Source organism: Nocardia sp. NPDC051833 (assembly GCF_040681225.1).
In the GTDB taxonomy this organism is placed as follows: domain Bacteria; phylum Actinomycetota; class Actinomycetes; order Mycobacteriales; family Mycobacteriaceae; genus Nocardia.
Window position 1 is genome coordinate 3,762,218 of the sequence record NZ_JBFAYK010000001.1, and the last position, 217,309, is coordinate 3,979,526.

190 protein-coding genes, 3 tRNA genes and 1 rRNA gene (1 of these 194 only partly in view) are annotated in these 217,309 nt (G+C 70.1%); 107 read left to right on the forward strand and 87 right to left on the reverse strand.

The features are described from left to right. Together AB0L91_RS17025 and AB0L91_RS17030 are read left to right on the forward strand one after the other, a co-directional pair. Positions 1 to 337, forward strand: partial view of a hypothetical protein gene (locus AB0L91_RS17025; RefSeq protein ID WP_365010889.1) — the final stretch only. It extends 338 nt beyond the left edge of the window; the window shows 337 of its 675 coding nt (coding positions 339-675); the start codon falls outside the window, past its left edge; the stop codon is at positions 335 to 337. A 69-nt stretch (positions 338 to 406) separates the two neighbouring features. Next, positions 407 to 4,045: a BTAD domain-containing putative transcriptional regulator gene (locus tag AB0L91_RS17030; RefSeq protein ID WP_365010891.1), complete on the forward strand. Its 3,639-nt coding sequence runs from the start codon at positions 407 to 409 to the stop codon at positions 4,043 to 4,045. 54 nt (positions 4,046 to 4,099) lie between these two features. Here AB0L91_RS17030 and AB0L91_RS17035 read toward each other — a convergent pair whose 3' ends face one another. Continuing rightward, positions 4,100 to 4,750: a hemerythrin domain-containing protein gene (locus tag AB0L91_RS17035; RefSeq protein ID WP_365010893.1), complete on the reverse strand. Its 651-nt coding sequence runs from the start codon at positions 4,748 to 4,750 to the stop codon at positions 4,100 to 4,102. A gap of 245 nt (positions 4,751 to 4,995) precedes the next feature. Here AB0L91_RS17035 and AB0L91_RS17040 point away from each other — a divergent pair, with 245 nt between their 5' ends. The 6 genes from AB0L91_RS17040 (at position 4,996) to AB0L91_RS17065 (ending at position 10,622) form a co-directional block, all read left to right on the forward strand. Continuing rightward, positions 4,996 to 6,213 carry an NADP-dependent isocitrate dehydrogenase gene (locus AB0L91_RS17040; RefSeq protein ID WP_218717647.1) on the forward strand — a complete coding sequence of 406 codons (1,218 nt, stop codon included), beginning with the start codon at positions 4,996 to 4,998 and terminating at the stop codon, positions 6,211 to 6,213. A gap of 127 nt (positions 6,214 to 6,340) precedes the next feature. After that, positions 6,341 to 7,177 (forward strand): hypothetical protein, encoded by an 837-nt coding sequence (locus AB0L91_RS17045; RefSeq protein WP_365010894.1) that lies wholly within the window; start codon positions 6,341 to 6,343, stop codon positions 7,175 to 7,177. 136 nt (positions 7,178 to 7,313) lie between these two features. Further along, entirely contained in the window at positions 7,314 to 8,450 is a 1,137-nt protein-coding gene (locus AB0L91_RS17050; RefSeq protein ID WP_365011326.1) for an MFS transporter, read from the forward strand. 88 nt (positions 8,451 to 8,538) lie between these two features. Further along, positions 8,539 to 9,420, forward strand: a complete 882-nt coding sequence (locus tag AB0L91_RS17055) for a hypothetical protein (RefSeq protein WP_365010897.1) — start codon at positions 8,539 to 8,541, stop codon at positions 9,418 to 9,420. 93 nt (positions 9,421 to 9,513) lie between these two features. Then, positions 9,514 to 9,909 carry a Rid family hydrolase gene (locus AB0L91_RS17060; RefSeq protein WP_365010898.1) on the forward strand — a complete coding sequence of 132 codons (396 nt, stop codon included), beginning with the start codon at positions 9,514 to 9,516 and terminating at the stop codon, positions 9,907 to 9,909. A gap of 131 nt (positions 9,910 to 10,040) precedes the next feature. Then, complete coding sequence (locus tag AB0L91_RS17065; protein WP_365010901.1) at positions 10,041 to 10,622, forward strand: TetR family transcriptional regulator; 582 nt, start codon at positions 10,041 to 10,043, stop codon at positions 10,620 to 10,622. Between the two features lie 44 nt (positions 10,623 to 10,666). On the opposite strand, the gene glpK (AB0L91_RS17070) is transcribed toward AB0L91_RS17065, so the two are convergent. Together glpK (AB0L91_RS17070) and AB0L91_RS17075 are read right to left on the reverse strand one after the other, a co-directional pair. Continuing rightward, on the reverse strand, positions 10,667 to 12,175 hold the full coding sequence (glpK, locus tag AB0L91_RS17070) for a glycerol kinase GlpK (RefSeq protein ID WP_365010903.1): 1,509 nt from the start codon (positions 12,173 to 12,175) through the stop codon (positions 10,667 to 10,669). A 13-nt stretch (positions 12,176 to 12,188) separates the two neighbouring features. After that, a complete protein-coding gene (locus tag AB0L91_RS17075) occupies positions 12,189 to 12,941 on the reverse strand; it encodes an IclR family transcriptional regulator (protein WP_365010905.1) in 753 nt (250 codons plus the stop codon). 117 nt (positions 12,942 to 13,058) lie between these two features. Between AB0L91_RS17075 and glpK (AB0L91_RS17080) the strand changes: the two genes are divergently transcribed. The 4 genes from glpK (AB0L91_RS17080) (at position 13,059) to AB0L91_RS17095 (ending at position 17,977) form a co-directional block, all read left to right on the forward strand. Continuing rightward, on the forward strand, positions 13,059 to 14,576 hold the full coding sequence (gene glpK, locus AB0L91_RS17080) for a glycerol kinase GlpK (protein WP_365010908.1): 1,518 nt from the start codon (positions 13,059 to 13,061) through the stop codon (positions 14,574 to 14,576). A gap of 29 nt (positions 14,577 to 14,605) precedes the next feature. Continuing rightward, on the forward strand, positions 14,606 to 16,285 hold the full coding sequence (locus tag AB0L91_RS17085) for a glycerol-3-phosphate dehydrogenase/oxidase (protein WP_365010912.1): 1,680 nt from the start codon (positions 14,606 to 14,608) through the stop codon (positions 16,283 to 16,285). Positions 16,286 to 16,404: 119 nt separating this feature from the next. Beyond that, entirely contained in the window at positions 16,405 to 17,043 is a 639-nt protein-coding gene (locus AB0L91_RS17090; RefSeq protein WP_365010914.1) for a TetR/AcrR family transcriptional regulator, read from the forward strand. 184 nt (positions 17,044 to 17,227) lie between these two features. After that, the gene (locus AB0L91_RS17095) at positions 17,228 to 17,977 is read left to right on the forward strand and encodes an SDR family oxidoreductase (RefSeq protein WP_365010917.1); all 750 of its coding nucleotides are present in this window, start codon (positions 17,228 to 17,230) and stop codon (positions 17,975 to 17,977) included. A gap of 60 nt (positions 17,978 to 18,037) precedes the next feature. Here the strand turns inward: AB0L91_RS17095 and AB0L91_RS17100 are convergent, their stop codons facing one another. Then, entirely contained in the window at positions 18,038 to 19,663 is a 1,626-nt protein-coding gene (locus AB0L91_RS17100; RefSeq protein ID WP_365010920.1) for a hypothetical protein, read from the reverse strand. A gap of 191 nt (positions 19,664 to 19,854) precedes the next feature. On the opposite strand from AB0L91_RS17100, the gene AB0L91_RS17105 reads away from it, so the two are divergent. The 5 genes from AB0L91_RS17105 to AB0L91_RS17125 are packed head-to-tail and all read left to right on the forward strand — an operon-like array spanning position 19,855 to position 24,544. Continuing rightward, a complete protein-coding gene (locus AB0L91_RS17105) occupies positions 19,855 to 21,072 on the forward strand; it encodes a lipid-transfer protein (RefSeq protein WP_365010923.1) in 1,218 nt (405 codons plus the stop codon). 20 nt (positions 21,073 to 21,092) lie between these two features. Beyond that, a complete protein-coding gene (locus AB0L91_RS17110; RefSeq protein WP_355271572.1) occupies positions 21,093 to 21,527 on the forward strand; it encodes an SRPBCC family protein in 435 nt (144 codons plus the stop codon). Between the two features lie 9 nt (positions 21,528 to 21,536). After that, a complete protein-coding gene (locus AB0L91_RS17115; RefSeq protein WP_365010927.1) occupies positions 21,537 to 22,418 on the forward strand; it encodes a MaoC/PaaZ C-terminal domain-containing protein in 882 nt (293 codons plus the stop codon). Beyond that, positions 22,415 to 23,296, forward strand: coding sequence for an SDR family oxidoreductase (locus tag AB0L91_RS17120; RefSeq protein ID WP_365010930.1), 882 nt, complete (start codon positions 22,415 to 22,417; stop codon positions 23,294 to 23,296). Before AB0L91_RS17115 ends, AB0L91_RS17120 begins: the two co-directional genes overlap by 4 nt. 15 nt (positions 23,297 to 23,311) lie before the next feature. Beyond that, on the forward strand, positions 23,312 to 24,544 hold the full coding sequence (locus AB0L91_RS17125; RefSeq protein ID WP_365010932.1) for an acyl-CoA dehydrogenase family protein: 1,233 nt from the start codon (positions 23,312 to 23,314) through the stop codon (positions 24,542 to 24,544). 51 nt (positions 24,545 to 24,595) lie between these two features. Here the strand turns inward: AB0L91_RS17125 and AB0L91_RS17130 are convergent, their stop codons facing one another. After that, positions 24,596 to 25,450, reverse strand: a complete 855-nt coding sequence (locus tag AB0L91_RS17130) for an alpha/beta hydrolase (RefSeq protein ID WP_355271577.1) — start codon at positions 25,448 to 25,450, stop codon at positions 24,596 to 24,598. A gap of 70 nt (positions 25,451 to 25,520) precedes the next feature. Between AB0L91_RS17130 and AB0L91_RS17135 the strand changes: the two genes are divergently transcribed. From AB0L91_RS17135 to AB0L91_RS17150, 4 genes are all read left to right on the forward strand, one after another. Next, positions 25,521 to 26,300: an exodeoxyribonuclease III gene (locus AB0L91_RS17135; RefSeq protein WP_365010935.1), complete on the forward strand. Its 780-nt coding sequence runs from the start codon at positions 25,521 to 25,523 to the stop codon at positions 26,298 to 26,300. Further along, positions 26,297 to 26,791 carry a ribonuclease domain-containing protein gene (locus AB0L91_RS17140; protein WP_365010938.1) on the forward strand — a complete coding sequence of 165 codons (495 nt, stop codon included), beginning with the start codon at positions 26,297 to 26,299 and terminating at the stop codon, positions 26,789 to 26,791. The genes AB0L91_RS17135 and AB0L91_RS17140 overlap by 4 nt, the downstream gene beginning before the upstream one ends. Further along, a complete protein-coding gene (locus tag AB0L91_RS17145; RefSeq protein WP_365010941.1) occupies positions 26,791 to 27,267 on the forward strand; it encodes a barstar family protein in 477 nt (158 codons plus the stop codon). The genes AB0L91_RS17140 and AB0L91_RS17145 overlap by 1 nt, the downstream gene beginning before the upstream one ends. Before the next feature lie 95 nt (positions 27,268 to 27,362). Further along, the gene (locus AB0L91_RS17150; RefSeq protein ID WP_365010944.1) at positions 27,363 to 27,593 is read left to right on the forward strand and encodes a hypothetical protein; all 231 of its coding nucleotides are present in this window, start codon (positions 27,363 to 27,365) and stop codon (positions 27,591 to 27,593) included. 9 nt (positions 27,594 to 27,602) lie between these two features. Here the strand turns inward: AB0L91_RS17150 and AB0L91_RS17155 are convergent, their stop codons facing one another. Continuing rightward, the gene (locus AB0L91_RS17155) at positions 27,603 to 28,241 is read right to left on the reverse strand and encodes a TetR/AcrR family transcriptional regulator (protein WP_357349697.1); all 639 of its coding nucleotides are present in this window, start codon (positions 28,239 to 28,241) and stop codon (positions 27,603 to 27,605) included. Between the two features lie 103 nt (positions 28,242 to 28,344). Between AB0L91_RS17155 and AB0L91_RS17160 the strand changes: the two genes are divergently transcribed. The 3 genes from AB0L91_RS17160 to yhjD are packed head-to-tail and all read left to right on the forward strand — an operon-like array spanning position 28,345 to position 31,408. Beyond that, the gene (locus tag AB0L91_RS17160; RefSeq protein ID WP_365010947.1) at positions 28,345 to 29,289 is read left to right on the forward strand and encodes an oxygenase MpaB family protein; all 945 of its coding nucleotides are present in this window, start codon (positions 28,345 to 28,347) and stop codon (positions 29,287 to 29,289) included. A 22-nt stretch (positions 29,290 to 29,311) separates the two neighbouring features. Beyond that, entirely contained in the window at positions 29,312 to 30,343 is a 1,032-nt protein-coding gene (gene trpS / locus AB0L91_RS17165) for a tryptophan--tRNA ligase (protein ID WP_357349693.1), read from the forward strand. A gap of 42 nt (positions 30,344 to 30,385) precedes the next feature. Then, a complete protein-coding gene (gene yhjD, locus AB0L91_RS17170; RefSeq protein ID WP_365010949.1) occupies positions 30,386 to 31,408 on the forward strand; it encodes an inner membrane protein YhjD in 1,023 nt (340 codons plus the stop codon). A gap of 1 nt (position 31,409) precedes the next feature. On the opposite strand, the gene AB0L91_RS17175 is transcribed toward yhjD, so the two are convergent. Next, the gene (locus AB0L91_RS17175) at positions 31,410 to 32,720 is read right to left on the reverse strand and encodes a D-alanyl-D-alanine carboxypeptidase family protein (protein WP_365010952.1); all 1,311 of its coding nucleotides are present in this window, start codon (positions 32,718 to 32,720) and stop codon (positions 31,410 to 31,412) included. 118 nt (positions 32,721 to 32,838) lie between these two features. Here AB0L91_RS17175 and AB0L91_RS17180 point away from each other — a divergent pair, with 118 nt between their 5' ends. Both AB0L91_RS17180 and AB0L91_RS17185 read left to right on the forward strand, forming a co-directional pair. Further along, positions 32,839 to 34,353 carry an MFS transporter gene (locus AB0L91_RS17180; protein ID WP_365010954.1) on the forward strand — a complete coding sequence of 505 codons (1,515 nt, stop codon included), beginning with the start codon at positions 32,839 to 32,841 and terminating at the stop codon, positions 34,351 to 34,353. Continuing rightward, entirely contained in the window at positions 34,343 to 34,951 is a 609-nt protein-coding gene (locus tag AB0L91_RS17185) for a TetR family transcriptional regulator (RefSeq protein ID WP_365010956.1), read from the forward strand. The genes AB0L91_RS17180 and AB0L91_RS17185 overlap by 11 nt, the downstream gene beginning before the upstream one ends. Here the strand turns inward: AB0L91_RS17185 and AB0L91_RS17190 are convergent, their stop codons facing one another. Then, positions 34,952 to 35,635, reverse strand: coding sequence for a SnoaL-like polyketide cyclase (locus AB0L91_RS17190; protein WP_357349684.1), 684 nt, complete (start codon positions 35,633 to 35,635; stop codon positions 34,952 to 34,954). 153 nt (positions 35,636 to 35,788) lie between these two features. Beyond that, positions 35,789 to 36,685, reverse strand: a complete 897-nt coding sequence (locus tag AB0L91_RS17195; RefSeq protein WP_365010958.1) for a phenylalanine 4-monooxygenase — start codon at positions 36,683 to 36,685, stop codon at positions 35,789 to 35,791. 257 nt (positions 36,686 to 36,942) lie between these two features. Between AB0L91_RS17195 and AB0L91_RS17200 the strand changes: the two genes are divergently transcribed. Together AB0L91_RS17200 and radC are read left to right on the forward strand one after the other, a co-directional pair. Then, the gene (locus AB0L91_RS17200) at positions 36,943 to 37,170 is read left to right on the forward strand and encodes a type II toxin-antitoxin system VapB family antitoxin (RefSeq protein ID WP_355271601.1); all 228 of its coding nucleotides are present in this window, start codon (positions 36,943 to 36,945) and stop codon (positions 37,168 to 37,170) included. A 66-nt stretch (positions 37,171 to 37,236) separates the two neighbouring features. Further along, a complete protein-coding gene (gene radC, locus AB0L91_RS17205; RefSeq protein ID WP_365010960.1) occupies positions 37,237 to 37,905 on the forward strand; it encodes a DNA repair protein RadC in 669 nt (222 codons plus the stop codon). A gap of 3 nt (positions 37,906 to 37,908) precedes the next feature. Here radC and AB0L91_RS17210 read toward each other — a convergent pair whose 3' ends face one another. The 3 genes from AB0L91_RS17210 to AB0L91_RS17220 all read right to left on the reverse strand — a co-directional run bounded on the left by AB0L91_RS17210 (position 37,909) and on the right by AB0L91_RS17220 (position 41,130). Further along, positions 37,909 to 39,078 (reverse strand): hypothetical protein, encoded by a 1,170-nt coding sequence (locus tag AB0L91_RS17210; protein WP_365010962.1) that lies wholly within the window; start codon positions 39,076 to 39,078, stop codon positions 37,909 to 37,911. A gap of 77 nt (positions 39,079 to 39,155) precedes the next feature. Continuing rightward, positions 39,156 to 39,872 (reverse strand): TetR/AcrR family transcriptional regulator, encoded by a 717-nt coding sequence (locus AB0L91_RS17215; protein WP_365010964.1) that lies wholly within the window; start codon positions 39,870 to 39,872, stop codon positions 39,156 to 39,158. Positions 39,873 to 39,900: 28 nt separating this feature from the next. Further along, on the reverse strand, positions 39,901 to 41,130 hold the full coding sequence (locus tag AB0L91_RS17220) for a cytochrome P450 (protein ID WP_365010967.1): 1,230 nt from the start codon (positions 41,128 to 41,130) through the stop codon (positions 39,901 to 39,903). 180 nt (positions 41,131 to 41,310) lie between these two features. Here AB0L91_RS17220 and AB0L91_RS17225 point away from each other — a divergent pair, with 180 nt between their 5' ends. The 3 genes from AB0L91_RS17225 (at position 41,311) to sph (ending at position 44,210) form a co-directional block, all read left to right on the forward strand. After that, the gene (locus tag AB0L91_RS17225) at positions 41,311 to 42,264 is read left to right on the forward strand and encodes a fructosamine kinase family protein (RefSeq protein ID WP_365010969.1); all 954 of its coding nucleotides are present in this window, start codon (positions 41,311 to 41,313) and stop codon (positions 42,262 to 42,264) included. 63 nt (positions 42,265 to 42,327) lie between these two features. Further along, the gene (locus tag AB0L91_RS17230; protein ID WP_365010970.1) at positions 42,328 to 43,134 is read left to right on the forward strand and encodes an alpha/beta hydrolase; all 807 of its coding nucleotides are present in this window, start codon (positions 42,328 to 42,330) and stop codon (positions 43,132 to 43,134) included. A gap of 113 nt (positions 43,135 to 43,247) precedes the next feature. Continuing rightward, positions 43,248 to 44,210, forward strand: a complete 963-nt coding sequence (gene sph / locus AB0L91_RS17235; RefSeq protein WP_365010973.1) for a sphingomyelin phosphodiesterase — start codon at positions 43,248 to 43,250, stop codon at positions 44,208 to 44,210. Between the two features lie 63 nt (positions 44,211 to 44,273). On the opposite strand, the gene AB0L91_RS17240 is transcribed toward sph, so the two are convergent. Genes AB0L91_RS17240 through sdhC form a run of 4 tightly spaced genes read right to left on the reverse strand, consistent with a single transcriptional unit; the run spans position 44,274 to position 47,670 of the window. Next, positions 44,274 to 45,044: a succinate dehydrogenase iron-sulfur subunit gene (locus tag AB0L91_RS17240; protein WP_355271616.1), complete on the reverse strand. Its 771-nt coding sequence runs from the start codon at positions 45,042 to 45,044 to the stop codon at positions 44,274 to 44,276. Continuing rightward, on the reverse strand, positions 45,044 to 46,813 hold the full coding sequence (gene sdhA, locus AB0L91_RS17245; RefSeq protein ID WP_355271618.1) for a succinate dehydrogenase flavoprotein subunit: 1,770 nt from the start codon (positions 46,811 to 46,813) through the stop codon (positions 45,044 to 45,046). The genes AB0L91_RS17240 and sdhA overlap by 1 nt, the downstream gene beginning before the upstream one ends. Positions 46,814 to 46,829: 16 nt before the next feature. Next, entirely contained in the window at positions 46,830 to 47,264 is a 435-nt protein-coding gene (locus AB0L91_RS17250; protein ID WP_355271620.1) for a succinate dehydrogenase hydrophobic membrane anchor subunit, read from the reverse strand. 1 nt (position 47,265) lies between these two features. After that, positions 47,266 to 47,670, reverse strand: a complete 405-nt coding sequence (gene sdhC / locus AB0L91_RS17255) for a succinate dehydrogenase, cytochrome b556 subunit (RefSeq protein ID WP_355271621.1) — start codon at positions 47,668 to 47,670, stop codon at positions 47,266 to 47,268. Between the two features lie 290 nt (positions 47,671 to 47,960). On the opposite strand from sdhC, the gene AB0L91_RS17260 reads away from it, so the two are divergent. The 3 genes from AB0L91_RS17260 to AB0L91_RS17270 all read left to right on the forward strand — a co-directional run bounded on the left by AB0L91_RS17260 (position 47,961) and on the right by AB0L91_RS17270 (position 50,996). Beyond that, positions 47,961 to 48,362, forward strand: a complete 402-nt coding sequence (locus AB0L91_RS17260; protein WP_365010977.1) for a cytidine deaminase — start codon at positions 47,961 to 47,963, stop codon at positions 48,360 to 48,362. Between the two features lie 45 nt (positions 48,363 to 48,407). Beyond that, positions 48,408 to 49,694: a thymidine phosphorylase gene (locus AB0L91_RS17265; RefSeq protein WP_365010980.1), complete on the forward strand. Its 1,287-nt coding sequence runs from the start codon at positions 48,408 to 48,410 to the stop codon at positions 49,692 to 49,694. Between the two features lie 204 nt (positions 49,695 to 49,898). Further along, complete coding sequence (locus AB0L91_RS17270) at positions 49,899 to 50,996, forward strand: adenosine deaminase (protein ID WP_365010983.1); 1,098 nt, start codon at positions 49,899 to 49,901, stop codon at positions 50,994 to 50,996. A 51-nt stretch (positions 50,997 to 51,047) separates the two neighbouring features. On the opposite strand, the gene AB0L91_RS17275 is transcribed toward AB0L91_RS17270, so the two are convergent. The 5 genes from AB0L91_RS17275 to AB0L91_RS17295 are packed head-to-tail and all read right to left on the reverse strand — an operon-like array spanning position 51,048 to position 54,469. Beyond that, positions 51,048 to 52,295 (reverse strand): primosomal protein, encoded by a 1,248-nt coding sequence (locus AB0L91_RS17275; protein ID WP_365010985.1) that lies wholly within the window; start codon positions 52,293 to 52,295, stop codon positions 51,048 to 51,050. A gap of 20 nt (positions 52,296 to 52,315) precedes the next feature. Then, positions 52,316 to 52,669, reverse strand: a complete 354-nt coding sequence (locus AB0L91_RS17280; protein WP_357349659.1) for a YbaB/EbfC family nucleoid-associated protein — start codon at positions 52,667 to 52,669, stop codon at positions 52,316 to 52,318. After that, the gene (locus AB0L91_RS17285) at positions 52,666 to 53,019 is read right to left on the reverse strand and encodes a hypothetical protein (RefSeq protein WP_218717692.1); all 354 of its coding nucleotides are present in this window, start codon (positions 53,017 to 53,019) and stop codon (positions 52,666 to 52,668) included. The genes AB0L91_RS17280 and AB0L91_RS17285 overlap by 4 nt, the downstream gene beginning before the upstream one ends. Continuing rightward, the gene (locus AB0L91_RS17290) at positions 53,016 to 54,146 is read right to left on the reverse strand and encodes a C40 family peptidase (protein ID WP_355271631.1); all 1,131 of its coding nucleotides are present in this window, start codon (positions 54,144 to 54,146) and stop codon (positions 53,016 to 53,018) included. Before AB0L91_RS17290 ends, AB0L91_RS17285 begins: the two co-directional genes overlap by 4 nt. Continuing rightward, on the reverse strand, positions 54,143 to 54,469 hold the full coding sequence (locus AB0L91_RS17295; RefSeq protein WP_355271633.1) for a type VII secretion target: 327 nt from the start codon (positions 54,467 to 54,469) through the stop codon (positions 54,143 to 54,145). The genes AB0L91_RS17290 and AB0L91_RS17295 overlap by 4 nt, the downstream gene beginning before the upstream one ends. Before the next feature lie 142 nt (positions 54,470 to 54,611). Between AB0L91_RS17295 and upp the strand changes: the two genes are divergently transcribed. Beyond that, entirely contained in the window at positions 54,612 to 55,235 is a 624-nt protein-coding gene (gene upp, locus AB0L91_RS17300) for a uracil phosphoribosyltransferase (RefSeq protein ID WP_355271635.1), read from the forward strand. A 41-nt stretch (positions 55,236 to 55,276) separates the two neighbouring features. Further along, on the forward strand, positions 55,277 to 55,675 hold the full coding sequence (locus AB0L91_RS17305; RefSeq protein WP_365010989.1) for a DUF4913 domain-containing protein: 399 nt from the start codon (positions 55,277 to 55,279) through the stop codon (positions 55,673 to 55,675). 9 nt (positions 55,676 to 55,684) lie between these two features. Here AB0L91_RS17305 and AB0L91_RS17310 read toward each other — a convergent pair whose 3' ends face one another. Together AB0L91_RS17310 and AB0L91_RS17315 are read right to left on the reverse strand one after the other, a co-directional pair. Beyond that, positions 55,685 to 57,193, reverse strand: a complete 1,509-nt coding sequence (locus AB0L91_RS17310) for a phospho-sugar mutase (RefSeq protein ID WP_365010991.1) — start codon at positions 57,191 to 57,193, stop codon at positions 55,685 to 55,687. Then, positions 57,194 to 57,973: a purine-nucleoside phosphorylase gene (locus AB0L91_RS17315; RefSeq protein WP_365010992.1), complete on the reverse strand. Its 780-nt coding sequence runs from the start codon at positions 57,971 to 57,973 to the stop codon at positions 57,194 to 57,196. A gap of 115 nt (positions 57,974 to 58,088) precedes the next feature. On the opposite strand from AB0L91_RS17315, the gene AB0L91_RS17320 reads away from it, so the two are divergent. The 3 genes from AB0L91_RS17320 to AB0L91_RS17330 all read left to right on the forward strand — a co-directional run bounded on the left by AB0L91_RS17320 (position 58,089) and on the right by AB0L91_RS17330 (position 61,330). Beyond that, a complete protein-coding gene (locus AB0L91_RS17320; RefSeq protein WP_365010993.1) occupies positions 58,089 to 58,790 on the forward strand; it encodes an enoyl-CoA hydratase-related protein in 702 nt (233 codons plus the stop codon). A 48-nt stretch (positions 58,791 to 58,838) separates the two neighbouring features. Next, positions 58,839 to 60,041 carry a M20 family metallopeptidase gene (locus AB0L91_RS17325; protein ID WP_355271644.1) on the forward strand — a complete coding sequence of 401 codons (1,203 nt, stop codon included), beginning with the start codon at positions 58,839 to 58,841 and terminating at the stop codon, positions 60,039 to 60,041. Between the two features lie 125 nt (positions 60,042 to 60,166). Continuing rightward, a complete protein-coding gene (locus AB0L91_RS17330; RefSeq protein ID WP_355271743.1) occupies positions 60,167 to 61,330 on the forward strand; it encodes a M20 family metallopeptidase in 1,164 nt (387 codons plus the stop codon). A gap of 126 nt (positions 61,331 to 61,456) precedes the next feature. Here the strand turns inward: AB0L91_RS17330 and AB0L91_RS17335 are convergent, their stop codons facing one another. Next, a complete protein-coding gene (locus AB0L91_RS17335) occupies positions 61,457 to 61,918 on the reverse strand; it encodes a gamma-glutamylcyclotransferase (RefSeq protein ID WP_218717701.1) in 462 nt (153 codons plus the stop codon). A 208-nt stretch (positions 61,919 to 62,126) separates the two neighbouring features. Between AB0L91_RS17335 and AB0L91_RS17340 the strand changes: the two genes are divergently transcribed. The 4 genes from AB0L91_RS17340 (at position 62,127) to AB0L91_RS17355 (ending at position 67,510) form a co-directional block, all read left to right on the forward strand. Next, complete coding sequence (locus AB0L91_RS17340) at positions 62,127 to 63,527, forward strand: NAD(P)H-quinone dehydrogenase (protein ID WP_355271646.1); 1,401 nt, start codon at positions 62,127 to 62,129, stop codon at positions 63,525 to 63,527. A 290-nt stretch (positions 63,528 to 63,817) separates the two neighbouring features. Continuing rightward, entirely contained in the window at positions 63,818 to 64,888 is a 1,071-nt protein-coding gene (locus tag AB0L91_RS17345; RefSeq protein ID WP_355271647.1) for a hypothetical protein, read from the forward strand. A gap of 71 nt (positions 64,889 to 64,959) precedes the next feature. After that, positions 64,960 to 66,243 (forward strand): hypothetical protein, encoded by a 1,284-nt coding sequence (locus AB0L91_RS17350; RefSeq protein ID WP_365010997.1) that lies wholly within the window; start codon positions 64,960 to 64,962, stop codon positions 66,241 to 66,243. Between the two features lie 94 nt (positions 66,244 to 66,337). After that, a complete protein-coding gene (locus AB0L91_RS17355) occupies positions 66,338 to 67,510 on the forward strand; it encodes a PLP-dependent aminotransferase family protein (protein ID WP_365010998.1) in 1,173 nt (390 codons plus the stop codon). Between the two features lie 4 nt (positions 67,511 to 67,514). Here the strand turns inward: AB0L91_RS17355 and glpK (AB0L91_RS17360) are convergent, their stop codons facing one another. Next, entirely contained in the window at positions 67,515 to 69,011 is a 1,497-nt protein-coding gene (gene glpK / locus AB0L91_RS17360; protein WP_357349640.1) for a glycerol kinase GlpK, read from the reverse strand. A 236-nt stretch (positions 69,012 to 69,247) separates the two neighbouring features. Here glpK (AB0L91_RS17360) and glpD point away from each other — a divergent pair, with 236 nt between their 5' ends. Next, positions 69,248 to 71,032: a glycerol-3-phosphate dehydrogenase gene (gene glpD, locus AB0L91_RS17365; protein WP_357349638.1), complete on the forward strand. Its 1,785-nt coding sequence runs from the start codon at positions 69,248 to 69,250 to the stop codon at positions 71,030 to 71,032. A gap of 7 nt (positions 71,033 to 71,039) precedes the next feature. Here the strand turns inward: glpD and AB0L91_RS17370 are convergent, their stop codons facing one another. From AB0L91_RS17370 to AB0L91_RS17385, 4 genes are read right to left on the reverse strand one after another with little or no spacing between them, the layout of a single operon-like run. Further along, entirely contained in the window at positions 71,040 to 71,873 is an 834-nt protein-coding gene (locus tag AB0L91_RS17370) for an MBL fold metallo-hydrolase (RefSeq protein ID WP_365011001.1), read from the reverse strand. After that, positions 71,873 to 72,436 (reverse strand): TetR/AcrR family transcriptional regulator, encoded by a 564-nt coding sequence (locus AB0L91_RS17375; RefSeq protein WP_357349635.1) that lies wholly within the window; start codon positions 72,434 to 72,436, stop codon positions 71,873 to 71,875. The genes AB0L91_RS17370 and AB0L91_RS17375 overlap by 1 nt, the downstream gene beginning before the upstream one ends. Positions 72,437 to 72,468: 32 nt before the next feature. Next, the gene (locus tag AB0L91_RS17380) at positions 72,469 to 73,248 is read right to left on the reverse strand and encodes a DNA-formamidopyrimidine glycosylase family protein (protein WP_365011003.1); all 780 of its coding nucleotides are present in this window, start codon (positions 73,246 to 73,248) and stop codon (positions 72,469 to 72,471) included. A gap of 4 nt (positions 73,249 to 73,252) precedes the next feature. Beyond that, a complete protein-coding gene (locus AB0L91_RS17385; protein WP_365011005.1) occupies positions 73,253 to 78,385 on the reverse strand; it encodes a DEAD/DEAH box helicase in 5,133 nt (1,710 codons plus the stop codon). Positions 78,386 to 78,508: 123 nt separating this feature from the next. Between AB0L91_RS17385 and AB0L91_RS17390 the strand changes: the two genes are divergently transcribed. Continuing rightward, complete coding sequence (locus AB0L91_RS17390) at positions 78,509 to 79,057, forward strand: histidine phosphatase family protein (protein WP_365011007.1); 549 nt, start codon at positions 78,509 to 78,511, stop codon at positions 79,055 to 79,057. A gap of 45 nt (positions 79,058 to 79,102) precedes the next feature. On the opposite strand, the gene AB0L91_RS17395 is transcribed toward AB0L91_RS17390, so the two are convergent. Further along, positions 79,103 to 79,176, reverse strand: a tRNA-Met gene (locus AB0L91_RS17395). A gap of 52 nt (positions 79,177 to 79,228) precedes the next feature. Continuing rightward, positions 79,229 to 80,752 carry an aldehyde dehydrogenase family protein gene (locus AB0L91_RS17400; RefSeq protein WP_365011009.1) on the reverse strand — a complete coding sequence of 508 codons (1,524 nt, stop codon included), beginning with the start codon at positions 80,750 to 80,752 and terminating at the stop codon, positions 79,229 to 79,231. A gap of 114 nt (positions 80,753 to 80,866) precedes the next feature. On the opposite strand from AB0L91_RS17400, the gene AB0L91_RS17405 reads away from it, so the two are divergent. The 3 genes from AB0L91_RS17405 (at position 80,867) to AB0L91_RS17415 (ending at position 84,090) form a co-directional block, all read left to right on the forward strand. After that, positions 80,867 to 81,319 carry an Lrp/AsnC family transcriptional regulator gene (locus AB0L91_RS17405; RefSeq protein WP_071926582.1) on the forward strand — a complete coding sequence of 151 codons (453 nt, stop codon included), beginning with the start codon at positions 80,867 to 80,869 and terminating at the stop codon, positions 81,317 to 81,319. A gap of 65 nt (positions 81,320 to 81,384) precedes the next feature. Further along, positions 81,385 to 82,725, forward strand: a complete 1,341-nt coding sequence (gene lat / locus AB0L91_RS17410; protein WP_365011012.1) for an L-lysine 6-transaminase — start codon at positions 81,385 to 81,387, stop codon at positions 82,723 to 82,725. 162 nt (positions 82,726 to 82,887) lie between these two features. Continuing rightward, a complete protein-coding gene (locus AB0L91_RS17415; protein WP_365011014.1) occupies positions 82,888 to 84,090 on the forward strand; it encodes a YncE family protein in 1,203 nt (400 codons plus the stop codon). A 6-nt stretch (positions 84,091 to 84,096) separates the two neighbouring features. Here the strand turns inward: AB0L91_RS17415 and AB0L91_RS17420 are convergent, their stop codons facing one another. From AB0L91_RS17420 to AB0L91_RS17440, 5 genes are all read right to left on the reverse strand, one after another. Further along, the gene (locus AB0L91_RS17420; protein WP_365011015.1) at positions 84,097 to 84,441 is read right to left on the reverse strand and encodes a hypothetical protein; all 345 of its coding nucleotides are present in this window, start codon (positions 84,439 to 84,441) and stop codon (positions 84,097 to 84,099) included. Positions 84,442 to 84,462: 21 nt separating this feature from the next. Beyond that, positions 84,463 to 85,833 (reverse strand): DoxX family protein, encoded by a 1,371-nt coding sequence (locus tag AB0L91_RS17425; protein ID WP_365011016.1) that lies wholly within the window; start codon positions 85,831 to 85,833, stop codon positions 84,463 to 84,465. A gap of 101 nt (positions 85,834 to 85,934) precedes the next feature. Then, entirely contained in the window at positions 85,935 to 86,903 is a 969-nt protein-coding gene (locus AB0L91_RS17430; RefSeq protein ID WP_365011018.1) for a patatin family protein, read from the reverse strand. A 160-nt stretch (positions 86,904 to 87,063) separates the two neighbouring features. Continuing rightward, positions 87,064 to 88,869, reverse strand: a complete 1,806-nt coding sequence (locus AB0L91_RS17435) for an acetyl/propionyl/methylcrotonyl-CoA carboxylase subunit alpha (RefSeq protein ID WP_357349617.1) — start codon at positions 88,867 to 88,869, stop codon at positions 87,064 to 87,066. 188 nt (positions 88,870 to 89,057) lie between these two features. Then, entirely contained in the window at positions 89,058 to 89,948 is an 891-nt protein-coding gene (locus AB0L91_RS17440) for a sulfurtransferase (protein ID WP_365011329.1), read from the reverse strand. Between the two features lie 153 nt (positions 89,949 to 90,101). Between AB0L91_RS17440 and AB0L91_RS17445 the strand changes: the two genes are divergently transcribed. Further along, positions 90,102 to 90,881, forward strand: a complete 780-nt coding sequence (locus AB0L91_RS17445) for a transcriptional regulator (RefSeq protein ID WP_355271678.1) — start codon at positions 90,102 to 90,104, stop codon at positions 90,879 to 90,881. Here the strand turns inward: AB0L91_RS17445 and AB0L91_RS17450 are convergent. The 3 genes from AB0L91_RS17450 to AB0L91_RS17460 all read right to left on the reverse strand — a co-directional run bounded on the left by AB0L91_RS17450 (position 90,807) and on the right by AB0L91_RS17460 (position 93,587). Further along, the gene (locus AB0L91_RS17450) at positions 90,807 to 91,442 is read right to left on the reverse strand and encodes a nucleoside triphosphate pyrophosphatase (protein WP_365011019.1); all 636 of its coding nucleotides are present in this window, start codon (positions 91,440 to 91,442) and stop codon (positions 90,807 to 90,809) included. The two genes, AB0L91_RS17445 and AB0L91_RS17450, sit on opposite strands and share 75 nt — an antisense overlap. Positions 91,443 to 91,449: 7 nt before the next feature. Then, entirely contained in the window at positions 91,450 to 91,779 is a 330-nt protein-coding gene (locus AB0L91_RS17455) for an acyl-CoA carboxylase epsilon subunit (RefSeq protein ID WP_355271681.1), read from the reverse strand. A 167-nt stretch (positions 91,780 to 91,946) separates the two neighbouring features. Next, complete coding sequence (locus AB0L91_RS17460) at positions 91,947 to 93,587, reverse strand: acyl-CoA carboxylase subunit beta (protein WP_355271683.1); 1,641 nt, start codon at positions 93,585 to 93,587, stop codon at positions 91,947 to 91,949. A gap of 124 nt (positions 93,588 to 93,711) precedes the next feature. Between AB0L91_RS17460 and AB0L91_RS17465 the strand changes: the two genes are divergently transcribed. Then, positions 93,712 to 94,509, forward strand: a complete 798-nt coding sequence (locus AB0L91_RS17465; protein ID WP_365011021.1) for a biotin--[acetyl-CoA-carboxylase] ligase — start codon at positions 93,712 to 93,714, stop codon at positions 94,507 to 94,509. 38 nt (positions 94,510 to 94,547) lie between these two features. Here AB0L91_RS17465 and AB0L91_RS17470 read toward each other — a convergent pair whose 3' ends face one another. Continuing rightward, entirely contained in the window at positions 94,548 to 95,513 is a 966-nt protein-coding gene (locus AB0L91_RS17470; protein WP_355271687.1) for an acyl-ACP desaturase, read from the reverse strand. Positions 95,514 to 95,641: 128 nt separating this feature from the next. Between AB0L91_RS17470 and AB0L91_RS17475 the strand changes: the two genes are divergently transcribed. From AB0L91_RS17475 to AB0L91_RS17485, 3 genes are read left to right on the forward strand one after another with little or no spacing between them, the layout of a single operon-like run. Then, positions 95,642 to 96,172 (forward strand): PH domain-containing protein, encoded by a 531-nt coding sequence (locus AB0L91_RS17475; RefSeq protein WP_355271689.1) that lies wholly within the window; start codon positions 95,642 to 95,644, stop codon positions 96,170 to 96,172. A gap of 40 nt (positions 96,173 to 96,212) precedes the next feature. Continuing rightward, positions 96,213 to 96,914: a response regulator transcription factor gene (locus AB0L91_RS17480; protein ID WP_019045310.1), complete on the forward strand. Its 702-nt coding sequence runs from the start codon at positions 96,213 to 96,215 to the stop codon at positions 96,912 to 96,914. 8 nt (positions 96,915 to 96,922) lie between these two features. Beyond that, positions 96,923 to 98,230 carry a HAMP domain-containing sensor histidine kinase gene (locus AB0L91_RS17485; RefSeq protein WP_365011024.1) on the forward strand — a complete coding sequence of 436 codons (1,308 nt, stop codon included), beginning with the start codon at positions 96,923 to 96,925 and terminating at the stop codon, positions 98,228 to 98,230. A gap of 1 nt (position 98,231) precedes the next feature. Here the strand turns inward: AB0L91_RS17485 and AB0L91_RS17490 are convergent, their stop codons facing one another. Continuing rightward, positions 98,232 to 98,780, reverse strand: a complete 549-nt coding sequence (locus AB0L91_RS17490; RefSeq protein WP_365011026.1) for a GtrA family protein — start codon at positions 98,778 to 98,780, stop codon at positions 98,232 to 98,234. Between the two features lie 39 nt (positions 98,781 to 98,819). Between AB0L91_RS17490 and AB0L91_RS17495 the strand changes: the two genes are divergently transcribed. After that, positions 98,820 to 100,043, forward strand: coding sequence for a 5-(carboxyamino)imidazole ribonucleotide synthase (locus tag AB0L91_RS17495; RefSeq protein WP_365011027.1), 1,224 nt, complete (start codon positions 98,820 to 98,822; stop codon positions 100,041 to 100,043). Positions 100,044 to 100,211: 168 nt separating this feature from the next. Then, positions 100,212 to 100,718: a 5-(carboxyamino)imidazole ribonucleotide mutase gene (gene purE / locus AB0L91_RS17500; protein WP_357349603.1), complete on the forward strand. Its 507-nt coding sequence runs from the start codon at positions 100,212 to 100,214 to the stop codon at positions 100,716 to 100,718. Here the strand turns inward: purE and AB0L91_RS17505 are convergent. Further along, complete coding sequence (locus AB0L91_RS17505; RefSeq protein ID WP_365011030.1) at positions 100,715 to 102,346, reverse strand: acyl-CoA synthetase; 1,632 nt, start codon at positions 102,344 to 102,346, stop codon at positions 100,715 to 100,717. The genes purE and AB0L91_RS17505 overlap by 4 nt on opposite strands. 213 nt (positions 102,347 to 102,559) lie before the next feature. Between AB0L91_RS17505 and AB0L91_RS17510 the strand changes: the two genes are divergently transcribed. The 4 genes from AB0L91_RS17510 (at position 102,560) to AB0L91_RS17525 (ending at position 119,390) form a co-directional block, all read left to right on the forward strand. After that, positions 102,560 to 103,219 (forward strand): TetR family transcriptional regulator, encoded by a 660-nt coding sequence (locus AB0L91_RS17510; RefSeq protein WP_355271700.1) that lies wholly within the window; start codon positions 102,560 to 102,562, stop codon positions 103,217 to 103,219. A gap of 165 nt (positions 103,220 to 103,384) precedes the next feature. Further along, positions 103,385 to 104,542, forward strand: a complete 1,158-nt coding sequence (locus tag AB0L91_RS17515; protein WP_355271701.1) for an acyl-CoA dehydrogenase — start codon at positions 103,385 to 103,387, stop codon at positions 104,540 to 104,542. A 485-nt stretch (positions 104,543 to 105,027) separates the two neighbouring features. Then, positions 105,028 to 105,741, forward strand: coding sequence for a DUF6875 domain-containing protein (locus AB0L91_RS17520; protein WP_355283350.1), 714 nt, complete (start codon positions 105,028 to 105,030; stop codon positions 105,739 to 105,741). Beyond that, positions 105,738 to 119,390 carry an amino acid adenylation domain-containing protein gene (locus AB0L91_RS17525; RefSeq protein WP_365011032.1) on the forward strand — a complete coding sequence of 4,551 codons (13,653 nt, stop codon included), beginning with the start codon at positions 105,738 to 105,740 and terminating at the stop codon, positions 119,388 to 119,390. Before AB0L91_RS17520 ends, AB0L91_RS17525 begins: the two co-directional genes overlap by 4 nt. Here the strand turns inward: AB0L91_RS17525 and AB0L91_RS17530 are convergent. Both AB0L91_RS17530 and AB0L91_RS17535 read right to left on the reverse strand, forming a co-directional pair. After that, positions 119,387 to 119,671 (reverse strand): GNAT family N-acetyltransferase, encoded by a 285-nt coding sequence (locus AB0L91_RS17530; protein ID WP_355283356.1) that lies wholly within the window; start codon positions 119,669 to 119,671, stop codon positions 119,387 to 119,389. The two genes, AB0L91_RS17525 and AB0L91_RS17530, sit on opposite strands and share 4 nt — an antisense overlap. A 37-nt stretch (positions 119,672 to 119,708) precedes the next feature. Then, positions 119,709 to 121,082: an FAD-linked oxidase C-terminal domain-containing protein gene (locus AB0L91_RS17535; RefSeq protein WP_355283359.1), complete on the reverse strand. Its 1,374-nt coding sequence runs from the start codon at positions 121,080 to 121,082 to the stop codon at positions 119,709 to 119,711. A 326-nt stretch (positions 121,083 to 121,408) separates the two neighbouring features. Here AB0L91_RS17535 and AB0L91_RS17540 point away from each other — a divergent pair, with 326 nt between their 5' ends. Next, on the forward strand, positions 121,409 to 121,741 hold the full coding sequence (locus AB0L91_RS17540; RefSeq protein WP_365011034.1) for a hypothetical protein: 333 nt from the start codon (positions 121,409 to 121,411) through the stop codon (positions 121,739 to 121,741). A gap of 85 nt (positions 121,742 to 121,826) precedes the next feature. After that, entirely contained in the window at positions 121,827 to 122,300 is a 474-nt protein-coding gene (locus tag AB0L91_RS17545; protein ID WP_365011330.1) for a GtrA family protein, read from the forward strand. Here the strand turns inward: AB0L91_RS17545 and AB0L91_RS17550 are convergent. Genes AB0L91_RS17550 through AB0L91_RS17560 form a run of 3 tightly spaced genes read right to left on the reverse strand, consistent with a single transcriptional unit; the run spans position 122,271 to position 124,227 of the window. Next, positions 122,271 to 122,945, reverse strand: coding sequence for a Type 1 glutamine amidotransferase-like domain-containing protein (locus AB0L91_RS17550; protein ID WP_365011035.1), 675 nt, complete (start codon positions 122,943 to 122,945; stop codon positions 122,271 to 122,273). The genes AB0L91_RS17545 and AB0L91_RS17550 overlap by 30 nt on opposite strands. After that, a complete protein-coding gene (locus AB0L91_RS17555) occupies positions 122,945 to 123,787 on the reverse strand; it encodes a maleylpyruvate isomerase family mycothiol-dependent enzyme (protein ID WP_365011037.1) in 843 nt (280 codons plus the stop codon). Before AB0L91_RS17555 ends, AB0L91_RS17550 begins: the two co-directional genes overlap by 1 nt. Beyond that, positions 123,784 to 124,227: an HIT family protein gene (locus AB0L91_RS17560; RefSeq protein ID WP_355283371.1), complete on the reverse strand. Its 444-nt coding sequence runs from the start codon at positions 124,225 to 124,227 to the stop codon at positions 123,784 to 123,786. Before AB0L91_RS17560 ends, AB0L91_RS17555 begins: the two co-directional genes overlap by 4 nt. 408 nt (positions 124,228 to 124,635) lie before the next feature. On the opposite strand from AB0L91_RS17560, the gene AB0L91_RS17565 reads away from it, so the two are divergent. The 5 genes from AB0L91_RS17565 (at position 124,636) to AB0L91_RS17585 (ending at position 130,114) form a co-directional block, all read left to right on the forward strand. Beyond that, positions 124,636 to 125,754, forward strand: coding sequence for a Re/Si-specific NAD(P)(+) transhydrogenase subunit alpha (locus AB0L91_RS17565; protein ID WP_357349585.1), 1,119 nt, complete (start codon positions 124,636 to 124,638; stop codon positions 125,752 to 125,754). Then, complete coding sequence (locus AB0L91_RS17570) at positions 125,754 to 126,056, forward strand: NAD(P) transhydrogenase subunit alpha (protein WP_019045334.1); 303 nt, start codon at positions 125,754 to 125,756, stop codon at positions 126,054 to 126,056. Before AB0L91_RS17565 ends, AB0L91_RS17570 begins: the two co-directional genes overlap by 1 nt. Positions 126,057 to 126,073: 17 nt before the next feature. Beyond that, entirely contained in the window at positions 126,074 to 127,495 is a 1,422-nt protein-coding gene (locus AB0L91_RS17575; protein WP_365011332.1) for an NAD(P)(+) transhydrogenase (Re/Si-specific) subunit beta, read from the forward strand. A 175-nt stretch (positions 127,496 to 127,670) separates the two neighbouring features. Further along, positions 127,671 to 128,684, forward strand: coding sequence for an alpha/beta hydrolase (locus AB0L91_RS17580; RefSeq protein ID WP_365011039.1), 1,014 nt, complete (start codon positions 127,671 to 127,673; stop codon positions 128,682 to 128,684). Between the two features lie 35 nt (positions 128,685 to 128,719). After that, on the forward strand, positions 128,720 to 130,114 hold the full coding sequence (locus AB0L91_RS17585) for a serine hydrolase (RefSeq protein WP_365011040.1): 1,395 nt from the start codon (positions 128,720 to 128,722) through the stop codon (positions 130,112 to 130,114). Positions 130,115 to 130,123: 9 nt separating this feature from the next. On the opposite strand, the gene AB0L91_RS17590 is transcribed toward AB0L91_RS17585, so the two are convergent. From AB0L91_RS17590 to AB0L91_RS17605, 4 genes are all read right to left on the reverse strand, one after another. Continuing rightward, positions 130,124 to 130,867 carry a hypothetical protein gene (locus tag AB0L91_RS17590; protein WP_365011041.1) on the reverse strand — a complete coding sequence of 248 codons (744 nt, stop codon included), beginning with the start codon at positions 130,865 to 130,867 and terminating at the stop codon, positions 130,124 to 130,126. 69 nt (positions 130,868 to 130,936) lie between these two features. Further along, the gene (locus AB0L91_RS17595) at positions 130,937 to 131,608 is read right to left on the reverse strand and encodes an isochorismatase family protein (protein ID WP_357349577.1); all 672 of its coding nucleotides are present in this window, start codon (positions 131,606 to 131,608) and stop codon (positions 130,937 to 130,939) included. 24 nt (positions 131,609 to 131,632) lie between these two features. After that, positions 131,633 to 132,769: a chorismate-binding protein gene (locus AB0L91_RS17600; RefSeq protein ID WP_365011042.1), complete on the reverse strand. Its 1,137-nt coding sequence runs from the start codon at positions 132,767 to 132,769 to the stop codon at positions 131,633 to 131,635. A gap of 10 nt (positions 132,770 to 132,779) precedes the next feature. Continuing rightward, positions 132,780 to 133,613, reverse strand: coding sequence for an SDR family oxidoreductase (locus AB0L91_RS17605; RefSeq protein ID WP_365011043.1), 834 nt, complete (start codon positions 133,611 to 133,613; stop codon positions 132,780 to 132,782). 87 nt (positions 133,614 to 133,700) lie between these two features. On the opposite strand from AB0L91_RS17605, the gene AB0L91_RS17610 reads away from it, so the two are divergent. Next, positions 133,701 to 135,359, forward strand: a complete 1,659-nt coding sequence (locus AB0L91_RS17610) for an AMP-binding protein (RefSeq protein ID WP_365011044.1) — start codon at positions 133,701 to 133,703, stop codon at positions 135,357 to 135,359. A 43-nt stretch (positions 135,360 to 135,402) separates the two neighbouring features. Here the strand turns inward: AB0L91_RS17610 and AB0L91_RS17615 are convergent, their stop codons facing one another. The 9 genes from AB0L91_RS17615 to AB0L91_RS17655 form a co-directional block, all read right to left on the reverse strand. Next, positions 135,403 to 135,618 carry a phosphopantetheine-binding protein gene (locus AB0L91_RS17615; protein ID WP_357349569.1) on the reverse strand — a complete coding sequence of 72 codons (216 nt, stop codon included), beginning with the start codon at positions 135,616 to 135,618 and terminating at the stop codon, positions 135,403 to 135,405. A gap of 2 nt (positions 135,619 to 135,620) precedes the next feature. Next, positions 135,621 to 136,460 carry a siderophore-interacting protein gene (locus AB0L91_RS17620; RefSeq protein ID WP_365011046.1) on the reverse strand — a complete coding sequence of 280 codons (840 nt, stop codon included), beginning with the start codon at positions 136,458 to 136,460 and terminating at the stop codon, positions 135,621 to 135,623. After that, the gene (gene entS, locus AB0L91_RS17625; protein ID WP_365011048.1) at positions 136,457 to 137,683 is read right to left on the reverse strand and encodes an enterobactin transporter EntS; all 1,227 of its coding nucleotides are present in this window, start codon (positions 137,681 to 137,683) and stop codon (positions 136,457 to 136,459) included. The genes AB0L91_RS17620 and entS overlap by 4 nt, the downstream gene beginning before the upstream one ends. Then, positions 137,680 to 138,678 carry an ABC transporter substrate-binding protein gene (locus tag AB0L91_RS17630; RefSeq protein WP_365011050.1) on the reverse strand — a complete coding sequence of 333 codons (999 nt, stop codon included), beginning with the start codon at positions 138,676 to 138,678 and terminating at the stop codon, positions 137,680 to 137,682. Before AB0L91_RS17630 ends, entS begins: the two co-directional genes overlap by 4 nt. Before the next feature lie 8 nt (positions 138,679 to 138,686). Next, on the reverse strand, positions 138,687 to 139,682 hold the full coding sequence (locus tag AB0L91_RS17635; RefSeq protein WP_365011052.1) for an ABC transporter substrate-binding protein: 996 nt from the start codon (positions 139,680 to 139,682) through the stop codon (positions 138,687 to 138,689). A gap of 53 nt (positions 139,683 to 139,735) precedes the next feature. Continuing rightward, a complete protein-coding gene (locus AB0L91_RS17640; RefSeq protein ID WP_365011054.1) occupies positions 139,736 to 147,478 on the reverse strand; it encodes an amino acid adenylation domain-containing protein in 7,743 nt (2,580 codons plus the stop codon). Between the two features lie 166 nt (positions 147,479 to 147,644). Then, on the reverse strand, positions 147,645 to 148,457 hold the full coding sequence (locus tag AB0L91_RS17645; RefSeq protein WP_365011056.1) for an ABC transporter ATP-binding protein: 813 nt from the start codon (positions 148,455 to 148,457) through the stop codon (positions 147,645 to 147,647). 10 nt (positions 148,458 to 148,467) lie between these two features. Continuing rightward, positions 148,468 to 149,523 carry an iron chelate uptake ABC transporter family permease subunit gene (locus tag AB0L91_RS17650; protein WP_355283418.1) on the reverse strand — a complete coding sequence of 352 codons (1,056 nt, stop codon included), beginning with the start codon at positions 149,521 to 149,523 and terminating at the stop codon, positions 148,468 to 148,470. Next, entirely contained in the window at positions 149,520 to 150,518 is a 999-nt protein-coding gene (locus AB0L91_RS17655) for an iron chelate uptake ABC transporter family permease subunit (protein ID WP_365011058.1), read from the reverse strand. Before AB0L91_RS17655 ends, AB0L91_RS17650 begins: the two co-directional genes overlap by 4 nt. Positions 150,519 to 150,674: 156 nt before the next feature. Here AB0L91_RS17655 and AB0L91_RS17660 point away from each other — a divergent pair, with 156 nt between their 5' ends. The 3 genes from AB0L91_RS17660 to AB0L91_RS17670 all read left to right on the forward strand — a co-directional run bounded on the left by AB0L91_RS17660 (position 150,675) and on the right by AB0L91_RS17670 (position 152,881). Then, complete coding sequence (locus AB0L91_RS17660; RefSeq protein ID WP_365011059.1) at positions 150,675 to 151,391, forward strand: hypothetical protein; 717 nt, start codon at positions 150,675 to 150,677, stop codon at positions 151,389 to 151,391. Positions 151,392 to 151,583: 192 nt separating this feature from the next. Further along, positions 151,584 to 151,850 carry a hypothetical protein gene (locus AB0L91_RS17665; RefSeq protein ID WP_365011061.1) on the forward strand — a complete coding sequence of 89 codons (267 nt, stop codon included), beginning with the start codon at positions 151,584 to 151,586 and terminating at the stop codon, positions 151,848 to 151,850. Positions 151,851 to 151,879: 29 nt separating this feature from the next. Beyond that, on the forward strand, positions 151,880 to 152,881 hold the full coding sequence (locus tag AB0L91_RS17670; protein ID WP_365011063.1) for a serine/threonine protein phosphatase: 1,002 nt from the start codon (positions 151,880 to 151,882) through the stop codon (positions 152,879 to 152,881). Here the strand turns inward: AB0L91_RS17670 and AB0L91_RS17675 are convergent. After that, positions 152,878 to 154,455, reverse strand: coding sequence for an MFS transporter (locus AB0L91_RS17675; protein ID WP_365011064.1), 1,578 nt, complete (start codon positions 154,453 to 154,455; stop codon positions 152,878 to 152,880). The genes AB0L91_RS17670 and AB0L91_RS17675 overlap by 4 nt on opposite strands. 109 nt (positions 154,456 to 154,564) lie before the next feature. Between AB0L91_RS17675 and AB0L91_RS17680 the strand changes: the two genes are divergently transcribed. Beyond that, positions 154,565 to 155,719: a DUF5925 domain-containing protein gene (locus tag AB0L91_RS17680; protein ID WP_365011065.1), complete on the forward strand. Its 1,155-nt coding sequence runs from the start codon at positions 154,565 to 154,567 to the stop codon at positions 155,717 to 155,719. 3 nt (positions 155,720 to 155,722) lie between these two features. Here AB0L91_RS17680 and AB0L91_RS17685 read toward each other — a convergent pair whose 3' ends face one another. Continuing rightward, a complete protein-coding gene (locus tag AB0L91_RS17685) occupies positions 155,723 to 156,286 on the reverse strand; it encodes a TetR/AcrR family transcriptional regulator (RefSeq protein WP_365011067.1) in 564 nt (187 codons plus the stop codon). A gap of 106 nt (positions 156,287 to 156,392) precedes the next feature. On the opposite strand from AB0L91_RS17685, the gene AB0L91_RS17690 reads away from it, so the two are divergent. Next, positions 156,393 to 158,093: a nitroreductase family deazaflavin-dependent oxidoreductase gene (locus tag AB0L91_RS17690; RefSeq protein WP_365011069.1), complete on the forward strand. Its 1,701-nt coding sequence runs from the start codon at positions 156,393 to 156,395 to the stop codon at positions 158,091 to 158,093. On the opposite strand, the gene AB0L91_RS17695 is transcribed toward AB0L91_RS17690, so the two are convergent. Both AB0L91_RS17695 and AB0L91_RS17700 read right to left on the reverse strand, forming a co-directional pair. Further along, the gene (locus AB0L91_RS17695) at positions 158,083 to 159,564 is read right to left on the reverse strand and encodes an MFS transporter (protein WP_365011334.1); all 1,482 of its coding nucleotides are present in this window, start codon (positions 159,562 to 159,564) and stop codon (positions 158,083 to 158,085) included. The two genes, AB0L91_RS17690 and AB0L91_RS17695, sit on opposite strands and share 11 nt — an antisense overlap. After that, on the reverse strand, positions 159,506 to 160,351 hold the full coding sequence (locus AB0L91_RS17700) for an NAD(P)H-binding protein (protein ID WP_365011070.1): 846 nt from the start codon (positions 160,349 to 160,351) through the stop codon (positions 159,506 to 159,508). The genes AB0L91_RS17695 and AB0L91_RS17700 overlap by 59 nt, the downstream gene beginning before the upstream one ends. Positions 160,352 to 160,432: 81 nt before the next feature. Between AB0L91_RS17700 and AB0L91_RS17705 the strand changes: the two genes are divergently transcribed. Beyond that, positions 160,433 to 161,383 carry an AraC family transcriptional regulator gene (locus AB0L91_RS17705; RefSeq protein WP_355283446.1) on the forward strand — a complete coding sequence of 317 codons (951 nt, stop codon included), beginning with the start codon at positions 160,433 to 160,435 and terminating at the stop codon, positions 161,381 to 161,383. Between the two features lie 50 nt (positions 161,384 to 161,433). Then, positions 161,434 to 161,826, forward strand: a complete 393-nt coding sequence (locus AB0L91_RS17710) for a thioesterase family protein (RefSeq protein ID WP_365011336.1) — start codon at positions 161,434 to 161,436, stop codon at positions 161,824 to 161,826. A gap of 6 nt (positions 161,827 to 161,832) precedes the next feature. Here AB0L91_RS17710 and AB0L91_RS17715 read toward each other — a convergent pair whose 3' ends face one another. The 7 genes from AB0L91_RS17715 to pdhA form a co-directional block, all read right to left on the reverse strand. Next, positions 161,833 to 162,051 carry a hypothetical protein gene (locus AB0L91_RS17715; RefSeq protein WP_355283449.1) on the reverse strand — a complete coding sequence of 73 codons (219 nt, stop codon included), beginning with the start codon at positions 162,049 to 162,051 and terminating at the stop codon, positions 161,833 to 161,835. Between the two features lie 124 nt (positions 162,052 to 162,175). Next, the gene (locus tag AB0L91_RS17720) at positions 162,176 to 162,979 is read right to left on the reverse strand and encodes an SDR family oxidoreductase (RefSeq protein ID WP_365011071.1); all 804 of its coding nucleotides are present in this window, start codon (positions 162,977 to 162,979) and stop codon (positions 162,176 to 162,178) included. Positions 162,980 to 163,002: 23 nt separating this feature from the next. Continuing rightward, positions 163,003 to 163,569 carry an antibiotic biosynthesis monooxygenase gene (locus tag AB0L91_RS17725; RefSeq protein WP_365011072.1) on the reverse strand — a complete coding sequence of 189 codons (567 nt, stop codon included), beginning with the start codon at positions 163,567 to 163,569 and terminating at the stop codon, positions 163,003 to 163,005. An 84-nt stretch (positions 163,570 to 163,653) separates the two neighbouring features. After that, a complete protein-coding gene (locus AB0L91_RS17730) occupies positions 163,654 to 165,018 on the reverse strand; it encodes a nucleobase:cation symporter-2 family protein (protein ID WP_355283457.1) in 1,365 nt (454 codons plus the stop codon). Positions 165,019 to 165,094: 76 nt separating this feature from the next. Continuing rightward, the gene (locus AB0L91_RS17735) at positions 165,095 to 166,426 is read right to left on the reverse strand and encodes a dihydrolipoamide acetyltransferase family protein (protein ID WP_365011074.1); all 1,332 of its coding nucleotides are present in this window, start codon (positions 166,424 to 166,426) and stop codon (positions 165,095 to 165,097) included. A gap of 15 nt (positions 166,427 to 166,441) precedes the next feature. After that, positions 166,442 to 167,416 carry an alpha-ketoacid dehydrogenase subunit beta gene (locus AB0L91_RS17740; RefSeq protein ID WP_365011076.1) on the reverse strand — a complete coding sequence of 325 codons (975 nt, stop codon included), beginning with the start codon at positions 167,414 to 167,416 and terminating at the stop codon, positions 166,442 to 166,444. Then, positions 167,413 to 168,495, reverse strand: a complete 1,083-nt coding sequence (gene pdhA / locus AB0L91_RS17745) for a pyruvate dehydrogenase (acetyl-transferring) E1 component subunit alpha (protein ID WP_365011078.1) — start codon at positions 168,493 to 168,495, stop codon at positions 167,413 to 167,415. The genes AB0L91_RS17740 and pdhA overlap by 4 nt, the downstream gene beginning before the upstream one ends. A gap of 170 nt (positions 168,496 to 168,665) precedes the next feature. Between pdhA and AB0L91_RS17750 the strand changes: the two genes are divergently transcribed. From AB0L91_RS17750 to AB0L91_RS17760, 3 genes are all read left to right on the forward strand, one after another. Beyond that, entirely contained in the window at positions 168,666 to 169,160 is a 495-nt protein-coding gene (locus AB0L91_RS17750) for an Lrp/AsnC family transcriptional regulator (protein ID WP_357349531.1), read from the forward strand. Positions 169,161 to 169,227: 67 nt separating this feature from the next. Beyond that, positions 169,228 to 169,509: a type II toxin-antitoxin system RelE/ParE family toxin gene (locus AB0L91_RS17755; RefSeq protein ID WP_365011079.1), complete on the forward strand. Its 282-nt coding sequence runs from the start codon at positions 169,228 to 169,230 to the stop codon at positions 169,507 to 169,509. Between the two features lie 13 nt (positions 169,510 to 169,522). Then, positions 169,523 to 169,816, forward strand: coding sequence for a HigA family addiction module antitoxin (locus AB0L91_RS17760; RefSeq protein WP_365011081.1), 294 nt, complete (start codon positions 169,523 to 169,525; stop codon positions 169,814 to 169,816). Here AB0L91_RS17760 and AB0L91_RS17765 read toward each other — a convergent pair whose 3' ends face one another. Next, positions 169,817 to 171,022, reverse strand: a complete 1,206-nt coding sequence (locus AB0L91_RS17765) for a benzoate/H(+) symporter BenE family transporter (RefSeq protein WP_365011083.1) — start codon at positions 171,020 to 171,022, stop codon at positions 169,817 to 169,819. Between the two features lie 229 nt (positions 171,023 to 171,251). Between AB0L91_RS17765 and AB0L91_RS17770 the strand changes: the two genes are divergently transcribed. After that, a complete protein-coding gene (locus AB0L91_RS17770) occupies positions 171,252 to 172,058 on the forward strand; it encodes a sulfurtransferase (protein ID WP_365011338.1) in 807 nt (268 codons plus the stop codon). Between the two features lie 106 nt (positions 172,059 to 172,164). On the opposite strand, the gene AB0L91_RS17775 is transcribed toward AB0L91_RS17770, so the two are convergent. Together AB0L91_RS17775 and AB0L91_RS17780 are read right to left on the reverse strand one after the other, a co-directional pair. Next, positions 172,165 to 172,851: an HNH endonuclease family protein gene (locus tag AB0L91_RS17775; protein WP_365011084.1), complete on the reverse strand. Its 687-nt coding sequence runs from the start codon at positions 172,849 to 172,851 to the stop codon at positions 172,165 to 172,167. Positions 172,852 to 172,897: 46 nt separating this feature from the next. Beyond that, on the reverse strand, positions 172,898 to 173,260 hold the full coding sequence (locus AB0L91_RS17780) for a hypothetical protein (RefSeq protein WP_355283490.1): 363 nt from the start codon (positions 173,258 to 173,260) through the stop codon (positions 172,898 to 172,900). 201 nt (positions 173,261 to 173,461) lie between these two features. On the opposite strand from AB0L91_RS17780, the gene AB0L91_RS17785 reads away from it, so the two are divergent. Both AB0L91_RS17785 and AB0L91_RS17790 read left to right on the forward strand, forming a co-directional pair. Continuing rightward, entirely contained in the window at positions 173,462 to 176,275 is a 2,814-nt protein-coding gene (locus AB0L91_RS17785; RefSeq protein WP_365011086.1) for a DEAD/DEAH box helicase, read from the forward strand. After that, complete coding sequence (locus tag AB0L91_RS17790; protein ID WP_357349517.1) at positions 176,275 to 177,024, forward strand: SWIM zinc finger family protein; 750 nt, start codon at positions 176,275 to 176,277, stop codon at positions 177,022 to 177,024. The genes AB0L91_RS17785 and AB0L91_RS17790 overlap by 1 nt, the downstream gene beginning before the upstream one ends. A 1-nt stretch (position 177,025) precedes the next feature. Here the strand turns inward: AB0L91_RS17790 and AB0L91_RS17795 are convergent, their stop codons facing one another. The 3 genes from AB0L91_RS17795 to icmF all read right to left on the reverse strand — a co-directional run bounded on the left by AB0L91_RS17795 (position 177,026) and on the right by icmF (position 181,857). Then, positions 177,026 to 177,433: a DUF3224 domain-containing protein gene (locus tag AB0L91_RS17795; protein WP_365011087.1), complete on the reverse strand. Its 408-nt coding sequence runs from the start codon at positions 177,431 to 177,433 to the stop codon at positions 177,026 to 177,028. Positions 177,434 to 177,467: 34 nt separating this feature from the next. After that, positions 177,468 to 178,541: an amidohydrolase family protein gene (locus AB0L91_RS17800; RefSeq protein WP_365011089.1), complete on the reverse strand. Its 1,074-nt coding sequence runs from the start codon at positions 178,539 to 178,541 to the stop codon at positions 177,468 to 177,470. Positions 178,542 to 178,635: 94 nt separating this feature from the next. Continuing rightward, positions 178,636 to 181,857 carry a fused isobutyryl-CoA mutase/GTPase IcmF gene (gene icmF, locus AB0L91_RS17805; protein ID WP_365011090.1) on the reverse strand — a complete coding sequence of 1,074 codons (3,222 nt, stop codon included), beginning with the start codon at positions 181,855 to 181,857 and terminating at the stop codon, positions 178,636 to 178,638. Between the two features lie 135 nt (positions 181,858 to 181,992). Here icmF and AB0L91_RS17810 point away from each other — a divergent pair, with 135 nt between their 5' ends. Then, positions 181,993 to 182,949, forward strand: a complete 957-nt coding sequence (locus AB0L91_RS17810; RefSeq protein ID WP_357349509.1) for a DUF2157 domain-containing protein — start codon at positions 181,993 to 181,995, stop codon at positions 182,947 to 182,949. A gap of 1 nt (position 182,950) precedes the next feature. Here AB0L91_RS17810 and AB0L91_RS17815 read toward each other — a convergent pair whose 3' ends face one another. Continuing rightward, positions 182,951 to 183,502 (reverse strand): hypothetical protein, encoded by a 552-nt coding sequence (locus AB0L91_RS17815; RefSeq protein WP_365011091.1) that lies wholly within the window; start codon positions 183,500 to 183,502, stop codon positions 182,951 to 182,953. A 140-nt stretch (positions 183,503 to 183,642) separates the two neighbouring features. On the opposite strand from AB0L91_RS17815, the gene AB0L91_RS17820 reads away from it, so the two are divergent. Continuing rightward, positions 183,643 to 184,437, forward strand: a complete 795-nt coding sequence (locus AB0L91_RS17820) for an enoyl-CoA hydratase (protein WP_355283512.1) — start codon at positions 183,643 to 183,645, stop codon at positions 184,435 to 184,437. Here AB0L91_RS17820 and AB0L91_RS17825 read toward each other — a convergent pair. After that, positions 184,434 to 185,498, reverse strand: a complete 1,065-nt coding sequence (locus AB0L91_RS17825; protein WP_365011093.1) for a hypothetical protein — start codon at positions 185,496 to 185,498, stop codon at positions 184,434 to 184,436. The two genes, AB0L91_RS17820 and AB0L91_RS17825, sit on opposite strands and share 4 nt — an antisense overlap. Positions 185,499 to 185,523: 25 nt before the next feature. Continuing rightward, entirely contained in the window at positions 185,524 to 186,111 is a 588-nt protein-coding gene (locus AB0L91_RS17830; RefSeq protein ID WP_355284606.1) for a MarR family transcriptional regulator, read from the reverse strand. A 117-nt stretch (positions 186,112 to 186,228) separates the two neighbouring features. Here AB0L91_RS17830 and AB0L91_RS17835 point away from each other — a divergent pair. Then, positions 186,229 to 186,300, forward strand: a tRNA-Cys gene (locus tag AB0L91_RS17835). A gap of 39 nt (positions 186,301 to 186,339) precedes the next feature. Here the strand turns inward: AB0L91_RS17835 and AB0L91_RS17840 are convergent. The 7 genes from AB0L91_RS17840 to AB0L91_RS17870 form a co-directional block, all read right to left on the reverse strand. Beyond that, positions 186,340 to 187,398 (reverse strand): ABC transporter ATP-binding protein, encoded by a 1,059-nt coding sequence (locus tag AB0L91_RS17840; protein WP_365011095.1) that lies wholly within the window; start codon positions 187,396 to 187,398, stop codon positions 186,340 to 186,342. Positions 187,399 to 187,456: 58 nt separating this feature from the next. Further along, complete coding sequence (locus AB0L91_RS17845; protein WP_365011339.1) at positions 187,457 to 188,962, reverse strand: iron ABC transporter permease; 1,506 nt, start codon at positions 188,960 to 188,962, stop codon at positions 187,457 to 187,459. 51 nt (positions 188,963 to 189,013) lie between these two features. Next, entirely contained in the window at positions 189,014 to 190,036 is a 1,023-nt protein-coding gene (locus tag AB0L91_RS17850) for an iron ABC transporter substrate-binding protein (protein WP_357349501.1), read from the reverse strand. 92 nt (positions 190,037 to 190,128) lie between these two features. Further along, on the reverse strand, positions 190,129 to 190,743 hold the full coding sequence (locus tag AB0L91_RS17855; RefSeq protein ID WP_355284615.1) for a hypothetical protein: 615 nt from the start codon (positions 190,741 to 190,743) through the stop codon (positions 190,129 to 190,131). Positions 190,744 to 190,853: 110 nt separating this feature from the next. Next, positions 190,854 to 190,926, reverse strand: a tRNA-Arg gene (locus tag AB0L91_RS17860). 112 nt (positions 190,927 to 191,038) lie between these two features. Then, positions 191,039 to 191,776 (reverse strand): DUF305 domain-containing protein, encoded by a 738-nt coding sequence (locus AB0L91_RS17865; protein WP_365011097.1) that lies wholly within the window; start codon positions 191,774 to 191,776, stop codon positions 191,039 to 191,041. Further along, on the reverse strand, positions 191,776 to 192,675 hold the full coding sequence (locus AB0L91_RS17870) for a DUF3105 domain-containing protein (RefSeq protein ID WP_355284621.1): 900 nt from the start codon (positions 192,673 to 192,675) through the stop codon (positions 191,776 to 191,778). Before AB0L91_RS17870 ends, AB0L91_RS17865 begins: the two co-directional genes overlap by 1 nt. A gap of 89 nt (positions 192,676 to 192,764) precedes the next feature. Here AB0L91_RS17870 and argS point away from each other — a divergent pair, with 89 nt between their 5' ends. From argS to AB0L91_RS17990, 24 genes are all read left to right on the forward strand, one after another. After that, a complete protein-coding gene (argS, locus tag AB0L91_RS17875; protein WP_365011099.1) occupies positions 192,765 to 194,426 on the forward strand; it encodes an arginine--tRNA ligase in 1,662 nt (553 codons plus the stop codon). Between the two features lie 34 nt (positions 194,427 to 194,460). Continuing rightward, positions 194,461 to 195,882, forward strand: coding sequence for a diaminopimelate decarboxylase (gene lysA / locus AB0L91_RS17880; protein ID WP_365011101.1), 1,422 nt, complete (start codon positions 194,461 to 194,463; stop codon positions 195,880 to 195,882). Next, positions 195,879 to 197,234, forward strand: a complete 1,356-nt coding sequence (locus AB0L91_RS17885) for a homoserine dehydrogenase (protein ID WP_365011103.1) — start codon at positions 195,879 to 195,881, stop codon at positions 197,232 to 197,234. Before lysA ends, AB0L91_RS17885 begins: the two co-directional genes overlap by 4 nt. After that, on the forward strand, positions 197,231 to 198,325 hold the full coding sequence (gene thrC / locus AB0L91_RS17890) for a threonine synthase (protein ID WP_365011104.1): 1,095 nt from the start codon (positions 197,231 to 197,233) through the stop codon (positions 198,323 to 198,325). Before AB0L91_RS17885 ends, thrC begins: the two co-directional genes overlap by 4 nt. Before the next feature lie 25 nt (positions 198,326 to 198,350). Further along, a complete protein-coding gene (gene thrB, locus AB0L91_RS17895) occupies positions 198,351 to 199,277 on the forward strand; it encodes a homoserine kinase (RefSeq protein ID WP_365011341.1) in 927 nt (308 codons plus the stop codon). Positions 199,278 to 199,617: 340 nt separating this feature from the next. Beyond that, entirely contained in the window at positions 199,618 to 201,669 is a 2,052-nt protein-coding gene (gene rho / locus AB0L91_RS17900; protein ID WP_357349488.1) for a transcription termination factor Rho, read from the forward strand. A 215-nt stretch (positions 201,670 to 201,884) separates the two neighbouring features. Further along, complete coding sequence (rpmE, locus tag AB0L91_RS17905) at positions 201,885 to 202,115, forward strand: 50S ribosomal protein L31 (RefSeq protein WP_022567395.1); 231 nt, start codon at positions 201,885 to 201,887, stop codon at positions 202,113 to 202,115. A gap of 97 nt (positions 202,116 to 202,212) precedes the next feature. Beyond that, positions 202,213 to 203,283 (forward strand): peptide chain release factor 1, encoded by a 1,071-nt coding sequence (gene prfA / locus AB0L91_RS17910; protein ID WP_357349486.1) that lies wholly within the window; start codon positions 202,213 to 202,215, stop codon positions 203,281 to 203,283. Positions 203,284 to 203,344: 61 nt separating this feature from the next. Continuing rightward, positions 203,345 to 204,241 (forward strand): peptide chain release factor N(5)-glutamine methyltransferase, encoded by an 897-nt coding sequence (prmC, locus tag AB0L91_RS17915; RefSeq protein ID WP_365011106.1) that lies wholly within the window; start codon positions 203,345 to 203,347, stop codon positions 204,239 to 204,241. 303 nt (positions 204,242 to 204,544) lie between these two features. Next, positions 204,545 to 205,210, forward strand: a complete 666-nt coding sequence (locus AB0L91_RS17920) for an L-threonylcarbamoyladenylate synthase (protein ID WP_355284646.1) — start codon at positions 204,545 to 204,547, stop codon at positions 205,208 to 205,210. Positions 205,211 to 205,223: 13 nt separating this feature from the next. Continuing rightward, on the forward strand, positions 205,224 to 206,354 hold the full coding sequence (locus tag AB0L91_RS17925) for an MraY family glycosyltransferase (protein WP_355284649.1): 1,131 nt from the start codon (positions 205,224 to 205,226) through the stop codon (positions 206,352 to 206,354). A 27-nt stretch (positions 206,355 to 206,381) separates the two neighbouring features. Next, positions 206,382 to 206,840: a hypothetical protein gene (locus AB0L91_RS17930; protein ID WP_355284651.1), complete on the forward strand. Its 459-nt coding sequence runs from the start codon at positions 206,382 to 206,384 to the stop codon at positions 206,838 to 206,840. A 308-nt stretch (positions 206,841 to 207,148) separates the two neighbouring features. Beyond that, positions 207,149 to 207,982, forward strand: coding sequence for a F0F1 ATP synthase subunit A (gene atpB / locus AB0L91_RS17935; protein ID WP_218721212.1), 834 nt, complete (start codon positions 207,149 to 207,151; stop codon positions 207,980 to 207,982). Between the two features lie 78 nt (positions 207,983 to 208,060). Continuing rightward, positions 208,061 to 208,309, forward strand: coding sequence for an ATP synthase F0 subunit C (locus AB0L91_RS17940; RefSeq protein WP_019045404.1), 249 nt, complete (start codon positions 208,061 to 208,063; stop codon positions 208,307 to 208,309). A 5-nt stretch (positions 208,310 to 208,314) separates the two neighbouring features. After that, positions 208,315 to 208,872, forward strand: coding sequence for a F0F1 ATP synthase subunit B (locus AB0L91_RS17945; protein WP_355284656.1), 558 nt, complete (start codon positions 208,315 to 208,317; stop codon positions 208,870 to 208,872). Between the two features lie 19 nt (positions 208,873 to 208,891). Next, positions 208,892 to 209,704: a F0F1 ATP synthase subunit delta gene (locus tag AB0L91_RS17950; RefSeq protein WP_365011110.1), complete on the forward strand. Its 813-nt coding sequence runs from the start codon at positions 208,892 to 208,894 to the stop codon at positions 209,702 to 209,704. A gap of 56 nt (positions 209,705 to 209,760) precedes the next feature. Continuing rightward, positions 209,761 to 211,401, forward strand: a complete 1,641-nt coding sequence (gene atpA / locus AB0L91_RS17955; protein WP_110041744.1) for a F0F1 ATP synthase subunit alpha — start codon at positions 209,761 to 209,763, stop codon at positions 211,399 to 211,401. A gap of 61 nt (positions 211,402 to 211,462) precedes the next feature. Then, on the forward strand, positions 211,463 to 212,434 hold the full coding sequence (locus AB0L91_RS17960; protein ID WP_355284662.1) for a F0F1 ATP synthase subunit gamma: 972 nt from the start codon (positions 211,463 to 211,465) through the stop codon (positions 212,432 to 212,434). A 24-nt stretch (positions 212,435 to 212,458) separates the two neighbouring features. Next, positions 212,459 to 213,907 (forward strand): F0F1 ATP synthase subunit beta, encoded by a 1,449-nt coding sequence (gene atpD, locus AB0L91_RS17965; RefSeq protein WP_355284665.1) that lies wholly within the window; start codon positions 212,459 to 212,461, stop codon positions 213,905 to 213,907. Between the two features lie 6 nt (positions 213,908 to 213,913). After that, entirely contained in the window at positions 213,914 to 214,291 is a 378-nt protein-coding gene (locus AB0L91_RS17970; RefSeq protein ID WP_218721182.1) for a F0F1 ATP synthase subunit epsilon, read from the forward strand. A gap of 174 nt (positions 214,292 to 214,465) precedes the next feature. Next, on the forward strand, positions 214,466 to 214,894 hold the full coding sequence (locus AB0L91_RS17975) for a DUF2550 domain-containing protein (RefSeq protein ID WP_355284668.1): 429 nt from the start codon (positions 214,466 to 214,468) through the stop codon (positions 214,892 to 214,894). Continuing rightward, positions 214,891 to 215,469 (forward strand): cob(I)yrinic acid a,c-diamide adenosyltransferase, encoded by a 579-nt coding sequence (locus AB0L91_RS17980; protein ID WP_355284671.1) that lies wholly within the window; start codon positions 214,891 to 214,893, stop codon positions 215,467 to 215,469. The genes AB0L91_RS17975 and AB0L91_RS17980 overlap by 4 nt, the downstream gene beginning before the upstream one ends. A gap of 79 nt (positions 215,470 to 215,548) precedes the next feature. Further along, positions 215,549 to 216,829, forward strand: a complete 1,281-nt coding sequence (gene murA / locus AB0L91_RS17985; protein ID WP_355284674.1) for a UDP-N-acetylglucosamine 1-carboxyvinyltransferase — start codon at positions 215,549 to 215,551, stop codon at positions 216,827 to 216,829. A gap of 407 nt (positions 216,830 to 217,236) precedes the next feature. Beyond that, a 16S ribosomal RNA gene (locus tag AB0L91_RS17990) occupies positions 217,237 to 217,309 on the forward strand; the annotation flags it as partial.

Here is a 217,309-nt window from a genome sequence, read left to right on the forward strand (position 1 = left end):
GGTGATCCCGATCGGGGCCTATCACGAGGTGTTCGTCAGCACCCAGCTCGACCACCACGCCGCCACCGAGATCTCCGACGCCTCGGCCGCGGTGCTCGCGCCGCTGTCGCTGGCGCTGCTGCTCGGGTTCGTCCTGCTCGCGGTGTACGCGCTGATCCGGCCCGCCGCGGTGTTCGGTCGCTGGTCGGGCGGGCTGATCATCCTGGGCACGCTGGCCATGACGCTCGCGGCGATGCTGCCCGGGGTGCTGCCGGGTGTCGAAGGGTGGTGGATCATCCCGGGAACCGTCGCCCAGGGTGTGGCGATCGGCATCGCGGGGGTGCGTATCGCCAGGTAAATTGACCGCATCGAACACGAGGGACCGTACGGCGGCAGGTCCGCCGTACGCATCGAAGTACTCGGCCCGTTGCGGGTCGACGTGGGTGACCGGCCCGCCGATCTGGGTGGACCGCGTCAGCGCGCGCTGCTGGCCCGCCTGGTTCTCGCCGGCGGCGAGGTGGTGTCGACCGATCGCCTGATCGACGACCTGTGGGCGGGCGACCCGCCGCCCAAGGCCCTCGGCGCTCTCCAGGCCCACATCTCCTACCTGCGCCGCGCCCTCGAACCCGATCGCCCGCCCCGCGCCCCGGCCACCGTGCTGATCTCCGAGGCCCCCGGTTACGCCCTGCGCCTCGATCGCTCCGTGGTCGACGCGTGGCAGTTCGAACGTCTGCTGGCCGACAGCGATCGCGTCGACCCGGCGCGGCGCTACGGGGTGCTCGGTGACGCGCTGTCGTGCTGGCACGGCGAGCCGTACGCCGCCTTCGCCACCGCCCACTGGGTGCTCCCGGAAGCCGCCCGCCTGCACGAACTCCACCGCGTCGCCGTCGAACGCCGCGCCGAAACGGCACTGGCTCTCGGCCACCCCGACGAGGCGCTGGCCCTGCTGGTGCCCCACGTCACCGACCACCCCGACCGCGAGCACGCCGCCCGCCTCCTGGCGCTCACCCACTACCGCCTCGGCCGCCAGCTCGACGCCCTGGCCACCCTCCGCCGGGTCCGCGACTACCTCGACACCGAATTCGGCGTCCGCCCCGGCCCGGCCCTCGCCGCCCTCGAAACCGCGATCCTCACCCACGCCCCGGAACTGGACCTGCCACCGACCGCGGAGCCGCCCCACTCGACCGGCGCGAGGCACCCCGCCGATCCGGTGAAGGCGTCGACCGGCCCTGATCACCCGGCCGACCCGGTGCGACGATCGGCTGGATCAGCGCAGACCATCATTTCGGCCGAAGCCGTGCGGCCCGCCGACGACGCGGACCCGGTGACGTCGACGAACGCACTCGCGAAGGCCGGATCGCTCACCGACCACCTCGGGGGACAGCCCACGCGACTCGTCGGCGACGCCCCGGAGGCATCGGCGAGCGCGGGAGCGGGCGCGGCGAATGCCGCCCGGGTCGGCAGCGGTTCGGATCAGCCGGGGACGCGCGGACGGTTCGGCGGAGCCGCGGTCGGCTACGACGCCGAACGGGCGGCGCTGCTCGCCGAGGCCACCGAGGTGGTGGCGCACGGGCGGGTCAGGGTGGTGTGGCTGGAAGGGGAAGCGGGCGCGGGCAAGACCACCCAGGCCGAATCGCTGGCCTTGGCACTCGCCGCCGACGGGTGGACCGTCGTGAGCGCGGCGTGTCCCGAAGTCGACGGCGCGCCCGCCGCCTGGGCTTGGGTACATCTGCTCGATGGGCTCGGCGCGCGGGCGGCGTCGGCAGGTCCGGTGCCGGATGGGCTCGGCGCGCAGGCGGGGCCGTTCGCCATCGCGCAGGCGGTGGCCCTGGCGTGTGGGCAGCGACTGGCCGACGGGCCTGTGCTGGTAGTTCTCGAAGATGTCCATCGCGCCGACAGCGCTACCTTGCAGATCCTGCGGCAGCTGGTGGCCTGGCTCGCACATCGGCCGGTGCTGGTCCTGGTCACCGCTCGTGGGTCCGAGGCGGACGCGGGGGTGCGGGCTACGGCCGCGGCGCTGGCGGCCACGACCGGTCGCCGGTTGGAGCTGGGTGGTCTGGATACCGCGGCCGTGCGCGCGGTCGCGGCCCGTGCCGGGTTGGGGTCCATCGATGTCGACACCGCCGAGCGGTTGCGCGAGCGGACCGGTGGAAACCCGCTGTTCGTCCGCGAGGTCGCCAAACTCGCTGCGGCGGTAGGCGACCTGCATGCCGTGCCGGATGGTGTGCGCGATGTGCTGAGCCGCCGAATCGCCCGGCTTCCCGCGGGCGCGGCCCGGGCGCTGCGCCTGGCCGCCGTCTGGGGCGACGACATCGACTTCGACACCCTGCTCGAGCTGACCGCCGAGCCGGAGGACACCCTGATCGACCTGGTCGACACCGTCACCGTCGCCGGGCTTGTCCGCGTCACCGGCACCGATCGGATCACCTTCGCCCACGCCCTGATCCGCGACGCCGTCTACGGCGACATCCCCGCCCTGCGCCGCGCCCGGCTGCACTGGTCGGCCCTGGAACTCCTCGAGCGCCGCACCGCCGCGACCACGGCCGACCTCGAATCCGATACCGCCACAGTCGACCTCGACGCCATGGCGCACCACGCCATCGCCGGCGCGGGCACCGCGAACGCCACCCGTGCGCTGCGCTACGTCCGCGCCGCCGCCCGCAGGCGCACCGACCGCCGCGCCCACCAGGACGCCGAGCCACTGTGGCGCTCCGCTCTCGAATTGCACACGCGCGCAGGACATATCGACGCCACGGCGCCGCGCGCGGATCGCCTCGCGGCGCTGTCGACCACCTGCGCGCTGATCAACGCCCTCGCCTACGGCGGCAACGACGAACAGGCCCGCATCCTGCGCGCCGAAGCCCTGGCGACGGCCCGCACCCTCGCGCCCGGCGCCGACACGCAGCCCGTCACCGCTGACGATGCCCGGATCGCCACCGATCCCGTCGTCGCCGTCCTCACCTGCTGGCGCGCCCCCACGATCTGGACCAGCCGGGAACGCGGTGCTCCCGACCGTGGCATGCGGGCCGATCTGGCCGCCGCGCTGACCCGCACGACAGCGCCCGACCTGCGAATCCGGCTGCTCGTCGCCACCGCCTTCGAAGTCGTCGGCTTCGACAACCCGCACGCCTTCGCCTGCTCCGCCGAGGCCCTGCGCGCGGCGCGCGAGCTCGGCGATCCCGAATCGCTGTGCGCCGCAATCAATGCCAGGGCGTTCGTCGCGCTCGGTCCCGATCTGTGGCCGGAACGCGGCGACCTGGCCGACGAACTGCTGCGCGTGTCGACCGAGGCGGGTCTGCCGGAGTACCAGGCGGTCGCGCATTTCGTGCGCTTTCTCGTCGCCTCGGGTGCGGGCAGGCTCGTCGCCGCGCGGGCCGAGATCGCCAAGGCGCTCGACTGCGCCGAGGGCGGCCAGCTCGGCCCGCTGCTGGTCGTCTCCACCGCGCATCTGGCGGTGCTCGCCGCACTGCGCGGCGACTTCGCGACCGCCAGGGCCATCGATGCCGACCTCAGCGCGCAGATGATCGCGGCGGGTCACGCCAACGGCGCCGAACTGGTCCTGCTGGCCGAGATGATGACCGGCTGGGCGCTCGGCGACCTCGCGCCCGGCCTCGACGGTTACGCCGCGCTGAACGCGGCCGCACCGCACGCGCTCAGGTCCGCGTACATGCTGGCCCTGCTCGACGCGGGAGACACCGAGCGAGCGGCCGCGCTGCTCGGCGCGGGTGCTCCGGTCCCGCGTGACTACTACTGGTGCGCGATGTCGGTGTTCGAGGCCAGGGTGGTCGCCCGGATCGGCACGGTCGAGGCGGCCCGGCGGCTCTATCAGGACCTGCTGCCGAGAGCGGGCACCATCGCGGGCATGGACTCCGGGTCGGTCGCCTTCGGTCCGGTCGACATCGTCCTGGCCGAACTGGCCGACCGGCTGGGCGACCACGCCGCCGCTGTCCGGCACCGCGTCGCGGCCGACGAAGTCCTCGCCGCCGTCGCCGGAGAACTGGCCGCACTCGACAACGCGGGCGCCGCCGCAGACCAGGCGGGCGACGGGCCGTCGGCGACCGCGTAGTCACACCTCGGCGACCCGCCCGCGCACGGCTGCCACCGGACCCGGCAGCGGCACTCACCCGCCCGCCAGCACCCGCTCGCGCCGCCGGTACCGAACCCCGAACACCCTCAGCATCACCCGCAACGGCCACCCGCCGTCCCCGGTCACCTCGGCCAGCTCCTCGGGCGTACAGACCGCCGCCATCCGCGGCACCTCGAAACTCAGCACCGCGCCCGTGCGGGCCGCCGCCTCGACCTCGGCCCACTGCGCGGCGGTCAGGTACTCGGTGACGACCGGGAAGACCGTCCGTTCCTCGTCGGCGATGTGCTCGTCGAGCACGGTGTGCAGCCGGGTCAGCCGCTGGGCCAGGTCGGCGGCGGCCCCCGGGCGCCGGGCGACCAGGTCGGCGCAGCGTGTCCTGATCTCGGCCAGCGCCGGATCGAGCTGGGCGTGGTCGTCGGTGAGCTCCCTGAGCTCGATCGCGTCGCCCGCTGCGGCGGTCAGAATCGGCCAGAGCACCTCGTCCTCGATGCGATGGTGATGGTGGATGGAGTCGCACAGCAGGCCGAGATAGCCCGCGATCGCGCGGGCCCGCCGCGGCGGACAAGGTGTCCGGTTGGCGCCGAGCTCCCCGGCCAGAACGGCGAACCGGGCGGTATCGGCGAGCATTGCGCGATGGGCCAGGCGCATGCCGAGTAGGTTGGGAGTCGAGCGTATGTCGGTCATCACCCGACAGTGCCCGCGGTCACTTGCGACCCGTTTGCCGTCCGCTGCGCAGGCGGAGTCCCGCACAGCGGGCCCTCCCATCGCGGTGAGGTAGGGGACAGCAGTACGCTCGTCTTGTTTGCACCACACGTCCCGCAGACAACGCGGGGCATATACGTTGTCTGTTGGAACAGCTGGGGTCCGCTCACAAGCGTGTTCGCCTGGCCGTGCAATGAGGGCACCATCCTAGGAGGACACGAAGATCCATGTCCAAGATCAAGGTTGAAGGTACCGTCGTAGAACTCGACGGCGACGAGATGACCCGGATCATCTGGCAGTTCATCAAGGACAAGCTGATCCACCCGTATCTCGACGTGAACCTCGAGTACTACGACCTCGGCATCGAGTACCGCGACAAGACAGACGACCAGGTCACCGTCGATGCCGCGAACGCCATCAAGAAGTACGGCGTCGGCGTGAAGTGCGCCACCATCACCCCCGACGAAGCGCGGGTGAAGGAGTTCGGCCTCAAGAAGATGTGGCGCTCGCCCAACGGCACCATCCGTAACATTCTGGGTGGCACCATCTTCCGCGCGCCGATCATCATCTCCAACGTGCCCCGCCTGGTGCCCGGCTGGACCAAGCCGATCATCATCGGCCGCCACGCCTTCGGCGACCAGTACCGCGCCACCGACTTCAAGGTCTACGAGGCGGGCACCGTCACGCTGACCTTCACGCCGGAGGACGGCAGCGAGCCGATCGTGCACGAGGTCGTGAAGATGCCCGAGGACGGCGGCGTCGTCATGGGCATGTACAACTTCAAGAAGTCCATCGAGGACTTCGCGCGGGCCTCGTTCAACTACGGCCTGCAGCAGAACTACCCGGTGTACCTCTCCACGAAGAACACCATCCTCAAGGCCTACGACGGCATGTTCAAGGACACCTTCCAGGAAGTCTTCGACGCCGAGTTCAAGGCCGAGTTCGACGCGGCGGGCCTGACCTACGAGCACCGCCTGATCGACGACATGGTCGCCTCCTCCATGAAGTGGGAGGGCGGCTACGTCTGGGCCTGCAAGAACTACGACGGCGACGTGCAGTCCGACACCGTGGCCCAGGGCTTCGGCTCGCTGGGCCTGATGACCTCGGTGCTGCTCACCCCGGACGGCAAGACCTGTGAGGCCGAGGCCGCGCACGGCACCGTCACCCGGCACTACCGCCAGCACCAGCAGGGCAAGCCGACCTCGACCAACCCGATCGCGTCGATCTTCGCCTGGACCCGTGGCCTGGAGCACCGGGGCAAGCTGGACAACACCCCCGAGGTGATCGGCTTCGCGCAGGCGCTCGAGGACGTCGTCATCAAGACCGTCGAAGGCGGCCAGATGACCAAGGACCTGGCGCTGCTCGTCGGCGGCGACCAGGGCTACCTGAGCACCGAGGAATTCCTCGGCGCCCTGGACGTCAACCTGGCCCGCGCGCTGAAGTGAGATAGCCGAGGCTCCGCGCCGAACCGCGGAACCCGCACGGCTGAGAAAGGCGCTCGCATCGAACCCGATGCGAGCGCCTTTTCCGTCGTGATCAACTCATCGGGTCGTTCGTTGTCGAGGGGGGATCGTGGATCGTGATCTGTTGCCATGGCCTGCGGGCTTCGGGTCCGAGCGGCCCGGTTATCCGATGGCCGCCGTGATCGCGGCGTTCTTCGTGCCGGGGACCTTGCTGTTCCTGTCGGGCGTCTTCTCGGCGGTCGACGAGTCCGATCCGCTGCTGGCCGTGTTCTGTGGTGCGGGAGCCCTGATGTGTGGGTCCGGGTTGTTCGTGCTGCCCGTGTTCCTGCGCGTGCGGCGGCGTCGCGTGCCTCGAATGACCATCACGCAGGAACCGGCGATGTACCTTCCCGCTCGGCGGAGCACCATGATCGCCGCGCTCGGCCTCGTGCTCGGCGCGAGCGTGTGGACGGCCTGCGTGCTCGTGCTCGTCCTCACCATTCGGGAACCGGCCCGCGAACTCGACCACGTATGGAACTACGGCGTACTCCTGGCCGGCTTGGCGCTGAGCTTGCTCGGTGCTTACGGCGGCTGGGCGATCGCCAACTGGCTGCGCTATCGGCTCGGGGTGCGCCTCGGACCCGAGGGTCTCGCCGTCGAGTCCGGATTCATCCACCAGACCACCGGCTGGGACGACATCGCCGCCATCGTGCCCACGGAGGAGAACCGCCATCGGGTGGTCGTCGTCCACTCGCGTGACCTCGTCACGGTGCGGCGAACCCGGCTGGTGCGGCGCAACGGTGCCGCCGCCACCGCGATGCGGGTGAACGCGATCGCACACCGCATCGACCCTGCCCTGCTCTACCACCTGCTCCAGTTCTATCGCGCCGATGCCGATCGTCGCCGCGAACTAGGTACCGAGACCGGCCTCGACCGGGTCCGGGCGGGCGAGCTCGGCGGGGCGTGAGCCAAGCGGGTGGGATAACTCACGTTCGGCTCGGGTAGCGATCGGGGAGTGGGGCCCGTTGCATGGAGGCGTGACTTCTTCCGTTTCCGCGCCCGGTCTCGTCGAGACGCCGCGTACGAGCTGGCATGTGCCCGCGATGCTGGCGCTCGCGCTGGGTGGGTTCGGGATCGGGACGACCGAGTTCGTGACCATGGGGCTGCTGCCGAATATCGCGGCCGACTTCGACATCTCCGAGCCTGCGGCCGGGCACGCGGTGTCGGCCTACGCGCTGGGGGTGGTGGTCGGGGCGCCGCTGATCGCGGCGCTGTTCGCCCGGGTGCCGCGCAAGAAGCTGCTCATCGCGCTGATGGCCGCGTTCGCCGTAGGCAACGCGGCCACGGTGCTCGCCCCGACCTTCGGCACGCTGGTGGCGGCCCGGTTCGTCTCCGGTCTGCCGCACGGCGCCTACTTCGGTGTCGCCTCGCTGGCGGCGGCCACCCTCGCGCCGGTCGGGCAGCGGGCCAAGGCGGTGGCGGCGGTGATGCTCGGGCTGAGCGTGGCGAACGTGATCGGGGTGCCGGGCGCGACCTGGCTCGGTCAGCATCTGGGCTGGCGGGACGCCTACGTCGTGGTCGCCGTGATCGGCGTGGCGACGGTGGCCGCGCTGTGGCGGTTCGTGCCGAGCCTGACCGGCATGAAGGTCACCAATCCGCTGACCGAACTCGGCGCGCTGCGCCGCCCGCAGGTGCTGCTCACGCTGGCCGTCGGCGCGATCGGCTTCGGCGGCATGTTCGCCGTCTACACCTACATCGCCACCACGATGACCGACGTGGCGGGCATGGCGATCGGCACCGTCCCGATCGTGCTGGCCCTGTTCGGCCTCGGCATGGTGGCGGGCAACATCCTCGGCGGCGTGCTGGCCGATCGCGGCGTCGACCGCTCGATCTTCGTCGGGATGATCGCGATGGTGGTCATCCTGGCCGGCTTCGTCCTGGCCGCGCACCACCCGATCACCGCCTCGATCGGCGCCTTCCTGGTCGGCGCGTCCGGCGCGGCCCTGGCTCCCGGACTGCAGACCCGCCTGATGGACGTCGCCGCCGACGCCCAGACCCTCGCCGCCGCCCTCAACCACGCCGCCCTCAACATCGCCAACGCCGCGGGCGCCTGGCTCGGCGGCCTCGTCATCGCCGCCGGCCTCGGCTACACCGCCCCCGCCGCCGTCGGTGCCCTCCTGGCAATCCTCGGCGTCGCCCTCTTCACCGCCACCATTTGGGCCGCCCGCCGCTCGGCCTGACCGCCCGGCTCGACGTCCCACTCCGGCGTTGCGCACAACACGCCGTACCGATTTCGGACCCCCGATCAACGGCTATACGGTGCGCTGCATGCCGAGCTACCTGCACGAAGGCTTGCTTGACCTCTTCCGCACAGACATCACCCTGGCTCCGTCGCTGCTGGTCGAACAGTTCGGAATGCGGCTGCCCGGGCAAGCCGAGATGCGGGCTGAGCCGTGCGACTTCACCGACATCGGGCCCAAGGAGTATCGCGGCGATTTCGCGCTCAGCACCTGCGATGACCGAAATCGGCCGGTACTCGGCGTGTGCGTCGAGGTCCAGCTGAGCTGCAAGGACGATCGGCGCTGGAAATGGCCCGTCTACGTCACCACGCTGCGATCACGCTTGCACTGCCAAGCCGTGTTGCTGGTGGTGACGCCCAGCCGACAGGTCGCGAAGTGGGCCTCGAATCCGATCGAACTCGATCCCAACGGGTCGGTCATCCACCCGCGGGTGCTCGGACCCGACCGGTTTCCCATCGTGACCGATCCTGACGAAGCCCGGCGGAGTCCAGAACGCGCGACGCTGTCGGCGATCGCGCACGGGGCCGGTCCGCACATGGACGAGGTGCTCTCGGCCTTTCTCGCCGGGCTGATGAAAACCGACGATGAACGTGTGAAAATGTACCTTGATCTGGTCGACGACGAGTTGACCGTTGCGGCGAGCCGACGTCTGGAGGAACTTGTGAAGAGCTCTCCCGAATACCGTGGCCGCATCGCCACCAAATATGTGGCCAAAGGCCGTGAAGAAGGCCGTGAAGAAGGGCGTGCGGAGGAAGCCGCCCATGCCGTTCGCACCGTGCTGACCGCCCGCGGGCTCGAGCTGTCCGTGGCGCAACGCACCATGCTCGCCGAATGCACCGATATCGATCAGCTCAACGCATGGTTGGTGCAGGCCGTAACCGCCACGCGGGCAGAAGAACTCTTCGACTGACGCCCCCGCTGATCCAGCACAGGCGGGGTGTCACACTTCGGCCCGCCACATCGTCTTCTCGGTGCGCAACATTCGGCAAGAGGAGAAGGTGTCATGTCAGTAGTGATCAGCAACCCGTCCGAGCTGCACGATCCGACGGGGTTCGGGTACAGCCATGTCGCGCGGGTGACCGGTGAACTGGTTCTCATCGCGGGGCAGTACGACTCCGACGCCGAAGGGCACACCACCAGTACCGATTTCGGTGAGCAGGTGGATCGGGCGTTCGTGAATCTGGGGATCGCCCTGCGGTCCGCGGGCGCGGACTACGCCGACGTCGCGCAGCTGCGCACGTTCATCGTCGACCACGACCTGGACAAGCTACAGGTGCTCGGCGCCAAGATCGCCGAGATCTGGGGTGATCGTCCACCCGCGCAGACCCTGCTCGGGGTCGCCGCGCTCGCGCTGCCGGGCATGCTGTTCGAGGTCGACGCCCTGGCGGCACTGGGCTGACGCGCGTCGCGCACTCGCCGACCGCCCCGGCGGCGAGTGCGCGCACGAACCCGCCGCGGACAGGCAGTGCGGGACCCGCAGTCTCGCATACATGACCAATCGGTCGCAATAGACGTTGGTATGCTCGGAAAGTGGCGCGTACCAAAGAATTCGACCCCGATGTGGTCCTGGACCGCGCGCTGGAGCTGTTCTGGCAGCGCGGCTACGAGACGACCTCGATCGCGGATCTGATCGAGCATCTCGGGATCGCCAGGGGCTGCATCTACGCCACGTTCGGCAGCAAGCACGAACTGTTCATGATGGCGCTGCAACGCCACCTGGAACGCGTCGACGAGATGATCACCGCGGTCCTGGCCCAGCCCGGACCGGCGCTGCCCGCGATCCGCGAGCTGGTCGACCGGGTCGTGCGCGAGTCCTGCGCACCGGACAGATTCCTCGGCTGCCTGGTGACGACCGCCGCGGTCGAGCTCGCCGCCCGCGACGCCGATGTCGCCCGGCTGGTCGAATCCAGCTGGGCGCGCACCGAAACGGCGCTGTTCTCCGCGCTGTCGCGCGCCCGCGCGCAGGACGAACTGCCGCCCGACGCGGATACCAGGGCCATGGCCCGCTTCCTGGTCGTCTTCTTCCAGGGTGTCTGGGTGCTCGAGCGCGCGCCCAATTCCGCCACCCGCCTGCGCGACGCGGGCCGGGTGGCCGTCTCGATCCTGGGCTGAGTCCACGTCCGTATTCGTGAACGACCGGTCGGGATCGTGCGGGGCTATCGCTCGGCCGACGTACCGCCCGCCGGTCGGGCCCAGCCGACGCTGAGCTGCACCGCCCGCTGCCACCGCTCGTACTCCTCGTCGCGCACGGCGCGCTCGGCCTGCGGCACCCACTGCGCCGCCACCCGCCAATTGCGCCGCAGCCCTTGCAGATCCGGCCAGTACCCGACGGCGAGCCCGGCCGCGTAGGCCGCGCCGAGCGAGACCGTCTCGGTCACCAGCGGACGCATCACCGGAACGCCCAGGACATCGGCGATGATCTGCATGAGCAGATTGTTGGCCGCCATCCCGCCCGCCACCCGCAGCGATGTCGCCCGCAGTCCGGCGTCGGCATTCATCGCCTCGACGACATCGCGGGTCTGCCACGCCGTGGCCTCGAGCACCGCGCGCGCCAGGTGGCCCTTGGTGACGTAGGAGGTCAGCCCGATCAGCAGCCCGCGCGCGTCGCTACGCCAGTGCGGTGCGTAGAGCCCGGAGAAGGCGGGGACCAGGTAGCAGCCGCCGTTGTCGTCGACGGTGCTCGCGAGGGTCTCGATCTCGGGCGCGGTGGCGATCAGGCCGACGATGTCGCGCAGCCACTGCACCAGCGATCCGGTGACCGCGATCGGGCCCTCCAGCGCGTACACCGGGTCGGGTCCGACCTGGTAGCCGATGGTGGTGAGCAGTCCGTGCTTGGAGCGGATCAGTTCGGCGCCGGTGTTCATCATCAGGAATCCGCCGGTGCCGTAGGTGCATTCGGTCTCGCCGGGCGCGAAGCAGGTCTGGCCGAACAATGCGGCGTGCTGGTCGCCGAGGGCGGCGCCGATCCGGACGCCGGGCGCGACCGTGCGGGCGGTCCCGAAATCGCCGGTCGACGGTTCGATGCGGGGGAGCATGGCGCGCGGAATGTCGAAGAACCGCAACAGTTCCGCGTCCCACTGCCGGGTCGCCAGGTTCATCAGCAGGGTGCGCCCGGCATTGGTGACGTCGGTGACGTGCGCGCCGGTGAGGTTCCAGATCAGCCAGGACTCCATGGTCCCGAACAGCACCTCGCCGCGTTCGGCCCGCGCCCGCAGTCCGTCGACGTGGTCGAGCAGCCAGCGCAGCCGGGGCGCGGCGAAGTAGGTGGCCGGCGGCAGTCCGCTCAGCTCCGTGATCCGGTGCGCGCCGGGCGTTTCCCGGAACCGCTCGACGAGTTCCTCGGTGCGGATGTCCTGCCAGACGATGGCGGGCCGCACCGGCACCCCGGTCACGCGATCCCACACCACGGTGGTCTCGCGCTGATTGGCGATCCCGATCGCCGCCACCTGTTCGACGGTGATCCCGGCATCGCGCAGCGCCGCGGGCACGATCTTCTCGACTGTCCGCCAGATCTCCAGCGCGTCCTGCTCGACCCACCCCGAGCGCGGATAGCGCTGACGGTGGGTCCGCTGGGCCAGCCCGGCCAGCCTGGCGTGCCGATCGAAGACGATGCAGCGGGTGGAGGTGGTGCCCTGGTCGAGGGCGAGTACATACCGTTGCGTCACCGGAGCCTCCCGTTCATCGCGCCGCACCGAGATCGCGGTGCACGGCCTGAGCGGCGGCGCGTACCTGCTCCACCGCGGCGGGCCGGATCCGCAACCGGTTGTCGCACAGTCGATCCGTCGGTCCCGAGATCCCGATGGCGGCGACCACCAGTCCTCCTCTGGCCCGGATCGGCGCGGCGATGCCCGCCTCGCCGGAGCGGTATTCCTCGACCTCGCCGGCCCAGCCGGTCCGCCTGACCTCGCCGATCACGCGGTCCAGCGCTGTCGGGTCGACGATAGTGCGGTGCGTGAATGATTGCAGGGCACCGGGATTCGTCGCGGCGTCGTAGGCGAGCAGCACCTTGCCCAGTGCGGTGGCGTGCGCGGGCAGCACCTCGCCGACCGCGAGTACCTGCTCGGTGTTGTCCGGCCGGAACACGTGGTGCACCACCGTCACTCCGGCGGGCCGAGCGACCGCCATCCGCACCGACTCGCCGGTCCGCGACGCGAGCGCGTCGGCGCGGTGGATCGCCCGCGAGCGCAGTTCGTTGACATCGAGGTGATCGGTCCCGAGTTCACCCAGCGCGGGCCCGAGCAGATACCGGCCCGTCGCCGGATCCTGGTCGACGAACCCCACCCCGAGCAGGGTCCGCAGAATGCCGTGCGCGGTGGGTTTGGCCAGGTCGAGGGCGGCGGCGACCTCGCCGACCGCCATCGGTCCCGATCCGCGCGCGAGCAGCCGCAGCACGGCGGCGGCTCGCTCGATCGACTGGATCGGACCCGGCACCGCCCGAACCTATCAGCCCGAGCGTTCAGCATTGTCGAACGGCAGCCGTGGCGGCGCGGTCGGGCCGTTCCTAGCGTGGTGTCGGGCTCGACGGTGAGCCCGCGCGAAAGGACCACGATGAATCGGTATGTGGGCGCGATCGACCAGGGCACGACCTCGACGCGTTTCATGGTTTTCGACCACGGCGGCGCCGTCGTCGCCCGGCATCAGCTCGAACACGAGCAGATCATGCCGCGACCCGGCTGGGTCGAACACAACCCCGACGAGATCTGGGAACGCACCCGCACCGTCGTCAAGACCGCGCTCGCCGCGGCCGACCTCACCGCCGCCGACCTGGCCGCGATCGGCGTCACCAACCAGCGCGAGACCACCGTCGTGTGGAACCGCCACACCGGCCGCCCGTACTACAACGCCATCGTCTGGCAGGACACCCGCACCGACCGGATCATCGCCGCGCTCGACGCCGCCGGTCACACCGACCTGATCCGCCAGCGCACCGGACTCCCGCCCGCGCCCTACTTCTCCGGCGGCAAGCTGCGCTGGATCCTCGACAATGTCGAGGGCGTGCGCGCCGATGCCGAACGCGGCGACGCCCTGTTCGGCACCCTCGACACCTGGCTGATCTGGAACCTCACCGGCGGTATTCGCGGTGGCGTGCACGTCACCGATCCCACCAACGCCTCGCGCACCATGCTGATGGACCTCGAGACGCTGGCCTGGGACGACGAACTGCTGCGCGTCTTCGACATCCCCCGCGCCATGCTGCCCGCCATCGCGCCGTCGTCGAACCCGGCCGGCTTCGGCACCACCAACCCCGACGGGCCGTTCCAGGGCGCGGTCCCGATCGCCGGGGTCCTCGGCGACCAGCAGGCCGCGAGCGTCGGGCAGGTGTGTTTCCAGCCGGGCGAGGCCAAGAACACCTACGGCACCGGCAATTTCCTGATGCTCAACACCGGCACCGACATCGTGCGCTCGGCGCACGGCCTGCTCACCACGGTCGCCTACCGGTTCGGCGACGACAAACCCGTCTACGCGCTGGAGGGGTCGATCGCGGTCACCGGGTCGGCCGTGCAGTGGCTGCGCGACCAGCTCGGCATCATCGCGGGCGCCGCGCAGATCGAGGACCTGGCCGGCCAGGTCGAGGACGCGGGCGGGGTGTATTTCGTGCCCGCGTTCTCCGGGCTGTTCGCGCCGTATTGGCGACCCGACGCGCGCGGCGCGGTGGTCGGCCTCTCGCGCTACAGCAACAACGCCCACCTGGCCAGGGCGACCCTGGAATCCATCGCCTACCAGACCCGCGACGTGGTCGAGGCGATGCAGCGCGATTCCGGCGTGCGGCTGGCGACGCTGCGCGTCGACGGCGGCGTGACCATGAACAAGCTGGCCATGCAGATCCAGGCCGACCTGCTCGGCGTCCCGGTCTCGCGGCCGGTCGTCGCCGAGACCACCGCGCTCGGCGCCGCCTACGCGGCCGGCCTCGCGGTCGGCGTCTGGGACTCCACCGACGAACTGCTCGCGAACTGGCACGAAGACGTCCGCTGGTTCCCCTCCTGGTCCGACGAGCAGCGCGAGCGCGGCTACCGCCGCTGGCTCAAGGCCGTCGAACGCACCCTCGACTGGGCCGAACTCGACTGATGAACGATCACCTCGACAAGGAGCAAGCCGTGTCCGTTCCCCTGGACTCCCTCTACCGCGACAAGGCGATCGCGGCGCTCGGCGACCACGAGGTCGACGTGCTGGTGATCGGCGGCGGCGTGACCGGTGCCGGCGCCGCACTCGACGCCGCCTCGCGCGGTCTCTCGGTCACCCTCGTGGAGGCCCGCGACTTCGCCGCAGGCACCTCGAGCCGGTCGTCCAAGCTCATCCACGGCGGCCTGCGCTACCTGGAGCAGCTGGACTTCGCGCTGGTCCGCGAGGCGCTCAAAGAGCGTGGGCTGCTGCTGAACTCGCTCGCGCCGCACCTGGTGCGTCCGGTGCCGTTCCTGTTCCCGCTCCAGCACCGGGTCTGGGAGCGCGCCTACATCGGCGCCGGCGTCGCCCTCTACGACACCCTCGGTGGCGCGCGGGCCGTTCCCATGCACAAGCACCTGACCCGCTCCGGCGCACTGGAACTCGCGCCCGCGCTGCGCCCGGACGCGATGACCGGCGCGATCCGCTACTACGACGCCCAGGTCGACGACGCCAGGCACACCATGATGATCGCCAGGACCGCCGCCGACCACGGCGCGACCGTGCTGACCCGCACCAGGGTCACCGGCCTCGTGCGCGACGGCGAGCAGGTCGTCGGCGCGCACGTGGTCGACCTGGAAACCGGTGTCGCCCACACGATCCGGGCCCGCAGCGTGATCAGCGCGACCGGCGTGTGGACCGACGACATGATCAAGATGACCGGCGTCGACTTCCCGTTCCACGTGCGGATGTCCAAGGGCGTGCACATCCTGGTCCCGCGTGACCGGCTCGACCTGCACACCGGCCTGATCATGCGCACCGAGAAGTCCGTGCTGTTCGTGATCCCGTGGGCCGAGCACTGGATCATCGGCACCACCGACACCGCGTGGTCGCTGGACAAGAACCACCCCACCGCCACCGCCGCCGACGTGCAGTACATCCTCGACCACGTCAACGCGCTGCTGCGCGAGCCGCTGACCAGGGCCGACATCGTCGGCACCTACGCCGGGCTGCGGCCGCTGATGACCGGCGCGTCGAAGGAGACGGCCAAGCTCTCGCGCGAGCACGCCGTCGCCGAGCCCGCGCCCGGCCTGTTCGTGATCGCGGGCGGCAAGTACACCACCTACCGGGTGATGGCCGCCGACGTCGTCGACGCCGTCACCGCCCGCCTCGGCGGCGACATCCCCGCCTCCGGAACCGCGCAGCTGCCGATCGTCGGCGCGCAGGGCTACCGCGAAATGTTGGCCGAGGCCGCGGAATTGGCAGCCACCGTCGGGCTGCCGGTCGAGGTCGTCGAGCACCTGCTCGGCCGCTACGGCGCGCTGGCCACCGACCTCTTCGACCTCGTCGCCACCGATCCCGCACTGCGTCAGCCGCTGCCGGGCGCGCCCGACTACCTGGCCGCCGAGGCCGTCTACGCGGTGACCCACGAGGGTGCGCTGCACCTGGACGACCTGCTCACCCGCCGCACCCGCATCTCCATCGAGGTGCCCGATCGCGGGCTCGCGGCCGCCCCGGAGATCGCACGGCTGATCGCGCCGCTGCTCGGCTGGGACGACGAGACGGCCAACGCCGAGATCAACCGCTACTTCGACCGGGTGCACGCCGAGCTGGCCGCCAACCAGGCGGGCGACGACATCGCCGCGAACACCGCGCGCTTGGTCGCTGTGCGGTGACGCGCGGGATGCCGCTCGTGCCGACGCCGCACACGCGTGGCGTCGCCACGGCGGTATTCCGGTGCGACCGCGGACTCCCGCTTACCAACAGGTCTGTATGTAAGCGGTAGGATCGGCCGATGACCAGCACCGCAGCCGACAAGCCGCCGCGGCGGACGCAGGAGCAGCGCAGCAGCGAGATGCGCGTCCGCCTGCTCGACGCGACCATCGACTGCCTGGTCGAGTACGGGTACGCGGGCACCACCACGCCCCGGGTCGCCGAACGCGCCGGCGTCACCCGGGGGGCGCAGGTGCACCATTTCGGCTCCAAGCACGATCTGGTCGTCGCCGCGATCAAGCACCTGGCCGAACGGCGGGTCGCCGCCGCGATGAGCGAGATGACGCAGGTCCGGGTGGGTGACGATCCGGTGGGTGCCGCGCTCGAGTTCCTGTGGGACCTGCATCAGGGGCCACTGTTCATCGCGACGGTGGAACTCTGGGTGGCGGGCCGGACCGATCCGGTGCTGGCCGCGGCGATGGAAGAGGTCGAACCGCTGGTCAACACGGCGGTGCTGCGCGCGGTCGCCGAGCTGATCCCGGACGACCTGCGCCGCAAGGGCGCCCGCGACTTCGCCTACACCGCGATGGACGCGCTGCGCGGCATCCTCGTCGCCAATTTCGTCGTCCCTGACCCGGACCGCGCGCACCGCCGCTGGCGTCGCGCCATGGTCGACCTGCGCGCCGCTGCGGCCGCCGTGATCGCCGCTGGTTCCCCCTGATCAGGGTTCGGCGCTCGGCCGATCAGGGGCCCAGTGGTCGCGGGGCTGGTCGGTGTCCTGCACCCGGGAACGTCGCGGTCGGCCGCCCATTCCGCAGGGAACGGTTCCGTCGGCGGGCACCGGATGACTAGCGTGAGCACATGGAATCGCACATCGAGCCCCTACCGGCACCGGCGGTAGCGTCGTGAGCCGGGGCACCATCGTGATCACCGGTGCCAGCTCCGGCCTCGGCGCGGAGATGGCCCGCCAGTTCGCCGCCCTCGGCTACGACCTTGGCCTGTGCGCCCGGCGCACCGAACGCCTCGACGAACTGCGCGCCGAGATCCTGGCCGCGCATCCCGACCGCGCCGTCTCGGTGAAACAGCTCGACGTCACCGACGACGCCGCCGTGTTCGCCGTCTTCGACGAATTCGCCGCGGAATTCGGCGCGATCGACCGCGTCGTCGTCAACGCGGGACTCGGCAAGGGCGCGCCGCTGGGCATCGGCAGGCACGCCGCCAATCGCGAGACCGCCGTCGTGAACTTCCTCGCCGCCCTGGCGCAGACCGAGGCCGCGATGGCGATCTTCCGCGCCCAGGGCCGCGGCCACCTGGTGATGATCTCCTCGATCTCCGGCCTGCGCGGCATGCCCAAGACCCTGACCACCTACGCCGCCACCAAGGCGGGCGTCGCGGCCCTGGCCGAGGGCCTGCGCGCCGAAGCCGTCCCCGGCGTGGACATCTCGGTGATCTACCCCGGCTACATCCGCTCGGAGATGAACGACCGCATCAAACACGAGCCGAAGTTCATGGTGGACACCGCGACCGGCGTCCGCGCCATGGTCGCCGCCATCGAGAAGCGCCGCGCCAAGGCCTACGTCCCCGACTGGCCCTGGATCCCCATCGCCTTCGCCCTGCGCACCCTGCCGCTGCCGCTGGTCCGCAAACTTCTCTGACCACGACGAAGGCCGTACCCGGCGAAAGGTGTTCGCCGGGTACGGCCTTCGGTCGTGAAATCAGTGCTGGCGGGGCAGTAGGTGCTTGCCTTCGCGGTCGGTGGACAGGGCGAGGGAGCTGATGTACTGGATCTCGCCCTCGGGGCCGGGGATCGCCGAGGCGATCATGTCCGGGCGCTCGAACTCCATGCCGGTGACGTGGCACGGCAGCAGATCGCCCGACGGGTTGCCGTGCTCGTCGAACATCGGCAGCTCGATGCCGTCGTCGGCGCGGCGCAGGTAGTACCTGCCCTTGGTGGCGATCGCGGTGAGCGGCGTCGCGACGAAGGCCACCAGCACCGCGACCAGCGGCGAGTACGGCTTCAGCAGCTCACCGAAGAGGCCGAAGAAGGTCATGATCGACAGCACCGCCGACAGGCCGAAGCCGACCAGGCCGACCGGGTTGAAGTCGTAGAGCATGCCGCGCCGGAACTCCGGCACCTTCGGCGAGATCTTCAGCAGGTACTTGTTCACCGCGATGTCGGTGGCCACGGTGACGATCCAGGCGATGCCGCAGTTGGCGTAGAAGCCAAGGATGTTGTTGAGGAAGTCGAACATGTTCGCTTCCATCAGCACCAGCGCCACACCGAGGTTCACCACCAGGAACACCAGGCGACCGGGGTAGGTCTTGGTCACCCGGGTGTAGGAGTTGGTCCAGGCCAGCGAGCCGGAGTACGCGTTGGTGACATTGATCTTGATCTGGCTGATGACCACCAGCACGACGGCCAGCGTCATGGCCAGCCAGCCCGGCACCATATCGCGGTAGATCTCCAGGAACTGGTGCACCGGCTGGTTCGCGATGCCCTGCGCGGCGGGCAGATTGGCGATCAGGTAGACCGCGAGGAACAGGCCGACGACCTGCTTGGCCGCGCCGAAGAGCACCCAGCCCGGACCCGCGAGCAGCATCCAGCCCCACCACTTGGCCCGGTTCTCCGGCGTGCGCGGCGGCATGAACCGCAGGTAGTCGATCTGCTCGGCGATCTGGGCGATCAGCGACAGGCAGACGCCCGCGGCCAGCAGCGCGCCGGACACGCTCACGCCGCCCCCGTTCTCGCCGCCGTAGGCGAAGAACGAGCCCACCGAATCGGGGTGGCGCACCAGCAGGAAGCCGAACGGCGCCACCATCAGCAGCAGCCACAGCGGCGTGGTCCACACCTGCAGCTTGGCCAGGGTGTTCATGCCGTAGATGACCAGCGGGAAGATGATCACCGTCGACGCCAGATAGCCCATCCAGAGCGGAATTCCGAGGCCCAATTCCAGGCCCTGGGCCATGATCGACCCTTCCAGCGCGAAGAAGATGAAGGTGAACGAGGCGAACACGATATTGGTGATCACCGAGCCGTAGTAGCCGAATCCGCTACCGCGCGTGATCAAATCCAGATCGATGTTGTAGCGCGCCGCGTAATAGGCGAGCGGAAATCCGGTCAGCATCACGACGACGGCGAAGATACCGATGCCGATCAGCGCGTTTCCGGTGCCGTGCGCGATTCCGATATTGGCGCCGATCGCGAAATCGGCGAGATAGGCGATGCCGCCGAGAGCGGAGATGCCGACCACCGCCGGGCTCCATTTGCGGTAGCTCCGCGGGGCGAAACGCAGCGTGTAGTCCTCAAGTGTTTCTTTGGCAGCGGTGTCCGCTCCGGCCATTTTCCCTCTCCCTCATCCACGCGGCCGTCGAATTCGGCGGCTCACCGACGGTGCTCGATGGATGTAGACACCAATTTTCCGAACCGTTACGCCGCTGTTACGCGGGCGGATGGTGACCGGGGTCACGGAAACCGTTGTGAAGATACATGCAGAGCTGTATGTTTGTGCGCAAGCCTGAGGATGGGAGTTCGATGACGAACAAGGTCTATGTGGTCGGCGTAGGGATGACGAAGTTCGAGAAGCCGGGCCGCAAGCTGGTCGAGGAGGCCGACGGAACCACCCGGGCCTGGGACTATCCGGATATGGCGCGGGAGTCGGGCACCAAGGCCCTGGCCGACGCTGGCATCGACTACCGCGAGGTCGAGCAGGCCTACGTCGGCTATGTCTACGGCGAGTCGACCTCCGGTCAGCGCGCGGTCTACGAACTCGGGATGACCGGCATCCCGGTGGTCAATGTCAACAACAACTGTTCGACCGGCTCCACCGCGCTCTACCTGGCGGCGCAGGCGATCCGGGGCGGGCTGGCCGAGTGCACGCTGGCGCTGGGCTTCGAGAAGATGCAGCCCGGTTCACTCGGCTCCACCTGGGACGACCGTGAACAGCCGATGGCCAAGCACGTCATGGCGCTGGCCGAGATCTCCGAGGTGCTGTTCCCGGTGGCGCCGTGGATGTTCGGCGCGGCCGGGCGCGAGCACATGAAGCGCTACGGCACCACCGCCGAGCACTTCGCCAAGATCGGTCACAAGAACCACAAGCACTCGGTGAACAACCCGTATTCGCAGTTCCAGGACGAGTATTCGCTCGACGACATCCTGGCCTCGCGGATGATCTACGACCCGCTCACCAAGCTCCAGTGCTCGCCGACCTCGGACGGTTCCGGCGCGGCGATCCTGGCGAGCGAGGCGTTCGTCGACCGGCACGATCTGTCGGAGCGGGCGGTCGAGATCGTCGGGCAGGCGATGACCACCGACTACGCCTCGACCTTCGACGGCACCGCCAAGAACCTCATCGGCTACGACATGAATGTCGCCGCCGCGCGGAAGGTCTACGAGCAGGCGGGCCTGGGCGCCGACGACTTCCAGGTGATCGAGCTGCACGACTGCTTCTCCGCCAACGAGCTGCTGCTCTACGAGGCGCTCGGACTCTGCGGCGAGGGCGAGGCCGGGAAGCTGATCGACGCGGGCCAGACCACCTACGGCGGCAAGTGGGTGGTGAACCCCTCCGGCGGCCTGATCTCCAAGGGGCACCCGCTCGGCGCGACCGGCCTGGCCCAGTGCTCCGAGCTCACCTGGCAGCTGCGCGGCACCGCGGGCAAACGCCAGGTCGGCGACGTCACCGCCGCCCTGCAGCACAACATCGGCCTCGGCGGCGCCGCCGTGGTCACCGCCTACCAGCGCGCGGTGCGCTGACCAGCACGAGGAGTACCGCAATGGGACACATCGAAGCCACCAAGACCGTCACCGCCACCCCGGAAGCGCTGTGGGCTGTCGTCTCCGACCCACAGACCTGGGACAAGTGGTTCACCATCCACGAGAAGTTCATGGAGGAACCGCCCGCCGTGCTGGCCGAGGGCGCCGCGCTGGTCGCCAAGATCGTCATGCTCGGCATGGCCAACAAGATGGAATGGACGGTCAAGGCGGTCGAGGTGCCGAACCGGCTGACCCTCACCGGCGCCGGAATGGCCGGTGTCCGTACCGAATTCACCTTCGACATCCAGCCGTCGGGAGCGGGCAGCACCATCCTGGTCTCCGGTGACTTCGAGGGCGCGCTGATCAAGGGCGCGCTGGGCAAGGCGGTGGAGAAGGACGGCCGCACCCAGCTGGACAAATCCCTCGACCAGCTCGACGCGCTGGCCTCGGCGTAGGGGTTTCGAATGACAGCGCACGCATCCGGCCGCATCGTCGAGTTCGACGACGCGGGCCTGGAAAAATGGGGTGACGCCGAGGAATTCGCGGTCACCGCGGACCGGATCGCGGACTACGCCGCCGCGACCAACGATCCGATCCAGGCGCACCGCGACGGCACCGTCGCACCGCCGGTCTTCGCCATCGTCCCGGTGTTCGAGTCCATGATGATGCCGATCATCGACGTGGCGCCGATGGACATCTTCGGCCGGGTGGTGCACGGCGAGCAGGACTTCCACTTCCATCGGCCGATCCGGCCCGGTGAGCGGCTGGTGTCGCGGGCCAAGGCGGTCGGCTACACCAGCAAGTCGACCGGTACGACCGTCACCATCCTGGTCGAATGCCGGGACGCGGCAGGCGAACTGGTGAACGAGCAGTACCTCACCGCCTTCTTCCGCAATATCGACGCGGGCAAGTCGGTGGGGGAGCAGGCGCCGGCGCATCGCTTCGACGAAAGCCTGCGCGCGAGCGAACCGTTCGCGGTCGTCGAGCATCACGTCGACGACGACCAGACCTTCCGGTACTCGCCCGCCTCGGGCGATCCGATGCCGCTGCACCTCGACGAGCAGGTCGCCAAGGACGCCGGACTGCCCGGCATCATCGCGCACGGGCTGTGCACCATGGCGATGGCGTCGTGGGGCGTACTCACGGCGACGGCGGGCTCGGATGTGCACCGGCTGCGGCGCTTCGCGGTGCGCTTCGCCAAGCTCGTCTTCCCCGGTGACGACCTGCGGACCCGGATCTGGCCGGTGACCAGCGTCGACGGCATCACCACCTACGCCTTCGAGACGGTGCGCGGCGAGGACGTCGTCCTCAGTGACGGCCTCGCCGAGATAAGGAGTCAGTCATGAGTTCCCTGGCGGGCAAGGTCGCCGTGATCACCGGCGCCGGCCGCGGCATCGGCCGCGAGCACGCGCTGCTGTTCGCGCGCGAGGGCGCGAAGGTCGTGGTCAACGATCTCGGCGGCAGCAATGCCGGCGAGGGCGCCGACTCCGGTCCGGCGCAGCAGGTCGTCGACGAGATCGTCGCGGCGGGCGGTGTCGCCGTCGCCAATACCGACAATGTCGCGTCCTGGGACGGCGCGCGGAACCTGATCGCCCGGGCGGTCGGTGAGCTCGGCGGGCTCGACATCGTCATCAACAACGCGGGCATCCTGCGCGATGTCTTCGTCGCCGCGATGGACGAGGCCCAGTGGGACGCGGTGATCGCCGTGCACCTCAAGGGTCACGCCGCCGTGCTGCACCACGCCGCCGCCTACTGGAAGGCGCAGAGCAAAGCGGGCAACCAGCCCAACGCCGCCGTGGTGAATACCGCGTCGGCCTCGGGTGTCACCCTGCCCAACGCGGGCCAGGCCAACTACGGCGCGGCCAAGGCCGGGATCGCGGCTCTCACCCAGGTCGCCGCCGAGGAACTGGGCCGCTACGGCGTGCGGGTCAACGCGATCGCGCCGATCGCCCGCACCCGGCTCACCCTGGCCACGCCCGGCATGGGCGCGATGTTCGCCGCCGAGGCCGCCGCGGCCGAGGAATCCGGCGGGTTCGACGCGTTCAGCCCGGCCAATATCTCGCCGCTGGTCGCCTATCTGGCCTCGGACAAGTGCCCGATCACCGGCAAGGTGTTCGCCGTGCAAGGAGGCGCCATCTCCGAGCTGGCCGGCTGGCACGATGTGAAGACGATCGAGACCGAAGGGCCGTGGGCGATCGACGACATCGCCGTGCGGCTGCCCTGAGCGCGGGAGACGACGATGATCGAATGGTCCGAAACCGATCTGATGATCCGCGACGCCGTGCGGACCTTCCTCGACAAGGAGGTCCGTCCGCATCTGGACGCCCTCGACAGCGGTGAGCTGCTGCCCTACCCGATCCTGCGGAAACTGTTCAGCCAGTTCGGGATCGACGCCATGGGCGAGGACGCGGTCACCAAGATGCTGGCCAAGGAGGCGGCCGGACCCGGCGAGAAGTCCGGCGGTGGCGGTGGGTCGCCGTTCGCCGGGCAGCAGTCGATGATGGCGGTGCTGATCAGCGAACTGTCCGGGGTCTGTATGGGATTGGTGTCCGCGCTGGGTGTCAGCATCGGGCTGGGCGCCACCACCATCATGTCGCGGGGCACCCTGGCGCAGAAGGAACGCTGGCTCGCCGACATCGTCACCCTGCGCAAGGTGGCGTCCTGGGCGATCACCGAGCCCGACTCCGGCTCGGATGCCTTCGGCGGCATGAAGACCCGGGTCGAGCGCGACGGCGAGGACTACATCCTCAACGGCCAGAAGACCTTCATCACCAACGGCCCGTGCGCCGACGTGATGATCGTCTACGCCAAGCTCGACGAGGGCGACGGCGCCGACAAGCGCGACCGCAAGGTGCTGACCTTCGTGCTGGACAAGGGCATGGAAGGACTCACCCAGGGCAAGCCGTTCAAGAAGATGGGCCTGCACTCCTCGCCCACCGGGGAACTGTTCTTCGACAATGTCCGGCTCGGCCGCGACCGGCTGCTCGGCGAGACCGAGGACCATCGCGGCGGCGACGGACGCGACAGCGCCAGAGCCAGTTTCACCGCCGAGCGGATCGGCGTCGGCTTCATGGCGCTGGGCATCATCGAGGAATGCCACCGGCTCTGTGTCGACTACGCGCGCACCCGCACGCTGTGGGGACAGGAGATCGGCAGGTTCCAGCTGATCCAGCTCAAGCTGGCCAAGATGGAGGTCGCCCGGATCAATGTGCAGAACATGGTGTTCAACGTGCTCGAGCGGGGCAAGGCGGGCAAGCCGCCGAGCCTGGCCGAGGCGTCGGCGATGAAGCTCTACTGCTCCGAGGCGGCCACCGAGGTCGCGATGGAGGCAGTGCAGCTGTTCGGCGGCAACGGGTACATGAGCGAGTACCGGGTGGAGCAGCTGGCGCGTGACGCGAAGTCGCTGATGATCTACGCGGGCAGCAACGAGATCCAGGTGACCCACATCGCCAAGGGTCTGCTCGGCAAGTAGGCGAAGGCGAACCCGGCCGCGCGCGTCTCGCGCGGCCGGGTCCGCGCGTGTTCAGACCGCGCGCAGGTGACCGCGGCTGGCGTAGATGTGCTCGGCGATCAGGGTGGCGATCCGGTCCGGTGCCTCCAGCATCGGCACATGACCCACGCCGTTGACCAGGATGCGGTCCGCGGATTCGGGGAGTTCGCGCAGGTAGCGGGTGGCGTAGACGTGGTTGGGGATGATCCGGTCGTACTCGGCGAGCAGCATGCGGACCGGGGTGGACAGCTCGTTCAGGTCGTCCATCGCGGGCGCGCGCAGGCCGCCGAGCAGCATCGGGATGATCGCGTCGCAGTGCAGGACGGCCGCGATGATCGTCGCGAGGTCGCGCCGGGCCACCGCGCCCGTGTGCTTGCTCAGCATCAGCGCGGCGACCTGCTGCACCACCGGGTTGTTGATCACCAGGCCGCCGAGCCGCTTGCCGACCTCGACGAACGGGACCATCGAGGCGAACTTCGCGCCGACCCGCAGCTGGGTGAACGAGGGCGTACTCCAGCCGCCCGCCGGCGCGATCGCGGTGAGCGTGCGGGCCCGCCCGCGCCGCGCCAGCTCCAAGCCGACCCAGCCGCCCAGCGAGTTCCCCGCGATATGGCAGGTCCGCCAGCCCAGTTCGTCGAGCTGATCTTCGATCTGATCGGCCAGCGCGTACACATCCAGGGACCAGCCCTCGACCTTCGGCCCGCCCCAGTGCCCGGCGAACGCGGGCGCGTACACCTCGCAGTGGGCCGACATCCGCCGCGCCACCTGCTCCCAGCAGTGCGGCGACAACATGAACCCGTGCAACAGCAGAACCGGGTCACCGGACCCGAGGTGCAGCGCCGCGACGGGCGACGGCCGGGCAGTGGACTTGGCGGTGCGTGACGTCATCGTCAATCACCCCTTCCTGGACGACGGTGTCCGGGGGAGCATTCCTGACCTGTCATTGTACGGTCGACCGGTGGCTCTCATCCTTTCAACAGTGAACGTCAACGGCGTGCGCGCCGCGGCGACCAAGGGCATGCTGCCCTGGCTCGCCGCGACCGAGGCCGACATCGTGTGCTTGCAGGAGACCAGGGCGACCGATGCCCAGGTCGCCGCCGCGCTGGCGCCCGCGCTCGACGCGGGGTGGGTGCTCTCGCACGCCGAACCGGAGTCGAAGGGGCGCGCCGGGGTCGGCATCCTGTCGCGCCGGACGCCCGACGCGGTGCGGATCGGCTTCGGCAGCAGCGAGTTCGCCGAGTCGGGGCGCTATCTCGAGGCCGACTTCGGCGAGGTCACCGTGGCCAGCGTGTACGTGCACTCGGGGGAGGAGAACACCCCCAAGCAGGACGAGAAGTACCGGTTCATGACCGAGTTCGGCGCGTACCTGAAGGCGCGCACCGGCGATTTCGTGGTCAGCGGTGACTGGAACATCGCGCCCGCCGAGGTCGACCTGAAGAACTGGAAGGGCAACCAGAAGTCGGCGGGCTTCCTGCCCGAGGAACGCGCCTGGATCGCCGACCTGCTGGCGGCGGGCTACGTCGACGTGGTGCGCGCGCTGCACCCCGGCGTCGCGGGCCCGTACAGCTGGTGGTCCTACCGTGGCCGCGCCTTCGACAACGACTCCGGCTGGCGCATCGATTACCAGCTGGCCCTCGGCGAGCTGCCGGGGCGCGCCAAGCAGGCCGTCGTCGAGCGCGCCGACGCCTACGATCAGCGCTGGTCCGACCACGCTCCGGTGACGGTGCAGTACCGGTGAACCTCTCGCGCAAGACTCTCGGCCTGCTCGGCGGGCTCCTCCTCATCGTGCTCGCGGTGGGCTTCACGCTGCTCACCGGGCGCGGCGGCAACGACACCACCGCGGCCACCAGCACCCGCGCGGCCGCCGGGATCACCACCACCAAGGCCGCGCCGAAACCCGGCCCGCCCGCGGGCACTGCCAGTGCCGCGCCGGTCACCAAGGCGGCGGGCGTGCCCGATCGGGCCTACGCCACGCTCGTGGAGATCGACGCGGGGCGCTGGCCGGATTCGGCGAACGCGCCCGGCACCAAGGGTGGCGAGCAGTGGATGAACCGGGGAACCAAACTGCCGCCTAAGGATTCGGCGGGGAAAGCCGTGGTTTACCAGGAGTGGGACGTCAACCCCAAGCAGCGCAACAGGGGCCGGGACGCCGAACGCATCGTCACCGGCAGCGACGGCACCGCCTGGTACACCGGCGACCACTACGAGACCTTCACGAGGATGCGCTGATGACGACGCGAATGACGCTGTCGCAGTTCCTTGCTCGTCCCACCCTCGAGGCGCCCGCCGCCCCGCGACCGGTGCTCGGCGCCCTGCCCGTCGACCCCGCCGCGTTCAGCGGCGTGCGCTACGACGCGCCCGCGGACTACCGCGTGCGCGAACTGCGCGGCCCCAAGATGCGCACCACCGCCGAGCTCTTCGACGAGTTCGCCGCGGCCTTCCAGTTCCCGTACTACTTCGGCGCGAACAAGGACGCCTTCGACGAATGCCTCCGTGACCTCGACGATTTCGTCGGCGACGCGCCCGGCTACGTCGTCGTGGTGCGCACCGCCGCCGACCTGCTCGCCGACGACCCCACCGAGCGCGCCTGGTTCGACAGCGCTATGCGCGACTGCGCCGCCTACTGGTCGCGCCGCGACGTCGTCTTCCGCGTCGTCCTCCAGGGCGAGCCGGACACCTTCGACGCGGTGGCGCTGACCGACTGATCCATTGCCACCGGAATTGGCGGCTGCCACCACTGTGCCGGTCCGCTTAGCGTTCTCGCCGAGCGGCTGCCGAGGCCGCCGATGAGGAGAACACGATGAAGCGAGTTCTGGTGAGCGCGAGCATCCTCGCCGCGTTCCTGACCACTGCGGCGGGTCCGGCCACGGCCGACGCGCAGCCGAGCCGCGCGTCCCAGCCCATCGCCGACAGCGGGTCGTCGGTGCTGTCGCCCGAGCTGGTGGTGACGATCAATCAGGCCCTCCTCTGGCTGGCCAACGGATCGTCGGAACCCTGCACCGCACCCGCCGGTCTCTGCCCGCCGCGGTGACGTAGGTCGTCAGCGGTGTCGTTCGGCCAGGTCGTCGCCGAGGAGGACGAAGACCTCGGTGACCTGGTCGATCAGTTCCTCGCGGGTCAGGTCCAGGTCGCCGGCCAGCCAGGTGGTGAGGGTCTGGGTGAGGCCGCCGATGAGGTAGATCGCGCGGAAGTCGACGAGCTTCTGCGGCACCTCGACCCCGTAGAAACCGGTGCCCTCGGCGGCGACCAGCCGGGAGAACGCCCGGACCGTGCGGGCCGTGCGGGCGCGCAGTTCCGGCGTCGCCATGCCCGCGATCAGCGCGGCCTTCGCCTTGCGCGGATCGTCGATGAGTACCGAGATGCCCGCGTCGATCGCGGCGCGGGACTGGGACCGGCTGTCGGGGGCGGCGGTGGTCAGCGCCGTCACGATCGCGGCGGTCAGCTCCTCGGCGATCCGATCGAGCAGGGCCTCCAGCACGCTCTCGCGATGCTCGAAATTCTCGTAGTAGTAGCGCTCGTTGAGTCCGGCACGGGCGCAGAGCCCGGCGACGGTGAGCTTGGCCTGCCCGTCTTCGGCGACGATGTCGAGCGCCGCGTCGAGGAGGGCGGTCCGGCGTTGGGCCTGTCGTTGTTCGGCCGAGACGCCACCGTAGGTGCGTTGTGCTGCCACAGCTCCCATTCTGCGTCCTGCCGTCGCGGGGAGGTTTTCTGGTAGAGACTCTTGCCAGATTATCAAATCTGGTGGATTCTATTGCCAGATGCACTCGACGAGGAGGCGCAGCATGGCCGCACGGCAGGGCGAACCCGGATATTTCGCCGACGATTCGATGATCCGACGGGTGATGAGCAAGCGGGCGGTGGGGCTGACCTACGGTGTCCGGGCACTCGTGATCGGCGCGGTGCACCCGCTGCTGTTCGTCGGCACCAGTGAGCACACCGCCCACCGCGCGACCCCGTACACCCGGCTGGCCATCACCGGGGCGCTGTTCGAGGCGGTCTTCCTCGGCAGCAAGACCGAGGCCGACCGGGCTCTGGCCTTCACCCGGCGTAAGCACGAGAAGGTGGTCGGCGCCCTGCCCGAGGACGCGGGCGAGCACTATCCGGCGGGCACCGCCTACGCGGCGCACGATCCGCACCTGATGTTCATGACCATGGCCTTCACGTTCGACTCCGCCGAGGCGATGTACGACCGGCTGGTGCGCGAACTCACCGCCACCGAGCGCGAGGACCTCTACCAGGACTACGTCCGCTGGGGCGAGCTGTTCGGCATGCCGCGCGACGCCGCGCCCGCCGACTACCCGGCCTTCCGCCGCTACTTCGACGACTACCTGAACTCGGCCGAACTGTTCCTCACCGAGGAGGCCGATCTGGTCGGCTCGTATCTGGCGGGCCACCGCAAGGCCTATCGTCTGCGCCCGCCCGCCGAGCAGGTCGGCTCGGCGCTGTACCTGCTGGTGCAGGGCAGCCTGCCGACCCGGATCCGGGACATGTACGGCATCGAGTGGGGCATCGCCGATCAGGTGGCCTACCGCACGCTGTGCCGCAGCCTGCGGACCGCGCACGTCGCCCCGCCGCTGGCGCCCCGGGTGCTGGCCGGCGCGCTGGCCGGGCCGAGCACACCCTCCTATCAGCTGCTGGCCCGCCGCGAACAGCGAATGGTCAAGGCGGGCAAGCCGAGCATGCCCGGCGTCGATCCGCGCAACTGGGTGCAGCGAAATACCGCTTGAGGTACATGGAAAGATCGGGGGCATGTCCAGTCCTGCCCCGGCCGCGACGGCCGAACGCAAGCAGCGGGTGCTGTCGGGCATCCAGCCCACCAGCGACTCCTTCCACCTCGGCAACTACCTGGGTGCGCTGCAGTACTGGGTGACCATGCAGGACGAGTACGACGCGCTGTACTTCATCCCGGACATGCACGCGATCACCGTCAGCCAGGAGCCCAAGGCGCTGCGGGCCCGCACCAAGGCCGCGGCCGCCCAGCTGCTCGCGCTCGGCATCGACCCGAAGAAGTCGACCCTGTTCGTGCAGAGCCAGGTGCCCGAGCACGCCGAGCTGTCCTGGGTCCTGAGCTGCATCACCGGTTTCGGCGAGGCCAGCCGGATGACCCAGTTCAAGGACAAGTCGGTCAAGCAGGGCGCGGACAACGCGACCGTCGGCCTGTTCACCTACCCGGTGCTGATGGCCGCCGACATCCTGCTCTACCGCCCGCACCAGGTGCCGGTCGGCGAGGACCAGCGCCAGCACCTGGAGCTGACCCGAAACCTGGCCCAGCGCTTCAACACCCGCTTCAAGAAGACCTTCGTCGTGCCGGAGCCGCATATCGTCAAGGGCACGGCGAAGATCTTCGACCTGCAGGATCCGACCGCGAAGATGAGCAAGTCGGCCAGCACCGACGCCGGCTTGATCAACCTGCTCGACGATCCCAAGGTCACCGCGAAGAAGGTCAAGTCGGCGGTCACCGACACCGAGCGTGAGATCCGCTACGACCCGGAGCACAAGGCGGGCGTGAGCAACCTGCTGGTGATCCTGAGTTCGCTCACCGAAACCCCGATCGTCACCCTCGAAGAGAATTTCGCGGGCAAGGGCTACGGTGATCTCAAGGCCGACGTGGCCGACGCGCTGGTCGAATTCGTCACCCCCGTCCAGCAGAAGGTGCAGGAATACCTGTCGGATCAGGCCGAACTGGACCGGATCCTCGCCTCGGGTGCCGAGCGGGCGCGCGAGATCGCAGGCAACACACTGGCGCAGGTGTACGACCGGGTGGGCTTCCTGGCTCGCTGACCCGGTGTGCGCCTGCGGCTTTCGGCTGAAGGGGCGCGTGCCATGCAGCTCGTCGACAACATCTCGGCCGCGGTCGAGCGGCAGATCGGGCGCAGGCCCTGGCTGGATCATCTGGTCAGGGCGGGCGGCCGATTCCAGCGGCAACGCGGTGACTACTACGCGGCGGGCATCACGTACTTCACTGTGCTGTCGCTGTTTCCGCTGTTGATGGTGGCGTTCTCGGTGGCAGGCTTCGTGCTGGCCGGTCATCCCGGTCTGCTGGAGGAACTCCAGGACAGCATCGTGGAGAAGATGCCCGGCTCATTCGGCGGCCAGATCAACGATCTCATCGACCAGGCCATCAGCTCGCGCGGCACGGTCGGCTTGATCGGTCTGCTCGTCGGCGTCTACACCGGGCTGGGCTGGATCGCGAACCTGCGCGCCGCGCTCACCGAGCAGTGGGAGAGCCAGAGCCCCGAGAGTCCGTGGTGGCGGAGCAAATTGTCCGATCTCGGCGCGCTGGTCGGCCTCGGCCTGGCCGCCGTCGTCTCGCTCGGGTTGTCGGCGGTGGCGTCGAGTGGCCTGGGCAGGCAGATTCTGATCGCGCTGGGAGCCGACCATCTGCCCGGTGCCACGGTGGTGGTGCGCGTGGTGTCGATCGCGCTCGGTCTGTTCGCCTCGTGGGCGGTGTTCGCCTGGATGATCGCCCGCCTGCCGCGCGAGCCGGTCTCGCTGCGCAGCGCGGCGCGCGCGGCGGCGCTGGCGGCGATCGCGTTCGAGATCTTCAAGCTGATCGGCGCGATCTATCTGCAGGCGGTGCTGCGCAGCCCGGCGGGCGCCACCTTCGGCTCCATCATCGGTCTGATGGTGTTCAGCTACATGACCTATCGCATCCTGCTGTTCGCCACCGCGTGGGCGGCGACCTCGTCCGACAACGACCGCGCCGCCGAGATCGCGCCGCCGAACGCGGTCGTCATCCGGCCGCGTGCCGTCGACCGCGGCCTCTCGACCGGTGCGGGCGCCGCGTATTTCGGCGCAGGCGCGGTCGCCGCGCTGGCGCTGCTGCTATTCGGCAGGCGCCGCTGACTCAGCGCCCGCGCCGGTAGGCCCGCCGCGCCCACAGCAGCAGCACCATGACCACGATCGGCCCGCCGATCAGGGTCGCCACCCGGGCGGCGTGATGCGGCTGCTGCTCCGGCTGGGCCTGCGTCCCGTCGGCGCGCGGCGGCGGGGTGGCCAGCGGAACGCTGGGATGCACTGCCGCACTGCCCGATTCGGGTAGCTTGCCGATCCGGGCGTCGGCGTCGAGGGCGAAACCGTAGTCGAGCAGCCGGGCAGCCTGCTCCCACGGCCGGATCGGGCGCACATCGGCCTTGAGCAGCGTGACGACCAGCCGGTGCCCGTCGCGCTCGGCGGCGGCGACGAAGGTCTGCCTGGCGTCGTCGGTGAAACCGGTCTTGCCGCCGATCGCGCCCGCGTAGTTGTAGAGCAGCTGGTTGTCGTTGGCGATGGGGAAGCCGGGATGGTCCTTGTCGTCGGGGATCTTCGGATCGGCCGGGTAGCCGGGGAAATCGGCCTGCTCGGTGTGGATGAGTTCGGCGAACAGCGGGATGCTCATCGCCTCGCGGAACAGCACCGACAGGTCGTAGGCCGAGGTGCTCATCCCCGGCCCGTCCAGGCCGGACGGGGTCGCGGCGCGAGTGTCCAACGCGCGCAACGACTTCGCCACGTCGTTCATCTTCGCGACGGTCGCCTTGTCGCCGCCGAGCTGGGTGGCGATCGCGTGCGCGGCGTCGTTGCCCGAGCACATGATCAGCGCCTGCATGAGCTGACGGTTGGTGTACAGCCCGCCGGGACCGATGCCGACCCTGGTGCCGTCGACGTCGGCGTCGGCCTGGGTGCCGGTCACCACCTTGTCCAGGTCGAGGGTGCGCAGCGCGACGATCGCCAGCGCCACCTTGATCGTGCTGGCGGGCCGGTAGCGCCCGTGCGGGTCCTTGGCCGCGAGCACCCGGCCGGTGTCGAGGTCGGAGACCATCCACGCGGTCGCCGAGATGTCGGCGGGCAGCGGGGGCGCGCCCTTGGGCAGCACGACGCCGCATTCGCTCATCCGGTCGCCGCCGATCGGGGCGTCGGGCACCGGGAGCGCGCTCGGCGTCGGTTCGCCCGGCGCTGGCACCTCGGAGGTGTCGATGGGGGCGGGCGGTTGCGTCTTCTGCGGGCAGCTGTCGGTGTTCGGCGTGGTGAACGGGGGGGTCGTCGTCGTGCTCGGGCCGTTGCCCGGCGGTGTGTCGGAGCCGGGGACGGCGGTGGCGGCGGGGGCGCAGACCAGGGTGGCGGCGATCGCGGCGGCGCCGAGAGTGCCGGCGGCGCGCACGCCGAGTTCGCGGATCTTCATCGCCACAGAGCGTAGCGAGCCGATCGAGGCGAGGTGCGGCGGCCGGGGCCAACTCTTGACAGAATCTACTAAATGCGAGTTACTAGCAAATGACGGTAACTATCATTTTGGAGGAGATATGCGGACGGAAGCCACCCGCCGCTGGCTCGCCCTCGGCGCCCTCGCCCTGGCGATGCTCACGATCGGACTCGACGTCACCGTGCTGACGGTGGCCCTGCCGACCCTCGCGGTCGACCTGCACGCGAATACCGCTGCGCTGCAATGGTTCAGCAGCGCCTACACCCTCGCGCTGGCCGCGCTGATGCTGCCTGCCGGTGCGCTGGGCGACCGCTACGGGCGCAAGAAGGTGCTGCTCGGCGCGCTCCTCGTCTTCGGGATGGCCTCGCTGGCCTGCGCGTTCGCCGGTACGGCCGGTCAGCTGATCGCCGCCAGGGTCGCGCTCGGTGTCGCGGCCGCGGCGATGATGCCGCTGTCGATGGCGGTGCTGCCGGTGCTGTTCACCGAGCCCGCGCAGCGTCAGCGCGCGCTGACGATCTGGGTCACCTCGACCGCCGTCGGCCTGCCGCTCGGCCCGATCCTCGGTGGCTGGCTGCTCCAGCACTTCTGGTGGGGCTCGGTGTTCCTGATCAATGTGCCGCTGGTGGTCGCCGGCGCGCTGGCGGTCGCGACCCTGGTTCCGGAATCGCGCGGCGACACCGGTTCTCGCATCGATCTGGCCGGTGCGGCGCTCTCGGCCGCTGGCATGCTCGGGCTGACCTACGGCTTCATCCGGATCGGTGAACGCGACTGGGCCGACGTCGTCGGCTGGCTCGCGGTGGCCGGGGGCGTCGTACTGCTCGGCGCGTTCCTGTGGTGGCAGCGTCGCTGCGCCCACCCGCTCATCGATGTCGGCCTGTTCGTCGCGCCCGGATTCCGCTGGGGCACCGCGTTCTCCATTCTCGTCAGCTTCGCCATGTTCGGCATGTTCTTCACCGTTCCGCAGTACTTCCAGGCCGTGCTCGAGGTCGACGCGCTCGGCAGCGGGCTGCGGCTGCTGCCGATGATCGGTGGGCTGGTGCTCGGCAGCAGACTGGTCGACGTGCTGCTCCCGCGCCTCGGGGTGCGGGTGGTGCTCACCGCGGGCTTCCTGGTGCTGGCGGGCGGGATCGGGCTCGGCGCGCTGACCAGGGTGGACAGCGGCTACGGGCTGACCGCCCTGTGGACGACGGTGCTCGGCGCGGGCATGGGTCTGGTCATGCCCGCGGCCATGGGCCTGGCGACGGTGGAGCTCACCGCCGCCCGCTCCGGCTCGGGTTCGGCACTGCTGCAAGCACTTCGGCAGGCGGGCGGCACCATCGGCGTCGCGGTCCTCGGCACCGTGCTGGCCACCACGTACCGGACCGAGCTCGGCGCGCTGAACCGGGATCCGATCGCCGACGGGGTCACCGCGGGCGTTGCCGTCGCGCACCGGGCGGGCGATCCGGCGATGCTCGCGCAGGTGCGGCACGCCTTCGTCGCGGGGATGGACACCATGCTCGGGGTGTGCGCCCTGCTGTGCCTCGGTGCGGCCGTCGTGGCGGCGTTGGCGCTGCGCGGGCGAGCGGCGGCACCGGTCGCCGCGCCGGATGCGGCAGAATCGATGCATGTCGGTTGAGATGTCGCTGCGTGAGCGGAAGAAGGAGCGGACCCGTCGCACCATCCGGGTCGAGGCGTTCCGGTTGTTCCGGGAGCAGGGCTACACCGAGACCACGGTGGAACAGATCGCGGCGGCCGCCGAGGTCTCGCCCAGCACCTTCTTCCGCTACTTCCCGACCAAGGAACAGCTGGTCATCGCCGACGATCAGGACGCGCTGATGATCGAGGCCCTGGCCGCGCAGCCGCGCGGCCGGCACCCGCTGACCGCCTTCCGCAATGCCCTCGAGGCGGTGTACGCGGCCATGCCCGCCGCCGACCTGGCCTTCGAGCAGGAACGTCAGGCCCTGCTGTATCACGTGCCGGAGCTGCGCCCCGCGATCGGTCTGGAATTCCAGCGCAGCATCGAATTGGCCGCGCAACTGATGGCCGAATACACCGGCCGAACCGCCGACGATTTCGAGGTGCGGATCGCCGCGGGCGCGATGATCGGCGCCATGCTGGCCATCGTCACCACCACGCCGGTCAATGCCGAGAACGCCGGTCACGCCCTGCGATTCCTGCAGGCCGGGCTGCCGTTCGGTCCGGACGACGGACCGAACGGCAGCGACCGGAGCTGACTAGTCGGCCGTGCCGTGCTGCACGGGGCAGCCGTGCGCCAGCGGGCCGAGCAGCTTGTTGTTGTCGTAGAAGTGCTCGAGCTCGAGAATGCGCAGGTCTTCGCTGACCCTGGCGATGGTGACGCCGAACATCTCGATCTGCTCACCGGTGGGCTGGTGGCCCTTGTACTCGCCCTCGTACCTGCCCCAGTGCCGCCAGCGGAAGCTCACGGTCGGGGGACCGGACAGTACCTCGATGACCTCCCAGAAGAAGCCGCCGGGAAACGCGGTGTGGAAGACGTGGTGCGAGGACTCGAAGGTCTCGTTCGCCGCCTCGTAGTAGGGATTGTCGCCGATCAGGATGTTGTAGCTGCCGATCCGCGCGAATTCCTCGGCGTCCTGCCATTCACCGCCGTTGACCCGGCCGCGGTATTGCTCGGCGACCACCGACAGCCAGGTGGCCGGATCGCCCTTGTGCGAGACCTCCATCTCGAAGACCTTCACCAGGTCTTCGACGATCGCCTCGAGCGAGCCGGGGGCGTGCTCGGTGGTGCGCTCGCGCGGGATGACTTCATGGCTCAATTCGTAGTCCGGGACATTGCCGCGCCATTCGGTCGGCGCGGCCGCGGCGATCACCGCTTCGCGGCCCTGCAGCCACAGCGGGGCCTCCGGCTCGGGATTCTGATCGGCTTGCGTATCTGTCACATCCACAGTCATTTTCGGTCTACCCGACCCTTTCGGAAAAGCTCGTAGAACCGGTCGAAGGTAACAGCGACCGCTCCGCCGCGCCTGTCGCGTCTCAGCAGATGAGAATCGCGAAATGCCGAACTGTGTTCTGTGACAACGTTTTCGGAAACGCTATGCGACGGGATGGGGATGGTGTCCGAGCCGGGCCGGGGTCTCGTCATCCATGGTCGCGAAGAATTCGCCGAGCACGCCGACGATCTGATCCACCGATTCCGCGCAGAACAGCACCGGCTGGTAGTGGGTGATGTCGTAATCGATCGTGCCCATCGCGGCGACGTCGAGCGGACGTAGCCGGGCATGCCGGAATTCGTCGATCTCACCGTAGGAGGACAGCAATCCGGCGCCGTAACACCGGATCTCGCCGGCCTCGCGGACCACGCCGAACTCCAACGAGAACCAGAAGACGTCGGCCAGGAATTTCAGCGCCGTCTCGGTCTCCAGCCGGGCCACCGCGGCGCCGACCGTCTCGTAGAGCGCGGCGAATTTCGGGCTCGCGATCTGATTCGCGTGGCCGATGATCTCGTGGATCGCGTCGGGCTCGGGGGTGTAGAGCGGGGCCGAGTGGTGGCGGATGTACTGGGTGGAGTGGAAGGTGCGCTCGGCGAAGGAACCGAAGAACTCGCGCAGCGGGACGAGCCCGGCGGCCGGCACGTAGCTGAAGCCGGTCAGCGGGGCGAGCAGGCGCGACACCTCGTCCAGCTGCGGGATGTGATCGCGCGGCAGGGCCAGCGCCGCCGCCGCGTCGCGGACCTCGCCGCAGGCGTAGATCTCGTGCTTGCGGGCCAGTTCCGCCGAGGCGATCCGCCACACCCGCTGCTCGTCCTCGGTGTAGGCGATCTGCGGAACAGGGCCGCCCGGCCGGTAGTCGAGCGCCATCGCGGCGATGGCGTTGCGGCGGGTGCGGTAGTCCTCGTCGTTCACACCGGGGTGATCCGCGCTCAGATGCACGGTCACATCGCCGTCGCGCTCGCGCGTCACCGGCGAGTACAGCTGGGCCTCGGTGAACATGCCTCCAGGCAAGCACCGCGCGTTCCCGTCGACAACAACGACGCGCACAACTGCGCAAACTGCACAGTTATCGTGGCGAAAATACGCTGATTCCGGCGATCATCAGGGTTTTCTGTGCGCTTGCTGGCGAACGATCGCGGTGCTCGCCACCGGTTGCTGTGCGGACTTGCGAACGCGGGTATTCGGTAACGACGCGGTGAATCGGCGCACGCGCCCGGCGCGAATAACGCAAGATTGCGATCGACGAAGGAGGACGATTGCGATCCCTGCGGATAGATCTCGATCAGCACCTGCTGGCCGCGGCGGCCGACATCATGGGCACCGCCGACAGCAACGCGACCGTCAACGAGGCGTTGCGGCGCATCGTCGTACACGAGCGGCAACTACGCAATCTCGAACGGCTGATGGCCGATTCGATCTTCAGCACTCCGCGGGAGGACGAGCAGGCGCCGATCATGGCCGCGGACGGGGTGGCCGAAGGATAGCTCGGGCGCGAATGTGTCGGTACCCGCTGGAATCATCGGTCCCGTCGCCGATCCGCAGGGGGAACGATGTCGGTACCGATCGCGAATCTGCCCGTCGCCCAACGCCCGCGTGAGCGCTTGCTGCTGCTCGGCCCGCACGCGCTCAGCGATGTCGAGTTGCTCGCGCTGCTGCTCGGGCAGGGCACCCGCGGGCAGTCGGCGCTGGAGCTCGCCGCGCAGCTGCTCGGCGAGTACGCCGGATTGGCCGAGCTCGCCGCCGCCCGCCCGGAGGAATTGGCGCGCAGGGCGGGCATCGGTCCGGCCAAAGCGGCGACGGTGATCGCCGCGTTCCATCTCGGCACCCGCTCGCGGATCAGCGAAGCGGTGCCGCGGCTGAGCTCACCCGCCGATATCGCCCGCGTCGCGGTGCCGCTGTTCGCCGGCGCCAGGGTCGAGCGCCTGCTCGTGCTGATCTGCGACACCCAGCATCGCCTGCGCCACCGCGCCTTCGTCGCCGAGGGCGCCATCGACCACGTGGCCGTCCCGGTCCGGGAAATCCTCAACACCGTCCTGCGCCACGACGGCCGCGCCTTCGCCGTCGTGCACAACCACCCCTCCGGCGACCCCACCCCCAGCGCCGACGACCGCCGCGCGGGCACCCTCCTCGCCCGCGCCGCCGACCTCGTCGGCCTGCGCTACCTCGACCACCTCGTCATCGCCGGCGAATCCTGGTCCACCGCCCCACCCCTGGACTGACCCCTACTGCTCGATGTCGGCGGCGCGGAGGCGGGCCAGGGCGGTGGGGTCGGGCCAGTGGCGGGCTTCGAAGCGGGTGGGCTCGATGGTGGGAAGGGGAGTGAGGCCGAGGATCTCGACGACCGTGGGGAAGGGGACGGTGCAGAGCAGTTCGACCTCGTCGTTGTCGTCGCGGCGCAGGAAGCGCACGACGTCGGTCTCCGGGAGCAGGTATTCCACCCCTTCGCCCCAGACCACCGAGGTGAAGGCGCCGTCGGAGGACTCCTCGTAGTTGACCGTGGCCGCGTAGGCGGGGGCGATGTCGAGGTCGGGCAGCTCCAGGTACTCCTCGAACACATCGTTCAGATGGTCTGTCTGGATGCTGTATTCGGTCGCGGCCAGCCCGGCGCGCGCCCGCAGCGCCAGCGGCATCGACGGGTGCGGGCCCGCCTCGTCGAAGGGGACGACGGTGCCGTGCTCGTCGACCGTGTAGCCCTGCGGCGAGACCGGACGGGCCGCGTCGCGGTACTGCTGCTCGATCATCTCGAACACCTCGACGAGCAGCTCCGGATCGTCGGGAACGACCAGCAGGGAATCGTTCTCGGCGATGAACGCGACCGGCCTTGCCTCGCCACCCGCGTACCCGGCCAGCCAGCCCGGCACCAGCAGCCAGGAGGCGAAGTAGGAATCTCCGTCCTCGACGAAGCGCAGGATCTGTAGTTCCGCGGGGGAGCCGGGCTTGCTCAGCGCCGTGAGATTGTCGCGCGCTGCGGCGAAGACCTGCTCGGCGTCCACACCCCAGCTCGCGACCTGATCGACGGACACGAACGACCTGGTCCGCGGCAGATCGACGACGACGATCTCGTCGATGAACGGGAACGCCGCGCGGTGCAGCGGCCGCGGGCCGTCCTGGCCCAGCGTCACCGGACGCAGGACCGAACGCAGCATCGGGCGCACCGATTCCCAGTCGCCCGGCACATCGTCGGATCCGGTCATCGCCGCGATGAACGCGGTGATGCGCTCTTCCCGCTCCGCCGCGCCGAGCTGCTGACACTCACGAAAGATGTTGTCCAGGAAGATCACCCGGCCGTCACTGTGATGCACGCTGAAGTCCTCGGCCGAGTACTCGGCATCGCCGATCCCGTGCGCGCGCACAGTCGTCATCACGGTTTCCACGAACTGCTCGCGTTCCATCGCCGCGTCACTCCCCGTCCCTGTCGGTTACCGTCGATCTTGACCGACGGCACCGACACTGTCGAGGCGTCGGTCACTCAGTCGGCGAAACCGGTGGTCCTGGCCAGGTCGGCGAGCATGGCGTCGAACATGATCTCCGGGTCGGCCAGCGGGATGGGGTAGTTGCCGAACACCTCGAGGGTGACGTGGCCGAACAGCCTGGCCCAGATCTGCACCATCAGATAGGTGACGCCCAGATCCAGCTTCTCGGCCGGGAACTTCTGGCCGGACTCCGAGAGCATCGCCAGCAGGTCGGTCTGGAAGGCGACGAGATCCTCGCGCAGCGCCGGCGGGATGGTCTCGCCGGGCGGGGTGGCGATCTCGAAGCCGACCAGCAGCCTGCCCGCCGCGGCGAGGAAGATCCGGCCGAAGGGTTCGTCGAACCGGCGCATCATCGACCGGCCCGAGGTGGGCGAGGCGAACACCAGGGTGAACTCCCGGGGATTCGCCAGCGCCCACCGCCGGAAACCACGGCAGATGGCCAGGAACTGCACCGCGCCGTCGTCGGACAGCGCCGCGATCTCGGTCGAGAGGAACGCGGCCAGATCGGTGCAGAACTCCACCCGCAACCGCTCGATCAGCTCGTCGCGCGAGGCGTAGTGCCGATAGAGCGCGGGCGCGGTGACGCCCAGCTCGCGGGCGATCGCGCGCAGGGTGACCGCGTCCGGTCCCTGCGCGGCCAGCTGCGCCCTGGCGACCCGCCGGATATCGGCGTCGGTCACCACGGGCGCGCGCCCACGCGCCTTGCCCGTCACCCGGCCACCCCCTCGATCATGTTTCGGTTCAAGCGTATTCGACCTCCCAGCGCTTGATGCCGTTGAGCCAGCCGCTGCGCAGCCGCACCGGGTCGGCGACCTGACGCAGGTTCGGCATCGCGTCGGCAATGGCATTGAACATCAGGTCGATCTCCAGGCGGGCCAGATTCGCCCCGACGCAGTAGTGCGTGCCGGTGCCGCCGAAGCCGACATGCGGATTCGGGTTACGCAGCACGTCGAACTCGAACGGGTTGGTGAAGGCCTCCTCGTCGAAGTTGGCCGAGCTGTAGAACAGCCCGATCCGCTGGCCCTTCTTGATCTGCTGCCCGCCCAGTTCCAGGTCGCGGGTGGCGGTGCGCTGGAACGCGGTCACCGGGGTCGCCCAGCGCACGATCTCGTCCGGCGCGGTGCGCGGTCGCTGCTCCTTGTACAGCTCCCACTGGGCGGGGTTGTCGACGAAGGCCTTCATGCCGTGGGTGATCGAGTTGCGGGTGGTCTCGTTGCCCGCGACGGCGAGCAGGATGACGAAGAAGGCGAACTCGTCGGAACCCAGGTGCTCGCCGTCGACGTCGGCGTTGACCAGCTGGGTGACGATGTCGGCGGCCGGACACCCCCGGCGCTGCTCGGCCATGTTCCAGGCGTAGCCCATCACCTCGGCGGTGGCCACGTGGTGGTTGCCCTCGAACTCCGGATCGTCGTAGGAGATCATCTGGTTGGTCCAGTCGAAGATCTTGCGACGGTCCTCCTGCGGGACGCCGAGCAGTTCGGCGATCGCCTGCAGCGGCAGTTCGACGGCCACCTGCTCGACGAAGTCGCCCCGCCCGGACTTCTTGGCCTCCCAGACGATCCGCTCGGCCCGCTCGGTGAGCGCGGCGCGCAGGTTCTCCACCGCGCGCGGGGTGAAGCCCTTGGACACGATGCGGCGAATCTTGGTGTGCTGCGGCGGATCCAGGTTCAGCATCAGCATGTTGCCGAGCATGTCGATCTGCTCGCGCGTGGTCTCCTCGTTGAACCGGATGATCGCGCCGTTCTCGTGCGAGGAGAAGTCGTCGGGGTTCTTGGAGATCTCCTTGATGTCGGCGAGCTTGGACACCACCCAGTAGCCGCCGTCGTCGAATCCGCTGGCGCGGTCCGGCTGGGCGCACCACCAGACCGGGGCGGTGCGCCGCAGCTGCGCGAACTCCTCGATCGGCAGTCGGCTTGCGAGCAGATCGGGATCGGTGAAATCGAACCCCGCGGGGATGTTTGTGCTGGTCACGGCTGTCTCCTCCGGTCCGGTGCGCGGACGTCACAACGTGATGTGGAACACGTTCGTGATGATGAAACCACGTCCGACCCGTTTATGAACAGTGTTTAGTAATACCCGTTTATAAAACCTGTCGAACACAATCGGGCGGTTCGCCGACCGCGATCCCCGCCCCCTGGGCAAGATGACCGCGTGGACCTGCCGTTTCTGCGCGCGAACCCGCATCTGCTGCCGACCTTTCTCGCGCACCAGCGGCTGCGCACGACGCCCGTGCCGGGCGGCTCGATCAGCGTCGCCGAGCGGATCGTGCTCGACGACGGCACCCAGTTGTTCCTCAAGACCTGGCCGGGCGGCGTGTCCGCCGCGCCGACGGCCGAGGCCACCGTCGCGCCCGCCGGTCTCTTCGCGGCCGAAGCGGACGGCCTGCGCTGGCTGCGGGCGGCGGGCGGGGTCGCGGTGCCCGAGGTGTACGCGGTCACCGGCGAACTGCTGCTCCTGGAGTGGATCGAGCACGCCGAGCCGAGTGCCGCCGCCGCCGAGCGTTGCGGGCGCCGGCTCGCCACCACCCATCGAGCGGGCGCGCCCTGCTTCGGCGCGGCGGTGTCACTCCACACCGCCCCCACGGGTGCCGGGCAGCGCTCCCGCACGCCCGATGCCGCCGTGCCGGCCGGATTCCTCGCGGGCCTGCCCCTGGGCGACACCCCGGGCGAGGACTGGCCGACCTGGTTCCGTGAGAATCGCATCCTGCCGCTGCTGGAACTCGCCGTCGACGCGGGCGGTCTCGACCCCGCCGACGCGGCGCTCGTCGCAACGATCCACATCGAGGCGCCATCGGAACCCCCGGCCCGCATCCACGGCGACCTGTGGCCCGGCAACATCGTCTGGGGCCGTGCCGACACCCCCTGGCTGATCGATCCCGCCGCCCACGGCGGCCACCGCGAAACCGACCTGGCCACCCTGACGCTCTTCGGCGGTGCCCCGCACTTCTCCCGAATCATCGCTGCCTACAACGAGATCCACCCCCTCGCCCCCGGCTGGAAGGACCGCGTCGCGCTCCACACCCTGCCGATCCTGCTGGTCCACGCCGCCCTGTTCGGCCGCTCGTACCGCGCGGCGGTCCTCGATGCCGCGCGGCGTTATCGCTAGCGAGTCGATCGCCGCTGCCCGGATAGACTGGCTGAGCAGGCTCGATGGATCGAGGTGGCCGCTATGTCCAGCGATCGCGGCGGTGCTCGCCGGGTGCGTGCGGGCGAGGTCGGCCTGGAGGTGATCATCGGTGGCGCCGGGCCGCCGCTCGTCCTGATCCAAACCGGGCTGCTCGCCGAGGAATGCGCGCCGCTGGCGACCGCGCTCGATCGTGACTTCAGCACGATCCGCTACCACCGTCGCGGGTACGCGGGCAGCGACCCGGTGTCGGGCCCCGGCTCGATCGGCCGCGACGCGCGAGACTGCGCGGCCCTGCTGACCGCGCTGGGCATCGACTCCGCGCACGTGCTCGGGCTCTCCTACAGCGGGGCCGTCGCCCTCCAGCTGGCGGCCGACGCGCCGGAGCGGGTCCGCTCGCTCGTCCTGATCGAGCCGCCGCCGGTCCACGTCGTCGAATTCCGTTCCGTCAACGCCGAACTCCAGCGGGAGTACCGGGCGGCGGGGAGTGTCGTCGCCCTCGACCACCTGATGGGCATCGTCAGCGGATCGGGCTGGCGCGACCTCCTGGATCGGCAGCTGCCCGGGGCGCGGGAGCAGGCGGCGGCCGACGCCGAAACCTTCTTCGCCACCGATCTGCCCGCGCTGCTGACCTGGACCTTCACCGCCACCGACGCGGCCCGTGTCCAGGCGCCGGTGCTCTACCTCGGCGGGACGGCGAGCGGCCCGTGGTTCGCCGAGGTCGCCGAGCTGATCACCACCTGGTTCCCGCGGGCCGAATCGGTGCTGTTCGCCGACGCCGACCACGGCCTCGCCCTCACCCATGCCGCCGGTCTCGCCGTGGCGATCACCGCCTTCGTGGCCGATCGGTAGCGCGTCGTGACGCCCCCTGGATTCGAGATTACAGATTTACGTTTCCTGTAACGATTAGATGTAGAGCTTCCCGAGTGGCGGCCGCAAAGATGGGCGCATGATCAAAATGCCTCATGTTCAAACGACTGGCACTCGCCGCCCTGTGCGGTGCGGCCGCACTGCTCCCCGTCGCTCCCGCCGGCGCCGCGCCACACACGGGCCCACCGGCGAAGATCGCCTCCTACAACGTCTTCATGCTGCCGGAGGCCCTCTACCCCAACTGGGGGCAGGAGCAGCGTGCCGATCTGATCGCGCAGCAGAATGTGCTGGCCGATCAGGACGTGGTGGTGCTCCAGGAGCTGTTCCACAACGAGGGTGGTGACCGGCTGCTGAACAATCTGCGGCGGACCCACCCGAACCAGACGTCGGTGGTCGGCCGGTCGCGCTCGGGCTGGGACGCGACCCAGGGGTCGTACTCCGCGACCACGCCGGAGGACGGCGGTGTCGCCATCGTCAGCCGCTGGCCGATCAGCCGCAAGGTGCAGTTCGTGTACAAGGACGCGTGCGGCGCGGACTGGTTCTCCAACAAGGGCTTCGCCTACGTGAAGCTGGCCGCGCCGGGCGGTGCCATCCACGTGATCGGCACGCACATGCAGTCCGAGGACGACGGGTGCAGCGCGGGCCAGCCGGGTCGGGTGCGGGCCGAGCAGCGCGCGCAGATCGCGGCGTTCCTCGCCGCCGAGCGCATCCCCGCCGGCGAGCCGGTCTATGTGGCAGGCGATATGAACGTCATCGAATCCAGCGCCGAATATCCCGCGATGCTCGCCGAACTCGGCGCCGTCGGTCCCGAACACGCCGGGCACCCGCACTCGTGGGACTGCGCCGACAACTCGGTCTGCCTCGACCAGTACGGCCCCGAGTACGCCGCCGAGCACCTCGACTACGTGTTGCCCATCAACGGCCACCCCGTCCCCGGCCGCTACGTCAACGAGACCCGTCGCGTGAAGAGCCCCTCCTGGAGCGTCACCGCCACGGGCACCACCTACACCTACACCGACTACAGCGACCACTACCCGGTGTTCGGCTCCAACGGCTGACCGACGACGAAGGCCGCCTTCATCTCGAAAGATGAAGGCGGCCTTCGTGGACCGGGGGGAGGGTCAGCGGGTGAAGAGCAGGGCCCGCTTGACTTCCTGGATGGCCTTGGTGACCTCGATGCCACGGGGGCACGCGTCGGTGCAGTTGAAGGTGGTGCGGCAGCGCCACACGCCCTCGACGTCGTTGAGGATGTCGAGACGCTCGCGGGCGGCCTCGTCACGGCTGTCGAAGATGAAGCGGTGCGCGTTCACGATCGCGGCCGGGCCGAAGTAGCTGCCGTCGCTCCAGTACACGGGGCAGGAGGTGGTGCAGCAGGCGCACAGGATGCACTTGGTGGTGTCGTCGAACCGGGCACGGTCGTGCTGGCTCTGGATGCGCTCGCGGGTGGGCTCGTTACCCGAGGTGATCAGGTACGGCTTGACGGCACGGAACGCGTCGAAGAACGGCTCCATGTCGACCACGAGGTCCTTCTCCACGGGCAGGCCGCGGATCGGCTCGACGGTCATGGTGAGGGTCTTGTCGCCCTTGGGCAGCAGGTCCTTCATCAGCACCTTGCAGGCCAGCCGGTTCACGCCGTTGATCCGCATCGCGTCCGAACCGCACACACCGTGGGCGCAGGAGCGCCGGAAGGTGAGGGTGCCGTCCAGGTAGGACTTGATGTAGATCAGCACGTTGAGGAAGCGGTCGGTCGGCAGGACCGGCACCTGGAACGAATCCCAGTGCGCGCCCTTGTCGTCCTCGGTGCTGAACCGGGCCACCTTGACGGTGACCATGACCGAGCCCTCGGGAACGGGAGCCGGCTTCTGCGTGGTGGGTTCGGCTACAGCAGTCATCAGTACTTACGCTCCATCGGCTCGTAGCGGGTCTGCACCACCGGCTTGAAGTCGAGGCGGATCTCGGAGAGGAGTTCCGGACCCTCCTTGTAGGCCATCGTGTGCCGCATGAAGTTGACGTCGTCGCGGTCCGGGTAGTCCTCGCGGGCGTGGCCGCCACGCGATTCCTTGCGGTTGAGCGCGCCGACGACGGTGACCTCGGCCAGCTCGAGCAGGAAGCCCAGCTCGACGGCCTCGAGCAGGTCGCTGTTGTAGCGCTTGCCCTTGTCCTGCACCGTGATCCGGGTGTAGCGCTCCTTGAGCGTGTGGATGTCGGTGAGGACCTTCTTGAGGGTTTCCTCGGTGCGGAACACGCCCGCGTTGGCATCCATCGTGGCCTGCAGCTCGGTGCGGATGTCGGCCACGCGCTCGTTGCCGTGGTCGGACAGGATCAGCGCCAGCCAGTCCTGCACCATCTTGGCCGGGTCCTCGGGCATCTCGACGAACTCGGTGCGCTGGGCGTACTCGGCGGCGGCGATACCGGCGCGCCTGCCGAACACGTTGATGTCGAGCAGCGAGTTGGTGCCGAGGCGGTTCGCGCCGTGCACGGAGACGCAGGCGCACTCACCGGCGGCGTACAGGCCGGGGACCACGTCGGTGTTGTTGCGCAGCACCTCGCCACGGATGCGGGTGGGGATACCACCCATCACGTAGTGGCAGGTCGGCATGACCGGCACGAGCTCCTTGACCGGGTCGACGCCCAGGTAGGTGCGCGCGAACTCGGTGATGTCGGGGAGCTTCTCCTCGAGCACGTCCTCGCCGAGGTGGGTCACGTCGATGTAGACGTAGTCCTTGTTCGGGCCGGCGCCGCGGCCCTCGGCCACCTCGAGCACCATCGAGCGGGCGACGATGTCGCGCGGCGCGAGGTCCTTGATGGTGGGGGCGTAGCGCTCCATGAAGCGCTCACCGGAGGCGTTGCGCAGGATGCCACCCTCACCACGAACAGCCTCGGAGATGAGGATGCCCAGGCCCGCGAGGCCTGTCGGGTGGAACTGGTGGAACTCCATGTCCTCGAGCGGCAGGCCCTTGCGGAACACGATCGCCATGCCGTCACCGGTCAGCGTGTGCGCATTCGAGGTGGTCTTGTACATGCGGCCCGAGCCGCCGGTGGCGAACACGATCGACTTCGCGTGGAAGACGTGGATCTCGCCGGTGGCCAGCTCGTAGGCGACGACGCCGGTGGCGACGGGGCCACGCTCGGTGTCGGTCATCACCAGGTCGAGCACGTAGAACTCGTTGTAGAACTCGACGTCGTGCTTGACGCAGTTCTGGTACAGCGTCTGCAGGATCATGTGACCGGTGCGGTCGGCGGCATAACACGCGCGACGCACGGGCGCCTTGCCGTGGTCACGGGTGTGGCCACCGAAACGCCGCTGGTCGATCTTGCCCTCGGGCGTGCGGTTGAACGGCAGGCCCATCTTCTCCAGGTCCATCACCGCGTCGATGGCCTCCTTGGCCATGATCTCCGCGGCGTCCTGGTCGACCAGGTAGTCACCACCCTTGACGGTGTCGAAGGTGTGCCATTCCCAGTTGTCTTCTTCGACGTTGGCCAGCGCGGCGCACATGCCGCCCTGGGCCGCGCCGGTGTGGCTGCGCGTCGGGTACAGCTTGGTCAGGACCGCGGTGCGAGCCCGGGGACCGGCCTCGATCGCCGCGCGCATACCCGCGCCACCGGCGCCGACGATGACGACGTCGTAGCGATGCTCCTGAATCGGACGGGATTCACTCATGCGAGGTGGCCTGTTCCTAACCGGTGATGTTGGGGTCGAAGGTGAAGATGACGTACGTGCCGACGCTCATCACCAGGATCATCGAGACCGCGAGAATGGTCTTGAGCCAGAACCGGGTGGAGTCCTTGCGGGAGTAGTCATCGATGACGGTCCGCAGACCGTTGCCGCCGTGCAGCTGGGCCAGCCAGAGCATGGTCAGGTCCCAGAACTGCCAGAACGGGCTGGACCAGCGACCGGCCACGAAGGCGAAGTTCAGCCGGTTCACGCCACCGTCGATCATCAGCATGATGAACATGTGGCCGAGCACCAGCACGATGAGCAGCAGGCCGGAGAAGCGCATGAACAGCCACGCGTACTTCTCGAAGTTGCCGTTCGCCTTGGCCCGGGGGGAGCGGGGAGCGTCGAGGCTGGCCGGGCGGTCGTAGGACTTGCCGAGGACAGGTGCAGACATATCAGTGCTCCGTCAGCAGGTAGAAGAACTGGCGGCCGACGCCGGCGGCGGAGACCAGAACCCAGATGGTCAGCACGATCCACAGCATCTGCTTCTGGAAGCGCGGGCCCTGCGACCAGAAGTCGACCAGGATGACGCGGACGCCGTTGAGAGCGTGGAACAGCACGCAGACGACGAGACCCATCTCCATGAGCGCGACGAGCGGGTTCTTGTACAGCTCGATCGCTTCGTCGTAGGTGACCGGGTTGACCCGGACCAGTGCCGTGTCCAGCACGTGCACGAAGAGGAAGAAGAAGATCGTGACACCGGTGATCCGGTGCAGCGCCCACGACCACATGCCAGGGTCGCCGCGGTACAGCGTCTTCCGCTTCGGCTGGGCCGGAGCCGGAGCTTCTATCGTGGTCATAGAGTGCGGTGCCTCCAACGTCGTTGATGGACCCGGTCACAGATCCGACGCCGGCGTGCGTGGAGAGGCAAATGCCCAGGTGGCTGCGCTGTGTTCGCGAGCGCTGGCCCGCCGCCGGGAACCTGAACCGATCTTCGGCTGACTCTAATCCTCTCTGTTTCGCGGAACTAATTCGGCGTGCCGTGCGTTGCGTGCGAATCGGCCGAGTTAGGTTTACCTTTCTCCTTGCCGGATACTGGTGCGAAGGCCCGTTTGTCGACGCGTTCGGCGGGATCGGCTGGAGGTTCGCGATGCCCGAAATCGACTGGAATACCTTGCATGACATGGCAATTCACGCTATGGGGTCGGCGTATGCCCCGTACTCGGGTTTCCCGGTCGGTGCGACGGCTCTCACGGCGGACGGCCGAATTGTGAGCGGTTGCAATGTGGAAAATGTCTCATATGGGCTAACGCTGTGTGCCGAATGTGTACTCGTCGGTAACTTATTCGCCTCGGGTGGCGGCCGTCTTGTGGCCGTCTCGGTGACCGATTCCCGGGGCGAAATCCTGATGCCGTGCGGGCGCTGCCGTCAGCTGTTGTTCGAGCACGGCGGCGCGGAGTTGCTCGTCGACCACGCCGCGGGGCCCAAGCCGCTGAGCGAGCTCCTGCCGTACGCGTTCGGACCGGACGATCTGGCGGCCGGGCGCCGGTAGCCCTCCCGCGCTGCCCCTGTCCCGCCGCGGTGCCAGACTTGGCGCATGACGGCACTGGATGCGGTATCGGTCATTACTGGTAAGCGCGATGGGGGTGAGCTCTCCGACGCGCAGATCGACTGGGTGGTGGATGGCTTCACCCGGGGGATCGTCGCCGACGAGCAGATGTCGGCGCTGGCCATGGCGATCGTATGGCGGGGGATGACCCGGCGCGAGACCGCCCGCTGGACGGCGGCGATGATCGGCTCGGGCAGCCGGATGGACTTCACCGACCTGCCCCGGCCCACCGTGGACAAGCATTCGACCGGCGGGGTCGGCGACAAGATCACGCTGCCGCTGGCCCCGCTGGTGGCGGCCTGCGGTGCCGCGGTGCCGCAGCTGTCGGGCCGTGGGCTCGGGCACACGGGCGGCACACTCGACAAACTCGAGTCGATCCCGGGCTGGCGCGCCGATGTCACGGTGCCGCGGATGCGCGAGATCCTGGCCGACCCCGCGATCGGCGCGGTGGTGTGCGCGGCGGGTGCCGATCTGGCGCCCGCCGACAAACGGCTCTACGCGCTGCGCGATGTCACCGGCACGGTCGAGTCGATCCCGCTGATCGCGAGCTCGATCATGAGCAAGAAGATCGCCGAGGGGACGGCGGCGCTGGTGCTGGACGTGAAGGTCGGCTCCGGCGCGTTCCTCAAGACCATCGACGGTGCCAGGGAACTGGCGACGGCGATGGTCGAGCTCGGCCGGGACGCGGGCGTGCGGACGGTCGCCCTGCTCACCGCGATGGACACCCCGCTCGGCCGGACCGCGGGCAACGCGCTCGAGGTCGCGGAGTCGGTGGAGGTGCTCGCCGGCGGCGGCCCGGCCGACGTGATCGAGCTGACGCTCACCCTGGCCCGCGAGATGGTCGCGCAGGCTGGACTGCATGTCGACCCGGCCGATGTCCTCGCCGACGGCCGGGCCATGGACCACTGGCGCGCGATGATCCAGGCGCAGGGCGGCGACCCCGACGCGCCGCTGCCGGTCGCCCGGCACACCGAGGTCGTCCGGGCCGAGTCCACCGGGGTACTGACCAGGCTCGACGCGATGGGCGTCGGCATCGCCGCCTGGCGCCTCGGCGCCGGTCGCGCCCGGCAGGGCGAGCAGGTCCAGGCGGGCGCCGGGATCGAGATGCACGCCAAACCCGGCGACGCCGTGATCGCAGGCCAGCCGCTGCTCACCCTGCACACCGATACCCCGGAAGCCTTCGACGGCGCGCTGGCCGCCCTCGTCGATGCGGTGGCCGTCGCGCCGACCGCCGAGACGAAGCCGGGGGACCTGGTCATCGACCGGATCGGCTGAGAACGCCGGGCGCGGAGGGCCGGATTCGGGCGAAGGCGCCGGTTCCCGAGCCGACCGGTCGAGCCGTCGTGTCGGGCCGGAACCGCCCGGCCGAGGTCCACGCGGGTGACCCGCAATAGTCCGTCGCAGGGCGGATAATCAACGAGACGGTTGCCACGGGGCGAGTTCGCTGCCGGAAGCCGCGCGCCCCGCTACCGTCGATACATGACTGGACCGGCGCCCCTAGACCTTGCTTCGATCCGACGCGCACCGAAGGCCTTGCTGCACGATCACCTCGACGGTGGTCTGCGGCCCGAGACGGTGCTAGAGCTCGCCGCCGACTGCGGCTATGACGAATTACCCGCCCATGATGCCGAGAGTCTCGGGGCGTGGTTCCGCGATGCCGCCGACAGCGGATCGCTGGAGCGCTACCTGGAGACCTTCGCCCACACCGTCGCCGTGATGCAGACGCCAGAGGGCCTGCGGCGGGTCGCCCGTGAGTGCGCGATCGACCTCGCCGCCGACGGCGTGGTCTACGCCGAGGTGCGGTTCGCGCCCGAACAGCACCTGGAGAAGGGCCTGACCCTCGACGAGGTCGTCGAGCACACCATCGCCGGCTTCCGCGAGGGCGAGGCGATCGCGGCCGAGCGGGGCGACCTCATCCGGGTGACCTGCCTGCTCACCGCGATGCGGCACGCGGCCAGGTCCCGGGAGATCGCCGAGCTCACGGTCCGCTTCCGGGATCGCGGCGTCGGCGGCTTCGACATCGCGGGCGCCGAGGCCGGCTTCCCGCCCACCCGCCACCTCGACGCCTTCGAATACCTGCGAGCCAATCACGCGCACTTCACGATTCACGCGGGTGAGGCGTTCGGGTTGCCGTCGATCCACGAGGCGCTGGCGTTCTGCGGCTGCGATCGACTCGGCCACGGCGTGCGGATCACCGACGACATCACCGTGCCCGGCAATATCGAGGACGCCCAGCTCGGCCTGGTCGCCAACTACGTGCGCGACATGCGCGTCCCGTTGGAGCTGTGTCCGTCGTCGAACGTGCAGACCGGCGCGGTGCCCTCGCTGGACAAGCACCCGTTCGACCTGCTCGCCCGGCTGCGCTTCCGGGTCACCGTCAACACCGACAACCGGCTGATGAGCGACACCACCATGAGCGCGGAGATGCTCAAGCTGGTGGAGACCTTCGGCTACGGCTGGAGCGACCTGGAACGCTTCACCATCAACGCGATGAAGTCGGCGTTCATCCCGTTCCCGGACCGGCTGAAGATCATCGACGAGGTGATCAAGCCGGGCTACGCCGTGCTCATCGGCTGAAACGCGAACAGGGCGGTGCCGTCTCGGCACCGCCCTGTTCCGTCGAGCTCGTTACTCCTGCGTGAGCCGCGCTTCGAACGCGCGCTGCAGGTCGCGGAACTGCTGGGCCTCCGCGGCGAACGGCGGGTTCGGCGCCATCCGGTTGGGGTCCGGGTTCAGCAGGTAGGAGACGTACCAGCCGAGCGGATTCGACTGCGCCAGCGCCTGTTCCACGCTGTCGTCGTCGGCGTAGTCGGCGGCGTCGCTGAACAGTTCGACGGCCAGGTCGAGCTGCTCGATGTCGACGGCCTCCGGGCCCTCGGCCAGATCGTCGACCAGGCCGGTGAGCACGTAGACGTTCTCGTCGGTCACCTCGACCTCGAGCGAACCGTCCACCGCCGCGGTCTGCACCTCGGCGAAGGTGGAGACCCGGGCCAGCTCGTGCTCGTGATCGTCGGCCAGGTAGCGGGCCAGCGCGCGCTCGGAACCGAACACCGTGATGGTGCGGCCGTCGCCGAGGAAGATCGGCTCGTCGTCGAGGTAGCAGCGGAGGGTGAAGTGCTCGCCCTCGGAGGTGACGATCTTGACCGGGTCGATGCCGACCTCGTGCCAGAAGGAGTCGTCCTCGTCCTCTTCGTCGTCGTCCTCGGCGTCGAGGTCGACGTTCTCGAACTCCTCGTCCTCCTCGGCGGCGTCGTCGGCGTCGACCTCGTTCTCCTCGGCCGCCAGCAGTTCGGCCTCGGCGACGGCGACCGCGGCCGCGTCGACCTCGGGCGTGCTGACGACACTGTCGATCGCGTCGAGCACGTCGTCCCAGCCCTTGACGATGGCCGCGCCGACCTGGTCCCACAGCTCCTCGCCGTCGCGGCCGACGAAGGTGTTCGCCCCGCTGGCCAGCGCGCCGAGCACCGGGTTGGACCCGAAGAACTTGGTCACCACGTCGAGCTCGCACACCTCGCCGATGTTGCGCACCATCGCCAGGGTGTCCTCGAGCTCGCCGACGACATCGACGTCCGGGTCGCCCGCGGCCAGCTCGGGCACGGCGACCAGATCGAAGCTGAAGTTCTCCTCCGGCTCCAGCTCGGCGGCCGAGAGACCGGCGATGATCGCCCAGGACGGGTGGTCGACGAGGTCGTTGTCGGAGTTGGTGCGGATGAACGCCGCCAGCTCCGCCACGGACTCGAATCCGTAGAGGTCGTCCTCGTGACCGAGGAACGCCTCCCACTCGTCGTCACCGTCGCGCCAGCGCGGTGCCCACAGGGTGACGAGATCGCCATCGGTCAGACCGAGCTCGATCGGGACGATGTCTCCAGAAGCCATGACGCGAAGCCTATCGACCTTCAGCGCCGGGCACTATCCGGCCCGGGTGCTAATTGCTCCGACCCCTGCGGGGCGGACCCGGTGAGCGATTCGTTCAGTGTCGCAATGATGTTGGAACGTGCCGCGCCCGCGGTCTCGGTCGCCTGTTTGCAGGCCGTCAGGATGAGCTGCGCGGCCTCGGTGGGGGCCAGTGCGGTGATCCCCTCGTCCAGGGACAGCGCGACCAGGGCGCCGTCGCTGTTGACCTCGGCGGTGACGAGCCCGTCTTCGGTGGTGAATCGCCCGTTGACCTGCTTCAACCCGTACAGCGCTGCCTCCAGCGCCTCCAGCTTTCCGGTCACCCCGGCGACCAGGGCATCCATTTCCGCGCTCACAGTGGCCTCATCCAACTCGTCTGACCGGTGTCGGCGTCGTCGATGCGATCGAGCTCGTCGACCGCCTGGCGCCGGGTGGGCAGGTTCATCCGGTCCAGCAGGTGGTCCGGGATCTCGGCCTGCTCGCTGTAGATCTCGCGCAGGCGGGCCGCGGCGGCGATGGTCGAACGCCTGGTCAGGCGGAGGATCTCATCGGCGAGCGCCTGGGCACCGTACTGGTACTCGCTGCGTTCGAACTTGATGGCGATCGGCAGGCCCATGCTGGTCGCGCGGACCGAGATGGTGCCGGACCGGTTGGTGCTGACCGCGGACTCCACATTGGGAACCTCGGGGATCGGCGTGCCGGTCATGCGGTAGGCCTGTAGAAGCCGTAGAACTCCATGCCACTGTTCTCCGTTCGGATGGAACTGATCGAGACGGGATCGCCTGCCTCGACGAGCTGCCCGTTGCCGACGACCATGGCGACATGGCCGTCCCAGACGGCCAGATCGCCCGGCATCAGGTCACCGGGGGACACCTGAGGATGTCCGATGTGCTGTTCCTGGGCGAGCCGGGGCAGGTCGACCCCCGCCTCGCCGTAGGCGTACTGGGTCAGGCCGCTGCAGTCGATGCCGGAGCCCGGGCTGTTGCCGCCCCACACGTACGGGGTGCCGACGGCGCTGATCGCCGAGCGCACCGCCGTCGCGGCCTCTTCGTTGGGCGCCTCGACGGTGCTGCCGTCGGGCAGGGTGATCTTGACGCCGGTGCCGGTCGACCCGGTCGACGATCCCGACGAGGACCCGGTCGAGGTCTTGCTGCCGTTGTTCGTCGTGCCGGTGGTGGTCGACTTCGAGCTGCTCGAGGTGCTGCTCAGCGCGCTCGACAGACCCGAGGTGACGGCGCTCAGCACCGAGCCGCCGGTGCCCGACAGCAGGCTCGACGCCGAGGACGCCAGGCTGGAGATGCCCGAGGACGTGCTCGCCAGCGAGGTGCTCGACGGTGCCGGGGTGAGCTCCTGGATCGCCGCGGTCTGCGTGCCCAGCTCCTCCTCGACCCGGCTGACGACGCCGAGACCCTGACCGATGTGGTCGATCGCCGAGCTGACCACCGCGGCCAGGCCGACGGGCGTGGCCAGGGTGGGGCTCAGCGCCGACACGTCGGCGAGGAAGGAGTTGACGATGGTGTCGAGATCCTTCTGCCCGGTCTCCACGTAGGCCGCGGCTTGGTCGACGACCGTCGCCATCTCGTTGCCGGTGTCGGACAGGGTGGCCGAGGAGGTCTGCACGCGCAGGGCCTTGGAGGTGGCCGCGTCGACCGCCATGCCGTCCCAGGCGGTGTTCACGTTGTTGATGCTGTTGCGGCCGAGCTCGTAGATCTGGTCGAGATTGGTCGAGGTGGAGCGCAGGCCGTCGGAGGTGCCGTCGGTGCCGAGCACGCCGGTGCCGAAGCTGGACAGCAGATCGAGCAGGGGCTGGGCCAGTCCGCTGAGGTCGATCATGCGTCGGTGCCGATCTCGCCCGCCGAGCCGAGCCCGCCCGCGAAGTCGGCGTCGGTGTCGACCAGCGTGGTGGCCGCGCTCGCGGTGGCCGCGCTCATGCTCGCCATGACCGCGGAGAGCTGGCCGATCGCGGCTACGTGACCGGCGTGCGCCGCCGAGTACGCGGCGACGAAATCGCCGCCGATCAGACCCATGATCGGGCCGAGCAAGCCGGGCGCGGAGGCTACCGATCCGGCGACCGCCGTCGCCAGGTCGGTGGACATGACCCCAGCGGTCGCGCTGTAGGCGACGATGCCCTCCGCATCGGCCGACATCTTCGTCATCGAACTTCCCCCATCCTCGAGTTCCCGGGCAGAGTACGTCACTCCATTGCTTGGACGCACCGAGGCCGCATTCGGTTCCCTCGACCGCGAAAATTTCCCCAGCAGCCGTACCCGGAGCGCCTGGTGACCCTATCGTTTTTTCATGCGCACCGACACCGTCGACCACCCGCTGGCCGCGACCCTGCTGAGCACCATGCGGGACGCCCGTACCGACAACGCCGCTTTCCGCACGGCATTGCGCGACCTCACCGGCATTCTGATGTACGAGGCGCTGCGCGACGCGCCCGTCGTGCGTGCGCCGATCGACACGCCGGTGGCGGTCACCGAGGGTGTCCGGCTGGCCGCGCCGCCGCTGCTGGTTCCGGTGCTGCGCGCCGGCCTCGGCATGGTCTACGCCGCCGCCGATCTCGTGCCACAGGCCCGGGTCGGTTTCGTCGGCATCGCCCGCGACGAGGAGACCCACCAGCCGGTGCCCTATCTGGAATCGCTGCCCGCCGACCTCACCGGCCTGCCCGTCTTCGTCCTCGACCCGATGCTCGCCACCGGCGGCTCGATGCGCCACACCCTCGAACTGCTCGTCGCCCGCGGCGCCACCGACATCACCGCCGTCTGCGTCGTCTCCGCTCCCGAAGGCATTGCGGCCCTGGCCGACTCCGGTCTGCCGGTCCGCCTGGTCACCGCCGCCGTCGACGAGAAGCTCAACGAGAACGCCTACATCGTCCCCGGCCTCGGCGACGCGGGTGACCGCCAGTTCGGCCCCCGCTGAAATCCCGTCGCCGACCGGGCGATCTGTGTCATCCTGCCTCTATGGGGAGTGTGGACGAACCGGTCGATCCGGTGTACGCCAACGTGATGGAGTGGGTGTCCGGGTATTTCGTCAAGCTGGCCGGCGACACCGTGGGATACCGGCCGGGTGAGCAGGTGCACTGGTGCCCCGAATGGTGGCGACATACCGGCGCCGTGGTCCGGCTCGATGCCCTGTGGCAAGCCTGGGAGGACCTGCGCCGGGGCGGCGGGTTCGGGATGAGCGTGTGGTTGCTCGACCACATGGATCCCCATGTCCGCGTGCTGCTCTCGTCGTCGGGGCCGTTCCGGCACTGCTCGATCGAGCGTGGCCATCGCGCGACCGAGCCGTTGCCGGTGGCCGAGCTGCCCGCAGCGGATCGGGGAGCGTTCGACGGTCCGGCGGTGCGCGCCACCCGGTGACCGATGCGGTTACCCGGTCGTCGTATCGAGCGAGCGGCAGTACGCCGCCAGCTCGGCGAGACGGTCGGCGGCGGACGCCCTAGCCCGCGGGAGGCCGGCGGCGTCCGGGACCGGGGCGAAGACCTCCAGGTAGCACTTGAGTTTGGGTTCGGTGCCCGACGGCCGGACGACGATGCGGAAGTCGTCGGCGTCGAAGATCAGGGCATCGGTGCGCATCCGGCCGCGGACCTGGGACTGGTCGGTGAATTTCACCGGTGTTCCGGCGATCTCGCTGGGCGGGTCCGCGCGCAGGCCGGCGGCGAGCGCGCCCGCCGCGGCCTGATCCGGCAGGCGCAGGGAGACCTGGCCGCCCGCGTGCAGGCCGAATTCGACGGCGTAGGAGTCGAGTTCGTCCTGGAGGGTACGGTGCCGGGCCTTCAGCAGGGCGACCAGGTCGGCGGCCGAGACGGCGGCGGAGATGCCGTCCTTGTCGCGGACGGTGGCCGGGTCGACGCAGTGGCCGATCGCCTCCTCGTAGGCGTAGACGAGTCCCTCGCCCGCCCTGGCCAGCCATTTGAAGCCGGTGAGGGTCTCGGCGTAGCGGGCCGAACGGGCCGGGGCCAGCTTCGACAGCAGGCGCGAGGAGACGATGGTGGTCGCGACGAGAGGGTCGGCGGTGGCGGTGCGCAGCACGTAATCGGCCAGCAGGACACCGGTCTCGTCGCCGCGCAGCATGTGCCAGCCCCGCGGGCCGCGCACGCCGAGGGCGCAGCGATCGGCATCGGGGTCCAGCGCGATCGCCAGGTCGGCGTCGACCCGCTCGGCCAGGGCCAGCAGCAGGTCGGCCGCGCCGGGCTCCTCGGGATTCGGGAAGGCGACGGTGGGGAAGTCGGGGTCGGGGGCGAATTGCTCGTCGACGACGTGCACATCGGTGAACCCGGCCGCCGCCAGTGCCCGCACCGCGAGCTCCCCGCCGACGCCGTGCAGCGCGGTCAGCGCGATCCGCACCGGAGCCCGCTCACCCGCGCCGCCGAGCACCTCGGGCAGCTCGGCGACCCGCGCGAGATAGCGTTCGACCAGTTCGGCACCGGACGAAGAAACAGGCTCCCGCGCAACAGGTTCCACGACGGCGTCGATGCACCGTTCGATCTCGGTGTCGGCGGGCGCGATCAGCTGGGATCCGCCGTCGAGGTACACCTTGTAGCCGTTGTCGGCCGGCGGATTGTGCGACGCGGTGATCTGCACCCCGGCTACCGCGCCGAGCTGCCGGACCGCGAACGCCACCACCGGCGTCGGCACCGGATCGGGCAGCAGCGTCACCGGAAAGCCCGCCGCGGTGAAGATCTCGGCGGTGGCGGTGGCGAACTCGGCCGAGCCGTGCCTGGCATCGCGCCCGACGACGACCGCGCCGCCACCCAGGCACCGCTCACGCAGCCAGGCCGCGACACCGGCGCTCGCCCGCGACACGGTGGTCACGTTCATGCCGTCGGGGCCGTCGCGCAGCGGTCCACGCAGGCCCGCGGTCCCGAAGCGCAGCATCTACACGCGCTCCAGGATCCCGCGCAGCAGCTTGCCGAGTCGGGGCGCGGCCGCCTGCCCCTCGGCGAGCACCTCCGCGTGCGACAGATGCTGGCCGGTGACCCCGGCCGCCAGGTTGGTGACCAGCGAGATGCCGAGCACCCGCGCGCCGCGCGAGCGCGCCTCGATCGCCTCGAGCACCGTCGACATGCCGACCAGGTCGGCGCCGATCGTGGCCAGCATGCGGATCTCGGCGGGGGTCTCGTACTGCGGTCCGGTGAGCCCGGCGTAGACGCCCTCGGTCAGGCTGGGGTCGATCTCCCTGGCCAGTGCGCGCAGTTCGGGGTCCCAGGCGTCGACCAGGTCGACGAAGCGGGCGCCTTCCAGCGGCGTGCGCGCGGTGAGGTTGAGGTGATCGGCGATGAGCACCGGCTCGCCGACCTGCAGGCCGGGCCTGATCCCGCCCGCGGCATTGGTGAGCAGCACGATCTCGGCGCCCGCCGCGATCGCCGCCGTCACCGGGTGGACCACCTGCTGCGGTGTGTAGCCCTCGTACAGGTGCTGACGGCCCATCAGCAGCAGCACGTCGGTGTCGTCGACGGTGACCGAATGCACCATGCCGCCGTGGCCCTGCGCGCTGGGTTTCCCGAAGCCGGGTAACTCGGGCATGGGGATCGAGGCCTGCGGCGCGCCGATCTCGGCGGCGGCCTCCTGCCACCCCGATCCCAGCACCACGGCCACGCGATGACGCGGCACTCCCGTACGTTCGGCGATCGCCTGAGCGGCCTGTTCGGCAAGCATGAGGTGAGTCTATGCGGCGCGGGCGCCGTGTGTTCGGGGCACCGGAGGGCCGCTGGGCGGGCGGGGGGCTACCCGCAAGTAGGTAGCTGCCGAGCTGCGGTTTATCCTTCCCGTCATGCCGTATTTGGAGCGCTCCGGTGATGTGTTCGTCCTGTACCTCGGAAACGAGGGGGAGACCGACAACGAGAACCGTTTCTCGCCGGGCTGGATCGATGCCTTCCACGCCGCCCTCGACGAGGTCGAGGCGTCCGAGGGCGCTGCCGCGCTGGTCACGGTCGCGACCGGCAAGTACTACAGCAACGGACTCGACACCGACTGGCTGTTCGGCAACATGGACAAGATCCACGGCTACCTCGACCGCGTGCACACCCTGTACACCCGGCTGCTGACCTTCCCGATGCCCACCGTCGCCGCGATCAACGGCCACGCGTTCGGCGCGGGCGCGATGCTGGCCTCCTCGCACGACTTCCGGGTGATGCGTGGCGACCGCGGCTTCTGGTCGCTGCCCGAGGTGCACCTGGGCATGCCGTTCACGGTCGGCATGAACGGCCTGCTCAAGGGCCGGTTGAGCAACCAGGTGTGCGTGCAGGCGATGACGACCGGTCATCGTTTCGCCGCCGACGAGGCGATCGCCGCCGGCATTGTCGACGCGAAGGCCGACGCCGAGCAGGTGCTGCCCGCCGCGCTCGAGCGCGCCGCCGCGTTGACCAGCCTGCGCAAGCCGATCACCCCCGTCATCAAGACCGCGCTGCACGCCGAGACCCTCGCCGCGCTGGCCACCCCGGTCACCGCCGAGAACCTCCCGTTCGGGAACTGAGCCGCTCGCCGGTGCGCCGCTGACACCCCCTGATGCGAGACTGGGGGTATGGCACCCTCGCGCACCGGCGAACTCTCGGCCACCGCATCCGATGCCGCGATCACCGCGGCGGCGGATGAACTGATCGGGCTCTCGCACGCGATCCACGCCGAACCCGAGCTCGCCTTCGCCGAGACGCGCAGCGTCGCCAAGATCCTCGCTTCGCTGGCCGAGCGTGGTTTTCTCGTCACCACCGGCGTCGCGGGCCTGCCGACCGCGTTTCGCGCCGTCTACGGCAGCGGGCCGCTCACGGTCGGTATCTGCGCCGAATACGACGCCCTGCCCGAGATCGGGCACGCGTGCGGGCACAACATCATCGCCGCGTCGGCGGTCGGCGCCGCGATCGGGCTGGCCGAGGTCGCCGACGAGCTCGGCCTGACCGTCGTCGTGCTCGGCACGCCCGCCGAGGAGAGCGGCGGCGGCAAGGTGCTCATGCTCGAGGCGGGCGCCTTCGACGACATCGCGATGGCGATGATGGTCCACCCCGGCCCCGCCGACATCGTCGGCGCCCGCTCGCTGGCCCTGGCCGACCTGTCGATCGTCTTCCACGGCCGCGAGGCGCACGCGAGCGCCGCGCCGGAACTCGGCCGCAACGCCGGCGACGCGGTGACCCTGACCCAGGTTGCCGTCGGCTTGCTGCGCCAGCATCTACGCCCTGGCCAGCAACTGCACGGTATAGTCGCTGACGGTGGCGTAGCCCCCAACATCGTGCCCGGACGGGCGGAGTTGCTGTACTACCTCCGCGCGGCCGATTCCGCGTCACTCGACGACCTGATGCGACGAGCGAAGGCGTGTTTCGAGGCGGGCGCCCTGGCAACCGGCTGCACTCACGACATACGGACGCTCGCGCCCACCTATACCGAGCTCACCCCCGATCCGGTTCTTTCGGCTGTCTACCGCGCGCAGATCACCGGATTGGGCAGGGTGCCGATCGCGCCCGAGCTCGAGGTGCTGCGTCCGCTCGGGAGCACCGACATGGGCAACGTCACCAACGTGATCCCCGGTATCCACCCGGTGATCGGCATCGACGCCGGTGGCGCGGTGACCCATCAGCCGGACTTCGCCGCCGCCGCGGTGAACGCCTCGGCCGATCGTGCGGTACTCGACGGTGCCCGCGCACTGGCGCGTACCGCTGTCGCGATAGCGCGCGATGAAGTACACAGGGACAGGTTGTTGCAACGGCTGGTCGAACGACAGGAGGACATTCGGTGAGCATTTCCGGCTATTCGGGCACCGCGCGCGCAGGCGCCGACGCGCTATCGATGGGCGTGGGAGCCCACTCGATGATGCGTGAGAACGCGGTCTGTCCGACCATGCCGGACACCGAACGAACCGATATGCCAGGAGCGGAGATCGTCGACGCGTGGCTGGCCGAGCACACCGCCGACCTCGTGCAATGGCGGCGGCACATCCACGCCAACCCCGAATTGTCGCGCGCGGAGTTCGCCACCACCGAGTTCGTCTCGGGGTGGCTGACCAAGGCCGGGCTGAGCTGGGAAGTGCTGCCCGGCGGCACCGGCCTGACCTGTGATCTCGGGCCGACCGACACCCAGCGGATCGCCCTGCGCGCCGACATGGACGCGCTGCCGATGCAGGAGTTCACCGGCCTGAGCTTCGCCTCGACCGTGCCCGGCGTGTCGCACGCCTGCGGGCACGACGCGCACACCACGGTGCTGCTCGGCACCGCGCTCGCGCTGGCCGAGGCCGAGCACACGCTGCCGGTCGGGGTGCGGCTGGTGTTCCAGCCCGCCGAGGAAGTGATGCCGGGCGGTGCGCTCGACGCCGTTGCCGCGGGGGCGATGCGGGGTGTCGACCGGATCTTCGCGCTGCACTGCGATCCCCGGCTGGAGGTCGGCAAGGTCGGGCTGCGGACCGGGGCGATCACCTCGGCCGCCGACACCGTCGAGCTGGTGCTCGACTCACCGGGCGGGCACACCTCGCGCCCGCACCTGACCAGCGACCTGGTCTACGCGATCGGCACGGTCATCACCGGCCTGCCCGGTCTGCTGAGCCGCCGCGTCGATCCGCGCACCAGCACCGTGATGGTGTGGGGCGCGGTCAGCGCGGGCAAGGCGCCGAACGCGATCCCGCAGACCGGCATGCTCACCGGCACCGTCCGCACCGGCGACCACGCCACCTGGCTGCTGCTGGAGCCGCTGGTCCGCGAGATCGTCGACGGCCTGCTGGCCCCGACCGGGGTGCGCTACCAGCTCAACTACAAGCGCGGCGTCCCGCCGGTGGTCAACGACGCGACCTCGGCCCTGATGTTCGAGAACGCGGTCCTGGCCATGGGCCCCGACGCCCTGGCCGACACCCCGCAGTCCGGCGGCGGCGAGGACTTCTCCTGGTACCTGGAGGAGGTCCCCGGCGCGATGGCCCGCCTGGGCGTCTGGTCCGGCACCGGCGACCAGCTCGACCTGCACCAGCCCACCTTCGACATCGACGAACGCGCCCTGGCCGTAGGCGTCCGCACCCTGACGAACATCATCCTTCAGGCATGAGCAGCACAGAAGCACATGGGTAACTCACCGGGTACGGACTGACCCGACCCACCCCTGACCGCCGGCCGCCGACACAACGTCAGCGGCTGGCGAGTCCGGCCGAAATGCGCGGAGAGGCGGACGAGCCTAAGCGCCGGGGCCTACGTTCTTGCTGTTGCGGGTGCGCAGGGCATGGACGTAATCCTCGGGGGCGCCTGCCTTTTCGGCCGCGTCGGCGATGACGCCGATGTACCGCGCCGAGGGCAGCCCGCCCTCGTAGGCGTCGAGGACGTAGAGCCACGCCAGCCGCGACTCGCCCTGGGTGCCGGTGACCCGGATCCTGATCTTCTTGTGGATACCGAAGTCCGAGCCTTCCCAGCGGTCGAGGCGTTCCTCGTCCTCGGGGGAGACGTCGTAGAGGACGACGAACACCCGGGAGCCCGGATCTTCGACGACGGTGGCCAACGGCCCTTCCCAGCCGATGTCGTCACCGGCGAAGGTCAGGCGCCAACCTTCCAGCCACCCGGTCCCCGACATGGGCGAATGCGGGCAGCGTTCCAGCATCTGCGTCGAGTCCATGTTGGACCCGTAAGCGGCATAGATCGGCACCTGACGAACTGTAGCCAATAACAGCAGCGGAATTCCTGTCTCCCACCCAGATCGGCTGACGGTCACAGTTGTGGCGGGTCTCGACACGCCGAACTTGTTCACCGATCCGACCCCGGACCGTCACAACGCACCTGAAATGATGGAGCGACAGTACGGCCGGGTCCCCACAAGGGACGCGGCCGATCAGGCGAATACAGGGAGCGTGGCTGTGGCACGGATTGCGATCATCGGTGGCGGACCGGCGGGATATGAGGCAGCCCTGGTGGCCGCCCAGCACGGGGCCTCGGTGACCCTGGTCGACGCCGACGGCATCGGCGGCGCGTGCGTGCTCTGGGACTGCGTTCCGTCCAAGACCTTCATCGCCTCCACCGGTCTGCGCACTGATCTGCGCCGCGCCCGCGATCTGGGCATCACCCTCGACGCCAGCCAGGCGCAGGTGCACCTGCCCGAGGTGAACGGCCGCGTCAAGGCGCTCGCGCTGGCCCAGTCCGCCGACATCCGCGCCAAGTTGCAGGCCGCCGGGGTGCAGCTGCTGGCGGGCCGGGGCGAATTGGTCGGTCCCGCGACCGGTTTGGCGCATCGGGTCAAGGCGACGCTGGCCGATGGCAGCACCGAGGAGTTCGAGGCCGAGGTCGTGCTCATCGCCACCGGCGCCAGCCCGCGCGTGCTGCCCGGCGCCGAGCCGGACGGCGAGCGCATCCTGAACTGGCGCCAGCTCTACGACCTGCAGGAACTGCCCGAGACGCTGGTGGTGGTCGGGTCCGGTGTCACCGGCGCCGAGTTCGTCTCCGCGTACACCGAGATGGGTGTGCGGGTGAAGCTGGTCTCCAGCCGCGACCGCGTGCTGCCCGGCGAGGACGCCGACGCGGCGCTGGTGCTCGAGGAAGCGCTGGCCGAGCGCGGCGTCGAGCTGGTCAAGCACGCCCGCGCCGACGCGGTGGAACGCACCGCCGACGGCATCGTGGTGAAGCTGTCCGACGGCCGTACCGTGACGGGTTCGCACGCGCTGATGACCGTCGGCTCGACGCCGAACACCGACAGCCTCGGCCTCGACCGGGTCGGCATCGAACTCGATCGCGGTGGATACCTTCGCGTCGACCGGGTTTCGCGCACCTCGGTGCCCGGCGTCTACGCCGCGGGCGACTGCACCGGCCTGCTCCCGCTGGCCTCGGTGGCCGCCATGCAGGGCCGCATCGCGATGTATCACGCGCTGGGCGAGGGCGTGAGCCCGATCCGCCTGAAGACGGTGGCCTCGGCGGTGTTCACCCGTCCGGAGATCGCGACCGTCGGGGTCAGCCAGACCGCCATCGACAACGGCGAGGTGCCCGCGCGCACGGTGATGCTGCCGCTGAACACCAATCCGCGCGCGAAGATGTCGGGGCTGCGGCGCGGTTTCGTCAAGATCTTCTGCCGTCCGGCGACCGGCGTGGTGATCGGCGGCGTGGTCGTCGCGCCGATCGCCTCGGAGCTGATCCTGCCGATCGCGCTGGCGGTGCAGAACAACCTGACCGTCACCGATCTCGCGCAGACGTTCTCGGTGTATCCGTCGCTCACCGGTTCGGTCACCGAAGCCGGGCGTTTGCTGATGCGCCACGACGACCTGGACTGAGCGCCGCGCCGAAAAATGTGAGTCGGATCACTGATCGGCGAGGTTTCGAATTGTCTTGTTCGACAACGGTGGTCATGGATTCCCGATGGTGATCCCGGAGGGCGTTTCCGCAGGCGGAGCGGCGGCGGTGTGAAACTTACTGCTGCGTTGCCTGTCCCGCGCTCATGTGGTTGACTCACGGCCGAGGCGCGATCAGATTGTGGTCGCGCGGTGGAGCTGTGGGGGACTCCCTCCGGGAAAGGGATTAGCGAAAAGTGAAGCATCGTAAGCCGAGTCGGGCGCAGCGAGCGATGGCCAGCACGTCGTTGCCCCTGGCCGCTGCGGCCGCCGTGGCAACCATTCTCGCGGCTCCGGCCGGCGCGGTCCCCAGCGACCAGCCGACCACTCCCGCGACACCGGCGCCTGCGCAGCCGGGCACCCAGCAGCCCTCGGAGGAGGCGCCGGAGACCGGCGGCCCCGAGCAGACGCAGCCGGAGACGCCGGAGAACGTGAAGCCGGGCGAGAACAAGCCCGGACAGACCAAGCCGACGCCGGCCCAGCCGGGCGTCACCAGCCCCGCGCCGGGTCAGCCGGGTCAGGCCACGCCTGCCACCCCGACCCCGAGCCAGCCGGGTGTCACCAGCCCGCGTGTCGCGCCGCTGCCGGTGCCGGGTCAGACCGGCCAGGGCAGCCAGGCGCAGCCGGCCGTCCAGCCGGAGCGCGCTGGCACCACCCCGCAGCAGGAGACCACTCCCGGCCAGCAGGGCACCACCCCGGGTCAGCCGGGTACCACGCCCGGTCAGCAGTCGCAGGGTCAGCCCGCGCAGCCGTCGCAGACCCAGCCGAGCGTGCCGTCCGATCAGGGCACGGCCACCGAGGGCGAGGGCTCCGACCAGCTCGTGCAGACGCCCACCTGGACGGCGCCGCACTTCACCGACGCTCCGGCCGCGCCGGTCGTCGAGATGGAGGGCCCGCACCAGGAGGTCGGTGTCTCCATCGACGGCGGCGGCGTGCTGCCCGGTGTGGTCAACACCCACCACTACAACAACGCCTCCGGCTACGTCGGCACCGTCGGCTACCGCACGCCGACCGGTTTCGGTGACGCGGGCGTCTCGGTCGAGTACGTCGGCGAGAACTCGGTGAAGGTCACCACCTACAACGGTGGCGACGGCCGGGCCGACAACACCACCGTGACCGTCCTCGACACCACCCAGGCCAACCTGGCCAAGGCGGCGGTCGAGAACTGGATCAAGGCGCAGCCGGGTGGCGCCGCCGCGATGGAAGCGGCCGCGAAGGCTACACTTCCGGTGCCGGGGGAGCTGCTTCAGACGGTGAACGTCGCAGGTGTCACCACCCAGTGGGGTGGCTCGCTCCAGTACTGACACGCAGTACGTCGTGTGGGGCGGTCGGATGGCGACCGCCCCACACGTGTGTCCTGGGGAAAGGATTGGATTTGGGCACCGACGGTGACGACAACGAGCGCGGCGACAAGCAACCCGCCGCCGGATTCGGTCCTCCCGTAGGCGATTTCGGGCCGCCTGTGGACGACGCGGCCACCGGTTTCGGTGGCCCGCTCGCTGCGGCGCCGCCGCCCGCGCCGCCCGGCGGTCATCCGGAGATGGGCTGGCGCCCCGCCGCCGCGCCGTCGTCCGCGCCCGGCCCGTTCGGCGCGCCGATCGCCGGGCAGCCGCCGGTCCCGCCGCCGCCCGGTCCGCCGACCATGCCCCCGCGCCCGCCGGTCCAGCCCGCCGCGCCCACCTCCGTCTTCGGTGACGCCGTGGCCACCCCGCCGCAGTCTTCCTCGCCGTTCGGCGCCCCCGATCCGCGCATGAGCGCGCCGTCGGAGGACCAGACGGTCCGCTTCACCGGCGAGCTGCCGCGCCGGGAGGGTTCGCCGTTCGGTGACTCGGTGCCGGTCGACTCGGGCCGGGAGCGCACCGAGGTGATCCGGCGCGAGCGGCCGACACCCCGCGCCCAGGCGCCCGCCGACACCCCCGCGCCCGAGACCGTGCGGGTGCCGGCGCCGGAGACGGTGCGCGCGCCGATCGCCGAGGAGCCCAGGTCCGACGACAAGGCCTGGTGGAACAGCCCCGACGAGGGCGGCGCGGTCCCGAAGCCGCCGTCGGAGCCCGGACTGTCCTGGGCCGACGACCCGATCGCCCGTCGCCTCGCCCCGAAAACCCCGGTGACGCCGGTCAGTGAGAAGCAGGACACCGACAAGCGTCGCCTGCGCTGGATCATCGGCGGCGCGGCGGCCGCGGTGCTGCTCGTCGTCGCCCTGATCCTGACGATCGCCCTGGTCAAGCGCGGTGGCGGCAGCGATCCCGGCGTGACCGCCGCCCCGATCCCGTCGATCGCCTCGCCCACCGAGTGCAAAGCGGTTTCCGAGGCGGCCGTCACCGTCGGCAACGGCCCCGGCGACACCTCGTCGGGCGCGAAGGCCATCCTGGGCTTCCAGTACGCCTTCTACGTCGACCGGTCCGGCGGGAAGGTGCGCGACTACGTGGCGCCGGACGCGGAGAACATCTCCACGGCGGAGACCATCCAGAAGGCGATCGACGAGCTCATCCCCGCCGGTTCCAAGCACTGCGTGAAGATGCGTGAGACCGCCACCGGCCGCTACGACGTGGAACTGCGCGAGTGGCATCCCGACGGTTCGGCGATCGTCTACAAGCAGGAGATCGTCACCACCAACACCGACGGGAAATGGCAGGTCAAGTCGATCACGGCCCGATAGGAGTCTCACTATCTGAGACCTCTATTTCACATTCTGGCGAACGGTATGTAATCGTGGGATGATTGCGGTTCCGTGGCGTTCCCGGGAGGTTTCCATGTTGTCGACAACTCCAGCATTGGCGAGCAAGCTCGCGAGCCTGCAGAGCTCGGCGATCAGGGACCTGCTCAAGCTCACCGCGCGCGCCGACATCATCAGCCTCGCGGGCGGGCTGCCCGACGCGGCGCTGATGCCCCGCGAGCGGATCGCCGTCGCCGCGCAGAATGCGCTGGCGGACGCGGCGGTGCTGCAGTACACCGAGTCGCCCGGCTGGCCCGCGCTGCGTGCGGTGATCGCGGCGCGGGAGTCCGCGCGGATCGGGCGTGCGGTGCCGCCGGAGGACGTGTTCATCACCCACGGGTCGCAGCAGGCGCTGTCGCTGCTCGCCGAGGTGCTGCTCGATCCCGGCGCGCTGGTGATCGTCGAGGACCCCGCGTATGTCGGTGCGCTGCAAGTGTTCCGGGCCGCGGGCGCGCGGATCGTCGCGGTGCCGCTGGACGGCGACGGCATGCGCGTCGACGCGCTGGAGGAGCTGCTCGCCGCGGGGGAGCGTCCCGCTGTCGTGCACACCGTCTCCAACTTCCACAACCCGGGCGGGGTCACCCTGGCGCCCGAACGCCGTCGCCGCCTCGCCGAACTCGCCGAGGCGCACGGCTTCTGGGTGATCGAGGACGACCCGTACGGCGAGCTCTGGTTCGACCGGCCCGCGCCCGACCCGGTCGCGAGCTACTCGCCCCAGGTGATCCGGCTCTCCAGCACGTCCAAGATCCTGGCGCCCGCCCTGCGAGTCGGCTGGATGGTCGCCCCCGACCACGTCTGTCGCGCCGTCGAACTGCTCAAGCAGGGCGCCGATCTCTGTGGCTCCGCGCTCACCCAGCAGATCGCCACCGAGCTGTTGACCGACACCGATTGGCTTGCCGCCCACGTCGATTCGGTCCGTGCCGCCTACGGTAGCCGGGCCCGCGCGCTGGTCTCGGCGGTCCGCGACACCTTCGGCGAGCGGGTGCGCAGCACCGACGCGACGGGCGGCATGTTCGTCTGGGTCGACTTCACCGACGGCACCGACACCACGGATCTGCTCCCCACGGCCCTCGAGGCAGGCGCGGCCTACGTCCCCGGCGCGGCCTTCGCTGTCGCCGACGCCTACCGCTCGTCGATGCGGCTGTGCTTCACCACCTCGGACGAGGCGACCCTGGCCGAGGCCGTGGCCCGGCTGGGTCGCGCGCTCTGAGTCGTCAGACCCAGCCGTAGGTGCGTTCGACCGCCTTGTTCCACTCGGTGTAGCGCAGGATGCGCTCGTCGTCGGACATGGTGGGTGTCCAGGTGTGGTCGGCGGTCCAGTTGGCGCGCAGGTCGTCGAGGCCGGACCAGTAGCCGACGGCAAGGCCCGCCGCGTAGGCGGCGCCGAGGGCGGTGGTCTCGCGGACCACCGGGCGGACCACGGGGACGTCGAGGATGTCGGCCTGGAACTGCATGAGCAGGTCGTTGCCGGTCATGCCGCCGTCGACCTTGAGGGTGGTCAGTTCCAGATCGAGCTGCTGGGCGGCGGCGTCGGCGCGCATGGCGTCGACGACCTCGCGGGTCTGGAACGCGGTGGATTCCAGTGCGGCCCTGGCCAGATGGGCCTTGGTGACGAACCGGGTCAGGCCCGCGATGACGCCGCGGGCGTCGGGCCGCCAGCGCGGCGCGAACAGCCCGGAGAACGCCGGGACGAAGTACGCGCCGCCGTTGTCCTCCACGCTGCGGGCCAGCGGCTCCACCTCCTCGGCCGAGGCGATGATGCCGAGATTGTCGCGCAACCACTGCACCAGCGAACCGGTGACGGCGATGGACCCCTCCAGCGCGTAGACGGCGGGCTGGTCGCCGAGCTGATAGCACGCGGTGGTGAGCAGCCCGTGCTTGCTGATCACCGGCGTGGTCCCGGTGTTGAGGAGCATGAAATTGCCGGTGCCGTAGGTGTTCTTGGCCTCGCCCGGCGACAGGCACGCCTGGCCGAAGGTCGCGGCCTGCTGATCGCCGAGAATGCCCGCCACCGGCGCGCCCGCGAACGGTCCGCGGGTGATCTCGGCGTAGACCTCCGAGGAACTGCGGATCGTCGGGAGCAGCGACATCGGGATGTCGAACTCGGCGCAGATCCGCGGATCCCATTGCAGCGTGCGCAGATCCATCAGCATGGTGCGCGAGGCGTTGGTGACGTCGGTGCGGTGCTCGCCGGTCAGGTTCCACAGCACCCAGCTGTCCATGGTGCCGAAACAGAGGTCACCGGCCTCGGCGCGGGCGCGCACGCCGGGGACGTTGTCGAGGATCCAGCGCAGCTTCGGGCCCGCGAAATAGGTCGACAGCGGCAGCCCGGTGCGCTCGGCGTAGCGCTGCGGGCCCTGATCGCCCGCGAGTTCGGCGCAGAGCTGGTCGGTGCGGGTGTCCTGCCAGACGATGGCGTTGTACACCGGTTCGCCGGTGGCCCGATCCCAGACGACGGTGGTCTCGCGCTGATTGGTGATGCCGATGGCGGCCAGGTCGCCCGCCGAGCAGCCCGCGTGGCCCAGTGCCGCGCCGAGCGCCCACTCGGTGTTGCGCCACACCTCCGCCGGCGCGTGCTCGACCCAGCCCGGTTTCGGGAAGATCTGGCGATGCTCCCGCTGCGCGGTCCCGACGATCCGGCCCTGCCGGTCGAAGACGATGCAGCGACTCGAGGTCGTGCCCTGATCGATGGCGGCCACATAGCGACGCATTGATGCAGGCTACCGAACCCCGGGACCGGCGCTGCGCCGGCTTCGTCGGATGACACCACCGCGCCGACGCTCGCTGGTTTTCCGCACCGAATTCGCTGCCACGCCCCGCCACGGTCGGCCCGCGCGCCGCGCAGGCACTACGTTGAGTTTGTACGCAGCGGCGCCGGGACCGTGGACGGCGTCGACCCACTGTCGGCTGATTCCGACCGAGCGCGGTCGGCGGCGAGGAGTCGAGCATGTCGCAGACACCGGAGTTTCCGTTCCTGCACCCGGGGGAGCTGGTCGCGGGCGGCCAACGGCTCGGGCCCGGTCAGCTCGGCCCCGACCAGCGGCGCGCCGCCTGGGAGCGGCTCGGCAAGGACCAGTTCGACGTGCTGGTCGTCGGCGGTGGCGTGGTCGGCGCCGGGATCGCGCTGGACGCGGCCACCCGTGGCCTGTCGGTCGCGCTGGTCGAGGCCCGCGACCTGGCCTCGGGGACCTCGAGCCGGTCGTCGAAGATGTTCCACGGTGGCCTGCGCTACCTCGAGCAGCTCGAGTTCGGGCTGGTCCGGGAGGCGCTGAAGGAACGCGAACTGGCGCTGTCGACGCTGGCGCCGCACCTGGTGAAGCCGCTGCGATTCCTGTACCCGCTGACCCACCGGGTGTGGGAGCGTCCGTACGTGGCCGCCGGTCTCACCCTCTACGACACCATGGGTGGCGCGAAATCTGTTCCGGGACAGCATCATCTGACCCGGCACGGCGCGATGCGGCTGGCGCCGGGATTACGCAGGGACGCGCTGATCGGCGGCGTCACCTACTACGACACCGTCGTCGACGACGCCCGCCACACCATGACCGTGGCCCGCACCGCCGCGCACTACGGCGCGGTCATCCGCACCTCCACCCAGGTCGTCGGCTTCCTGCGGGAGGCCGACCGGGTCGTCGGGGTGAAGCTGCGCGACACCGAGGACGGGCGCACCGGGGAGGCGCGCGCGAATGTGGTGATCAACGCGACCGGGGTGTGGACCGACGAGGTGCAGAGCCTGTCGCGGCAGCGTGGCCGGTTCCATGTGCGCGCGTCCAAGGGCGTGCACATCGTGGTGCCGCGCGACCGGATCGTCAGCGATGCCGCGATCATCCTGCGCACCACCAGCTCGGTGCTGTTCATCATCCCGTGGGGCGCGCACTGGATCATCGGCACGACCGACACCGACTGGAACCTCGACCTCGCCCACCCCGCCGCCACCAAGGCCGACATCGACTACCTGCTCGACCGGGTGAACGAGGTGCTGGTCACCCCGCTCACCCCCGCCGACATCGACGGCGTCTACGCGGGCCTGCGGCCGCTGCTGGCCGGGGAGAGCGACGAGACCTCCAAGCTCTCGCGCGAACACGCGGTGGCCCGCGTCGCGCCCGGCCTGGTGAGCATCGCCGGCGGCAAGTACACCACCTACCGGGTGATGGCCGCCGACGCGATGGACGAAGCGGCACAGGACATTCCGGCCCGGGTCTCGCCGTCGATCACCGAGAAGGTCGCGCTGATCGGCGCCGACGGCTACTTCGCCCTGGTGAACCAGACCGTGCAGCTGGCCGAGCACTACGGCGTGCACCCCTACCGGATGACCCACCTGCTCGACCGCTACGGCTCGGTGGTCGACGAGGTGCTGTCGCTGGCGGCGGGCAGACCCGAACTGCTGCAACCGATCACCGACGCCCCCGCCTACCTCCAGGTCGAGGCGGTGTACGCGGCCGCCGCCGAGGGCGCGCTACACCTCGACGACATCCTGGCCCGGCGCACCCGCATCTCGATCGAATACGCCGATCGCGGCGCGCACTGCGCCGAACAGGTCGCGCACCTGGTCGCGCCCGTGCTGGGCTGGGACGCCGACGAGATCGACCGCGAGGTGACCACGTACCAGGCGCGGGTGCGCGCCGAGATCGAATCGCAGACCCAGCCCGACGACATCTCCGCCGACGCGCTGCGGGCGGCGGCGCCGGAGCCACGGCCCCAGCTGCTGGAGCCGGTACCGCAGGACCAGTGAGCGGCCGCTAGACGGTCGCCCGCTGCAACGCGGCCAGTTCGACGGCGTTGTGCGCGCAGAACACCTCGACCTCGTCGCCGTGGCCGCGCAGCAGTTCGCGCAGCCGCTCCTGATTGTCGATCCGGGCAGGCCCGACGGTCTGCATCAGGCGTTCGAACAGCGCGGCGGCGGGTGGCTGGTGCGGGTGCTCGAGATCGAGCTGACCGGGGTGGAAGTAGGCGTCGCCGACGGCGAACTTCCAGCCCGCCCCGGTGTCGATCGCGACGCCCGCGTGGCCCCGGGTGTGCCCGGCCAGCGGGATGATCAGCAGTTCGGCGGGCAGGCCGCGCAATGGGCGAACGGCGCCGAAGCCGAACCACGGCTCGCCGAGTTCGTCGTAGCTCTGCCAGCGCGGTTGATGCGCGAATTGCGCCGCGCGATAACGGAACTTCTCGCGCGGCCCGTAGTGCCCTTCCAGCGCGCGCAGTTCCTCGTGGTAGACGTGCACGGTGGCCTGGGGGAATTCGGCGAGCCCGCCCGCGTGGTCGAGATCGAGGTGGGTGAGCACGATGTCGGTGACGTCCTCGCGGCGGTAACCGAGCGCCTCGATCCGGCGCGCGATGGTGCCCTCGAGCTCGAGCACGGGGCGGGTCATCCGGATGAAGCGGCGGCCCAGCCATTCGTCGGGACGCCGGACCGCGCCCTCGCCGATGCCGGTCTCGATCAGGACCAGCCGGTCGTCGAGTTCGACGAGGACGCAGTGGCAGACCATTTCGGCGCGGCGGGTGAGGCCGCCGACGCCGTCGAGCAGACGGCCGCCGAAGGGACGCATGGTGCCGCCGTCGAGGTGGTGCAGACGCATCAGGAGAGCTCCTGTTCGAGAGTGGCGCGCAGGTGGTCGGCCACCGCGCGCAGGGGGGTGAGGTCACGTCGGGTGCGGGCGAGCAGCAGCCCGCCCTCGAGCATGGCCAGCGCCACGGTGGACAGCTCGTCGGCGCGTTCGTCGGGAATTCCCTTGGCGCGCAGGAATTCGTCGATGGCGGTGCGCCAGGTGTCGAAACCGGTGACGCAGGCTTCGCGGATCGGTTCGCTGTCGCCGCCCGCGTCGAGGGCGATGGTGGCGATCGGGCAGCCGCGCTGGAAGTCCGAGTCGGTGAGCATCGCGCCGAGAGCGGCGAAGACGCCGTCGATATCGCCGGCCTCGAGCGCGGCGGTGAGCAGCGCGCGCAGGCTGTCGGCCGACTGGACGATGGCCTCGGCGGCGAGTTGTTCCTTGCCGCCGGGGAAGTGGAAGTAGAACGAGCCCTTGGGCGCGCCGCCCGCGCTGACCAGCTGGTTGACGCCGGTGGCGTGGTAGCCCTGGGTATGGAACAGGTCGGCGGCGGCGTCGAGGAAACGCTGCCGGGAGTCCGTGCGTGGGGTCACCGGCTCAGCGTAGCTCGAGTATGACGACCGGTCTAGTTAGTTGGTTCGGGTTGGCAGCGGGGACAGAAGTAGATGCCGCGTTCGCGCTGGGTGATGCGATCGGCGGGGTCGTCCTCGCCGAGCAGGCGCGAGACGATCGCGGTCCCGCAGCGTGGGCAGGGGCGGCGGGTGCGGCCGTAGGCCATCGGCCGCCACGGGGGCTGGTGCGCGGCCTTGCCGAGCACCCGATGTGCCTCGTCGACGAGGGCGGGCAGGTCGGCGATGTCACCGACCGGCGTCGCGGGGTGGACGCGGCGCAGGAAGCAGATCTCGCTGCGGTAGATGTTGCCGATGCCCGCCAGATTGCGCTGATCGAGCAGGGCCAGGCCGATGGGGCGGCGTGGGTACTCGTCGAGCCTGCGCAGCGCCTCGATGGCGTCCCAGTTCGGGCCGAGCAGGTCGGGACCGAGGTGATCGATCACCGTGTGTTCCTCGGCGCGGGGCAGCACCTGGACCTTGCCGAGGGCGAAGCCGACCGCCTCGACCTCGTCGTTGGCCAGCACCACGCGCGCGGTGACCCGCGGCTTCGTCCAGCGCTGACCGCAGTGGAACACCCGCCACTCGCCCTCCATCTTGAGGTGGGTGTGGATGCTCACCCGGTCGGTGCGGACGAACAGGTGCTTGCCGTAGCTGCCGACCTCGGTCACCAGATCGCCGACCAGGTCGACCGTCGCGTACCGGGGGACGCGGAAGTCGCTGCGGGTGAGGGTCTTCCCGGCCAGGGCGGTGCGCAGGCGCTCTGCGGTGCGGAAGACGGTGTCGCCCTCGGGCATTCGGTTACACCTGCCTGCGCAGCCGCAGACCGCGCGGGGTCATCGAGAAGCCGGACTCCACCAGGACGTCGGCGAAGGTGTTGCCGTGCACGGTCTCCCCGTTGATCTTGTCGATCACCAGGCCGTCGACCCGGCGATCGTGCACCAGCCCCGCCAGGGCGGTCGCGGCCAGCCGCCGCAGACCGGGGTCTTCGGTGAAGCTGAGCAGGGTCTTGCCGCCGCGCTCCACGTACAGCACCAGCTCGCCGCCGACCAGCACCACCAGGGCGCCCGCCTTGCGGCCGGGCCGGTGGCCGCCCTCGGCGTCGCCCTTCGGCCACGGCAGCGCGGCGCCGTACGGGTTGGCCGGATCGCAGGCGGCCAGGGCCAGGGCGACGCCGGGCTGGGCGGCGGTGCGGTCGGTGTCGAAGGACCGCAGCCGGTCGACGGTGTCGGTGGTGGAGAACTGGGCGCCGCCGAGGGTGTCGACGAAATAGCCACGGCGGCACCGGCCCCGGTCCTCGAACTCGGTCAGGACCCGGTACATCAGCGCGAAACCGCCGGGCACGCCTTCGTTCTGGACCGAGCCGCGGGTCAGTACGCCGTAGCGCTCGATGAGCTGGTCGGCGGTGGCGTGCGCGCGCAGGGTGTTGTCCCGCACCCGTTCCGGCAGGATCGACCAGCGTCCGGCCAGGGTCGGCGGGCCGGAGCGGGTCGGCATCGATGGGCGCGGGAGGTAGGCGCGGCCGCGCGGGGCTCGGCGCGGGGTGCGGTGGGCGGTGGTGCTGCGGGCGGTGCCGGAGAGCAGGGCGCGCACGGGGGCGAAGGTGTCGCCGGAGACGTACCCGGCCCACACCAGTTGCCAGAGGGCGTCGCCGACGGCCTTGTCATCGAGCAGGCCGGTGGCGTCGAGCTGGCGGAAGAAATACGCGCCGCCGCCGTGCAGGGTGGGTGGCAGGCGGCGGGGGTTGTCCTGGCCCGCGGTCGCGGCGGCGGCCGAATCGCGGGCGGAGCTGCCGTTTCCGCGAGCCTTGCGGATGGTGTCACCGTTGGTGGCGAGGGGAGCCGTGGCGCCGTTGGTCGGCGCGGCCTCGGATTCGGCAGGCCCGGACGCCGTCGGCGCGTCGAGGTCGACCGTGGGCGGTTGCGGGGTGCGCGGTGGCCATGGCTCCAGCTGTGCGCCGAGCGCGGCCAGGAGGCCGAGCTGGATGTCGGTGGGGTCGATATCGTCGGGCGGCGGCAGCGTGAAGGGAGCCTGGTCGGCGAGGTGCAGGGCGATCCAGCCGTCGCGGGCGGTGATCGCGCCGTGCCCGGACCAGATCACCTCACCGCTCGCCATCAGCTCGTCCAGCATGGCGGGGGAGTAGTCGCGCACCCGCATCGGCAGGATCAGCGATTCCCACGCCGAGGCCGGGATCGGCACGCCCGCCAGCTGTTCCACCACGGTGGCGACGCCGTCGATGCCGCGCAGCTCGCCGGAACCGACGTGTTGCCACGCGGGCAGGAAGCGGCCGAGCGCCGCGGTCGACACCGGCTCCACCTCGTGCCGGGCGGCGGCCAGCGACCGGCGGCGCAAGCGGCGCAGGACCTGGGCGTCGCACCATTCGGTGCCCGCCGTCGCGGGCGTGAATTCGCCTTCCACCACGCGCTTCTCGGCCAGCAGCCGATGCAGTGCGGTGGCGGCGACCGCCGAGCCGAGGCCGAAGCGGGCGGCCACGTCGGCGGTGCTGAACGGCGCGTGGGTGCGGGCATAGCGTCCGACGAGGTCACCGAGCGGGTCGGGGACGGGCTCGATGAACGCGGCGGGCACCCCGATCGGCAGCGGCACCCCCAGCGCGTCACGCAAGCGGGCGGCGTCCTCGATGGCCACCCACCAGGTGCGGCCGGCGAACGAAACCTCCAGCGCGCGACGGGAATCACGTAGTTCGGCGAACCAAGCCCGCGCGTCCGAGTCGGCGAGCGCAGAGTCCGGGTGTTCCGCCTCGGCCGCGCCGTCGTCGGCGGGAGTCACGGCGATCGGACGCCGGGGGGCAGCGTCGGCCCGGGTGCTGTCGGCCGTGTCAGCTGCCCCGGTGCCTGCCGTGCCAGGGGAACGGTGATCGGTCAGGCCTGGCGCGCCGGCTGTTGCCGGATCGTCCCGGCTGGCGTCCGCAGCGTCGCGGTGTTGCGGACCGGCGTCCGTCGCGTCGGGCGCGGCGCCATCGCGCCGCACGCAGCGGGCGGCGGCCTCGGCGGGGGTGAGGGGGCCGAGCAGGCGCAGCAGGTCGGCCAGGCCCTCGGCGTCGCGGGCCCAGCGTTCGGGGGTGAGGCGCTGGAGTTCGCGTTCGGTGAGGGCGATGACGGCGGGGTCGAGGAGTTCGCGCAGTTCGACGCGGCCGAGGAGTTCGGCGAGCAGGCTCGAGTCCAATGCCAGGGCGGCGGCGCGGCGTTCGGCAAGCGGGCTGTCACCGTCGTAGAGGAACTGGCCGATGTAGGAGAACAGCAGGGCGTTGGCGAACGGGGACGGGCTGGCCGTCTCGACATCGATCAGCCGTACCTCGCGGCGGGCGACCTTGGTGAGCAGATCGCGCAGGGAGGGCAGGTCGTAGACGTCGCGCAGGCATTCGCGCACGGTCTCCAGCAGGATCGGGAAATCCGGGAACTTGCGTGCCACATCCAGCAATTGGGCCGAGCGCTGGCGCTGCTGCCACAGCGGTGCGCGCTTGCCCGGATCGCGGCGCGGCAGCAGCAGGGCCCTGGCCGCGCACTCGCGGAACCGGGAGGCGAACAGCGCCGAACCGCCGACCTGCTCGGTGACGATGTCGTCGATCTCGTCGGGTTCGAAGGCGAACAGCTCGGCGCCGGGCGGGTCGTCGGTGGTGTCGGGCAGGCGCACCACGATGCCGTCGTCGGACGCCGTCGGGGCCGCGTCGATGCCGAAGCGTTCCTGGAGCCGGGCGCCGACCGCCAGGGCCCACGGCGCGTGCACCGGAGTGCCGTAGGGGGAGTGCAGGACCAGGCGCCAGTCGCCGAGTTCGTCGCGGAAACGCTCGACGACCAGGGTGCGGTCGGTGGGCAGCCGGCCGGTGGCGGCGCGCTGTTCCTCGAGCAGTCCGACCATGTTCGCCGTCGCGTTCTGGTCCAGGCCCGCGGTGCGGACCAGCTGTTCCAGCCGGGCCGCGGCGGTGTCCGGGAGCTCGGCGCCTTTCGCCCCACTGGACTTCTTCGCGCTCCCGTTCGGTGCGACCACGCCGAGCGCCGTCGAATTGTCCTGTGACGCAACCGATCCGGGACGGGCGCCCATGTCCGCGACGATCCGGGACAGCTCGTCGGCCGACACCTGGCCCGCCGTCCGCACGAATTCCCCCAGGGCGGTGCCCAATTCGGCCGGGCGGCCCAGGCTGTCGCCGTGCCAGAACGGCAGCCGGCCGGGGAGTCCGAAGGCGGGCGAGACCAGCACCCGGTCGAAGGTGATCTCCTCGATCCGCCAGCTGGTGGCGCCGAGCGCGAACACGTCGCCCACCCGCGACTCGTAGACCATCTCCTCGTCGAGTTCGCCCACCCGGGAAGCCTTCTCGCCCACCATGAACACCGCGAACATGCCGCGATCGGGGATGGCGCCGCCGGAGGTGACGGCGAGGCGTTGCGCGCCGGGGCGGCCGGTGAGGGTGCCCGCGTCGCGGTCCCAGACCACCCGGGGACGCAGTTCGGCGAACTCGTCGGACGGGTAGCGGCCCGCGAGCAGGTCGAGCACGGATTCGTAGGCCGAGCGGGGCAGGTTCGCGTAACTGCCGGTGCCGCGGACGATGTCGAACCAGCCGTCGACATCGATCGGTTCGAGCGCGCACGCCGCCACCGTCTGCTGGGCCAGGATGTCGAGGGGATGCGCGGGGATCTGCAGCAGTTCGATCTCGCCCGCGAGCATGCGCTGGGCGGCGACGGTGCAGTGGATGACATCGGTGCGGTGCTTCGGGAACAGCACGCCGCGCGAGACCTCGCCGACCTGGTGCCCGGCCCGGCCCACCCGCTGCAACCCGCTGGCCACCGAGGGCGGCGCCTCCACCTGCACCACCAGGTCGACCGCGCCCATGTCGATGCCGAGTTCGAGGCTGCTGGTGGCGACCACACAGCGCAGGCGCCCGCTCTTGAGGTCGTCCTCGATGATCGCGCGCTGCTCCTTGCTGACCGAGCCGTGATGGGCTCTCGCCAGCAGTTGCTCGGCACCGTGGATCACCTCGGTGGACGGGCCCAGCTGGGCGGGTGGCGCGTGCTCGGTGTCCACCGGCTCGCCCAGCCGGGCCGCGTAGGCCTCGTTGAGCCGCGCGGTCAGCCGTTCGGCGAGCCTGCGCGAGTTCGCGAACACGATCGAGGACCGATGCTCGAGCACCAGGTCGACGATGGCCTCGTCGACATGCGGCCAGATCGACCCCGGCTGCTCGGAATCGCCGGGATCGGTCATATCGGCCACCGGGACCCGCACCGAGAGGTCGAAGGTCTTCGGCGCGGGCGGGCGCACGATGGTGATCGGCGCCGCGCCAACCAGGAACCGGCCGACCTCCTCGGGCGGGCGCACCGTCGCCGACAGGCCGATCCGCTGCGCGGGCCGCTCGGTCAGCTGATCCAGCCGGGCCAGCGACAACGCCAGGTGCGCGCCGCGCTTGGTGCCCGCGATGGCGTGCAACTCGTCGACGATCACCGTGCCGACCTGGGCCAGGCTCTCCCTGGCCGCCGAGGTGAGCAGCAGGAACAGCGACTCCGGCGTGGTGATGAGGATGTCCGGCGGGGTCCGCTGCATCGCGCGCCGCTGCGCGGGGGTGGTGTCGCCGGAGCGCACCCCCACCGAGATCTCCGGCGGGTCCAGTCCCAGCCGCTTCGCTGTCTGCGTGACTCCCACCAGCGGCGCCCTGAGGTTGCGCTCGACGTCCACCGCCAGCGCCTTGAGCGGCGAGACATAGAGCACCGACGTCCCGCGCGGCGTCCCCGGCTCCGGCGCGGGCCGGGTGGCCAGCTGATCGATGGCCCACAGGAACGCCGAGAGCGTCTTGCCCGACCCGGTGGGCGCGACGACCAGTGTGTGCTCCCCGTCCGCGATCGCCTGCCACGCCCCGAGCTGGGCCGACGTCGGCCCGGCGAAGGCCCCGTCGAACCACTGCGCGGTAGCGGGCGAGAACCGATCCATAGCGTTCAGTGTGCACCGGCCCACCGACAACCCCCGTCGACGCGCGGCCCGCGCCCCCACCACACCGAGCCCGGTGGCGGGCTGGTGGCAGCGCGAATGTGACGAACGCTACTCTGGGCTCTCGTGCAAACGGTGCTCAGAGTCGACCTCGTCGGCCACAGCCTGACCGAGGCGGTACGTAAGGCGCGATTCCCTGTCGACGAACCACTGGACGAGTCGGGGCGAGACGCGCTGCGCGCGTATTCGGTGCCCGACGGCGCGCAGGTGCGGACCGGGCCGGAACGCCGGGCCAGGGAGACCGCCGAGGCGCTGGGCGTGGTCGGCGAGCTGGACGCGCGATTACGGGATCTCGACGCGGGGTCGTGGCGCGGGACCGAGATGAGCGGGCTGGCACAGGATCAGCTGTTCGCGTGGCTCACCGACCCCGAATTCCGGGGACACGGTGGCGAATCGGTGACCGATCTGGTGGAGCGGGCGCGGTTCTGGCTGGCCGAGATCGCCTCGGCGGGCCGTGACACGGTGGCGGTGACCCATCCGGCGGTGGTCAGGGCGGTGCTGCTGGTGGTGCTCGACGCGCCGCCGAAGTCGTTCTGGCGCATGGATGTTCCGCCGGCCAGCGTCACCCGGCTGCACTATCGCGGCAACTGGACCCTGCGCCTGGGCGGTTCGTAGAAACGGCGAAAGCCCCGGAGCCGAAACTCCGGGGCTTTCGTCTAGTAGCGGGAACAGGATTTGAACCTGCGACCTCTGGGTTATGAGCCCAGCGAGCTACCGAGCTGCTCCATCCCGCGTCGTAAACACCACTGTACACGGCGCGGCACGGATGACGAAATCGGTTTCTGATCAGCCGAAATGTATTCCCTGGGCCAGCGGGAGCTCGGCCGAGTAGTTGATGGTGTTGGTGGCCCTGCGCATGTAGGCCTTCCACGAGTCGGAGCCGGATTCACGTCCGCCACCGGTCTGCTTCTCGCCGCCGAACGCACCACCGATCTCCGCGCCCGAGGTGCCGATGTTGACATTGGCGATGCCGCAGTCCGACCCGGCCAGGAAGCGCTCGGCCTCGCGCTGGTCGAGGGTGAAGATCGACGAGGAAAGGCCCTGCGGCACACCGTTGTTGAGGGCGATCGCGTCGTCGATGTCGTCGTAGACGAGGACGTAGAGAATCGGCGCGAAGGTCTCCTCGCGGACCAGTTCGGTCTGCGCGGGCATGCGCACGATCGCGGGGCGCACATAGTAGGCGTCCGGCCCGACCAGCTCGACCCGCGCACCGCCGCAGACGATCTCGCCACCGGTGTCCTCGGCCTGCAACAGCGCCTTCTGCATCGAGATGAACGCGCGCTCGTTGATCAGCGGGCCGACCAGCACGCCGTCGTCGAGCGGATTGCCGACGCGCAGCTGGGCGTACGCGGCGGTGAGCCGTTCGACCAGCTGATCGACGATGGACCGGTGCGCGATCACCCGGCGCAGCGTCGTGCACCGCTGACCCGCCGTGCCCGCCGCCGAGAAGACGATCCCGCGCACCGCCAGCTCCAGATCCGCGCTCGGCGCGACGATCGCGGCATTGTTGCCGCCCAGTTCCAGCAGGCAGCGGCCGAACCTGGCGGCCACGCGCGGGGCGACGGTGGCGCCCATCCGCACCGAACCGGTGGCGCTGAGCAGCGCGACCCGCGGGTCGTCGACCAGCGCCTCGCCGACCGCCGCGTCGCCCTGGATCAGCTGGTGCACTTCGGGATCGGCGCCGACGTCGACGGCGGCGCGGCGCAGCAGGGTGTGGCAGGCCAGCGCCGTGAGCGGGGTGGTCTCCGAGGGCTTCCACACCACGGTGTCGCCGCAGACCAGCGCGATCGCGGTGTTCCATGCCCATACCGCGACCGGGAAGTTGAACGCCGAGATCACGCCGACGACGCCGAGCGGGTGCCAGGTCTCCATCAGCCGGTGGCCCGGCCGCTCCGAGGGCATGGTGGCGCCGTAGAGCTGGCGGGAGAGCCCGATCGCGAACTCGCAGACGTCGATCATCTCCTGCACCTCGCCCAGCGCCTCCGGCCCGATCTTGCCCGCCTCCAGGGTGACCAGTTCGGCCAGCTCGCCCTGGTGGGCGACCAGCAGCTGGGCCAGCCTGCGCACCAGCGCCGCCCGCGCGGGCGCGGGTACCGTGCGCCAGTTCAGGAACGCGGTGGCCGCCCGCTCGATCGCGGCGTCGACGCCGTCAGTGGTGTCGGCGGTGAGCTGCGGCAGGGCGCCGCCGGAGATGGGGGTGCGGGCGCGCAGGTCACCGGACTCGGGTAAGTCGGCGCCGAGTCCGTGCAGCAGCGCCCTGGCCCGCAGTGCCAGCTGCTCGGAGAAGTGCTCGGTCACGGTGTCGGTCATCGCTGCTCACCTTCTGCTGTTTGGTAGGGCTCACGGAAAAGTTCGGTGGAATTCGGTGGGGGAACAGAAAGAAGTTTTCCGCGCGCAACCCCCGTGCTGCGTTAGCCTTCGCTGATGGCGGATACACCGGCTAGACCCCAGCTCGACGACATCGACCGACTATTGATCAAAGAACTGATGAGCGATGGTCGCGCCACGTTGTCGAACCTGGCGGAGAAGGCCAGCCTCTCGGTCTCGGCAGTGCAGTCACGGGTACGCAGGCTCGAAGCGCGCGGAGTGATCCGCGGGTACGCGGCGCACGTCGATCCCGAAGCGCTCGGGCACCTGCTGTCGGCGTTCGTCGCGATCACTCCTCTCGACCCGTCCCAGCCCGATGACGCGCCCGCATTGTTGCAGCACATCCCCGGCATCGAGGCGTGCCACTCGGTGGCGGGCGAGGAGAGCTACGTCCTGCTGGTCCGGGTGGCCTCCCCGCGGCACCTGGAACAGCTGCTGCAGGAGATCAGGGCCACCGCGAATGTGCGGACGCGCAGCACCATCATCCTGCAGACATTCTACGACAGGTAACGATTCCTCGTAATTGTTCCGCGATTCCGTAGAGGTTCCGTAAATATTTGCGTACCCTCGGTTTTGTGACCATCGAACTGGAGCGCCCCGGCGCGGCGGTCACCCCCGCCAACCGGGTCCACGAAATCCTGTCCTCGCACATCCTCGCGGACGGCTTCGATCTTGTGCTCGACCTGCACAAGTCGCACGGCCGGACACTGATCGACGAACGAGACGGCACCGCCTACCTCGACATGTTCGGCTTCTTCGCCTCCAACGCGCTCGGGATGAACCATCCCGCGCTGGCGGCGGACGAACGCTTCCGTGCCGAGCTGGCCACCGCCGCGCTGAACAAACCGAGCAACTCCGACATGTACACCGTGGAGATGGCCCGCTTCGTCGAGGCCTTCGTCCGCGTCGTCGGTGACCCCCGCCTGCCGCACCTGTTCTTCGTCGACGGTGGCGCGCTGGCGGTGGAGAACGCGCTCAAGGTCGCGTTCGACTGGAAGAGCAGGCACAACGAGTCGCACGGCCGGTCACCGGAACTCGGCACCAAGGTGCTGCACCTGACCGGCGCCTTCCACGGCCGCAGCGGCTACACGATGTCGCTGACCAACACCGACCCGGTCAAGACCGCGCGGTTCCCGAAGTTCGACTGGCCACGCATCGACACACCGCATACCTTCGCCGGCCCGGACATCGCCGCGCTGGAGGCCACCGCCATCGCGCAGGCCGCCCAGGCCTTCGCCGACCATCCGCACGACATCGCCTGCTTCATCGCCGAGCCCATTCAGGGCGAGGGTGGCGACCGGCACCTGCGGCCGCAGTTCCTCGGCGCCATGCAGCGCCTGTGCCACGACAACGACGCGCTGTTCGTCCTCGACGAGGTGCAGACCGGGGTCGGGATGACCGGAACCACCTGGGCCTACCAGCAATTGGGGGTGGAGCCCGATATCGTCGCCTTCGGCAAGAAGACCCAGGTCTGCGGCATCATGGCGGGCGGTCGCGTCGACGAGGTGCCCGACAACGTCTTCCGGGTGAGCTCGCGGCTGAACTCCACCTGGGGCGGCAACCTCACCGACATGGTGCGCACCCGGCGCATTCTCGAAGTGCTGGAACGGGATCGGCTGATCGCGAAGTCGGTGCCGCTGGGCGCCTACCTGCTCGACCAGCTCGGTCAGCTCGCCGCCGCGCACCCGGACAAGGTGAGCGAACCGCGCGGGCGCGGCCTGATGTGCGCGATCACGCTGGCCACCCCGGACCTGCGGGACCGGGTGGTGACGGCGCTGCGCGAACGTCAGCACGTGCTGCTGCTCGGCACCGGGACCAGCGGCATCCGGTTCCGGCCGCCGCTGACGGTCACCGAGGAGGAACTGGAGCGCGCCGTCGACGCGCTGGACGCGGTGCTGACGCGAGAGCGGCTGTAGCGCAACGGGTGCCGCCCATAGCCGGTTCACCGCGTGTCGATCGACGACGCACCGGGGCCGTGGGCGGCACGCTGTCCGAATTGCTAGATTTTCGCTGGGCTTGCTTCTAGGCTTCCCTTCCATGTCATTCGGGCTTCATCCCGGCGTGGAACGGTGCAGCGCGTGAACCGCCGAACCGAGCGAATCGGACAAATTGCTGCCGCCTTGCTGCTCGCCGTGACCGCGGGCTGTTCGAACAGCGAGGCCGTGACGGTCGAGACGTCCGCCGCGCCGCCCACCTCGACCACCACGCCGACCGCGATGCCGCCGCACATGACCGACCTGCTGCCCGGCATGCCGCCGCCGCTGTCCCCGGTCGACATCTACGCCGCCAACCGGGAACTGAGCCCGGCGGTCGCCGATCATCGGCCGCTGGTCTACGTGCCCAACAGCAAGTCCAACACCGTGACGGTGATCGACCAGAACACCTTCCAGGTGCTCGACACGTTCTCCTCCGGCGGCGCCGAACCGCAGCACGTGGTGCCCTCGTACGACATGCAGATGCTCTACGCCACCAACGATCTGCCGATCGGCGGCGGCAGCCTGCTGCCGATCGACCCGCGCACCGGAGCACCGGCGGGACCGGCGTTCCCGGTCCGCGACCCGTACAACATGTACTACACGCCCGATGGGCAGTTCGCCCTGGTCGTCGCCGAGGCGGACAAGTCGCTGGACTTCTACGACCCGGTGACCTGGCAGAAGCTGCACGCGCTCGCGGTGCCCGAGTGCGCCGGTGTGGACCACATGGACTTCACCGCCGACGGGCGCTTCGCCGTGGCCAGCTGCGAATTCATCGGGCGGATGGCGGTTTTCGACGTCGCGCACCGCACCCTGATCAAGATGATCGACCTGCCCGGCGGACGCGGCGGCATGCCGCAGGACGTGAAGCTCTCGCCCGACGGGCACGTCTTCTTCGTCGCCGACATGATGGCCGACGGCATCTACACGATCGACGCGCACACCTTCGAGAACACCGGCTTCATTCCCACCGGCAAGGGGACACACGGGCTCTACATCACCCGCGACTCCAAGCAGATGCTGATCACCAACCGCCACGAGGGCAGCATCTCGGTGTGGGATTTCGCCACCAACGGGCTGGTGCACAAGTGGTTCATCCCCGGCGGCGGCAGTCCCGACATGGGCAACATCTCCGCCGACGGGCGGGTGTTCTGGGTGTCGGGGCGGCACAACAACGAGGTGTACGCGGTCGACATCGTGAACTGGAAGCTGTTGGCGCGCATCCCCGTCGACCACGGGCCGCACGGGTTGACGGTGTGGCCGCAGCCGGGGCGCTACTCCACCGGGCACACGGGGGTCATGCGGTAGCGCGCGTCAGGCGGGGACGGCGGTCAGGCCAAGCGCGCCCGCGACGAACCGGTGGACCGAAGCCAGGCCCGCCGCCAGCGCCTCGTCCTCGCCGGGGCGGGCCCAGCCGGTGACGGTGGCGGTGTCGCCGGGACCAGGCGTCACGCCGATCTCGGCGACCAGCTCGGCGGTCGTCGGGACGCAGACGGCCCAGGAGAAGTGGGTTTCGTCGGCCCACTGCGCGGAACGGGTGGCCACGTAGCCGGGATCGGTGATGCCGCCGTCGGCCAGGGCGGGGCGGTCGTCGATGCGCTCGTCGGCCCGCAGGGCGCGCAGGTACCAGGCGCCAGCGTTGATCTCGATCGGTTCCACTCCGGCAGCGTACTGCGACGGCTACCGGTAGTAGGGCGTGGCCTGCACCCAGTGGAATCCGCGTGCGACGGCCGGGAACCGGTCCAGGTCGACCTGGTCCAGCCGCATCCGGACCGGACGACCGCCGAGCGTGCCCTCCAGGATCAGCCGGCCGGGCTGTGCGTGCACATAACCGAACGTCGCGAGTTTCCACTGGTGCGCGGTGTCGCGCGACAGCGTGATGGTGTGCTGATCGGTGTCGATCCGGGCGGGGAAGGAGACGATCGAATCGTCGAGCCGCTGCGCGGTCATGCCCTGCGGGATATCGAAGATGATGCGGCGGAAGCGTTCGGTGGCGCCGGGCGGCTTGCCCTCGGTGGGTGCGCGGAAGTCGACGAGCGCCGGGACCTGCTCGCCCGCGATCGAGTACTCGGTGACGTCCCAGATGCCGTAGAGCGGGGACTTCGGGCGGGCACTGCCGTAGGTGTGCCAGCCGTCGTAGGCCTCGACGGTCGTGGCGACCAGCAGCCACAACCCCAGCAGCACCTGGGCTCCCACCAGGATGCGGTCGCCGCGCGGTGTGGTGCGCTGCGGCGTCCGCGCGGGGACGTCGTGGCCGAGCAGAGCCCGCACGATCCGGACGAGGTCGGGGGCGGCCAGCACCAGCGCGTACAGCAGGATCTGCAGGGCGAACAGCTTCACCGGCACATCGAAGGTGAGGTTCACCAGCACCACCTGCAGGGCGACGAGCACCGCGAGCACGGAGCCGAGCCCCGCGGTCAGCGGCACGATCAGCAGCAGGCCGGCGGTGACCTCGGCGGCGCCGAGCGCGATTTCGTAGGGTTCGGACAGCGCGGACTGCGCCCACAGCACCGCCATCGGGCTCATGTGCCCGTACGGTTCGACCAGCCGCTCCAGATTGAACGACATCTGGGTCGGCAGGATCTTGATCATCCCGTACAGCAGCAGCGCGCTGACCAGGGCGAAGCGCAGCAGGAGCCGGAACAGGACGACCAGGCGCACGTAGTGGGTGCGGCGGCGGTCGAGCACCGACCAGACGGCGGTGACCGGCACCGCGACCAGGATCACGGTGAACGCGGCCAGCCATTTGGCGGCGGTGTCGCCGCTACCGGTGACGGTGTAGTCGACCCGGATGCCGAACAGGGTCGTGCCGAGCCACTCGGTGAGCGGGTACAGCGTCGTCCACTTGTCGATCGCGGTCACGGTCTCCAGTGACAGGCCCAGCGTGCGCAGCAGCGCGTGCAGCAGCCACGTCCCCGCCATCCCGAGGCCGACGGACACGTATCCGAACCGGAACAGGATGCGGGTGGCCGGGTGCCATCGCGTCGTTTCCGGCGCGGGGCCGGGACCGGTGACCTCGGACTCCGGTCGAGTCAACACCTCTGTACGCACCCATCACTCCTCCGTCGGCCGTCGTGCCGGTGAAACGCTAGGGGAGCGTGGGGAACTGGGGAATCCGGAAATGTTGGTGCCCCGACAACTCGGGGGCGGGGTCAGGCCAGGCGGGGTTGGGCGCCTAGCAGGGAGTGGACGGCGGTGCGGCCGATGTCGAGGGCGCGGGTGAGCAGGTCGGTGTCGCGGGCCGCGCTGTCGATGGCGGGGGAGTCGGCGGGCGGGTGCACCTGGAGGACCCGGTCGCCGAGGCCGGCGAGGAAGTCGTCCTCGACGGCCTGCTGGCCGGGGCGCTGGGACCACGCGCGGAAGGCGCCGGGGGCGATGGCGCGCATGTAGCCGCCGCCGACGATGCGGTGCAGCAGCGGCGCGGGCGGGCGGACCTCGTCGGTGCGGCGGGTGCGCAGCACCAGCGCGTGCGTGGTGCCGGCGGCGACTGCGCTGCGGATCGGGACGGTCTCGGACAGGCCGCCGTCGAAGTAGCTGCGCCCGCCGAGGTCGACGGGGGGACCCGCCAGCAGGGGCAGGCCCGCGGAGGCCCGTAGCGCGGTCATCAGGGTGGTTTTGTCGACGATGTGGGGTCCGAGGTCCACCGACTGCCCGGTATGGACGTCGGTGGCGATCGGGTGGAACGTGGTGGGGTTGGCCAGGATGGCCGGGAAGTCCATCGGCTCGATGCCGTCGTAGACCTGGTGCACCAGGTAGCGCAGGTCGAACACCGGGCGGCCGCGGAAGATCCGGACCGGGTCGACCACGCGGCGCATGATCGTCGAATCGGTCCAGGACCGCATGCCCGTCGCCGCCCGCCCGCACAGCAGCCACGCGCCGTTGATCGCGCCCGCCGAGGTGCCGTACACGGCGTCGAACACCGCGGACAGGCCGAGCTCCTCGAGCGCCTGCACCATGCCGCTGGAATAGACCCCGCGGCTGCCGCCGCCCTCGATCACCAGCGCGAGGCGATGGCCGTCGTCCCTGGTCCCGGCGTGCCTGCGGGACTGGATCACCTCGGCGACCGTGGCCGGACCCGGTGCCGCCGAGGGGTCCTGATCGATACGCGCACTGCTGGTCACCCGATCCACGATACGACAGGTGCCCGGGGTCCGGCCCGGTCCGATGCTCGATCTTCGCCGCCCGTTCACCCGGATCGCGGTGCTCGTTCCCGCGGCGCCGGAAAACGACGACGGGCGCCGGTCGTGATCGACCGGCGCCCGTCTCCGACGTGCTGACCTACTACTTGATCTCCGCCAGGACGGTGCCCTGGGTGATCGCGGCGCCCGCCTCGACGGCCAGGCCGGTGACCACACCCGCCTTGTGCGCGTTGACCGGGTTCTCCATCTTCATGGCCTCGAGCACCACGATCAGGTCGCCCGCCTCGACGGTCTGGCCCTCTTCGACCGCGACCTTGACGACGGTGCCCTGCATGGGCGCGGTGACCGCGTCACCGGAGGCCGCACCGGCACCCGCGCCGCCACGCTTGCGCGCCTTCGGCTTCTTGCGGATGACACCGGCACCGTTACCGGCCGAACCGGCGGCGCCACCACCGAGGGTGAACTGACCGGGCAGCGACACCTCGACGCGACGGCCACCGACCTCGACGACGACCTTCTGCCGGGGCAGATCCTCGTCCTCGTCGTCGGCGGGAGCGCCGGCCGTGAACGGCTCGACGGTGTTCTTCCACTCCGTCTCGATCCACTTGGTGTAGACCTCGAACTTCTCGCCGTCACCGACGAAGGCCGGGTCCTCGACGATCGCGCGGTGGAACGGGATGACCGTCGCCAGGCCGTCGACCTGGAACTCGGCCAGCGCGCGACGAGCGCGCTGCAGCGCCTGGTCGCGGTTCTCGCCGGTGACGATCAGCTTGGCCAGCATCGAGTCGAACTGACCGCCGATGACGCTGCCCTCGACGACGCCGGAGTCCACGCGCACACCGGGGCCGGTGGGCTCGCGGTAGACGCTGACCGGGCCGGGGGCGGGCAGGAAGCCGCGACCGGCGTCCTCACCGTTGATCCGGAACTCGAAGGAGTGGCCACGCGGGGTGGGGTCTTCCTTGATCGAGAGCTCTTCGCCGTTGGCGATCGCGAACTGCTGACGCACCAGGTCGATGCCCGCGGTCTCCTCGGTGACCGGGTGCTCGACCTGCAGGCGGGTGTTCACCTCGAGGAAGGACACGGTCTCGCCCTGCACCAGGTACTCCACGGTGCCCGCGCCGTAGTAGCCCGCCTCGCGGCAGATGCGCTTGGCCGAGTCGTGGATCTTGGCGCGGACGTCGTCGGACAGGAACGGCGCGGGCGCCTCCTCGACGAGCTTCTGGAAGCGACGCTGCAGCGAGCAGTCGCGGGTACCGGCGACGACCACGTTGCCGTGCTGGTCGGCGATGACCTGGGCCTCGACGTGGCGGGCCTTGTCCAGGTACTGCTCGACGAAGCACTCGCCGCGGCCGAAGGCGGCGATGGCCTCACGGGTCGCCGACTCGAACAGCTCGGGGATCTCCTCGATGGTGTGGGCGACCTTCATGCCGCGGCCACCGCCACCGAAGGCGGCCTTGATGGCCACCGGGACGCCGAACTCCTTGGCGAACGCGACGACCTCGTCGGCGTTCTTGACCGGGTCCTTGGTGCCCGCGGCCATCGGCGCGTTGGCGCGCTCGGCGATGTGGCGCGCGGTGACCTTGTCGCCCAGGTCGCGGATGGACTGCGGCGAGGGGCCGATCCAGATGAGCCCGGCGTCGAGGACGGCCTGGGCGAAGTCGGCGTTCTCGGAGAGGAAGCCGTATCCCGGGTGGATCGCGTCGGCGCCGGACTTGGCGGCGGCGTCGAGGATCTTGTCGAACACGAGGTACGACTCGGCCGAGGTCTGACCGCCGAGGGCGAACGCCTCGTCGGCGAGCTTCACGAAGGGAGCGTCGGCATCGGGCTCGGCGTACACCGCGACGCTGGTGATCCCCGCGTCCTTGGCAGCCCGGATCACGCGGACCGCGATCTCGCCGCGGTTAGCTACGAGTACCTTCGTGATCCGTGCGCTGGCATGGCTGGGCACTGAGCCTCCTGTGTGCAATCTTTGGTCGCTTCGGGGGACGGGTCGCCGTGTAGGCCCCGTGCCCGGTATCGACAACTTTCGTCTCGGGCGAGTGTAGGCAGTCTGCCAATTGGACCCGAACTCGGCTAGCCCTACTGTCGAGTAGGTCGCAGGTCACAGTACTCGGCGCGCTGTGATGTGAACACGTTTCAATTGATCCGGTTCGCGCTGCCCGGTTCGAGGCCCCGGCTGATCGGCAACCGCACCGAATTGCCCCATTCGATCCAGGAGCCGTCGTAATTGCGCACCGACCTGCGGCCGAGCAGGAAGGTCAGGACGAACCAGGTGTGGCTGGACCGCTCGCCGACCCGGCTGTAGACGACCAGATCCTCGGCGGGCAGCGCCCCGTAGATCTCGTCCAGCTCGGCTCTGGACCGGAATCGGCCGTCGGTGGCGCAGGCGTGCGCCCACGGAATGTTCACCGCGGTCGGCACGTGTCCGCCGCGCAGCGTCGCGTACTCCTGATCGAGCGGCTTGTCCTCGCCCTCGCCCGAGTACTCCTGGGCCGAGCGCACGTCGACCAGCGGGCTGCCCAGGCGGGTCAGCACCTCCTCGCGGAACGCGCGGGCGGCGGTGTCGTCGCGCTCGACGTCGGGATAGTCGCTGGGCGCCGGGTAGGGCAGGTCGAAGGTGGTGTCACGTTCCTCGGAGATCCAGGCGTCGCGGCCGCCGTCGAGCAGGCGGACGTCCTCGTGGCCGAAGAGGGTGAAGATCCAGGCGGTGTGCGCGGCCTGCGCGTTGTCGCGGTCGCCGTAGATCACGATGGTGTCGTCGCGCCGGATGCCCTTGGCGCGCATCAGCTCGGTGAACCGGGCGCCGTCGACGTAATCGCGGGTGACCGGGTCGCTCAGGTCGCCACGCCAATCTATTTTGACCGCGCCGGGCACATGGCCGATGTCATAGAGGAGGATGTCATCGTTCGACTCGATGATCTTCAAACCGGGTACACCGATGTTTGCGGACAGCCATTCTGTGGTTACCAATCGGTGCGGGACTGCGTAGGAACCGAAGGCGGGGTGCGGATCCGGGGCGACGGGCACGGTGTGGTCCTTCACGCGAGAGTATGGGCGGGTGCGACAGTGTGCTGGGGTCGTAGCCGATGGTATGTCTGTGTTGGCACATCACGAATCGACACAATGGTCGAATAAAGCGCAGAGCTGTCCGATAAAGTCTCTGGAGAGGAGGGGTGAGCTATGTCCGATTCTTGGCCGCGACGGCGACTGCTCGCGATCCTACGTGGCGCCACCGAGCCCCTCGACGCCCAGGAACTGGCCAGAATCACCGGACAGCATGTCACCACCGTCCGATTCCATCTCGATGTCCTCACCCGCGAATCCCTCGTCCGGCAGTTCCAGCAGCCGCCCCGCGGCCGTGGCCGTCCCCGCATCGGGTACCGCGCCGTGCAGCGCTCGGTGGGCTATCAGGAGCTCGCGCAGGTCCTCGCCGACCATCTCGGCCCCGATCCCGTCACCCGCTCGGCCGCTGCGGTAGCCGCCGGTCGCGCCTGGGGCGCCCGGATGGACATCGGCACGCACCCGGTGGAGACGCTGGCCGACGCCAGGGACATCACCATGTCGCTGATGTCGGAACTCGGCTTCGCGCCGGAGAAGGACCCGGTCGGCGAGACGGCCGAGCACGTGCAGATCAACCTCACCGCCTGCCCGCTGCGAGAACTGGCCCGCTCGCACGCCGAAGTGGTGTGCGGGGTGCACATGGGGCTCATGCGGGAGGTGCTCGAGCGCAACGGCGCGCGCGGACGGGTCGACGTGCAGCTGCACCCGTTCGTCGAGCCGGAACTGTGCACGGCCCGCCTGGAACTCACCCTCGGCGCGGAGAACTCCGCGCCGGAGCGGGCCGCCGGACCGGTCGCGACCGGGGAGCAGCCGGTGATCGCGCCGTCAGGCCCGCGCGTCCCGCCACAGCTGCGTGACACCGACGCCGACGTCTTCGAGCAGCCTGCGCAACAGCGGTAGGCCGATCCCGATCACGCTGGACGGATCGCCCTCGATCCGGTCGACGAACCAGCCGCCCAGCCCGTCGAGGGTGAACGCCCCCGCGACCTGTAGCGGCTCGCCCGTGGCGATGTAGGCGTCGAGCTCGTCGGGAGCCGGCTTGGCGAAATGCACCGTGGTGCTGCTGCACTCCGCCGACTCGGCGACGACGGCGCCGTCCCGCAGCCGCAGCACGCAGTGCCCGGTGATCAGATCGGCGCTGCGACCGGCCATGCCGGCCCAGCGGGCACGCGCCACCTCGGGCGTGTGCGGTTTGCCCTGCAGCTGCCCGTCGACGAGCAGCATGGAGTCGCAGCCGACGACGACGCAATCGGCGGCGAATTCGGGAATCGACGCGGCGACGTCGACCGCCTTGGCGCGAGCCAGGGCGACGACGACATCGTGCGAGGAGGTGTCAGGGGGCAGCGCGGCCGAGACCGCGTCCTCGTCGACGCCCGAGACGCGCACGACGGGATCGATACCCGCCGTGCGCAGGATCCCGAGGCGGGCCGGGGACGCGGAGGCCAGAACCAGCCGGGTCACCGGTGCATCAGCGCAGGTGCGACAGCAGCGGGTACGCGTACGGCGAGAACGGGGACGTGCCCCGGTGCATCAGCGTCGCCCTGCCCCAGTTGTCGGTCGGGCCGGTCGCGCCGCCCGCGGGGGCGTTCGCGGCCGCCGCGCTCAGCACGGCCACCAGCGCCGCGATGTCCTCATCGGTCGGCGAGCCCTTCACGATGCGGAACATCGGCTCACCGAGGCTCTCCGCGGGCTCGACGGCAACCGCGCTTGCGGACAGTTCGACCTCGTCGACGAGTGGTTCGACGGCGAGCTCGAGCTCGGCGGCGGTCAACACGTCTTCTTCTGCCACAGTTGTCACAGTGCCAGATCCTTCCTGCCTCGTCCGGGAGATCTTCCCCGGTGGCGAAGCTGTGGTACTCCGATGTCCTACAGCGCGGTAGACGCGATCATTCCCGGTAGGGACGCGACGATCAATAGTTGCGTCATAGCAACAAGTGTGCGCGGCCTACCGGGGATATCGCGCTTTCAGAGCGGAATGTTGCCGTGTTTCTTCGGCGGCAGGGTCACCATCTTGCGCTCGAGCAGTCGCAGCGCCGACACGATCTGGCCACGGGTGTGCGAGGGCGGGATGACCGCGTCGACGTAACCGCGCTCGGCCGCCACGTACGGGTTCACGAGGGTGTCCTCGTACTCGTTCTGCAGCTCGAGGCGCAGAGCGTCCACGTCGGCGCCGTTCTTGGCGGCCTCGGACAGCTGCTTGCGGTAGACGAAGCCGACGGCGCCGGAGGCACCCATGACGGCGATCTGCGCGGTCGGCCACGCCAGGTTCACATCGGCGCCCATGTGCTTGGAACCCATGACGTCGTAGGCGCCGCCGTAGGCCTTGCGGGTGATGATCGTGATCTTGCCCACAGTGGCCTCACCGTAGGCATAGAGCAGCTTGGCGCCGCGCCGGATGATGCCGTTGTACTCCTGGCCGGTGCCGGGCAGGAAGCCGGGCACGTCGACCAGGGTGATGATCGGGATGTTGAAGGCGTCGCAGGTGCGCACGAAGCGCGCGGCCTTCTCCGACGCGTCGATGTCGAGGCAGCCGGCGAACTGGGTCGGCTGGTTGGCGACGATGCCGACGCTGCGGCCGTCGACGCGACCGAAGCCGCAGATGATGTTCATCGCGCGCTCGGCCTGGACCTCGAGGAACTCGTCGTCGTCGAGCAGCCGGGTGATGACCTCGTGCATGTCGTACGGCTGGTTCGGCGAGTCCGGGATGATCGTGTCGAGCTCGAGGTCCTCGTCGGTGAGCGAGTCCTCGATCGCGCCGTTGATCGGGTCGCTCGGCGCGTGCCGCGGCGCCTCGGCGCGGTTGTTGCTCGGCAGGTAGCTGAGCAGGTCCTTGACGTAGTCGAGGGCGTCCTGCTCGCCGGAGGCCACGTAGTGGGCGACGCCGGACTTGGTCATGTGGGTGTGCGCGCCACCCAGGTCCTCCATGGTGACCTCTTCACCGGTGACGGTCTTGATCACGTCGGGACCGGTGACGAACATCTGCGAGGTCTGGTCGACCATCACCACGAAGTCGGTGAGCGCGGGGGAGTACACGTGGCCACCGGCGGCGGGGCCCATGATCAGCGAGATCTGCGGGATCACGCCGGAGGCCTGCACATTGCGGTGGAAGATCTCGCCGTAGAGGCCCAGGGAGACGACGCCCTCCTGGATGCGCGCGCCCGCGCCCTCGTTGATGCCGACCAGCGGGCGGCCGGTCTTGATGGCCAGGTCCATGACCTTGACGATCTTCTCGCCGTACACCTCGCCCAGCGAGCCACCGAACACGGTGACGTCCTGCGAGAACAGGCACACGTCGCGGCCGTCGATGGTGCCGTAACCGGTCACCACGCCGTCGCCGAGCGGGCGGTTGTTCTCCAGGCCGAAGTTCACGCTGCGGTGCTTGGCGAGGGCGTCGAGCTCGACGAAGGAGCCCTCGTCGACCAGGGCGAGGATGCGCTCGCGGGCGGTCATCTTGCCCTTGGCGTGCACCTTGTCGACCGCGGCCTCACCCATCGGGTGTTGCGCTTCTTCCAGCCGATTCCGCAGGTCAGCCAGCTTCCCGGCGGTCGTGTGGATATCGGGGGTGCCCGCCGAATCCGATGCGGGCTGCTGCTGGACACTCGTCATGGGTTGCGAGTGTAACGAGTGACACCACGTCGCACTACGGCAGTCTCGCCTACCGGCCAGTACAGAAACCCCAGCTAGGTACGGTCACAATGTTGCCCCTACGCGGCCGAGTAGCGTTCCCGGAATGAACAGGGCACCGATCGACGCGCCACGTCTGCGCAGCTCTCTCGCCACCCCGGCACCGGCGTTCTACGACCGGATCGACGTGGTCGAATCGACCGGATCGACCAATGCCGACCTGGTGGCCCGCGCCGCGGATCCGGCCGTCGACCGGCAGGCGCTGCTGGCCGAGGAGCAGGTGCGCGGCCGCGGCAGGCACGCCCGCACCTGGGTGAGCCCGCCGCGCGCGCAGATCTCGCTGTCGATCCTGGTCCGGCTGCCCGGGATCGAACCCGGCGCGCTGGGCTGGTTGCCCCTGCTGACCGGGATCGCGGTCGTCGACGCGGTGCGCGGCACGGCCGGGGTCGCGCCGGAACTGAAGTGGCCCAACGACGTTCTGCTCGACGGCCGCAAGCTCTCCGGCATCCTGGCCGAGGTGGCCGCGACCGGCGTCGCGCCCGCCGTGGTGGTCGGGATCGGTCTCAATGTCGACCTCGCCGAGGCGGAACTGCCGGTACCGCACGCGACTTCGCTGCGACTGGCCGGTGCCGAGAACGTCGACCGGACCGCGCTGGTCGCGGCGATCCTCACCGAGTTCGCCGGCCGCTTCACCGCGTGGGAGCGGGCCGGGTGGGCGAGCGACGAGCTCGCGGCGGCCTATCGGGAGCGCTGCGCCACCCTCGGCGTCGAAGTACGGGCCGAGCTGCCCGGCGGCAAGACCGTCACCGGGGTCGCGACCGGCATCGACGACACCGGCCGGCTGCTGATCGGCGCCGAGGCGGTCTCCGCCGGCGACGTGAGCCACCTGCGCGGCCAGTACTGAGGTGAGCGGTCCCGGCGGGCCGGGACCGCTCGGCCCGATCAGCGCGCGGCGACGCTCGCGTTGCGCTCGGCCACCTCGCGCTCGCGCGCCAGCAGCCGGTCGCGCTGCTCCTCGAAGCGCAGCACGTCCTTCTCCAGCTTGTCGATGAACTGCGCCAGATCGTCGCGCGCCGCCTCGCCCGCCGCGCCGAAATCGGTGCGGTCGAAGATGTTCCACTGCTTGAGCACCGGCTGGACGACCTCGTCGAGGTGCTGGCGCAGGTCGTAGATGCCGTGCTTGGCCATCAGCACGCCGTTGCGCCGCCAGTTCGGCATGCCCGCGCCGGGCATCTGGAAATTGGTGAGCACCTTGGTGATCGCGGGCATCGCCTGATCGGGGACCAGGTCCAGAGCCGCGCCGCAGAGGTTGCGGTAGAAGATCATGTGCAGGTTCTCGTCGGTGGCGACGCGGGCCAGCATGCGGTCGGCGACCGGGTCGTCGCAGACGCGGCCGGTGTTGCGGTGGCTGACCCGGGTGGCCAGCTCCTGGAAGGTCACGTACGCGACGTTGACCAGGAACCCGCCCCAGTTGTCCGGCGCGTGCGCGCCCTGGGTCATGTGGATCATCCTGGCCTCTTCCAGGGCGACCGGGTCGACGCCGCGGGTGACGACCAGATAGTCGCGGATCACGATGCCGTGCCGGTTCTCCTCGGCGGTCCAGCGACCGACCCAGGTGCCCCAGGCGCCGTCCTGGGAGAAGTTCTCGGCGATCTCCCGGTGGTAGGACGGCAGATTGTCCTCGGTGAGCAGGTTGGTGATCATCGCCGCCTTGGCGACGTCGGAGAGTCTGGATTGTTCCGGCTCCCAATCGATTCCGCCCATCGCCGCGAAATTGCGGCCTTCCTCCCACGGGACGTAATCGTGCGGATTCCAGTCCTTGGCGATCGAGAGGTGCCGATTGAGATTCTGTTCGGCGACCGGCTCCAGGGCCGTCAGGATTTCGAGCTGAGTCAGAGCTTTGGTCACGCGTGCCTCCACTGTCGGGTGTCGAGCAAGCAGATATGGGCAAAACCTGGCATCTAGCGTGGAAGCCACAGTATCGCCTCGGCCGTGGCATCGGGAAATGCGGCGTCCCAACGGGGTATCGTTCGGCCATGGGGTACCCGGAGGACGTTCTCGCGCCCGACGAACAGCTGATCCTGCACCGCCATCCGCACTGGAAGATGCTGGTGTGGCCGGTTGTCACACTCATCGCCGGAACCGCCGTCGCCGGTTTCCTCGGCGGCCTCGCCTGGCGCAACACCGAGGGGCACGTGCGCACCGTGTTGCTGCTGCTCATCGGGCTGATCTGGCTCGGGCTGATCCTGTGGCGCTGCGTCGGCAAGGTGATCGCCTGGAAGTCCACCCATTTCATCATCACCGACCGCCGGGTGCTGGTCCGCCAGGGCGTACTCACCCACACCGGCATCGATATCCCGCTCAGCCGCATCTCCAGCGTGCAGTTCCAGCACGGGGTGTTCGACCGGATGCTCGGTACCGGCACGCTGATCATCGGCTCGTCGTCGGAGGAACCGCTCGAATACGACGACATCCCCCAGGTGCAGCAGGTGCACGCGCTGCTCTACCACGAGGTCTTCGAGGCGGGCAGCAGCCGCCGTGACCAGACCTGGGGCGGTTATCGGTGAGCTCCCGGCCCACCGGGACCGGTATCCGTAATCTGAGCACATGACCGCCGTACTGCTCGCCGAAGACGATGAGGCGATCGCCGCGCCGCTGTCCCGGGCCCTCGGCCGCGAGGGCTACACCGTCACCGTCGAACGGTTCGGTCCCGCGGTGCTGCGCCGCGCCCTCGAGGGCGATCACGATCTGCTGATCCTCGACCTCGGTCTGCCCGGTATGGACGGGCTGGAAGTGTGCAGGCAGGTCAGGGCCAGCGGCGCCGATCTGGCGGTGCTCATGCTCACCGCGCGGACCGACGAGGTCGACTTCGTCGTCGGGCTGGACGCGGGCGCCGACGACTACGTCGGCAAGCCGTTCCGGCTGGCCGAGCTGCTGGCCCGGGTGCGCGCCCTGCTGCGGCGCAGCGGCATCGGTGACGACGCGGTGGAAGTCGGCGGGATCCGGCTCGAACCGGCCGCGCGCCGGGTGCTGGTCAACGGCGCCGAGGTGAACCTGGCCAACAAGGAGTACGAGCTGCTCAAGGTGCTCATCGACCGGGCCGGGCAGGTGGTGCCGCGCGAGACCATCCTGCGCGAGGTCTGGGGTGACGCCGACCTGCGCGGGTCCAAGACCCTGGACATGCACATGTCCTGGTTGCGCCGCAAGATCGGCGACGAGGGCCCGATGGCCGAGCGTCGCATCGTCACGGTGCGCGGTGTCGGGTTCCGGCTCAACACCGACGGGCCGTCGAGCGCGGGCCGAGGCTGATCAGGGCCGTGCGCCGCCGCATCCTGCGCTCGATCCTGACCGTGCTGACCATCACCACGGTGGTGCTCGGCGTTCCGCTGATCTACACGGCCTGGCTCTGGGTCGAGGACATCACCCGCAACGACCTGCAGAGCCGCCTGGACCGGATCGCCGCCGAGGTGATCGCCCAGGAGCGCGGCGACGGCACCGTGCACGACGGCCTCGACGTGCGCGCCATGCGAGCGCTGGTGCCCGAGGGCGGCAAACTGACGATCGTCTACCCGACGCCGCTCGACAATGCCGCGCGCACCGATATCGGTGTCGACCACGTCGACGATCCGCTCGTCGAGTCGCTGTCGATGGGTACCTCCGGGTCGCTGCGGCTCGAGGTCCCCGCCGGGCCCATGCACGCCCGGCAGGAGCAGGCGGTGGCCGCGGTCGCGCTGGCCGTGCTCGCCTCGCTCGGCGCCGCGTTCTCGGTCGCGGTGGTGACCGCGCGCCGGGTCGCCGACCCGCTGCGCGACGTGGCCGCCCGCGCCGCCCGGCTGGCCATGGGCGACTTCCGCCCCGACCCGCGCAGGCACGGCATCGCCGAGCTGGACCGCGTCTCCGACGTGCTCGATTCGGCGACCGTCGAGATCGCGGGCAGGCTGCAACGCGAGCACGCGCTGGTCGCCGACGTCTCCCATCAGCTGCGCAGCCGCCTGACCGCGGTGCGCCTGCGCCTGGACGAGCTGTCCACCCACGCCGACCCCGAGGTGGTGCACGAGGCCGAGGAGGCGATGGCGCAGGTCGACCGGCTCACCGAGGCCATCGACGACCTGGTCCGGGCCTCCCGCGACGAGGACGCCGCCGACCGCGATCCGGTCCCGGTGATGGCCGAGCTGCGCGGGGTCATGGCCGAATGGGCCCGCCCGTTCACCGAGGAGGGCCGCGAACTGCGCCTGATCGGCGACGAGTCCCTGCGTGCCCCGATCACCGGCTCCCGGCTGCGCGAGGCCGTCGCGGTGCTGGTCGACAACGCCCTGATGCACGGCGGCGGCACCTGCACGGTGTCGGTGCGCACGGTGCCGACGATGAGCTCGCGCGATCCGCTGATCTGCGTGGAGGTGGCCGACGAGGGCGAGGGTGTGCGCGACGAGCTCGCGCCGCACATCTTCGACCGCGGCTTCTCGGCCGGTGGCTCGACCGGTGTCGGCCTGGCGCTGGCGCGGGCACTGGTGGAGGCCGACGGTGGCCGGCTGGAACTCCAGCGTCGCCGCCCGGCGCTGTTCGCGGTGTTCCTCGGCTCGAAGGTCAACCGGTCGCCGAACGCGACCCTCACCGAGCCACGGTGACTCAGCTGCGGCCGAGCGGTTCCTGTTCCTCTTCGATGAGGTCCTCGAACTCGGCGACGATCTCGTTCATCTCGTCCGGGAAGACCCAGCGGCGCATCGCCCAGAACCGGAACGCCATCTGCAGCAGGTTGCCGATGATGAACGCGCTGACGAAGTCGGCGACGTTCTCGACCAGGAAACTCACATCGGGCTGGCGCAGATCGAGGACGTAACTCGAGATCCACAGGGGAATGTTGCTCAGGATGACGCCGATGCCGCTGACACCGAAGAACAGCAACGCCTCGTGATGCTTCTCTCGGCCGCCGCGATTCTTGAACGACCATTCCCGGTTGAGAATGTAGGACGCGATCACTGCCACGACCCCGGAGATGATCTTGGCGGTGACCGGTTTCTCGGCCAGCACCGTCCATTTCAGGAGGTAGAACAGGCCGCTGTCGATCACGAACGTGGTGGCACCGACGATGGCGAACTTGATCAGCTCTTGATGCCGGAACGCTAGCTCGCGCAGGCGCGGGGGAAGGACGCTGACCACGTCGTCGACGATTGACACGAGTTCCGAGTGTACCGGTAGCAAAGATTCGCTTTCGACATGACAACATTGCACGACGTGAGTGCACGTTCGTTCGATCCGTCTGCCATGCCCACCGTCACGATGGTCGGTGGTGGCCAGCTCGCGCGCATGACGCATCAGGCCGCCGTCGCCCTCGGCCAGCGTCTCCGGGTGCTCGCCGAGCGCCCCGAGGACCCTGCCGCGCAGGTGACCCCCGATGTCGTCCTCGGCAGCCACGACGATCTGTCCGCCCTGCGCAAGGCCGCGGTCGGGTCGCACGCGCTGACCTTCGATCACGAGCACGTGCCGACGGCACACCTCGAGATCCTGGTCGCCGAGGGCGTCAACGTGGCCCCGCCGCCGCAGGCGCTGATCTTCGCCCAGGACAAGCTGGCCATGCGGACCAAGCTGTCCGAGCTCGGGCTACCGGTGCCCGCGTTCACCGAGGTCACCGCGCCCGCCGACGCGATCGCCTTCGGTGACGAGCACGGCTGGCCGTTCGTCCTCAAGGCCGTGCGCGGCGGCTACGACGGCCGTGGCGTGTGGATGCCCGCCGACGCGGCCGAGGCCGAGCGGCTGGTCACCGACCAGCTCGCGCACGGCGTGCAGCTGCTCGCCGAGGCGAAGGTCGACCTGAAGCGGGAGCTGTCGGCCATGGTCGCGCGGTCGCCGTTCGGTCAGGCCGCGACCTGGCCGGTGGTGGAGACCGTGCAGCGCAACGGTCAGTGCGCCGTCGTGCTCGCGCCCGCCCCCGACCTGCCCGAGGACCTGGGCGCCCAGGCCGAGACCATGGCGCTGGAGCTGGCCGCAGGCCTCGGCGTCGTCGGCGTGATGGCCGTCGAGCTGTTCGAGACCCACGACGGCGCGCTGCTCGTCAACGAGCTCGCGATGCGTCCGCACAACTCCGGCCACTGGGGTATGGACGGCGCGTGCACCGGTCAGTTCGAGCAGCACCTGCGCGCGGTCCTGGACTACCCGCTCGGCGACACCACCCCGCTCGCCCCGGTGACGGTGATGGCCAACATCCTCGGCGCCCCCGAGGCGCCCGAGATGCCGATGGACGAGCGCCTGCACCACCTGTTCGCCCGCCTGCCGGAGGCGAAGGTCCACCTCTACGGCAAGGGCGAACGCCCCGACCGCAAGATCGGCCACATCAACGTCCTCGGCGAGGATGTCACCGAGGTCCGCGAGAAGGCCGAACGCGCCGCCCACTGGATGTCACACGCCGTCTGGACCGACGGCTGGGACCCCCACGGCGCCTGAACACCCCACCCCAACCTGACCCCGCCCCCTAACGTGACCACCACGTTTTCGGCCGCCTCGCCTCCGAGGGGCGAGACGTAACGCCGAAGGCGCAGTATCGCCCCTCGGAGGCGAGGTCACGAGGCCGAAAACCCCGCGGCGCCAGCCGCCGACAACACAGGAGCGCACGTGAGCAACATCGGTCCCCAGGTCGGCTTGATCATGGGCAGCGATTCCGACTGGCCGACGATGGAGGCCGCCGCCGAGGCGCTGGCCGAGTTCGGCATCCGGTTCGAGGTGGGCGTGGTGTCCGCGCACCGCACCCCGCAGCGCATGCTCGACTACGCGCGCGACGCCGCGGGCCGTGGCCTGCAGGTGATCATCGCGGGCGCGGGCGGCGCCGCCCATCTGCCCGGCATGGTCGCCTCGGCCACCGCGCTGCCGGTGATCGGCGTTCCGGTGCCGCTGAAGTATCTCGACGGCATGGACTCGCTGCTGTCGATCGTGCAGATGCCCGCGGGCGTCCCGGTCGCCACCGTCTCCATCGGCGGTGCCCGCAACGCCGGTCTGCTGGCCGTGCGCATCCTGGCCGCCCATGATCCCGCCCTGCGCGCCCGGATGGAGCAGTTCCAGGCGGGACTCGAGCAGATGGTCCTCGACAAGGACGAGGCGCTGCGCACCAAGCTGCTGGGCTAGCCCTGGCGTGCCGCGGTCAGCGCGGTCTCCGGGTTGGCCGCGGCGTAGCGCTTCGCCCAGGGGTAATCCGCCTTGCCGCTGGGCTGGCGCCGGATCTCGTCCACGATCCAGAAGGTGCGTGGCACTTTGTATCCCGCGATCTTGGTGCGAACGTGGGCGCCCAGGGCCGCCACATCGACCGTAGCGCCGGCGCGCGGCTGCACGAGGGCGGCCACCGCCGCGCCGAACCGCTCATCCGGCACGCCGATGACCAGCGCGTCGACGATCTCGGGGGCGGACTTCAGCGCGCCCTCGACCTCCTCGGGGAACACCTTCTCCCCGCCGGTGTTGACGCATTCCGAACCGCGTCCCAGCAGGGTGACCATGCCGTCGGCCTCGTAGCGCGCGTAGTCGCCGGGCACGACATGGCGCACCCCGTCGATCTCGACGAAGATCGTCGCGCTCTTTCCCGGGTCCTTGTAGTAGCCCAGCGGCACCGGGCCGCTGCGGGCCATCCGGCCGACGGCTCCGGGCACCGGGGCGACCGGGGCGCCGTCGTCGTCGATCAGCACGGCCTGCTTGCTGAAGCGCACGCGCGGCCCCGCCGAATGATCGGTGTCCACGCTCAGCTGGCCGATCCCGGTCAGCCCGCTCTCCGAGGCGCCAACGGTGTCGGTGATGATCAGGGTGGGGAACGCCTCGACGTAGCGGGCCTTGAGCGACTGGGAGAACAGCGCCGCGCTGCTGTTCATGGTGAGCAGCGACGACACGTCGTAGTCGCCCGCCAGGTAGGCCTCCAGCAGCGGACGGGCCATCGCGTCGCCCGCGATCTGGAGCATGTGGACCCGGTGCCGCTCGACGGCGCGCCAGATGTCGTCGGGGTCGAACCGCGGCGCGAGCACGAGGGTGCCGCCGGAGTTCAAGGCGATGAACGCCGTCCACTGCGCCGCGCCGTGGATCAGCGGCGCGACCGGCAGCCAGGTCATCACGTAGTCGGTGGCCGCGGCCTGGTTCGCGAATTGGTATTCGTCGGTGATGTACTCGCCGGTGAGGTGCGCGATGCCGCCGCCCTGTGCCCGCCAGACGTCCTCGTGGCGCCACATCACGCCCTTCGGATATCCGGTGGTGCCACCCGTGTAGAGGACGTAGCGGTCCTCGGCGCCGCGTTCGCCGAAATCGCGGGCGGGCGAGTGGGCCGCCAGCGCGGCCTCGTATTCGACACCGCCGTAGCGGGTGTAGTCCGCGTCCGATCCGTCCTCGACGACGATCGCGTGCGCGAGCTTCGCGAGCCGGGGCGCGACCTCGGCGACGATGTCGGCGTATCCGCGCTCGTGGATCAGCGCGACCAGGTCGGCGTTGTCGGCGAGATACCGGACCTCGTCGGCCACATAGCGATAGTTCACGTTCACCGGCACCGCGCGCAGTTTGAAGGCCGCGTACATGGCCTCCACCGCCTCGATCGAGTTCCGGGAGTACACGCCGACGTGGTCGTCCTTGCCGACGCCACGGGCCGCCAGGTGATGCGCCAAGCGGTTGGCTCGATCGTCGAGCTCCCGATAGGTGACCCGGCGTTCGCCGCAGATGATCGCGGTGCGGTCGGGCACGGCGTCGACGGCGTGTTCGAAGAGGTCGGCGAGGTTGAAAGCCATGCAGCACAAGGTAGAACGAGTATCAGTTGTCGGCAATAGGCCGCGCTGGGAGCTGGGTTCCTCCACTTGTGTTGCGCCGGAACGTGTTCTACTGAGGTGCGCCGACCGCACCGGGGCGGGCACGGGCGCACCTGGTGACCATGGACCCGGCGGTTCCCTCCGCCGGAACAACCGGCGTCATCGGCCGTCGTGGCCGGTGACTACGGTGGTCGGGTGGCACACGACGACGCGGCGCAGTTCCGGCTCACGGTGGTGGATCAGGCGTTGCGGTTGTTCGCCGAGCGGGGGTACGAGGCGACGACGGTGGACGAGATCGCGGTGGCGGCGGGCATCTCCCGCCGGACCTTCTTCCGGCAGTTCCGGTCCAAGGAGGACGTGATCTTCGCCGATCACGAGTTCCAGCTGGCCCTGGCCGAGGAGTCGTTGCGGCGGGCCGAGGGCGACCCGTGGGAGGCGGTGTGCGAGGCCGTGATCGGGGTGTTCGAGCGGTTCACCCAGTGGCGCGATATCGCCGCGCGCCGGTATCAGGTGGTGCGGCGGGTGCCCGCGCTGCGCGAGCGCGAGATCGTGACGGTGTTCCGGTACGAGCGCCTGTTCACCGATTACCTGCGCGAGCAGCTGCCCGATGTGCCGGACCTGGTCCGGGTGCAGTTCACCGCCGCGGTGACCGCGACGCACAACTATCTGCTGCGCCGGATGGTGCGCGGCGAGTCCGCGGCCGCGGTCGCCGACCTGCGCACCGAACTGGCCATGATCCCGCGCGGCAGGCGCGAGCAGTCGCCGCGCGAGGAGCTGGTCGTCGCGGTCTTCCCGCGGGACATGCCGCCGCGCAAGGTGGCGGACCTGATCACCGCCCAGCTCGGTAACCTGTGAGCGCCGCTCCGGCGGCTACAGCTTGAGGTGACACTGAGTGCCACCGGTATATCCCCATGTGGGGGTAGAGTGCCGGGCGTATAATCAAGTCCGATTGGCACTCGGTGCCGATGCAGGACGCGCTGTCGACCGCAGCGATCACCACCACGACCAGGAGAGTGCCCGATGGCGGGAAACCCGGATTTCAACCTGTTCCAGCTCGAGGACTTCCACGATGAGCTCCGTGGCGCCATCCGTGGCCTCGCCGAGAAGGAGATCGCGCCCTACGCCAAGGACGTCGACGGCAACGCCCGCTTCCCCGAGGAGGCGCTGACCGCCCTCAACGCCGCCGGCTTCAACGCCGTGCACGTGCCCGAGGCCTACGGCGGCCAGGGCGCCGACTCGGTCGCCACCTGCATCGTGATCGAGGAAGTCGCCCGCGTCTGTGGTTCGTCCTCGCTGATCCCCGCCGTCAACAAGCTCGGCACCATGGGCCTGATCCTCAACGGCTCCGAGGAGCTGAAGCAGAAGGTCCTCGCCGACCTGGTGGACGGCAAGATGGCCTCCTACGCGCTGTCCGAGCGGGAGGCCGGCTCCGACGCCGCCTCGATGCGCACCCGCGCCAAGGCCGACGGTGACGACTGGATCATCAACGGCTCCAAGTGCTGGATCACCAACGGTGGCAAGTCCGAGTGGTACACCGTGATGGCGGTGACCGACGCCGAGAAGGGTGCCAACGGCATCTCCTCGTTCATGGTCCACAAGGACGACGAGGGCTTCGTCGTCGGCCCGCTCGAGCACAAGCTGGGCATCAAGGGTTCGCCCACCGCCGAGCTGTACTTCGAGAACTGCCGCGTCCCCGGCGACCGCATCATCGGCGAGCCGGGCACCGGCTTCAAGACCGCGCTGCAGACCCTCGACCACACCCGCCCGACCATCGGCGCGCAGGCCGTCGGCCTGGCCCAGGGCGCGCTCGACGCCGCGATCGCCTACACCAAGGATCGCAAGCAGTTCGGCAAGACCATCGCCAGCTTCCAGAACACCGAGTTCATGCTGGCCGACATGGCGATGAAGATCGAGGCCGCCCGCCTGATGGTCTACACCTCGGCCGCCCGCGCCGAGCGTGGCGAGAAGAACCTCGGCTTCATCTCCGCCGCCGCCAAGTGCTTCGCCTCCGACGTGGCCATGGAGGTCACCACCAACGCCGTCCAGCTCTTCGGTGGCGCCGGCTACACCACCGACTTCCCGGTCGAGCGCATGATGCGCGACGCCAAGATCACCCAGATCTACGAGGGCACCAACCAGATCCAGCGTCTGGTGATGGCGCGTCAGATCCTGCGCTGATCGCGGCGCACCTGCGCGACACCCCCCCGTGGCCCCCGGCGAATCCCGCCGGGGGCCACGGCTGTTCCCGGGTGCGGTGATTTCGCGGGCGTTATCTCGATAGTCGCTGCGTAGCGGCCGATTGACGATCGAATTGTGCCTTTTGATTAAGAGGAGAACGGGCCGAGAAATTCAACCGACATCAGAGGGTTATTTATTCGTGCCCTGGGAGCGAATCGTTTCGCTGCCTCCGTGCAATATACCAGGACAGGTGGGATCCAACTGAGCCGTCGGGGTCGTTGAATGTGGCCGATGTCGAATCCTCCTGAGTAGATAAGGGCTGTGAGCTGGCTCTTTGTCCGTCTATAGCAGGAGTCGGCAACATGGTGCATAACACTGAAACCTTAAGTGGTCCGGGCCGCCGCAGATATTCGAGTGGTCCGCTACTCACGTGCGCGGCCGTGCTTCGGGGGAATACTCGACCTCGTGATGTGGCGAGGTGAAATATGACCGAGGTAATTTTCGGATCCCGCTCGGGAATGAGCTGGTACCCGCTGTCGACCGCCACCGAGACCTCGCGTTTCACACAGGCCACACTGGACGGGATTCGCACCTGGGCCCGCGAGCATCTGACCCAGCCGCTGGGTGAGATCGGGCGCGACGGTCCGGTCTGCCCCTACGTCGGCCCGGCGATGCGGCGCGATCTGATCTGGGTCGGCCGGGTCGCCGGCGCGCAGCCCTGGCCCGCGTACGTGCGGCTGGTGCTCTCCGACGCGCTGGAATTGTTCCCGAAGCTGCCGCCGGACGGGGGCGGCGCCGCGGTGCTGCGCTGCCTGGTGACCGCGATGCCCGAGCTGCACGACTACACCGTCATCGACGACCTGCACGACCAGCTCAAATCGGAATTCGTCGAACGCGGCCTCATGCTCGGCCAGTTCTACCCCGGGTGCACCCAGCCCGGCCTGTGGAACCGGGAATACCACCCGCTCGACTCCCCGATCCCGATGCTGGTGGTGCGCACGATGATGGCCACCGACTTCCCGTTCCTGATCTCCCGGCCGGAGTGGATGTCGGCCTACGTCAAGAAGTTCGCGCCCGGCCTGCCCGCGCACGTGCGGCGGGTCGTGGTCGGCAGGCTCATCGCGAACGCGAACGCCGAGGTCCCCGCGTACTACGACGAGGAACTGCACGGGGCGATCGCCGGGAGCAGCGGGCGATGACCCGCGAACTGTCCACCGCGCCGACGACCGACCCGGCAGCGGTCGAGGAGTTTCCGCTCTCACCCGCCCAGCTGGGCATGTGGTACGCCCAGCAGCTCGACCCGGCGGTGCCGCTCTACGAGGCGCAGTACATCGACATGCGCGGTCCCCTCGACGTCGACCTGCTCGTCGCGGTGTCGAAGCAGGTCAGCCGGGAGTTCGAGTCCGGGCTGCTGCGGCTGGTCGACACCGGCGACGGGCCGCACCAGGTCGTCGACCGGCGGATCGAACTGACGATGGCCGTCCTGGACTTCAGCGACGCCACCGATCCCGAGGACGAGGCCATCCGGTGGATGCGCGCCGATGTCGCGGCGCCGATCGATCTGCTCGGTGACCGGCTGGTCATGACGGCGCTGCTGCGGATCGCGCCCGATCGGGTGCTCTGGTACTCGCGCGCCCACCACATCGTCATCGACGGTTTCGCGTCGGCGACGGCGCTGTACCGGGTCGCCGAGCTCTACAACGCGGCCCTGGCCGGGCAGTCGCCGAAGCCGAGCGTGGCGGCCGGGTTGCGCACGGTGCACGAGGCGGAGATGCGCTATCGCGACAGCACCCGCTACACCGCCGACGCCGAGTACTGGACGCAGCGGATCGCCGACATGCCGCGCCGGTGCAGCCTCGTCGACGCCCCGGCGCCCGCCCACGCGCTCGGCCGCCAGCACCGCGCCGAGCTCGCGCCCGCGGCGAAGGCGCGCCTGGACGCGGCGGCGGCCCGCTACGGCGTCGGCACGGCCGGGCTGGTGATGACCGCGCTGGCCGTCTACTACGCGCAGGCCACCGGCACCGAGGACGTCGTGCTGAGCCTGCCGGTGTCCGGCCGCACCACCGCCATGCTGCGCCGATCCGGCGGCATGCTCGCCAATGTGGTGCCGCTGCGGGTGCCGGTCCGCGCCGACAGCACCGTCGCCGAGCTGGTCGATGTCATCCGGGTCGAGGTCTCGGGCGCGCTGCGGCATCAGCAGTTCCGGCACGAGGAGATCCGGCACGGCGACGGGTCGGCCGAGGCGGGCGGGCGCGGGTTCGTCGGCCCGGTGGTCAACATCATGCTGTTCCCCACCGAGGTCGATTTCACCGATGTCGAGACCAGCCTGCACGTGCTGACCTCGGGCCCGATCGAGGACCTGTTCGTCAACTTCTATCAGCACGGCGCGCACAGCCCCGTCCACGTGGACTTCACCGCCAATCCCGACCGCTACGACGCGGAAACCCTGGCCCGCCACCACGAGCGCTTCCTTGCGCTGTTCGACGCGATCGTCGACGCCGAGCCGGAGACCGAGGTGCGCGCGCTCGACTACTTCCTGCCCGACGAACGACCCCTGCGCGCCGGACTGCGCGGTGCGCCGGCACCGGCGCCCCGGCTGCTCGTGGACGTGCTCGAGGCGGGGATGGCGACGGCGGGCCCGGCGGCAACGGCGGTCGTCTACGGCGACCGCGTCCTCGATTACGCTGCGCTGGATCAGCTTTCGGATCGGCTGGCCCGGCGGCTGGTCGCGGCCGGCGCGGGTCCGGAGACCGCCGTCCTGGTGGCGTTGCCGCGCTCGGTGGAGTCGGTGGTGGCGTTCTGGGGTGTCGTGCGCTCCGGAGCGGCCTACGTGCCGGTCGGCGTACAGAACCCCGCACCGCGCCTGGCCACCATGGCAGCGGAATGTGGTGCGCGGCTGGGGATCACGACCGCGGACCGGCGCGCGGAGCTGCCCGACGCGGTGACCTGGATCGCGCTCGACGAACCCGGCGCGGACGACCTCGGCACCGCGCCGTTGCCGCGCGCCCGGATCGACAACCCCGCCTATCTCGTGTTCACCTCGGGCTCCACCGGCACCCCCAAAGGTGTCGTGGTCACCCACGCGGGCATCGCCGGGCTGGCCTCGGCCGTGCGCGCGGCCTACGGCGCCGACCGCGACTCCCGCGTAGCGCACTGCCTCAACCCGAGTTTCGACGCTTCCCTGCTCGAACTCCTGGTCGCCTTCACCGCGGGCGCCACCCTGGTGATCACCGACGCGGCCGCGGGCGCCGAACTGGCCGCCGCGATTCGCGATGCGGCGATCACCCACCTGTGCTCGACGCCCGCCGTGCTGTCGTCCCTGCCACCGGACGCGCTCGACGGCGTGCGCGCGGTGTCCACGGGCGGGGAGGCGTGCCCGCCCGAGGTGGTGGCGCGGTTCGGCACCGGCCGCGCCCTGATCAATTCCTACGGGCCGTCCGAAACGACGGTGGCGGCGACCTTCACCGAACCGCTGGCCACCGGTCACCACCCCGGCATCGGGTCGCCGGTGCCCGGTGTCACCCTGCGGGTCCTCGACCACCTGCTGCGTCCGGTGCCCGCCGGAACGCCGGGTGAGTTGTTCATCGCCGGTCCGGGACTGGCGCGGGGCTATGCCGGGCGCGCCGCCGCGACCGCGCAGCGGATGGTCGCCGATCCGTTCGGCGCGCCGGGCGCGCGCATGTACCGCTCCGGCGATCGGGTCCGGTGGCGCGCCGTCGACGACACGTTCGTCCTTGACTACCTGGGCCGCACCGACTTCCAGGTGAAATTGCGCGGGATGCGGGTGGAACCGGGCGAGATCGACGCCGTCCTGGCGACCTGCCCCGGCGTCGACTTCGCGGTGACGGTGGTGCGGACCGGGGCGTCGGGGCGTGACGTGCTCGCGTCGTACGTGGTGCCGGTGCACGGGATCGGCGAACTCGACGGCGCGGCGCTGCGCGAATTCTGCCTGCATCGGCTGCCCGCGCACATGGTGCCGAGTTCGGTCACCGTGCTCGCGTCGCTGCCGCTGACCGGCAACGGCAAGGTCGACCGGCGGGCGCTGCCCGAGCCGGCGATGGCGCCGTCGGCACCCGCCGCGGCGGGCCCGGAGCGGGCCCTGTGCGCGCTGTTCGCCGAGGTGCTCGGGGTGCCCGAGGTGGGGCCGGGGGCGTCGTTCTTCGCGCTCGGTGGTGATTCGATCCTGTCGATCCAGCTGGTGTCGCGCGGCCGGTCCGCCGATCTGGTCTTCTCCGCGCGCGATGTGTTCGAGCATCCGACCCCGGCCGAGCTGGCCGCCGTCGTCGCCGTGCCGGGGGAGCGGGCGGTGCTGCGCGAATTGCCCGGTGGCGGTGTGGGTTCGGTGCGGCGGACGCCGATCGTGGACTGGTTGCTGACCCAGCCGGGGTGGCGGCGGTTCGCGCAGACGATGGTGCTGGCGCTGCCGCCCGACATCGATCGCGCGCGGCTCACCCGCACACTGCAAGCCGTGGTCGACCAGCACGACATGCTGCGGGTCCGGATCGTCGACGGTGACCGGCTCGAGGTCGGCTCGCCGCGGACGACCGACGTGGCCACCTCGGTGGAGCACCGGCCCTGCGCGCGGATCGAGCCCGGCGACATCGCCACGGCGACCGCGGCGGCCGTGGATCGGCTCGACCCGGCCGCGGGCAGCGTGCTCGCCGCCGTCTGGCTCGATCCGGGCTCCGGCGGGCGGCTGGTGCTCGCGGTACATCACCTGGCTGTCGACGCGGTCTCCTGGCGCATCCTGATCGCTGATCTGGTGGCGGCCTGGACCGCTGTCGAGGCGGGCGCCCCGGTGCGGTTGCCGCCGGTCGGCACCTCCGTGCGGACCTGGGCGGAGGCGCTCGACACCGCGGCCGACGCCGCGGCATGGACCGAGCAGCTGGACTACTGGTGCGACGTGCTCGGCACCCCCGAGCCGCGCCTCGGCGCGCGTGCCCTCGACCCGGCGCGTGACGTCGGCGCCGGACTCGACCGCGTCGACGTCGTCCTTCCGCCCGCGATCGCGGCACCGCTGGTCCAGCACCTGCCGACCGCCCTGCGCTGTGGTGTGGAAGAGGCGTTGCTCGCGGCGTTGGTGTCCGCGGTGCGTGCGCATCGTGGTGAACCGGGGCCCGCGCTGCTGATGCTGGAGCGGCACGGCCGCGACGAGACCGTCGTGCCGGGCGCCGACCTGTCGCGCACGGTCGGCTGGTTCACCAGTCAGTTCCCGATCGCGCTCGATCCGGGTGCCGATCCGGGGCCGCTGGCGGCGGTGGCCGCGGTGAAGGAGCAGCTGCGCGCGGTGCCGCGCGGCGGGTTCGGGTTCGGGCTGCTGCGGCAACTCCGCCCCGCGTCCGCGGCCCGCCTCGGTGCGGCGGGGAGCCCGCAGATCGGGTTCAACTACCTCGGCCAGATCGCCGACGCGGACGCCGAAGTTCCGTGGCTGCCGGTCGATATGGCGGAGCAACTCGGCGGCGCCGGTGGGGGCGAGCTGCCGGTGTCGACCGTGCTCGCCGTCGACGCCGCGACCCTGGACGGGCCGGACGGGCCGACGGTACGCGCGGTGTGGCGGTTCCCGGCCGATGTCATCGCTCGCGACGCGGTGGAGCGGATCGCCCGGCACTGGGTGTCGACGCTGGCGTCGATCGCGCGCGCCGTCGCCGAGCCGGGCGCGGGCGGGCTCACCCCGTCGGACCTGCCGCTGGTGCGGGTCACCGGCGAGGAACTGGACCGCTGGCAGCACCGCTACGACGGTGTCGCGGACGTCTGGCCGCTGTCGCCGTTGCAGCAGGGACTGCTGTTCCACACCCGGCTGGCCGCCGGGCACACCGACAAGTACATCGTGCAGTCGGAATTCGCGCTCGCGGGCCCGGTGGATCTGGATCGGCTGCGGACCGCGGCGACGGCACTCGTGCGCAGGCACGCCGCCCTGCGCACCGCGTTCGTCACGACGGCGAACGCCGCGGTGCAGGTGGTGCTCGACGAGGTCGAGGTGCCGTGGCGGGTGCTCGACGCCGACCCGGCCGACTGCGCGGCGCTCGCGGCCGCCGAACTCGCCGATCCCTTCGATCCCGAACAGCCCCCGCTGCTGCGATTCCTCTGTCTGCGGTGCGGGCCCGACGACGTGCGCCTGATCGTCACCAATCACCATCTCGTCCTCGACGGCTGGTCGATGCCCCTGCTGCTGGGCGACCTGCTCGCGCTCTACGACGGCACCGCGCCCCTCGGCGAACCGGAGCCCTACCGGCACTACCTGGAGTGGCTGGTCCACCAGGACCTGGCCGCCGCCAGGGCCGCGTGGACGGAGGCGCTCGCCGGACTGTCCGGCCCGACCCTCGTCACGGCCGCCCGCGTCCAGCGAACGCACGGCGCCGAACCCGTCGACCTGCGGGTGGCGGTGCCGCTCGCGCCGGACACCACCGCCTCACTCGACCGGCACCGCGCCGCCGGAATCACCACGAACACCGTCGTCCAAGCGGCCTGGGCGCTGCTGCTGGCGGAGCTGACCGGGCACACCGACGTGGTCTTCGGCGCCACGGTATCCGGCCGCCCACCCGAGCTGCCCGGCGCCGATCGCATCGTCGGCATGCTGGTGAACACCCTGCCCGTGCGCGTCGCCCTGATCCCGGACGAGCCGGTCGGCGCGCTGCTGGCGCGCATCCAGCGCGAACAGGGCGCGCTCGTCGACCGGCACATGGTGGGGCTCACCGAGATCCAGTCCGCCGCCGGGCTCGGACCGCTGTTCGACACCGGCATGGTCTTCGAGTCCTACCCCATGGACGCCGAGTCCCTGCGCGCCGCCTCGGACCAGGCTCGCCTGCGCGTCACCGACTTCCACGGCCGCGACGGCACCCATTACCCCCTGTGCCTGGCCGCCCACGACCGCGGCGACCTGCGCCTCACCCTCACGTGCTCGGACCGCTACTTCGACGACACCGAGGCCACCGCCCTCGCACACCGCCTGTCCCGCATCGTCGCCCGGCTCGCCGACCCCGCGACCCCGGTCGCCGCGGTGCGCGGCATCGAGGGTGCCGAGGTCGTCCGCACCCGGCCACGGCCCATCCAGCTGTTGCCGGAGTTGCTGGCTGCGGGCGCGGCCGCGGGGGGAATCGCCGTCACAGGATCCGCTGTCGCGCAGGCGGTACCGGTGAGCCGACGTGAATCCGGGCAGGACAGTGGGCAATTCGAGACCGACATACGCGGTGGGTCAGGCGAGGGCGGGGCGGTCGCCGAGCGCGGGCTCGGTGCCGGGCGGGGGGATGTCGAGAACGCTGCTGTGGCGGCCGGTCCGGGGTCCGGCGTCGGGAGTGCGATGGCCGAGCTCGGGTACGCCGAGCTCGATGATCGGTCGAACCGCTTGGCGCGCATGCTGATCGCCACCGGCGCCGGGCCGGAGGATTCTGTCCTGATCGCCCTGCCGCGTTCGCCGGAGTGGTTGGTGGCGGTCTGGGCGGTGGCCAAGGCGGGGGCGGCTTTCGTGCCGGTGGATGTCGACCATCCCGCCGAGCGGATCGCGGCGGTCGCGCACGGCAGCGGGGCGCGTCTCGGCGTCACCCTCGGCGCACACCGGAAGACGTTGCCGGACACGGTGTCCTGGTTGGTGCTCGACGACGGGTCGACGGCCGCGCGCGTGGCCGCCCGGCCTGCCGACCCGGTGACCGACGCCGACCGGGTGCGCCCGCTGCACGCCGGGCATCCCGCCTATCTGATCTACACCTCCGGCTCGACCGGCACACCCAAGGGCGTCACCGTCACCCACGCCGGGCTCAGCGGACTCGTCGAAGGCGTCGCCGCCCGGCTGCGGCCGAGCCCGCGCGACCGGTTCCTGCTGTGCATGAACCCCGCCTTCGACGCCTCGATCCTGGTGTGGCTGACCTGCTGTCACGTCGGGTCGACCCTCGTCCTCGCCCCGCCGGCGGCCACCTCGGGCGACGATCTCGCCCGGGTGATCACCGACCAGCGGGTGACCCGTCTGGTCGCACCGCCCGCCGTTCTCACCACGCTGCCCACCCCGGCCGTCGCCGGTGTCCGCACCATCGTGACCGGTGGCGAAGCCTGCCCGCCGGAACTGGTCGCGCGCCTCGGCGCGGGCCGGACGATGCTGAACTCCTACGGCCCCGCCGAGTCGACGGTGGCGGTCACGCTGAGTGCCCCGCTGACCCCCGACGACGCTGCCGACCTCGGCGCCCCACTGCCCGGCTGCGCGCTGGCGGTCCTCGACAGCTGGCTGCGCCCGGTGCCCCAGGGCGCGGTCGGCGAGCTGTACCTGATCGGCCCCGGCCTCGCGCGCGGCTATGCCGGTGCCGCCGCGCGCACCGCGGAACGCTTCGTGGCCAACCCGTTCGGTGCCCCCGGCGAGCGGATGTATCGCACCGGCGATCTGGTGCGCCGCACCTCGGCCACCCGGCTGAACTATGTGGGCCGCAACGACTCCCAGGTGAAACTGCGCGGAATCCGGGTGGAGCCGGGCGAAGTCGACGCCGCGCTGCTCGCCGCGCCCGGCGTCGCGCTCGCCGTCACCGTTCCCCGGCCCGGCCCGACCGGTGACCAGATCCTGGCGTCGTACGTCGCGCCGATCGCCGGCGCCGAGCTGACCCCGACAGCGCTGCGCGAGTTCCTGGTGCGGCGGCTGCCCCGGCACCTGGTGCCCGCGACGGTCACGGTGCTGGACGCGCTGCCCGTCACCGGCAACGGCAAGGTCGACCTGCGCGCGCTCCCCGAACCCCAGCTCACCCGCGCGCCGTACCTCGCCCCGGTCGGCGCCGAGCAACTGGTCGCGCAGGCCTACGCCGCGGTCCTGGAGCACCCGGAGGTCGGCGCCGACGACGACTTCTTCGCCCTCGGCGGCGATTCGCTGTCGGCCGCGCGGGTGGCGGCGCGCCTCGGCGCGGAACTGGGTGTCCAGGTGCCGGTGCGGCTGCTCTTCGAGGCCCCGACCGTGCACGGGCTCGCGGCCCGGCTCGGTGGCGAGGCCGTGCTGCCCGCCGGGGTGCTCGGCGGGCCGAGCGCGGGACCGCGTCCCGACCGGATCCCGCTCGCGCCCGCGCAGCGGCGGATGTGGTTCGTCAATCAGTACGACCCGGCCTCCGGCGCCTACAACATCCCGGTCGTGCTGCGGCTGACCGGACGACTCGACCTCGCCGCGCTGCGGGCGGCACTGTCCGACGTGGTCGAACGGCACGAGGCGCTGCGCACCGTCTACCCCGGCCACGACGGCGTCGGCTACCAGGTGATCGTGGCGCCGGACCGGCTCGTCGACCGGTTCGAGGTCACCGACATCGACCCGTCCCGGCTGCCCGCCGCCGTCCTCGCCTGCGTCACCGAGGGTTTCGATGTCGCCGCCGCGGTTCCCGTGCGGCTGCGGCTGTTCCGCGTCGGCCCCGAGGAACACGTGCTGGCCGTGGTGGTGCATCACATCAGCGCCGACGGCTCCTCGATGGGGCCGCTCGCCCGCGACGTGATGACCGCCTACACCGCGCGCGCCGCCGGGTCGTCGCCCGCGTGGCCGGAGTCCGCGGTGCAGTTCGCGGATTACACCCTGTGGCAACGGGATCGGCTCGGCGGCGCCGACGATCCCGAGTCGCTGTCGGCGCGCCAGCTCGCGTACTGGACCGACACGCTGGCCGGGCTCCCGGACCGGCTGGAACTGCCCGCCGATCGTCCCCGCCCGCCGGTCGCCTCCCTGCGCGCGGGCACCGTCGCCCGTACCGTGGACCCGGAGCTGCGGGCGGGTCTGGAACGCCTCGCCGCGACCCGCCGGTGCTCGCTGTTCATGGTCTTGCACAGCGCGCTGGCCGTGCTGTTCGCCCGCCTCGGGGACACCACCGACATCGCGGTCGGCACGCCTGTCGCCGGTCGCGGGGTGGCCGAACTCGACGATGTCGTCGGCATGTTCGTCAATACCGTGGTGCTGCGCACCGAGGTGCCCGCCGCGCTGCCGTTCACCGACCTGCTCGACCGGGTCCGCCGCACCGACCTGGACGCCTTCGCGCACGCCGACGTGCCCTTCGAGAACCTCGTCGACCTGCTCGAACCCACCCGGTCGGCGGCCCGTCACCCGCTGATCCAGGCCATGCTGATCTTCCAGAACCTGGGCCGCGCCGAGTTCGCGCTGCCCGGCCTCGGCGTCGAGGCGCTCGAGCTGGATCAGCAGAGCCTGCGCTTCGATCTCAGCCTCACCGTCGGCGACGACAGCGCCGACGGGCTGGCGGTGCGCCTCGGCTACGCCACCGACCTGTTCGACGCGGCCACCGCCGCCCGCTTCGCCGACCGCTGGCTCCGTATCCTGCGGGCCGTCGTCGCGAATCCCGCGGTCCCGGTGGGTGATATCGATCTGCTCAACGCCCGCGAGCGCACGATCCTGCCCGGGACACCACTGCCCGCCGTCGTCGCCCCGGCCGTCCTGCCCGACCTGCTCACCACCGCCGTCACCACCAACCCGGACGGCATCGCGATCATCGACGGCCCGGCCCACCTCACCTACCGCGAGCTCGACGAACACTCGAACCGCTTGGCCCGCACCCTGATCCGCGCCGGGGCGGGCCCGGAGACCCCCGTGGTGATCGCGGTGCCCCGCAGCGCGGCCTCGGTCACCGCCGTCTGGGCCGTCGCCAAGACCGGCGCCCCCTTCGTCCCCGTCGACCCCGCCTACCCCACCGACCGGATCGCCCAGATCATCACCGACTCCGGCGCCCACCTGGGCATCACCACCCGCGACGCCACCTCGATCCGCCCCTGGCTAGAGGCGCAGGGCGCGCGCGGCCTCGGGACTGCCGATGGCGCGGGAACCGGCGGCAACGGTGACTCCGGCGGCCGGATCGCGAGCAGTGGAACGGCGAACAGCGTGCGCGTCGGAAACGCAGCGACAGACGACGCGGCGACCGACGGTGCGGTCGGCGATGGAGACGGGCACCTCGTCGGCTCCACGATCCCCGGTGTGCGATGGCTGGTCCTCAACGACCACGCCGCACACGCCGTCTCGTCAGCGCCGATCGACCCCGCCGAACGCCTGGCGCCTCCCGGACTCGCGCACGCCGCCTACATCATCTTCACCTCCGGCTCGACCGGCAGGCCGAAGGGCGTCGTGGTCACCCACGCCGGACTGGCGAATCTGGTTGCCGCGCAGCGGGAGCGGATGAGTATCACCCGTGACTCCCGGGTGCTGCACGTGGCCTCGCCCGGGTTCGACGCCGCCGTGCTGGAACTGCTGCTGGCCGCAGGCGCCGGCGCCGCGCTGGTGGTCGCCGGGCCGACCGCGTACGGCGGGGCGGAACTCGGTGAGCTGCTCGCCGGGGAGCGGGTCACCCATATCGCGCTCACACCGTCGGCGCTGAGCTCGGTGGACACCGTCGACCACGAGCACCTGCGGGCGATCGTCACCGGCGGCGAGCCGTGCCCGCCGGAGCTGGTGCAGCGGTGGGCGGCGCCGGGACGGGTGCACTTCAACGACTACGGGCCGACCGAGGCCACCATCTGGGCGACCGGTGCGGGCCCGCTGCTGCCCGGCTGCGAGATCACCATCGGCACCCCGATTCCCGGCCTGGCCGCGCTGGTCCTCGACGACCGGCTGCACCCCGTGCCCGACGGCGTCACCGGTGAGCTGTACCTGGCCGGGCCCGCGCTGGCCCGCGGTTACCAGGGGCGCCCCGATCTCACCGCCGCCCGTTTCGTCGCCGACCCGTTCGGCGGGCCGGGCGAACGGATGTATCGCACCGGCGATCTCGTGCGCCGACGCGCGGGCGCGCTGGACTATCGCGGTCGCGGCGACCTCCAGGTGAAGCTGCGCGGGCTGCGGATCGAGCTCGGCGAGATCGAATCGGCGCTGGCCGCCGAGCCCGCGGTGCACCAGGCCGCCGTGACGGTCTACACCGATTCCGCGGTCGGTGAGCTGTTGGTGGCCTACCTGGTACCGGAGCAGGCCGGTCAGCTGACGGTGGAGTCGGTGAAAGCCGCGCTGGCGCTGCGCCTTCCGTCGTACATGGTGCCGTCGTCGTTCGTCGTGCTGGACGCGCTGCCGCGCACCGGCAACGGCAAACTCGACCGGCGCGCGCTACCGGCCCCCGACATCAGGTCCGGCCGGTTCCGGGCACCGGTCACGGCGGCCGAGCGAGCGGTGGCCGACACCTTCGCCGACCTGCTCGGCGTGCCGAAGGTCGGCCTGGACGACGACTTCTTCGCCCTCGGCGGCAACTCCCTGATCGCCACCAGGATCGCCGCCCGGCTCGGCGCCGCCCTGGACGCCCGCGTGCCGGTGCGCACGGTCTTCGACGCGCCGACCGTCGCCGAACTGGCCGCCGCTCTCCGCGCCGACGCGATTCCGCCCGGCCCGCGCCCGGGGCCACGGCAGCGCCCGGACCGGATTCCGCTCTCGGCCGCCCAGCGGCGGATGTGGTTCCTCAACCGGTACGACCCGGACTCGCCCGCCCAGAACGTGCCGATCGCGGTCGAGGTGAACGGCGAGATCGACCCGGTGGTGCTGCGTGCGGCGATCGCCGACGTGGTGGCCCGCCACGAATCGCTGCGCACCGTGTACCCGATCGACGCCGACGGCGACCCGTACCAGGATGTGCGTGGCCCGGAAGCCGAAGCGACACTGACTGTCTCGACGATCACCCCCGATCGGATCAGGACGGCGGTGGCGGCCGAGATCGCGCGGGGCTTCGACCTCACCGGCGACGTGCCCGTGCGGGTCAGCCTGTTCCGGATCGCCGACCACCGCTCGGTCCTGGCGGTGACCATGCACCACATCGCCTCCGATGGCTGGTCATTGGCCCCGCTCACCCGCGACGTCGCGATCGCCTACGCGGCTCGGCGTGCGGGCGCCGCGCCCACGTGGTCGCCGCTGCCGCTGCAATACCCCGACTACGCGCTGTGGCAGCACGAAGTGCTCGGCGACGCCGACGATCCCGGCAGCGTGGCCTCCCAGCAGCTGGCGTACTGGCGCGACCGGCTCGCCGGCCTGCCCGAGGTCTCGGCGCTGCCCAGCGACCATCCGCGGCCGCCGGTGCTCACCCACCGGGCCGGACTGGTCGAGTTCGACATCGACGCCGCGATCCAGGTCCGGCTGCGCGAACTGGCGCGCTGGCACGGCGTCAGCGTGTTCATGGTGGCGCACGCGGCGCTGGCGGTGCTGCTGGCGCGGCTGTCCGGGACCGAGGAGGTGGCGATCGGTTCGGTCATCGCGGGCCGTGGCGCCGGCGAACTCGACGATCTCATCGGCATGTTCGTCAACACCCTGGTCCTGCGCAGCCGGGTACGGTCCGAGGACACCTTCGAGACCCTGCTCGCCGCGACCAAGGACGGCGACCTGGACGCCTTCGGCAACGCCGACGTCCCCTTCGAACAGCTCGTCGAGGTGCTGGCCCCCACCAGGTCGACCGCGCACCACCCGCTGTTCCAGGTGCTGCTGGTCTTCCAGAACTTCGACCGGGAGTCGTTCGACCTGCCCGATCTGCACGTGCGGCCGATCGAGATGCCGCCGGTCGGCGCGAAGTTCGACCTCGAGTGGATGCTGGCCGAGGAGTTCGGCCCCGACGGCGCGCCCGCGGGCATGTCGGGCACCCTGACCTTCGCCCGCGACCTGTTCGAGGAGTCGACCGCGACGACCCTGGCGCACCGGTTCGCCGACGTGCTCGACGCGGTCACCACCGATCCCGGCCTGCTGGTCGGCGCGCTCGATGTCACCGCGCCACCCGGCACCGTCGTGCACGCGCTCGCCCCCGCGCCGGTGCATCGCACCGACCTGCCCTATCGGCCGCCGGTGACGCCGGCCGAGCAGGCCGTCGTCGCCGCGTTCGAGACCGTGCTCGACGTCGACCGGGTCGGCTTGGACGACAACTTCTTCGAGCTCGGCGGCACCTCGATGGTCGCCGTCCGGCTGGTCGCCCAGGTGCGCGAGCTGCTCGGCTTCCCGATGCCGGTGCAGTGGATGTTCGGCGACCCGACGCCGGGCGCGCTCGCCGCGCGCATCGCCGCGTCGGGGGACGAACCGGTCGATCCGGCCCTGCGGACCCTGCTGCCGCTGCGCACCGGTGGCACCGGTCCGGCGCTGTTCTGCGTGCATCCGGCGATCGGCGTGGCCTGGTGCTACGCGGGCCTGGCCGCGCACCTCGATTCCGGCTTCCCGGTCTACGGCCTGCAATCACCGGGGATCGCGGCCGAGCAGCCCGACCGTCCGCTGCGCGACCGCGTGGCCCACTACGCCGACGAGATCCAGGCGACCCAGCCCGAGGGACCGTACCGGCTGCTCGGCTACTCCGCGGGCGGGCCGATCGCGCACGCGGTCGCGGTCGAACTCCAGCGCCGCGGCGCCCTGGTCGACGCGCTCACCATCCTGGACGGCCGCGCCGATGTCGACCCGGCCAGCGCCGAGGAGATGCCGCCGATGGCGGCGCTGCTCGCCGAGTTCGGTGGGGCCGACCAGGCCGAACAGGCCGCCCAACTACTTCGCGCCGGCGCTCCCGCCGACGCCGTCGAGCGAACCGGTCCGCCAGCGTCGTCGGCCGATTCCGCGGGGTATCGGGGTACTGCCGCACCGCTGCCCGGCGCCGACAACGAGGTCGGCGCCGGCCCCGGCAGCCTGCTCGACACGATCACCGACGCTGACCTGCGACGGCTCTACGCCGACTACCAGCAGATCGTCCGGGAGGCCGCCGACTACGCGCCGGGCCTGTTCGACGGTGACCTGCTGTTCTTCAGCAGCACCAGCGCCCGCCCCGGCTACGAGCCCAACGCCGACACCTGGGGGCCCTATGTCAGCGGCGAGATCATCGACCATCAGACGGGCCACGAGCACAACCACCTCACGAGCCCCGAGGCGCTCGCCGTGATCGGCCCGATCCTGGCCGGGTACCTGCGCCGCTAGGCGACCAGATCCGCGTACTCGCGGTGTTCGGCGATGTACTTCTCCACGTACCAGCAGGTGGGCACGACCTGGTAGCCGGCGGCGCGGGAATCGTCGAGGCCGAACTTCACCACGTCGGCGGCCACCCCGCGGCCCCGGTACTCGGGGAAGGTCATGGTGTGGTGGAAGTCGCGGACCTTCGGGTCGTCGCGTTCGGCGTAGTCGGCGTATCCCGCGAGAACGTCGTCGTGGTAGATCTCGTATCGGGTGTCGGCGACGTTGTGCTCGAGCCTGGTGGTCATACCGGATGCTAACCCGGGGCCGGGATGGGTTGTTCCGCTAGAGCACCGCGCCGGGGTTGAGGATGCCCGTGGGGTCGAGCGCGTCCTTGATCCGCCGGGTCAGCGCCATCACCTCGGGTCCGACCTGATCCGGCAGCCACGCCTTCTTCAGCCTGCCGACCCCGTGCTCACCGGTGATGGTGCCGCCCAGCGCGATGGCGAGGTCCATGATCTCGCCGAACGCGCGATGCGCGCGAGCGGTGTTGTCGGGGTCGGTGGGGTCGTGCACGATCAGCGGGTGGGTGTTGCCGTCGCCCGCGTGCGCGATCACCGACACCAGTACGTCGTTGCGCTCCCCGATGGCGGCGACCCCGGTGATCAGCTCGCCCAGCCGGGGCAGCGGCACCCCGACGTCCTCGAGCAGCAGCGGTCCGATCCGTTCCACCGCGGGAATCGCGAATCGCCGTGCCGCGGTGAAGGCTTCGCCCTCCTCGGGGTCTCCGGTGTCGAAAACCTCTGTCGCTCCGGCCTTCTCGCACAGCGACACCATGAGCTGCGCTTCGTGCGCGGCGAACTCGCCGGGCGCGTCGGACCGGGCGACCAGCAGGGCGGCGGCGGTGCGGTCCAGCCCCATCCGCATCTCGTCCTCGACGGCGTTGATCGCGACGGTGTCCATGAACTCGAGCATCGCCGGGCGCAGGGTCGAGGTGATGGCCAGGATCGCGTCGGTGGCGGCGGTGAGCGTGCCGAAACTCGCGACCACGGTCGCCTGCGGCGGCTGGGCGGGCAGCAGACGCAGCGTGAGTTCGGTGATCACGCCGAGGGTGCCCTCGCTGCCGACGAACAGCTTGGTCAGCGACAGCCCGGCCGAGTCCTTCAACCGCGGCCCGCCGAGGCGCACCACCGTCCCGTCGGCCAGCACCACCTCCATCCCCAGGATGTAGTCGGTGGTGACGCCGTACTTCACGCAGCACAGCCCGCCCGCGTTGGTCGCCGCGTTGCCGCCGATCGAGCACATCTCGAACGAGGACGGATCGGGCGGGTACCACAGGCCCTCCGCCGCGACGGCCCGCTTCACCTCCGCGTTGATCAGTCCCGGCCCGACGACGGCGGTCCGGGTGACCGCGTCGACACTGATCGCGCGCATCAGTTCGGTGCTCAGCACGATCCCGCCGTCCACCGCGGTCGCCCCGCCGGACAAGCCCGACCCGGCCCCGCGCGGCACGACCGGCACCCGCCCCGCGTGCGCCCACCGCAGGGTGGCCGCCACGTCGGCGGTGTCGCGGGCCCGCACCACCGCGATCGGGGTGCCCGCGTCGGGATCGCGCGCCCAGTCCTGCCGATAGCCCGCCAGCAGATCGGGATCGATGACCACAGCCCCCTCGGACACCGCGGAAATCAACGCATCGAGGTCAACCCTGCTCTCGTCCACCCACTCAAACTAACCCGCGGCGACCACCCCGCGCCGGTACTCGGGCCGGACTCGTGATCAGCACGAAGACGCACCGGAGCGTGATGGTCGGTTGACCAATGTGATGTGCGGCCGACCAAGTGAATTCGCGCATGATTGTGATCCGGCGCGCCCGGTTGGTGTATACGGCGTCCAACCCGTCACAATGCCCATAGCGGGTGTGTTCGACGGCGATTCGCCGCCGCGCACCCGGCGTGTTTCGCATTCCGCTCTACGGTGCGCCCGCTCGCGCATCGCACACATCGACGCGCCGCGTCGCACCGTAACTCGCCGGGAGGGGCCGGAAGATGAAGGAACCGCAGGACCGCAACGAACTGGTCGGCGCCCTGCTCGCCGCCGAGTACGCCGATGCCGGGATCGACTCCGACGCCATGCGCCGGGTGCGCGACGGCGAGCACGAGGAGTGGCTGTCCGCGCTGGAGGCGACCGGCATGTTCGGCATCCGCGCGCTGGCCGAGATCGCCGGCGAATGGACCGCCGACCCGCGCCTGCTGCGCGACGCGCTGCTCGCCGAGGCCGACGAGTTCACCCGCCGCCGCTGCCTGGCCACCTGGGCCGCCCTCGGTCGTCCCGCCGCCGAGCCGCCGGCGCGCGCGGTGGCCGTCGCCGTGCCGCACTGAGGCCGTTTGCCGGCTGCTCATCTCGACGTCATCTCGCGCTGGCACGCTGAGGGTCGTGGAGCAGCACACGGGTGTCACCGATTCGATGGCCGACCGGTTCACCCGCTGGTGTGAGGCTGTCGTCGCCCGCCTGCCGTTCGGGCTGGACCGGATCGTGCCCGCGACACTGCTCGGCTTCGGCCTGATCAACAGCTTCACCTTCGGGGTCGACCTGCTGCTGCTCACGCTGCTGCACACCGGGCTCGGGCTGCCGGTGCCGGTGTCGATCACGCTGGCCTACATCGCCGCGTTCGGCCTGGCCTTCCTGCTCAACCGCACCTTCAACTTCCACTCGCACGCGCCGATGGGCAAGCAGGCGGTGGTGTACGCGGTCGTGGTGCTGGTGAACTACCTGGCCTTCATCCTCGGGGTCGGTTCCGGGCTGGTGGCGCTCGGCGTGGAGTACCACCTCGCGCGGCTGGCCGCCGGGGCCTGCGAGGCCGTCTACATGTACTCCGCGATGCGCTGGATCGTGTTCCGGCGCAAGCGATCAGCCGAGCCGGTCGTCGCCGATCGGTGAGCGGCCGCGCAGCACCTCGGTGCGGTCGCCGTCGACCAGGACGACGTCGTCGTCGGTGAGCGCCCAGTGTGCGGTGCCGTTGGTGCGATAGCGGGCCAGCAGCCGCGCGGACTCGCCGTCCGGGTCGGTGGGGGAGTCCAGGTGGACGACGAGCGGGCGATCCACCAGACCCAGTCCGTCCCACCGTGCTTCGACGCCGGTGGCCGGCCGCACTTCCGCCGGGTCGTCCATCGTCTCCAGACCGTGCAGGTCGGGCGCGAGCAGGCAGGCGCCCGCGCTGTAGCCCGCGTAGACGACTGCGTCCTCGGCGAGCAATGCGGGAAGCACGGAATCGGCTCCGCTGCGGGCGAATTGGGCCCGCAGGACGAAGGTGTTCCCGCCGCGCACCCACAGCATGGCGAACGCGCGCAGGTGCCGTTCCAGCTCGCCCGGTTTGCCGACGTAGTCGCGCAGGTCGACCACCTCCGGCGCGTACCCGTGCTGCCGGAGCGGGGTCAGGTCACTGGCCACCGCCGACGCCCACGCGGCGGGCCACGCGTCGCAGGCGTTGGGGATCACCGCGACCCGCCCGCCCGGCGCGCCGACCAGTCCGGCGAGCCGGTCGGCGAAGGTGCCGAACCGGTAGGACGCCAGGAACAGCCGCATCAGATGGTGAAGGCCAGATTCTGCACGAGGCGCTCGCCGAGGGCCTTGTCCCCGGTGACGGTGACCTCGTCGCGATGCGCGTCGGCGGTGGTCCGGCCGCCGCGCAGGCGCGCGAAGAGCCCGGAGTCCATGCTGATCACGGCGTTCGGCTCGGCGTCGGCGGCGTCGAGAACCGCGCCGCGGCCGTCGGCCACCGCGAGGTGGATCTGCCGGGTGACCGGCCCGGTGAGGTCGAAGGTCAGGCGGGTGCCGTCGGGGGCCTTGGCGCCCTTGACCACCGCCCGGCCCAGCCCGATGGTGAGTTCGGCGAAGGCGGTCTCGGCGCGCGCGCCGCCCTCGGACACGGTGCGGCCGATGCCGTCGGCGAGGTCGAGCTCGTGCATCCAGCAGTCGAACAGGCGGACCCGCATGAACCGGCCGTAGGGCACCTGCCCGACCGGCGATACCGTCGGCGTCTGCCAGGCCTGCTCGTCCATCGCGACCAGCGCGGCCCGCCGTCGATCGGTCACCTCGTCGAACAGCGCGAGCAGGCGCTTGCCGGAGAGCGGGCGCAGCCGGTCGACCCAGATCTCGTTGAGCACCGCGACCTCGTTGCGCACGTGCGGCAGGGTCCGCACGTCGGTCTTGGGCCGCAGCGGGTCGTGCGGCGGCGGGGTCTCGCCGAGCAGCCACGACTCGGTGCCGATCACGTGCGCGACCACGTCGAACAGCGTCCAGCCGGGCAGCGGCGACGGCTTGCGCCACGCCTTCTCGTCGAGGTCGGCCACCAGGTTCCCGATGGCCTCCCACTGCTGGGCGAGCAGGTCGGTGAGCTGCTCGCGATCGGGCGTGCCCTCGGTCATCCCTGTGCTCCTTCAGAGTCCAGCGCCGTCAGGCCGGCGCGGATCGCGGCCGCGGTCGAGTTCGGTTCGTGGGGACGGCGCAGCAGGAAGCCCTTGGCGAAGCTGAGCTTGTCACCGTGCCGGCGCGGCACCACGTGCAGGTGCACGTGGCCGACGGTCTGGAAGGCCGCGGTGCCGTCGTTGAGGATGAGATTGGCGCCGTCGCTGCTCAGGCCGCTGCGGCGCAGGGCGCGCGCGAGCCGGTGCCCGGTGCGGAAGAGCGTCGCGCCGAGATCGGGATCGAGATCGTCGAGCTCGGTGGCGTGCTGTTTGGGAACGACCAGGGTGTGTCCGCGGGTGATCGGCCTGATGTCGAGGAACGCGCACACCGCGTCGTCCTCGTAGACCTTGGTCGCCGGTGCGGCACCCGCCACGATCCGACAGAAGACGCAGTCGTTCACAGCGACGACCCTACGGTGTGGTGTGGGTCGCGCAACAGTCCGAACCACCTGCGGGCATGACGCGCGTCACGTGCGCCCAGCAAGCCGGTCGTCTGACCAGTATTCGTACCCGGAGGTAGGTAGCTCACCGGCAGGTGCGGTCTTGTCCGGCCCTACCTGCGGCGACGAATCTGGGGACGGGCGCGGCGTCGCGCCCGAGGCGCGGAAACGTCGTCAACTTGGCGAAACGGGTCGGCTCTGTCCGATTTCCCAGTGGATGGTCCAGCCCGCCGATGTGACCGGCATCTCGGCTAGGCTCACCGCGAGCCGAGTACAGTAGCGAGGATTTCAGCCGAACCTACTCGCAAGTAACGTCGGCTGACCCGTTGTTCCCCGGCTCGAAGCCAGCACAAGAAGGAAGTCTGACTAGTGGAGACAACGCAAAACGTGGGCGAGGGTTCGCCGCGCGGCGCGCGTGTCGGAGTCGTTCGCGAATCCGGTGCGGGTGAGCGGCGGGTCGCATTGGTGCCCAAGATCATCCCCGCCCTGTCCAAGCAGGGTGTCGAGGTGGTCGTGGAAGCCGGTGCAGGCCTCGGCGCCCTCATCCCCGACGAAGCCTTTGTCGAGGCGGGCGCCACCATCGGTGACCCGTGGTCGGCCGAGGTCGTCGTCAAGGTCGCCCCGCCCAGCGATGCCGAGGTGGCCAAGCTGTCGTCCGGGCAGACCCTGATCGGGTTCCTCGCGCCCCGCAACGCCGAGAACCAGATCGGCGCGCTGAAGTCCGCCGGGGTGCAGGCGTTCGCCGTCGAGGCGATCCCGCGTATCTCGCGCGCCCAGGTGATGGACGCGCTGTCCTCGCAGGCCAACGTCGCCGGCTACAAGGCCGTGCTGCTCGCCGCCTCCGAGTCCACCCGCTTCTTCCCGATGCTGACCACCGCCGCGGGCACCGTGAAGCCGGCCACCGTGCTGGTGCTCGGTGTCGGTGTCGCCGGTCTGCAGGCGCTGGCCACGGCCAAGCGCCTCGGCGGCCGCACCACCGGCTACGACGTGCGCCCCGAGGTCGCCGATCAGGTGCGCTCGGTCGGCGCCCAGTGGCTCGACCTCGGCATCGACGCCGCCGGTGAGGGCGGCTACGCCCGCGAACTCACCGACGACGAGAAGGCCCAGCAGCAGAAGGCCCTCGAGGACGCCATCAAGGGCTTCGACGTGGTCATCACCACCGCGCTGGTGCCGGGCCGTCCCGCGCCGCGCCTGGTCACCGCCGCCGCTGTCGAGGGCATGAAGCCCGGCAGCGTGATCGTCGACCTGGCCGGTGAGACCGGCGGCAACTGCGAGCTCACCGAGCCCGGCGAGATCGTCGTCAAGCACGAGGTGACCATCGCCTCGCCGCTGAACCTGCCCGCCACCATGCCCGAGCACGCCAGCGAGCTGTACTCCAAGAACATCGCCGCGCTGCTGGAGCTGATGCTGGTCGACGGCAAGCTCGCGCCCGATTTCGACGATCAGGTGCTCGCCGATTCCTGCGTCACCCGTGAGGTGGAAGCCTGATGTACACCGAACTTCTCGCGAACATCGCGATCCTGGTTCTGTCCGGATTCGTCGGCTTCGCCGTCATCTCCAAGGTCCCCAACACCCTGCACACCCCGCTGATGTCGGGCACCAACGCCATCCACGGCATCGTCGTGCTCGGCGCGCTGGTGACGCTGGGCAACGTCAAGGACCCGTCCCTGCTGGTCCAGATCATCCTGTTCGTCGCCGTGGTGTTCGGAACGCTGAACGTCATCGGTGGCTTCGTGGTCACCGACCGCATGCTCGGCATGTTCAAGGGTAAGAAGAAGGCGGCCGAGTGATGCACGCAGTCGACAACATGACCTACCTGGTCAACGGCCTCTACATCGTGGCCTTCTCCATGTTCATCTACGGTCTGATGGGCCTGACCGGCCCGAAGACCGCGGTGCGCGGCAACCAGATCGCCGCCGTCGGTATGGCGATCGCGGTCGTCGCGACGCTGATCTCCATCCGGCACACCGAGCTGCTGAACTGGATCCTGATCGTCGGTGGCCTGGTCGTCGGTGTGGCACTGGGTGTTCCGCCCGCCGTGCGCACCAAGATGACCGAGATGCCGCAGCTGGTCGCCGCGTTCAACGGTGTCGGTGGTGGCACGGTCGCGCTCATCGCGTGGGCCGAGTTCATCGACAGCTCGGGCTTCTCGGCGCTGCACGACGAGCCGAACATCCACATCATCATCGGCTCGCTGTTCGCCGCGGTGATCGGTTCGGTGTCGTTCTGGGGCTCGATCATCGCCTTCGCCAAGCTGCAGGAGATCCTGTCGGGCAAGCCGATCAGCGTCGGCCGCCTGCAGCAGCCGCTGAACCTGCTGCTGCTCGTCGGCGCGATCGTGTGCGCCGTGGTGATCGGCCTCGGCGCCGACAACGGTGGCGTCTCGCAGCTGTGGATGATCGGCCTGCTGGTGCTGGCCGGTGTGCTCGGCCTGATGGTCGTGCTGCCCATCGGCGGCGCGGACATGCCCGTGGTCATCTCGCTGCTCAACGCGCTGACCGGGCTGTCGGCCGCGGCCGCGGGTCTGGCTTTGAACAACACCGCGATGATCGTCGCCGGCATGATCGTCGGCGCGTCCGGCACCATCCTCACCAACCTCATGGCCAAGGCCATGAACCGCTCCATCCCGGCCATCGTCGCCGGTGGTTTCGGTGGCGGTGGCGGTGCGGCCGGTGGCTCCGGAGACGGTGAGAACAAGCAGGCCAAGGCCACCTCGGCCGCCGACGCCGCGATCCAGATGGCCTACGCCAACCAGGTCATCGTGGTGCCCGGCTACGGTATGGCCGTCGCCCAGGCCCAGCACGCGGTCAAGGAGATGGCGTCCCTGCTCGAGGGCAAGGGTGTCGAGGTCAAGTACGCGATCCACCCGGTCGCCGGTCGCATGCCCGGGCACATGAACGTGCTGCTGGCCGAGGCCGAGGTCTCCTACGACGCCATGAAGGAAATGGACGACATCAACGGCGAGTTCAACCGGACCGACGTGGTCCTGGTGATCGGCGCCAACGACGTCACCAACCCGGCGGCGCGCGAGGACAAGTCCAGCCCGATCTACGGCATGCCGGTCCTCAACGTCGACCAGGCCAAGAGCGTCATCGTGCTGAAGCGCTCGATGAACTCCGGCTTCGCCGGCATCGACAACCCGCTGTTCTACGCCGACCACACCTCCATGCTGTTCGGCGACGCCAAGAAGTCCGTCGGTGCGGTCACCGAGGAACTGAAGGCGCTGTAACCCACACGGCTACGCACACGGGCCCCGCTGTTCTCCGAGAACAGCGGGGCCCGCTGCTGTTGGTGACCGCGACAATCGATGGTTGTGTCGCACACCACATTCCCGCTACTCTCTTGTTTGAGACGATGGCGTCTCAAAAGAGGCCGGGGAACCGGTGTGCAGAACGGAGTCCTCGATGACGAGGTCACTCGCCCGCCGACCACGCTCGCTGTTCACCGCTGTGCTGGCGGCGGTACTCGCCGTCGGCCTTCCCGGCCTCGCGCACGCGCAGGACATCACGCCCGGCGTCACCGCGCAGAGCGTCTTCGATCGGCCGGGACCGCACCCGGTGGCCACGCCGACGGTCACCAACCCCTGTCAGGAATCCGTCGCCGGGATGATCGCGCACCTCACCGTGCACCTGTTCGGCAACCGGGACGACGCGCGATGCACCCAGGCGTTCCCCTACGGCTTGCAGTCGCCGGTCGGCGTGAACACCTACTACCCGGCCGATCTCGCGGGTGCGGACAAGGCCCCGCTGATCCTGTTCGAGGGCGGCATCACGTCCAATCCCGGCATGTACGACACCCTGGCCCGGCAGTGGGCGGGCCATGGCTTCGTCGTGGTGATCACCTACGACTTCGTCAACTCGCTGGCCTACCTGCCCGCGATCGGCCTGGCCTCGGCGATCGGCCAGCACCGCGATCCCGGTTCGCCGCTGTTCGGGCGGATCGATCTCGGGCGCACCGTGCTCGCCGGGCATTCCGCGGGCGGGGGCGCCTCCCTGCAGGCCGCGGCACTGTTCCCGCCGATCGCCGGGGCGATCGATCCGGACTTCGCGGTGATCGGCGTGCTGGCGATCGAACCGGGACCGGTGGGCGTCGGTGCCCTCATCGGGGTGCCGACGCTGTTCCTCACCGGCTACAACGATTTCGTCGTTCCCGATTTCGCCTGGGTGCGCTGGTGGCAGTACAACCTCACCTTCCACGCCCCGGCCTGGATCGCCAATGCCCGTGGCGTGAGCCATTTCTCGCCGGTCGACGGCCCCGGCGCCTACCTGTCCGCCGGGACGGCGGTGGCCTGGCTGAAGTACATCGCCTTCGACGACGACACCGCCCGCCGGTTCTTCGTCGGCCCCGACTGGCTGCTGCGGGCGGATCGCACCTACTACAGCGTCGAGCGCAACGCACGGGCCGACAGCCTGCGATGAGCTACCGCACCCCGACGATCGGAAAGAGATCCACCATGTCCCGCCGCCTGTTCCGGCCAGCTGTCCTCGCGGCCGCCGCGCTCACCGCCCTCGTGGCGGCGGCGCCGGTCGTGTCCGCCGACCCGAGCGGCGAACACCGCTGCGCCGAGCCGGTACCCGGGCACGCGGCGCCCCGCGCGACACCCGAGGACGTGGGCATGGACGCCGCCGTGCTGACGGACGCGCTCGACTTCGGCACGCGCGCGGGCGGAATCGCGGTCCAGGTCTATCGGCACGGCTGCCTCGTCGGCGATCGCACCCCGACCGCGAACGTGCCACTGCCGCTGGCCAGCGCCACCAAAGGCGTCACCTCGGCGGTGGTCGGCAGGGCCGTGACCCTGGGGCGCCTCGGCGTCGACGACCCGCTCGGGAAATTCTTCCCCCTGGCCGACCCGGCGCACGCGAATCTCACGGTGCGCCAGGTCTTGACCCAGACGACCGGCCTGCATTTCAGCTGGCCCGCCGACCTCGCCGGACTCCAGACCGACGCGGTCGGGCAAACGCTCGCCGCGCCCGCCGACCACGCCCCCGACAGCACCTTCCAATACGCCCAGAACACCCCGATGCTGCTGGCGGAGATCATCGAGATCGCCACCGGCGTCGACTTCCAGGACTTCGCCCAGCGAGAACTGTTCGCGCCCTTGGGCATCGACCGCGCCAACTGGGTGTGGCTGCGCGACCGCAGCGGCAACACCGCCGTCAACGGTGGTCTGGCCATGCGCCCCGACGACCTCGCCCGCCTCGGCAGGCTCCTGCTCCAGGAGGGCCGCTGGGGTGGCGCGCAGCTCATCGCCGCCGATTACCTGCGTCAGGCGACCACCGGTACCGCCGCCAATCCGGGCTACGGATTCCTGACCTGGCTCAACTCCGGCGATACCTATCGGGGCACCGAGGTGCCGACCGCGGTCTCCTACGATCGTCCGCAATTCCCCGGCTCGCCGCGCGACATGTACTCCTACGAGGGCGCGCTCGGCCAGTTCCTGACCGTCATCCCGAGCCGCGACCTGGTCGTGGTGCGCCTCGGTGTCCCGCTGCGGGTCGACCTGGACAACCCGGTCGCCATGCTCACCGGCAGCGGCAACCCCGACAACAAGGAGCTGTTCCAGCGCGTCACCCGGGCGGTGACCGGGATCCCCGCCGAGCCCTATGTCGACCCGCTCGGTCTCGACCATCCGCCGCTGTCGATCCGCACCCCGGACGACCTCGCCCGGCTGGCGGACCCGGGCACCGCCGCGGCCATCCTGCTCGGGGTCGGGCCGTATGCCTCGACCGGCTGCAACATCCTGTGGTGCGACGGCTCGTTCGTCGCCGTCGACGTGTTCCGCCTCGTCCTCGATGTCGGCGGGCAGGTGGCGGCCGCGGTGCTCGCACTCGGCAACGCGCCGCGCTGAGGCGTCGGCTCAGTACGGCCGGTTGTGTTTGCGCGTGCCCGGGAGGTCCAGGTAGGGGCAGTCGGCGGAGCCGGTGCGCAGGGTGGCGGTGGGGTCGTCGGGGGCGATCCACAGGAGTGTGCCGTTGTCGAGCCAGGGCCGCAGATCGAAGTCGGGGCGGTTCGAGCCCCAGTTGTCGTCCCAGGCCGCGTATCTGCCCGGGGCCTGATCGACCTCGTAATGATCACTGCCCCAGACCGGTTCGAGCGCGATGCCGCGTGGCCGGCAGGTGGCGCAGTGATAGGTGATCGGCCAGCCGGTGTGCGGGCCGATCCGCACCTGGGTGATCACGGCCCGCATGTCGGGATGAGCGAGGACCTCGGGGAAGACGTAGGGCACATCGGGGCCGAGCACACGAAGGAACGGCGCGGGCGCCATCGGACCGTCGAGCCGCATCGCGCCGACCATCAGCAACCAGCTGCGCGGCACCGGGTCCAAGCGGCGCACCGTATGGAACGAGCTCCAGAACCAGCCGTCGACGTCGACGATGTCGAGCGGCCAGTACACCAGTTCATCCCGGAACGGGCACCGCGAGACCACGATGTCGGGCAGCAGCTCGCGGTAGCGGTCGTGCAGCGCACTGGCACCGTAGAAGGCGGCCCACCCCTCCTCGCACGCGCCCAGCTCCTTGTAGACCGCGCTGAGGCGGTTGCCCTCTTCGAGCAGCGCCGCCCGCTCGGTGATGAACGGCTCCAGGCCGACGATCTTGCGCACCGATGTCCCCCACTCCCACACGACAATCGCGGGTCCGACTGTGCCACAGCCGAACCCGCGTGCCAATCGTCAGGCGGTGCGCCGCTGTGCCTTCTCGGCGGCGGGCGCGGTGCCGAGCTGCTGGATCAGCTCCTCGGTCCCGGTGACCGCGCCGCAGCGCCGCGCGACGTAGTTCAGGGCCATCAGGTGCTCGTCGCGGCTGAAATCGGCGGTCGCGTCGAAGACCAGGAACGGCCGCACATCGCTCATGAACGCCTCGGCGGCACTGAGCATGCAGCCCATGTGGGTGTACACGCCCGTGATCAGCAGCTGGTCGCGGCCGTAGTAGCCGAGCAGTTCGCGCAGGTCGGTGCGCTGGAAGGCGGAGTACCGCCACTTGGTGACCTGGATGTCCTGCGGCTCGGGGGCGATGGCGTTGATCACCTCGGTGTCGGCGCCCTCGGCCATGCCCGTACCCCAGAAGTCGGCGAGGATGCCGCGCCGTGAGGGGTGCTGGTTGCCCGGCTGCATCGTGTAGATCACCGGGATGTCGAGTTCGTGGCAGCGGTCGCGCAGCCGCGCGATGTTCGCGATGAGGGTCCGGGCGGGGTCGCGGTAGATGTCGTAGGCGTCGAGGAAGTACTGCTGCATGTCGTGGATCAGCAGGGCGCTGCGGCCGGGTTCGACGGTCCAGGCCACCTGGTCGGCGGTGAACTCGTCGGCGCCGGGCATCGGATACGGCGCGATCTTGGGAATCGGCATGACGGCCTTTCGGTGGGGTCGGCGTCAGCCGACGGAAACGGGCAGGTCGGCGATCCCGAGCGGGGCGAGGATGCGCTGGAATTTGCCGGTGGTCTCGGCCAGTTCGGCCGCGGGATCGGACGCGGCGACGATGCCGCCGCCCGCGTGCGCGAGCAGGGTGGTGCCGTCGGCGGACAGTTCGGCGCAGCGGATGCTCACCATCCACTCGCCGTTGCCGTCGGCGTCGCACCAGCCGACCGCGCCCGCGTAGAACCCGCGTTCACCTTCGAGTTCGGCGATGAGCCGGGCGGCGGCGCCGGTGGGCGTGCCGCAGACGGCGGGGGTGGGGTGCAGGGCGATCGCGAGTTCGAGCGCGGAGGGACCGGCGAGCGGGACGGTCGCCGAGATCGGCGTGCCGAGGTGCCACATGGCCGGCGTCGCGGTGAGTTCCGGTGCGGACGTGTCGACCTCGGCGCAGCGGTCGCTGAGCACCGTCGCCACCTGATCGACGACATAGCGGTGCTCGGCGTGGTCCTTCGTGGAGGTGAGCAGCGCGTCGGCGGCGGCGCGATCGGCGGCGGGGTCGTCGGTGACGCGCCGGGCCGAGCCCGCCAGCGGGTGGCTCAGGATCTCGGTTCCGGTGCGGCGCACCAGGATCTCGGGACTGGAGCCGACGAGGTGGCGGCCGGGATAGTGGCCACCGGCAGCGGAGAGGTCGACCAGGAAACCGTTCGACAGCGGGTCCGAGGCCACCATCAGATCCAGGATGTCGGTCGCCCGCACGGGCTGCGGCGACACCGCGCGAATAGCCCTGGCCAGCACCACTTTACGTAGGGGGTGGCCGGGATCGGCGAGCAGCTCGACGGCATTGGCCACCCGCCGCTGGTGCTCGTCGGGAGCGGGCACCGCCGCGTCGATGGCGAAGTGGGGGAGTCGGGTGCCCGGTGCCCGGCGGTGGGGCGCCTCGGTGACGCGCACCGAGTCCGGCGCCCACAGTGCCGTCGGCGCACCGGGGGTGAAGGGCAGCGCGCCGACGATGTGGCTGATCCGGCCGCTGCGCAGCGCGGTCACCGCGTCGTGCGCCGATCGGAAGATCGTCCCGCCCGCGGACGCGGACACGGTCCGCTGCGGACGGGACAGGACGAAAGCGGGGTCTGAACTGTCGGTACTGATGGTGCTCACCCTTTCGGTTTCACATGTCGAGCGTCGCGCCACCGTCGACCCGCAGGTCGTGCATGGTGATGTGGCGGGCGCCGTCGGACGCCAGGAAGTGGACGGCCGCCGCGATATCGGCGGGAGCGGCGATGCGGCGCAACGGGATACCGAGCCGGTAGACCGCGGGGTCGCCGTCGAGGAGCGCGGTCTCGGCGTCGTCGTCGAGCGGCGTGCCGCCGAACATGTCGCGCAGCATGGCGGTATCGGTGGACCCGGGGGACACGAGATTGACCCGTACCCCGAGCGGCGCGACCTGCAGGGCCAGCGACCTGGTGAAGGCGGTCGCGGCCGCCTTGGCGGCGCCGTAGGCGGCCATGCCGACGCGCGGTGCGGCCGCGGCGTTGGAGGAGACCACGACGATCGACCCCCGGCCCGCGGCGGCCATGTCGGCGGCCGCGCGCTGGGTGACCAGCATGGTCCCGGTGGCGTTCACGCTCAGGCACCTCGCCCAGTCGGCCGCGTCGAGTTCGAGGGCGGTGCCGCCGACCATGACGCCCGCGGCGTGTACCACCACATCGGCCGGTCCGTGCGCGGCGGTCAGCTGGTCGAAGGCACGCCGCACGGAGTCGGCGTCGCTGACGTCCACCTCCAGGCTGTGCACAGAAGCCGTTGGGGGACAGTCGATGTCATCGCTCTCGGCGCCGTCCCGCGGTGCGGCGAGCGCGGCGGCGGTCGCGTGCACCCGGGGATCGAGGTCCCACAGGGAGACGACCCGGTCCTCGGCGGCGAACCGGGCGGCGATCGCGGCGCCGATACCCCCGGCCGCGCCGGTCACGACAACGTTCCGTCCGGTGAGATCACCATTTGACATGAGGTTAGCCTAACCTGAATTCATCGTCGGATGGTTACCTTCCCTCACAACATCCGACGGGAACGCCCGCAGGTCCGTTGGAAAGAGGTGCTCGACTTGACCGATCCCGTGCTCCCCGGCTTCACCCCGTGGCCCACTGAGCTGGCGCAACGCTATCGAGAGCAGAACTGTTGGACCGGTGAGACTTTCGCCGATGTGCTCGCCGCGCGCGCGGCCGCCGCACCCGACCGGATCGCCGTGCTCGACCCGGCGAACAGCTGGACCTACGCCGAACTCGACCATCGGTCGAGCGCGCTCGCCACCGGCCTGGCCCGGCTCGGTCTCGGCGCGGGCGACCGGGTGCTGGTCCAGCTGCCCAATCGCGCCGAATTCGTGGAGGTGATCTTCGCGCTGTTCAAGCTGGGCGCGCTGCCGGTGTTCTGCCTGCCCGCGCACCGCGGTGCCGAGCTGGTCCCGATCGCCACCGCCGCCGCCGCGACCGCGATGATCACCTGCGGCACCCACCAGCGCTTCGACTACGCGGCGCTGGCCGAATCGGTCCGCGCCGAGGTGCCGAGCCTGCGGCACCTGCTGCTGGTGCTCGACGAACCGGGGCGGGAGCTGTCCGACGATGTGCACGACATCGCCGAATTCCGCGACACCCCGGGCGAACTGGCGGGACCGTCGGCGAGCGCCGTCGCGTTCCTGCAACTCTCCGGCGGTAGTACGGGCATCCCGAAGCTCATCGCCCGCACCCACGACGACTACCTCTACAGCGTGCGGCGCAGTGCCGAGATCTGCGAACTCGACAGCGACACCGTGTATCTCGCGACGCTGCCGGTGGCGCACAACTTCCCGATGAGTTCGCCGGGCATCCTCGGCGCGCTGTGGGCGGGCGGCACCGTCGCGCTGACCCCCGACCCGACGCCGGCGACGGCGTTCCCGCTGATCGAGCGGTTCGGCGTCACCATCACCGGCCTGGTGCCGCCGCTGGCCCGGTTGTGGACCGAGCGGGCCGAAGCGGGTGACACCCCCGATCTGTCCAGCCTGCGGGTGGTCCAGGTGGGCGGGGCGCGCTGCCAGGAGGAGCTGGCCCGCCGGGTCGGCCCCGCCCTCGGCGTGACCCTGCAGCAGGTGTTCGGCATGGCCGAGGGGCTGGTCTGCTACACCCGGCTCGACGATCCGATCGACGTGGTGGTCGGCACCCAGGGCCGTCCGATGTCCGAGCACGACCGGATCGCGGTGGTCGACGACCACGGCGCCGAGGTGGCACCGGGCGCGACCGGCAACCTGATCACGCAGGGGCCGTACACGATTCGCGGCTACTACGACAATCCCGAGGCCGACGCCCGCAGCTTCACGGCCGAGGGCTGGTACCGCACCGGCGACATCGTCTCCGTGCGCCCGGACGGCAACCTGGTGGTCGCGGGCCGGGCCGGTGACTGGGTCAACCGGGGCGGGGAGAAGGTGTCGGCCGAGGAGCTCGAAGCGCATCTGCTCGAGCACCCGGACGTGCGCGACGCGGTGATCGTCGGCACCCCGGATCCGGTGCTGGGACAGCGCATCTGCGCGTTCGTCCAGCCCGCCGATCCGGCCGTGCGACCGTCCCTGATCACGGTGCGTTCGTTCGTCCGGGCGCGCGGTGTCGCGGCGTGGAAGATGCCCGACACCGTCGTCGTCGTCGACGAGTTCCCGGCGACCGGCGTCGGCAAGACCAGCCGCAAGGAGCTGCGGCAGCTGCTCGCCGACGGCGCGCTCGGGCAGTGACCGCGCCGGGGGCGGCGCGCTCATCGCGCCGCCCCCGGGCCGGTCAGGCCAGTTGCTCGATCCATGATCCGAGCACGGGATCGCCCGCCAGCGTGGGGAAGTCGATGTGGGCGTAGCCGTCCGACCGCCATTTCTCCACCAGCGACATGATGCGCACCGAATCCAGTCCGGCGTCGAGCAGATCGGTATCCGCGGTGAGTTCGGCCGGGTCCACACCCAGCGCCGTGGCGACATCGCCGATCACCTGATCGTCGGTCATGGTCATTCCTCTCGATCGAAGTCGGCGACGCCGCGCTTCCAGTAGCCGGCGATGAGCGAGTCCTTGGGGCCGATGCCCAGGTCGGTGCGGACCACCTTGCGGATGCCGCGCAGGCAGCCCGCCTCACCCGCCACCCAGGCGTAGACTCGCTGTCCGGCAGCCACTTCCACGGTGCGCACGGCCTGCTCCAGGATGTCGCTGGTGCCCGCCTCGGCCGCACCGCGATGCAGCCAGCGCACCTCGACGCCGTCGGGGGCGTCGATCGCGATCTGCTCGGCCGCGTCGGCCACCTCGATGAACGCCCAGCCCGCCGCGGTGCGCGGCATCCGCTCCAGCCAGCGGGCGATGGCGGGCAGCGCGGTGATGTCTCCGGCGAGCAGGTACCGGTCGTAGGAATCCGGGACGACGACGCCGCCGGGCGGACCGGCGATGTGCACCTTGGTGCCCGGGGTCACCGCGCTCGCCCAGTCGGAGGCGAGGCCGCCGGGGTGGAGGGCGAAGTCGATGTCGAGTTCGCCGTCGGGAATGCTGTGGCGGCGCACCGTGTACTCGCGCGAGACCGGGCGCGGCGTGCCCCATTCCAGCGAGGTGCCGTCGCGTTCGGGCAGCCGCAGCACGCCGTCCTCGCACGGGAAGATCAGGCGCACATGCTCATCCGGGACATAGCTGTGGAACGTCGCCAGTTCGGGCCCGCCGAAGGTGATCCGCAACAGCGCGGAGCCGATCCGCGCGGTGCGGATCACCTCCACTTCCTGCAGGCCGATCGGATAGGGGACCTTCGCGCCGTGCGCACCGCCGAGCACCTCGGCGATGTTCGCGGCGTAGGCACTGCGATCCTTCACCTCTGTTCCTTTCTGTGCAGCGGCCCGGCGGCGAGCGCCATCAGGCCGGTGAGTACCAAGACGACGACGCCGTAGAGCACGAGCGCGGTTCCCGGAGCGAAGAATTGGCCGACGGTTCCGGCCACCATGGAGCCGACCGCGGTACCGGTGACCGACTGCACCATCAGCAGTCCCGACATCCGGCCGCGCATGTGGTCCGGTGCGGCGCGCTGCAACATCGCGTAGCGCAGCACCATGTTCACGGCCCTGGCCAGGCCGAACCCGGCGAGCCCGAGGAACACCAGCGCCGCGTGCGACCACAGCCCCGCCGCGATCACGCCGAGCGGCATGAGCGCGAGCGAAACCAGCAGCGCCAGTCCGGTATTGGCACGGCTCATCCAGCCACTGGTGAGCGAGCCGAGTACCGCGCCCGCACCGGGTGCCGCGTAGAGCAGGCCCAAAGTGCCGGGGCCCGCGTGGAGTTCGACGTCGGCGAAGGCGGGCAGCAGCACCAGTGGTCCGCTGACCAGCATCGCGATCAGGCCGGTCAGCAGGATCAACCGGATGGATTCGTGGCGCACCGCGAAGGAGATGCCCGCGACGAGCTCGCGCAGGGGGTTCTGTAGATCCCGCTCCGGCGGCGGCGACGGGCCGATCGCGGTGATCAGCCCGACGGTCGCCGTGGTCGCGAGCGCGCACAGGAAATAAGCAGAGGCCACACCGGTTTTCGCGACGAGCAGCCCGGCGATCGCCGGGGTGATCATGGTGCCGAGGTCGGTGGTCAGCGACACCAGCGCGCCCGCGGCAGCGACCTTCTCGCGGCCGACGAGCGCCGGAACCATCGCCATCAGCGCCGATCCGCTGACCCCGCCCGCGAGGCCGTCGATGACGGCGGCGAGGTAGATCACCGGCAGCAGCGGGTCCGGCAGCACGGCGTTCACCCCGAGCAGCAGGAAGCCGACGCCCGCCGCACTGCGCGACCACTGGATCACCGTGCGCCGGTCGTACCGGTCCGCGACCACACCGCCGGCGAGACTGCCGGCGAACAGGGCCGCCGCGGTCGTGGTGGCGACCCCGGCGACCTGCAGACTCGACCCGGTCAGCTGATAGACCTGCAACGGCAGGGCCACCATGAGCAGCCCGATGCCGAGCACCGACACCAGCCGCGCCGCGAACGCGCACCGGAACGGGCGCGACGCCCGCAGCGGGCTGAGGTCGATGAGCAGGCCGCCGGTCGCCGTCACTGGAAACGATCCTTCAGCAGCTCGAGGGTGCTCATGACCGTGCGATAGTCCGGCCGCGAGCTGATCGCGGGCAGCTCGTACACCGTGTTCGCGGTGAACGACGGCAGCTTCGCGTAGAGCGGGTCGGTCCGCAGCTGCTCGAGTGAGCGTCCGCCGTTGATGGTGACCACGAAGGTCACCGGCGCGTCGACCACGGTGTTGAGCAGTTCCGGGCTCATCGAGAAGTAGTCGGCGGCCTCGGGCATCTCCGGGTTTCCGGCCTTGGCCTTCACCTGCGTGTCGAGGGCGAAACCGACCTCGGCCAGCAGTTTCGGCAGCGAGGCCGTCGGCACGAAGACGACCGGCTTGTCGCCCTTGGCCGACTGCAACAGCGTGGTGTTGCCCGCCGGGATCTTGATGGCGGACTTCACCTCGGCCAGCTTGGTGCGATAGTTCGCGAGCAGACCGTCGACCTGGTCGCCGCGGCCGACGAGATCGGCCAGGTAGCGCAGCTGCTCCTGCCAGTCGGTGGTGGTGGCGGGCATCAGCGCGGTCGGGGCGATGGCGCTGAGCTGGTCGTAGGCGTTGAGCGTCTGCTGGGCCGGGTAGCCCTGACCCCCGCCGATGATCAGATCGGGCCGCTGGGCGGCGACGAACTCGAGATTGATGTCCTCGCCGGTCGGGACAACCTGGGTGCCCTGCTCTTTCGCGTCGGCGGCCCACACCTGCGGGAATTCGCCCTTGGGGGTGGCGACGCCGAGCAGTCGCGGATCGGCCGCGACGACCGGGGCGTCCAGGTCGTAGAGGTAGCCGGCCAGCGCGCCGTTGAGTACGACGATGCGCTTGGGGTCGGACGGCACCGAGACGGTGCCGCGCGCGGTGGCCACCTCACGGGTGCCCGAGGCGGTGTCCTTCGCCTCGTCGGCGGACGTGCCGCAGCCGGTGAGCGCGGCGATCGAGGCGACGGCCAGGACGGCCAGGGCCGCGCGGACGCGGCCGGAGGGTCGGGTGAACACGGCCGGCCTCACTTGAAACGCTCGACGAGCAGGTCGAGGGTGCTCATGACGGTGCGGTAGTCGGGCCGCGAGCTGGTCGCGGGCAGTTCGAAGACCTCGTTCGCCTTGAACGAGGGCAGCGTCGCGTACATCGGGTCGGCGCGCAGTTCCTCGAGCGACCGGCCGCCGCTGAGCGGGATGGTGAACAGCACGGGCGCGTCGATCACGGTGTTCAGCAGTTCGGGACTGAAGCTGATGAAGTCGGCGCTCTGCTCCTTGGCCGGGTTACCGGCCTTGGCCTCCACCTGGGTATCCAGGGTGAAACCGACCTCCGAGAGCAGGGTCGGCAGCGCGGCGGTCGGCACGAAGAGCGTCGGCTTCTGGCTCTTGATCGACTGCATCACGACCGTCGTGCCGGCGGGGGCCTTGATCTTGCTCTTGGCCTCGGCCAGCTTGGCCTGGTAGTTCGCGATCAGGGTGTCGACCTTGGCCGGCTTGTTCACCGTCGCGGCGATGAAGCGCAGCTGGTCCTGCCAGTAGGTGGTCTCGGTCGGCAGCAGCACGGTCGGGGCGATGGCGGTGAGCTGGTCGTAGGCGTTCACCGACTGCTGGCCCGGGTAGCCCTGGCCGCCGCCGATGATCAGGTCGGGGCGCTGGGCGGCGATGAACTCGAGGTTGATGTTGTCCCCGGACGGCACGGCCTGCGTGCCCTGCTTCTTCGCGTCCTCGGCCCAGCCCGCGGGGAACTCGCCCGGCTTGTTGGGCACGCCGAGCAGGCGCGGGTCGGCCGCGACGACGGTGGCCTCGAGGTCGTAGAGGTAGCCGGCCAGATTGCCGTTGAGCACCACGATGCGCTGCGGGTCGGCGGGCACCTTGACCGGGCCCTTCGCGGAGGGCACCTCACGCGGGCCGGTGTCGGCGGACCCGGAATCCGAGCTACCGCAGGCGGTGAGCACCGCGACGAGCGCGAGAACCAGGAAGGCGAGGGCGGCGCGGAGGCGGCCCGATGAGCGGTTGGTGAACATGGACGGGGATTTCCTCATTTCTTCCGAACGGCGAACAGCGCTGGGCGGGAGGCTCATGCGCTGAGCGCCGGGTCTGTGTCGAGCAGTGCCGCGACCTCGGCCCAACCGGCGGGCGACACGATCTCGAAGTGGGAGTACGGCAGCCTGCGCACCACCAGCCGGGCGCCCGCCGCCTGCCATCCGGCGATCTGGGTATCGGTGCGGCCCGGCGTGGTTCCGGTGTCGCCGGCGTACAGGGCCATCGGCGCGTCGTAGGCCGCCGGGGTGGACGCGGTGACCAGGCCGAGCAGGGTGGTCGCCGCGCCGCGCAGGATCTCGGCCAGTTCCGGTGCGTCCTCGGGGATTTCGGGCAGCAGCCGGTCCAGCTCGGCGGGGTCGGCGGCGGCCCTGGCGGCCTGCCCGGCGAGATCGGTGAGCGCGAAGGCATCGATCAGCCCGGTGAAGGCGACCCGCTCGCCCGCGGCGGTCAGCGCGGCCGCGATGGCGTGCGCGATGGTGCCGCCGAGGGAGTAGCCGAGCAGGTGGTACGGGCCGTGCGGCTGGATCCGGCGGATCGTGGCCAGGTAGTGGGCGGCCAGGTCGTCGATGGTCTCGGCCTGGAAAGCGCTGTCGCTCAGGGTCGGTAGTTGGAGGCCGATGATCGGGCGGTCGGCGCGCAGAAGTGCCGCGAGCGGGCCGAACTGCCAGGCGGTGCCGCCGACCGGATGGATACAGAACAGCGGCTCGCGCGTGCCGGTGGCACGAAGCTCCAGGACATGGTCGAGGCGGGTTCCCCACGCGGTCGACTCGCCGGATCGGCGCGGGCCAGAAGTGGTGCCGTTGTCCTCGCGCGTGATTCGCGCCGCCAGCGCGACAGCGGTCGGCGCTTCGAAGATGTCGTCGAGGACGACGTCGAAACCCGCGCGGCGCAGTCGGCCGACGACCCTGACCGCGGTCAGCGAATGACCGCCCGCGGCGAAGAAGTCGTCGCCGTCGCCGAGGTCGGGGGCGGACAACACCACCGCCATCGCCGCTCGGATGTCGGCCACCAGGTCGGCCGCATCCGCACCGTTCGCCCTTGCGGCGGTGTCCCGCTGCCGGGATGCGTTGGCATCGTCGCGGACGACGGCTCCGCCCGCGCCGGACCTCGCGGCGCGATCGGCGGTCTCGCCCTGCGCTGTCGCGGGTGTGCGCACGAGACCGTCCGGCCCCGCGGTCGAGTCGTAGACCGGCACCGGCAGGGCCTTGCGATCGATCTTCTCGCTGGACGTCCGGGGGATACGGTCGAGCACGACGAAGGCCGCCGGGACCATGTAGGCGGGCAGGGCGGTGCGCAGTGCGGCGCGCACGGCCGCGATGTCGATCGCGATGCCCGCCTTGGCGACGAGGTAGGCGGCCAGGCGCTGGTCGCCGGGGGTGTCCTCGCGCAGGAGCACCGCCGAGTGCGCGACGCCGGGGGTGGTGAGCAGGGCGGCTTCGATCTCGCCCAGCTCGATGCGCTGGCCGCGCAGCTTCACCTGGCTGTCCGCCCGGCCGACGTAGTCGAGTTCACCGTGCGGACCCCAGCTGACCAGATCGCCGGTGCGGTACATGCGGTCGCCGGTGCCGCCGGGATCGGCGACGAACGAACCGGCCGTGCGGCCGGGACGGGAGAGGTAGCCGCGCGCCAATTGCGCTCCGGTGAGGTACAACTCGCCGATCTCGCCCGGCGGCACCGGGCGCAGATCGGTACCGAGCACGCGGACATCCGAGCCCGCCGCGGGCACCCCGATGGGCACGGTGCCGCCGTCGGCGTCGGACGTCTCGTGGTGGGTGATGCAGACCGCGGCCTCGGTGGGGCCGTACAGGTTGTGCACGCTCGCGCCGGTGGCCGTCCGGATCCGCCGCGCGGTGCCCGGCGGGAGCGGCTCGCCGCCGGTGACCGCGAAACGCAGTGCGGTGCAACCGCTCAGGTCGGCTTCCTCGGCGAGCACCGTCAGCATCGACGAGGTCATCTGCAGCATGCTCACCCGCTCGCGGGCCATGAGCTCGGCGATCTGGTGCGGATCGCGGTCCAGCCGTCCCTCGACGGGCGCCGCCAGCACCCGCGCGCCCACCAGCAGCGGCCAGAACAGCTCCAGCATCGAGGCGTCGAAGGTGGCCGCGGTGCGGTACAGGACGGTGTCGCCCGGTGCGAGCCGGTGCCGCCGCTGCATCCAGGCGAAGGTGCTGATGATCGCCGCGTGCGACACGCTCACGCCCTTGGGCTCACCGGTGGAACCCGAGGTGAACAGCAGATACGCCGCACCGTCTTGCCGCAGCGGTGCGAGCCGGTCGCGGTCGGTGACCGGGGTGGCCGGGAAGGCGGTGAGATCGAGGTCGTCGACCGCGACGACCGGCGCGCGCTCGGTGCCGAAACCGTCGGCGGTGGTGGTGAGGACCAGCGCCGCCTCGGCCGTGCGCAGGATGCGGTCGGCGCGCTGGGCCGGGCTCTGCGGGTCGATCGGCAGGTAGACGCCGCCCGCCCGGCAGATCGCGTGCGCGGCGACGATCGCGTCGATCCCGCGCGTCATCGTCACCGCCACCACGGTTTCCGGCCCGACGCCTGCGTCGATCAGCCAGTGCCCCAGCCGGGCGACCCGCGCGTCGAACTCGCGGTAGGTCAGGGTCACGCCGTTCGCGGTCAGCGCGGGCGCGTCGGGGTCGATCGGGGTGGTCGAGGTCCAGTCGGCCAGGGTGGTGCCGACCGTCTCCGGCGGCATCGCCACGGCGGTCACCTCGGCGACCGTGCGCCCGAGGTCGGTGGCCAGGGCGGCCAGGACCGCGCCGAGCCGATCGGTCAGGCGCGCGGCGACCGGCGCCGGTACGGCGACCGGATCGTGGTGCAGCATCAGGGTGAACTCGTCGCCGGGTAGCGCGGTGACGGTGATAGGGAAGTCCGTCAGCCCGTCCACCTCGACGTCGACCACCTGCACGCCCCGGGGGTCCGGTTGCAGCAGACCGGCTTTCGGGAAGTTCTGGAACACCACGAGGGAGTCGAACAGCCGTCCGAGGCCCACCGCCCGCTCGACGGTCGCCAATCCCAGATAGCCCCGTGTCTGCGCCTCGAACGAGGCGTCCTGCACGGCCGCGAACTGCTCGGCCACCGGCCGCCCGTCGGCGAGCGTGACGCGCATCGGCACGGTATTGCTGAACAACCCGACCATCGCGCCGACACCGGGCAGATCGGCGGGCCGCCCCGACACCACGGTCCCGAACACCACATCGGTGCGCCCGAAGTGCTCGGCCAGCACCATCGCCCACGCGCCGTGGAGCACGGTGCTCATGGTCAGGCCGTGGGCTCTCGCGGTGGCGGTCAGCGTTTCCGCGACGGCGGAGACGTGGGGGACCCGCAGCCCGATCGGGCGCAGACGTGAGCTGGCACCGTGCTCGGACGCCGTGCCCGCCGGTGTCCCGGACTCGTGCGTCGACTCGACGACGCGGTGCTGGAGCGGGGTGGCGAGCACGCTGGGGCAGGAGAGGCCGGTGAGCCGGTCGGTCCACCAGCGCAGGGTCGCGGTGGTGTCGCGGGCGGCCAGCCAGTCGAGATAGTCACCGAAAGACGGTGCGGGCGGCAGTGCTTCGTCGCGGTAGACGGCGAGGGTTTCGCGCACCATCGTCGGCACCGACCAGCCGTCGGCGAGCAGGTGATGGGCCACCAGGACCAGCCACTGGGTGGTGTCGGTGAGCCGGATCAGGCGGGCGCGGATCAGCGGCGGGCGGTCGATGTCGAGCGGTTCGGCGCCCGCGCGCCGAACCGCGAGGTCCGCTTGCGCTCGGGGATCGGCGCTGTCGCGCAGGTCCTCGACCGCCCAGTCGACTGCCGGAGTGCGCGGCACCACCTGGACCGGCTGGTCGAAGCGCTCGTAGCTGAAGGCAGCGCCGAGATTCGGATGCCGCCGCAGCACGGCCTCGAACGCCGCGCCGAGCCGAGCCGGCTCGAGCACGCCGTCGAGGGTGAACCGCGCCGTCATCGTGTAGATGTCGTCGGCGCCGTCGCGCAGGGCATGGAAGACCAGGCCCTCTTGCAGCGGTGACAGCGGCAGCACGTCGGTGATCGGGCCGTAGGTTTCCGCCAGCGCGTCGAGATCGGCCACGGTCAGCGACGGGATCAGGGCACCGGGAGTCCGCCGCGCCGTCTCGGCGGCCCGCGCGGAACGGGAGTCGGGCGTCGCCGCCGGGGCCGGGTCACCCGGCAGGGGTGCCGAGCCGCCGCGCGGATCACCGCCGGGTGCCGCCGCGGTGTCCGGCGTGGTCTGGGCGGCGGCCTCGGCCGCCAGGGTGGCGAGGCTGCGGCGGGTCAGGAGTTGCTGGGGCAGCAGGGGCAGGCCGTCGGCGCGCAGGGCGCTGCTGACGGTGATGGCGGTGATGCTGTCGCCACCGACGGCGAAGAAGTCGTCGTCCATGCTGAGCGCGTCGAGGCCCAGCGTCGTCGAGATCGCCTCGTGGACAGCGTGTTCGGCACGGGTCTCGGGAAGCCTGCCGACCGTGTCGGCGGCCGGGTCCGGCAGGGCGGCGCGGTCGAGCTTGCCGTTGACCGTGCTCGGCAGTTCGTCCAGGACGACGAGGCGGGCGGGCACCATGTGCTCGGGCACCAGGTCGGCCAAGCGGGTGCGGATCGCCGCGGTATCGAGACCGGGTGCCGCGACCACGTAGCCGATCAGGGCGGGCCGACCACCGATCTCGCGGATATCGGCGGCAGCGGAACGGATCTCGGGCAGTCCGGCCAGGGCCGCCGCCACGTCACCGAGTTCGACCCGGTGTCCGCGGATCTTCACCTGATTGTCGACGCGCCCCAGGTACTCGTAGCCGCGGCCGGGCACCCAGCGTGCCCGGTCACCGGTGCGATACATCCGCGCACCGGGTGGACCGTAGGGATCGGCGACGAAAGCGCCTGCGGTGGTGGCGAATCTGCCCAGGTAGCCCCGGGCCAGCTGAGGTCCGGCCAGATACAACTCGCCGACCTGGCCGTCCGCGACGATCTGTAAACCGTTGTCCAGCAGGTGCACCCGCGAGCCCGCCAGCGGCAGCCCGATGCGGGGCCCGTCGCCGTCGATCGGCGCGCCGAGCACATCGACGGTGGCCTCCGTCGGCCCGTACATATTGACCGCCGCGACCCCGGCCCGGTCCAGCGCGCTCCACAGCTCCGCCGAGCAGGCGTCCCCGCCGACGACGATCAGCGTGGGCCGCCGCGCCGAACCTGCCGGGTCGAGCACCGGTGCCACGGCGTGCGTCACTGTCGCGCCGGGTCGCCGCGCTGCGGCGCGGAAAGCCCGCGTCGATCCTCCGGCGGGCTCGCTGACGCCGATCGCCGGTCGCTCCGTCGCGGTGAGGTCGTCGGACATCATCGGAGTGCCGGGCGTTCGCGAGCTGTCGGGGGCGGGTGGAGTCGGGGCGAGCCCGTGCTCGAGCAGGGCCGCTACCAGCGTCGGGGTGCCGTCGACGACATCGATGCCGTCGCGCGCGAACGCTGCGACCAGCGCGGCGGGGTCGCGCCGGGTTTCGCTGTCGTAGAGGTGGATTCGATGACCGTCGAGCAGCCACAGCAGCGGGTCGAGGGACGCGTCGAACGCGAACGAGGTGGTGTGGGCGACGGTGAGCCGCCGACCGCCCGCCCGCCGCGCGGCCGCACCGTAGATGCCGGCGCGGTGGGCCGCGACGAGCCCGGCGAGCGCGCCGTGCGACACGACAACGCCTTTCGGCCGGCCGGTCGACCCGGAGGTGTAGATCACGTAGGCCGCGTGGTCGGGGCGCAACGCGACTTCGACCGCGAGGCCCTGGTGCCGATCGAACTGGTCGTCGAGATCGTCGAGGGCGACGACATCGTCGCCGAGCTCGGTCGCCAGTCCAGCCGAACCGAGGACCAGGACGGGTGCGGCATCGTCGATCGTCGCGCGCAGGCGCGCCACCGGATGCTCCGGATCCAACGGCAGATACGCGCCGCCCGCCCGCCACACCGCGAGCAGGGCGACCACGAACTCCACGTCGCGGGGGAGCGCGAGCCCGACGATCGTGTCCGGGCCGACGCCCGCGTCGTGCAGGTATCCGGCGAGCCGGTCGATCCGGTCCGCCAGTTCGGCCCCGGTGTAGCGGCGGGTCGCCGAGCTGAGCACGACGGCGGAGGAGTGGTCGGCGAGTGCCCGATCGAGCAGGTCCGTGATGAGTTCGGTCTGGCTCGGGGCACACGCGCCGTCGGCAACGTCCGGGCGCGACGGCTTGGTGTCGTCGGCAATGTCCGAGCACGGCGGCTGGGCGCCGTCGGCGATGTTCGGGCGTGATGGCTGGGTGTCGTCGGCGATGTTCGGGCGCGATGACTGGGCGTCGTCGGCGCGGGTCGCGGCCGCTGCGCCGCCGACTGCCGGGTCGGCCACCAGTGCCGCGAGATCCGGTCCGCTGCGCGGTGAATCATCCTGCGACGGAGCCGGATCGAGCCGCAGGGAGACCGCCCGATCCAGCAGCAACCGCTCCCGTTCCTCGGCATCGAGCAACTCCAGCGCCCCCACCGCGGTCTTGTCCGACCCGATGAAGCCCGTGATCGCCCGGGTCAAGCCGGTGATCCGCCGCCGCACCATCGCCGCGTCGTTGGACCGCGCGTCGGACTCGAAGCCGAGCAGCACCGTGCCGTCGGGCAGCGGGGTGACGGTCAGGCTCAGATCCTCCGGCGGGCCACCGGCCACATTGCGCAGCACGCCGCGCGCGCCGTCGAAGTCGAGGGTGAAGTCGAAGACCTTGAGGTTGATGCCGATGCCGTGCAGCAGCTCGCCCGCGCCGTGACCGTGGAAGTCGCGGGCCAGGTCGTCGCCGCTGTAGCGCTGATGGGCGCGGATCTCGCGCAGGGTGTCGGCGATGCGCGGGCCGAGCTCACCCAGCCGGTCACCGGCGGTTACCCGGACCCGCAGCGGCAGCACGTTGACCGCCATCGACGGCGTGCGCAGGGCGGCCCGGCCGACCCGGCCCATCAGCAGCATGGAGATCACCACGTCGCCGGTGCCGAGCAGGCGATGCAGGAAGGCGGCGTAGCAGGCGACGAGCGCGTCGGCCCAGGTGATGCCGTGCCGGTCGGCGGCCTCCCGCAGCTGGGTCAGTGTCTCGGCGGAGAGCGCCGTCTCGGCGCGGATGGTTCGCTCCACCGCGCCGCCGAGGTGGCGGCCGCGCCCGTCGAGATCGGGCCACGGGGTGAGCTGATCGCGCCAGTAGTCGCGGTCGGCGGTGAATTCGGGGCCGTCCCGATAGGTCCGTTCCTCCGCGACCAGCTCGGCGATGGTGCCGAAAGTGCGCTTCGGGGCGGGCTTTCCGCGCCGCAGCGCGGTGTAGTGCGCGGCGACCCGGCGCGACAGCAGCGCGGCGCTGTAGCCGTCGACGATGAGGTGGTGGTACAGCTGCACGCACCAGACGACCGAATCGGTGACCCGGATCAGCGTGTAGTTGTAGAGCTGCCGGTCGACCATGCCGCGGCACCGCTCGGCGGCCTCGTGCCGTTCCAGCGCGACGGCCTCGTAGGCCAGCGCCATCGGCTCGGCGGCTGCCCGCAGATCGACGGTCGGCCGCAGTTCCGCCGCGGCCTCGGTGACGAATTGCCGTGGGCCCTCGGGGGTTTCCCGGAACCGCAGCCGCATGTTCTCCGCCTCGGCGACGGTGCGCCGGATCGCCTCGGCCAGCAGCTCGACATCGATCGGGGTGTCGCCGGTGATCTCGAGTACCTCGCCGACCAGGTACCGGCCGGAGTCGGGGTCGAAGCGCTGGGCGTTCCAGATGCCGAGCTGTGGTCCGGTCAGTGGCAACCCGAGACCGTCGGTCATCGTGTCTCCCCGCTTCGCCGTCGGCACGGCAACTCCCTTCGCCCGCAATGACATTCGCCCGTGAGCCACCGAGTGATCCGGCGAATCCAGGCACAAAGAGATAGGTTAGCCTAAACTAACTTATTGTGGAATAGCTACGTCTGCGAACGATCTCGCCGCGCGGCGCTCAGCGCACCTGGGCGGCGTCCTCGGCCAGCGGAACCACCAGCGGTGTCCCGGTTTCCGGGTCGTCGACGATCCGGCAGCGCAGCGAGAACACCTCGTGCACGAGCTCGGCCGTGACGATCTCCGTTGGCACGCCGGTCGCCACGATCCGGCCGTCGCGCATGGCGATCAGGTGATCGGCGTAGCGGAAGGCGTGGTTGAGGTCGTGCAGCACGGCCACGACCGTGCGCCCCGACTCGCGGTTCAGCGTGCGGCACAGGTCGAGCAGCTGGATCTGATAGGCGATGTCGAGGTAGGTCGTCGGCTCGTCGAGCAGCACGATCGGGGTGTCCTGGGCGAGCACCATGGCGATCCACACCCGCTGGCGCTGACCGCCGGACAGCTCCTCGACCGGTCGCGCCGACAGTTCGGCGACGCCGGTGGCCGCCATCGCCGCCGCCACCGCCTCCTCGTCGGCCGTGGACCACTGCCGCAGCAGCGTCTGGTGCGGATAGCGGCCACGGGCGACGAGATCGGCGACCCGGATGCCGTCCGGCGCGGTCGAGGTCTGCGGCAACAGGCCGACCTGCCTGGCGAATTCCTTGGCCGGATAGCCGGTGATCGGCTTGCCGTCGAGCAGCACGGTGCCGGACTCGGGGGTGAGCAGCCGGGCCAGCGCGCGCAGCAGGGTCGACTTGCCGCAGGCGTTCGGGCCGATGATCACGGTGAACGCGCCGTCGGGGATGTCGACCGAGAGCTGATCGCTGATCGTGGTGCCCTTGTAGCCGAGGCGGACCCGGTCTGCGCGCAGTCGCGAGGCGTGAGAGTCGTTCATGTCGCTTTCCCTAGTTCCGTCGCGCTTCGGCGACCAGCAGATACGCCAGGTAGAGGCCGCCGACCGAGGCGGTGACGATGCCGACCGGCACGGTGGTCGGCGCGAACGCGTGCTGGGCGATCCAGTCGCAGGTGATCAGCAGGGTCGCGCCCATCACCGCCGCGGGCACCAGCGCGATCGACGGGGTGCGGGTGAGCTTGCGCGCCAGGTGCGGCGCGGCGAGGGCGACGAAGGCGATCGGCCCGGCCACCGCCGTCGCCACCGAGGTGAACGCGACGCTGAGCGCGATCAGCCAGCCGGTCGCCTTGCTCACGTTCAGGCCGAACGCGCGCGCGGTGTCGTCGCCGAGTTCGAGGATCTGCAACCGGGGCGCGGCGGGAATCAGCGCGAACGCCAGCACCGCCAGGATCAGCATCGTCGGCGCGACCTGCGGCCAGGACAATCCGTTGAGCGAGCCCGCGCCCCAGGCCGCCGCCGCGATGGCCGCGTCCAGGTCGGCGCGCATGATCAGCCAGGTGTTGACCGAGGCGAGCATGGCGCTCACGCCGATGCCGACGATGATCATCCGGAAGCCGGTCACGTTGTGCCGGAAGGCGAGCAGGTGGATCACCAGCGCGGCACCGAGTCCGCCGATGGTCGCGCCCGCCGCGGTCTGGAAGTTCCCGCCACCGAGGGTCAGGATGACGATCAGCGCGCCGGTGTAGGCGCCGGTGTTGAAGCCGATGATGTCGGGACTGCCCAGCGGGTTCCTGGTCACCGATTGCAGGATCGCGCCGCTCACGCCGAGCGCGGCGCCCAGCGCCAGCGCCAGCAGGATGCGTGGCAGCCGCCAGTCCCACACGACCAGCCGGTCGAACCGCTCGTCGCCGATGAACAGCGCGCGCAGCACCCGCAGCGGCGGGATCGGGTAGTCGCCGCTGCCAAGGGCCAGCACCGCGGTCGCGAACGAGATCACCAGCAGCACGGCGCACACCACGATCGTGCGCACCCCGATCCGGGCGGTGATACCCAGCTTGGGCGGGCGCACGACCAGCATGGTGCGGCCGAAATCGATTCCGGCGCTCATGCGGCGGCACCTACCTTCGCGCGGCGGGCCAGCCAGATCAGCACCGGCGCGCCGAGGAACGCGGTGATCAGGCCGGCGGGGACTTCGTCGGGACGGATGATGAGGCGGCCCAGCACATCCGCGGTGAGCACCAGGATCGGCGCCAGCACCAGCGAATACGCGAAGATCCAGCGCTGATCCGGGCCGACCAGCCAGCGGGCGATGTGCGGAACGGCCAGGCCGACGAAGGCGACCGGGCCCACCGCGGCGGTCGCGGTGCCGCACAGCAGCACCAGGGCGAGCGCGGTCCACAGCCGGGTCCGGGAGACGTGCACGCCCAGCGACTGCGCCAGATCGTCGCCGAGGGCGACCGCGTTGAGCGAACGCGCGCACAGCGCGGCGATCACCAGCCCCACCAGGATGAACGGCGTCGCGCCCGCGACGATCTCGCAGCCGCGACCGGCCAGCGAGCCGGAGTCCCAGCGGCGCATCTCGTCGAAGGCCTTGGGGTCCACCAGGATCAGGCCCCGGGTGAGTCCGCTGAGCACGGCGGTGGCGGCGACACCGGCCAGGGTGAGGCGGACCGGGTCGGTGCCGGTGCGCCCCGCGGTGCCGAGCCGGTAGACGACGATGGAAACCAGTGCCGCACCGGCGAATCCGAACCAGACATACGATGTGAGATCGCTCACGCCGAGCAGGCCGACCGCGATGGTGATGGCGAAAGCGGCGCCCGCGTTGACGCCGAGCAGGCCGGGATCGGCCAGTGGATTCCGGGTCAGACCCTGCATCAAGCAGCCCGCGACGCCCAGTGCCAGACCCGCGAGCAGGCCCAGCAGGGTGCGGGGGACGCGGTACTCGATCACCGTCACGTGGTCGGGTGTGGTGGAGGTCCCGGTCAACGCCAGCCAGACCTCGCCGACCGGAATCGATTTCGTGCCGATGAGCAGGCTGAGCAAACATGCCGCGACCAGCACGAATACCGCCAGCAACCACCCGCACAACCGCGGACTCTTCATCAGGGGTTTCTCTCTCGCGTCCAACTCTGTCTCACAGGAGGTTAGCCTAAGCAAGGTCTTGATAGGTGAGGCTTACCTAGCTATGGTCTCGGTTCGTTCGGTCCGCAGCTTCTGCGCCGCGCAGCTCACCACGAGGAACACGAAAGGCTCACCCCCGTGAAAATCACCAAGTTCGCCCTGTTGGCTTCCACCGTCAGCGTTGCCCTCGGCATCGCGGCCGGCACCAGCCACGCGGCACCGGCCGCGGACCCGAACGCGCCGATCAACTACACCGCGACCACGACCGAGACCGCCACGATCATCGGTACCGACGCGGGCTCGATGGTGGTCGAGGACGGCGTGTTCAAGATCAAGGCGGCGAACGGCGACACGGTCGCGGGCAGCGAACTGTCCTTCCGCGTCGACGATTTCGTCTTCCCGATCGCCGCCGACATCTCCGGCCGCACCGCCACCCTGACCCCGCAGTTCGACCTGGCGCACGCCACCTACAAGCCGGTCGCGCTGCCGTTCGAGGACAAGGCGCCGTGGAAGACCGAGTACGACCGTGAGCAGGCCGCCTGGAGCCGCATGACCGGCACCATCTCCCTGGGCGCCAGCATCGCGACCCTGGTCGGCGGCCTCGGCGGCGGCGCCGTCGGCTGCGTGCTCGGCGGCATCGCGGGCGCCACCATCGCCTCGGCCACCATCGTCGGCATGTTCGGCCCGTTCATCCCGGCCGCGGCCGTCGGCTGCATCGCGGGCATCATGGCCATCGGCGCCCTGGGCACCCTCGCCGGCCAGATCTTCATCACCGCCCCCGTCGCGATCATGGCCGCGGTCCAGTACTTCACCACCATCAACTCCCCGATGCCGAACCAGGCGCCCGCCAAGTAGGCGCACCGAGAACGCTCGTGGAGGGGACAACTCGACGAGACGACGAATCCCGCCCGATCTGCATCGGGCGGGATCCCGTCGTCTCCGGGACCGGCCGAAATCCGCTGGCCGCGAGAGATCCTCGACATCCTGCCCGCGGCGCTGGCCGACTGCGCCACGACTGTCCCCGACTCGGCCGCGGCCGCGGCCGCGGTGGCCTTCACCGACCTGGCCCGCATGCTCGCCGCCGACCGGGCCACCGAATTCTGGGTGCTGGACAAGGTCTACGAGATCGTGCACCGATCCGACTACGACGCGAGCATCCTGAACCTGCCGCTCGGCTGGATATACGAGCTCGCGGACGAGTGGACAGCGGGTTGGGGGCGACCGCGCGACCAGCTCGAACGTGAGATCCAGCAGGCTTGCCGAGCACAACTCGCCTCGGTGATTGTGCGCCGGACTTCCGACGGGTCCTGCTGAAACCGACGGCGGCCCGGCACAATCGGGAGATGACAGACGTCAGGAGCGAGCGCCACTGGAGACTCGCGGCAGTTCTGGCTTCCCGCAACGACTTCGAGCTCGCTGAGCTCGTGGATGCGGGCCGGGTCGTCGGTGTGGGCGTGGGTGGCGGTGCGGTGGTTGCCGATATCGACGGCGTGCCGGTGTTCGTCAAGCGGATTCCGTTGACCGATCGGGAGTTGGCGCACCGGGGTTCCACCGCGAATCTGTTCGCGCTGCCGATGTTCTGTCAGTACGGCGTGGGTGGACCGAGTTTCAACGCCTGGCGCGAGCTCGCCGCGAATATCGTTGCCACCGAAGGGGTGCTGGCGGGGGAGACCCAGGCGTTCCCGATGCTTCATCACTGGCGGGTGCTGCCCGGACGGGCGCCGGTCGCGGCCGAACACGCCGATATCGACACGGTGGTCGCCGCGCAGGGCGAGTCGCCCGAGGTGCGGAAACGTCTGGAAGCGCTGGTGGCGGCCACGTCGAGCCTGGTCCTGTTCAGCGAATACATCCCGTACGCGATGCCGGAGTGGCTTGGCGCGGATCCGATCGGCAAGGCCGTGGTCTTCGAGCGGCAGCTGGCGGAGATCGTGGCGTTTCTGCGCGACCGCGAATTGCTGCATATGGACGGACATCTCGGCAATCTGCGCGCCGACGGGGAGCGCGTCTATCTCACCGACTTCGGACTGGTCACCTCACCGCGGTTCGACCTGTCGCCCGCCGAGCGTGATTTCGCCCGCCGCCACGTCACGCACGACGGCGACTACGCCGCCATGCGACTGGTCAATTGGCTGGTGACCGATATCTGCGGCGTGACGACACCGGCCGGCTGCGCCCCGGTCGCCCGCAACGCATATGTCCGCCGGTGCGCCGCCGGGGATATCCCGGCCGACGTGTCACCTGTCGTCGCCGCCATTCTGGCCCGCCACGCACCCGCCGCGGCGAAGATGAACGCCTTCTACTGGAAGCTGTTCGGCGGGGACGTCCACGCCGAATACCCGGCCTAGGCGGGCTCGGTGTCCGGGGCGGACTTCGCTTCGTTCGGGGCGGGGAGGTGGCGGAGCAGGACCAGGACCAGGGTGGCGGCGATGGCGGTGAGGCCGATGCCGACGAGTGAATTCACCTGGAGGGCATGGGTGTAGGCCTGGCGGGCCACGGTGGTGAGTTCGGCGCCGAGGGCTTCGGGGAGGGTGGCGGCGACCTGGAGGGCGCCGGCCAGGGTGTCCTCGGCGGCGTGGGCGACCTCGGAGGGCAGGCCGGTGGGCAGGTTTCCGGCCATCTGGCCGCGGTAAACGGCGGTGCCGATACTGCCGATCACGGCGACGCCGAGGGCGGCCGAGAGTTCCTGGCCGGTCTCGGAGATCGCGGACGCGGCACCGGCGCGGGCCGGGTCCACCGCGCCGACGATCAGATCGAGGCCGAGGACGAACATCGGGCTCAGGCCGAGCGAGAACACCACCATGCCGGTGACGATCAGCGCGAGATCGTCGGCACCGGAGAGCTGGGTGAACAGCGCGTATCCGGCCATCGCGAGCACCAGACCACTCGCCATCAGATAGGCGGGCCGCACCCGCGGTGCGAGGGCACTCACCACCCCGGCGGCCACGACCATCGCCGCGGCCTGCGGCACGGTCCACAGCCCGGCTTCGAAGGCGGACAGCCCGAGCACGAGCTGGAGATACTGCGACAGCAGCAGGAACAGCCCGCCCATGGCGAGCATCGCCACCATCAGCGCGACCAGCGAACCACTGAACCGCACATTGCCGAACAGCCCCAGGTCGATCAGCGGATCGGTGAGCCTGCGCTGGCGCAGCACGAACACCGTGCCCAGCACCAGACCGGCCGCCAGCACGGCGAGCGCGTCGACGGCCCAGCCGTCCTTGGCCAGCTCCTTGATGCCATAGATGACGGCCATCACCGACAGCAGCGACAGCAGCGCGCTGAGCACATCGAGCTTGCCCGGGTTCGGGTCCTTGTACTCGGGCAGCAGGATCGGCCCGGTCGCCAGCAGCAGCACCATCGCGGGCACCGCGACCAGGAACACCGAGCCCCACCAGAAGTTCTCCAGCATCGCCCCGCCGACCAGCGGACCGATCACCATGCCGATCATGAAGCTGGTCATCCACACGCTGATCGCGGTGGTGCGCTGGCGGTCGTCGTGGAACATGTTGCGGATCAGCGCCAAGGTCGACGGCATCAGCGTCGCGCCCGCGATACCGAGCAGCGCCCGGGTGCCGATCAGCATGTTCGCGCTGGTGGAGTAGGCGGCGACGATCGAGGCGACGCCGAACGCGAGCGCGCCGATCATCAGCAGCTTGCGCCTGCCGATCCGGTCGCCGACGGTGCCCATGGTGATGAGGAATCCGGCGACCAGGAAGCCGTAGATGTCGAGGATCCACAGCAGCTGGGAACTACTCGGTTGCAGCGCCTCGCTGATCTGCGGGATGGCGAGATAGAGGACGCTCAGGTCCATCGAGATCAGCAGCGTCGGCAGCGCGAGCACCGCCAGCCCGATCCACTCCTTGAGCCCGGCCGTCGCGGTGGGTTCGGTTGCGGCCTGCTCGCGCTGCGTGGACGTCACGACCCCGACGTTACCGAGGAATCGACCGCATGTGCCAGGCGTTTTTCGGCGTCGCGGCCGATCAGCGGGCCCAGAAGTCATTGGACATTGCCGGGCCGGTGCCGCGAGGATGGGCGCGGTGTCCACACGTAACGAACAGCTCAGGCTCGTCGATCCGCCGCGTCAGCCGGACGATCCGGGCGAGCGGTTTCCGTGGTCGGCGGCCATCGACTCCACCTACTCCACCCGCGACGCGATCGACGCGCTGGCGCTCGCGCCGTTCCTGCGCGGCGACCAGTCCTTCGCCCGCCAGGCGCACCTGGACCGGGTGCGGCCCGACGCGCCACTGCGCCCGGCGGACTCGCGGATCGTGCGCTCGGTCGCCGACGACGACAGCAGCGCCCTGCTGGTCGAAGGCGACGGCTGGTCGCTGCGGGCGGTGCGCTGGGCGGGCGGGTCGGCCACGGTCGAGGTGACCGCGGTCAGCGACGAACTCGCCGTCGAGGTGCTGGCCGCCGCCACGGCCGACGCCGTGCAGCCCCCTGGCGCCGGCGCCACCGTGGAGATGGGCTTCTGGCACATGGATGTCCGCAGGCCGTTGCGCAGGCGCCGCCAGATCAGCGCGCCCGCGTGGGCGGAGATCCGGGGCAACTACGCCGCCCCGGTCGCGGCGAGCATGGATCGGCTGATGGCGCTCGAGGTCGCCGAGATCCGGGGCAGGCTGGTGCTGCTGCACGGCGAGCCGGGTACCGGCAAGACCACCGCGTTGCGCGCGCTCGCGCGGGCGTGGTCGTCGTGGTGTCAGGTGGACTGCGTCGTCGATCCCGAAGAACTGTTCAGCAATCCCGGCTATCTCATGGAGGTGGCCGCCGGCGCCGACGGTGACGACGGCAGCCGCTGGCGCCTGCTCGTGCTGGAGGACTGTGACGAACTCATCCGCGGCGAGGCGAAAGAGGCCGCGGGACAGAAGCTGTCGCGCCTGCTCAACCTCACCGACGGCATGCTCGGGCAGGGCCGCAATGTGCTGATCGCGGTCACCACCAACGAGGACCTGTCCCGCCTGCACCCGGCGGTCGTGCGCCCCGGCCGCTGCCTGGCTCAGATCGAGGTGGGCCGCCTCTCACCCACCGAGGCCCGCGATTGGCTCGCCGCCCAGGACTGTCCGCCCGGCGACCCGATCGGCCGTGCGGGCGCGACACTGGCGGAGCTGGTCGCCCGCCGCGACGGCGAGATCCAGATCCAGTCGGTCACCCAGGACTCGGCCGAGGTCGGCATGTACCTGTGACGGCTACGCCGGGATATGCGCCCTGATCAGTTCGGTGAGGTGGGCGCCGACGCGGTCGAGCGGCTCGGTGCTGTGCTTGGCCAGTGACATCACCACCGCGCCCTCGATCGTGGCGATGACGGTCGTCGCCAGCGATCGGGCGGTGTCGGGGGCGATGTTCTCCGCGCGCAGCCGGGTCGCCAGGGCCTGCTCCCAGTCCGTGAAGGCCTCGCCCGCGGCGTCGGCCGCCGACGGGGATTCCGAGCGGCCCAGCGCCGCGGCGACGACCGGGCAGCCTGCCAGGAAGTCGCTGGACTCCACGACGTGTTTCCACGCGTCGGCGAAGGAGGCGATGGTCGTCTCCGGTTTCGCGTTCGCGCTGAACGTCTCGATGAGCGTGGTCATCGCCCGCCCGGCGACCCGGGTGGCCTCGGTGATCAGCTCGGATTTGCCGCCCGGGAAGTTCAGGTAGATCGTCCGGCGGGAGAGCCCGCTGTGGTCGAGCAGCTGCGCGACGCCGGTCCCGGTCACGCCGTTGCGGCGGACCAGATCGATCGCGCTCTGCACGAGTCCGTCGCGTGCGGCCATTCGACGTCCTTTCGGTCGGTTCGATTGAAGTATACCGATCGGTGTACTACCGTTCGAGCAAGTACACCGATCGGTGTAGTGGGCGCGATCCGTGGAGGAACCGACGATGACAGCCCTGAGCGACCCGCTCGCCCTGCCCTGCGGCCAGGTACTCGGCAACCGGCTGATGAAGGCCGCGCTGAGCGAGGGCCTCGGCAATCCGGAGGCCGGGCCGGACGAACGTCTCGACCGGCTCTACCGCCGGTGGGGCACCGGCGGCTTCGGCCTGGTGGTCACCGGCAATGTCATGGTCGACCGCAGGCACCTCGGCGAACCGGGCAATGTCGTCGTCGAGGACGAGCGCCACCTCGACGACCTGCGCCGCTGGTCGGCCCATACGACCGGGGCGGGCGCCCGGGTCTGGATGCAGATCAATCACCCCGGCCGCCAGGCGAATCCGCTGATGACTGCGGCGCAGCCGGTGGCGCCGTCGGCGATCGGTCTCGGCCTGCCCGGCATTCCCGCGCCGCGCGCGCTCACCGACGCCGAGATCGTCGACATCGTGCACCGCTTCGCCACCACCGCGCGGATCGCGGAGCGGGCCGGCTTCGACGGCGTGCAGATCCACGGCGCGCACGGCTATCTCGTCTCGCAGTTCCTCTCGCCGCTGGCCAATCAGCGCGATGATCGCTGGGGCGGCGATCCCGAGCGGCGCTCGCGGTTCGTGCTGGAGGTGGTCCGCGCGATCAGGGCCGAGGTGTCGCCGACCTTCGCGGTCGCGATCAAGCTCAACTCCGCCGACTTCCAGCGCGGTGGCTTCACCGAGGACGAGTCGCGCGCGGTGGTGCGGCGCCTCGCGGCCGAACGGCTCGACCTGATCGAGATCAGCGGCGGCAGTTACGAATCGCCCGCCATGATGGGCAGGCCGGTGGCCCGCTCGGCGAGCACCGTGGCGCGCGAGGCGTACTTCCTCGAGTACGCGCGGTCGGTGCGGGCGGCCGCGGGCTCGGTGCCGCTGGCCGTCACCGGCGGGTTCCGGTCCCGCCTCGCCATGCTCGACGCGGTCGAGTCGGGGGAGTGCGATGTGGTCGGCCTCGGGCGGCCCAGCGCGGTCCATCCCGGCGCGGCCGCCGAGATCCTGCACCAGCGCACCGAGCGCCTGCACTCGCCGAGCATCTCGCTCGGTCTGCCGGCGCGGGTGGCGACGCTGCCCAATGTCAAGAGTCTCGAAGGCGCCCTCGACCTGCAGTGGCACACCGACCAGCTGCATCGGCTCGGCGCGGGCGCCGACCCCGATCCCGACCGCACGCCGTGGCTCACGGCGGCGGCCATGCTGAAACACCACGGTGTCGACGCGTTCCGGAGCAGAAGGAGTTCGACCGTGACCCAGCCATCGAAGGACCCGGCCCTGCGTAAGTTCCAATTCGAACGCGCGGTCGGGCGCTATCTCGCCAATCCGACGGTCCGCGCGCTGGGCCGGATCGGTATCCGCACCTCGTTCGCGACCGACCTGGAGACGACCGGCCGCAAGTCCGGCCAGGCCAGGGTGGTCCCGGTGTCGGTGTCGTTCGACGACACCGGCGCGTGGGTGATCAGCCAGCACGGCACCAGGTCGGGCTGGGCGGCCAATATCGGTGCCGAACCGAAAGTCCGTGTCCGGCAGGGAAGTCGGTGGCGCACCGGGGTCGCGGAGTTGCGCCCGGCCGACGATGTGGTCGCGCGGGCGCGCAGCTTCGCGCCGAACCCGGTCTTCGCCGGGCTGACGGCGGCGACCTTCCGCGCATTGCAGAGCACGCCGATGTCGGTCCGGATCACCTTCACCGACTGACGACCTCGGCCCGCGCGGCGCAGGCCAGGGTGAGCACGAGCGGCACCGCCAGCGCCGCGGTGAGCGGGACGAGCGCGGTCAGCCAGCCGATCACGGCGGGTCCGGCGAGCAGTCCGAGGTAACCGATGGTGAAGACCCGCGACATGTCGGTTGCGGCGGTGGTGCCACCGAGATTGCCTGCGGCGGTGAAGATCTGGGGCACGCCGCCGGCGAGTCCGAAACCGCACATCGCCCAGCCCGCCAGGGTCAGCGGCAACCACGGCGAGGCGATGACCACCGCGAAGCCGGCCGCGGCCAGCAGGCTGCCGTAGCGCAGGATGGCGACCGGGCCGATCGCCCCGCTCACCCGGTCGGCCAGGAACCGGCCCAGGGTCATGGTCGCGGAGAAGGCGCCGAACGCGAGCGCGGCGTCGGACTCGGACACGGCCAGGTGCTCGCGGGCCTGGAGGGCACTCCAGTCGGCCGCGACGCCCTCGGCGAGCAGCAGCACGAAGGCGATCACACCGAGGGAGAGCACTTTTCGGCTGCGCGCGGTGGCGTGCCGCGTCGGCTCGGGTGCCTGGCCCGTCGGCGTGATCGTCGATCGGGTGGCGTCGGTGCCTGCCGGTTCGGCGCGCACGGGCGAGGTTATGTCCGGGTGCCCGTCGCGGGTCACCGATTCGGTCGGGTGCGCAGGGTCGGCCGGGTCCGCGTCATGCGCGCGGTCGGAGTCGTAGTGCTCCGGCCGTGAGCCCGGATCCGACCGGTGGTGCGGAATCAGGTGTGGCACAAGCGCCGCGGTGACGGCGAGTCCCGCGATCCCCGCGATGGTCAGCGTCAGCTGCGGTGACCAGCCGAGGCGCTGGGTGGCGGCCCCGACCAGCGCGCCCGCGAACCCGCCGCCGGAGAACATGGCGTGGAACGCCGACATGATCGGCCGGTGATAGGCCCGTTCGACGTGCACCGCCTGGGTGTTCATCGAGACGTCCAGCGCGCCGTTGCCGAGCCCGAAACAGGCCAGCGCGATCGCCAGGCTCACCGGGCCGGTCGCCAGCGCGGGACCGAGCACCGTCACCGAGATGGCGGTCGCGGCGACCGCGACCAGGGTGCGGCTGCCGAACCGGTCGGCCGCCGGGCCCGCGAGCCGCATCCCCACGATCGCGGCCCCCGCCAGCAGCAGCACGAACATCCCGAGCAGCGAGGACGACACTCCGGTCCGGTCGGTGATCGCCGGAATGTGGACCACCCACATGGCCAGCAGGAAACCGTTCAGCGTGAAAACGCCGAACACCGCGGCCCTGGCCAGCCGGAGTTCGCGGTCGATCGTCGCCGGAGTCACCGATTCGACGGTACCCGCGCCCGATGCCGGACGCGGGCGGACCGAGATCACCACGCGCCGCGAGCGGTCGGCGCGTGGTGATCGGGCGCCCGGCTCACTCCTGGGGCGTCCAGATCCCGGTGGCGGCCGTTTCCTTGGCGTACTCGCTGAAATCGCGGGGCGCCCGGCCCAGGGCGCGCTGCACGCCGTCGGCGGTCGGGGTGTTGCGGCCGTCGAGGATGGTGCCGAACAGGTAGTCGAGCAGGCTGATCACGTCGTCGGGGACCTGGTACTCGCTCAGTGCCGCAACGAATTCCGCGCGCGTGGCCGGAATGAAGGCGATCTCGCGGCCACTGGCGGCGGCGATCTCGCCGACGGCCTCGGCGAAGGTCAGCGCCCGCGCACCGGTGATCTCGTAGATCTCGCCCGCGTGCCGGGGATCGGTGAGCGCGGCCACGGCGACCTCGGCGATGTCGTCGGCGTGCGCGAACGGTTCGGGCACATCGCCGTTGGGCAGCGCGACCGCGCCGGCGAGGACGTCGGGGAGGAACGCGCCCTCGCTGAAGTTCTCCGCGAAGAAGGCGCAGCGCACCACGGTCCAGGCCAGGCCCGAATTCTCCACGATCTCTTCGCATTCGCGCGCCTCGGGCTCGCCGCGGCCCGACAGCAGGACCACCGTTTTCACGCCCGCCGCCGTGGCGGCCGCGGTGAACGCGCGGATGACATCCGGCGCGCCGGGGACGGCGAGATCCGGCTGGTAGGACAGGTAGACGGAATCGACACCGGCGAGGGCTGGGGCCCAGGTGGCCCGATCGGTCCAGTCGAACGGGATATCGGCGGACCGCGAGCCGAGCCGGACCGGGTGGCCCGCGGCCTCGAGGAGCGCCGCGACGCGGCTGCCGGTCTTGCCGGTGCCGCCGGTGACGAGGAAAAGCTGCTGGTGGGAAGCGGTGTTTGTCATGAGATAAGTACATCGTCCTGCGGCCTCGGGCAACATCGTCGTGCCGCTCGCGAACATGCGCGGTCGTCTACTGTGGACGATGTGGATGCGTTGGCCGGACTGCTCGAAGGGCCGCGGGCGCGCGGCGCGTTCCTGATGTGCTCGCTGCTGAACCCGCCGTGGTCACTGCGGATCCAGGACGAGGCGCCGTTGACGGTGCTCGCGATGATCCGTGGAAAGGCCTGGGTCAGTACCGATTCCCAGCCACCACGGCAGCTCGGCGCGGGAGATGTCGCGATATTCCGTGGGCCGCAGCCGTATACGGTGGCCGACGATCCGGCGACCGACCCGCAGATCATCATCCAGCCGGGCCAGGTCACCACCACCCCCGATGGTGAGATCCTGTGCGAGACACTGAGTCTCGGTGTCCGGCAGTGGGGCACCGACTCCGACGGCGAGACCCTGATGGTCACCGGCACCTACGAGTCCGCCGGCGCGGTGAGCAGGCGGCTGCTGCGGGCGCTGCCGCAGGTCGCGGTGCTGCCGCGCGGTGATCTCGACACCCGCCTGCTCGATCTGCTCGTCGACGAGGCCACCAAGGACCTGCCCGCGCAGACCGCCGTGCTGGACCGTCTGCTCGACCTGGTCCTGATCGCCGCCCTGCGCGCCTGGTTCGCCCGCGACGACGCCCCCGCCTGGTATCACGCCTACAGCGATCCGCTGGTCGGCAAGGCCCTGCGCCTGCTCCAGCACAATCCGGCCCACCCGTGGACGGTGGTCGCGCTGGCCGAGGCGGTCGGCATGTCGAGGGCCGCGCTGGCCCGCCGGTTCACCGAACTGGTCGGCGAGCCACCGATGACGTTCCTGACCGAATGGCGGCTGTCGCTGGCCGCCGACCTGCTGGCCGAGTCCGACGCGACGGTCGAGGCCATCGCCCACCAGGTCGGCTATGGCAGCGCCTTCGCGCTCAGCACCGCGTTCAAGCGGCACTTCGGGGTGAGCCCGCGCGACCATCGGCAGGGGAACGTGGCCGCGCTGTCGTCTTCGGCGTGAGCAGGCCCATGCTGCATGATGGCAGCGTGAGCTATCCCGTCCTGTGGCCGATGCCGACCCGGTGGGCCGACAACGACCAGTACGGCCACGTGAACAACGTGACCTACTACTCCTACTTCGACACCGCGGTGAACGCCTGGCTGATGCGCGCCACCGGCATGGACATCACCGCGCTGCCCGCGCTCGGCGTCGTCGCCCAGACCGCGTGCCGGTTCCACGGCTCGGTGAGCTTTCCCGACCAGTTGCAGGTCGGGCTGCGCATCGCCCGCCTCGGCACCTCGAGCATCACCTACGACCTGGCGATCTTCAAGGAGACCGAGGCCGGGCTCGAGCTCGCCGCGACGGGCGATTTCGTGCACGTCTACGTCGACGCCGACACCCGCAAACCGGTGGCGATCCCCGAGGTTGTGCGGACCGCCGCGGCCGAGCTCGTCACCGAGTAGCGGCGCTCAGGAGGCGATGACGCCGACCTCCGGCCATTCGCTGGCGCGGCGGGCGCGCAGGATGATCTGGCCCGCCGGGCTGTAGCCGGGCGGGCCGGGTAGCGCCGAGAAGGTGGTCTTATCGATCACGAGCGAGGAATCGAGCTGGTCGCGGCTGGGGCCGAAATGGTACTCGACCTGCGTGGTTTCGTCGCGAACCTTCTTGAAGTACACCAGTGTTGCCATCGCCGGATCTCCGCGTAGATCTGCGCCGGTCAACGGATCGTGACCGGCGGCTAGGACCATCGTGGCAGGGATCGAGCGATCGCGCGGCTACCTCGGATGAATTTGTTCCGATCGATCTCCGGGCTCACCCGCGCAGCATCGCCTGGAACCGGCGCATGCCGGAAATCCACCGGTCGTAGTCGGAGCCCTTGTTGCGGTACATCTGCAGCACCTCCTGGTGCGGCAGGATCAGGAAGTGCTCGGCGGCCATCGCCTCGACGACGGTCTCGGCGACCTCCTCGGTCGAGAGCACCGCGCCCGCCGTCGTCACGGCCTTGATCGCCAGCGCGGCCGCCTCCGGCGCGTCGGGGATCAGATCGCCGCTGAGCAGCCGGGTGTCCACGCCCATCGGGCACAGACAGCTCACCCGGACGCCCTGGTCGCCGTAGGTGACCGAGAGCCATTCCGCGAAGCCGACGGCCGCGTGCTTGGTCACCGAGTAGGGCGCCGAGCCGATCTGGGTGAGCAGGCCGGCCGCCGACGCGGTGGAGACGAAGTACCCGCCGCCGCGTTCGACCCAGCCGGGGACCAGCAGCCGCGCGGCGCGCACATGCGCCAGCACGTTCACCTCGAGCGCCGCGGCCCACTGCGCCTCGGTGCTCTCCAGACCCGGTCCGCCGCCGATGCCCGCGTTCGCGAAATAGAGGTCGACCGGACCGAACGCGCGTTCCGCGGTCGCGATGAGCTCGGCGATCACCCGCTCGTCGGCCACGTCACCGCCGACCGCGACCGCGTTCGCGCCCAGCTCACCCGCGACCTTCGCCGCGGTATCCGCGTCGATGTCGGCGACGACGACCCGCGCGCCACCCGCGACGAGCCGATGCGCGAGCGCGGCGCCGATGCCGCCGCCCGCGCCGGTGACGATGCCGACCTTGCCTGCGATCTCCATGTCCGCACCCTAGCGGGCGCTCGTCACCGTCCGGCGGGAAATTCCGCCACCACGGTGTACAGCGCGGGATGGGCGACGGCGTAGCCGGGCGCGGTCGACAACCGCTGCTGGAACTCGGGGTTCGCGCCCGCGGCGTGCCAGGCCTGCTCGCCGTCCCAGTGCGCGATATTGATCAGCGGGAAGCGGACACCGGGGTCGATGGCCCGGTGCAGGCGGTTGTCCCGGAATCCGGGCGCGCGCGACATCAGCCCGGCGCGGGTGTGCCAGTGCCCGATGAACTCGTCGATCCGGGCCACGGGCAGGTCGAAGGCGTTGACGAAGACGATGCCCGGATCGGTCGCCTGCGTCTCGGCGGTGTACTGGGCGGCCACCCCGTAGCTGCCGGTCGCGGCCGTGACCGGCGCCGTGAACAGGGGCGTGGTGTTGTCCACACCGACGACGCCGACTGAGACGAGCTGATACGCGGTCCCCTTCGCGATCGCCCGCAGCAGCACGGCCGTGGCGACGCCCGGCACCAGATCGGGCCGCCACGCGGGGCGCAGCGCATCGGCTCGCGCGGCCGAGGTCTCGACGATGCTGATCTCGATCATGGTGCCCACCTGACGAATTCGGCCCGTTCCCGACGCGATGCCGCTGCGTCGAGAATAGGCCGAGTCGTGGTGTCGCGCCCGGTGTCAGCCGGTGACCGCGGCAGGCTGCGGTGGCACCGGTGCGGCCGGGGCGATCGCGGCGCGGGCCATGGTGCCGAGGCGGGTGTGATTGAAGATCAGGTTCAGCAGGAACGCGGCACCCGCGCCCAGCGTGACCCCGCTGTCGAGCAGGATCTGCGCCGAGGTCGGGAACTTGGTGAACATGCCGCTGGTCAGCTCGGGCAGCAGGCCGATGCCGATCGCGGTGGCCGCGATGGTCGCGTTCACCCGGTCGAGCAGATCGGCCTGGCGCAGCGTGTTGACCCCGACCACCGCGACCGTCGCGAACAGCACCAGCCCGACCCCGCCGACCACCGGCTTCGGGATCGCCGCGACGACCTCACCGATCCGTGGCACCAGCCCGAGCACCACCAGGATCGCGCCACTCACCGCGGTCACGTACCGGCTGTAGATCCGCGTCGCCGCCACCGCGCCGACGTTCTGGTTGAAGATCGTGTCGACGAACGCGGTGAAGACGCCACCGAGCACGCCCGAGAGGCCGTCGCCGACCAGGCCGCGGGCCAGATCGCCCTTGCCGATCGGCTTGCCGGTGATCTCGCTGATCGCGAGCATGCTGGCGGTGGACTCGGCGAACACCACGGCCATCACGATGCTCATCGCCACCACGGCGGTCACCGGGAACTGTGGCGCGCCGAAGTGGAACGGCTGCGGGATGCCGATCCAGTCGGCGGTGCCGATGCCCTTCGTCGTCACCAGGCCCATCGGGATGGCGATCGCGATCCCGGCGACCAGCGCGATGAGCACGCCGAGCTGCGACCACACCCCGCGCCCGAGGCAGACGAAACCGACCGCGATCAGCACGACGACCGCGGCCAGCCCGATGTTCGACGGCGCGGCGAAACTCGGCGACTTCGGGTCGGTGCCGATGATCAGGCCCCCGGCGACCCCGATCAGCGACACCCCGACCACCGTCAGCACGGTCCCGGTGACCAGCGGCGGGAAGAACCGAACCACCCGGGCGAACGGCCAGGCCAGCGCGATGCCGACGACACCGCCGATCAGCATCGACCCGTACACGGCGTCGAGTCCGTACTCCTTGGCGATGAGGATCATCGGGTTCAGGCCGACGAAGGTCGCGCCGCACACGATCGGCAGGCGCGCGCCTGCCAGCTTGCCGACGCCGAGGCTCTGCACCAGCGTGATGATCCCGGCGACCAGCAGGTCGGCGCTGATCAGCAGTCCGATGGTCGACCGGTCGAGGCCCGCCGCCGCGCCGAACACCAGCGGCACGGTGATACATCCCGTGTACATGATCAAGACGTGCTGGATGCCGAACACCAGCTGCCGCGCGAACGGCAGCCGGGTGTCGACGGGATGTAACTCGCTCATGCCCCCGTTTGTAGCCCGCCATTTTTACCGCCGATGGGCGTCGTGTTTCGGCGGTGTGACGGGTCGGGTATATCGCTCAGACGCGGCTGAGCAGCGTCAACGGGTCCTCGAGGAAGCCGGCGGTGGTCGCGAGGAAGCGGGCGCCGAGCTCGCCGTCGACCATCCGGTGATCGAAGCTCAGGCCCAGCGTGGTGACCCAGCGCACGGCCAGTTCGTCGCGGAACACCCACGGCCGCTTGCGGATCGAACCGAGGCACAGGATCGCGGCCTCGCCCGGATTCACCAGCGGCACGCCGCTGTCGACACCGAACACCCCGACATTGGTGATGGTGAAGGTGCCGCCGCGCAGATCGGCGGGCGTGGCGTTGCCCGACCTGGCGGTCTCGGCCGACCAGCCGATCTCCCGGCACAGCTCGCGCAGGCTCAGCGACTGCGCCTCCTTGAGATTGGGCACCAGCAGGCCGCGCTCGGCCGCCACCGCGATGCCCAGGTTCACGTAGTGCTTGGTGACGATCTCCTGGTTCTGTTCGTCCCAGGCGGCGTTGATCCCCGGGTACTCCGCGATCGCCGCCAGCACCGCCTTGGCCACCAGGGCCAGCGGGGTGAGGGTGAGGCCCTCGAAGGATTTGGTCGTGCGCAGGTGGTCGAGCAGTTCCATCGAGGCCGTGCAGTCGACGGTGACGAAGGTGCTGGCCTGCGGGATCGTGCGGGAACTGGCCTGCATCGCGGCGGCGGTGCGCTTGCGGACGCCGGTGATCGGGGTGCGTTCCTCGCGCGCGGTTGGCTCGATCAGCCCGCCGTCGGCGTCGCCGGAGTGCCCGTTGACCGGCGCGGGGGTGACCTCACCGGTGCGCGCGGGTGCGCGCGGTGCCGTCACCGGAACGGCCGAGCGCACGTCTTCCACGGTGACCGCGCCCTCCGGCCCCGACCCGGCGACGAACCACAGATCGATCCCCAGTTCCTTGGCCAGCTTGCGGGCCGCGGGCGTGGCCGCCGCGCGATGGGTACTCGGCGTGCTCGCCGCCATCGCCGCCGCCGGGGTGGCTTTGCGCCTGCGCGAGGTGGATTCGGCCTCCGGGCCGTAACCGACCAGGACATCGTTGCGGGTGACCTGCTCGGCGGTCGGCGGCGCGGTGACCTCGAGATCGTTACGTACCCGGATCAGCGGCGCGCCGACCGGCACGGTGTCGCCCGGCTGCGCCAGCAGCTCCACCACGACCCCGGAGAACGGCGACGGCAGCGCTACGACCGCCTTGGCCGTCTCCACCTCCGCGATGGTCTGGTTCAGTTCCACCGTGTCGCCGACGGCGACGGCCCACGACACCAGGTCACCGTCGGCGAGGCCCTCACCCAGATCGGGCAGGCGGAATTCGAGAACATGACCGTCGTCGGCGGCTTGTTCGGGCACTCCAGGCACCTTTCATCACGCGGCTAGACAGCGATCGACCGCCGCCAGAATGCGGTCGGGGTCGGGCAGGTGGTGCTTTTCGAGCTTAGCCGGGGGGTAGGGGATGTCGTAGCCTCCGACGCGCAGCACCGGCGCTTCCAGGTGATAGAAGCAGCGTTCGGTGATCCTTGCCGCGATCTCGGCGCCGAGCCCGGCGAAGACCGGCGCCTCGTGCACGATGACCAGCCTGCCGGTCTTGTCGACCGATTCGGCGATCGTGTCGACATCGATCGGCGAGAGGCTGCGCAGATCGATGACCTCCAGCGAATGTCCTTCCTCGGCCGCGATCTTCGCCGCCGTCAGCGCGGTGGCGACGGTGCCGCCGTAGGCGAGGACGGTCGCGTCCGCGCCCCGCGTGCACACTCTGGCCTTGTGCAGCGGGAGATCCGGTTCGCCGTCGAAATCTACGTCGGATTTGTCCCAATAGCGACGTTTCGGTTCGAAGAACACCACCGGATCGTCCAGCGCGATGGCCTGGCGGATCATCGAATACGCGTCGGCCGGGGTGCTCGGCGAGACCACTCGCAGGCCCGCCGTGTGCGCGAAATACACCTCCGGCGATTCCGAATGATGCTCCACCGCGCCGATGCCGCCGCCGAACGGAATGCGAATCGTCAACGGCGCCTTCACCTTGCCGCCGGTGCGGTAGTGGATCTTGGCGACCTGGGAGACGATCTGGTCGAAGGCGGGATAGACGAAACCGTCGAACTGGATCTCCACCACCGGCCGGTAGCCGCGCAGCGCCATGCCGAAAGCCGTTCCGACGATGCCGGATTCGGCCAGCGGTGTATCGATGACGCGGTTGTCACCGAAGTCCTTCTGCAAGGTGTCGGTCACCCGGAACACGCCGCCGAGCCTGCCGATGTCCTCGCCGAGCAGCACCACCTTGGCGTCGTCCTCCATGGCGCGGCGCAGGCCGGTGTTCAGGGCGGCGGCGAAGGTGGTGATCATGACTGCGCTCCTTCGGCGAGGTAGGCCGCGAACTGCTGTGCCTCTTCGGTGATCAGGGGGTGCTCGGTCGCGTAGACGTTGTCGAACATGCGCGCCGGGTCGGGGTCGGGCATCGCCAGCGTCGCGGTACGCACGCGGCGGGCGACGTCGTCGGCGGTGTCGGCGACCCGGCGGGCGAACTCCGGGTCGAGGTGGCCCTCACGGTCGAGCAGCAGGCGGATGCGTTCGATCGGGTCGCGGTGTTCCCAGTACTCGGTGTCGGCGGCGGTGCGGTAGCGCGACGGGTCGTCGGCGGTGGTGTGCGGGCCCATCCGGTAGGTCATCGCCTCGATGAAGGTCGGGCCGCCGCCGGTGCGGGCCCGCTCCACCGCCTGGCGGGTGACGGCCAGTACGGCCAGCACGTCGTTACCGTCGACCTGCACGCCCGGGATGCCGTAGCCGTCGGCCCGGCGCACCAGCGGCACGTGGCTCTGCACCGCGACCGGTTCGCTGATCGCCCACTGGTTGTTCTGGCAGAAGAAGACCACCGGCGCGCTCCAGGTGGCGGCGAAGCCGAGCGCCTCGGCGATGTCGCCCTGGCTGGTCGCGCCGTCGCCGAAATAGGTGATGGTGGCGATGTCGGCGCCGTCGAGATGGGCGGCGTAGGCGTAGCCGGTGGCGTGCAGGCCCTGCGAGCCGACGACGATGTTGGCGTTGGTCATGTTGACCGCGTCGGGGTCCCAGCAGTGGTGGGCGGCGCCGCGCCACAGCGTGGTCAGCTGCTCGGGTGGGACGCCGCGGACGTAGGCCACGGCGGTCTCGCGGTAGGAGCAGAACACGTAGTCGTCGGGGTGCAGGGCGTGCGCCGAGCCCACCTGGGCGGCCTCCTGGCCGAGCAGCGGTGGCCACAGGCCGAGCTGTCCCTGCCGTTGCAGGGCGGTGGCCTCGACGTCGATCCGGCGGGTCACGACCAGGTCCTGATAGAGCTGTCGCAACCGCTCGGCATCGATGTCGGCGACCAGTGCGGCGTGTTCGCGATCGAACACCCGTCTGCCGTCCGGCTGTACCAACTGGACCGGGTAGGTCTGCTTCTCCGACATCGAGATCGCCTCCTCACCATCGCGCCTTGTGGGCTGATGCAAGTACGACAATCGCTGAGTGCGATGTGTATCACTCAGCATCCACGATAAAGCCGACTGCGCAAGCGACCGACACGGCAGTGCGCAGAATGCACGGTCTGGACCCGTCGCGCGCTGTCATACTGCGTTGTATGACCAGTCGCGAACCCGACGCTGTGACTCTCGACGCCACCGACGCCCGGCTGCTGCGCGAGCTGGTCGCCAATCCCCGGGCCACCGGCGTCGAACTGGCCGCCCGCCTCGGCCTGTCCCGCAACACCGTCCAGGCGCGGCTGGCCCGCTGGGACAGCGGCGGCGTCCTCGGCAGCTTCGAACGCCGCGTCGAACCCCGCGCCCTCGGCTATCCGCTGGCGGCCTTCGTCGCGGTGGTCGTCGACCAGCACCAGCTCGACGCCGTCGTCGACGAATTGGCCGACGTCCCCGAGGTCACCGAGGTCTGCGGCATGACCGGCTCCACCGACCTCACCGTCCGCATCGTCGCCCGCGACGCCGACGACCTCTACCGCATCGCGGGCCAGATCCTCAAGATCCCCGGCGTGGAACGCACCAACATGGCCCTCGTCATGCGCGAACTCGTCGGCCCCCGCACCATCCCCCTCCTCGACCGCCTCGCCGGCCCGAACTGATCACGCTGCGTGCACAGCGAGGAAGATAACGCATGTCGTTATTAACGCCATGCGTTATGCTTGGCTGGTGATCAGGTCATTCGGAGACCGGGACACCGAGCGTTTGTGGCGTCGTGAGTACGTAGCGAAGTTCGACTCCCGGATACTCCGGGTGGCGTTGCGGAAGCTCGCGATCCTGGATGCGGTGGTATCCCTGGGGGAGCTTCGCGTACCGCCGGGCAACCGTCTGGAAGCGTTGAAAGGAAATCGCAAGGGGCAGTACAGTATTCGGGTCAACGATCAGTGGCGAATCTGCTTCGTGTGGACCGATGCCGGCCCCGAGGGTGTGGAAATCGTGGACTACCACTGAAGGAGGTGACGAGATGGGCAAGCTGGCGCCGGTACATCCGGGCGAGGTCCTGATGGAGGACTTCATCGAGCCGCTCGGAATCACCCAGCACCGAGTCGCCGTGGCAATCGGTGTGCCACCGCGCAGGATCAACGAGATCGTGCACGGGAAGCGGCGGATCACGGCCGATACGGCCCTGCGGCTCGGTCGATACTTCGGCACGAGCGATCTCTTCTGGCTGAACCTGCAGAATCGCTACGACCTCGAGATCGAGCGAGATGCGATCGGGGAGGCACTGGCGGCGATTCAGCCGTTGCGGGTCGCGTAGCTACTTGACGGACGGCAGGAAGCGGCGGATGAGGAGGCCGGCGAGGAGGGCCCAGAAGGCGCCGCCGATGCCGAAGAGGGTGGTGCCGGAGGCGGCTACCAGGAAGGTGACCAGGCCGGGCATGCGGTGGTCGGGGTCGGACAGGGCGCCGGTGAGGGCGGCGGCGAGGGTGGCCAGCAGGGCCAGGCCTGCGACGGTTTCCAGGGTGCCCGCCGGGGCCGCGGCGATCAGGGTGACCAGGGCGGCCGACGCGAGGCCGAGGATCAGGTAGGACCCGCCCGCGGTGGCGGCGGCGATCCAGCGGCGTTTCGGGTCGGGGCTCGCGCTGGGGGCGGCCGACAGGGCGGCGCTGATGGCGGCGAGGTTGATCGCGTGGCCACCCGCGCCGGCGCCGGCGATGGTGCCGATCCCGGTGACGAGCATCGACGCGCGCCACGGCACCTGGTAGTCGAACGAGCGCATCACCGCGACACCGGGAATGTTCTGCGAGGCCATCGTGACGATGTAGAGCGGCACCGCGATGCCGACGATCGCCTGCCAATGCCAGTGCGGCGCCGTCCATTCCAGCGTCGGCACCATGGCGGCGAGGTCGAGGTGACGGTCGCGGACCGCGATGTCGATCCCGGTGCCGACCGCCGCGGTGACGAAGGCGACCAGCACCGCCCACTTCGGCGCGTACCGCTGGAGCACCAGCCACACCAGGATGACCGGGACCACGACCGCGGGGGAGGTGCGCAACGCCTGCACCGGCGCCAGGCACAGCGGGACGAGCACACCGGCGAGCATGGCCTGCGCGATCGGCACCGGGATCGCCGCGACCAGCGACCCGAGCCGCTGCCACAACCCGGTGATGACCACGAGCACGCCGGTCACCGCGAACGCCGCCACCGCGCCGGGCCAGCCGCCCGCCACCAGCCCGGTGCTCGCCAGCAGCGCCGCACCCGGTGTCGACCAGGCCAGCGTGATCGGGATCCGGTACCGGAAACTGAGCAGCAGGATGCCGATGCCCTGCGTGAAACACAGGATCATCAGCCCGGATGCCGCCTGCGCCGGGCTCGCGCCGACCGCCCGCAAACCGCTGAGCACCACCGCGAACGAACTGGTGAACCCGACCAGCGCGGTGATCGCGCCCGCGCCGAGCGGCTGCGCGATGCCCGCCCTCGGCTCGGTGACCTCATCGGGCGTAGTGGTGGTGACCTGCGACATTGTGCCGATACTGCCTGCCCGAGCTGCCGCTGTCGCCTGCCAGTACCGGGAAAGTGGCCTGATCGGGGCGAGACCGCGCCGGTCCAGTTCGTGCCCCGCGCGCTCGATCCCGGTGCCGAGCCGAGGTCGCTGGCAGGTTCGGCACCGGTGCACCGCCACACTGCGTAGGGTGGCGACTGCGGGGGCTTCAGCGGGTACGACGTGGTGAGGAGTGGCAGTGGGCGCGGTATTGATCTCCCCGGAAGAACTCCGGGAAGAACTGGCGGACAAGAAGATCCACCTGCTCGATGTGCGGTGGGCGCTCGGTGATCCGAACGGCCCGCAGCACTATCTCGACGGGCACATCCCCGGCGCGGTCTTCGTCGACCTGGAGACCGAGCTCGCCGCCGCGCCCGCGCCCGCGCGCGGCCGCCATCCGCTCCCCGATCCGGGCACCTTCGAGAAGTGCGCGCGCAGTTGGGGACTGGGCGAGGGCGAACCGGTGGTGGTCTACGACGCGACCGGCGGGATGGCCGCGGCCAGGGCCTGGTGGCTGTTGCGCTGGGCCGGCGTCGCGGACGTCCGCATCCTGGACGGCGGCCTGCCCGCCTGGACCGCCGCGGACGGCGCGCTCGCCACCGGCGCGGAGCCGGACCCCGAGACCGGTGACCTGGTGGTCCGCCCCGGCGGACTGCCGGTGATCGACGCCGACGCCGCGGCGGGCTGGTCCGGCGTGCTCCTGGACGCCCGCGCGGGCGAACGCTATCGCGGCGAGGTGGAGCCGGTCGACCCCCAGGCCGGGCACATCCCCGGCGCGGTGAGCGCCCCGACCGCCGAGAACCTGGACGCCGCCGGACGTTTCCACACCGCCGACGCCCTGCGCGCCCGCTTCGCCGCCTTCGGCGAGGGCCCGGTCGCGGTGTACTGCGGCTCCGGCGTCACCGCCGCCCACCAGATCGCGGCCCTCGCCGTCGCGGGCATCCCGGCCACGCTGTACCCGGGCTCCTGGTCGCAGTGGTCCAACGACCCGAAGCGGCCGGTCGCCACAGGCGCCTGAGCCGGCGCTGACCCGGCGCGGCGATCCAACCGGGCGTCGCGGTCGGGTTCGGTGACGGCGTGCCGACACAGCGGACGCCGACTCGTCCGGCGCCGACCACCCGGTCCTAAGGGCACGCACGGGCGATGTCGTGGAGGGCGGCGTTGTCGGCGGCGGTGATCGGGAGGGCGTAGTCGACGGCGACGGTGAGGTATTTGGCGGCGTAGAAGCAGTGGTTGGCGCGGGCCGGGGGCAGCCAGTCGGCCGGTGTGTCGTCACCCTTGGACTGGTTGGTGGCGGCGCCGGTGGCCAGCAGGTTCACCGACAGGTCGTTGGCGAAGCGCAGGCGCCGTCCGGGCGGCCAGGCGGCGGCGCCCATGTCCCAGGCGGCGGCCAAGGGGTAGACGTGGTCGATCTGGACGCGCCCGCCGTCGGACTTGCGGAAGGTGATATCGGTGCCGGTATAGGGATCGCTGAGGACGCCCTCGACGACGACACAGCGACCGCGCAGCACCACCTCCCGCAGCTGGGCGGCGAGGACGTTGTTACGCGTATCGCAGCCGTCGTGGCCGCCGGGGGCCTCGGTGTCGTCGGACCAAGCGGTGCCGAACACGCACGCCTGCCCCGCCTTGCAACCACGTTCGTAACCGCCGGGCCGCGGGCGGGCCGCGATCACCCGCACCTGGTCGAGCAGGGCGGTCACTTCGGCACGCGTGGGACTGCCGGGTGCCGGGGTGACCGGTTCATCCGGGGTGAGAACGCCACAGCCCGCGACCGCGAGCACCATTACCAGCAGCCACGCCCGAGTCCGCATACCTGCAGGTTGTAGCCGGAGGCACCGACAACTACCCGCGCGGGGTCTAGAGCCAGGCGCGGGCGAGGATGTCGTCGGCGGCGACTTCGCTGGAATTCGGTGGGAACCGCGTCGCCGCGATCGAGGACACGTGCGTGCCGTCGTGGCCGACCAGCCAGGACCCGCCACGGTCCTCGCATTCGGCGATCTTGGCGAACACGGTCAACAGGAAGGTGATCGACTCGCGCGGATCGACCGTGTGCGCCAGACGCTGGGATTCGCCGGGTCTGGACAGGTCGAGCCACACACCGGATTGGCCGTCCAGGCGCATGCCGACGATCTTTCCGGTGTCGATGAAAGTGAATTTGCGCCGTTCCCACGGGGTTGTCGGGGTATAGCTCTGCTCGAGAACCTGGAGCAGAATCGTCATCACTGCCCTCCACACGCATTACAGGGGGTTCATCGGCCGAGCCGGAGCGAGCCCGGTTCGCCTGGGTCGTTATGCAGTTGTCGCCGGTGGATGGTCCGGCCCGTGACCAGGGGATATCCAAGTATGTTCCGGGATCGGCGAGAAATCCAGGGGGAGGAGGCGCCGCGCCGGTTGTCGGTGCCGACTGCTTGGATGGAGCCCATGCTGCACGGTCTGTGGTCCCCCGGGTCGGGCCTGCTGCTGTGGCACGACGGGGAGCCGGTGGCGGTCGGCTCGGTGCTGGGCGACATCCTCGAACGCGCCAGGTTCCGGCATCGCGCCGAGGTGCTCGTCGTCGATGCCGCGGGGCAGTCCGGTACCGCCGAGGTGCGCGCGCACGCGCTCGCGCCGCCGACGGCGGCCGTCGTGCTGCGCAGCAGGCTCGGGCGCGAGCACATCGCCGGCGATCTGCGCTTCCTCGGGCATGTCGCCCGTGGTGTCGAGCGGTGGGTGCGGGCGGGCCGGGTGGTGCCGCAGGTCGAGCGGGCCGACGGCCAGTGGTGGGTGCGCTGGCGGCTGGTCGGCGGGCAGCGGCAGCGGGCGTGGCTGGCCGAGCTGGCCGCCGCGATGCCCGCCGCGTTGCGCGTGGCCGGGTCGCCGTCGGCGGTGCTCGAGGACCTGGTCACCGAGCTCACCGACCCGATCGCGCGCGAATACCTCGCGCACCGCACACTCACGCACCCGCTGCTGCAGGCCCTGGTCGGCGACACCCCGCTGGAGGCGGGCTCCTACCGGCTGGCGGAGACGCTGGACCAGTGGCGGGCGGGCTACGCCGCCGACGAACCGGAACTGGTGCTGCGCCTGTGCGAACCCGACGGCGAGTTCGGCGCCGTCGACGAATCGGTGGCGCTGTGGCGGTTGCAGGTCTGCCTGCGCCCGGTCGACGACGCGCCCAAACCCGTTGTCCTCGATGATGATCCGGTTCTCGTCCGGACCGCGGCGGAGAAACTCGGCCACGCCCGCAAGGCGTATCCACGCCTGCGCGACCTGCCCACCGACCCGCGCGGGCTCGACCTGCTGCTGCCCACCGCGGTCGTCGCCGACCTGGTCGCGCACGGCGCGCACGCCCTGCAGGAAGCAGGCATCCGCCTGCTGCTGCCGCGTGCCTGGAACATCGCCGAACCGAGCATGCGGCTGCGGGTGAGCAGTCCGGCCGCCGCCGAGCCCACCGTCGGCCTGAGTGGATTGCTGTCCTACCGTTGGGAACTGGCGCTCGGCGACCTGGTGCTGACCAAGGCCGAGATGGAACGGCTGATCCGCAGCAAGTCCGATCTCGTGCAGCTGCGCGGGGAATGGGTGCAGGCCGACCACCGGGTGCTCGCCGCGGCCGCCCGCTACGTCGCGCTGCACGCCGACGATTCGCCGATCACGCTGGCCGACATGATCGGCGAACTCGCCACCGAACGGGTCGACGATGTGCCGGTCACCGAGGTCACCGCCGTCGGCTGGGCGGCCGAGTTGTTCGCCAGGGAGGGCGAACCCGAGCCGGTGCCGGTGCCGGTGGGCCTGAAAGCCGAGCTCCGGCCCTATCAGGAACGCGGCCTGAGCTGGCTGGCCACGATGAGCAGGCTCAGCTGCGGTGCGATCCTGGCCGACGACATGGGCCTGGGCAAGACGGTGCAGGTACTGGCATTGCTCGCGCACGAACGCGAGACGAACACGGTCGACGCCGGTCCCGCTGACGTCGGCCCCACGCTGCTGGTCTGCCCGATGTCGGTGGTCGGCAACTGGCAGCGCGAGGCCCAGCGATTCACCCCCGACCTGCGGGTGCTCGTCCACCACGGACCGGGCAGGCGCACCGGCACGGCCTTCGCCGCGGCGGTGGCCGACGCGGACCTGGTGGTGACGACCTACGCCCTGCTGGCCCGCGACGCGACCCTGCTCAGCGAGCAGCGGTGGGAGCGGATCGTGCTCGACGAGGCCCAGCACATCAAGAACGCCGCCACCCGCCAGTCGCGCGCGGCGCGCGCACTGCCGGCGCGACACCGGCTGGCGCTCACCGGAACGCCCGTGGAGAACCGCCTGGAGGAACTGCGCGCGCTGTTCGACTTCGCCATGCCGAAACTGCTCGGCAGCCCGCAGTCGTTCCGGGCCAAGTTCGCCGTGCCGATCGAACGCGAACGCGATCAGCAGGCCGTCGACCGGTTGCGGCTGATCACCGACCCGTTCGTGCTGCGCAGGCTCAAGACCGATCCGGCCGTCATCAGCGACCTGCCGGAGAAGCTGGAGATGACGGTGCGGGCCAACCTCACCGTCGAGCAGGCCGCGCTCTATCAGGCCGTCGTCGACGACATGCTGGCCAAACTGAAGGACGCGAAGGGCATGGCGCGCAAGGGCGCGGTGCTCGGCGCGCTGACCCGGCTCAAACAGGTCTGCAATCACCCCGCGCACTTCCTCGGCGACGGCTCGCCGATCCTGCGCCGCGGCAGCCACCGCTCCGGCAAGCTCGCCCTGGTCGAGGACGTGCTCGACGCCGTCGTCGCCGACGGCGAGAAGGCCCTGCTGTTCACCCAGTTCCGCGAGTTCGGCGACCTGGTGCTGCCGTTCCTCACCGAGCGCTTCGGCACCCCCATCCCGTTCCTGCACGGCGGGGTGTCCAAGAAGGGCCGCGACGAGATGGTGACCGGGTTCCAGACCGAGCACGGCCCGCCGCTGATGCTGCTCTCGCTCAAGGCGGGCGGCACCGGGCTCAACCTCACCGCCGCCAATCACGTGATCCACCTGGATCGCTGGTGGAATCCGGCGGTGGAGAACCAAGCCACCGACCGGGCGTTCCGGATCGGCCAGCAGCGCGCGGTGCAGGTCCGCAAGCTGGTCTGCGTCGACACCATCGAGGAGCGGATCGACGAGATGATCAGCGGGAAGAAGCAACTGGCCGAGCTCGCCGTCGGCGCGGGCGAGAACTGGATCACCGAACTGAGCACCGACGAACTGCGCGAACTGTTCACCCTCGGCGCCGAGGCGGTGGGCGACTAGTGGCCGATTTCAGTCAGTTCGGGCCGCGCAGGCCGGTCACCGGTGGTGCCGCGGCGCGCGGCGGTTTCGGCCGGACCTGGTGGGGCCGCTCCCTGTTGGACGCGGTGGAGCAGGTGGCCGACGCGGGCAGGCTCTCGCGCGGGCGCACCTACGCCAGGGTCGGCCAGGTGGTGAACTACCGGATCGAACGCGGTGCCGTCACCGCCGAGGTGCAGGGCAGCCAGCCGAGCCCGTTCACCTCGGTCCTGGCGATGCGGCCGCTGCGCGCGGAGGAAATCGACCTGCTGCTCGCCGAGATCAGGGCGGCGCCCGGGATGCTCGCCGAGATCGCCTCCGGCGCACTGCCGCCCGCGCTCGGCCCGCACCTGCTGCCCACCACGGCGTCCGAGCTCGACTTCTCCTGTAGCTGCCCGGACATGGGCTGGCCGTGCAAACACGTCGCCGCGGTCTGCTACCTGCTCGCCGAGCGCCTCGACGAGCAACCCGGCGAGATCCTCACCCTGCGCGGCCTCGACCTCGACACCCTCATCGGCGGCGTCGAGAAGTCCGCCCGCACCGACGAATCCGACGACCCCTACGGCGACGACCTGCACCTCCCCGAACTGCCCCGCGTCGAATTCCACGCCGTCATCGAAGATCTCGACCCGATCCCGCTGCGCCGCGCCCTGCGCATGTCCACCGAGGACGAACAGACCGCGGCGACCGGCCTGCGCGAATTACGTTCGCTGTACCAGGAATTCGACAGCTGACTCAGGGCAGCTCGTAGTCGAACCAGATGTGGTGGCCGCCGGTGGCGTCGACGTAGAGGGCGCCGGTGCCGGTGATGCCGGTGAGGTCGCCGGTGCCGCTGGCGGGGACGATGTGGAAGAACTCGTCGGTGCGATCGGTGCCGCCGGTGGTGGCGGAGTGGACGAAGTTGAACGCGCCGGACCTGCCTGCCAGGGCACCCTCGAACGACTCCATGGCGATGTAGGTGCCCGCGCCGGTGGACATGTCGAACGCCGCGGTGAACAGCGTCGCCGAGGTGCCGGTGATCTCGCCGGCGTAGACCTTCGTCATCAGGGTGACGCCGACCGGCAGCCCGGTGTCGATGGGCGGCTGCGGCCGCAGGTCGGTGGGGTCGAACGCGGTGACTTCGAACGTGCCGGTTGCCTTCATGCGGCGATGCTAAACCGGGCCACCGACACGGCCGTCACTCTGTCGCCGCCGTGTCGATGCGGTAGATCCGGACCGCATTGCCGCCGAACACCTTCCGCAGGTCCTCGGCGCCCACCCCCGCCTCGGTGAGTACGCCCGCGACGGTCTCGACCGCGCCGGTGAGGCTGGTGATCGGCTTGTCGACCGGGAAGTTCGACCCCCAGATCAGCCGGTTCGCGCCGAATACCGTCAGCGCGTGCGTGAGCATCGGGCGAATCCGGTCGATCAGGGTGGGCACCGGCGTCGGGACGCCGCGCGGCGGCACCGGGTGTCCGAGGACCGGCATCATCAGGCCACTGATCTTGGTCACCACATTGGGCTGGGCGGCCAGGTCGGTGAGGTCGTCGCGCCAGCGGTCGAACAGTGTGGCGCGCTGGGCGGCGGTGTGCCCGGTGTCCTTGCCGACCGGGCCGACGATGCCCGCGGGCGTTCCCAGGTGGTCGAGCACGATCGTGACCTCGGGGAATCGCTCGGCCAGCGCGGTCACCTCGGCCAGCTGCCCCGAATACACCCAGGCGTCGAAGGACAGGCCGCGCTCGGCGAGCAGGCCGAAGCCGTTCAGGAAGCCGGGGGAGGTCAGGTGGCCGTCGGTCGGCGCGAACGATTTCACGCCCGGATCGGGGTGGTGGGCGACCATGGACCTGATCCCGCGCAGCAGCGGCGAGGCCGATTGGTGCGCGTCGAGCACCGCGCCGAAGTCCGCGGCGGCGGGATCGGCCGCCCCGATGATGGCGGTCAGGGCCGGGGTGTCGACGCCGAACGGCAGGCTGGCCACCCAGCGGGTCTCGTCGGGCTTCCAGCCGGTCCATTCCACTTCGCAGTGCCCGATGCCGCGGACCGCCGTTTTCCCCAGGTCGTCGCGATAGTCGGCGGGCAGATACGGGCCGGTGTAGGCGGTGGGATCGCCCACGAATTCGCGGTCGCGCCGCGGCGCCAGCTTCGCCGCGACATCGATCGGCAGCGGCAGGTAGCGCAGCAGGGTGGCGAGCTTGCTGAATTCGCGCGGCGTCGCTCTCGGGTCCCATTGATGGATGTGCGCATCGATGATGTCGAGGTCGGTCAGGTCCATTGCTGTACGTCCCATCGCCGCCGCTGGCTGGTGTGGCGGCAATTGTCACACGCGCGCGCCGGGTGTGTACGGATTCGTGCTCGCGGCGATCGCTTCAGACGGTCCGTCGATACTGACCACCGACAGCGAAGAAAGCATCGGTGACTTGCTGTAGGGTGCACACCCGCGCGGCGTCCATCAGGACCTCGAAGATATTGCCGTCGGTATGGGCGACCTCGGCCAACCTGGCCAGCGCGCGATGGGATCGTTCGGCGTTCTCGTCGACGAATGTATGCAGGCGGTCCAGCTGGGAACGGCGCTCCTGCTCGGTGCCGCGGGCCAGTTCCAGCGGCCCGTGCGCGGCCTCGTCGTCGTGCCCACGGAAGGTGTTCACCCCGACGATCGGCAGGGACCCGTCGTGTTTGCGCTGCTCGTAGCGCATCGACTCGTCCTGGATGCGACCGCGCTGGTACCCGGTCTCCATCGCGCCGAGCACCCCGCCGCGTTCGCTGATCCGCTCGAATTCCAGCAGCACCGCCTCCTCGACCAGATCGGTGAGCTCGTCGACGACGAAACTGCCCTGGAGCGGATTCTCGTTCACCGCCAGCCCCCATTCCTTGGCGATGATGAGCTGGATGGCCAGCGCGCGCCGCACCGAATCCTCGGTGGGGGTGGTCACCGCCTCGTCGAAGGCATTGGTGTGCAGGCTGTTGCAATTGTCGTAGACCGCGATCAGCGCCTGCAGCGTGGTCCGGATGTCGTTGAACTGCATTTCCTGCGCGTGCAGCGAACGCCCCGAGGTCTGCACGTGATACTTCAGTTTCTGCGCGCGTTCGCCCGCGCCGTACCGGTCGCGCATCGCGACCGCCCAGATCCGCCGGGCGACCCGGCCGATCACGGTGTATTCGGGGTCCATGCCGTTGGAGAAGAAGAACGACAGATTCGGCGCGAAGTCGTCGATCGCCAGCCCGCGTGCGAGGTAGGTCTCCACATAGGTGAAGCCGTTGGCCAGCGTGAAAGCGAGCTGGCTGATCGGGTTCGCCCCGGCCTCGGCGATGTGATATCCGGAGATCGACACCGAATAGAAATTGCGCACGTCGTTGCGCACGAACCATTCCTGCACGTCGGTCATCATTCGCAAGCTGAACTCGGTGGAGAACAGGCAGGTGTTCTGGCCCTGGTCCTCCTTGAGGATGTCGGCTTGCACGGTGCCGCGCACGGTCGCGAGCGTGCGCGCCCTGACCCCGGCCGCCTCGTCCGGGGTCGGCGCGCGCCCCTCGGCCTCGGTGAACCGGTCCAGCGCCTGGTCGATCGCGGTGTTGAGGAAGAACGCGAGGATGGTCGGGGCCGGTCCGTTGATGGTCATCGACACCGAGGTGGTCGGCGCGCACAGGTCGAAACCGTCGAACAGCGTGCGCATGTCCTCGATGGTGGCCACCGAGACGCCCGAGGTGCCGACCTTGCCGTAGATGTCGGGGCGCTCGGCCGGATCGTGGCCGTAGAGGGTGACCGAGTCGAACGCGGTGGACAGCCTGGTCGCCTCGGCGTGCGCGCTGAGCACCTTGAACCGCCGGTTGGTCCGCGCCGGATCGCCCTCCCCGGCGAACATCCTGGCCGGGTCCTCGTTGTCGCGCTTGAACGGGAAGACCCCGGCGGTGAACGGGAATCGGCCGGGCAGGTTCTCCGCGCGCAGGAAGCGCAGCAGTTCACCGTCGTCGGTGTAGCGCGGCAGGGCGACGCGGGGAATGCTGGAGCCGGACAGGGATTCCCGCCGCAGCGGGGTGCGGATCTCGCGATCGCGGACCCGCACGATCTGCTCCTGGCCCGCGTAACTCGCGGTGACGGTGGGCCATTCGGCCAGCAGCGCGGTCGACGCGGGGGAGAGCGCATCGCGCGCGGCGGTCAGCAGGTCGGCGACGGCGGCGTCGCCGGGCAGTTCCTCGTGTACCAGCCGCAGACGCTGAACCCGCTGGGCCGCAGCGACTTCCGTGGCGGTGTCGGCGTGGTAGGAGCGCACGGTCTCGGCGATCTCGGCCAGGTAGCGGACCCGGGAAGGGGGCACCAGCTGGGCGAACCGGGTCGAGACCAAGGTGTCGACCCGGGGGAGCGCGCCCTGTTCGAGCGGTAGCCCGCGCGCGCCGAGGAGTCCGGTCAGGTGCTGGTAGAGGGCGGTGACGCCGTCGTCGTCGAAGGTGGCCGCGCTGGTGCCGTAGACCGGCATGTCGGCCGGCTGCGCGCCGAATTCGCCACGGTTGCGGATCAATTGGCGCGCGACATCGCGGACCGCGTCCGCCGCGCCACGGCGCTCGTATTTGTTGACCGCGACCACGTCGGCGTAGTCGAGCATGTCGATCTTCTCGAGCTGGGAGGCCGCGCCGAACTCCGGCGTCATCACGTACAGCGCCACGTCGACGTGGTCGACGATGCCCGCGTCGCCCTGGCCGATGCCGGGGGTCTCCAGGATCACCAGATCGTGGCCGGCGGCGCGGCAGGCGGCGATCATGGTGTCGATGTCGTCGGGCAGTTCGTGATTGCCCCGGGTGGCCAGCGAACGGAAGTACACGTGGTCGCCGTCGAGCGCGTTCATCCGGATGCGGTCGCCGAGCAGCGCGCCGCCCGCCCGGCGCCGGGTCGGGTCCACCGCGAGGACCGCGATGCGCAGCTTGTCCTGCTGGTCGGTGCGCAGCCTGCGCACCAATTCGTCGGTGAGCGAAGACTTTCCGGAGCCGCCGGTGCCGGTGATGCCGAGCACCGGCACCCGGCGCTTGGCCGCCGCGGCCAGGATCGCGGTCCGGTCCGCGGCGGGCAGCGCGCCCTGCTGGAGGCAGGTGATGGTGCGCGCCAGGGCGTTCCGGTCGCCGGTGTAGAGGGCGTCGAGGTCGGGCGGGGTGGCGGCCAGGTCGACGTCGCACTCCCGGACGAGTTCGTTGATCATGCCGGGCAGGCCGAGGCGCTGGCCGTCCTCGGGGGAGAAGATCCGCACCCCGGCGCGCGCCAGTCGCTCGATCTCCTCGGCGACGATCACGCCGCCGCCACCGCCGAAGATCCGCACGTCGCCCGCGCCCGCTTCGCGCAGCGCCGTGGCCAGGTACTCGAAGAATTCGATGTGCCCGCCCTGATACGAGCTGACCGCGACGCCCTGCACGTCCTCCTCGAGCACCGCGTCGACGATCTCGCGCACCGACCGGTTGTGGCCGAGATGGATCACCTCGGCGCCCTGGGCCTGCAGGATGCGCCGCATGATGTTGATCGCGGCGTCGTGCCCGTCGAACAGGGCCGCCGAGGTCACGAATCGCACGGGATGGACCGGCACATGCAGGGCGCTGGACTCGCTCATGACTGCCTCCGCAGCAGATAGTACGACCAATACTAGGACGTCCAACTAATTGTAGTATGAACTGCGTCACTCCGGCGCGAAACGCGGCGCGCGGGATTCGGCCGAATCGCATACCCCGGTCGACATACTCGACGGATGGTTCGCGAACACAGGGTGGGTGTGGCGCTGGAGCGGCTGGTGGCGGCGGGCGTGATCAGCGGCGACCAGCGTGGTGCGGTGCTGCGGGCGGTCGATGCCGAGGACCGGGCGGGCCGGGCGAGCGCGGGCCGGATGATCGCCGAGATCGTCGCGTATCTGGGCGCGGGCCTGGTGGCGGCCGGGGTGGTGCTGTTCCTCGGGCGGGCGTGGTCGGACGTGGCGCAGACCGGACGGGTGGTGTTGCTGCTGGTCGTGGCCGGGTGCGCGATCACCGGCGCGGTCTTGCTGGCCGGTGGGTGCGACGGGATCTTCCGGCGGGTGCCGATCGCGTCGGCGGGGCGCAGCCGACTCGCGGCGGTGCTGCTGGTGCTGGCCGCCGGCATGGTCTGCGGTGCGGTGGTCACGGCCTTCGGCGACGAGGCCGAGATCGCGGCCGCGGTCGCGGGGTTACTCGTCGCGGTGCTCGGGTATCTGCTGGTGCCGACCGTGCTCGGGATGGTCGCGATGGGCGGGTTCGGCGTCGCGAGCGCGGTGACCACCACCTCGGCGGTGTTCGACTACCGGTCCGCGTGGCCGGGCGTGCTGCTGATGCTGTTCGGCGCGCTGTGGATCGGGTTGGCCTGGACGCGGCTGTTCGTCGCCGACTGGGCCGGGTACCTGATCGGCGGACTGATCATGGTGGGCGGGGCGCAATCGGTGACACCCGGCGAATCGCTGTGGCGGCCCGCACTGACCGCCCTGGTCGGGGTGGCTTTTCTGGTGCTGTACGCGGCGCGGCGAGAGCCGGTCCTGGTGCTCGGCGGGGCGGCGGCGGTGGCGATCGCGGTGGGACAGACGGTGGCCGAGCGGACCGACGGCGGGCCGGTCGTCGCGAGTGTGGTGCTGGCGATCGGCGCCGTCGTGCTCACCGTCGGCTTGATCGTGCTGCTCGCCGGGCCGGGACAGCCGGACTGAGTCAGCGGATCAGCGTGGTCTCCTGCGCGCGGATCGTGCGGAAGAACCGTGGGCCCACGTCGGCGCCGTTGTGGTTGTAGCTGTCGATGATCTCGGCCAGTTCGTCGGCGAGGCGGCGCAGATCCGCGGTCGCGGTGGTGCGGTCGAACTCGTCGCACTCCCAGCCCCACGCGGGCGGGATGTCGGCGATGGTGACGACGATCTGATCGGCGAACGGTGTGCTCACCGCCACCGTGAGCGCGGCGGGCGCGGCCGCGAGCGGGCTGTGCACCGTCAGCTCGCCCGGCCCGCCGACCACGGCGAAGGTCCGGGCGAAGGCGATGTCGTCGCGGACCGACTCGACGATCGAGGCGGTGCTCGCGTGCCTGCCCGGCCGGTGGTGCCTGGCGCCGTAGACCCGATCCGGCGCCGCGGCGGAGACGGTGTCGCCGTGGGATTTCCGCAGAATCCGGTCGAGCATGCGCTGGGCCGTCGCCCGCTCGTCCGCGCCGGTGTTCTCGTGCTCGATCAGCGCGCGCAGCCGTGTGATCCGCGCGAATTGGTCGGTGGCCATGCCCCGATTGTGCCTCAGCTGTTCGGGCACACCGGGCATTCCGCCACCCCTACTAGCCGGTTTGCCCGCGTGGCCGAGGGGCGGCCTGGCTCGGTATCGTCTGCACCATCCGTGACCACTGAAGAACAAGAGGGTGCCTGGTGACCGATTTCGAGACGATTCTGCTGGAGCGCAAGGGCGGCGGCGAGGGCAAGGGCGCGGTCGGCTGGATCACGCTGAACCGGCCCAAGGCGCTCAACGCTCTCAACGCGCAGGTCCTCGAGGACGTCATCGCCGCGCTCGACGAGCTGGAGAACGACGACTCCATCGGCGCGGTCGTCATCACCGGCTCGGAGAAGGCCTTCGCGGCGGGCGCCGACATCAAGGAGATGGCGGACAAGTCCTACATGGACATGTTCTCCGCCAACGCTTTCGCGGGCTGGGATCGGCTGGCGAACTTCCGCAAGCCGACCATCGCGGCGGTCGCGGGCTTCGCCCTCGGCGGCGGCTGTGAGCTGGCGATGCTGTGCGACATCCTGATCGCCGCCGACACCGCCAAGTTCGGTCAGCCCGAGATCAAGCTCGGCGTGATCCCCGGCATCGGCGGTTCGCAGCGGCTGACCCGCGCGGTCGGCAAGGCCAAGGCCATGGATCTGATCCTGACCGGCCGCACCCTCGGCGTCGAGGAAGCCGAGCGCGCCGGGCTGGTGTCCCGGATCGTGCCCGCCGATCAGCTGCTCGACGCCGCGCTCGAGACCGCACAGACCATCGCCTCGATGTCGCTGCCGGTCGCGATGATCGCCAAGGAAGCCGTCAACCGGGCCTTCGAGACCACCCTCACCGAGGGCGTGCTGTTCGAGCGCCGGGTGTTCCACTCGCTGTTCGCCACCGACGATCAGAAGGAAGGCATGGCCGCCTTCGTCGAGAAGCGCGCGCCGAACTTCACCAACAGCTAGTTCTGTTTCAGCCGCAGCGAACCGTCGGTGAGCTGGGCAGTCGTCGGCGCGGTTCCCGGTTCGGGGGACCGCGCCGACGGGTCGTCGGTGCCGAGCAGGCCGGCGACCGTGCCGCCGAGCGTGGCCGTCACCGCCATCGCGGCGATGAGTTTTCGCCTGCCCGGCCGGGGGCGGGTCTCGCGCGCGACCACCGCGCTGCCCGCCCGCAGGCGCGGCATGCGCAGCCGGGCCGGTGGGCGCTGCGCGGCCAGCAGGACCGCACCGCGCGCGGAGACGTAGTCCGGCTCGGGGTCGTAGACGATCGGCAGCCCGATCCGCTGGGCCAGATCGGCGCGCAGCGAGGGATTGCGGGTGCACCCGCCGAGCAGTACCAGTGCGCCCGGCCGGACGCCCGTCTCCTCGACCAGCTGACGCACGAACGACGCCGAATGATGCAGCCCCGCCTCGCACAGCTCGGCCAGGTCGCTGCGGGTCACCACGGCGCGACCGCCGGTGTCCGCGTCGGTCGCCGTCACCACCCTGGCCCGGCTCAGCGACTCGCGATGCGCCCTGGTGGTGCGCGCGTCGGCCAGCACGCCGCCGCGGGCGAGCTGCCAGCGCAGCAGCGCGTCGTAGCCGTCGCCGCTGAGGACCGTGCTGCGCCTGCTGGCCAGGATCGTGTCGGTGCGGCAATCGGCATGGGTGACAGTGAGACCCGAGCACCCCAGGTCGTAGAGGATCACCGACTCGCAGTCGGGCAGCATCCCGGTGAAGCGCAGATAGCGCAGCTGCGCGAGCGGTTCGTCGACGATGCCGACCTCGGACCTACCGATCGCCGCCCGGATCGCGTCGGCGTGCGCCTCGCTGCGGCAGGTGACCGCCGTCGCGGTGACACACTCGCCGCGCGCCAGTGCCGCGACCCGCATCCGGCGGATCACCGACAACACCGCCTCGTCGACCGAGCCGCCCGCCCTGCGCGGTAGCCGGAGCCGGTCCACCGGGGGCAGATGCGGCTGATCGGAGTGGGTCAGCACGGCGCGGGCACCACCCGCACCCGCCGATACCCCCAGGACCAGCACCATGGGCTACATCGTGGACCAATTTCCGCTAGCTGCCAAGCGGGTCGGCCGGTGATTCGCCGGTCGGTTGCCAGGTCGCGTGGAATGCGAGGTTTTCCGTGTCGGGAACCTCGTAGTCGCCCGCCTCGTGCCGGAACTCGGCGAGCAGGGTCAGCAGGGCGCGGATCCGGTCCGGCGGCAGGCCTGGCTCGGCGAACACCTGCGCGTTGAGGGCCGCGGTCGCCTCGGCCACCGATGTCCTTCCCGCGTCGGTGATTTCGATCAGCGTCGCGCGCCGGTCGCTCGGATGCGGCACCCGGACCACCAGGCCGGCCGCCTCGAGCCGGTCCACGGTATTGGTCACGCTGGTCGGATGCACCTGCAGACGCGCGCTGGCCTTGGCCATGGGCAGCGCGCCGGTCTTGCTGAAACTGAGCAGTTGCAGCAGTTCGTAGCGGGAGAAGGTCAGGCCCGAGGGCTTCAGCGCCTCGTCGACCCTGGCCATGACGATCTGCTGCGCCCGCACCAGCGACGTCACCGCGGCCATGCCGTCGGCCACCGCGCCCCAGCCGTGCCCGGTCCATTGCCGGTGCGCTTCGGCGATCGGGTCATGCGGAAGCGGTCGTGGCCGAGACATGGCATTGATCATCGCATAGGGCCAGGTCGCTGCCGCCCAGTCGGCGCGACGGCATTTCGCTCACGGCGAGCGTAACTCTGGGCAACACCGGTCGAACCGGGCACTCTCTAGGGCGAGGCGGGCGTGGCTGAGTGGTTGAGGCAACGGTCTGCAAAGCCGTTTACGCGGGTTCAATTCCCGCCGCTCGCTCTGATCGAAGTAGGCGCTCCACCCACCCGGGTGGGGCGCCTATTTCGCGTAGGCCGTCCCGGTGCCTCGCACGGTCAGGCGGACGCGATCGCCGCGCGCCGGTGCCGCGATGCCGGTGCGGCGGACCGTGACGGTGCCCGCGCCCTCGACGAGGTCGATGGTGAGCAGGACATCGGGCCCGCGGAAGTCGACCTCGGTCACCGTCCCGCTGTGCTCGGCGGTGACGACCTCGGCGGTGAGCTGCTCGGGCCGCAGCATCAGGGTGGTCTCGCCGGTGGGGGCGTCGCGCTGGACCGGAACCGGGCCGAGCGCGGATTTGGCGATATCGGCCTCGCAGAGCGCGTCGAGCAGAATGCAGTCGCCGAGGAAACGGGCGGTGAACAGGTCGGCCGGGTGGTGATAGACCTGCTCGGGCGGGCCCACCTGGGTGAACCGGCCGTCGCGCATGACCGCCACCTGCGCGGCGAAGCTGAGGGCTTCCTCCTGATCGTGGGTGACCAGGATGCTGGTCATGCCCGCGGCGCGCAGGGTGTCGGCCACCGCCTGCCGGGTGGTGGCGCGCAGGCCGGTGTCGAGGGCGCTGAAGGGCTCGTCGAGCAGCATCAGATCGGGCTTGCGGGCCAGCGCCCTGGCCAGCGCCACCCGCTGCTGCTGACCGCCGGAGAGCTGATGCGGTGTGCGCTCGGCGTACCCGGGATCCAGCGACACCATCGCCAGCAGCTCGGCCACGCGGTCGCGGTCGCGGTGGCGGTGCAGTCGCTCGCCCAGGCCGCGCCAGCCGGTGTGCAGGCCGTAGGCGATGTTGTCGGCGACGCTCAGATGCGGGAACAGCGCACCGTCCTGCGCGACGTAGCCGATCCGCCTGCGCTGCGGTGGTAGGCAGATATCTTGGCGCACAACGGTTTCCGTGCCGAGCCGCACGGTGCCGGTATCGGGTGCCTCGAAGCCGGCGATCACCCGGAGCAGGGTCGTCTTGCCGCAGCCCGACGCGCCGACGACCGCCGCGGCGGTGCCGTCGGCGACGTCGAGATCGATGTGGTCGAGCACCCGGGTCGGCCCGAACGTCTTCGACACCGCCTGCACGAGAAGCCGACTCATGCTGTGTCCTTTCGGTCTGCGCGGGCGCCCTCCGTGGTCACGCACGCTGCGGCCTCGCTCATACCCCGGCCGCCTTTCTGGACTGGGTGAACAGCACATAGGTCACCGGGATCGCCGCGACGATCATGATCAGCGCGTACGGTGCGGCAGCGGCATAGTCGAGTTCGCCCGACAGGCCCCAGAACTGCATGGCCAGCGTGCGAGTCCCGTTGGGCGCCAGCAACAGTGTCGCGGTGAGCTCGGTGGACACGGCGACGAACACCAGTGCCGCGGCCGAGGCGGCGGCGGGCGCGGTCATCCGCAGGGTCACCCGGAAGAACGTGGCCGAGGCCGACTCGCCCAGCGAGCGCGACACCTCCTCCAGCCCGACCGGCACCTGCGCCAGCCCGGCCCGCACGCTCACCAGCGCGCGGGGCAGGAACATCAGCGCGTAGGCGATGACCACCAGCGTCACCGTCTGATAGAGCGGCGGGGCCCACCGGATGGTGACCGTCACCAGCGCGAGCGCGATCACGATCCCGGGCAGCGAGCTGGTGATGTAGTTCGCGCCCTCGATCACCCGGGCGAACCGGCTGGTCGAACGCACCGCGATCCACGCGACGGGAAACGCGCACAGCGTGGTGATCAGCGCGGCGGCCGCGGCCAGGCCGATCGTCTGACCCAGCGCCCGCCCGATCACCTCGGTATCCCACACCGCCGCGCCGCCCAGCCACAGCCAGCGCCCGATCGTCCACAGCGGCACGCCCAGCGCGCCGACGACCACCGCGACCAGCACACCGAACAGCGGAATCCGCCACCAGCCCAGGGCGATCGGGCGTGCCGCGCGCTGGGCGCCGCCGCCGAGCCTGGCGTAGCGCGCGTTGCCACGCAGCAGCGCCTCGCCGCCGAGCAGGGCCAGACAGCACAGGACGAGCACACCGGCCAGCATGCTGCCCGCCGGTCCGGCGAAACTGCTCTGGTACTGCTCGAAGATCGCGGTGGTGAACGTGTCGTAGCGCAGCATCACGAACGCGCCGTACTCGGCGAGCAGATGCAGGCCGATCAAGAGCGCGCCGCCCAGGATCGCCAACCGCAACTGCGGGACGACGATGCGCCAGAACACCTCCACCGGACCGGATCCGAGCGCGCGCGCCGACTCCTCGATCGCCGGATCGAGCCTGCGCAGCGTGGCCGCCACGGGCAGGTACACCAGCGGGAAGTACGACATCGTGGCCACGATGACCGCCGCCGACAATCCGTACATCGACGGGAACACGCTCACCCAGCCGTAGCTGTTGACGAACGCGGGCACCGCCAGCGGCGCGACCAGCACCGGACCCCACCACGCCCGCCCCGGCACGTCGGTGCGCTCGACCAGCCAGGCCAGCCCGACCCCGAGCGCCACACACACCGGCACCGTCCACACCACCAAAGCGATGGTGTTGGTGAGCAATTCGCCGACCCGGGGCCGGAACACCAGCTCGGCGGCCGCGCGCAGGCCGGTGTCGAACAGCACCGAGACGATGTAGCCCAGCGGGATGAACGTCGCCGCCGTCAGCGCCAGCGCGACGAGCGTGACGAACACCCCGGGCCTGCCGACCCGGGGTGTTGTCGTCGATGCGGTCCGCAGGGCCACCTACAGCAGTCCCGCCTCGGTCATCAGCTGGGTGACCTTCTTCGAATCGAGCTTGCTCGGATCGATCGCGGGCGCCTGCAGGTCGGCCAGCGGCGGCAGCGCGGGGTTGGCGGCGACATCGCTCGCCACCGGGTACTCCATCGAGGTGCCGTCGCGCAGGATCTCCTGGCCCCGCTTGCCGGTGATGTAGGCCAGGAACTTCTGCGCGGCCTCCTGCTTCTCGCTCGACTTCAGCACGCCGCCGCCGGACACGCTGACGAAGGCGCCGGGATCCTGGTTCTTGAAGTAGTGCAGCGCGGTGTCGGCGCTGCCTTCCTTGGTGTTGGCCTGGTCGCGGTACCAGTAGTAGTGGTAGATCACGCCGCCCTCGGGGTTGCCCGAGTTCACCGCCTTCATGGTCGCGACATTGTTCTGCAGCGAGGTCGCGTTGGCCTTCATGCCCTGCAGCCAGGAGCGGGTGACGTCCTCGCCCTTCAGCGCGAGCAGGCCCGCGACGATCGCCTGGAAGTCGGCGCCCGAGGTGCCCGCGCCCCAGCGGCCCTTCCACTGCGGCTGCGCCAGGTCGAGCAGCGAGGCGGGCAGGCCCGCGGTGGGCAGCTTGTCCTTGTTGTAGACGAACACGGTGGCGCGGGCCGCGACGCCGGTCCACTTGCCGGTCGACGGGCGGTACCGGTCAGGCACCTGGTCCAGCGTGGCCTTGTCGACGTCGGCGAACAGGCCCGCGTTCTCGACGAGTGCCATGGCGGGGGAGTTCTCGGTGAGGAAGGCGTCGGCGGGGGAGTTGGCGCCCTCGGCGACCAGCTGGTTGCCGAGGGCGGTGTCGCCACCCTGTCGCAGGACGACCTTGATCCCGGTCTCCGCGGTGAACGCCGCGGCCCACTCCTTGGTGAGGGACTCGTGCTGGGCGTTGTAGACGGTGATCTCGTCGGCGTCGCCCGAGGAGGACGAGCACGCACTGACACCGAGCGCCGCCACCGCGATCGCCATCAGCCCGGCCAGGGGTTTCCAACTTCGCGACGTCATCGGCGTCCTTCCACACAGGGTCCCCATCCTGTGATGAGGCTTACCTAAGGAAGATACCCCGCCTGACGTGCGCGGATCGGGTTACCGTTCGGTCAGTGTTTGGTGGCGGGCGCCGAGCAGATCTTCCAGGTGCCGTCTTCCTTCTTCAGGTGCTCCTCGGTGCTGTCCTCGGTATTGGGCTCCTCGCCCGCGACCGAGAGCGTCAGCTTGCCGACCACCGTCGCCTTGGCGGTGTCGCCGGTGATGACGATGTCCTCGACCTTGTCGATGGTCACCGAGACCGTCGCTGAATCGAACTGCTGGCGCTGCTCGGGAGACAGGTTGTCGATCTCGGACCGATCGGCCGCGCAGGCCAGCGCCGCGGCCGCGATGAAACCGTCCGAGTCGAGGGTGTCGTAGAAATCGCGGATCGCGACCTCGATCTTCTTCTCGTCCGAAGCCAGCGGGGTGCGCCCCTGCACCGTCAGCACCACCCCGGTGATCAGCGCCCCGATCACGACCAGCGCGACCACGCCGAGCGCGATGAACAACCCGGTCCGGCTCTTCTTGGGCGGCTGCTGCTGCGGCGGGAACACATCCGGCGATCCCGGCGGCGGTGGCGTCTGCCCCGGCCCGAACCCGGCGTGCGGGTATCCGGGCGGCCCCGAGGGCATTCCGGGCGGCTGCTGGCCGAACGGCGGCTGCTGACCTTCTGGCGGATTCGTCAAGCCTCGCTCCTGATGTCATCGGGGCGAGGCCCCGAAACCTGTGGAACCGTGCGTGAACAACCTGATTCAAACGAACGAGGCCCCGACCGAACGGACGGGGCCTCGAAAGGTGCCCTCGGCAGGATTCGAACCTGCGGCCTTCTGCTCCGGAGGCAGACGCTCTATCCCCTGAGCTACGAGGGCGGGATAGATGCCGGTCGCGGTGAGGCGATCGGGCAGCGACAGCGTATCGCATCGAGTGCGGTGCGCCAAAAACGGTGCCGGACCGGGCGGTTGACCCGGTCCGGCACCCGGGTCAGCTCAGCGGGAGCGGGCTGGCGCCGCGAGCGGCCAGCATGCTCTCCATCAGCTGGGACTCGCCCGCCTGGGTCTTCGACATCTGGGCCGCCAGGGTGCGCACCTCGGTGGTGTCGGCGTGCTCGGCGGCGTAGTCGAGCATCGGCACGCCGCCCTGGTGATGGCGCAGCATGAGTTGCAGGAACAGGGTGTCCATGGCGGCGCCGGTGGACTGCCGCAGCGTGGTCATCTCCTCCTGGCTGGCCATGCCGGGCATCGACGTCATCGGGCCCGACATCGCGTGCTCGGTGGCGGTCGCGCCGCCGTGGCCGTGCGCGCCCGCGCCGTGCCCGGTCATCCAGCCCATGTAGCCGTCCACGTTCTGGTTCGGCTGGCCCCACAGCTGCAACCAGCCCTGCATGCGGCCGATCTGGTTCTGCTGGGTGGTGAGGATGTCGTAGGCGAGCCTGCGCACGTCGTTGTCGGTCGAACCGATCAGCGCCGCGCCCGCCATGTCGACGGCCTGCGCGTGATGGGCCGACATGTCCTGGCTGAACCCCACGTCGACAGGGCCCGGCGCCGGAGTATCGGCCTCGTTCAGCGGCATCCGCAACAGCACGCCCGCCACGGCGCCCAGCAGCAGCAGGCCGATCGCGCCGAGCACGAGGATCGCCCCGGCCGGGCGGCGGGCGCCCGGTGCGGTGTGCTCCGGCTCGGTGGCGGTGTCGTCGGGGTCGACCGCGCTGTCGGTACCCACTACTGGCCCGCGGGCTGGGTGCCCGGCATCGGGAAGCCCTCGGGCAGACCCGGCAGACCGGCGCCGCCGGGCAGGCCCGCGCCCGCGCCCAGCTCGGACTGGTCCTGGGTCAGGCCCTTGCCGTCCATCGGCACGGCCTCGGGGCCGTACGGCGCCGGATCGAACGGCGGCGGGTTGTTGGCGTCGAAGATCGGGTTCGAGCAGCTCGCGCCGACCTCGGGGTAGGCGTACGGGTTCTCGCGCAGCGCGGAGATGAACTGCTTGATCCGCGCGTCGTCGGCGGAATCGAGCTTGAGCTGGTGACCCCACGACTGCAGCGAGATCGGCGCGTCGAGGCCGGGGTACGGCGACATCAGCGAGTACTGCCGGCCCTTGACGAAGTTCGACAGCTTCTCCACGCCCGCCGCGTCGACCTTGTCCGGGTTGTAGGCGATCCAGACCGCGCCGTGCTCGAGCGAGTGGACCGCGTTCTCCATCCGGATCGGCTTGGCGTAGACGGTGCCGGTGCAGTTGGCCCACGCGCCGTCGTGCGGGCCGCCGTAGGCGGGCGCCTTGTCATAGGCGACGCGCTGGGCGGCGGTCACGTGCAGACCGGCCGGGTACTCCTGCTTGACGACGCCGGCGATCTTCGCCGACGGGTCCTGGTTCTCCTTGGTGGGCACCCATTCCTTGAGATCGGTCTGGGCTTCCCGGATCGCGGCCTGGTCGAGGTACTTGGGCACCAGGCTGTAGGCCAGCAGACCGATCAGCGCGACGATCGCGACACCGGCGCCCAGCAGGGCCCATGGCACGTCGCGCTTCTTGTGCGGAAGGTTGCCCTTGCCGGGTTTGCGGGACGGAGACGACTTCCCCGCGGCCCGGACGGCCTTGGCTGATGTGGCGCTGGTCCTGCTCGGCATCGCTCGTTGTGCTCTTTCGACGTGTGGATCGGGACGTTCGTACCGGGCGGTCGTGGTTGCGAGGCGCCCAGCCAATAGGATAGAGACTCGTGACTCCAGCTGACCTTGCAGATCTCCTTCGCACCACCGCCGCGAAGGTGCTTGTCGAACGCGGACTGGACTCGTCGGTCCTGCCCGAGCAGGTCACAGTGGAGCGTCCGCGCAACCCCGAACACGGCGACTATGCCACGAATGTGGCCATGCAGGTGGCCAAGCGGGTGGGAACCAATCCGCGCGAACTCGCGGGCTGGCTGGCCGAGGCGCTCTCGGCGACCGACGGCATCGATGTGGCCGACGTCGCAGGTCCCGGCTTCCTGAACATCCGCCTCGCCGCCTCGGCGCAGGGCGCGATCGTCGCGCAGATCCTGGCCGCGGGCGCGACGTTCGGCACCGGCTCCGCGCTGTCCGGCACCAAGATCAACCTCGAGTTCGTCTCCGCCAACCCGACCGGCCCCGTGCACCTCGGTGGCACCCGCTGGGCCTCGGTCGGTGACGCGCTGGGCCGCATCCTGGCCGCCGAGGGCGCCGACGTGACCAGGGAGTACTACTTCAACGATCACGGCGCGCAGATCGACCGCTTCGCGAAGTCGCTGGTCGCGGCCGCGCTCGGCGAGCCGACTCCCGAGGACGGGTACGCGGGCGAGTACATCTCCGAGATCAGCGCGAGCATCGTCGCCGCGCACCCCGAGGCGCTCACCCTGCCCGCCGACGAGCGGCACGAGCTGTTCCGGCGCGAGGGTGTGCAGCAGATGTTCGCCCAGATCAAGCAGGATCTGCACGACTTCGGCACCGACTTCGACGTGTACTTCAACGAGAGCGAGCTGTTCGCCTCCGGCGCCGTCGAGTCCGCCGTCGAGCAGCTCAAGAACTCGGGCAACCTGTACGAGAAGGACGGCGCCTGGTGGATCGCGTCCACCGAGTACGGCGACGACAAGGACCGCGTCGTCCTCAAGAGCGACGGCAACGCCGCCTACATCGCCGGTGACATCGCCTACTTCCAGAACAAGCGCGCGCGTGGCTTCGACCTGGCGATCTACATGCTCGGCGCCGACCACCACGGCTACATCGGCCGGTTGAAGGCCGCCGCGGCCGCGTTCGGCGACAACCCCGACACCGTCGAGGTGCTGATCGGGCAGATGGTGAACCTGGTCAGGGACGGCCAGGCCGTGAAGATGAGCAAGCGGGCGGGCACCGTGGTGACGCTCAACGACCTGGTCGAGCAGATCGGCGTCGACGCCGCCCGCTACTCGCTGGTGCGCTCCTCGGTGAACTCGAGCATCGACATCGACCTCGACCTGTGGACCAAGGCCAGCAGCGAGAACCCGGTCTACTACGTGCAGTACGCGCACTCGCGGACCAACAGCATTCTCGGCAACGCCGCGAAGTACCCCGAGTTCGCCACCATCGCACCGGATTTCGCGCTGATGACCTCGGCTCGCGAGGGCGATCTGATCCGCACCCTCGGTGATTTCCCGCGCGTGGTCGCCACCGCGGCGGAGACCCGCGAACCGCACCGCGTCGCCCGCTACCTCGAGGAACTGGCCGGGGTCTACCACCCGTTCCAGTCCGACGACGACATGCGCGTGCTGCCCAAGGGCGACGACGCCGTCACCCCCCTCAACGCCGCCCGGCTCGAACTGGTCAAGGCCACCCGTCAGGTGCTGGCCAACGGTCTGGCCCTGCTCGGCGTCAGCGCACCGGAGCGCATGTGACCACCGGCAAGCTTTTCAGGAAGGACGCACCCCGATGAGTGCACACCCGGCCGGTCCCCGGCACGCAGAGATCCCGCACGCCCCGAGCCTGGCCGAGCGCCCGACCGACCCGAGCGAGATGATCGACCTCCCCGCCAACGTGTGGCCGCGCAACGCCACCAGGGGTGAGGACGGCGTCGTCCGCGTCGCCGGCGTGCCGGTCACCGAGCTGGCCCAGCAGTTCGGCACCCCGCTGTTCGTCGTCGACGAGGACGACTTCCGCTCCCGCTGCCGCGACATGGTGCGCGCGTTCGGGCCGAACGCCCGCGTGCACTACGCCTCCAAGGCGTTCCTGTGCGGTGAGATCGCGCGCTGGATCCGCGACGAGGGCCTGTCGCTGGACGTCTGCTCCGGCGGCGAGCTGGCCATCGCGCTGCACGCCGGTTTCCCGGCCGAGCGCATCGCGCTGCACGGCAACAACAAGTCGGTGCCCGAGCTGGAGACCGCGGTCGCCGCGGGCGTCGGCCACGTGGTCGTCGACTCGCTCTACGAGATCGAGCGGCTCGAGGCGGTCGCCGGTGCGGCGGGCGTGGTCCAGGACGTGCTGGTCCGGGTCACCGTCGGCGTCGAGGCGCACACCCACGAGTACATCTCCACCGCGCACGAGGACCAGAAGTTCGGCTTCTCGATCGCCGGCGGTGACGCCATGGAGGCGCTGGCGCGCGTCTTCGAGGCCGACAACCTGCGCCTGGTCGGCCTGCACAGCCACATCGGCTCGCAGATCTTCGAGCTCGACGGCTTCGAGATCGCCGCGCGCCGGATGCTCGGCCTGCTCCGCGAGGCCATCGACAAATTCGGTATCGAGCGCACCGCGCAGATCTCCACCCTGGATCTGGGCGGTGGCCTCGGTATCTCGTACCTGCCGAGCGACAACCCGCCGCCGCTGGACGAGTTCGCCGCCAACCTGCGCGGCCTGGTCGCCGCCGAGGCCGCCCGCGCCGGGCTGCCCGAGCCGACCATCGCCGTCGAGCCGGGTCGCGCCATCGCGGGCCCGGGTACCGTCACGCTGTACGAGGTCGGCACCATCAAGGACGTCGAGCTCGACGGCGGCGCGCGCCGCCGCTACGTCAGCGTCGACGGCGGCATGAGCGACAATATCCGTCCCGCGCTGTACCAGGCCGATTACGATTGCCGTCTGGTCTCGCGCTCGTCGGACGCGCACGCTGTCGTCGCGCGCGTGGTCGGAAAGCATTGCGAGAGTGGCGATATCGTCATTCGTGACACCTGGATGCCCGCCGACGCGGGCCCCGGTGACCTGGTTGCCGTCGCGGCGACCGGCGCGTACTGCTATTCGATGTCGAGCCGCTACAACCAGCTCACCCGGCCCGCCGTGGTCGCGGTGCGTGACGGTGTGGCGCGACTGATTCTGCGCCGGGAAACGGTGGCGGACCTGCTCAGCCTGGAGGTGGAAGGATGACCGTGGTGAACAACGGGACCAAGGATTCGGGGCGCCCGCTGGGTGTCGCCGTGCTCGGCATGGGCACCGTGGGTACCGAGGTCGTCCGCGTGCTGCGCGACCACGCCGAGGACCTGCGCTCGCGGGTCGGGGCGCCGCTGGTGCTGCGCGGCGTGGCCGTGCGCGACCTGGCCAAGGACCGCGGTCTGCCCGCCGAACTGCTCACCACCGACGCCGAGGCGCTGGTCGCCCGCGACGACGTCGACCTGGTGGTCGAGGTCATGGGCGGGATCGATCCGGCCCGCGCGCTGATCGGCGCCGCGCTGAGCGGGGGCAAGTCCGTCGTCACCGCCAACAAGGCGCTGCTGGCCGACTACACCGGTGAGCTGGCCGCGGCCGCCGAGCGCAGCCGCGCCGACCTGTACTTCGAGGCCGCCGTCGCCGGCGCGATCCCGGTGGTCCGGCCGCTGATCCAGTCGCTGTCGGGCGACCGGGTGAACCGCGTGGTCGGCATCGTCAACGGCACCACCAACTTCATCCTCTCCGCGATGGACGAGACCGGCGCCGCCTACGACGACGTGCTCGCCGAGGCCACCGACCTGGGCTACGCCGAGGCCGACCCCACCGCCGACGTCGAGGGCTTCGACGCCGCCGCCAAGGCCGCCATCCTGGCCTCGCTGGCCTTCCACACCCGGGTGACCGCGGCCGATGTGTACCGCGAGGGCATCTCCAAGATCACCGCCGAGGACCTGGAGACCGCCTCGGCCGTCGGCTGCACCGTGAAGCTGCTCGCCATCTGCGAGCGGGTCGCGGCCGGTCCGGGCGAGCCCACCTCCGCCGAGGGCGGCAAGGACCGCGTCTCGGTGCGCGTGTACCCGGCGCTCATCCCGCGCAAGCACCCGCTGGCCTCGGTCAACGGCGCGTTCAACGCCGTCGTCGTCGAGGCCGACAACGCCGGTAGGCTGATGTTCTACGGTCAGGGCGCCGGTGGCGCGCCGACCGCCTCGGCCGTGCTCGGCGACCTGGTGATGGCCGCGCGCAACAAGTTCTACGGTGGCCGCGCTCCCGGCGAGTCGGTCTATGCTGAGCTGCCGATCGCGCCGATCGGGGACACCCCCACCCGCTACCACGTGAACCTGCAGGTGGCGGACCGTCCCGGCGTGCTCGCCGCGGTGGCCGACACCTTCGCCAAGCACGGGGTGAGCATCTCCACCGTGCGTCAGCAGGGCCACGGCGACGGCGCCCGGCTCGTGGTCGTCACCCACCATGCGGTGGAGTCCTCGCTGGCCGATACTGTCGCGGCATTGGCGGACATGGATTCCGTCACCTCCGTGACCAGCGTTCTCAGACTGGAAGGCACCGAAGAATCATGAGCACCACTGGCATCGCCCCCCAGCTCGGCGTGCACTCGCGCTGGCCGGGTCTGATCGCGGCCTACCGCGACCGGCTGGCCGGTGCGGCCGATTGGGAGCCGGTCACCCTGTTCGAGGGCGGGACCCCGCTGGTCCCCGCGACGCACCTGTCGGAGCTGACCGGGTGCGAGGTGTACCTCAAGGTCGAGGGTGCCAACCCGACCGGTTCGTTCAAGGACCGCGGTATGACGATGGCGATGACCGACGCGAAGTACCGCGGTCAGAAGGCCGTGTTGTGCGCGTCGACGGGCAATACCTCGGCCTCGGCCGCCGCCTACGCGACCCGCGCGGGTATGGAGTGCGCGGTGCTGATCCCGCAGGGCAAGATCGCGATGGGCAAGCTGGCCCAGGCGGTGATGCTCGGTGCGAAGATCATCCAGGTCGAGGGCAATTTCGACGATTGTCTCGAGCTGGCTCGCAAGGTCACCTCGGATTTCCCCGAGGTCGGGTTGGTGAACTCGGTGAACCCGGCGCGGATCGAGGGCCAGAAGACCGCGTCGTTCGAGATCTGCGATGTGCTGGGCAAGGCGCCCGATGTGCATGTGCTGCCGGTGGGCAACGCGGGCAATATCACCGCTTACTGGCGTGGATACCGTGAGTACCACGCCGATGGTGTCACCTCGGTGTTGCCGCGGATGCTGGGTGTGCAGGCCGCGGGTGCGGCGCCGTTGGTCAACGGCGCGCCGGTGAAGGACCCGGAGACGGTGGCCACCGCGATCCGGATCGGTGCTCCGGCGTCGTGGAACGGGGCGATGGAGGCCAAGGAGCAGTCCGGTGGCGCGTTCCGCGCGGCCACCGATGAGGAGATCTTGGCCGCGTACCGCTTGGTCGCCGCGACCGAGGGTGTCTTCGTCGAACCGGCGTCGGCGGCGAGCGTGGCGGGTCTGCTGGCCGCCCGTGCGGAGGGCTGGCTGGATTCGGGTCTGACGGTGGTCTGCACGGTGACCGGTAACGGTCTGAAGGACCCCGATAACGCGCTGGCCGGGATGCCGGAGGTCAAGCCGGTCGCTGTCGACCCGGTGGCGATCGCCCACGAACTCGAGCTGGCCTGAGTTGAGCGCACGCGAGAGCAGGCTGATGACGGCCACCCTGCCCGCTGGTCTCGAGGTGACCGTGCGCGTGCCCGCGTCCACGGCCAACCTCGGTCCCGGATTCGATTGCCTGGGAATGGCATTGGGTCTCTACGACGAGATCGTGGTGCGAACCACCGAATCGGGTCTCGAGATCCGGGTCGAGGGTGAGGGCGCCGACGACGTGCCGTGGGGCCCAACGCATCTGGTGGTGCGGGCGATCGAGCGCGGGCTGGAATCGCTCGGCGTCTGGGCCGACGGTCTCGACGTGGTGTGCCGCAACGTGATTCCGCACTCGCGCGGCCTCGGCTCCAGCGCCTCGGCCGTGGTCGGCGGCCTGGCCGCCGGCGCCGGGCTGGCGGCCAAGTTCGATCCGGACCTGCGCCTCGGCGCCGACCAGCTGGTGCAGCTGGCTTCGGAGTTCGAGGGGCATCCCGACAACGCCGCCGCCAGCGTGCTCGGCGGAATCGTCGTGTCGTGGACCGAATCCGATGCCGAGCAGAATCGCGCCTACCGGGCCGTGCGGCTGACCCCGGCCGCTACGCTGCGCCCGGTGGTGCTGATCCCGCAGGAACGCTCGTCCACCGCGCACACCCGCGGGCTGCTGCCCGAGCAGGTGCCGCACGGCGACGCCGCGTTCAATGTGAGCCGGGCGGCGCTGGCCGTCGTCGCGCTCACCGAGCGCCCCGATCTGCTGATGCCCGCCACCGCGGACCGGCTGCATCAGACCCAGCGTGCTCCCGCGCTACCGCTGTCCACGGCCTGGATCGAGCGGCTGCGGGCCGCGGGTATTCCGGCCACCGTTTCCGGCGCAGGCCCGACGATCTTGGCGCTCGCGACCGACGATTTCCCCGCTGACCTGCGCAAACAGGCGGAATCAGACGGGCTGCGGGTGGTCGAACCTGGCATTGCCGACGGCGTCGTGATCGACTGACGGCGTGCCTGCCTTGCCGTTGTTCGCAATTGGCAGCTATTCTGTGCAAGTCCGTACATCGTGCGCATCAGACGCCGGTGCTTCATCAGGGCAATCGCTCCAGCAGGCTCCAGGCTCGAGCCTCCACACCATGGAGGTGCTGCGACGCCGAGAAGCCGCTCAACTGGAATGATCTCTCCTCACCACTGTCTTCTGGTGGCGAAGCCTCCGGTCCGGCGGGGCGGGTAGTACGGCACAGGCGTCCGGTCGGACGCATAATCCGAGCTCGGCACAGGGTGCCGGGTCTACGGAACGAACCCTCGATTCAGCACACGGCATTCGAGGGAAGGAAAGGATTTCCGTGACAGATACGGACCTGCTCGCGACACCCGGGGTGGAATCCAACCCTACGAACTCGGGCGGCCGCGAAAGTGAATCCGGACAGATTTCGAAAATGAGCGAACACACCGACGTCGCACGATCGGGGCTGACTGGAATGCTGTTGCCGCAGTTGCGCGCATTGGCGGGGGAGCTCGGTATCCGAGGCACCTCCGGTATGCGCAAGGGCGATCTCATCGCCGCTATCAAGGAGAATCAGGCCGGAGCGCCTGCGAAGGCGGGTAAGCCCGCCGAGGCCGCCGCCGTGACGGCCGACGCGCCCGCCGCCAAGAGCGAGGCGCCCGCCAAGGCCGAAGCGCCCAAGACCGAGGCGCCCGCGAAGGCCGACAAGCCGGCCAAGGCCGACAAGGCCGAGCCCGCCGAGAAGCAGGCCGCCGCCGTCGTGACCGAGCAGGCCCCGGCCGAGCAGGGGACGGCCGAGTCCAAGACCGCCGAGTCGACCGAGGATTCCGGTCGCGAGGGCGGTCAGCGTGGCCGTGGCAGGCAGCGTCGTGGCCGTGACCAGGCCCGTTCCGGCGGTGGCGAGAACGCCCAGGCCGAGAACCGCGCCGAGGAGACCAAGCAGGCCGACAAGGCCGAGGGCGGCGAGCAGGGCGAGCGCAGGCGTGAGCGTGGCGAGCGCAACGGCGGCGACCGGGGCGAACGCGCCGGTGGCGACCGTGGTGAGCGCAACCAGAACGAGCGCAACCAGAACCAGAACGGCAACGCCGGTAATCGCGGTCCCCGCGACGACCGCGGTGGCGACGACGAGGAAGGCGGCCGCGGCCGCCGGGGTCGCCGGTTCCGTGAGCGTCGTCGTGGTCGTGACCGCGACGGTGGCACCGGTGGTGGCGGCGGCGAGGCACGCGATTTCGAGATCCGCGAGGACGACGTCCTGCAGCCGGTCGCCGGCATCCTGGACGTCCTGGACAACTACGCGTTCGTGCGGACCTCCGGCTACCTGGCCGGCCCGAACGACGTGTATGTCTCGATGAACCTCGTGCGTAAGAACGGCCTGCGCCGCGGTGACGCGATCACCGGCGCGGTGCGCGCCCCGCGTGACGGCGAGCAGAGCAACCAGCGCCAGAAGTTCGACCCGCTGGTCCGCCTCGACACCGTCAACGGCGGTGAGGTGGAGGCGGCCAAGCGCCGTCCCGACTTCCAGAAGCTCACCCCGCTGTACCCGAACCAGCGGCTGCGCCTGGAGACCACCCAGAACAAGCTGACCACGCGTGTGATCGACCTGATCATGCCGATCGGCAAGGGCCAGCGCGCGCTGATCGTGTCCCCGCCCAAGGCGGGTAAGACCACGATCATGCAGGACATCGCCAACGCGATCTCGGTCAACAACCCCGAGTGCTACCTCATGGTCGTGCTGGTCGACGAGCGTCCCGAAGAGGTCACCGACATGCAGCGTTCGGTGAAGGGTGAGGTCATCGCCTCCACCTTCGACCGGCCGCCGGCCGACCACACCTCGGTCGCCGAGCTCGCCATCGAGCGGGCCAAGCGCCTGGTGGAAATGGGCAAAGACGTTGTGGTGCTGCTCGACTCGATCACCCGATTGGGCCGTGCGTACAACAACTCCTCGCCCGCCTCGGGCCGCATCCTCTCCGGTGGTGTCGACTCGACCGCGCTGTACCCGCCCAAGCGGTTCCTCGGCGCGGCGCGCAACATCGAGAACGGTGGCTCGCTCACCATCATCGCCACGGCGATGGTCGAGACCGGCTCCACCGGTGACACGGTGATCTTCGAGGAGTTCAAGGGCACCGGCAACGCCGAGCTCAAGCTCGATCGCAAGATCGCCGAGCGGCGCGTGTTCCCCGCGGTGGACATCAACCCGTCCAGCACCCGCCACGACGAGCTGCTGATGTCGCCCGACGAGATGGCCGTGGTGCACAAGCTGCGCCGGGTGCTCTCGGGCCTGGACTCGCACCAGGCGATCGATCTGCTGATGGATCGGCTGCGCAAGTCCAAGAACAACCTCGAGTTCCTGATGACGGTCTCCAAGACCGCACCGGGCGCGCTCGACGAGTGACGCGACGGGGGCCCCGCTTCGGCGGGGCCCCCGCTGCGTTTCCCGGCCAGGAACAAACCGGGGGCCGGGGGTGTTTTCGGAGGGTGCGGCCAGGTCTGGCATACTGGATCGCTGTGTGTCTGCGAGTTCGCAGACATCCCGCCTAGTCGGTTCCGGTTCACGTATCCCGCGCTCCAGCGGTGTACGACCCGGCGACCATTATCGAGAGGACGCCCATGAAGGCAGGAATCCACCCCACGTATGTCGACACCACCGTCGTGTGTGGTTGCGGCAACACCTTCCAGACTCGCTCCACCAAGGAGTCCGGCCAGATCACCGTCGAGGTCTGCTCGCAGTGCCACCCGTTCTACACCGGCAAGCAGAAGATCCTCGACACCGGCGGCCGCGTCGCTCGCTTCGAGGCTCGCTACGGCAAGCGCGCGGGCAAGAAGGCCGACGCCAGCTAGTTGCCTTACCCGACGCCCGGTTCTGCTTTCGCAGGCCGGGCGTCGGTGGTTTCTCGCCCGACCCGATCCCGCCCGCACCGCACATAAGGAAGCACACGTGACGCAGCCGTCCGCCATCGACGACATTCTGGCCGAGTACGCAGGCCTGGAGACGCAGCTGGCCGATCCGTCGTTGCACAACGACGCGGGCGCGGCCCGGCGGGTGGGTAAGCGGTTCGCCGAGCTGGCGCCGGTGATGTCGACCTACCGCAAGCTCGAGTCGGTGCGCGACGATCTCGAGGCCGCCCGTGAGCTGGCCGCCGACGACGCCGCGTTCGCCGCCGAGGTGCCCGGCCTGGAGACCCAGTTGGTGGAGCTCGAGCAGGCGCTGGCCGATCTGCTCGCCCCGCGCGACCCGCACGACGGCGACGACGTGGTGCTCGAGGTGAAGTCCGGCGAGGGTGGCGAGGAATCGGCGCTGTTCGCCGCCGACCTGGCCCGCATGTACATCCGCTACGCCGAGCGGCACGGCTGGAAGGTGGAGACGCTCGACGTCACCTATTCCGACCTGGGCGGCTACAAGGACGCGACGCTGTCGATCAAGAGCAAGGACGCGGCCCGCGACGGCGTGTGGTCGCGCTTCAAGTTCGAGGGCGGCGTGCACCGGGTGCAGCGGGTGCCGGTGACCGAATCGCAGGGCCGCATCCACACCTCGGCCGCCGGCGTGCTGATCTACCCCGAGCCCGACGAGGTCGAGCAGGTGCAGATCGACGAGACCGACCTGCGCATCGACGTCTACCGGTCCTCCGGCAAGGGCGGCCAGGGCGTCAACACCACCGACTCCGCGGTCCGCATCACCCACCTGCCCTCCGGCATCGTGGTGACCTGCCAGAACGAGCGCTCGCAGCTGCAGAACAAGGCGCGCGCGATGCAGGTGCTCGCCGCCCGCTTGCAGGCGCTGGCCGAGGAACAGGCCGAGCAGGAGGCCGCGGCCGGTCGCGCCAGCCAGATCCGCACGGTGGACCGCTCCGAGCGCATCCGCACCTACAACTTCCCGGAGAACCGGATCGCCGATCACCGCATCGGCTTCAAGGCGCACAACCTCGACGCGGTCCTCGACGGTGACATGGACGCGCTGCTCGACGCGCTCGGCAAGGCCGACCGCGACGCCCGCATGGCCGCCGAATAACCGGCATGAGCGCTCAGCGCCCGGCTCGGGCAACCCGCGTCACCACGGAGGACGCTCGCGCATGCCGGACCACGCGGTGACCGAACGGGTCCGGCTGCGTCCGCTGATCGTCGAGGCCGCCGGGCGGCTGGCCGCGGCGGGCGTGGCCTCGCCCCTGCCGGATGCGGAGAACCTGGCCGCGCACGTGCTCGGGGTCGACCGGATGCGGCTGGCGCTGCACCCGATGATCGAGCCCGCCGAAGCCGCCCGCTTCGCCGAGCTGGTCGACCGGCGGGCCGCGCGAATCCCGCTGCAGCACTTGACCGGAACGGCCGCGATGGGCGAGATCGACCTCGCCGTCGGGCCCGGCGTCTTCGTGCCGCGCCCGGAGACCGAGCTGCTGTTCGCCTGGGCGCTGGCCCGGCTGGAGACGCTGCCGCACGACCACGTGCCGATCGTCGTCGACCTGTGCACCGGGTCGGGCGCGCTGGCCCTGGCCATCGCGCACGCACGGCCCGACGCGCAGGTCCACGCCGTCGAACTCGATCCCGACGCGCTGACCTGGGCCCGCCGCAATGCCGACGATCGCATCGCCGACGGCGACACCCCGATCACCCTGCACGCCGACGACGCCACCGACCCGGCCCTGCTCACCGACCTGTCCGGCCGCGTCGACCTGGTGGTGTCGAACCCGCCCTACATTCCCGAGGCCGCGGTCCTGGACCCCGAGGTCGCCGACCACGATCCGCACCGCGCCCTCTTCGGTGGCCCGGACGGCCTCGACGTCATCCGCGCGATGGTCCCCGCCATCGCCCGCCTGCTGCGGCCCGGCGGCGCCACCGCGATCGAACACGACGACACCAACGGCGGGGGCGTCGCGGCCGCGCTGACGGCGGCCGGTCTGGTCGACGTCGTCGAGCATCCGGACCTCGCGGGCAAGCCCCGCTTCGTCGTCGCGGCGGCGCCCAGCAAACCCTGACGCGCCGGCATACGGTCGCGCCCCCGCCTCGCGCTCCGCGACCCGGTAGTACCAGCACATTCTCAGCATTCCGCGAACGCGCTGGTCGCGCCGCCGTGGCGAGCCACCCGCCGGACCCTCGGAAAGTCCCCGCGCAGGTGAACGGTGACGCGGGAGCTAGACTCTTGCCGCACACCGAAGACCGGCGAGAATCGTGGGACCCCGACACCTTGCCGCACCCCGATGACGGCGAGACCCGGGGCAGCGGCGGAAACATTGTCGCCCACCCGAAGACCGGCAGAATCGCGGAGAGGCGAATGTAGCGTGAGTACCGTCTACGACTGTGCTGAATCGGCGTCTCGGGCCGCGGGCCTCACCGCCGCCACCAGCGCGCTGAAATCCGGTCGGCTGGTCGTGATGCCCACCGATACGCTGTACGGCCTCGCGGCCGACGCGTTCGATTCCGACGCGGTGGGCTCGCTGCTGGCGGCCAAGCGCCGTGGTCGCGACATGCCCGTCCCGGTGCTCGTCGGGTCGTGGCACACCATCGATGGACTGGTGTTCTCGGTGCGCCCGCAGGCGCGCGAGCTGATCCGGGCGTTCTGGCCGGGTGCGCTGAGCCTGGTCGTGCAGGCCGCGCCCTCGCTGGCCTGGGACCTGGGCGATACCCGCGGCACGGTGATGCTGCGGATGCCGCTGCATCCGGTGGCGCTGGAACTGCTGCGTGAGGTCGGCCCGCTGGCCGTGTCGAGCGCCAATGTGTCGGGGCAGCCCCCGGCCAGCACCGTCGAGCAGGCGCGCGAGCAGTTGGGTTCGCTGGCGAGTGTGTATCTCGACGGTGGCCCGGCCGAGCACGCGCTGGCCTCCACGATCGTCGATCTGACCGCGGATCAGCCGCGGGTGTTGCGGGAGGGTGCGGTGGCGGTGGCCGATATCGCGGAGGTCCTCGGCATGGCGCCGGATGCCCTGAGCAGCCCCGCGCAGCGGTGATCGCACGCATCCGATGAGCACGGTCGTTCCCCTGCGCGAGCTGGTGCTCGTGCTGCTCGTCTCCGCCACGGTGACCTTCCTGGCCACCGGCGGCATCCGGGTGCTCGCCATCGCGTTCGGCGCGGTCGCGATTCCGCGTGAGCGCGATGTGCACGTGACGCCGATTCCGCGGATGGGCGGTGTCGGCATGTATGTCGGCGTGGTCGCCGCGGTCTTGTTCGCACACCAATTGCCCGCACTGCGGCGCGGTTTCGATTACGCGCCCGATATTCCGGCGGTGCTGGTCGCGGCGACCATCATCGTGCTGGTCGGCATCGTCGACGACCGCTGGGGCCTGGACGCGCTCACCAAATTCGCCGGGCAGGTGACCGCCGCGGGCGTGATGGCCGTGATGGGCCTGAGCTGGTACGTGATCTACGACCCGTTCAACGACACCACCGTCGTCCTCGACGCGTTGCAGGGCGGCCTGGTGACGGTGGGCATCACCGTCACCCTGGTGAACGCGATGAACTTCGTCGACGGCCTGGACGGCCTCGCCGCCGGCCTCGGCTTGATCTGCGCGGGCGCCGTTTTCGTGTTCTCCGTCGGTTTGCTCTACGACCAGGGCGGTTCGGTCGACACCTATCCGCCCGCGTTGCTGGCCGCCGCGCTGGCCGGCGCGTGCCTCGGATTTCTGCCGCACAATTTCTCGCCGGCCCGAATCTTCATGGGCGATTCCGGCTCGATGATGATCGGATTGATGCTGGCCGCGGTTTCCACCGGCGCCTCCGGCCGAATTCCGCTGCAGGGGTACGGCCCGCGCGACATTGTGGGTTTGCTCTCGCCGCTGCTGTTGGTGGGCGCGGTGATGTTCATTCCGGTGCTCGATCTGTTGCTGGCGATCGTGCGCCGTGTGCGCGCCGGGGTGAGTTTCTCCACACCGGACAAAATGCATCTTCATCACCGATTGCTACAGATCGGACATTCTCAGCGACGCGTTGTGCTGTTGATCTATTTGTGGGTCGGCGTGCTCGCCTTCGGCGCGGTGGGTACCTCGCTGATGGATCGGCGGCTGGTGGTACTGCTGGTGGCGGGTGGATTGGTGTTCGCCCTGGTAGTGACCGCGATCCCATCGATGCGCCGGGTGGAGTCGGCCAACCACTGAGAAGTGGCCGAAGGTAAAGTACCGGCCGTGAGCTTTACTCCGAACCCCGTGCCAGGCCCCGACGCCCCCCTGCGCACCGCGCTGCGCTACGGCCTGATCGGGCTCGGTGTCCTCGTGGTCGTCTCGGTGGCGATCGGCACCGCGGTGGCCGGGATGCCTGGCCTGTGGGGCGCGCTGCTCGGCGCGGCCATCGGTGGCGGGTTCATCCTCACCACCGTGGTGGCCGTGCTGCTCGGCGCCAAGCTGCCGCCGAGCACGGCGGGCCTGGTCATGCTGGTCAGCTGGGTCGGCAAGCTGCTGATCGCGCTGGTGATCGTCGGTGTGCTCAACCAGTTCGACTTCTACAGCAGGCCCACGCTGTTCTTCACCGTGGTCGGCGCCCTGCTGATCGTGCTCGGCGCCGAGACGTACGGCGTTGTGAGCGTGAAGGTTCCGTATGTCACGACACGCGCGGGAGACGACGAAACGGCTTCCGAGCAGGAATAATCCCACCCAGCTACACACTGTCGTAGATAGCTTGGTAAAGTGTTGGTAAGCAAGCACCCAAGCTGGAGGCGCTGCCCAGGATGACTCGGGGCAATGCCTCGGGTTACCAGGGGGGATCGCCAAGATCCTGCCCGGTGCCGCTATGCTTACTGCCGATCCGGGTGGAATGTGCCCGGTTGAAGCATGTCGACGATGTCGCCGACGCCCGAACAGAAGCCGATACGCGTTACACCGTACGAGCAACTGTCGAATTTCGAGCCGACCAGAGTCGACCCCATTGATCGTCAATGTCCGATCGAACCGCGGGAATGACCGTCGTACCCGCGGCCCGAACACGGGAGAGAACGCTGAGCGTCATCACTTTGGCGGCGGGCGAGTTCCACGCGCCATCGCTGTCCGACTTCTTCCCTCCAGCAGTGCTGTTCGAGGGTACGCCGTTCGAACTCGACCGCCTGATGCTGATCCGGCTGCTGATGACCGCCGTTGTGGTGCTCGTCTTCGTGCTGGCTTTCCGCTCGCCGAAGATCGTGCCGCGCGGCCTGCAGAACGTGATGGAAACCGCGGTGGTTTTCGTCAAGGAGCAGATCGCCGACGAGGTACTCGGCAAGGAAACCGGTAAGCGGTTCCTCCCGCTGATCGCGACGATCTTCTTCACGGTTCTGTTCCTGAACTTCTCCAGCATTGTTCCGTTCCTGAACATCTCGTCGAATGCGCGAGTCGGCATGCCGCTGGTGCTGGCGGCGATCGCCTACATCGCGTTCAACTACGTGGGTATCCGCAAGTACGGCTTCTTCAAGTACATGCGGTCGAGCATCGTCGTTCCCGATGTGCCGCCCGCGCTGCACGTGCTGCTGATCCCGATCGAGTTCGTCTCGACCTTCATCCTGCGGCCGTTCACGCTGACCGTCCGACTCATGGCCAACATGCTGGCGGGCCACATCATGCTGGTGCTGTTCTTCAGCGCCACCTGGTTCTTCCTCTTCGATGCCACCGCGTGGATGAAGGTCTTCACGCCCTTCTCGCTGCTGGCAGGCATCGGCTTCACGCTGTTCGAGCTGCTGGTCATCTTCCTGCAGGCGTATGTCTTCGCCCTGCTGACCGCGGTGTACATCAGCCTCGCGCAGCACGCCGCCGACCACTGACCTGAATCCACACCAGTACTGCCAAACCTGCTACACACGCCGACCGGCGGGTGAGCAACAGAAAGGGAAAGAAGACTCATGAGCCTCGCTTACCTGGCCCAGGAAGCCGCGACCACCGAGAGCACCTTCAAGGGCTTCGGCGCCATCGGCTACGGTCTCGCCGCGATCGGCCCCGGCATCGGCGTGGGTATCGTCGTCGGTAAGGCCATCGAGGGCTTCGCCCGTCAGCCCGAGCTGGCCGGCCAGATCCGGACCAACATGTTCCTCGGTATCGCGTTCACCGAGGCCCTGGCGCTGATCGGCCTCGTCGCCGGCTTCATCTTCTGATTCCGATGCGCGAACTCATCACGCTCGCTGCCGAAGGGGGAGAGGATGTGAATCCTCTCATTCCCGAAACGTACGACATCGTCTGGTCGATCGTCTGCGTCGCCATCATCGGCGTGCTCTTCTGGAAATACGTGATCCCGCGTGTGACCAAGACACTCGATGAGCGTGCCGACAAGATCGAAGGCGGTATCGCCAGGGCCGCAGCCGCTCAGGAAGAGGCACAGCAGACGCTGCAGCAGTACCAGCAGCAGCTTGCCGACGCCCGGCTCGAGGCCGCACGTATCCGCGAGGATGCGCGCACCCAGGGTCAGCAGATCCTCGCGCAGATGCGCGCGGACGCCCAGGCCGAAAGCGACCGTATCGTCGCCGCCGGTCACTCCCAGCTGGAAGCCCAGCGCCAGCAGATCCTGACCGAGCTGCGCTCCGAGGTCGGCCGCACGGCTGTCGACCTGGCCGAGAAGATCATCGGCCAGTCTGTCTCGGACGAGGCCAAGCAGGCGGCGTCGATCGACAAGTTCCTCAGCGAACTCGACGACACCACCGCCATCGGGGCCGGAAGGTAACGACGCGAAAGTGAGAAGCATGTACGCAGCGAGCCGCGAGGCCAGCTCCCGGTCTCGGGAGGCGCTTCGGGCCGCTCTGACCGGAAGCGAAACTGTTGCGGCCACAACGGGGTCGGAACTGTTCGCCGTTGTCGCCGTGCTGGACGACCAGCGTTCGCTGCGTGTGGCGCTCGCGGACGTGTCGGTGCCGGGTTCGGCGCGCGCTGAACTCAGTGAGCGGATCTTCGGCGGCAAGGTCAGCGCTGCCACGCAGGCAGTGCTGACCACCGCGGTGGCCCAGAACTGGTCGCGCACCCGCGATCTGGTCGACACCCTGGTGCTGCTCGGGCAGGAGGCTCTGCTCGAGTCCGCTGCCGACGGCGGCCGGCTGGAAGCGGTGGAGGACGAGCTGTTCCGGCTCGGTCGCATCATCGCCGACAACCCGGAGCTTGAGCAGGCACTGTCCGATCAGGGCAAGCCTGCCTCGGCGCGGCGGGTGCTGATCGAGCGGCTGCTGACCGGCAAGGCCGAGCCGATCACCCTGACGCTGGCCGAGCAGGCGGTGACCCGACTGCGGACCAACAACATCGGCGTCGCCTTCGGCGCCCTGTCCGATCTGGCGGCGGCCCGTCGTGACCAGATCGTCGCCCACGCGCATGCCGCGGTCGAACTGTCGGATCAGCAGAAGGAGAAGCTCTCGGCTTCCCTGCAGCGGATCTACGGCAAGGCGGTCACCGTGCACGTGCAGGTCGACCCGACGCTGCTGAGCGGCGTCGTCGTGCGCGTCGGAGACGACGTCATCGACGGCAGCGCCACCGGCCGACTGGAGAAGCTGCGCCGGGCGCTGTCCTAGCCAGCAGCTCTACTCCAACCCCCGACATTCGAGACCACAGCGAGAGCAGGAACAACATGGCGGAGCTGACGATCTCCTCCGACGAGATCCGTAGCGCGATCGAGAGCTACACCCAGAGCTACACCCCGGAAACCTCCATCGAAGAAGTCGGCCTCGTGACCGACACCGGCGACGGCATCGCGCACGTCAGCGGTCTGCCTTCGGCGATGGCCAACGAGCTGCTCGAGTTCCCGGGCGGCGTCCTGGGCGTCGCGCTGAACCTCGAGGACACCGAGATCGGTGCCGTCATCCTCGGCGAGTACGCCTCGCTGGAAGAGGGCCAGCAGGTCCGCCGCACCGGCGACGTGCTGTCGGTTCCCGTCGGTGACAAGTTCCTCGGTCGCGTCGTCAACCCGCTCGGCCAGGCCATCGACGGCCTGGGCGAGATCGAGGCCGACGATCGCCGCGTGCTGGAGCTGCAGGCCGCGACCGTGCTGGAGCGTCAGCCGGTCGAGGAGCCGCTGGCCACCGGTATCACCGCGATCGACGCGCTGACCGCCATCGGCCGCGGCCAGCGTCAGCTGATCATCGGCGACCGTAAGACCGGCAAGACCGCCGTCGCCGTCGACGCGATCCTGAACCAGAAGGCGAACTGGGAGTCGGGCGACCCCAGCAAGCAGGTGCGCTGCATCTACGTCGCGATCGGCCAGAAGGGCTCCACCATCGCGGGCGTCAAGACCGCGCTCGAGGAGCACGGCGCGATGGAGTACACCACCATCGTCGCGGCCCCGGCCTCCGACTCCGCCGGCTTCAAGTGGCTGGCCCCCTACACCGGCTCGGCCATCGGCCAGCACTGGATGTACCAGGGCAAGCACGTCCTGATCGTGTTCGACGACCTGACCAAGCAGGCCGAGGCGTACCGCGCCATCTCGCTGCTGCTGCGTCGTCCGCCGGGCCGCGAGGCGTACCCCGGTGACGTCTTCTACCTGCACTCCCGTCTGCTGGAGCGTTGCGCGAAGCTGTCCGACGAGATGGGCGGCGGCTCGATGACCGGTCTGCCGATCATCGAGACCAAGGCCAACGACGTCTCGGCGTTCATCCCGACCAACGTCATCTCCATCACCGACGGCCAGGTCTTCCTCGAGTCCGACCTGTTCAACAAGGGTGTCCGCCCGGCGATCAACGTCGGTACCTCGGTCTCCCGTGTCGGTGGCGCCGCCCAGACCAAGGCCATGAAGAAGGTCGCCGGTTCGCTGCGTCTGGAAATGGCGCAGTACCGCGAGCTGGAGGCGTTCTCCGCCTTCGCCTCCGACCTGGATGCCGCCTCGCTGGCGCAGCTGGAGCGCGGTGCCCGCTGGGTGGAGCTGCTCAAGCAGAACCAGTACTCCCCGGTCGCCGTCGAGGATCAGGTCGTCTCGATCTACCTGGTCGACGCCGGCTACTACGACTCGGTGCCGGTCGGCGACGTGCGTCGCTTCACCGCCGAGCTGCTGGAGCACCTGCACAGCGCGACCCAGTCGTCCTTCGACGCGCTCGAGGGTGGCCGCAAGCCGCTCGACGGCGAGGCCGCCGACGCGATCAAGTCGGAGACCGACAAGTTCAAGGAGGGCTTCCTGGCCTCCGACGGCAGCCGTGTCGTGAACGAGGCCGCGGCCGGCGATCTGGACCACGAAGAGGTCGAGTCGCTGTCGGTCACCCGCAAGCACGTCGACAAGTAAGCCGGGCAGGACTGATGTCGGCAATTACCGATCTGGCGAATGAAGGGAGTGTGAACCGCTAGTGGCAAGTTTGCGCGAATTGCGCTCCCGCATTCGTGGTGTGAATTCGATCAAGAAGATCACCAAGGCTCAGGAACTGATCGCGACCTCGCGAATTTCCAAGGCCCAGGCCAGGGTCGCGGCGGCCAAGCCGTACGCCGAGGAGATCACCAAGGTCCTCGGCGAGCTCGCGAGCGCTTCGAAGAACCTGTCGCACCCGCTGCTGACCGAGCGTCCCAACGCTCGTCGGGCCGCTGTCCTGGTGATCACCAGCGACAGCGGTATGTGCGGTGGCTACAACTCGAACGTGCTCAAGCGCGCCGAGGAGCTCATGACCACCCTGCGTGGCGACGGCAAGGAGCCGGTGCTGTACGTGATGGGCAACAAGGGCCTCACGTACTACAAGTTCCGCAACCGTCCCTTCCAGGCGTCGTGGACCGGCTTCTCCCAGCAGCCGAAGTACACCGACGCGTCGGCCGCGTGCCAGCACCTGGTCGAGGCGTTCATGGCCGGCTCCGACAGCGAGGTGCCCTCGCTGGACGGCCAGGGCACCATCGCGGGCGTCGACGAACTGCACATCGTGTACACCAAGTTCGTCTCGATGCTGACCCAGAACCCGGAGGTGCGCCGCCTGGCGCCGATCCAGGTGAGCTTCGTGGACGAGAAGTTCGAGCTCGGCGAGGACATCGTCTCGGATTCGCCGAACGCGGTGGTCACGGCGCAGTACGAATTCGAGCCGGACGCCGATGTGCTGCTGGGCGCGCTGCTGCCCAAGTACGTCAACACGCGTATCTACGCATCGTTGCTCGAGGCAGCGGCATCCGAGTCCGCGGCTCGGCGCACCGCAATGAAGGCGGCGACCGATAACGCCAACGAGCTGGCCAGTGTGCTCCAGCGCGAGGCGAACTCGGTGCGTCAGGCCCAGATCACGCAGGAAATCAGCGAAATCGTCGGCGGCGTGAACGCGCTGGCGTCGAGCTCGGACCGCGACTAGAAGCGCAGGAAGAGAACCAATCTAATGACCGCAGCTGTCACTCAGGACAACGCGAGCAAGGCGGGCGCAACCGCCGGCCGCGTCGTCCGTGTCATCGGCCCCGTCGTGGACGTCGAGTTCCCGCGTGGCGCCATCCCCGAGCTGTTCAACGCTCTCAACGCCGACATCAAGCTCGCGTCGGTGGCCAAGACCCTGACCCTCGAGGTCGCCCAGCACCTCGGTGACAACATCGTGCGCACCATCTCGATGCAGCCCACCGACGGTCTGGTCCGTGGTGCCACCGTCACCGACTCGGGCAAGCCGATCTCGGTGCCCGTCGGCGACATCGTCAAGGGCCACGTGTTCAACGCCCTCGGCGACTGCCTCGACTCGCCCGGCCTCGGCCGCGACGGCGAGCAGTGGGGCATCCACCGCAAGCCCCCGAGCTTCGACCAGCTCGAGGGTAAGACCGAGATGCTGGAGACCGGCGTCAAGGTCATCGACCTGCTGACCCCGTACGTCAAGGGCGGCAAGATCGGTCTGTTCGGTGGTGCCGGTGTCGGTAAGACCGTTCTGATCCAGGAGATGATCACCCGTATCGCTCGCGAGTTCTCCGGCACCTCGGTGTTCGCGGGCGTCGGTGAGCGTACCCGTGAGGGCACCGACCTCCACCTGGAAATGGAAGAGATGGGCGTCCTCCAGGACACCGCCCTCGTCTTCGGCCAGATGGACGAGCCGCCGGGCACGCGTATGCGCGTGGCCCTGTCCGCGCTGACCATGGCGGAGTACTTCCGCGATGTCCAGCACCAGGACGTGCTGCTCTTCATCGACAACATCTTCCGTTTCACCCAGGCCGGTTCCGAGGTCTCGACCCTGCTGGGTCGTATGCCCTCCGCCGTGGGTTACCAGCCGACGCTGGCGGACGAGATGGGTGAGCTCCAGGAGCGCATCACCTCGACCCGTGGTCGCTCGATCACCTCGCTGCAGGCGATCTACGTCCCCGCCGACGACTACACCGACCCGGCGCCGGCGACCACCTTCGCCCACCTGGACGCGACGACCGAGCTCTCCCGCCCGATCTCGCAGAAGGGCATCTACCCGGCCGTCGACCCGCTGACCTCGACCTCTCGTATCCTCGAGGCTTCGATCGTCGGCGACCGTCACTTCCGGGTGGCCAACGAGGTCAAGCGGATCCTGCAGAAGTACAAGGAGCTGCAGGACATCATCGCCATCCTCGGTATGGACGAGCTCTCCGAAGAGGACAAGGTCCTCGTCGGCCGCGCCCGTCGTCTGGAGAAGTTCCTCGGCCAGAACTTCATCGTGGCCGAGAAGTTCACCGGTCAGCCGGGCTCGGTCGTGCCGCTGGAGCAGACCATCGACGACTTCGATCGCGTCTGCAAGGGCGAGTTCGACCACTTCCCGGAGCAGGCGTTCAACTCCTGCGGTGGTCTCGACGACGTCGAGGCCGCTGCGAAGAAGATCGCCGGGAAGTAGTCCACCATGGCGGAAATGACAGTTGATCTCGTCGCCGTCGAACGCAAGCTCTGGTCCGGCCAGGCGACGTTCGTCAGCGCGCAGACCACCGAAGGTCAGATCGGCATCATGGCGGGCCACGAGCCGCTGCTGGGTCAGCTCGTCGAAGGCGGCACGGTGACCATCGTGTCGACCGACGGCGATCGGATCGTGGCCGCGGTGCACGGCGGCTTCTTCTCGGTCACCGCCGACACCGTGCGGGTGCTGGCCGAGTCCGCGGAACTCGCGGGTGAGGTCGACGTCGACGCGGCGCGCAAGGTGCTGGCCGACGCGAGCGCCACCGAGGTGGAGCTGCGCGTGGCGCAGGGCCAGGTGCGCGCGGTCGAGGCGACCGTGACTGCCTGATCTGGTCCCCGAACACCACACTGTCGGCGACGAACTCCGGTTCGTCGCCGACAGTGCTGTTTTCGGCGGTAATTCCGATCCCGCCGAAGTGGTCGACGACGGGCGTGATTGAATGGCGACGGGGGTGTCTTCGACACCAGCTGAGCGAAAGGGCGTACGGCATTGCAAACCGGGATGGTTCTGCTGATCATTCTGGTGCTGACGCTCGTGTTCGTAGCAGGTGCATCGACCTACCGGCTGGTGATGCTGCGCCGGGGCGGCACGGCCGCGCTGCTGCGGGTATTGCCCGCGCGCGGCGGCCAGGGCTGGCGGCACGGTCTCATCCGCTACGACGAGGATCGCCTCGTCTTCTTCAAATTGACCAGCCTCAAGTTCGGTCCGGACAGCACCGTGCACCGGCAGGGCCTCGAGATCGTCGAACGCCGCGCGCCCCAGGGCGACGAATTCGACATCATGAGCGAGGACATCGTGGTGGTAGCCGTCACCGATCCGCACAACAGCTTCGAGCTCGCGCTCGACCGCGGATCGATGGCGGCTTTTCTGTCCTGGATGGAGTCCCGCCCGTCCGACCGCGCGCGCCGCACCCGAGGAGGCCAGCCGTGAGTGTCCACCTCACCCGGATCTACACCCGCACCGGTGACGACGGCACCACCGGCCTGAGCGATTTCTCCCGCGTTCCCAAGACCGATCCCCGCCTGGTCGCCTACGCCGACTGCGACGAGGCCAACGCGGCGCTCGGCGTGGCCGTCGCGCTCGGCGCGCCGGAACCCGAGGTTCTCGCGGTCCTGCGCCAAGTCCAGAACGATCTGTTCGACGCGGGCGCCGACCTGTCGACGCCGGTCGTCGCCGAGCCGAAGTACCCGCCGCTGCGCATCACCCAGCCCTACATAGATCGGCTGGAGAAGTGGTGTGACGAGTTCAACGAGGGTCTGGCACCGCTGAATTCGTTCATCCTGCCCGGCGGCACGCCGATTGCCGCACTGTTGCACACGGCACGCACCGTGGTGCGACGCGCCGAGCGGTCGGCGTGGGCCGCGGTCGAGGCACACCCCGACGACACCAGCGTGTTGCCGGCCAAATACCTCAATCGCCTGTCGGACCTGCTGTTCATCCTGAGCCGCGCGACCAATCCCGAGGGCGATGTGCTGTGGCAGCCGGGCGGCGGAGCCGAGCGCTGAAAGCGACTCGGTGGCGCCAGGATCGGTCGGTTTGGCGTCGGGGGGCGTGTCGCCGGGCAACGGTCGATAAGCTGGCGGGGTGAGCGAACGGTTTCTGGTCTCCGGCGGTAATCAGCTCGTCGGCGAGGTCGCGGTCGGCGGCGCGAAGAACAGCGTGCTGAAGCTGATGGCCGCCGCTTTGCTGGCCGAGGGTACGACCACCATCACCAACTGCCCGGACATCCTCGATGTCCCGCTGATGGCCGAGGTGCTGCGTGGCCTCGGCTGCGACGTGACGATCTCCGACGACGAGAGCGGAGACCGCTCGGTCTGCACGATCGTCACCCCGCCGGAGCCCAAGTACCACGCCGACTTCCCGGCGGTGACCCAGTTCCGCGCCTCGGTGTGTGTGCTCGGTCCGCTGATGGCGCGCTGTAAGCGCGCGGTCGTCGCGCTGCCCGGCGGTGACGCGATCGGCTCGCGTCCGCTGGACATGCACCAGCAGGGCCTGCGCCTGCTCGGCGCGACCAGCGAGATCGAGCACGGTTGCGTCGTTGCCCGTGCCGACGAGCTGCAGGGCGCGCGCATCCGCCTCGACTTCCCGTCCGTCGGCGCGACCGAGAACATCCTGATGGCCGCGGTGCTGGCCGAGGGGGAGACGGTCATCGACAACGCGGCGCGTGAGCCCGACATCGTCGACCTGTGCAACATGCTGGTGCAGATGGGCGCGCGGATCGAGGGCGCCGGTTCCTCGGTGCTCACCGTGCAGGGCGTGAAGAGCCTGTCGCCGACCACCCACCGCGTGATCGGTGACCGCATCGTCGCCGCCACCTGGGGTATCGCCGCGGCGATGACCACCGGCGATGTCCGGGTCACCGGGGTCAACCCGAAGCACCTGGCCCTGGTGCTGGACAAGCTGCGCTCGGCAGGCGCGCGGATCTCCTACGAGCCCAACGGTTTCCGCGTCGTGCAGCCGGAGCGCCCGCGCGCGGTGAACTTCGCGACGCTGCCGTTCCCCGGTTTCCCGACCGACCTGCAGCCGATGGCCATCGGCTTGGCCGCCATCGCCGACGGCACGTCAATGATCACCGAGAACGTCTTCGAGGCGCGGTTCCGCTTCGTCGAGGAGATGATCCGGCTCGGCGCCGATGCCCGCACCGATGGTCATCACGCGGTGGTCCGCGGTATCCCGCGGCTGTCCAGCGCGCCGGTCTGGTCCTCCGACATCCGCGCCGGCGCCGGTCTCGTACTGGCCGGTCTGGTCGCCGACGGTGTCACCGAAGTGCACGACGTCTTCCACATCGACCGCGGCTACCCGAAGTTCGTCGAGCAGATGCAGGCGCTCGGTGGCCGGGTCGAGCGCGTCGATACGCCGAAATAGCCTGTCTGACCAGGCGATTTGACTTCGCGTTCGTCGGTGCGTAACTTTATTCGAGTCAGAGCGACGCGGTGACGCAGAGCGCCTGATTGATCATCTAGCCAGACTCACTCCTTCCGAATTTGCTTCGATTGGGTTGGCTGCGCTAGGTTGGAACAGTTGCCCTGCTGAAGCCCGTACGAAATGTTGCGGGTGGATGCTTGTGCGTGTGTTCTTTGAGAACTCAATAGTGTGTCGATGAATGTCAGTGCCAATATTATTATTGGTTCCGGCCTCTCATACCCCCCGGTTGACGAGGTCGGACATTTTGAATGTCAGCAAACTTTTGCTGGTGTTCGGCATTGCTAGGTTTTCGGACTCTAGTCTTTAGATTATTCTGATTCGCTCCTTCGGGAGTGTTTCGAGAGTCTTCAACGGAGAGTTTGATCCTGGCTCAGGACGAACGCTGGCGGCGTGCTTAACACATGCAAGTCGAGCGGTAAG

What these genes read in the sequence shown, in the direction of transcription:
- glpD (WP_357349638.1), top strand. Translation starts at nt 69,248, where the DNA reads ATGTCGCAGACACCGGAGTTTCCGTTCCTGCACCCGGGGGAGCTGGTC.
- AB0L91_RS17575 (WP_365011332.1), top strand. Translation starts at nt 126,074, where the DNA reads ATGACCTACCTGGTCAACGGCCTCTACATCGTGGCCTTCTCCATGTTC.
- AB0L91_RS17320 (WP_365010993.1), top strand. Translation starts at nt 58,089, where the DNA reads ATGCCGTATTTGGAGCGCTCCGGTGATGTGTTCGTCCTGTACCTCGGA.
- AB0L91_RS17130 (WP_355271577.1), bottom strand. Translation starts at nt 25,450, where the DNA reads ATGACGTCACGCACCGCCAAGTCCACTGCCCGGCCGTCGCCCGTCGCG.
- glpK (WP_357349640.1), bottom strand. Translation starts at nt 69,011, where the DNA reads ATGCGTCGCTATGTGGCCGCCATCGATCAGGGCACGACCTCGAGTCGC.
- AB0L91_RS17870 (WP_355284621.1), bottom strand. Translation starts at nt 192,675, where the DNA reads ATGCCGAGCAGGACCAGCGCCACATCAGCCAAGGCCGTCCGGGCCGCG.
- pdhA (WP_365011078.1), bottom strand. Translation starts at nt 168,495, where the DNA reads ATGTCGGAGAAGCAGACCTACCCGGTCCAGTTGGTACAGCCGGACGGC.
- AB0L91_RS17285 (WP_218717692.1), bottom strand. Translation starts at nt 53,019, where the DNA reads ATGACCGGCACGCCGATCCCCGAGGTTCCCAATGTGGAGTCCGCGGTC.
- yhjD (WP_365010949.1), top strand. Translation starts at nt 30,386, where the DNA reads ATGCAGCTCGTCGACAACATCTCGGCCGCGGTCGAGCGGCAGATCGGG.
- AB0L91_RS17840 (WP_365011095.1), bottom strand. Translation starts at nt 187,398, where the DNA reads ATGAGTCGGCTTCTCGTGCAGGCGGTGTCGAAGACGTTCGGGCCGACC.
- AB0L91_RS17495 (WP_365011027.1), top strand. Translation starts at nt 98,820, where the DNA reads ATGACAACATTGCACGACGTGAGTGCACGTTCGTTCGATCCGTCTGCC.
- AB0L91_RS17720 (WP_365011071.1), bottom strand. Translation starts at nt 162,979, where the DNA reads ATGGAGATCGCAGGCAAGGTCGGCATCGTCACCGGCGCGGGCGGCGGC.
- AB0L91_RS17460 (WP_355271683.1), bottom strand. Translation starts at nt 93,587, where the DNA reads ATGACGAGTGTCCAGCAGCAGCCCGCATCGGATTCGGCGGGCACCCCC.
- AB0L91_RS17885 (WP_365011103.1), top strand. Translation starts at nt 195,879, where the DNA reads ATGACCGTGGTGAACAACGGGACCAAGGATTCGGGGCGCCCGCTGGGT.
- AB0L91_RS17795 (WP_365011087.1), bottom strand. Translation starts at nt 177,433, where the DNA reads ATGAAGGCAACCGGCACGTTCGAAGTCACCGCGTTCGACCCCACCGAC.
- AB0L91_RS17925 (WP_355284649.1), top strand. Translation starts at nt 205,224, where the DNA reads ATGAGCACGGTCGTTCCCCTGCGCGAGCTGGTGCTCGTGCTGCTCGTC.
- AB0L91_RS17110 (WP_355271572.1), top strand. Translation starts at nt 21,093, where the DNA reads ATGGGACACATCGAAGCCACCAAGACCGTCACCGCCACCCCGGAAGCG.
- AB0L91_RS17650 (WP_355283418.1), bottom strand. Translation starts at nt 149,523, where the DNA reads ATGAGCGCCGGAATCGATTTCGGCCGCACCATGCTGGTCGTGCGCCCG.
- AB0L91_RS17615 (WP_357349569.1), bottom strand. Translation starts at nt 135,618, where the DNA reads ATGACCGACGATCAGGTGATCGGCGATGTCGCCACGGCGCTGGGTGTG.
- thrC (WP_365011104.1), top strand. Translation starts at nt 197,231, where the DNA reads ATGAGCACCACTGGCATCGCCCCCCAGCTCGGCGTGCACTCGCGCTGG.
- AB0L91_RS17060 (WP_365010898.1), top strand. Translation starts at nt 9,514, where the DNA reads ATGTCAGTAGTGATCAGCAACCCGTCCGAGCTGCACGATCCGACGGGG.
- AB0L91_RS17305 (WP_365010989.1), top strand. Translation starts at nt 55,277, where the DNA reads ATGGGGAGTGTGGACGAACCGGTCGATCCGGTGTACGCCAACGTGATG.
- AB0L91_RS17850 (WP_357349501.1), bottom strand. Translation starts at nt 190,036, where the DNA reads ATGACGTCGCGAAGTTGGAAACCCCTGGCCGGGCTGATGGCGATCGCG.
- AB0L91_RS17115 (WP_365010927.1), top strand. Translation starts at nt 21,537, where the DNA reads ATGACAGCGCACGCATCCGGCCGCATCGTCGAGTTCGACGACGCGGGC.
- AB0L91_RS17380 (WP_365011003.1), bottom strand. Translation starts at nt 73,248, where the DNA reads ATGCCCGAGGGCGACACCGTCTTCCGCACCGCAGAGCGCCTGCGCACC.
- AB0L91_RS17480 (WP_019045310.1), top strand. Translation starts at nt 96,213, where the DNA reads ATGACCGCCGTACTGCTCGCCGAAGACGATGAGGCGATCGCCGCGCCG.
- AB0L91_RS17175 (WP_365010952.1), bottom strand. Translation starts at nt 32,720, where the DNA reads ATGAAGATCCGCGAACTCGGCGTGCGCGCCGCCGGCACTCTCGGCGCC.
- AB0L91_RS17195 (WP_365010958.1), bottom strand. Translation starts at nt 36,685, where the DNA reads ATGTTCACCGAGGCCCAGCTGTACTCGCCGGTGACGCGCGAGCGCGAC.
- AB0L91_RS17275 (WP_365010985.1), bottom strand. Translation starts at nt 52,295, where the DNA reads ATGGCTTCTGGAGACATCGTCCCGATCGAGCTCGGTCTGACCGATGGC.
- AB0L91_RS17950 (WP_365011110.1), top strand. Translation starts at nt 208,892, where the DNA reads ATGTACGCAGCGAGCCGCGAGGCCAGCTCCCGGTCTCGGGAGGCGCTT.
- AB0L91_RS17040 (WP_218717647.1), top strand. Translation starts at nt 4,996, where the DNA reads ATGTCCAAGATCAAGGTTGAAGGTACCGTCGTAGAACTCGACGGCGAC.
- thrB (WP_365011341.1), top strand. Translation starts at nt 198,351, where the DNA reads ATGACGGCCACCCTGCCCGCTGGTCTCGAGGTGACCGTGCGCGTGCCC.
- AB0L91_RS17750 (WP_357349531.1), top strand. Translation starts at nt 168,666, where the DNA reads ATGACCAGTCGCGAACCCGACGCTGTGACTCTCGACGCCACCGACGCC.
- AB0L91_RS17145 (WP_365010941.1), top strand. Translation starts at nt 26,791, where the DNA reads ATGACGACGCGAATGACGCTGTCGCAGTTCCTTGCTCGTCCCACCCTC.
- icmF (WP_365011090.1), bottom strand. Translation starts at nt 181,857, where the DNA reads ATGAGCGAGTCCAGCGCCCTGCATGTGCCGGTCCATCCCGTGCGATTC.
- AB0L91_RS17150 (WP_365010944.1), top strand. Translation starts at nt 27,363, where the DNA reads ATGAAGCGAGTTCTGGTGAGCGCGAGCATCCTCGCCGCGTTCCTGACC.
- AB0L91_RS17635 (WP_365011052.1), bottom strand. Translation starts at nt 139,682, where the DNA reads ATGTTCACCAACCGCTCATCGGGCCGCCTCCGCGCCGCCCTCGCCTTC.
- AB0L91_RS17385 (WP_365011005.1), bottom strand. Translation starts at nt 78,385, where the DNA reads ATGGATCGGTTCTCGCCCGCTACCGCGCAGTGGTTCGACGGGGCCTTC.
- AB0L91_RS17780 (WP_355283490.1), bottom strand. Translation starts at nt 173,260, where the DNA reads ATGACGATTCTGCTCCAGGTTCTCGAGCAGAGCTATACCCCGACAACC.
- trpS (WP_357349693.1), top strand. Translation starts at nt 29,312, where the DNA reads ATGTCCAGTCCTGCCCCGGCCGCGACGGCCGAACGCAAGCAGCGGGTG.
- AB0L91_RS17265 (WP_365010980.1), top strand. Translation starts at nt 48,408, where the DNA reads ATGACGGCACTGGATGCGGTATCGGTCATTACTGGTAAGCGCGATGGG.
- AB0L91_RS17515 (WP_355271701.1), top strand. Translation starts at nt 103,385, where the DNA reads ATGGCGGGAAACCCGGATTTCAACCTGTTCCAGCTCGAGGACTTCCAC.
- AB0L91_RS17370 (WP_365011001.1), bottom strand. Translation starts at nt 71,873, where the DNA reads ATGCGTCTGCACCACCTCGACGGCGGCACCATGCGTCCCTTCGGCGGC.
- AB0L91_RS17100 (WP_365010920.1), bottom strand. Translation starts at nt 19,663, where the DNA reads ATGGCCGGAGCGGACACCGCTGCCAAAGAAACACTTGAGGACTACACG.
- AB0L91_RS17105 (WP_365010923.1), top strand. Translation starts at nt 19,855, where the DNA reads ATGACGAACAAGGTCTATGTGGTCGGCGTAGGGATGACGAAGTTCGAG.
- AB0L91_RS17185 (WP_365010956.1), top strand. Translation starts at nt 34,343, where the DNA reads ATGTCGGTTGAGATGTCGCTGCGTGAGCGGAAGAAGGAGCGGACCCGT.
- AB0L91_RS17640 (WP_365011054.1), bottom strand. Translation starts at nt 147,478, where the DNA reads ATGACCGACGGTCTCGGGTTGCCACTGACCGGACCACAGCTCGGCATC.
- AB0L91_RS17690 (WP_365011069.1), top strand. Translation starts at nt 156,393, where the DNA reads ATGACAGCCCTGAGCGACCCGCTCGCCCTGCCCTGCGGCCAGGTACTC.
- upp (WP_355271635.1), top strand. Translation starts at nt 54,612, where the DNA reads ATGCGCACCGACACCGTCGACCACCCGCTGGCCGCGACCCTGCTGAGC.
- AB0L91_RS17765 (WP_365011083.1), bottom strand. Translation starts at nt 171,022, where the DNA reads ATGTCGCAGGTCACCACCACTACGCCCGATGAGGTCACCGAGCCGAGG.
- atpD (WP_355284665.1), top strand. Translation starts at nt 212,459, where the DNA reads ATGACCGCAGCTGTCACTCAGGACAACGCGAGCAAGGCGGGCGCAACC.
- AB0L91_RS17825 (WP_365011093.1), bottom strand. Translation starts at nt 185,498, where the DNA reads ATGGTGCTGGTCCTGGGGGTATCGGCGGGTGCGGGTGGTGCCCGCGCC.
- AB0L91_RS17310 (WP_365010991.1), bottom strand. Translation starts at nt 57,193, where the DNA reads ATGCTGCGCTTCGGGACCGCGGGCCTGCGTGGACCGCTGCGCGACGGC.
- sdhA (WP_355271618.1), bottom strand. Translation starts at nt 46,813, where the DNA reads ATGAGTGAATCCCGTCCGATTCAGGAGCATCGCTACGACGTCGTCATC.
- AB0L91_RS17465 (WP_365011021.1), top strand. Translation starts at nt 93,712, where the DNA reads ATGAACAGGGCACCGATCGACGCGCCACGTCTGCGCAGCTCTCTCGCC.
- AB0L91_RS17700 (WP_365011070.1), bottom strand. Translation starts at nt 160,351, where the DNA reads ATGACAAACACCGCTTCCCACCAGCAGCTTTTCCTCGTCACCGGCGGC.
- AB0L91_RS17525 (WP_365011032.1), top strand. Translation starts at nt 105,738, where the DNA reads ATGACCCGCGAACTGTCCACCGCGCCGACGACCGACCCGGCAGCGGTC.
- AB0L91_RS17050 (WP_365011326.1), top strand. Translation starts at nt 7,314, where the DNA reads ATGCTGGCGCTCGCGCTGGGTGGGTTCGGGATCGGGACGACCGAGTTC.
- AB0L91_RS17685 (WP_365011067.1), bottom strand. Translation starts at nt 156,286, where the DNA reads ATGGCCGCACGCGACGGACTCGTGCAGAGCGCGATCGATCTGGTCCGC.
- AB0L91_RS17595 (WP_357349577.1), bottom strand. Translation starts at nt 131,608, where the DNA reads ATGCCGATTCCCAAGATCGCGCCGTATCCGATGCCCGGCGCCGACGAG.
- AB0L91_RS17710 (WP_365011336.1), top strand. Translation starts at nt 161,434, where the DNA reads ATGCCGACCCGGTGGGCCGACAACGACCAGTACGGCCACGTGAACAAC.
- AB0L91_RS17645 (WP_365011056.1), bottom strand. Translation starts at nt 148,457, where the DNA reads ATGAACGACTCTCACGCCTCGCGACTGCGCGCAGACCGGGTCCGCCTC.
- prmC (WP_365011106.1), top strand. Translation starts at nt 203,345, where the DNA reads ATGCCGGACCACGCGGTGACCGAACGGGTCCGGCTGCGTCCGCTGATC.
- sph (WP_365010973.1), top strand. Translation starts at nt 43,248, where the DNA reads ATGTTCAAACGACTGGCACTCGCCGCCCTGTGCGGTGCGGCCGCACTG.
- AB0L91_RS17775 (WP_365011084.1), bottom strand. Translation starts at nt 172,851, where the DNA reads ATGCGGACTCGGGCGTGGCTGCTGGTAATGGTGCTCGCGGTCGCGGGC.
- AB0L91_RS17810 (WP_357349509.1), top strand. Translation starts at nt 181,993, where the DNA reads ATGGTTCGCGAACACAGGGTGGGTGTGGCGCTGGAGCGGCTGGTGGCG.
- AB0L91_RS17970 (WP_218721182.1), top strand. Translation starts at nt 213,914, where the DNA reads ATGGCGGAAATGACAGTTGATCTCGTCGCCGTCGAACGCAAGCTCTGG.
- AB0L91_RS17830 (WP_355284606.1), bottom strand. Translation starts at nt 186,111, where the DNA reads ATGTCTCGGCCACGACCGCTTCCGCATGACCCGATCGCCGAAGCGCAC.
- AB0L91_RS17290 (WP_355271631.1), bottom strand. Translation starts at nt 54,146, where the DNA reads ATGATCGACCTCAGCGGACTGGCCCAGCCCCTGCTCGATCTGCTGTCC.
- AB0L91_RS17550 (WP_365011035.1), bottom strand. Translation starts at nt 122,945, where the DNA reads ATGCGGCTGTTCCTGGCGTCCTACCGGTTCGGCACCTTCGCCGACCGG.
- AB0L91_RS17330 (WP_355271743.1), top strand. Translation starts at nt 60,167, where the DNA reads ATGCCAGGAGCGGAGATCGTCGACGCGTGGCTGGCCGAGCACACCGCC.
- lysA (WP_365011101.1), top strand. Translation starts at nt 194,461, where the DNA reads ATGAGTGCACACCCGGCCGGTCCCCGGCACGCAGAGATCCCGCACGCC.
- AB0L91_RS17355 (WP_365010998.1), top strand. Translation starts at nt 66,338, where the DNA reads ATGTTGTCGACAACTCCAGCATTGGCGAGCAAGCTCGCGAGCCTGCAG.
- AB0L91_RS17315 (WP_365010992.1), bottom strand. Translation starts at nt 57,973, where the DNA reads ATGCTTGCCGAACAGGCCGCTCAGGCGATCGCCGAACGTACGGGAGTG.
- AB0L91_RS17545 (WP_365011330.1), top strand. Translation starts at nt 121,827, where the DNA reads ATGGCCGACCGGTTCACCCGCTGGTGTGAGGCTGTCGTCGCCCGCCTG.
- AB0L91_RS17240 (WP_355271616.1), bottom strand. Translation starts at nt 45,044, where the DNA reads ATGACTGCTGTAGCCGAACCCACCACGCAGAAGCCGGCTCCCGTTCCC.
- AB0L91_RS17260 (WP_365010977.1), top strand. Translation starts at nt 47,961, where the DNA reads ATGCCCGAAATCGACTGGAATACCTTGCATGACATGGCAATTCACGCT.
- AB0L91_RS17090 (WP_365010914.1), top strand. Translation starts at nt 16,405, where the DNA reads ATGACCAGCACCGCAGCCGACAAGCCGCCGCGGCGGACGCAGGAGCAG.
- AB0L91_RS17345 (WP_355271647.1), top strand. Translation starts at nt 63,818, where the DNA reads ATGGCCAGCACGTCGTTGCCCCTGGCCGCTGCGGCCGCCGTGGCAACC.
- AB0L91_RS17740 (WP_365011076.1), bottom strand. Translation starts at nt 167,416, where the DNA reads ATGATCACCACCTTCGCCGCCGCCCTGAACACCGGCCTGCGCCGCGCC.
- AB0L91_RS17125 (WP_365010932.1), top strand. Translation starts at nt 23,312, where the DNA reads ATGATCGAATGGTCCGAAACCGATCTGATGATCCGCGACGCCGTGCGG.
- AB0L91_RS17180 (WP_365010954.1), top strand. Translation starts at nt 32,839, where the DNA reads ATGCGGACGGAAGCCACCCGCCGCTGGCTCGCCCTCGGCGCCCTCGCC.
- AB0L91_RS17540 (WP_365011034.1), top strand. Translation starts at nt 121,409, where the DNA reads ATGAAGGAACCGCAGGACCGCAACGAACTGGTCGGCGCCCTGCTCGCC.
- AB0L91_RS17445 (WP_355271678.1), top strand. Translation starts at nt 90,102, where the DNA reads ATGTCCGATTCTTGGCCGCGACGGCGACTGCTCGCGATCCTACGTGGC.
- AB0L91_RS17475 (WP_355271689.1), top strand. Translation starts at nt 95,642, where the DNA reads ATGGGGTACCCGGAGGACGTTCTCGCGCCCGACGAACAGCTGATCCTG.
- AB0L91_RS17945 (WP_355284656.1), top strand. Translation starts at nt 208,315, where the DNA reads ATGCGCGAACTCATCACGCTCGCTGCCGAAGGGGGAGAGGATGTGAAT.
- AB0L91_RS17585 (WP_365011040.1), top strand. Translation starts at nt 128,720, where the DNA reads ATGTCCCGCCGCCTGTTCCGGCCAGCTGTCCTCGCGGCCGCCGCGCTC.
- sdhC (WP_355271621.1), bottom strand. Translation starts at nt 47,670, where the DNA reads ATGACCACGATAGAAGCTCCGGCTCCGGCCCAGCCGAAGCGGAAGACG.
- AB0L91_RS17270 (WP_365010983.1), top strand. Translation starts at nt 49,899, where the DNA reads ATGACTGGACCGGCGCCCCTAGACCTTGCTTCGATCCGACGCGCACCG.
- rpmE (WP_022567395.1), top strand. Translation starts at nt 201,885, where the DNA reads ATGAAGGCAGGAATCCACCCCACGTATGTCGACACCACCGTCGTGTGT.
- AB0L91_RS17940 (WP_019045404.1), top strand. Translation starts at nt 208,061, where the DNA reads ATGAGCCTCGCTTACCTGGCCCAGGAAGCCGCGACCACCGAGAGCACC.
- AB0L91_RS17605 (WP_365011043.1), bottom strand. Translation starts at nt 133,613, where the DNA reads ATGTCAAATGGTGATCTCACCGGACGGAACGTTGTCGTGACCGGCGCG.
- AB0L91_RS17975 (WP_355284668.1), top strand. Translation starts at nt 214,466, where the DNA reads ATGGTTCTGCTGATCATTCTGGTGCTGACGCTCGTGTTCGTAGCAGGT.
- AB0L91_RS17730 (WP_355283457.1), bottom strand. Translation starts at nt 165,018, where the DNA reads ATGAGCGAGTTACATCCCGTCGACACCCGGCTGCCGTTCGCGCGGCAG.
- atpA (WP_110041744.1), top strand. Translation starts at nt 209,761, where the DNA reads ATGGCGGAGCTGACGATCTCCTCCGACGAGATCCGTAGCGCGATCGAG.
- AB0L91_RS17555 (WP_365011037.1), bottom strand. Translation starts at nt 123,787, where the DNA reads ATGACCGAGGGCACGCCCGATCGCGAGCAGCTCACCGACCTGCTCGCC.
- AB0L91_RS17680 (WP_365011065.1), top strand. Translation starts at nt 154,565, where the DNA reads ATGGGCGCGGTGTCCACACGTAACGAACAGCTCAGGCTCGTCGATCCG.
- AB0L91_RS17785 (WP_365011086.1), top strand. Translation starts at nt 173,462, where the DNA reads ATGCTGCACGGTCTGTGGTCCCCCGGGTCGGGCCTGCTGCTGTGGCAC.
- AB0L91_RS17160 (WP_365010947.1), top strand. Translation starts at nt 28,345, where the DNA reads ATGGCCGCACGGCAGGGCGAACCCGGATATTTCGCCGACGATTCGATG.
- AB0L91_RS17520 (WP_355283350.1), top strand. Translation starts at nt 105,028, where the DNA reads ATGACCGAGGTAATTTTCGGATCCCGCTCGGGAATGAGCTGGTACCCG.
- AB0L91_RS17210 (WP_365010962.1), bottom strand. Translation starts at nt 39,078, where the DNA reads ATGGAACGCGAGCAGTTCGTGGAAACCGTGATGACGACTGTGCGCGCG.
- AB0L91_RS17570 (WP_019045334.1), top strand. Translation starts at nt 125,754, where the DNA reads ATGTACACCGAACTTCTCGCGAACATCGCGATCCTGGTTCTGTCCGGA.
- AB0L91_RS17250 (WP_355271620.1), bottom strand. Translation starts at nt 47,264, where the DNA reads ATGTCTGCACCTGTCCTCGGCAAGTCCTACGACCGCCCGGCCAGCCTC.
- AB0L91_RS17295 (WP_355271633.1), bottom strand. Translation starts at nt 54,469, where the DNA reads ATGACGAAGATGTCGGCCGATGCGGAGGGCATCGTCGCCTACAGCGCG.
- AB0L91_RS17670 (WP_365011063.1), top strand. Translation starts at nt 151,880, where the DNA reads ATGACAGACGTCAGGAGCGAGCGCCACTGGAGACTCGCGGCAGTTCTG.
- glpK (WP_365010908.1), top strand. Translation starts at nt 13,059, where the DNA reads ATGAATCGGTATGTGGGCGCGATCGACCAGGGCACGACCTCGACGCGT.
- AB0L91_RS17715 (WP_355283449.1), bottom strand. Translation starts at nt 162,051, where the DNA reads ATGGCAACACTGGTGTACTTCAAGAAGGTTCGCGACGAAACCACGCAG.
- atpB (WP_218721212.1), top strand. Translation starts at nt 207,149, where the DNA reads ATGACCGTCGTACCCGCGGCCCGAACACGGGAGAGAACGCTGAGCGTC.
- AB0L91_RS17760 (WP_365011081.1), top strand. Translation starts at nt 169,523, where the DNA reads ATGGGCAAGCTGGCGCCGGTACATCCGGGCGAGGTCCTGATGGAGGAC.
- AB0L91_RS17400 (WP_365011009.1), bottom strand. Translation starts at nt 80,752, where the DNA reads ATGACCGACACCGTGACCGAGCACTTCTCCGAGCAGCTGGCACTGCGG.
- AB0L91_RS17725 (WP_365011072.1), bottom strand. Translation starts at nt 163,569, where the DNA reads ATGATCGAGATCAGCATCGTCGAGACCTCGGCCGCGCGAGCCGATGCG.
- AB0L91_RS17120 (WP_365010930.1), top strand. Translation starts at nt 22,415, where the DNA reads ATGAGTTCCCTGGCGGGCAAGGTCGCCGTGATCACCGGCGCCGGCCGC.
- AB0L91_RS17055 (WP_365010897.1), top strand. Translation starts at nt 8,539, where the DNA reads ATGCCGAGCTACCTGCACGAAGGCTTGCTTGACCTCTTCCGCACAGAC.
- AB0L91_RS17505 (WP_365011030.1), bottom strand. Translation starts at nt 102,346, where the DNA reads ATGGCTTTCAACCTCGCCGACCTCTTCGAACACGCCGTCGACGCCGTG.
- AB0L91_RS17230 (WP_365010970.1), top strand. Translation starts at nt 42,328, where the DNA reads ATGTCCAGCGATCGCGGCGGTGCTCGCCGGGTGCGTGCGGGCGAGGTC.
- radC (WP_365010960.1), top strand. Translation starts at nt 37,237, where the DNA reads ATGTCGGTACCGATCGCGAATCTGCCCGTCGCCCAACGCCCGCGTGAG.
- AB0L91_RS17405 (WP_071926582.1), top strand. Translation starts at nt 80,867, where the DNA reads ATGGCGGATACACCGGCTAGACCCCAGCTCGACGACATCGACCGACTA.
- AB0L91_RS17655 (WP_365011058.1), bottom strand. Translation starts at nt 150,518, where the DNA reads ATGAAGAGTCCGCGGTTGTGCGGGTGGTTGCTGGCGGTATTCGTGCTG.
- AB0L91_RS17530 (WP_355283356.1), bottom strand. Translation starts at nt 119,671, where the DNA reads ATGACCACCAGGCTCGAGCACAACGTCGCCGACACCCGATACGAGATC.
- AB0L91_RS17800 (WP_365011089.1), bottom strand. Translation starts at nt 178,541, where the DNA reads ATGGACCTGACCGACCTCGACATCATCGATGCGCACATCCATCAATGG.
- AB0L91_RS17325 (WP_355271644.1), top strand. Translation starts at nt 58,839, where the DNA reads ATGGCACCCTCGCGCACCGGCGAACTCTCGGCCACCGCATCCGATGCC.
- AB0L91_RS17155 (WP_357349697.1), bottom strand. Translation starts at nt 28,241, where the DNA reads ATGGGAGCTGTGGCAGCACAACGCACCTACGGTGGCGTCTCGGCCGAA.
- AB0L91_RS17815 (WP_365011091.1), bottom strand. Translation starts at nt 183,502, where the DNA reads ATGGCCACCGACCAATTCGCGCGGATCACACGGCTGCGCGCGCTGATC.
- AB0L91_RS17035 (WP_365010893.1), bottom strand. Translation starts at nt 4,750, where the DNA reads ATGACCGACATACGCTCGACTCCCAACCTACTCGGCATGCGCCTGGCC.
- AB0L91_RS17580 (WP_365011039.1), top strand. Translation starts at nt 127,671, where the DNA reads ATGACGAGGTCACTCGCCCGCCGACCACGCTCGCTGTTCACCGCTGTG.